175 protein-coding genes, 2 tRNA genes and 3 pseudogenes (1 of these 180 only partly in view) are annotated in these 196360 nt (G+C 64.8%); 95 read left to right on the top strand and 85 right to left on the bottom strand.

What is annotated here, in order from left to right; all coding sequences use genetic code 11:
* The first annotated feature begins 147 nt into the window (after window positions 1-147).
* The gene (locus ACFYOW_RS13195) at window positions 148-774 is read left to right on the top strand and encodes an HD domain-containing protein (protein ID WP_387287407.1); all 627 of its coding nucleotides are present in this window, start codon (window positions 148-150) and stop codon (window positions 772-774) included.
* Between the two features lie 1030 nt (window positions 775-1804).
* Here ACFYOW_RS13195 and ACFYOW_RS13190 read toward each other — a convergent pair.
* The 3 genes from ACFYOW_RS13190 to ACFYOW_RS13180 form a co-directional block, all read right to left on the bottom strand.
* On the bottom strand, window positions 1805-2947 hold the full coding sequence (locus ACFYOW_RS13190) for an FG-GAP repeat domain-containing protein (RefSeq protein WP_387287405.1): 1143 nt from the start codon (window positions 2945-2947) through the stop codon (window positions 1805-1807).
* A 631-nt stretch (window positions 2948-3578) separates the two neighbouring features.
* Entirely contained in the window at window positions 3579-4502 is a 924-nt protein-coding gene (locus ACFYOW_RS13185) for a hypothetical protein (RefSeq protein ID WP_387287403.1), read from the bottom strand.
* Window positions 4503-4619: 117 nt separating this feature from the next.
* Window positions 4620-5447 (bottom strand): hypothetical protein, encoded by an 828-nt coding sequence (locus tag ACFYOW_RS13180; protein WP_387287401.1) that lies wholly within the window; start codon window positions 5445-5447, stop codon window positions 4620-4622.
* A gap of 964 nt (window positions 5448-6411) precedes the next feature.
* Here ACFYOW_RS13180 and ACFYOW_RS13175 point away from each other — a divergent pair.
* Window positions 6412-6954, top strand: coding sequence for a DinB family protein (locus tag ACFYOW_RS13175; protein WP_387287399.1), 543 nt, complete (start codon window positions 6412-6414; stop codon window positions 6952-6954).
* 333 nt (window positions 6955-7287) lie between these two features.
* Here ACFYOW_RS13175 and ACFYOW_RS13170 read toward each other — a convergent pair whose 3' ends face one another.
* A complete protein-coding gene (locus ACFYOW_RS13170; RefSeq protein ID WP_387287397.1) occupies window positions 7288-8190 on the bottom strand; it encodes a LysR substrate-binding domain-containing protein in 903 nt (300 codons plus the stop codon).
* 150 nt (window positions 8191-8340) lie between these two features.
* Here ACFYOW_RS13170 and ACFYOW_RS13165 point away from each other — a divergent pair, with 150 nt between their 5' ends.
* Genes ACFYOW_RS13165 through ACFYOW_RS13155 form a run of 3 tightly spaced genes read left to right on the top strand, consistent with a single transcriptional unit; the run spans window position 8341 to window position 9634 of the window.
* Window positions 8341-8652: an EthD family reductase gene (locus ACFYOW_RS13165; RefSeq protein ID WP_387287395.1), complete on the top strand. Its 312-nt coding sequence runs from the start codon at window positions 8341-8343 to the stop codon at window positions 8650-8652.
* A complete protein-coding gene (locus tag ACFYOW_RS13160; protein WP_387287393.1) occupies window positions 8585-8881 on the top strand; it encodes a Gfo/Idh/MocA family oxidoreductase in 297 nt (98 codons plus the stop codon). Before ACFYOW_RS13165 ends, ACFYOW_RS13160 begins: the two co-directional genes overlap by 68 nt.
* Window positions 8882-8890: 9 nt before the next feature.
* A complete protein-coding gene (locus ACFYOW_RS13155; RefSeq protein WP_387287518.1) occupies window positions 8891-9634 on the top strand; it encodes a hypothetical protein in 744 nt (247 codons plus the stop codon).
* A gap of 292 nt (window positions 9635-9926) precedes the next feature.
* On the opposite strand, the gene ACFYOW_RS13150 is transcribed toward ACFYOW_RS13155, so the two are convergent.
* Together ACFYOW_RS13150 and ACFYOW_RS13145 are read right to left on the bottom strand one after the other, a co-directional pair.
* Window positions 9927-11540 carry a serine/threonine protein kinase gene (locus tag ACFYOW_RS13150; RefSeq protein ID WP_387287391.1) on the bottom strand — a complete coding sequence of 538 codons (1614 nt, stop codon included), beginning with the start codon at window positions 11538-11540 and terminating at the stop codon, window positions 9927-9929.
* Window positions 11541-11723: 183 nt separating this feature from the next.
* Window positions 11724-11951 (bottom strand): transposase family protein, encoded by a 228-nt coding sequence (locus ACFYOW_RS13145; protein WP_387287516.1) that lies wholly within the window; start codon window positions 11949-11951, stop codon window positions 11724-11726.
* 352 nt (window positions 11952-12303) lie between these two features.
* Here ACFYOW_RS13145 and ACFYOW_RS13140 point away from each other — a divergent pair, with 352 nt between their 5' ends.
* On the top strand, window positions 12304-13167 hold the full coding sequence (locus tag ACFYOW_RS13140; RefSeq protein ID WP_387287389.1) for an alpha/beta fold hydrolase: 864 nt from the start codon (window positions 12304-12306) through the stop codon (window positions 13165-13167).
* 213 nt (window positions 13168-13380) lie between these two features.
* Here ACFYOW_RS13140 and ACFYOW_RS13135 read toward each other — a convergent pair.
* Window positions 13381-13866 (bottom strand): annotated as a pseudogene (locus tag ACFYOW_RS13135) (transposase); the annotation flags it as partial.
* A gap of 153 nt (window positions 13867-14019) precedes the next feature.
* Window positions 14020-14583: a hypothetical protein gene (locus ACFYOW_RS13130; protein WP_387287524.1), complete on the bottom strand. Its 564-nt coding sequence runs from the start codon at window positions 14581-14583 to the stop codon at window positions 14020-14022.
* Between the two features lie 1236 nt (window positions 14584-15819).
* Here ACFYOW_RS13130 and ACFYOW_RS13125 point away from each other — a divergent pair.
* Window positions 15820-15912: pseudogene (locus ACFYOW_RS13125) on the top strand (transcriptional regulator); the annotation flags it as partial.
* Window positions 15913-15950: 38 nt separating this feature from the next.
* Here the strand turns inward: ACFYOW_RS13125 and ACFYOW_RS13120 are convergent.
* Complete coding sequence (locus ACFYOW_RS13120) at window positions 15951-16766, bottom strand: TetR/AcrR family transcriptional regulator (protein WP_387287387.1); 816 nt, start codon at window positions 16764-16766, stop codon at window positions 15951-15953.
* A 250-nt stretch (window positions 16767-17016) separates the two neighbouring features.
* On the opposite strand from ACFYOW_RS13120, the gene ACFYOW_RS13115 reads away from it, so the two are divergent.
* Complete coding sequence (locus tag ACFYOW_RS13115; protein WP_387287385.1) at window positions 17017-17631, top strand: GNAT family N-acetyltransferase; 615 nt, start codon at window positions 17017-17019, stop codon at window positions 17629-17631.
* A gap of 316 nt (window positions 17632-17947) precedes the next feature.
* Here the strand turns inward: ACFYOW_RS13115 and ACFYOW_RS13110 are convergent, their stop codons facing one another.
* On the bottom strand, window positions 17948-18670 hold the full coding sequence (locus tag ACFYOW_RS13110; RefSeq protein ID WP_387287383.1) for a TetR/AcrR family transcriptional regulator: 723 nt from the start codon (window positions 18668-18670) through the stop codon (window positions 17948-17950).
* Between the two features lie 87 nt (window positions 18671-18757).
* Between ACFYOW_RS13110 and ACFYOW_RS13105 the strand changes: the two genes are divergently transcribed.
* The gene (locus tag ACFYOW_RS13105) at window positions 18758-19870 is read left to right on the top strand and encodes an FAD-dependent oxidoreductase (protein WP_387287381.1); all 1113 of its coding nucleotides are present in this window, start codon (window positions 18758-18760) and stop codon (window positions 19868-19870) included.
* A gap of 302 nt (window positions 19871-20172) precedes the next feature.
* On the opposite strand, the gene ACFYOW_RS13100 is transcribed toward ACFYOW_RS13105, so the two are convergent.
* The 3 genes from ACFYOW_RS13100 to ACFYOW_RS13090 all read right to left on the bottom strand — a co-directional run bounded on the left by ACFYOW_RS13100 (window position 20173) and on the right by ACFYOW_RS13090 (window position 22386).
* Complete coding sequence (locus ACFYOW_RS13100) at window positions 20173-20490, bottom strand: DUF222 domain-containing protein (protein ID WP_387287380.1); 318 nt, start codon at window positions 20488-20490, stop codon at window positions 20173-20175.
* Window positions 20491-20776: 286 nt separating this feature from the next.
* On the bottom strand, window positions 20777-21001 hold the full coding sequence (locus tag ACFYOW_RS13095) for a hypothetical protein (RefSeq protein ID WP_387287378.1): 225 nt from the start codon (window positions 20999-21001) through the stop codon (window positions 20777-20779).
* Between the two features lie 413 nt (window positions 21002-21414).
* Window positions 21415-22386, bottom strand: a complete 972-nt coding sequence (locus ACFYOW_RS13090; RefSeq protein WP_387287376.1) for a zinc-binding dehydrogenase — start codon at window positions 22384-22386, stop codon at window positions 21415-21417.
* A gap of 82 nt (window positions 22387-22468) precedes the next feature.
* On the opposite strand from ACFYOW_RS13090, the gene ACFYOW_RS13085 reads away from it, so the two are divergent.
* Both ACFYOW_RS13085 and ACFYOW_RS13080 read left to right on the top strand, forming a co-directional pair.
* Window positions 22469-23122, top strand: a complete 654-nt coding sequence (locus ACFYOW_RS13085) for a TetR/AcrR family transcriptional regulator (protein WP_387287375.1) — start codon at window positions 22469-22471, stop codon at window positions 23120-23122.
* The gene (locus ACFYOW_RS13080; RefSeq protein WP_387287373.1) at window positions 23119-23580 is read left to right on the top strand and encodes a VOC family protein; all 462 of its coding nucleotides are present in this window, start codon (window positions 23119-23121) and stop codon (window positions 23578-23580) included. The genes ACFYOW_RS13085 and ACFYOW_RS13080 overlap by 4 nt, the downstream gene beginning before the upstream one ends.
* A 501-nt stretch (window positions 23581-24081) precedes the next feature.
* Here the strand turns inward: ACFYOW_RS13080 and ACFYOW_RS13075 are convergent.
* Both ACFYOW_RS13075 and ACFYOW_RS13070 read right to left on the bottom strand, forming a co-directional pair.
* Window positions 24082-24672 carry a dihydrofolate reductase family protein gene (locus ACFYOW_RS13075; RefSeq protein WP_387287371.1) on the bottom strand — a complete coding sequence of 197 codons (591 nt, stop codon included), beginning with the start codon at window positions 24670-24672 and terminating at the stop codon, window positions 24082-24084.
* A gap of 2 nt (window positions 24673-24674) precedes the next feature.
* Window positions 24675-25091 (bottom strand): VOC family protein, encoded by a 417-nt coding sequence (locus tag ACFYOW_RS13070; RefSeq protein WP_387287370.1) that lies wholly within the window; start codon window positions 25089-25091, stop codon window positions 24675-24677.
* A 1310-nt stretch (window positions 25092-26401) separates the two neighbouring features.
* Between ACFYOW_RS13070 and ACFYOW_RS13065 the strand changes: the two genes are divergently transcribed.
* Window positions 26402-26839, top strand: coding sequence for a DoxX family protein (locus tag ACFYOW_RS13065; protein WP_387287368.1), 438 nt, complete (start codon window positions 26402-26404; stop codon window positions 26837-26839).
* A gap of 442 nt (window positions 26840-27281) precedes the next feature.
* Here the strand turns inward: ACFYOW_RS13065 and ACFYOW_RS13060 are convergent, their stop codons facing one another.
* Window positions 27282-28121, bottom strand: a complete 840-nt coding sequence (locus tag ACFYOW_RS13060) for a dienelactone hydrolase family protein (protein ID WP_387287366.1) — start codon at window positions 28119-28121, stop codon at window positions 27282-27284.
* A 74-nt stretch (window positions 28122-28195) separates the two neighbouring features.
* Between ACFYOW_RS13060 and ACFYOW_RS13055 the strand changes: the two genes are divergently transcribed.
* Entirely contained in the window at window positions 28196-29221 is a 1026-nt protein-coding gene (locus tag ACFYOW_RS13055) for a GlxA family transcriptional regulator (protein WP_387287364.1), read from the top strand.
* A 476-nt stretch (window positions 29222-29697) separates the two neighbouring features.
* Complete coding sequence (locus ACFYOW_RS13050; RefSeq protein ID WP_387287362.1) at window positions 29698-30177, top strand: hypothetical protein; 480 nt, start codon at window positions 29698-29700, stop codon at window positions 30175-30177.
* Window positions 30178-30403: 226 nt separating this feature from the next.
* On the opposite strand, the gene ACFYOW_RS13045 is transcribed toward ACFYOW_RS13050, so the two are convergent.
* From ACFYOW_RS13045 to ACFYOW_RS13030, 4 genes are all read right to left on the bottom strand, one after another.
* The gene (locus tag ACFYOW_RS13045; RefSeq protein ID WP_387287360.1) at window positions 30404-30634 is read right to left on the bottom strand and encodes a hypothetical protein; all 231 of its coding nucleotides are present in this window, start codon (window positions 30632-30634) and stop codon (window positions 30404-30406) included.
* Between the two features lie 569 nt (window positions 30635-31203).
* Window positions 31204-31446, bottom strand: coding sequence for a DUF2871 family protein (locus ACFYOW_RS13040; protein ID WP_387287358.1), 243 nt, complete (start codon window positions 31444-31446; stop codon window positions 31204-31206).
* Between the two features lie 50 nt (window positions 31447-31496).
* Window positions 31497-31934: a DUF4267 domain-containing protein gene (locus ACFYOW_RS13035; protein WP_387287356.1), complete on the bottom strand. Its 438-nt coding sequence runs from the start codon at window positions 31932-31934 to the stop codon at window positions 31497-31499.
* A gap of 136 nt (window positions 31935-32070) precedes the next feature.
* The gene (locus ACFYOW_RS13030) at window positions 32071-32436 is read right to left on the bottom strand and encodes an antibiotic biosynthesis monooxygenase family protein (protein ID WP_387287354.1); all 366 of its coding nucleotides are present in this window, start codon (window positions 32434-32436) and stop codon (window positions 32071-32073) included.
* Between the two features lie 79 nt (window positions 32437-32515).
* Here ACFYOW_RS13030 and ACFYOW_RS13025 point away from each other — a divergent pair, with 79 nt between their 5' ends.
* The gene (locus tag ACFYOW_RS13025; RefSeq protein WP_387287352.1) at window positions 32516-33004 is read left to right on the top strand and encodes a MarR family winged helix-turn-helix transcriptional regulator; all 489 of its coding nucleotides are present in this window, start codon (window positions 32516-32518) and stop codon (window positions 33002-33004) included.
* A gap of 147 nt (window positions 33005-33151) precedes the next feature.
* Here the strand turns inward: ACFYOW_RS13025 and ACFYOW_RS13020 are convergent.
* A pseudogene (locus ACFYOW_RS13020) lies at window positions 33152-33583 on the bottom strand (Tn3 family transposase); the annotation flags it as partial.
* 801 nt (window positions 33584-34384) lie between these two features.
* On the opposite strand from ACFYOW_RS13020, the gene ACFYOW_RS13015 reads away from it, so the two are divergent.
* Both ACFYOW_RS13015 and ACFYOW_RS13010 read left to right on the top strand, forming a co-directional pair.
* A complete protein-coding gene (locus ACFYOW_RS13015) occupies window positions 34385-35593 on the top strand; it encodes a hypothetical protein (RefSeq protein WP_387287350.1) in 1209 nt (402 codons plus the stop codon).
* Window positions 35594-35732: 139 nt separating this feature from the next.
* Window positions 35733-39182: a DEAD/DEAH box helicase gene (locus ACFYOW_RS13010; RefSeq protein WP_387287348.1), complete on the top strand. Its 3450-nt coding sequence runs from the start codon at window positions 35733-35735 to the stop codon at window positions 39180-39182.
* A 74-nt stretch (window positions 39183-39256) separates the two neighbouring features.
* Here ACFYOW_RS13010 and ACFYOW_RS13005 read toward each other — a convergent pair whose 3' ends face one another.
* The 9 genes from ACFYOW_RS13005 to ACFYOW_RS12965 form a co-directional block, all read right to left on the bottom strand.
* Complete coding sequence (locus tag ACFYOW_RS13005; RefSeq protein WP_387287346.1) at window positions 39257-43897, bottom strand: DEAD/DEAH box helicase; 4641 nt, start codon at window positions 43895-43897, stop codon at window positions 39257-39259.
* Complete coding sequence (locus ACFYOW_RS13000) at window positions 43894-47193, bottom strand: hypothetical protein (RefSeq protein ID WP_387287345.1); 3300 nt, start codon at window positions 47191-47193, stop codon at window positions 43894-43896. Before ACFYOW_RS13000 ends, ACFYOW_RS13005 begins: the two co-directional genes overlap by 4 nt.
* A gap of 13 nt (window positions 47194-47206) precedes the next feature.
* On the bottom strand, window positions 47207-50608 hold the full coding sequence (locus ACFYOW_RS12995; RefSeq protein WP_387287343.1) for a Swt1 family HEPN domain-containing protein: 3402 nt from the start codon (window positions 50606-50608) through the stop codon (window positions 47207-47209).
* 5 nt (window positions 50609-50613) lie between these two features.
* The gene (locus ACFYOW_RS12990) at window positions 50614-53379 is read right to left on the bottom strand and encodes a DUF1156 domain-containing protein (RefSeq protein WP_387287341.1); all 2766 of its coding nucleotides are present in this window, start codon (window positions 53377-53379) and stop codon (window positions 50614-50616) included.
* A complete protein-coding gene (locus tag ACFYOW_RS12985) occupies window positions 53376-56681 on the bottom strand; it encodes a helicase-related protein (protein ID WP_387287339.1) in 3306 nt (1101 codons plus the stop codon). The genes ACFYOW_RS12990 and ACFYOW_RS12985 overlap by 4 nt, the downstream gene beginning before the upstream one ends.
* Window positions 56682-56849: 168 nt before the next feature.
* Window positions 56850-58298: a protein kinase gene (locus tag ACFYOW_RS12980; RefSeq protein WP_387287337.1), complete on the bottom strand. Its 1449-nt coding sequence runs from the start codon at window positions 58296-58298 to the stop codon at window positions 56850-56852.
* Between the two features lie 35 nt (window positions 58299-58333).
* A complete protein-coding gene (locus ACFYOW_RS12975; protein ID WP_387287335.1) occupies window positions 58334-60220 on the bottom strand; it encodes a class I SAM-dependent DNA methyltransferase in 1887 nt (628 codons plus the stop codon).
* Between the two features lie 822 nt (window positions 60221-61042).
* Complete coding sequence (locus ACFYOW_RS12970; RefSeq protein WP_387287333.1) at window positions 61043-61414, bottom strand: DUF397 domain-containing protein; 372 nt, start codon at window positions 61412-61414, stop codon at window positions 61043-61045.
* Window positions 61411-62292, bottom strand: coding sequence for a Scr1 family TA system antitoxin-like transcriptional regulator (locus ACFYOW_RS12965; protein ID WP_387287331.1), 882 nt, complete (start codon window positions 62290-62292; stop codon window positions 61411-61413). Before ACFYOW_RS12965 ends, ACFYOW_RS12970 begins: the two co-directional genes overlap by 4 nt.
* A 177-nt stretch (window positions 62293-62469) precedes the next feature.
* Between ACFYOW_RS12965 and ACFYOW_RS12960 the strand changes: the two genes are divergently transcribed.
* From ACFYOW_RS12960 to ACFYOW_RS12925, 8 genes are all read left to right on the top strand, one after another.
* Complete coding sequence (locus tag ACFYOW_RS12960; RefSeq protein ID WP_387287329.1) at window positions 62470-62775, top strand: hypothetical protein; 306 nt, start codon at window positions 62470-62472, stop codon at window positions 62773-62775.
* A gap of 154 nt (window positions 62776-62929) precedes the next feature.
* Window positions 62930-63400, top strand: coding sequence for a hypothetical protein (locus ACFYOW_RS12955; RefSeq protein ID WP_387287327.1), 471 nt, complete (start codon window positions 62930-62932; stop codon window positions 63398-63400).
* Between the two features lie 3 nt (window positions 63401-63403).
* Window positions 63404-63895, top strand: coding sequence for a DUF4254 domain-containing protein (locus tag ACFYOW_RS12950; RefSeq protein ID WP_387287325.1), 492 nt, complete (start codon window positions 63404-63406; stop codon window positions 63893-63895).
* Complete coding sequence (locus ACFYOW_RS12945; RefSeq protein ID WP_387287323.1) at window positions 63892-64332, top strand: DUF4254 domain-containing protein; 441 nt, start codon at window positions 63892-63894, stop codon at window positions 64330-64332. Before ACFYOW_RS12950 ends, ACFYOW_RS12945 begins: the two co-directional genes overlap by 4 nt.
* 473 nt (window positions 64333-64805) lie before the next feature.
* Window positions 64806-65135: a hypothetical protein gene (locus tag ACFYOW_RS12940; protein WP_387287321.1), complete on the top strand. Its 330-nt coding sequence runs from the start codon at window positions 64806-64808 to the stop codon at window positions 65133-65135.
* Between the two features lie 184 nt (window positions 65136-65319).
* Complete coding sequence (locus ACFYOW_RS12935; RefSeq protein WP_387287319.1) at window positions 65320-65796, top strand: DUF4254 domain-containing protein; 477 nt, start codon at window positions 65320-65322, stop codon at window positions 65794-65796.
* Window positions 65797-66224: 428 nt separating this feature from the next.
* Complete coding sequence (locus tag ACFYOW_RS12930; protein WP_387287318.1) at window positions 66225-66782, top strand: hypothetical protein; 558 nt, start codon at window positions 66225-66227, stop codon at window positions 66780-66782.
* A 719-nt stretch (window positions 66783-67501) separates the two neighbouring features.
* Window positions 67502-68182 carry a hypothetical protein gene (locus ACFYOW_RS12925; RefSeq protein ID WP_387287316.1) on the top strand — a complete coding sequence of 227 codons (681 nt, stop codon included), beginning with the start codon at window positions 67502-67504 and terminating at the stop codon, window positions 68180-68182.
* A gap of 35 nt (window positions 68183-68217) precedes the next feature.
* Here ACFYOW_RS12925 and ACFYOW_RS12920 read toward each other — a convergent pair whose 3' ends face one another.
* The 3 genes from ACFYOW_RS12920 to ACFYOW_RS12910 are packed head-to-tail and all read right to left on the bottom strand — an operon-like array spanning window position 68218 to window position 71314.
* On the bottom strand, window positions 68218-70071 hold the full coding sequence (locus ACFYOW_RS12920) for a hypothetical protein (protein ID WP_387287314.1): 1854 nt from the start codon (window positions 70069-70071) through the stop codon (window positions 68218-68220).
* Window positions 70061-70495 (bottom strand): hypothetical protein, encoded by a 435-nt coding sequence (locus tag ACFYOW_RS12915; protein ID WP_387287312.1) that lies wholly within the window; start codon window positions 70493-70495, stop codon window positions 70061-70063. Before ACFYOW_RS12915 ends, ACFYOW_RS12920 begins: the two co-directional genes overlap by 11 nt.
* Window positions 70496-70507: 12 nt before the next feature.
* Entirely contained in the window at window positions 70508-71314 is an 807-nt protein-coding gene (locus ACFYOW_RS12910) for a hypothetical protein (protein ID WP_387287310.1), read from the bottom strand.
* Window positions 71315-72369: 1055 nt separating this feature from the next.
* Here ACFYOW_RS12910 and ACFYOW_RS12905 point away from each other — a divergent pair.
* On the top strand, window positions 72370-72849 hold the full coding sequence (locus ACFYOW_RS12905) for a hypothetical protein (protein ID WP_387287308.1): 480 nt from the start codon (window positions 72370-72372) through the stop codon (window positions 72847-72849).
* Window positions 72850-73547: 698 nt separating this feature from the next.
* On the opposite strand, the gene ACFYOW_RS12900 is transcribed toward ACFYOW_RS12905, so the two are convergent.
* From ACFYOW_RS12900 to ACFYOW_RS12890, 3 genes are read right to left on the bottom strand one after another with little or no spacing between them, the layout of a single operon-like run.
* The gene (locus ACFYOW_RS12900; RefSeq protein WP_387287306.1) at window positions 73548-74090 is read right to left on the bottom strand and encodes a HEAT repeat domain-containing protein; all 543 of its coding nucleotides are present in this window, start codon (window positions 74088-74090) and stop codon (window positions 73548-73550) included.
* 46 nt (window positions 74091-74136) lie between these two features.
* On the bottom strand, window positions 74137-74499 hold the full coding sequence (locus ACFYOW_RS12895) for a hypothetical protein (RefSeq protein WP_387287304.1): 363 nt from the start codon (window positions 74497-74499) through the stop codon (window positions 74137-74139).
* A gap of 7 nt (window positions 74500-74506) precedes the next feature.
* The gene (locus ACFYOW_RS12890; RefSeq protein ID WP_387287302.1) at window positions 74507-74764 is read right to left on the bottom strand and encodes a hypothetical protein; all 258 of its coding nucleotides are present in this window, start codon (window positions 74762-74764) and stop codon (window positions 74507-74509) included.
* A gap of 172 nt (window positions 74765-74936) precedes the next feature.
* Between ACFYOW_RS12890 and ACFYOW_RS12885 the strand changes: the two genes are divergently transcribed.
* From ACFYOW_RS12885 to mobF, 9 genes are all read left to right on the top strand, one after another.
* On the top strand, window positions 74937-75248 hold the full coding sequence (locus ACFYOW_RS12885) for a WXG100 family type VII secretion target (RefSeq protein ID WP_387287300.1): 312 nt from the start codon (window positions 74937-74939) through the stop codon (window positions 75246-75248).
* On the top strand, window positions 75248-75535 hold the full coding sequence (locus ACFYOW_RS12880) for a WXG100 family type VII secretion target (protein ID WP_387287299.1): 288 nt from the start codon (window positions 75248-75250) through the stop codon (window positions 75533-75535). Before ACFYOW_RS12885 ends, ACFYOW_RS12880 begins: the two co-directional genes overlap by 1 nt.
* Window positions 75535-76785, top strand: a complete 1251-nt coding sequence (locus tag ACFYOW_RS12875; protein WP_387287298.1) for a hypothetical protein — start codon at window positions 75535-75537, stop codon at window positions 76783-76785. The genes ACFYOW_RS12880 and ACFYOW_RS12875 overlap by 1 nt, the downstream gene beginning before the upstream one ends.
* Entirely contained in the window at window positions 76785-77156 is a 372-nt protein-coding gene (locus tag ACFYOW_RS12870) for a DUF6188 family protein (protein ID WP_387287296.1), read from the top strand. The genes ACFYOW_RS12875 and ACFYOW_RS12870 overlap by 1 nt, the downstream gene beginning before the upstream one ends.
* A gap of 52 nt (window positions 77157-77208) precedes the next feature.
* The gene (locus ACFYOW_RS12865; RefSeq protein WP_387287294.1) at window positions 77209-77562 is read left to right on the top strand and encodes a YbaB/EbfC family nucleoid-associated protein; all 354 of its coding nucleotides are present in this window, start codon (window positions 77209-77211) and stop codon (window positions 77560-77562) included.
* A gap of 312 nt (window positions 77563-77874) precedes the next feature.
* Window positions 77875-78366: a hypothetical protein gene (locus ACFYOW_RS12860; protein ID WP_387287293.1), complete on the top strand. Its 492-nt coding sequence runs from the start codon at window positions 77875-77877 to the stop codon at window positions 78364-78366.
* Window positions 78363-78866: a hypothetical protein gene (locus ACFYOW_RS12855; RefSeq protein WP_387287291.1), complete on the top strand. Its 504-nt coding sequence runs from the start codon at window positions 78363-78365 to the stop codon at window positions 78864-78866. The genes ACFYOW_RS12860 and ACFYOW_RS12855 overlap by 4 nt, the downstream gene beginning before the upstream one ends.
* A 385-nt stretch (window positions 78867-79251) precedes the next feature.
* Window positions 79252-79536, top strand: a complete 285-nt coding sequence (locus tag ACFYOW_RS12850; RefSeq protein WP_387287289.1) for a hypothetical protein — start codon at window positions 79252-79254, stop codon at window positions 79534-79536.
* Between the two features lie 381 nt (window positions 79537-79917).
* Window positions 79918-84714 (top strand): MobF family relaxase, encoded by a 4797-nt coding sequence (gene mobF / locus ACFYOW_RS12845; RefSeq protein ID WP_387287287.1) that lies wholly within the window; start codon window positions 79918-79920, stop codon window positions 84712-84714.
* A gap of 1047 nt (window positions 84715-85761) precedes the next feature.
* Here mobF and ACFYOW_RS12840 read toward each other — a convergent pair.
* Window positions 85762-85929 (bottom strand): hypothetical protein, encoded by a 168-nt coding sequence (locus ACFYOW_RS12840; RefSeq protein WP_387287522.1) that lies wholly within the window; start codon window positions 85927-85929, stop codon window positions 85762-85764.
* Here ACFYOW_RS12840 and ACFYOW_RS12835 point away from each other — a divergent pair.
* Entirely contained in the window at window positions 85875-86210 is a 336-nt protein-coding gene (locus ACFYOW_RS12835) for an integrase core domain-containing protein (RefSeq protein ID WP_387287285.1), read from the top strand. The genes ACFYOW_RS12840 and ACFYOW_RS12835 overlap by 55 nt on opposite strands.
* Here ACFYOW_RS12835 and ACFYOW_RS12830 read toward each other — a convergent pair.
* From ACFYOW_RS12830 to ACFYOW_RS12820, 3 genes are all read right to left on the bottom strand, one after another.
* Window positions 86134-86436, bottom strand: coding sequence for a hypothetical protein (locus ACFYOW_RS12830; protein WP_387287520.1), 303 nt, complete (start codon window positions 86434-86436; stop codon window positions 86134-86136). The genes ACFYOW_RS12835 and ACFYOW_RS12830 overlap by 77 nt on opposite strands.
* Before the next feature lie 64 nt (window positions 86437-86500).
* Window positions 86501-87679, bottom strand: coding sequence for a cytochrome P450 (locus tag ACFYOW_RS12825; protein WP_387287283.1), 1179 nt, complete (start codon window positions 87677-87679; stop codon window positions 86501-86503).
* Between the two features lie 232 nt (window positions 87680-87911).
* Window positions 87912-88694 carry a GNAT family N-acetyltransferase gene (locus tag ACFYOW_RS12820; RefSeq protein ID WP_387287281.1) on the bottom strand — a complete coding sequence of 261 codons (783 nt, stop codon included), beginning with the start codon at window positions 88692-88694 and terminating at the stop codon, window positions 87912-87914.
* 95 nt (window positions 88695-88789) lie between these two features.
* Here ACFYOW_RS12820 and ACFYOW_RS12815 point away from each other — a divergent pair, with 95 nt between their 5' ends.
* The 3 genes from ACFYOW_RS12815 (at window position 88790) to ACFYOW_RS12805 (ending at window position 92845) form a co-directional block, all read left to right on the top strand.
* Complete coding sequence (locus ACFYOW_RS12815; protein WP_387287279.1) at window positions 88790-89605, top strand: class I SAM-dependent methyltransferase; 816 nt, start codon at window positions 88790-88792, stop codon at window positions 89603-89605.
* Between the two features lie 318 nt (window positions 89606-89923).
* Window positions 89924-90346 (top strand): NUDIX domain-containing protein, encoded by a 423-nt coding sequence (locus ACFYOW_RS12810; protein WP_387287277.1) that lies wholly within the window; start codon window positions 89924-89926, stop codon window positions 90344-90346.
* Between the two features lie 1356 nt (window positions 90347-91702).
* Window positions 91703-92845, top strand: a complete 1143-nt coding sequence (locus ACFYOW_RS12805) for an epoxide hydrolase family protein (RefSeq protein WP_387287275.1) — start codon at window positions 91703-91705, stop codon at window positions 92843-92845.
* Window positions 92846-93041: 196 nt separating this feature from the next.
* Here ACFYOW_RS12805 and ACFYOW_RS12800 read toward each other — a convergent pair whose 3' ends face one another.
* On the bottom strand, window positions 93042-93188 hold the full coding sequence (locus tag ACFYOW_RS12800) for a hypothetical protein (protein ID WP_387287273.1): 147 nt from the start codon (window positions 93186-93188) through the stop codon (window positions 93042-93044).
* Window positions 93189-93489: 301 nt separating this feature from the next.
* Here ACFYOW_RS12800 and ACFYOW_RS12795 point away from each other — a divergent pair, with 301 nt between their 5' ends.
* From ACFYOW_RS12795 to ACFYOW_RS12785, 3 genes are all read left to right on the top strand, one after another.
* Window positions 93490-94050, top strand: coding sequence for a hypothetical protein (locus ACFYOW_RS12795; protein WP_387287272.1), 561 nt, complete (start codon window positions 93490-93492; stop codon window positions 94048-94050).
* A 540-nt stretch (window positions 94051-94590) separates the two neighbouring features.
* Entirely contained in the window at window positions 94591-94890 is a 300-nt protein-coding gene (locus ACFYOW_RS12790; RefSeq protein WP_387287270.1) for a hypothetical protein, read from the top strand.
* Between the two features lie 1107 nt (window positions 94891-95997).
* Complete coding sequence (locus ACFYOW_RS12785; RefSeq protein ID WP_387287268.1) at window positions 95998-96906, top strand: hypothetical protein; 909 nt, start codon at window positions 95998-96000, stop codon at window positions 96904-96906.
* A gap of 192 nt (window positions 96907-97098) precedes the next feature.
* Here ACFYOW_RS12785 and ACFYOW_RS12780 read toward each other — a convergent pair whose 3' ends face one another.
* The 5 genes from ACFYOW_RS12780 to ACFYOW_RS12760 form a co-directional block, all read right to left on the bottom strand.
* Window positions 97099-97713, bottom strand: a complete 615-nt coding sequence (locus ACFYOW_RS12780; protein ID WP_387287266.1) for a restriction endonuclease — start codon at window positions 97711-97713, stop codon at window positions 97099-97101.
* 406 nt (window positions 97714-98119) lie between these two features.
* Window positions 98120-99142 carry a hypothetical protein gene (locus tag ACFYOW_RS12775; protein ID WP_387287265.1) on the bottom strand — a complete coding sequence of 341 codons (1023 nt, stop codon included), beginning with the start codon at window positions 99140-99142 and terminating at the stop codon, window positions 98120-98122.
* A 78-nt stretch (window positions 99143-99220) separates the two neighbouring features.
* Window positions 99221-100471, bottom strand: a complete 1251-nt coding sequence (locus ACFYOW_RS12770; protein ID WP_387287263.1) for a tyrosine-type recombinase/integrase — start codon at window positions 100469-100471, stop codon at window positions 99221-99223.
* A 116-nt stretch (window positions 100472-100587) separates the two neighbouring features.
* Window positions 100588-100663, bottom strand: a tRNA-Gly gene (locus ACFYOW_RS12765).
* 100 nt (window positions 100664-100763) lie between these two features.
* Window positions 100764-101630, bottom strand: a complete 867-nt coding sequence (locus ACFYOW_RS12760; RefSeq protein WP_387287262.1) for an NAD(P)H-binding protein — start codon at window positions 101628-101630, stop codon at window positions 100764-100766.
* Between the two features lie 102 nt (window positions 101631-101732).
* Here ACFYOW_RS12760 and ACFYOW_RS12755 point away from each other — a divergent pair, with 102 nt between their 5' ends.
* Complete coding sequence (locus tag ACFYOW_RS12755; protein WP_387287514.1) at window positions 101733-102506, top strand: helix-turn-helix domain-containing protein; 774 nt, start codon at window positions 101733-101735, stop codon at window positions 102504-102506.
* A 5-nt stretch (window positions 102507-102511) separates the two neighbouring features.
* Here the strand turns inward: ACFYOW_RS12755 and ACFYOW_RS12750 are convergent, their stop codons facing one another.
* Window positions 102512-103264 (bottom strand): lysophospholipid acyltransferase family protein, encoded by a 753-nt coding sequence (locus ACFYOW_RS12750; RefSeq protein WP_387287261.1) that lies wholly within the window; start codon window positions 103262-103264, stop codon window positions 102512-102514.
* A gap of 8 nt (window positions 103265-103272) precedes the next feature.
* Window positions 103273-104025, bottom strand: coding sequence for a lysophospholipid acyltransferase family protein (locus tag ACFYOW_RS12745; protein ID WP_387287259.1), 753 nt, complete (start codon window positions 104023-104025; stop codon window positions 103273-103275).
* A gap of 100 nt (window positions 104026-104125) precedes the next feature.
* Between ACFYOW_RS12745 and ACFYOW_RS12740 the strand changes: the two genes are divergently transcribed.
* From ACFYOW_RS12740 to ACFYOW_RS12730, 3 genes are all read left to right on the top strand, one after another.
* Entirely contained in the window at window positions 104126-105043 is a 918-nt protein-coding gene (locus tag ACFYOW_RS12740; protein WP_387287257.1) for a hypothetical protein, read from the top strand.
* 43 nt (window positions 105044-105086) lie between these two features.
* A complete protein-coding gene (locus ACFYOW_RS12735; RefSeq protein ID WP_387287255.1) occupies window positions 105087-106625 on the top strand; it encodes a Rieske 2Fe-2S domain-containing protein in 1539 nt (512 codons plus the stop codon).
* 178 nt (window positions 106626-106803) lie between these two features.
* Entirely contained in the window at window positions 106804-107133 is a 330-nt protein-coding gene (locus ACFYOW_RS12730; protein ID WP_387287253.1) for a hypothetical protein, read from the top strand.
* Between the two features lie 576 nt (window positions 107134-107709).
* Here the strand turns inward: ACFYOW_RS12730 and ACFYOW_RS12725 are convergent.
* Window positions 107710-108666: a DMT family transporter gene (locus tag ACFYOW_RS12725; protein ID WP_387287251.1), complete on the bottom strand. Its 957-nt coding sequence runs from the start codon at window positions 108664-108666 to the stop codon at window positions 107710-107712.
* A 737-nt stretch (window positions 108667-109403) separates the two neighbouring features.
* The gene (locus tag ACFYOW_RS12720) at window positions 109404-110657 is read right to left on the bottom strand and encodes an oxygenase MpaB family protein (RefSeq protein ID WP_387287250.1); all 1254 of its coding nucleotides are present in this window, start codon (window positions 110655-110657) and stop codon (window positions 109404-109406) included.
* A 109-nt stretch (window positions 110658-110766) separates the two neighbouring features.
* On the opposite strand from ACFYOW_RS12720, the gene ACFYOW_RS12715 reads away from it, so the two are divergent.
* Window positions 110767-111411: a TetR/AcrR family transcriptional regulator gene (locus tag ACFYOW_RS12715; protein WP_387287248.1), complete on the top strand. Its 645-nt coding sequence runs from the start codon at window positions 110767-110769 to the stop codon at window positions 111409-111411.
* Between the two features lie 48 nt (window positions 111412-111459).
* On the opposite strand, the gene ACFYOW_RS12710 is transcribed toward ACFYOW_RS12715, so the two are convergent.
* The 3 genes from ACFYOW_RS12710 to serS all read right to left on the bottom strand — a co-directional run bounded on the left by ACFYOW_RS12710 (window position 111460) and on the right by serS (window position 116267).
* Entirely contained in the window at window positions 111460-112917 is a 1458-nt protein-coding gene (locus ACFYOW_RS12710; RefSeq protein ID WP_387287245.1) for an MFS transporter, read from the bottom strand.
* 111 nt (window positions 112918-113028) lie between these two features.
* Window positions 113029-114891, bottom strand: a complete 1863-nt coding sequence (locus ACFYOW_RS12705; RefSeq protein ID WP_387287243.1) for a putative bifunctional diguanylate cyclase/phosphodiesterase — start codon at window positions 114889-114891, stop codon at window positions 113029-113031.
* Between the two features lie 113 nt (window positions 114892-115004).
* Window positions 115005-116267: a serine--tRNA ligase gene (gene serS, locus ACFYOW_RS12700; protein WP_387287240.1), complete on the bottom strand. Its 1263-nt coding sequence runs from the start codon at window positions 116265-116267 to the stop codon at window positions 115005-115007.
* A 92-nt stretch (window positions 116268-116359) separates the two neighbouring features.
* Here serS and ACFYOW_RS12695 point away from each other — a divergent pair, with 92 nt between their 5' ends.
* The 6 genes from ACFYOW_RS12695 (at window position 116360) to ACFYOW_RS12670 (ending at window position 122137) form a co-directional block, all read left to right on the top strand.
* Window positions 116360-118051, top strand: coding sequence for an aldehyde dehydrogenase family protein (locus tag ACFYOW_RS12695; protein WP_387287238.1), 1692 nt, complete (start codon window positions 116360-116362; stop codon window positions 118049-118051).
* A gap of 89 nt (window positions 118052-118140) precedes the next feature.
* On the top strand, window positions 118141-119280 hold the full coding sequence (locus ACFYOW_RS12690) for a septum formation family protein (protein ID WP_387287237.1): 1140 nt from the start codon (window positions 118141-118143) through the stop codon (window positions 119278-119280).
* Entirely contained in the window at window positions 119280-119630 is a 351-nt protein-coding gene (locus ACFYOW_RS12685) for a metallopeptidase family protein (RefSeq protein ID WP_387287235.1), read from the top strand. Before ACFYOW_RS12690 ends, ACFYOW_RS12685 begins: the two co-directional genes overlap by 1 nt.
* Window positions 119631-119798: 168 nt before the next feature.
* Window positions 119799-120110 carry a PE family protein gene (locus ACFYOW_RS12680; protein WP_387287233.1) on the top strand — a complete coding sequence of 104 codons (312 nt, stop codon included), beginning with the start codon at window positions 119799-119801 and terminating at the stop codon, window positions 120108-120110.
* 51 nt (window positions 120111-120161) lie between these two features.
* Complete coding sequence (locus ACFYOW_RS12675) at window positions 120162-121310, top strand: PPE family protein (RefSeq protein ID WP_387287231.1); 1149 nt, start codon at window positions 120162-120164, stop codon at window positions 121308-121310.
* A complete protein-coding gene (locus tag ACFYOW_RS12670) occupies window positions 121307-122137 on the top strand; it encodes an ESX secretion-associated protein EspG (protein ID WP_387287230.1) in 831 nt (276 codons plus the stop codon). The genes ACFYOW_RS12675 and ACFYOW_RS12670 overlap by 4 nt, the downstream gene beginning before the upstream one ends.
* 32 nt (window positions 122138-122169) lie before the next feature.
* Here the strand turns inward: ACFYOW_RS12670 and ACFYOW_RS12665 are convergent, their stop codons facing one another.
* From ACFYOW_RS12665 to ACFYOW_RS12655, 3 genes are read right to left on the bottom strand one after another with little or no spacing between them, the layout of a single operon-like run.
* The gene (locus tag ACFYOW_RS12665) at window positions 122170-122832 is read right to left on the bottom strand and encodes a histidine phosphatase family protein (RefSeq protein ID WP_387287228.1); all 663 of its coding nucleotides are present in this window, start codon (window positions 122830-122832) and stop codon (window positions 122170-122172) included.
* Complete coding sequence (pheA, locus tag ACFYOW_RS12660) at window positions 122829-123743, bottom strand: prephenate dehydratase (RefSeq protein ID WP_387287227.1); 915 nt, start codon at window positions 123741-123743, stop codon at window positions 122829-122831. The genes ACFYOW_RS12665 and pheA overlap by 4 nt, the downstream gene beginning before the upstream one ends.
* A gap of 10 nt (window positions 123744-123753) precedes the next feature.
* Window positions 123754-124194, bottom strand: coding sequence for a hypothetical protein (locus ACFYOW_RS12655; RefSeq protein WP_387287225.1), 441 nt, complete (start codon window positions 124192-124194; stop codon window positions 123754-123756).
* A gap of 371 nt (window positions 124195-124565) precedes the next feature.
* On the opposite strand from ACFYOW_RS12655, the gene ACFYOW_RS12650 reads away from it, so the two are divergent.
* From ACFYOW_RS12650 to ACFYOW_RS12630, 5 genes are all read left to right on the top strand, one after another.
* On the top strand, window positions 124566-125327 hold the full coding sequence (locus ACFYOW_RS12650) for a DUF2470 domain-containing protein (RefSeq protein ID WP_387287223.1): 762 nt from the start codon (window positions 124566-124568) through the stop codon (window positions 125325-125327).
* Between the two features lie 151 nt (window positions 125328-125478).
* Window positions 125479-126267: a CPBP family intramembrane glutamic endopeptidase gene (locus tag ACFYOW_RS12645; RefSeq protein WP_387287220.1), complete on the top strand. Its 789-nt coding sequence runs from the start codon at window positions 125479-125481 to the stop codon at window positions 126265-126267.
* A gap of 107 nt (window positions 126268-126374) precedes the next feature.
* The gene (locus ACFYOW_RS12640; protein ID WP_387287218.1) at window positions 126375-127763 is read left to right on the top strand and encodes an LCP family protein; all 1389 of its coding nucleotides are present in this window, start codon (window positions 126375-126377) and stop codon (window positions 127761-127763) included.
* 10 nt (window positions 127764-127773) lie between these two features.
* A complete protein-coding gene (locus ACFYOW_RS12635; protein WP_387287216.1) occupies window positions 127774-128322 on the top strand; it encodes a ferritin in 549 nt (182 codons plus the stop codon).
* 71 nt (window positions 128323-128393) lie between these two features.
* Window positions 128394-128942, top strand: a complete 549-nt coding sequence (locus tag ACFYOW_RS12630) for a ferritin (RefSeq protein ID WP_387287214.1) — start codon at window positions 128394-128396, stop codon at window positions 128940-128942.
* A 248-nt stretch (window positions 128943-129190) separates the two neighbouring features.
* Here the strand turns inward: ACFYOW_RS12630 and ACFYOW_RS12625 are convergent, their stop codons facing one another.
* The 4 genes from ACFYOW_RS12625 to ACFYOW_RS12610 form a co-directional block, all read right to left on the bottom strand.
* Window positions 129191-130114, bottom strand: coding sequence for a DUF5926 family protein (locus tag ACFYOW_RS12625; RefSeq protein ID WP_387287212.1), 924 nt, complete (start codon window positions 130112-130114; stop codon window positions 129191-129193).
* Between the two features lie 79 nt (window positions 130115-130193).
* Window positions 130194-130961 (bottom strand): glycerophosphodiester phosphodiesterase, encoded by a 768-nt coding sequence (locus ACFYOW_RS12620; protein ID WP_387287210.1) that lies wholly within the window; start codon window positions 130959-130961, stop codon window positions 130194-130196.
* Complete coding sequence (locus tag ACFYOW_RS12615; RefSeq protein WP_387287208.1) at window positions 130958-131986, bottom strand: DUF4328 domain-containing protein; 1029 nt, start codon at window positions 131984-131986, stop codon at window positions 130958-130960. Before ACFYOW_RS12615 ends, ACFYOW_RS12620 begins: the two co-directional genes overlap by 4 nt.
* A 17-nt stretch (window positions 131987-132003) precedes the next feature.
* Complete coding sequence (locus ACFYOW_RS12610; RefSeq protein WP_040685721.1) at window positions 132004-132375, bottom strand: rhodanese-like domain-containing protein; 372 nt, start codon at window positions 132373-132375, stop codon at window positions 132004-132006.
* A gap of 529 nt (window positions 132376-132904) precedes the next feature.
* On the opposite strand from ACFYOW_RS12610, the gene ACFYOW_RS12605 reads away from it, so the two are divergent.
* On the top strand, window positions 132905-133516 hold the full coding sequence (locus tag ACFYOW_RS12605; protein WP_387287206.1) for a hypothetical protein: 612 nt from the start codon (window positions 132905-132907) through the stop codon (window positions 133514-133516).
* A 50-nt stretch (window positions 133517-133566) separates the two neighbouring features.
* On the opposite strand, the gene msrA is transcribed toward ACFYOW_RS12605, so the two are convergent.
* Window positions 133567-134274, bottom strand: coding sequence for a peptide-methionine (S)-S-oxide reductase MsrA (gene msrA, locus ACFYOW_RS12600; RefSeq protein WP_387287512.1), 708 nt, complete (start codon window positions 134272-134274; stop codon window positions 133567-133569).
* A 284-nt stretch (window positions 134275-134558) separates the two neighbouring features.
* Between msrA and ACFYOW_RS12595 the strand changes: the two genes are divergently transcribed.
* From ACFYOW_RS12595 to ACFYOW_RS12585, 3 genes are all read left to right on the top strand, one after another.
* Window positions 134559-135182, top strand: a complete 624-nt coding sequence (locus ACFYOW_RS12595; protein ID WP_063044086.1) for a superoxide dismutase — start codon at window positions 134559-134561, stop codon at window positions 135180-135182.
* Window positions 135183-135353: 171 nt separating this feature from the next.
* Complete coding sequence (locus tag ACFYOW_RS12590; RefSeq protein ID WP_040685718.1) at window positions 135354-135881, top strand: hypothetical protein; 528 nt, start codon at window positions 135354-135356, stop codon at window positions 135879-135881.
* Window positions 135882-136341: 460 nt separating this feature from the next.
* Window positions 136342-137058: a TMEM165/GDT1 family protein gene (locus tag ACFYOW_RS12585; RefSeq protein ID WP_387287204.1), complete on the top strand. Its 717-nt coding sequence runs from the start codon at window positions 136342-136344 to the stop codon at window positions 137056-137058.
* A gap of 407 nt (window positions 137059-137465) precedes the next feature.
* Here ACFYOW_RS12585 and ACFYOW_RS12580 read toward each other — a convergent pair whose 3' ends face one another.
* On the bottom strand, window positions 137466-138140 hold the full coding sequence (locus ACFYOW_RS12580) for a TetR/AcrR family transcriptional regulator (protein ID WP_387287202.1): 675 nt from the start codon (window positions 138138-138140) through the stop codon (window positions 137466-137468).
* Entirely contained in the window at window positions 138137-139060 is a 924-nt protein-coding gene (locus ACFYOW_RS12575; RefSeq protein ID WP_387287200.1) for an SDR family NAD(P)-dependent oxidoreductase, read from the bottom strand. The genes ACFYOW_RS12580 and ACFYOW_RS12575 overlap by 4 nt, the downstream gene beginning before the upstream one ends.
* Before the next feature lie 175 nt (window positions 139061-139235).
* Between ACFYOW_RS12575 and ACFYOW_RS12570 the strand changes: the two genes are divergently transcribed.
* Window positions 139236-140003 (top strand): SDR family NAD(P)-dependent oxidoreductase, encoded by a 768-nt coding sequence (locus ACFYOW_RS12570; RefSeq protein ID WP_387287198.1) that lies wholly within the window; start codon window positions 139236-139238, stop codon window positions 140001-140003.
* Window positions 140004-140067: 64 nt separating this feature from the next.
* Here the strand turns inward: ACFYOW_RS12570 and ACFYOW_RS12565 are convergent, their stop codons facing one another.
* From ACFYOW_RS12565 to ACFYOW_RS12550, 4 genes are all read right to left on the bottom strand, one after another.
* Window positions 140068-140886 (bottom strand): methyltransferase domain-containing protein, encoded by an 819-nt coding sequence (locus tag ACFYOW_RS12565; RefSeq protein ID WP_387287196.1) that lies wholly within the window; start codon window positions 140884-140886, stop codon window positions 140068-140070.
* Between the two features lie 91 nt (window positions 140887-140977).
* Window positions 140978-141469 (bottom strand): GNAT family N-acetyltransferase, encoded by a 492-nt coding sequence (locus ACFYOW_RS12560; protein WP_387287510.1) that lies wholly within the window; start codon window positions 141467-141469, stop codon window positions 140978-140980.
* 114 nt (window positions 141470-141583) lie between these two features.
* Window positions 141584-143539 carry a molecular chaperone HtpG gene (gene htpG, locus ACFYOW_RS12555; protein ID WP_387287194.1) on the bottom strand — a complete coding sequence of 652 codons (1956 nt, stop codon included), beginning with the start codon at window positions 143537-143539 and terminating at the stop codon, window positions 141584-141586.
* A 21-nt stretch (window positions 143540-143560) separates the two neighbouring features.
* Window positions 143561-145234, bottom strand: a complete 1674-nt coding sequence (locus ACFYOW_RS12550; protein ID WP_387287508.1) for a TM0106 family RecB-like putative nuclease — start codon at window positions 145232-145234, stop codon at window positions 143561-143563.
* A 409-nt stretch (window positions 145235-145643) separates the two neighbouring features.
* Here ACFYOW_RS12550 and ACFYOW_RS12545 point away from each other — a divergent pair, with 409 nt between their 5' ends.
* The 9 genes from ACFYOW_RS12545 to rraA all read left to right on the top strand — a co-directional run bounded on the left by ACFYOW_RS12545 (window position 145644) and on the right by rraA (window position 151013).
* Entirely contained in the window at window positions 145644-146294 is a 651-nt protein-coding gene (locus ACFYOW_RS12545) for a DUF6474 family protein (RefSeq protein ID WP_387287192.1), read from the top strand.
* Between the two features lie 8 nt (window positions 146295-146302).
* Entirely contained in the window at window positions 146303-146842 is a 540-nt protein-coding gene (locus ACFYOW_RS12540) for a hypothetical protein (RefSeq protein ID WP_387287190.1), read from the top strand.
* 42 nt (window positions 146843-146884) lie between these two features.
* Window positions 146885-147544 carry a YcnI family protein gene (locus ACFYOW_RS12535; protein WP_387287188.1) on the top strand — a complete coding sequence of 220 codons (660 nt, stop codon included), beginning with the start codon at window positions 146885-146887 and terminating at the stop codon, window positions 147542-147544.
* Window positions 147541-148098 carry a copper resistance protein CopC gene (locus tag ACFYOW_RS12530; RefSeq protein ID WP_387287186.1) on the top strand — a complete coding sequence of 186 codons (558 nt, stop codon included), beginning with the start codon at window positions 147541-147543 and terminating at the stop codon, window positions 148096-148098. The genes ACFYOW_RS12535 and ACFYOW_RS12530 overlap by 4 nt, the downstream gene beginning before the upstream one ends.
* A gap of 13 nt (window positions 148099-148111) precedes the next feature.
* Window positions 148112-149050 carry a copper resistance D family protein gene (locus ACFYOW_RS12525; RefSeq protein WP_387287184.1) on the top strand — a complete coding sequence of 313 codons (939 nt, stop codon included), beginning with the start codon at window positions 148112-148114 and terminating at the stop codon, window positions 149048-149050.
* A 57-nt stretch (window positions 149051-149107) separates the two neighbouring features.
* Complete coding sequence (locus tag ACFYOW_RS12520; RefSeq protein ID WP_387287182.1) at window positions 149108-149566, top strand: SRPBCC family protein; 459 nt, start codon at window positions 149108-149110, stop codon at window positions 149564-149566.
* A 44-nt stretch (window positions 149567-149610) separates the two neighbouring features.
* Entirely contained in the window at window positions 149611-149991 is a 381-nt protein-coding gene (locus tag ACFYOW_RS12515; protein ID WP_063044102.1) for a DUF5313 family protein, read from the top strand.
* A 63-nt stretch (window positions 149992-150054) separates the two neighbouring features.
* Window positions 150055-150420: a DUF5313 family protein gene (locus ACFYOW_RS12510; protein WP_063044103.1), complete on the top strand. Its 366-nt coding sequence runs from the start codon at window positions 150055-150057 to the stop codon at window positions 150418-150420.
* 104 nt (window positions 150421-150524) lie between these two features.
* Window positions 150525-151013, top strand: a complete 489-nt coding sequence (rraA, locus tag ACFYOW_RS12505) for a ribonuclease E activity regulator RraA (RefSeq protein WP_387287180.1) — start codon at window positions 150525-150527, stop codon at window positions 151011-151013.
* Window positions 151014-151017: 4 nt separating this feature from the next.
* On the opposite strand, the gene ACFYOW_RS12500 is transcribed toward rraA, so the two are convergent.
* Window positions 151018-151239 (bottom strand): RNA-binding S4 domain-containing protein, encoded by a 222-nt coding sequence (locus tag ACFYOW_RS12500; RefSeq protein ID WP_387287178.1) that lies wholly within the window; start codon window positions 151237-151239, stop codon window positions 151018-151020.
* A gap of 143 nt (window positions 151240-151382) precedes the next feature.
* Here ACFYOW_RS12500 and lysX point away from each other — a divergent pair, with 143 nt between their 5' ends.
* Together lysX and ACFYOW_RS12490 are read left to right on the top strand one after the other, a co-directional pair.
* Window positions 151383-154706, top strand: a complete 3324-nt coding sequence (lysX, locus tag ACFYOW_RS12495) for a bifunctional lysylphosphatidylglycerol synthetase/lysine--tRNA ligase LysX (RefSeq protein ID WP_387287176.1) — start codon at window positions 151383-151385, stop codon at window positions 154704-154706.
* 123 nt (window positions 154707-154829) lie between these two features.
* The gene (locus ACFYOW_RS12490) at window positions 154830-155063 is read left to right on the top strand and encodes a hypothetical protein (RefSeq protein WP_387287174.1); all 234 of its coding nucleotides are present in this window, start codon (window positions 154830-154832) and stop codon (window positions 155061-155063) included.
* A gap of 53 nt (window positions 155064-155116) precedes the next feature.
* Here ACFYOW_RS12490 and ACFYOW_RS12485 read toward each other — a convergent pair whose 3' ends face one another.
* Window positions 155117-156631: an MFS transporter gene (locus ACFYOW_RS12485; RefSeq protein ID WP_387287172.1), complete on the bottom strand. Its 1515-nt coding sequence runs from the start codon at window positions 156629-156631 to the stop codon at window positions 155117-155119.
* Between the two features lie 108 nt (window positions 156632-156739).
* Between ACFYOW_RS12485 and ACFYOW_RS12480 the strand changes: the two genes are divergently transcribed.
* Window positions 156740-157447 (top strand): winged helix-turn-helix transcriptional regulator, encoded by a 708-nt coding sequence (locus tag ACFYOW_RS12480; protein WP_387287170.1) that lies wholly within the window; start codon window positions 156740-156742, stop codon window positions 157445-157447.
* A gap of 12 nt (window positions 157448-157459) precedes the next feature.
* Here the strand turns inward: ACFYOW_RS12480 and ACFYOW_RS12475 are convergent, their stop codons facing one another.
* Window positions 157460-158038 (bottom strand): Uma2 family endonuclease, encoded by a 579-nt coding sequence (locus tag ACFYOW_RS12475; protein WP_387287168.1) that lies wholly within the window; start codon window positions 158036-158038, stop codon window positions 157460-157462.
* Window positions 158039-158116: 78 nt separating this feature from the next.
* On the opposite strand from ACFYOW_RS12475, the gene ACFYOW_RS12470 reads away from it, so the two are divergent.
* Window positions 158117-158734: a histidine phosphatase family protein gene (locus tag ACFYOW_RS12470; protein ID WP_387287166.1), complete on the top strand. Its 618-nt coding sequence runs from the start codon at window positions 158117-158119 to the stop codon at window positions 158732-158734.
* Between the two features lie 132 nt (window positions 158735-158866).
* Window positions 158867-159154, top strand: a complete 288-nt coding sequence (locus tag ACFYOW_RS12465; RefSeq protein WP_387287164.1) for a hypothetical protein — start codon at window positions 158867-158869, stop codon at window positions 159152-159154.
* Between the two features lie 72 nt (window positions 159155-159226).
* Here ACFYOW_RS12465 and ACFYOW_RS12460 read toward each other — a convergent pair whose 3' ends face one another.
* From ACFYOW_RS12460 to aroQ, 4 genes are all read right to left on the bottom strand, one after another.
* The gene (locus ACFYOW_RS12460) at window positions 159227-160126 is read right to left on the bottom strand and encodes a cutinase family protein (protein ID WP_084508960.1); all 900 of its coding nucleotides are present in this window, start codon (window positions 160124-160126) and stop codon (window positions 159227-159229) included.
* 364 nt (window positions 160127-160490) lie between these two features.
* Window positions 160491-161960: a glutamate synthase subunit beta gene (locus ACFYOW_RS12455; protein ID WP_063044111.1), complete on the bottom strand. Its 1470-nt coding sequence runs from the start codon at window positions 161958-161960 to the stop codon at window positions 160491-160493.
* 56 nt (window positions 161961-162016) lie between these two features.
* A complete protein-coding gene (gene gltB / locus ACFYOW_RS12450; RefSeq protein ID WP_387287163.1) occupies window positions 162017-166669 on the bottom strand; it encodes a glutamate synthase large subunit in 4653 nt (1550 codons plus the stop codon).
* Between the two features lie 766 nt (window positions 166670-167435).
* Window positions 167436-167972, bottom strand: a complete 537-nt coding sequence (gene aroQ / locus ACFYOW_RS12445; RefSeq protein WP_387287161.1) for a gamma subclass chorismate mutase AroQ — start codon at window positions 167970-167972, stop codon at window positions 167436-167438.
* Window positions 167973-168284: 312 nt separating this feature from the next.
* Here aroQ and ACFYOW_RS12440 point away from each other — a divergent pair, with 312 nt between their 5' ends.
* Window positions 168285-170015: a DUF4407 domain-containing protein gene (locus ACFYOW_RS12440; RefSeq protein ID WP_387287159.1), complete on the top strand. Its 1731-nt coding sequence runs from the start codon at window positions 168285-168287 to the stop codon at window positions 170013-170015.
* Between the two features lie 408 nt (window positions 170016-170423).
* Window positions 170424-171989, top strand: a complete 1566-nt coding sequence (locus tag ACFYOW_RS12435) for an adenylate/guanylate cyclase domain-containing protein (RefSeq protein ID WP_387287157.1) — start codon at window positions 170424-170426, stop codon at window positions 171987-171989.
* Window positions 171990-172235: 246 nt separating this feature from the next.
* Here ACFYOW_RS12435 and ACFYOW_RS12430 read toward each other — a convergent pair whose 3' ends face one another.
* Complete coding sequence (locus tag ACFYOW_RS12430; protein WP_387287155.1) at window positions 172236-173780, bottom strand: MFS transporter; 1545 nt, start codon at window positions 173778-173780, stop codon at window positions 172236-172238.
* A gap of 70 nt (window positions 173781-173850) precedes the next feature.
* Between ACFYOW_RS12430 and ACFYOW_RS12425 the strand changes: the two genes are divergently transcribed.
* Genes ACFYOW_RS12425 through ACFYOW_RS12405 form a run of 5 tightly spaced genes read left to right on the top strand, consistent with a single transcriptional unit; the run spans window position 173851 to window position 178633 of the window.
* The gene (locus ACFYOW_RS12425) at window positions 173851-174396 is read left to right on the top strand and encodes a TetR/AcrR family transcriptional regulator (RefSeq protein ID WP_387287153.1); all 546 of its coding nucleotides are present in this window, start codon (window positions 173851-173853) and stop codon (window positions 174394-174396) included.
* Between the two features lie 54 nt (window positions 174397-174450).
* Window positions 174451-175323 carry a hypothetical protein gene (locus ACFYOW_RS12420; RefSeq protein WP_387287151.1) on the top strand — a complete coding sequence of 291 codons (873 nt, stop codon included), beginning with the start codon at window positions 174451-174453 and terminating at the stop codon, window positions 175321-175323.
* The gene (locus ACFYOW_RS12415; RefSeq protein WP_387287149.1) at window positions 175320-176354 is read left to right on the top strand and encodes a DUF4129 domain-containing protein; all 1035 of its coding nucleotides are present in this window, start codon (window positions 175320-175322) and stop codon (window positions 176352-176354) included. The genes ACFYOW_RS12420 and ACFYOW_RS12415 overlap by 4 nt, the downstream gene beginning before the upstream one ends.
* Window positions 176351-177334, top strand: a complete 984-nt coding sequence (locus tag ACFYOW_RS12410) for a MoxR family ATPase (protein ID WP_040685688.1) — start codon at window positions 176351-176353, stop codon at window positions 177332-177334. The genes ACFYOW_RS12415 and ACFYOW_RS12410 overlap by 4 nt, the downstream gene beginning before the upstream one ends.
* 3 nt (window positions 177335-177337) lie before the next feature.
* Window positions 177338-178633: a DUF58 domain-containing protein gene (locus ACFYOW_RS12405; protein ID WP_387287147.1), complete on the top strand. Its 1296-nt coding sequence runs from the start codon at window positions 177338-177340 to the stop codon at window positions 178631-178633.
* Between the two features lie 27 nt (window positions 178634-178660).
* On the opposite strand, the gene ACFYOW_RS12400 is transcribed toward ACFYOW_RS12405, so the two are convergent.
* Together ACFYOW_RS12400 and ACFYOW_RS12395 are read right to left on the bottom strand one after the other, a co-directional pair.
* A complete protein-coding gene (locus tag ACFYOW_RS12400) occupies window positions 178661-178912 on the bottom strand; it encodes a hypothetical protein (protein ID WP_387287145.1) in 252 nt (83 codons plus the stop codon).
* 39 nt (window positions 178913-178951) lie between these two features.
* The gene (locus ACFYOW_RS12395; protein ID WP_387287143.1) at window positions 178952-179758 is read right to left on the bottom strand and encodes an RDD family protein; all 807 of its coding nucleotides are present in this window, start codon (window positions 179756-179758) and stop codon (window positions 178952-178954) included.
* A gap of 41 nt (window positions 179759-179799) precedes the next feature.
* Here ACFYOW_RS12395 and ACFYOW_RS12390 point away from each other — a divergent pair, with 41 nt between their 5' ends.
* On the top strand, window positions 179800-180801 hold the full coding sequence (locus tag ACFYOW_RS12390) for a stage II sporulation protein M (protein WP_387287141.1): 1002 nt from the start codon (window positions 179800-179802) through the stop codon (window positions 180799-180801).
* A 755-nt stretch (window positions 180802-181556) separates the two neighbouring features.
* Here the strand turns inward: ACFYOW_RS12390 and ACFYOW_RS12385 are convergent.
* Window positions 181557-183722: an MMPL family transporter gene (locus tag ACFYOW_RS12385; RefSeq protein ID WP_387287139.1), complete on the bottom strand. Its 2166-nt coding sequence runs from the start codon at window positions 183720-183722 to the stop codon at window positions 181557-181559.
* An 89-nt stretch (window positions 183723-183811) separates the two neighbouring features.
* Here ACFYOW_RS12385 and ACFYOW_RS12380 point away from each other — a divergent pair, with 89 nt between their 5' ends.
* Window positions 183812-184444 (top strand): TetR/AcrR family transcriptional regulator, encoded by a 633-nt coding sequence (locus ACFYOW_RS12380; RefSeq protein ID WP_387287137.1) that lies wholly within the window; start codon window positions 183812-183814, stop codon window positions 184442-184444.
* On the opposite strand, the gene ACFYOW_RS12375 is transcribed toward ACFYOW_RS12380, so the two are convergent.
* A complete protein-coding gene (locus ACFYOW_RS12375; protein ID WP_387287135.1) occupies window positions 184437-185852 on the bottom strand; it encodes a hypothetical protein in 1416 nt (471 codons plus the stop codon). The genes ACFYOW_RS12380 and ACFYOW_RS12375 overlap by 8 nt on opposite strands.
* Before the next feature lie 43 nt (window positions 185853-185895).
* Here ACFYOW_RS12375 and ACFYOW_RS12370 point away from each other — a divergent pair, with 43 nt between their 5' ends.
* The gene (locus ACFYOW_RS12370) at window positions 185896-186531 is read left to right on the top strand and encodes a class I SAM-dependent methyltransferase (protein WP_387287133.1); all 636 of its coding nucleotides are present in this window, start codon (window positions 185896-185898) and stop codon (window positions 186529-186531) included.
* On the opposite strand, the gene ACFYOW_RS12365 is transcribed toward ACFYOW_RS12370, so the two are convergent.
* A complete protein-coding gene (locus tag ACFYOW_RS12365) occupies window positions 186532-187299 on the bottom strand; it encodes an SDR family NAD(P)-dependent oxidoreductase (RefSeq protein ID WP_387287131.1) in 768 nt (255 codons plus the stop codon).
* A 56-nt stretch (window positions 187300-187355) separates the two neighbouring features.
* Window positions 187356-187724 carry a MerR family transcriptional regulator gene (locus ACFYOW_RS12360; protein ID WP_387287129.1) on the bottom strand — a complete coding sequence of 123 codons (369 nt, stop codon included), beginning with the start codon at window positions 187722-187724 and terminating at the stop codon, window positions 187356-187358.
* A 56-nt stretch (window positions 187725-187780) separates the two neighbouring features.
* On the opposite strand from ACFYOW_RS12360, the gene ACFYOW_RS12355 reads away from it, so the two are divergent.
* Both ACFYOW_RS12355 and ACFYOW_RS12350 read left to right on the top strand, forming a co-directional pair.
* A complete protein-coding gene (locus tag ACFYOW_RS12355) occupies window positions 187781-188623 on the top strand; it encodes a polysaccharide deacetylase family protein (RefSeq protein ID WP_387287127.1) in 843 nt (280 codons plus the stop codon).
* 41 nt (window positions 188624-188664) lie between these two features.
* Complete coding sequence (locus ACFYOW_RS12350) at window positions 188665-189141, top strand: hypothetical protein (protein ID WP_387287125.1); 477 nt, start codon at window positions 188665-188667, stop codon at window positions 189139-189141.
* On the opposite strand, the gene ACFYOW_RS12345 is transcribed toward ACFYOW_RS12350, so the two are convergent.
* Both ACFYOW_RS12345 and ACFYOW_RS12340 read right to left on the bottom strand, forming a co-directional pair.
* Complete coding sequence (locus tag ACFYOW_RS12345) at window positions 189142-189585, bottom strand: hypothetical protein (RefSeq protein WP_387287124.1); 444 nt, start codon at window positions 189583-189585, stop codon at window positions 189142-189144.
* Window positions 189582-190490: a DMT family transporter gene (locus ACFYOW_RS12340; RefSeq protein ID WP_387287122.1), complete on the bottom strand. Its 909-nt coding sequence runs from the start codon at window positions 190488-190490 to the stop codon at window positions 189582-189584. Before ACFYOW_RS12340 ends, ACFYOW_RS12345 begins: the two co-directional genes overlap by 4 nt.
* Before the next feature lie 329 nt (window positions 190491-190819).
* Here ACFYOW_RS12340 and ACFYOW_RS12335 point away from each other — a divergent pair, with 329 nt between their 5' ends.
* The 3 genes from ACFYOW_RS12335 to ACFYOW_RS12325 are packed head-to-tail and all read left to right on the top strand — an operon-like array spanning window position 190820 to window position 192690.
* Window positions 190820-191818: an iron-containing redox enzyme family protein gene (locus ACFYOW_RS12335; RefSeq protein ID WP_387287120.1), complete on the top strand. Its 999-nt coding sequence runs from the start codon at window positions 190820-190822 to the stop codon at window positions 191816-191818.
* 28 nt (window positions 191819-191846) lie between these two features.
* Window positions 191847-192503 (top strand): HemK2/MTQ2 family protein methyltransferase, encoded by a 657-nt coding sequence (locus ACFYOW_RS12330; protein WP_387287118.1) that lies wholly within the window; start codon window positions 191847-191849, stop codon window positions 192501-192503.
* Window positions 192481-192690 carry a CDGSH iron-sulfur domain-containing protein gene (locus tag ACFYOW_RS12325; protein WP_387287116.1) on the top strand — a complete coding sequence of 70 codons (210 nt, stop codon included), beginning with the start codon at window positions 192481-192483 and terminating at the stop codon, window positions 192688-192690. Before ACFYOW_RS12330 ends, ACFYOW_RS12325 begins: the two co-directional genes overlap by 23 nt.
* Window positions 192691-192697: 7 nt before the next feature.
* Here the strand turns inward: ACFYOW_RS12325 and ACFYOW_RS12320 are convergent, their stop codons facing one another.
* On the bottom strand, window positions 192698-193210 hold the full coding sequence (locus ACFYOW_RS12320; protein WP_387287114.1) for a DUF2231 domain-containing protein: 513 nt from the start codon (window positions 193208-193210) through the stop codon (window positions 192698-192700).
* Between the two features lie 223 nt (window positions 193211-193433).
* A tRNA-Leu gene (locus tag ACFYOW_RS12315) sits at window positions 193434-193516 on the bottom strand.
* Window positions 193517-193738: 222 nt separating this feature from the next.
* Between ACFYOW_RS12315 and ACFYOW_RS12310 the strand changes: the two genes are divergently transcribed.
* The 3 genes from ACFYOW_RS12310 to ACFYOW_RS12300 form a co-directional block, all read left to right on the top strand.
* Window positions 193739-195157: a DUF3662 and FHA domain-containing protein gene (locus tag ACFYOW_RS12310; protein ID WP_387287112.1), complete on the top strand. Its 1419-nt coding sequence runs from the start codon at window positions 193739-193741 to the stop codon at window positions 195155-195157.
* A 201-nt stretch (window positions 195158-195358) separates the two neighbouring features.
* The gene (locus ACFYOW_RS12305) at window positions 195359-195826 is read left to right on the top strand and encodes an FHA domain-containing protein (protein ID WP_014980860.1); all 468 of its coding nucleotides are present in this window, start codon (window positions 195359-195361) and stop codon (window positions 195824-195826) included.
* Window positions 195823-196360: the start of a protein phosphatase 2C domain-containing protein gene (locus ACFYOW_RS12300; protein WP_387287110.1), read on the top strand. 947 nt of this gene lie beyond the right edge of the window; the window shows 538 of its 1485 coding nt (coding positions 1-538); it begins with the start codon at window positions 195823-195825; the stop codon falls past the right edge of the window. Before ACFYOW_RS12305 ends, ACFYOW_RS12300 begins: the two co-directional genes overlap by 4 nt.

Below are 196360 nucleotides of genomic sequence, written 5' to 3'. Positions count from 1 at the left end.
TTCTCGGCGGCGTGGGGGTGGGGCAGATCGGTCAGGGTCAATCCGCCGATGCCGGCTTCGCGGTCCCGGACTGTGACGGCTCGCATGAAGGTCCTCCCGGTAGTCGTTTGTACTGGTACGGGCCCTTCCACGCCGTACTGTCGAAGTATGGTCGTTTTGGACGAGCTCGTGATTCCTGACACGGCCGCCGCATCGGCTGCCTTGGAGGTGGCCTCCGCTTACCATTCCGCCGCCTTGCTGAACCACTCGCGCCGCGTCTACGTCTGGGCGGCTGCCTACGGCAGGCAGCAGGGCATCCGGTACGACGCTGAACTGCTGTTCGCGGCTGCGATGTTCCACGACATCAGCCTGGTGCCGGAATTCGACAACCACACCCTCTCCTTCGAGGAGGCCGGCGGCCACGTCGCCCGGGTGTTCGCCGCAGGCGCCGGTTGGCCGAGCGAGCGCCGCGAACGCCTCGGCGAAGTCATCGTCCGGCATATGTGGCCTGACGTGGACGTGGCCGATGATCCTGAAGGTCACTTGCTGTGGCGGGCGGCGGCGTTGGATATCGCGGGCAAGAACATCGACGACTTCAGCCCCGCCTTCCGTGCCGAAGTACTCCAGCAGTACCCCCGGCTCGGGCTCGCCGACGAGTTCCTTGCCTGCTTCCAGGCTCAGGCCGACCGGAAGACCGGTAGCTCCGCCGCACGCGCAATGCAGTCCGGCCTCACCACCAGGATGGCCGCGAACCCCCTCGACGCTGGTTCCGAGCACACGCCCGACGAAAACTAGCAACTGCGCTATCGCGTGCCCCAGTCGCTTCTTGTGCCCACGCGATGAGGCTCCGTGGCGCGAATTGGCATGTGCCGCAGGCCATCCGTCCGCGCCGGTAGTGGAACGAACCTGCCAGGCGATCGAGCCGTTGCTACGGGATCGCGGGCAGGGTGTGAGTAGCAATCCTCCAGAGCCAGGGGTGCCCTGAGAAGCTGTTGCGATCGCAGCAGCAAGAGCACAGCGGCAGTGCGTTTCTGCCAGCAGCACTCAGCGAGGGCCGCTGTGCCACAGTGGGGTCTGGGATTTTCGACCACGCGACGGCGACTGTTTCGGCAGCCTGGAATTGGGTGTTGCCCGATCGCTGGTCTTCGTCGCTGCGGAATAGTCTGTCGCACCGTCGATATGCCGTGATGATCTCAGGACAGTCGCTGAGATGGAACTCGACCGGATGCTGTAGAGGCCGAGTCGGGGTCGGCGGCGGATCAACCGCGAGCGGGTGCCGGTGGACGGTCCGGTCTCGGCGTCGACCCGTCTCCTCGACCAGCCGAGGATCGGCCTGCCCGGTCATCTCGAACGTCCACCTCACGCGCCGTCCACCAGGCACCACAGCCCTTGTGCCGCATAGCGGGCATCGCCCCGGTGACAGGACGTGGTCACCGGCTGGCTGCGAGCACGGCGCCCGCCGAACTTCGTGGTGGCACCACCGATCGGGCCAGTGATCGTCCAGCTTTACGCGCCAACAGTGCGGGCGCGCTCGACGCGGCAATCTGGAATTACATGAGCGATCGGGTGCGTCGACAGGACAGTATGAATGCGTGAACTACCGAAACTCGCGGGCCGTGGCCGCCCCTACCTCGCTACTGGCACGCCGTACTGGGAGGCGTTGAAGGACAACCTCAACGAGGAGAGGAGGGCGGAAGCCTGGGACCTGGACTACAGCTACCGCCCTGGCGATCTCATACGGACCGTCATCACGACTTCACCGCGAATGTTCATCGCGCTAGAAGTCGCAAAGGCAGACGGCGCCCGCGGGGCCTGTCGAAGTCGATCAGGCCGCGTAGTTGATGGGGGGCCCAAAGGTACCGTCGCCCTTGCCATAGCGCAGGGTGATGTTCCCTGAGCCGGTGTTACCGATGACCGTGTCGATCTTTCCGTCGCCGTTGAAGTCAGCGAGAATCGGGGTGGACAGGGGGACGAGCCCGCCGGAGGGGTATGTGTGGGGGACGCCGAAAGTGCCGTCACCGGTCCCCAGCAGGACGCTGATACTGGAGGTGCCACCGTTGGCGACCAGCATGTCGAGCTTGCCGTCGCCGTTGATGTCGGCGACGTCGAAGCATTGCGGGAGCAGGCCGCCAGTCGAGTATGCCTTGGGCGGCCCGAAGGTCGCGTCCCCCTTGTTGAAGAGCGTGGACACGGTGCCGGCAGCGAGGTTGGAGAAGAGGATGTCGGGCTTGCCGTCGCCGTTGATGTCGCGCGCCATGCCGTACCAGGCGGTCAGAGCACCCTCGCTGGACGTGGTCGGGGCGGCGAAGGTGCCGTCACCGCGGCCGCGGTAGATCTGGATGGTGCTGTTGACGTAGTTGCCGCGTAGCAGGTCGAGGTTGCCGTCCCCATCGAAGTCTGCGGCGTCGGCGGACCCAGAGCCGACGCCCAGGTTGCTGGAGTAGTTGACGGCCTTGGCGAAGGTGCCGTCGCTGTTGCCTAGGAGCACCGACATCGATGGGGCCTGGTTGGAGGTGGCAAGGTCGGGGTTGCCGTCGTGGTTGAAGTCGCCGACGGCCACCGCCCCAGGTGCGAGGTCGGTCGGGTAGTTGACGGCATTGGCGAAGGTGCCGTCGCCATTGCCCATCAAGATGGAGACGTCGTGCGAGGTGAAGTTGGTGACGGCCATGTCAAGCTTGCCGTCATGGTTGAAGTCCGCAATGCCGACGTAGTCCGCCTGACCACCGGTGGTGTAGCGGACCGTGGGCTGGAAGCCCCCGCCGGGCTTACCCAAGAAAACCGACACGCCGTTCCCGAGAAGGAAGTCACTGAACACGACGTCCGGGTAGCCGTCGCGGTTGAGGTCGGCGACCGCGGGAACCGCGGGGCCAGGGTTGAGGTCGGCGACCGAGGCGCCCTCGTCGGTGAGCGCATCGGCGGATGCTTGGGAACTTGTGAAGGTATTTCCGGCCAGCGCGGTGCCGGCCATCGCCAGAAAAGCGAGAGCGCTTACGACGAACCTGGTGCGTGACAATTGTTCTCCCGATTGTCCGAGATTGGCCCCGACTTATGTGCTGCCCCAGCCTGCGAGAAGCGGGCGCCGGGAACAACGCCGATTCGGCCCGCTTACGATCACTTTCGCTTATCGAGCCATCGGTTCTCGCCGTATGCCCGACCGACCAGGTTCTCCAGCGCGCCGCTGTTCCACCGCAATATGGCGGCGGACCTAAGCCGCTGGCACGATCTCGCGGGGATCTCACCCGCCCTTCGCCTTCGACACATCAGCAACGCGTGCGTCGCGGTGATCACCAGAAACGAACCAACGACACCGACTACCCCGAACAACGACGACCACGCCGCCGACCTCGCCGACGAATTCCACCCCAGCACAACACCTGATAAGCACCCTGCCGCGCTGAAAACCGACAGCGCAGCAGGGAACCGCACGATCTGGAGGAGACCGCCAGCAGATTGTCGCGGTCGGTTTCTGCCGGATTGGTGACGCAACCCGAGGTGCAGCAGGCCAGAGTCTCATTTCGAGGGAGCTAGGTCAGCAGGAAGGGGGTGGATCGGTGCCTGGATTCGAGCCCACGACGCGGGTGACGGTGTCGGCGAACGTGCTACGTCTTCAATCCGTCCAGCGCCCTGCGAGCTTGGTTTTCGGCGATCGCGGCGAGCTCGTCCCGGTTCACCGGGGGTTCGCCCTTCGCGCGCAAGACAGCAACTTCCACTCGTACCGAGACATTGCTGTCCTGCACGCCCACGATGTAGGTCATTCCGTTGCTGGTGTCCGTGGTCGCGGTATGCCAGTAGCCCTGGGCGCCGATTCCAGTGACCTCGCCCGAGGCCAGCCCCGATCGGACGGCGCTGGTGTCGGTCTGTTTCCAACGGTCGTAAGCGGGGGCGGCGTCGGCACCGGTGATCTGGGCCTGGAGACCGATGCCAGCTTCATCGACGGTGGCATCGTCGACGACAGTCGAGGGGCTGGTGTAGCGGAGGGCGCAGTACAGGTTGCCGCCGTCGAAGTTATTCGGCGGGAATTCCTGATGCACAGGGGCTTCCCTCGGGGTGGACGACCACCTGTGCAACGGCGTGGGATCGACAAGATCACACGCGTTGGTGATCTCACTCATCGAATAGATTCCCGGCGCCGGTTCCCGGCGGGATGTGGTGGCCGAAGCCGGACTGGACGTGGCCGAGGTGCTGGACCGGTTCGGGGCAGTGGCGGAGTCGCTGTCTCTGTTGCCGACGACGACACCGATCACCACGCCGAGACACAGCACCACCACCAGCCCGAGCACACCGGCAACGATCAGCCCCGTTCTGCCGCTGCCGGTTCGCGGCGGATACGGTGGCCGCCGGTATCCCGGACCAAGTGGGCCGTACCCGATAGCGGGCCGACCGGGCGCCGCTCCAGGCGCAAGCGTGTACCTGCCCGATTCCGGGACGCCCCAGCCACCAACCGGCGGATCGGGTTGTCGCACAGCGGGATCGGCGCCCTCGGGCGTCGACCGATCGTCAGGTCCGCGCTGCGAATCGGTCATCCTGTAGCCCCTCCGGTTCCGCAACGGGCTCCCCGTCGACCTCAACTGCGACCCGATCGTATTCCAGCCACCGTCGATCGTCCGCCCGTCCCACCGGTCCGCTCGAGTCACTGGTCGCTACTTCTCCCGCAGACCATCCAGCGTCCTGCGGACCTGGGACCTGGCGATCGAATCGAGTTCGTCCCGGCGCACCGCGGGAGAACCCGTCTCACGCGTGAGGGAGATCTGCACCCGCACCGAGACATTGGCATCCTGCACACAGACGACGTAGGCCATGTTCGCGACGAGGTTTCCTCTGACTTCGGAGTACCAGTAGCCCTGATTGCCGATTCCGGTGACCTCACCGGAAGCCGACTCCGCTGCGGGTGTGGCGACATCGGCGTGCTTCCAATGGTCGTAGAAGGGCGGCGCCGCACCGTTGGTGAATTCGGCCTCGACGCTCATACCGGCCTCGTTCATGGGGAACTCGCCGGCGGTCGCGCTGGTGTATCCGGCATCGCACTTCAGGCCGCCGCTCTCGTAGGCGGTTGGCCGCGTTTCCCTATGCTCGGGAGCACCCTTCGGCGTGGGTGACCACTTGGTCAACGGCGTGGGATCGACAAGATCGCAGGCGTTGGTGATTGCATTCATCGAATAGGTGCCCGTTTTCCCAGTAGCCGAGGCACCGGCGGACTCACTGCTACTGTCGCCACCGCCGACGACGATGCCGATCACCACACCGAGCCCCAGCGTCACCACCAGCCCGAGTACACCGGCGATGATCAGAGCCGTTCTGCTGGTGCCGGTCGATGGTGGCTGATACGACAGTGTCGGCCCATATCCCTGGCCAGGTGGCCCGTATGGCGTGGCCCAGCCGCCTGTCGGCGGATCCGGTTGCCGCGCAGCGGGATCGACGCCGCCCGGCATAAGCGGCTGACCGTCAGGTCCGCGCTGGGAATCGGTCATCCCTGTAGCCCTTCGATTCCGCAACGGGCTCCCCCGTCGCCCCGCAACTCAGAGCCGATCGTATTCCCGTCACCATCGTCACGGGCAGCAACGGTCGCTGTCACTCCCGGCACGTCGGCTTCCTGGGCAGAGGATTTCGTGGATGACGCGCCTCGTCGGCATCCACCGCTGACAGGTGCAGCCCCAGATGGCCTCCAGAACGACGCGAGCGGCCATCGGGGGCGAGTGGTTCGGCGATGTCGAGGGAGCGAATCTGGCCGGCCATGCCCGGCACTGTACGAGCAAGTTCCGACAGGACTTGTTGAACACCAACCGTTTTCGACACGTTTGTTGAACACTGTCTTGGCGCGGTCGTCCTGACTGTCGGTGTCGAGGTTCGGAGTCGGTTTCAGCGATAGCCGAAGTGCCCTTCAGCGGGGAGAGCGAAGCGGGCCAGGAGTGGGTGGGGTGGTGTCCCTGGGCCTGCTCTAGGAAGCGGTATCGTGCCCTGTCGCGGGCGGCGGGGTCGGCGGTTCTCAATGTTTCGCCGAGGCCGTAGTTGACGATGCGCTGCCAGTATTCGGAGGGGTCGTCCAGTGGTTCGGGATCTTCCCATTGCGCTTGCTGGATGGCGTCGATCTGGAGGCCGATGGAGTCGGCCAGTTCACGGAGCCGGCGGGTGGTGCCGAGCTCGGCGTGCGGGTCTGCCAGCGGGATTCCTTCGGCTTCGGCGGCCTGGCATGCCAAGCGGTTGACGCTCAGGCCCTGGGCTGCCGGGACGGTGAACTATCAGACGAGCCTGAGGATCCCCTCGCGCAACGTGCGCGTCACGAGGACGTCGGGCGGGCGTGAGCCGTGCTGGGGTGCCCTTCGAACGCACTGAAATGCCGAATGTGGGGCATTTGGTCCGGTGTTTTGACTCTGAACGCGAGCGCGCGACCATCGTCGTATGAGCGTTTCGCGGCGCTCGAATCGAGGTGCAGTCATGTCACAGCCGAACGTCGATCGCGACGGTCTCGCCGCAGACCTGGAGCGAACGAGGGCCGACTTCCATCACCTGCTCGATACCACCAGCACCGGCGAGTGGGGAGCCCCGACGAACGGGACGCGGTGGACCAACGAAGAGTTGTTGTTCCACATGGTGTTTGGCTACATGATCGTTCAGAAGCTCCTGATCCTCGTACGGGTATTCGGCTGCCTACCTGCTGGCGCGAGCCGCGCGAACGCACGAATTCTGAACGCGGTGACCGGCCCGTTCGACGTGATCAACTTCTACGGCTCCCGGCTGGCGGCACGCATATACAACCGGCACCGGATGGGCGCAAAGATGGACCGGGTAATCGCCTCGTTGCAGCGTTCCCTGCGGCGGGAAGACACAGCCGCGTTCACGCGCGAGATGAACTACCCGAGCCGCTGGGATCCGTACTTCCAGGGATCCATGTCCCTCGCGGACCTGTACCGGTATCCGGGTCAGCACTACGACCACCACCGGAAACAGCTGACCGTCACCGGTGTCCGCGAACAATAGACCGGCTCGCCGAACACACTCTCTTGCCGTGACCCGCGCGTCCGTTCGGGCGGTTCGCCGGGACCGCGGCATCGTGGAGGATGGCTACCTCCTCTGATCTGGATGCCACCTTTGCCGGTGACGACCTCGTGCTCCGGCTGCCCGCGCTGGCTTACCTCGCTCGCTTCTCCGCGGTCTCACGCATCCACACCAAATCCGACTTCTACTGGTGCAGCCACCACCAACTCACCCACTCGCGGTGCCGGGCGACAGACGGGGCGTATCCGGACCTGGCCGACTTCACCATCGATGACGCCGGGCGGCCGACGTCGGTCTCGCGTGACCTGCTGCGCGTCAGTCCGGCAGCCAGTGCAGCTCGTGTGCCAGGGTTTTGGCGACGGCACGGATGCGGCGGTGTACTGGCGACTGCTCGCGCGGGAGGACCAGGTGGATCGTCAAGGTGGGTGCGCCCTGCAGCGGTCGCCACGTGAGACCGGCCGGTTGTGTTGTGACCGCGGCTTCACCGGCCGGGGCGAGGGTGAGCCCGTCGCGTAGGTCGCGCTGAGACATGTCGAAAGAGACTGCGGGCGTGTGGAATCGGGGGTTCGGCCCGGTGTCGCGGAACAGTGCGGACAGCTGATCGTGGATCACGGGGTTGGCCGTACGGTCGGGCAGTCGCAGCGGATACGCGGCCGCATCGGCGATCTCGATCTCCGGGTGTCCGGCCAGCGGATGATGCTGCGCCAGCTGGACCCCGACGCGCATACGCCGCAGCAGGAACCGGCGCACGCCACGACCCGGCTGTTCACCGCGGGTGATCCCCGCATCGATGCGGCCGTCGGCGACCGCGGGGGAGATCTCCGGTGTCGCCATGGGGACCGCGCCGACCTCGAGTCCCGGGCTGCTGTGAATGAGCCTGTCCACCAGGGCCGGTGCCGTCTCGGCCCCGGTGCTGAGGCTGTATCCGATGCGCAGCGTGCCCAGTTCACCGGCCCCCGCATTCCGGGCGGTGTCCCATGCCCGGTCCAGCGCCACCAGCGCGGGCGGCGCGGACTCCGCCAAAGCCGCACCGGCCGTGGTCAATACGACGCTACGCGTGTTACGAACCAGCAGGCTCGTGCCGAGTTCCGCCTCCAATCGGCGCATCCGGGCACTGAGTGCGGGCTGCGCGATACCGATCCGTGCGGCCGCGCGGGTGAAGTTCAACTCCTGCGCCAGCACCAGAAAGTACCGCAGGCTCACCGTATCCGGAGCCACATGCCCTCCCGGCCGATTGATAACGATCCGTTCTGAGTCTATCCCGTCCCGGTCTTTCCCTCGACCACACATCAAGCCCTAACCTGCGCATATGACGATTCAACCGACCGCGGTACTGGACACGGCACTCACACACACCGGGAGGCAGTCATGCACAAGTTGCTAGTCCTGTATCCCAAGCCCGTCGACCCTGACCACTTCCGCGACTACTACGTGACCACCCACCTTCCGCTGGTTATGAATTGGCCCGGCCTGCTTGCGTGCCGCTACAGCTTCGACGTGGCGGCGACCAAGGGAGAAGCGCCGTATTTCGCGGTCTTCGAAGCCGACTTCGCTGACGCCACCGCCATGGCCGCGGCGCGGTCGTCGCCGCACGGCCAGCGGGCGGCCGCCGATGTCGTCAACTACGCCACCGGCGGTGTGGTCGTCATCGACTATCCGGTGCAGGACGGCACCAGCTGAGGCGGGACGGTACGCTCCGGGGCGCGTTCGGCCGACCGTCGCGGCCAGGTCCTGGCGGAACGCCGTTCCCAGTTGCCGTTTCGTAGAGCTGATCCGCCTGGCGCTGGCGGCGGGCAAGCACGTCTACTGCGAGTGGCCGCTGGCGCTGAACACCGCCGAGGCCGAATCGTTGGCCGAGTTCGCCTCAGACGCGGGCATCCGCCACGTGGGCGGCCTGCAGACCCGATAATCGCCGGCGATCGCCCGCGCCCGCCAGTTGCTCGCGGAAGGTTATGTGGGGGACGTTGTTTCGGTGACCGTGTACTCCGCACGTCACCTGGGTGCGGGCACACGGGTACCGCCTTGGGCGGCCTACACCCTCGACCAGCGCAATGGTGCGGGCATCGTGGAGATTGTCGGCGGGCACACGCTCGACACGGTCGAGTACCTGATCGGCGCTTTCACCGACCTGTCGGCCCGACTCGCCATCCGCCACCCGCATGCCGTGATCGAGGAAACCGGTGCCGCAATCGATGTGACCACTCCGAACCATCTGCTGCTCGACGCCGTCACGGCGGACGGAGTCGTGGTGTCGGCTCACATCCATGACTCCAAGGTGACCAACGGTCACACCCGGATACGGTCCCGACCTTCGAGGACGGGGTCCACATGCACCGTCTGCTCGACGCCATCCGTAGATCGGCAGACACCGCGACACGGGTGCCAACCTCCTGAGGAACCCGACGCCTCGTCGGCGGCCGGCACAACCAAACACGCGATTCGGGAGACACGACCTAGCCACCCCGCTCACGATCTATCGGCCACCCACCAAACCAAGGCCCTCGCAGCATACCTACGGCTCGCTGACCACCGCCCTGACAAGGAATGCTCGCAGTTCCCCTGGGATACCAAACCAACAGACGGCACCCACATCCGCAGGGAGTACGCGTTCAGGTCACCGGCTGCCATGCTGTCCATCACACGGTCGGCCGGTACCTGGTAACCATCGCGCTAGCCAGTCGCTGGATATGCCCGGCACTCAGCTGTGTGGTCAGCGTCGAGGGGGCAGGGCACCTCCTCCTAATCCGCTGCCAGCATTCGCGCGAGTTCATCCATCCTTCGGCGCTGGACTGGTGATGAGATTGCATTGCGCTGTCAGCGACCACTGAAAGTCCCTCGGGGACGGCCTAGTTGCGATGGTTCTGACGCAAACACCGTGATCGTGCTGTTCGGCGCTCGACGCTGCCGCACAACTCGACAGCGAACTGCGCGAACGCCTTCTGGACTGACGCGCGTCACTTACCGAGCGGCATGGACTTCCAGAGGGACAGCTTCTGATCGTCGTTGGAGGGGGTCTCGTACTGCTCGATTTCCACCGTGAACCGGCTGCGGTCGGAATCCATGCTGAATCCGGTGCTGATCACGCTGAACCCAACCGAGGGGTCGGTAAATATCAGCTTCATCGGTTCGGAGACGTCGGGGTGGATTTCGGTGCGCAGCTGCTCATGCGTGGACGGCGCGTGGATATGCTGGTCCGCGGCCTCGGGGGTGTCGAAATAGGCCAGGGTGAGGGAGAAATCGGTGTTCGCGCTGACGCAGTGGATGACTGCCTTCTCATAGTTGTCGCAGGTGGTGTCGTGCCAGCCGGGCTGTTTCGGCTTGCCGGGCACCAGCTTCGGGAAGGCGGCGGCGATGCGCTGCTGGTCACTGCTCCAACTGGGAGGCTTCGAGTCGTAGGCCGCGTACCCCACAACACCCGCCACGGCCAGCGCCAGCACCGTCACAACCGATCCCAGTCCGATCAGAGAGCGGCGACCGCTGGGCTTGCGCGGGGGTACCGCTGGGAACGATGTGCCGGGGAACGCGGTGGACGGAATCGCTCCTGCCGGACGCGATTCGGGTGGATTCTGCATCGAAGGCATGGCCGCGGCAGGGATCTGGGCAACCATGGGTGACCCGGCGCCGATTACCGTGGGCGGTGCCGTGAAATGCTGCGCCGCCGCTTGCGGCGATGCGGTCGGATATCCCTGCGCCACAATGGTTTCCGCGGCGCGCGCAGTTTCCGTCGGCAGCCCCTGCAACGCATCCCGCGCGGCCGCGGCGAATTCCACGCAGCTGCCGAACCGCTGCTCGCGCTGCTTGGCCATGCCCCGGGCCAGCACCTGATCCAGCGCAGGCCGCAGGTCGGGGCGGAATCGGGTCACCGGCGGTGCCGGCATGCTCAGGTGTCCGGCGATGACCTGCGCGGGATGTTCGGCATCGAAGGGCGTGCGGTGAGCCAGCAGTGTGAAAAGCGTGCAAGCCAAGGAATATTGGTCGGTGCGATGGTCCACTTCGGAGCTGGCCAGCTGTTCGGGCGCGGCGAAAGCGAGGGTGGCCGTGAAGGTTCCGGTCGCGGTGAGCTGGGAGGTGGCGCCCAGTACCCGCGCGATCCCGAAATCGGTGAGCACCGGGCGTTCCTCGAGCCCGGTCTCCGGGGCGGCGAGCAGAATGTTCGCCGGTTTGACGTCGCGGTGCAGCACAGCGCGCGAGTGCGCGTAGTCGAGCGCGGCGGCGCAGCCGGTGAGGATCCGCAGCACTCGCTCGATGGTCAGCTGATCCGGTCCCAGTTTCGCGGCATCGGTCCCGTGGATGTACTGCATGGCGATCCACAGCTGTTCGTCGTGGATCCCGCGATCGTAGATCCCCACGATTCCCGGATGTTCCATGCGGGCAACGACACTGGCTTCTTGCTCGAAGCGGCGACGCATCTCCGGGTCGGCACAGACCTCCCGATCGAGCAGCTTGAGCGCGAGCTGCCGCGGCAGCCGCGGATGCCGGGCCAGATACACCGAGCCCATGCCGCCTCGGCCCAAAACCCCCTCGATCGCGAAGTCGGCGAAGGTCGATCCGATATCAAGCTGAGCCAACAGCTCCCCCGTTTCCTACACGCACTGCGTCGCGAGCATATCCGAACCCGGCCGTGCCGGGTGCCGTGAATTGTCGGGGCCGAGGCGACTGATGTCGCCTTCCTCAAAGATCATGTATCTTGTTGTTTCGGGTTTGTCGGTGTCGCCTGCCAGCTTGTGTGGGTTCTGGCGCAAACACCGTGATCAACTCCGTGGGGATTTCTGACCACCGCCTGCGTGGGTGAGCAGGATACGCTTTCTCAGCAGATCCAGATTTGCCCTACCGAAGAATTGTCGTTCCAGCCGTAACACCAGAGTTCGGCCCGCGACCGCAGCATCGGCCAACCGACGCCGATAGCGAGAATGCACACGCACAGAAGCTGTTCCGCACCGAGGACACTGGGCCCTTGTGGTGGCAACAGCCGCCCCCATGATCACCTTGTCGCCCTCGCTACGGACGTCACCGATCAGCAGATCACCCAAGTGCGGCAACAACTTTCGTACCAGATCAACGCACGCTCGCTACCATTACCCATACCGCTCCGGATCCAATGGCAACACGCCGAACAGCACGATCACGGTGTTTGCGCCAGAACCGTTGCGATTCCCCACCGACGGCCAGTTATGGCGATCCGGCGCACCACCAGCAATCTGGCTGAACGACCGGCAATGGCCGAGGTCGGAGCGATTGCGTGGGTGTGGACACCATCGCGGCTACACCGATGACTTTCTGACGAATCCGTCGTCGATACCTCTGGGTATACCGACAGACAGGAGTCCAGGTATGACGAGACCGTTTCGAATGGGCGTGACCTCGGTGCGGGCCAACGGTGTGGATCTCGGCATCGAGAGCTTCGGTCGCGCGGACGATCCGTTGGTCTTGCTGGTCGGCGGCACAACGATGCTGTCCTGGCCCGACGCGCTGTGCGAGCGGCTCGCGTCGGGCGGGCGGCGCGTGGTCCGCTACGACCTGCGCGACTCCGGCGCCTCGACAACCCTCGACCCGGAAAATCCCGCCTACGACCTGCGCGATCTCGTCGCCGACGCGGCCGCACTGGTCAAGGTGCTCGGCACCGGGACCGCCCATCTCGGTGGCGTCGGCGTCGGCGGGATGGTCGCTCAGGTCGCCGCGCTGGACCACCCGGACGTGTTCTCCGCACTGACCCTCGTCGGCACCCGGCCGGTGGCGCCGGGCCCGGTCGACGAGGACTTGCCCGACCACGACCTCGCAGTCATGGGCACGCTGTTCTCCAGCCCGCTGCCGGACTGGACCGATCGCGACGCTGTCGTGGCGTTCGTCGCCTCGGGGGCCGAGTCGATGGGCAACGATCCGGAGGAGGCGCGGGCGACGGCGGCCCGAATCTGGGACCGGACACCGTCGAACGATCCCGCCGTGTGCCAGGCGAATCAGCTCGCGATGGTGTTCTCCCGAATCGACTGCGCGCCACGCTGGCGGGGCCGGCTCGGCGAGCTCGATGTACCCACGCTCGTGGTGCACGGTCGTGCCGACCCGTTCTTCCCAGTCGGCAACGGCGAGGCCCTCGCCGCCGAAATCCTCGGTGCGCGACTGCTCGTCCTCGACGACATGGGTACCGCTCTGCGCCACGCCGCGGCCGACCAGGTCGCTGCCGCCATGCTCGCACTGTAGCCGCCGGTTGGGAGGCATCCGGAGTCGGCGGAACGCACCATAGCCGCACGATCGGAGAGTCGCCAAGCTGGATCGTCGCCGCTACTCGTTTGCTGGGGCGGCCACATAGCACCCCGCTATGTGGCCGCCAGTGGGAGTTTCAACTGGCCGCTGAAGGGCCACACGGTAGCGGCCGGTCGCCGAGAGATATCGGAAGTCTGTAGGTCGGCTATTTCAGGCGACTCGCGTTCGGGTGCGGTCTGCAGGGCTGGTTGACGGCGTGGGGGTGATGTCACGGGGCTTGCCCTTGTGGAACAGCGCGCCGGCGCGGACGAGTGCGACGAGTTCGGGTGCGTTGACCTCTCGCCAGCGGGCCTGTGCTGCCTCGATCAGTTTGTAGGCCATGGCGATTCCGGCCGCGCGTGAACCCGGGCCCTTGGTGACCTTGGTCCGCAGCCGCACGGAAGCGAAAGTCGACTCGATCGGATTTGTGGTCCTCGAGTGGATCCAGTGCTCGGCCGGATATTCGAAGAAATCGAGCAGCACGTCCAGGTCGCCGGTGATCTTGGCGACCGCCTTCGGATACTTTGCGCCGTAGTCGATCCCGAACGCCTGCACCGCCAGTTGCGCCTTGCCGATGTCCTCGGCCATGTAGATGTCCTTCATCGCCGCAAGCGCGCCCGGGTGCGCCGATTTCGGCAGCGAGGCAAGCATATTCGCCGACAAGGGTGCAGGGCCGATGGTGGCTCAGGCGATCGGCATCGCCCGTGCGGCCGGGATGAGTCGGGAGATTCTGGTCCGCGAGGATTCAGCCTGTGGTGGCCGGTCCGTGATCGCTGCGAGCTCTCCCGATTCGTCGCGCCCACAGGTGCATCAGCTTCCGCGCGTCGCATCCACTACACACCCGTCCACGGCTCGCACCCGCTCGTCTCCCGGCGAAATACTCAGCGGTGACGACGAGGCTTTCGGGAATTGCGAGTTGATCCGTGCGCCACCGGTGGAGGCGAACACGATGTGGTCGCGCAGGATCCACACGTCCGAACGCTCTTGCATCTGTCCAGATGCGTCGACTGTCGTCGCGCCGAAGAACGTGAGACGACCGTCAATGATCACCGTGGCATTGGTGAACCGGTAGCCATCCATGGTCAGGCCCGCCTGCACCTGCGCGACGACATTTTCCGACGCCGGCGCGCATCGCGGATCCGACAGGGAAACCGGCGCAGCGGCCGGTGTGGTTTGCTCAGCGGTAGGTGCTGAGCTGCTCGTTGTAGTCGCCGCAGTCGATTCCGACTCTTCCTCACCCAGGCCGAGCGCCTTTGAGATGAGCACGACGACGACTATCAGTGCGAACACACTGACAACGCTGGTGATCAGGGCGCGTACCACAGCCTTGGATTGTTCGCGTATGCCAAGGCGTTCATCTGGTTCGATGGGCATGGGAATACCTCTGTGCGATTGACGGATTGAGACTGCGCCGCGAGCACCTATTGCCCCTGCGCACGAGGCGGGGAAGCATCCTGTTCACGGCACGCCATGGCTACGTTAGCGCTATAGGAACCCGAGTAGCTCGCTGATCTTCACTCATGAAATCGTTCCACGACGCGACCAGCAGTAAAGCGCTACAACAAGTTTGGCCGACGTGTGGTCCTGCCTGTCTCGTAGTGCCGGGGGGAATGTGCTTGAAAGTCCGAGACGGAAGTCGGGAGGGCTGTACTGATTCATCGAATCCGCGACCTACCGGTCGCGTGGCCCTGGCGGTGGATCGCCTGCATTGTGTTCACGGGCCCCATGGTCGCCGACACGAACTGTCGCATGTGCCGCTACCTCGACCATCGCCTCGCGAACCCCAAGCCGGTGCGGGCCGGATGCCGAGCCGCCGCAGGCACGTTGCTGGTCGAGGATGAACTGGAACTCGTTGCGGGCAAGCGGGGCGCGACGAAACTCGGGTTTTGCTTGATGCCGCGCGGGCGATGCGTGCCCGGACCGCAGCGTGACGCAGCGCCGATACGCGCGTCCACCGAGTACAAGGCATTCGCGGGCATTGTTGCAGACGGTCGAATCTGGCAGCGGCACAACCGAAGCCGGACAGCCTATGGGGTCATCGACGGTGCAGATGATCAGTTCTCGGCCACTGAGACTGCTGCCGAACATGCTCGTACCCATCGGAATCGACCCGGTCGCGCCGCTCCGCGCGGCCACGTGGATCCAGAGCCGCGGCTGCGATCCCAAGCAACACCAGCACGACGATGACGCCCACGATAGATCCGCCGATCAACAACAACTGTTTCCCTATTCCCTTGACAGGTGCGCGGCGCGAATACCGCCACCAGTGATCCGATAGTCCTTGCGGCACAAATACTTCCATGCCATACCTCCACAAACCGGCCCCGCCCGTGTCGTTTGCCACCGTTGTGGGTTCTGACGCAGCGTGATCACCTCGGGGGCGCTGGATTTCCGTGTTCAAAGGTCGAGATGATCGTGGCCGTGTTCGGGGTTGACGGCGTCAGGAAAGTGCAGGCTTCTCCCGCGGGAATCGCCCAGCAGGACGCCGCTGTGCTTGACCAGCAGTCGTAGCCGGTTGCTCAACACGATCTCGGTGTCGTGCTCGCTGCCGCCGCCCGGCGTGATCGAGCTGCAGAGTGTCTACTGAGGTTATCTACAAACCGCATCGCGATGCTGCCCGCCGAGCGTGGCATCTCGCGGCGAGAGCTGTCCGAGGCGCTCGGGGTGCACTACCAGACGGTCGGGTACCTGCAGGGCGGTGAGCGTAGCCCGAGCTTGCATCTGGCGTTGCGGATCGCGGCCTACTTCGAGATGCCGGTGGAGGTCATCTTCTCCACCGCGCCCTTTCTGCGTTTGGGCTCCGGCGCCGAATCCGCTCGAGCGTCAGCGGGTTCGGGTAGGCCGAAGCGGGCCGCGATGCCATCGAGGAGCAGGGCCAGGGCGGATTCGAAGAGATCGTCGAATTCGAGTGCGAGCCTAGCTGATTCGGGGCCTGGCGCTGCTGTGGCGGCGCGTTGCGACGTAATGCTGATGCCGGTCCCGTTCCGCTGACCAGTGAAGTCGGTCAGCTCGTGCAGGATCGGATAGCTGTCCGGCGTCACCAATTCCGTTATCGCGCGCCAGGTTTCCTCCGAAGGTTCCAGCACGGTGCGCTCGGTTCGCTCCTCCGACAGGGGCAGCATCGCCAGTCCCTGCACCAAGCCGGACACCGAGAGGTAGATCGACAGCACGGCCTCGCGCGGCACGCCGGGCTGATTCAGCGCGGCGAAAGTGCGTTCCAGGATGTCGAGCAGGGCCGGGCCGACCGGCGGGCGGGTGCGCGCCAGCGTGGGCAGCATCCATGGATGCCTGTGGTACAGCTGCCATTCCTGGCGCGCCTCGTACCCGATCCGGTCCCGCCAGTGCGTCAATTCCGCGGGCGGGTTGGGTATTTCGGTGAGCACCAGGTCGACCATCGCGGTGAGCAGCGCGGTCCGATCGGAGAAGTGGCGATAGAGCCCGGTGGTGGCAATGCCCATCTCGGTGGCGAGGCGCCGGACGGAGAGCCCGTCCATCCCCGCCCGGTCGGCCAGCTCTACCGCCCCCCGGACAATGCCCACCGTGGTGAGCTCGGTCACGGGGCGACGTCGCGGGGCGGCGGGGAGTTCGGCCCGGCGAGCCCGGTACGCCCTGGCCTGACAGGAGCGGGAACAGTACCGCCGCCTACGGCCCTTGGCTGCTTGGACGATCGCGCCGCCACAATTCGCACAGAGCATGTTCTGATCCCTTTTTCATCACACGCCGGAAGTGTGACGAAATAATAGCAATTCCTGGTTTTCCATCTACTTTGGCCAGTACACACAGTGTTCCGAATTCAGGAGGTACGCCATGACCGACGGCCAGTGGGTGCGCCGAGCAGAGCTGTCCGAAGTCGCCGCGGTAGCGACCGCTTTCGCCGAAGCCAGCCGGGATGAGGCGGTCTCCGCCTGGGTGACGGACGGGCATCCGGAGATCATGACGGCCTTCGAAAAGGACTATGCGCCCATTCTGATCGAGGAGACCATCGGCCGGGACGAAGTGTGGATCGCGGGCACCGGTAGCGACATTCGCGCGGTTTCGCTGTGGCAGCAGGTGGATTCGATCGAGCGGTACCAGGAAGAGGCGGCGCAGGCCAGGACCAGGGCCGAGGGCAGCGACCTGCGACCGCTGCACCGGATGGCGGCGGTCACCGCCCTGCTCGCCGAACACCATCCGCGGGAGTTCCCGCACCGCTACCTCTACGCCATTGCCACCGTGCCGCAGTGGCGCGGGCACGGCGCGGGCACGGCCATCATCGGCAACAGGCTGAAAGAGGCAGCAGCGCAGGGTCTTCCGGTCTACCTGGAAGCCAGTACGGTTCGCTCGTCGCAGCTCTACGAACGCCTCGGCTTCGCCCGCACGGGTGCGGCGCTCCCGCTCCCCGACGGCGGCCCCACCCTGTGGCCGATGTGGTTTCGCGGCTGAGCCCCGCACCGAAATCAGCGCAATGAAACGCATTGCGCACCATCGCCCGTCGGCGATCCCGAGAGATGTGTCGAACCTGCCCGAGGCGCCGTCCCAATGATGGAGGGGCCGGTGCTGGCGCGAATTGCCTTGGGGATTAGTTGCTGTAAGGGCGTCGGGCATGAGTGGCATGGTCATCGAGGTTCGGATGCCGGGTCGTCTTGTTCTTGGCGGAGGTCGACTCGATGTGGCGTGCCCACGGCGTCGCGGTGAAGTAGTGCGCTCAGGGGCGTCGATGATCCTCCCTGGGCCGGCGGGAATAGGTGGCCCCGACGCGTCAAGCCGACGGGCAGAGGTTGTCCAGGATCAGCGCGAGGGTGAACGCGAAGCGGTCGCGCCCGGTGCCGGAGGTGAGCTCGGAGGCATAGCGCCGGGTCTGAGGGAAGGTGTCGGCGGGGAGGGATGTGAACCGGCGCACCAGCTCCTCGCGGCTGACGACCCACTCCTGATCCGGGTGTTTGCGCCGCTGCTGGACCAGCGACTGCTCCAGGGCGTAGGCGCTGACGTAGAGGGAGATCGCGTCCAATGCCCATGCGGCGGTGCGGGGTTCGACTCCGCCCGCGAGCGCGATCGCGAACAATCCCTCCCGGACCCGCAGTGCCTCGAGGTTGGTGGGGACCATGGCCAGTGCGGCGCGCGAGACCCCGGGGTATTTCAGGTATTGGTCGCGGATCTGGCTGAACACGTCGAGGAGCTGACCGCGCCATTCGGCCGGATCCGGTTCGGGCAGCACGATTTCGGCGCTGAGCCTGCCGACCAGGAGATCGTCGATATCGTCCTTGTTGACGATGTGCGCATACAGCGATGAAGGCCCGGTGCCGAGCACCGCGGCGACCCGGCGGATGGTCAGCGCGTCGTACCCCTCGGTGGCGACGACCTTCAGCGCGGCGTCGGTGATCCGGCCGACTGTGATGGGTTCCTTGCGGGGCGAGGACGCCGCGGTGTCGTCGGCGGATTGGGCGTGACGAGCCGCTCGGCGCTGTCGGGGAGCTGCGGGCATATCGGCCACTATAGCTTGACACGAACTAAGTTCGTCAAGTAGAACAATGTTCGTAACTATAGAACTTAGTTCGTACGGAGGTGCGTGATGCGAGTTTCCGTTATCGGAGCCGGTCTCGGCGGCCTGTGCCTGGCACAAGGCCTGCGCGGAGCCGGGATCGAAACCCAGGTGTTCGAGCGGGATCCGGCGATCACCGCCCGGTTCCAGGGCTACCGGCTGGTGCTGAACCCGGTGGGCTTCGACGCGCTGCGCGGCTGCCTGCCTCGGCGCTGGCACCCACTGCTGGATGCCGTGGTCGGCGACGCCTACGGCGAGCGCCTGATCCTGGACCCTCAGCTCAACCAGATCGGTGAGCTCGAACCCGGCCGAAACGCCATCGTGGTCGACCGCGACGTGCTCCGCCACCTGCTGCTCACCGGCCTGACCGTGCACACCGGCGCCGCACTGACCGGCTACGACCTGCTGGCCGACGGCCGGGTCGAAGCCCGGTTCGCCGATCGCGACCCGGCCACCGCAGACCTGCTCGTCGGCGCCGACGGCGTCAACTCCGCCGTCCGATCAGTCCTGTCCCCGCAGACCACCCCGACCGACACCGGCGTCCGGTTCGTCATCGGCCGCACACCGCTGACCGAGCAGTTCACCAGCCTGTCCCGAGCCTTCGGCTCGAAGGTCGCCGGAGACGGAGTGAGTCTCCTGCTCGGCGCGATGCGTTTCCGCACCCCACCGAAGGAGGCCGCCGAAGCGTTGGCCCCCGAAGTGACCCTGCCCGACATCCACGACTACGTGCGCTGGGCAATGATCCTGCCCCCGAACGGCTCACTGGGCACCGAAACCTCGCAGGAGGCCGTGCTGTCCAGAATGCCCGGCTGGCACCCAGACCTGCGCGCACTGATCGAGCAGTCCGACCCCGACAACAGCACCCTGCTCTCCATCCGAGTAGTCGAACCCGGCCAACGCTGGACCCCCGGTCCGGTCACCCTGCTCGGCGACGCCATCCACGCCACCTCACCGACCGGCGGCAACGGCGCCAACACCGCCTTGCGCGACGCCGACCTCCTCCGCCGCACCCTCACCCAGACCCCCACCCTCCTCGACGCAGTCGACAACTACGAACGCCAAATGCTCGACTACGGCGCCGAAGCCGTCCGCTTCAGCCTCGCTGCCCTCCCCGCCTACACCTCTCAGACGGAACAGCCCTGACCCTCGGCTTGCCGAAGATCACCAGACCCGCACCCACTCGGTCAGGGCTGCTCCGCGACGAGGCCGCGAAACCGATGTCTCGTACCCTGGAATCGGCATGTCAGTGCACGCACGTGGCCGAGATGACTCGCCGCGTTGACCTTTGGCCGTCCAGCGGCAGTTCGAGCCGCGCCTCGAGCTCGAACAGAAACCGCTACCTCATCGGCTGGGGCGGCCGACCGGCCCAGTCCCAGCTGAACCGGGTTCAGCGAATCGGGCCGAAAAACACCGTTGGATCCACCGTCCCGCACCCAGGCTCGGCCTCAACCTGCCGCCGTCAGCGCCCTCCACGCTTTTCTGGAACGCGAGCGGGCCTGCGGAGCGGTGTATTCGATTCGCCGACGCGCCTCGGAGGCGCTGATCCGCAGCAGATCACTCAATAGCTCCGCTGTGTCCCGGTAGCCGGTGTCGGCGGCGAGACCGCGGCGCTCGGCCTCGGCGACGGCCGCGACCATGGCCGCACCCAGTCGACGCCGACGGCGTTCGGTTTCGACGAGGGTGCGCAGCAAGTCGACATCGGCCAGTTCCGACCATCTCCGTGTCGGAGCATCCGGTGCCACTGCAGTCGAATGTGTGTTCACCCGAACTAGCCTACCTCATACTCGAACATGTGTTCGATAACGGTTTGGCTGGGTACGCCGTGTTCGGGCAGCACCGCGACAGAGTGTTGGTGACGGCCGGGCTGGATGCTCGGGCTGTTGTTGCGCGCCGTGCCGAGGTTAAGCCGAATCCGACCTCGCCGCTCACAGATCGACAGAATGCGCATCGGGAAACGATGCCAGCCAACCCATTTCGGGTAGCCAGTTGACACGCGGTAATCGGCATGAGAATGCGCTCGGCGCCGTGAGCGTATGGGCCGGTTCCGTATCACAGTCCAACCTCTGCAACAAAGCGGGTGCCTTTGGCATGCTGGTAGCATATTGCAATGGGATCTGTTGCACAGCAGATGTTTTCGGTCTCGACCAGGTTGTTCACCGACCGTCGTTCGGTGGGCGACCAACAGTTCCCGGTTGGCTCGCCGAAGTCGTGCGCGGACCACACCACGCCGTCAATCAGGTCTTGGCACAACATACGCTCAACCACCTCGTCCACGTAGACCTCATCACGCTGTCGGACCTGGACTCCGAAGCGCGCTCGAAACGTCTGTCGCCTTCAGCGGTCGAGATGGACTACCAAACGCAGCGAGATCGCCCCAATCCGATCGCCATCTCTGGCTCCGCAGAAGACTCCTACGGGTTTTTCCTCGACTTCGAGGGGTCCTGGTGCTCGCCACTCGCGGACGCGTTCGGCAGCACCGAGCAGGATATCGGCACACTTGCCACCGACGCTGCATCAAAGGACGGTTATACCTTTACGCGCACGACCAAGATCCACGCAGCCAAGCCCGGCGTCTACCGAGACGGGCGCGCATATCCGAATTCAATGGGGGAGGCGGGTGCCCGCACTGTTTCGCGCGATCAACGGCATGTGCGTGCGTTGGTATTTGCGGTGAGAGGCGGTGTCGCCTATTTCGCCGATGGTGTGAGCGCGATTCTGCCGAATACCTCGCCGGTTTCCATTTTCTGGTGCGCCAGGACAGCTTGTTCCAGGGAAAGCGTCTCGTGCACAACCGCTTCCAGTTCGCCGCGAGCCGCAGTGGCGAACAGTTCGGCGGTCGCGGCGCGTCGGTCGGGTGCGGGCACGGTGTCGGCGCTGAAGGTCGCGAATGACATCGACTTCTTGAAGGCCGCGACCATTTCCGCGCCGAAGTCCGCCGGTGGCATGCCTGCCATTACTCCAACGGCCACCATGCGACCGTTCGGCTCGAGCCTGGTGAGGAACGACGGTAGATCCGCGCCTGCGGCGATGTCGATGATGACGTCGTAGCCCGCGGGAGCGTTCTCTGCACCCCGGCCGGCGCGGTCGAGCACGTGGGTCGCGCCGAGCTTGCGCAGGCGATCGCCGCGCTCGGCCGATGAGGTCGTGACCGCGACCGCACCGGCGCCGCCACGAGCAGCGAGCTGGACAGCCATGACTCCGATGCCACCGGCTGCGCCACGCACCAGCACCGACTCGCCGCGCGCGAAATGCGCATGGCGCAAAGCGAAGTGGGCCACCATTGCCGAGGTGCCGAGTGTCACCGCATCGACAGCCGACATGGTCTCCGGGAGGGGGACGAGCGTCTCGGCCGAGGCGACGGCGCGCTCGGTGTAGCCGCCGCTCTCACCGGTGAACGCCCACACGCGCTGACCGATCCACCCTGTGTCGACACCCTCGCTGACCTCGGTCACGGTGCCTGCGACCTCTTGGCCGGGGATGTGACCGGGCGTGGCTCCGTAGGCAGCCAGCGCGCCACTTCGGATCAGGGCGTCGATACCGCCGACGCCGATCGCCTCGGTCGTGATCAACACCTGTCCGGCGGCCGGTTTCGGGTCGGGGAGCTCGACCATCGCGAGGACCTCGGGACCTCCGAACGCTGTGACCATCACTGCATGCATTGGTTTCTCCGTGTTCTGTTCGATCGGTACAGACCAACCGAACGTAACGGACACCCCCGTCCGTTTAGCTAAAGTGAGAGCGGTGACCACTCGTTTGCCTCACAGCCTGCGTTCCGACGCCCGGGACAACCGCGAACGCATCCTCGACGAGGCGCGCGCGGTGTTCGTCGCCAACGGCCTGGACGTGCCGATGCGGGAGATCGCCCGGCGCGCCGAGGTCGGCCCAGCCACCCTCTATCGCCATTTTCCGACCAAGGAGATGCTGGTCGCCGAGGCATTCACCGATCAGATGCTCGCCTGCCGGACCCTCGTGGACGAAGGGCTCGCCGACCCCGATCCCTGGCACGGCTTCTGCCTCGTCGTCGAGAAGCTCTGCGAACTGCAAGCCCGTGACCACGGCTTCGCCGCGGCCTTCATGTCCGCCTACCCGCATGCGATGGACTTCACCGCGATCCGCACCTCCTCGCTCACCGGCGCCGCCGAACTGATCCGCCGCGCCAAGGACACCGGCCGCCTGCGCCCCGATATCGGCCTCGACGACCTCATCCTCATGATCATGGCCAACAACGGCATCCACGCCGGCACACCGGCAGCACGAATCGCGGCCTCCCGCCGCTTCGCCGCCCTCATGATCCAAGCGTTCCAAGCCTCACCGGCGTCCGCACCGCTACCACCGGTGCCACGATTGATGCCCGCGATGCCCCGCCGCAAATCCGACAGGTCAATCACAGGATGACCGAAGGGCGACACCCGGTCGTCGGGTACTGGGCGCAATACGCTGACACCGTGCACTTGGAACTGATCACGATTGTGGTCGCGGAGTACGACCCGGCCATCGACTTCTTCGTGAAGGTCCTCGGTTTCGAGCTGATCGAGGACTCGCCCTCGCTGACCAACGACGGCCGCCCGAAGAGATGGGTTGTTGTGCGCCCGCCCTCCGCTTCCACGGGCATCCTTCTGGCCCGAGCAGATGGCGACCTGCAACTCCCCGCAATCGGCAACCAAGTGGCCGATCGCGTCGGATTCTTCCTCCGCGTCGATGACTTCGATGAGGCATACCGTCGAATGACCTCTGCGGGAGTGGAATTCGTGACCAAGCCCCGAAATGAGCCCTATGGACGAGTCGCCGTCTTCCTCGACATCTCCGGCAACCGGTGGGACCTTCTCGGTCCATCGGAACCGCCCACAGCATGACCCCGGATCCGGTCCGACTCATCTGGACATCGGCAATACCGAGCGTTCCTTGGGTCCCCTGCATGATCGCCGCCAGCCTCCAGCCGCCAACAAAACCTCGGAACCGCCATCTATAGCTGGGGGTCGCATTGACACTGCGTGCCGCCTCGAACGGTGCGGCCAACTATCGCTCTGATTGGCCAACTATCGTTCGTCGTCACACTGAAATCGTCGATGAGGAGGGGTAGTGACAGATAGCGTGATCAGCCACAGCGTGGTGGTGGTCGACGCACCAGTGCGCCGTGTTGTCTCGAGTCAATTTTTGCCTGGATCTCGCTGGTCGTGGGGTTGATGCCATAGGTGGCAAGATCACCTGAGAGTGCTCGGTAATGCCGAATAGCATGTGAGAGAACGGCTGAGCGCCCGTCCGTAACTGGGAAAATGGAACTGTGCCCCGGATAAATGGTCCAGGTGCCACCGGACCCCTGACCTCGAGAGCATCGATTGTCAGCAATGCGGCTGTCATGGCTGTTGCCCGTCTCGATGGACTACGCGGTAACGCAGATGTGTGGCGCCGCGGCCTTCGAGCCGGCGGACGAGTTCCAATTCGATGTGGCCTTGTGCCGTCGGCTCGAACAGGCGCCGTCCCTCACCCAGCAGTACGGGGACGAGGTGCAATTCGAGTTCGTCGAGCTGGCCGGCTGCCAGCAGAGCCCGTGCCGCGCCCGCGCCGTGGACCAGCACGGCTCGATCTCCCGCTGCTTCTCGGGCCTCGTCGGCACACGCGTCGACGTCGGTGTAGTACTTCGCGCTGCCCGGTGGCACGTCGGCCGGGTCGATGGTGTGGGTGAGCACGTGGATCGGCACGCCGTCGTGGTGGTCGCCGTTCCATCGCTTGGCCAGCTCGAACGTGCGGCGTCCGGATATCACGGCGCCGGTGGACGCGGCCTCGGCGTACACCTGCCCGTTGACCCCCTCGGACATCCGGTCGTCGAGCCAGTCGAACAGCCGCCCGCCGTTGCGACCGAGTTCCTGGCCCGGCCGGTCGTCCGGCCCGGTGATGTACCCGTCGACCGACACGGACATGTAAAGGCGGAGCGGCGTCCTGTCCATCCTCAATTTCCTTTCTCCGGCCAGTCGGCGGCGGTCATGCCGTCGGTGTGGCCTGCTGGCCACTGGACGAGTTCGATCCGGCGACCGTCCGGGTCGGCGAGGAACGCCGTCTTCAGGCCGTCATCGCCGTCGTGCCCCGGGGCGACCGGCTCGATCCCGTGGCCGGCCAGCACATCGAGCGTGTGGGCCATCGACGCGACCTGCACGACAACATGACTGACGTCGGTACCCCGGTCGACCGGGTCGCCGTCGTGCACCAGCTCGACGGTGACGAACTCATCGTCAGGGAGCTTCAGCATGGTCAGATGCCCGATCGGCGTCTCGGGCACACTACCGACGACCTCGTAACCGATAGCCGTGTAGAACGACAGCGACCGACCGAGATCGGTCACCCGCAACCCGATGTGCAACGTTCTCATCCCAGTACCTCCTTTGCCTGCGTCGATCATGCTGCGACCTGGATTCTTACGGCTATCCCTCTCACTGACGTTCGAAAGACGAAATACCCTGTCGCGCAGCCAAATACGTGACGCATAAAGGCAATGCCGCACATCTCTGAACCAACCGCCGCAGTCGGACTGGCGAATCCGCGTCCAACACGCTTTCATTGTCATAGGGGAAGATGCGCGGATCGGCCTGTAACGAGGTCACAACTCAATGCCAACAAGCGTTTTCCGGACGCAAAGGCCACTGGCCCGCGTCTGGCCAGATCCCTATCCCTCAGAATCGGCTGCAGCGCCTCCCCTGTCGCTCGCCGACACCGACGGGCCGCCTTCGACGTCACCGGTGGAAAAGTCTCATCCTGCACCCAATCAGGTTGTCGCAGATGGATAGTCGTCCAAGTGAACCGTCCACCGAAGCCGGTCACGAGGTATCACCCCCACACGAGCCCACATACCCAGTCGACGTAGGCGCGCAGGCTCTCGGCAAATCACGACGCTGGTACCTCATACAGCTCAGAACAGGCAACCTACCGGGACATAAGGCAGGCCGGACGTGGTTCCTCACCGCCTCCGACATCACCGCCGCAATAGACCAAACCAGCAAACCAACGAAGCGGCTCCCCCGCCCGGACGGCACACCCTCACCAGAAACGACCGACGAAGCCGACTACCCCGAACAACGACGACCACGCCGCCGGCCTCGCCGACGAATTCCACCCCAGCACAACACCTGATAAGCACCCTGCCGCGCTGAAAACCGACAGCGCAGCAGGGAACCGCACGGTCTGGAGGAGACCGCCAGGTGTTGCCCTGCACCTGCCTCCAGGCGGTGCCCACCAGCAACAACGCATCTGTCCGTTGCCAGTTGATCTGGTGTGGGGTCTCGCCGATGAGCTGCGGTACGTCAGGTATGGGCAGATTGTCGCGGTCGGTTTCTGCCGGATTGGTGACGCAACCCGAGGTGCAGCAGGCCAGAGTCTCATTTCGAGGGAGCTAGGTCAGCAGGGTGCGGAAGGGAGTGGATCGGTGCCGGGATTCGAGCCCCGTGACGCAGGTGACATCCGGTGACCTCATGGGCCGAGATCTCGCCGGACGATGTGCAGCTCTACGGAATCCGGCGCTGAGCCAGTACCGCAGGTAATGCGGCCCCGAGCCAGTACAACCAAACCGGTGGTTCAGCAGCGGTTCCGAAAATCTTCGCGGACAGCGATGATTCCTCCGACGGTGCTCCGTCCTATCTGTTGAACGCGCTACCAACCCGGCGCGACCGACCAGAAGGAACAGAAATGACCACCGCCAACCCCACCGCCGACTTCTCCAACGACGTCAACGACCGCCCCGGCAAGATCGGCAACCGCGTCCTGTGGACGCTGCAGATCCTGCTCGGCCTGTTCTTCATCATCGCCTCCGGCGGGCCGAAGCTCGTGATGCCCAACGCCTTGATGGACAACGCTCCCGAGAATCTGACCATCCCCCTCGGGCTGCTCGTCTTCATCGGAGTTGCGGAGGTCGCCGGCGGTATCGGTCTGATGGTGCCACGGCTCAGTGCCCTGGCTGCCGCGGGTCTGTCCGTTCTCACCGTGCTCGCCGCAGCGACGCAGGCTTTCATCGCCGACAAGCCCTCGATGGGGATCTTCCCACTGGTGCTCGCCGCGATCTTCGCCTGGATCGCCTACCAGCGCCGCGCCACCATCGCCGATCTGCGCACCTCGCTGTCGCGATGACACATCCATAAGCACGACCGGCGATCGGTGGTCTACCCACCGATCGCCGGTCGTGCGTTCACGGATCGATCGCCCGTCGGGTTGGCGGCGATCGATCCAGCGGCCATCTGGTCCGCGGCGCCCGGCCGGGCGCCGCACCAGGTGGCCGTTGTCGCGTCCGGGCGTAAAACGACTCACCGAGGCCATGCGCCAGGCCCGCGCCGATGCTGCGTCCTGGGAAGCCATCGGGCGCGCGGCCGGATGACCCGGCAATCCGCGCACAAACGCTGCGGGTCTACGCGTTGAACAAGCCTGCCCCAGGGGTGGTGTCCCTCCGATCGAGCTCACGTTGGCAGCGCAGGAATATCGGCAACGAAAGTAGCGCTAGCGCTCAGGCGACACGTCGGCGGGTTTGTGGCCTGCGATCCAATCCCTCAGGAGTACCCGCTCGGTAGACGCTGTGTCACTGCGGCGGAACGCCCGGAGTCAGCCGGGCCACGAGAAAGGCGATGATCTCGTCGCGGGCTGCGGCGGTCGGCTCTCCCGTCGCGTCGACCAGGTGCGCGGTGACCACACTGTGCGGGCAGCCGACGATCTGCGAGAAGAACGGCGGCGGAGTAGGATTGGCCGCTTCGGTGGGCAGCACCCGCGGCTCGAAGCGCGGGCCCAGTGCCTCGGCGTAGGCGGCGAAACGCTGCTCGGTGCAGAAGCGGTCACCCTCGAAGCGATAGGCGCGCACCACGAGATCATCGCGATCGAGCCGCTCCCGCACGGCCGCGAGCTCACCGGGCGAAATCTCCAGTCCGCCGGGCTCATCCAGTGGCAGCGACGGCTGGCACAGCACCGGCGCCAGCATCGCGGGTTCGAGCATCATGGTGAGCGCGAAATTGCCGGTGAAGCACATACCCAGCGCGCCGACGCCGAGACCGCCGCATTCGCGATGAGCCAGGGCTGCCAGCGCACGCAGCCACACCGCGATCGGGCTGGACTTGCCCGCGCCGAAGGCCCGGAATTCCGCGCTGACACAGGCTCGTTTGAAGACCTCCATACCGGCCTCGGCCTCCGGATAGGCACCGTCGCGGCCGAACAGTGACGGCAGGCAGACGGTGAGACCGGCGTCGCGCACCCAGCGGGCGAAGCGGGCCACATCGGGGCTGATGCCGGGCATTTCCGCCATGACGATGACCGCCGGTCCCATGCCGCTGACGTACACCGTGCGGGCTACTCCGTTGAGCGTGATCGACCGGGGTGCGAAATCGGCGAGGTTGTCGTCGAGAGAATCCTGTGGGGGAGATTGCTGCACACCTGAAACCCTGCCGCAGCACGTCAGCACACTGCCACTGGCGAGATCGCCACTTTTCGGTCTAATCTCGCCACATGATTACCCACCTCGCGCTCGACGGTGTGCTCGAGGGTGCGCTCGGCCTCGGCATCGACATCGTCGACACGGCGGCTGGGATCGCCGGTGACACAGCGGGCGGGCGGCTGCGGCAGCGCGTCGCATCACTCGACGGGCTGCCGGTCCGATCCAGCGGCGGGCGACTGATCAGCGTCGATGCCGAAACCCAACTCGGCTCAGCGGAGTTCGAACCTGGCGACATTCTGGTGCTGCCAGGGCCGTCCGCGTTCAGCGAAGCGCGTGTCGACGAACTGCTGATGAGCCCCCAGACCATGCAGGCGGTCGAAATCATCCGGCGCGCCGCCGAGTCCGACGCTACGGTAGCCGCCTCCTGCTCAGCCGTTTTCGTGCTAGCGGCCTCGGGGCTGCTGTCGGGCCGGGCCGCCACCACTACCTGGTGGCTGGCGCCCCTGTTCGCCCGCCGCTTCCCGGATGTCACCGTGCACGCCGATCGCATGGTGGTCGACAGCGGCGAAATACTCACCGCCGGTGCGGCTTTCGCCCACACAGATCTGCTACTGACGCTGGTCGCCCGCCTCGGCGGCGGTGCACTGGCCGAGCAGGTGGCCCACTACCTGGTGCTCGACGCCCGCATGTCGCAGTCGCGCTACATGGTGCTCGAGCATCTACGGGCCACCGACCCGGCGCTGCGCGCCGTGCAACAGCACGTGCACGCCAATCTGCATCGGCAACTATCGCTCGACGAATTGGCCAGGGTGGCAGCGGTTTCTCCGCGCACCCTGACCCGTCGCATCCGCGACCGTCTCGGCGTCTCACTCACGGAGTACGTCCATCGCCTCCGGGTCGGGCAGGCGGCCACCCTACTCACGACCACGCGCAAACCCGTCGACGTGATCGCGAGCGCAGTCGGTTACGCCGATCCGGCCGCCTTCCGGCGCATCTACCGCAGGCACACCGGCGAGACACCGACCGCCACCCGCACCCGCGCGGCCGAATCGACCTACCTCAACGTGCCACAGAACGGCGAAGATTCCGTGCCATGAACTGCTGAAGGTCACAACCTCACTGGCGCCGACCTCACCAGGATTTGCTACGCCAGCAGGACCATCTGGCCTGAAGGCTTTACCCCGCCGCACCCACCGAGCTGCCCTCCTGCGACCCGTTGACCGCCAGAGACCCCTCCATGAGGGATGCCGCGCCCCCGATGGGGAGTGGTCGGCACGGACCTCCAGGGTTTCGGTCGCGTCAGTGGTGTCATGTCAGTGCTCCATGCGATCGTGAGCTGTCGATCGATTCTGGGGTTCTGGTAGGAATCGTCGAAATCCAACCTCCAAGCGCTGTTCGATAGGTGTTCTGTCGAACCCAAATCATCGAGGCAGCACCGTCGGTCGAACGGGACACGCCTAGCTCCGTCGAGGCGTCGAGCACTGCGTTTCTCGTGATGAGAAGTTACTGACACATCGCCCAATCGCTACTGCCCGCGCGGTAGGTTCGCGCGAAACGAGAAGGGGATTGGGCTATGAAAGACCCGCATGGTCAACCAGAGTTGCCGAAGCCCGACCTGCGGGGCGCGACCGCGGTCACCGCGGCCTTCATCGGGCTGATCCTCGGTGTGCTGACCGGAATCGCCGGAATCCTGTGGATCCTCTATGTAGTGGCCGGCATCGAAGATAGCGCCCGCGAATCGTCAGTCGAGATTGGCCAGTACACGAACCAGATCATCATGGGGATCGTCGCCGTGGCCGTCGGCCTGCTCTGGTACGTCGGCGGATTCCTGCTGCTGGCGGAAAAGACTGCGGGCCGAGTCCTGTTGGTCCTTGCGTCCGGGGTGGGGCTGATCGCGAGCATCGCGCAACTGTTCAACAGCGGTTTCGCCTACTTGTTCATCCCGATCATGGTGAGCCTGCTGATTCTCGTCCTGTGCGTGGTCCCGGCAACAGGCCGCGGGATCGCGGCGGACGAATCCGAGCCGAATCCGCTCGCACACGGCCAGGACTAGTACTGAATTCGCCCACCCGAGGGCGAGATCGGTGAAGCGCGAAGCCAGCTGACCGCCAGCCATTCGTGGCTGTGAAGGTCATCAACGACGATCGGCCTGTGAAGGCCGGTCGGCCTGATCCGGCTGCAAGGCCAGCCGCTACGCGAATTCGTTGGATTTTCGGCGACCTCACCAGTCGGGGACCCCGAAGGGGATGGCGTGTTGAGCGCCTGGTCGTGGACCGGGGTCAGGCGGGGACGCCGGTGTACAGGTCGTAGGTGCCGTCGGCCTGGAGCTCGCAGACGTAGTGGGTGCCTCCGGTGCTGGGTGACTGGCCGTCGGCCTCGCAGGCGGACAGGGTGGCGTAGTTGCCGATGTAGGTGCCGCCGGGGTTGGCCGCGGCGATGCCGGTGACGAGGGCGGCGGTGGCGCCGACCGCGAGGAGACAGGTGGCGAGGGTGGTGGCGATCTTGTTCATGGCTGTCCTTTCGGTCGTTGTGTCGAGCATCAAATACGGAACGGTCTGTTTGTGAAGATTCGGAGCCGCTAGGGTAGTGACCTACTCGATCGCGGGGCCGGCACGATGACGGTGCGCGGTGTCGGAGCCCACCGGGAAGGCTCGGCTCGATCTCGACTGATCGAGCTGTGGTGTTGCAGGTTCGAGCCGTCGACCTCGTCGAACTCGATGATGTAGAGGTGTCGACGCAGCTGCCAGAGGTTGTCGGCGTAGGGCGGAGGTCGTTGGTGCGGTCAAGAACGGCCACCGAGAAATAGGCGCGCAGGCGCTGTGACACGAACGAAAACGGCCACGCCGTGATGGCGCCGCCCAGTTGGCGATTTACGCCCAACACGTAACTACGCAGCGCGCCCGACCGCAGTCTGACCACCGATAACATGCCATCGCACTGGTTCTCGTCGGCCTGCGCGGAGTCGACTTGCGTGAGCCGACCATCGAGAGGCACATGGTCCACCGGCGAAGACGCAAACGCGTCGGCGTTTCCACCGCCACCACGAGGACGGCCGACCGGTGCTCAGGACACTGATCGCCTACAAGGTGTTGTAGACGGTGAAGAACCAGCGATAGGCGCGGGTGTCCGACAGGGCGAGTTGGTGTTCGAGCACGAGGACGATCAGGAAGAACAGTGTTCCCAGCGCCAGCAGGTGAGTGTGGACGACGGCGAGTCCGGTCTTGCCGGTGAACTGGTGGGCTTTGGTGAGTTCGCGGTAGACCAGGCTCGATGGCAGTCCCAGTGCGGTATAGCTGACGGCGGCCCAGTAGAGCTGTTTCATCGAGTCCTCGTTCGCGAAATATGGTGCGGTCGTTCGGGGGTGCGCAGACGTCAGGCGGGCTGCGCGGCGGGCGCTGGGGCGGCAGCCTTCTGGGCCCTGGGCGCCTTGCTGGTTTCGCGGACGATCAGCAGGCCCGTGACCGCGATCAGGGCGGAGGTCAGGCCGTGGACGCCGAGCGCGGTGGCCGTGGAGCCGTGGTGGGCCAAGACGTTGATCATGTCGCCGAACGGGGCAACGGCCGTCATCAGCACGACCCAGCCCAAGGCGTGGCGCTGGCCCGTCACCAGCAGGATGCCCATGCCCAGGCCCATCGCGAGTTCGCGGCTGCCCTTCACGATGAGGAAGCCGCCGCCGTCGCCGGCGGGCCAGTGCGGTAACCCGAAGCCCGGTGCGGACGTCGCGGGGGCCGCGATGAACGAGATCGCGAGGTAGAAGGTGAACAGGACGACGGCGGTGGCCAGGACGGTGTTGAGGTTCTTGCGCGACATGGTTGTTCTCCTGTGACGTTGAGACAGCGAGCTGTTGTCCGGCAAGGCATCCGGCCCTGCCGAGGGGTAGTGCCCGGCCGGCTGCGCTCTCGTGCGAGTCGGCCGGGCGTTGAGTCTTTGCGCTACCGGTCAGCTGTCACTGGGACAGCACGTCGCCGGGGCCCAGCTCGAGGGCGAGATGGTAGATCATCGGTCGTGCGGTGAGGTCGAGATCGTTCTGGATCCGCAGCGTCAACTCACGCCATTCCGCAGTGCCGAGGGCGTTGCGCAGGGCGGTGCCGCTGTCCCAATCCCCGACGTTGACGAAGACCGCCTCGGCCGCCTCACCGGCCGCCTGGAACATCCGGGTTCGGCGGAAACCGGCCGCGGCCGCCATGTACTGGGCGCTGTCGCGCCAGCGCTGCAGGAACAGGTCCCGCTGTGCCGCGGGTACCGACATCGTGTTGATCACCGTGACCGGGGCGTCGGTGTCAGGGACGGAGGGGGTGCTGGGGTTCGTCATATTGTCACGCTAAATGACAATCGCACTAAATGTCAATACTGTTAGATAGCAATAATGTTGAGTTGCTAATGTGGGAGTCATGACGAACCGGCCGCTGGACTCGCGCGGGGCATTCCTGTTCTCACAGATCGGTTTCCACGTGTCGTACCGGCTCACCGAGCAGCTGGCGCGATTGGATCTGGACCCGGCCCACTTCGCGGTCCTCACTCAGCTGGCCGCCGCGGATGGCCGCAGTCAGCAGGAACTCGCGGATCTGCTGCGGGTGCACCGCAATGCGATGGTCGGACTGGTCGACGAGCTGGAGGAACGCGCACTGGTCACCCGGCGACCACATCCGGCCGACCGGCGCGCACACGCGGTCCACCTCACCGACCACGCACGCGAGGTGCTCGGGGCGATCCAATCCGAGGCCGACGCACTGGAATCGGAAATCCTCGCCCCACTCGACGAGACCGAGCGGGCTCAGCTCCTTCCGCTACTTCAACGCATCGCCGCCCACGCGGACCTGCCTCCCGGAGTGCACCCCGGTCTGCAACGACGGCGCCGCGCACGCCGACAACCACCGTGAACTCAGACCGCCGAACAACGTCCGAGCACCCGGGCCCTACTCGGCGCCGGCCCCCGGGGACCCCTGGGCACCGGACCGGAGTGCGGCAATTGCCGCATAGCGCTCGGTTCGAAACCGACGTCGAACAAGACCGTGACCGTCGGGATATCAGAATAGTGTGTCGCGCATTCGGAGAGGCCGATAGCCGGTCGGCCCGAGCTGCGCCAACTCGGCGTCGATGTCGACCTCGATCGCGCCGAAGAAGTTGATGTTCTCCGAGTGAGCCGGGGACACATGTGCCAGCACCTCGTCGTCCACCCGGCGGCCTTCGCGGCGCATCTGCTCCACCGCGAGACCGAAATATTCTGTCGTCCAGGCGATTACCGCATTCGCGGCGAGGGTCAGGCACCACATTTGTTCGGCTTGGTCCTCGAGGTGCCGTGCCCGGATCATGCCCTCGTGGGCGTCGAGCAGGTAGCGTTTGAGGGCGTGGAGCGACTCGCCCCTGTTGAGCCGGCGAGCGATCCTGCGCCGATAGTCCGGATCCGACAAATAGCGGGCGGCGTAGATCCTACGACGAAGGGGCCCGTGGTGACACAGGTCGTGACACACACGTATACGCCAGGGTAGCTCACGCTACTGACCTGGTGTTTTCGTGGGGCGGATGACGGGATTCGAACCCTGGTCCGGCACTTCACGATTCGGCTGGTCAATAGCCTGAGCTAACCCAAATATTGGGCCTCAACAGACCTTTCAGAACTTTTCAGTACGTTACGAGTCACCAAGCTACCACCTCTCTGGTGACATAGTCACCACGCCTTTTGCCGCTGTGATCTTCGGGGTGGTGACGCCGTCACCACCCCGCACCGGGTAACGGGAAGTCTCCCGCACCGGGTCTCGGGATTGGGCCAATCGCCGCGCCGCCTGCCCGGACGGGGAGGCCTGCGAGATCGGGCGTATGCAGGCCTGCTCGCCATCGGGTCAGCGACCGGCGGAGACGGATGCCCGACTGCTGCGATAACGCCCAATGACGGCGCGCGCCGCAGCGATGCAGGCACCGGCGCCGAGTGCGCCACGGTGTCGGCGACACTGAGCTCACTCCCGTCCTAGAACAAGGAAGTCCAGCACGATCTCGAACCGCTGACGTCGCGTTTCCTGTGATCGGCCAGCCCGTATCTGCCAATCCGTGGCGTGGCGTTCAGTGCCTGGCTGGCAGGGTCGTACACAGACGACCCGGAGTACGGCGGATGCGCATTGACAGCCGATACAACGACGCCGTGTCTGTCGAACTGCAACCAAGTTTCGCCCCGACCCAGAACTCCGGTTTCCATCGCGAGTCTTCAATCACGACATAGGATTTCGCCAGGATCCGTACGGCACCATGAACACCCGGAGCAACGAATGAATCCGATGACGACCGGTCGCCCGGTATACCAGCTGTGGACCGCGAGCAGAGGTTGGGCCGCGCAAGAGGTCGTCGGGATCCACGCCTATGTTCCGAACTTCATCGGGATGCTCGGTGACGATTTCGATCCTCGCGGCACCGAGACCTCTCGTATGGTCGAGCTGATTCCCGAACCGGAGAATCCACATGACCGGAACGCGGTCGGTGTCCGTTTCGGGAACCGTACGGTGGGGTATTTGCCCCGGCAGGACGCGATCCGTTATCACCGACCGCTGTTGGAACTAATAGAACTCGGATACGTGCCGGTGGCGGCGGGTCGAATCTGGGCGCGAGAGTATTCGGACTGGGACGAACACGGCCGCGAGCAGCGCAGACTCAGTACGAGCTTCCACCTCTATGTGTCGAGCCCTGAAGCTATCGTCCCGCTGAACGATCCACCTGCAGTGGCATACACGCTGCTGCCGGAAGGTAGCGCGGTACAGGTACTGAAGACAGCTGACCACGCGGATGTATTGACGTGCTACCACACCGATGGCGGAGACCGCCCAGTGATCGTCTCCCTTGTCGCGATCGAGCAGTCGAGTGCACGGACCACGAAACGAATCGTGGAGGTCCGGATCGATGAGGACCGAATCGGGCAATTGTCACCCGCGATGAGCGAGAAATTCCTACCTGCTGTAGACCATTTCACTACTCGTGGCTGGGTGACGGCAGCGCGTGCAGTGCTCACCGCGTCGGCAGTATCGGCGACTGTCTCTCTGCGGGCCCAGAAAGCATTCGAGCTGGGACCCGAGGTATTGGACGGCCCTCCCACGGTTGTGCTGCCGCGCGGAATACCGAAGCGGAATCATCCCATGTGCGGCGAGGTGAGTTCTCGCCCGGCGCCGATGGAGGAGGTGCAATCGGGTGTCACCGCAAACGGCAGCCGGATCACTGTTCGCGAGTCGCCCGCCGAGCAGATCATCACTGTCTCAATCGACTTCGCAACAGCCCTGACTCCATGGCAGTCGCGGGTAGCAGCGGACGTACAGCAGACCGCGCAGCGGCTGCTGTCGACACGACGGTTGTCCGCACCCGCGGCGATGTTGACCGACGGTTCGTTCTCCGCGTCGGCGCCACTGGATGTCGGACAAGAGTTCGTCGATGCACTGATCGGGATCGACGACTCGAATTTCACTGCCGCGCAGGAGTTCATCAACGACTGAAGCTGGCAGTGGCTACGTCCCGGTCCCGCACGCCGTATTCCGTAGGGACTCTGACGTTTTCGGCGTCGCCGAACTCGAACCAGCGTACTGTTGATCAAGTCCTCGCTGTCTCGAGCGGTAGTGGATGGGGGAAGCAACTATGGGTGGGACAAAACAGGCCGCGCAGTTGGTCCGGTTCTGGCGAGCAGTCGAGATGTTCAGCCCACAGGACGTCCCCGACCTGACGAGTCGGTCCAATCGCCCTTCCAGCCCGCTCGTCATGGACGTAGCGGCCAATCAGATCGCGCCGTGGGACCGGGATCATCCACTGTGGCGCGACCGATTGCCCGCAGGGATGACATGGCAGTTCACCGTCTACGGCGGTGTATACGACGTCAGCCGTGCACGCGATGAACTGATCCGAGTATTCGGTGCCGACAGGTGTCCACCAGATGGACGGCCCGCCGGTGCCACCGCTATGTTCGCGTTCACCTTGGACGCACAGGGGCGCATTGTGGAGAACTCGCCGATCCTATCGGCATGCGCATGGGCGATCAGCCGCCTTCGGTCGCCCGGACCACATGACAACTCATGGCTCGACGGATTCGAAGACGACCACCGCGGTTTCATTACGGGGCTCAACAAGATGGCGCCCCCCAAGGTTGGTTCCGCCCGGGAAGAGCTGCGACAGTCCGCATTATCGCGGGCCGCCGCGGGCGTGGGACGGCAAGCGCGCGCAGCCGGTGCAGAGGCAATTGTCAAAGGAGCAGGATCGGCGGCCACGGTCGCCGCGACCGCAGCGGCGACCGCACTGGGTGGACCAGTTCTTGGCGGGATCGCTGGCACGGTAGCCGGCACCTTCGCCGAGCGAATGTTGACACGGCGGCCCGCCAATGGCGCAACACCAGCAAACGGCGACGAGTCCACCGTGCCGAACTTGGATCTGACCAGCGGCGATCTACACGACTTCATAAATGAGCTCGCCTCCGCGTTGGGCATCAAGGATGCACTCGGCATCGACGGACTGCGAGTGAAATGCGTCCAGGTTCGAGAACGCTACGCCGGGGAAGCGTCCGATCAAGACTTCCTGAACAGTTTCATCGCCAATGACTTGGCACGGGTGGAGACGGCCGTACAACAGGGCGATGTCGGCGACGCGCTGCGCGGCTATCTTTCTGATCTCCGCGAGATCCCTGCCCAACGCCGTGTCGATGTAAGGACCCGACCTGAAACAGTGGTGGCCGGAGTCTCACCACTTCGCTTTCCCACAGGACGATGGCCGGGCGATGTGCGGCGACCACTGGTGCTGAGCCAACAGTTCGCGGTGAATCAATTGATGGCCGAACTCCGCGATAGCAAAGGGGTTTTCGCGGTCAATGGACCACCTGGCACCGGCAAGACCACAATGCTGCGCGATGCACTCGCCGCAATCGTTGTAGAACGCGCGACCCAACTCGCGGAATTGGATCGCCCCGCCGCCGCGTTCACCCGCAAGATCGAGGTCGTCCAGGTGGGGGAAAACAACTACAAGCCAGCGGTCTACGAGTTACTTCCCACTTTGACCGGCTTCGAGGTCGTCGTCGCCACTGCGAGTAATGACGCGGCGACCAATGTGACGGCGGAAATACCTGCCGTCACCGCGGTTTCGGGAGCACAAGACGAAGCCGTGGCGGTCGACTACTTCACCGACCTGGCATCGCTAGTTCTCGATGGTGAGGCGTGGGGTCTGATCACCGCTGTCTTGGGGAAGATGACGAATCGGCGGGACTTCGTCGGCAGATTCTGGTTTGGGAACGACTCGCGAGATCAGCCCGTCGCCCCGCAGACAGCAAACGAGACTGACGCTAACCGAGCCACACCCCAGAACATCGGTATGAAGGATACGTTGACGCGGGCAAGCGCAGAACCCGCAACGGTCCCGGACTGGGCTGCGACCGTGAGGTCGTTCAAGCGCGCCCAGCAGGAAGTTCGTCAACTCGCAGAGGAGCGGCAGTCCGTAGCAAACGCCATTGCCGAACTGGCTCGCCTCGACGGAGTAATCCGATCTGCTTGGGCCGACATCCTGTCCGCGAATGAGCAACACGAGCACTGGGGCGAGCAGCACCGCACGGCGCAAGAACGCTGCCGTGCCGCCGATGCTGAATATCGGCAGGCTGCTGCAATCCTCACTGATCACGACCAGCGCAAGCCCGGATTCTGGGTTTCACTGTCGACGTGGTTCCGCGCCGGCCGAGAATGGAGCACACGAAGCAAACAGCTTGTTGCCGCCCGCGATTCGGCGAAACAACAACTCGACAATCAGATCGCAGCAGCGCGAATCGCCTACCGGCATTACCAGGAAGCTGCCGAGTTGGGGCAACGGCGCGTCGAAGAACACCTCGATGCAGTCGCTGCCCAGACAGCCGTTTCCGCGCTGATCGAGCAGGCACGCCAGCGGTGGCCCGGGACTGTGCCATTCGGCGAGAACCTAGCCGACGAGCAACAGTTTCAGCTCTGTAATGCCTGGGCCGACAAGGAGTTCACCGCGGCGCGGCACCGTCTTTTCCTCGAAGCGTTGACACTGCACAAGGCATTCACGCTCAATACGGCATCCCAGATGCGTGGCAATCTGGCGGTAGCCACCTCGCTGATTCGCAACCAAGTCAAGACCACACCGAAGCCCGAAACCATTGTCGCTGCTTGGCAAACGCTGTTCTTGGTCGTGCCGATGGTCTCGACAACATTCGCCTCTCTCCCGCGCCTGTTCAAGGACCTCCATAGCGAGGCACTCGGCTGGCTGTTTGTCGATGAAGCCGGCCAAGCCACACCACAGCAGGTCGCCGGCGGGATTTGGCGTGCCCGCCGCGCGGCCATCGTCGGAGACCCACAGCAGCTGGAACCAATTGTCACACTCCCGTTTCCGGCGCAGCAGGCGCTGCTGCGGCATCACCGCTTGGATGAAGAGTGGACGCCGGACTTCACCTCCGCGCAGCGAGTCGCGGACCGACTTGCCCGGCACGGCACCGCACTGGCAGACCCCAACGGCGACACCGCGATCTGGGTCGGTTCGCCACTCCGAGTACACCGACGCTGCGACCGCCCCATGTTCGAGGTGTCCAACCGCATCGCCTACGGCGGCGACCTCATGATCTACGGCACCCCGGACCGTGGCCAATTCGTCGGCGAAAATACGTGGTTCGATATCCCATCGAATCGCGCCGATGGCAACTGGATTCCCGCCGAAGGCGAACAACTACGTAACCTGCTGGACATGCTGACGAACGGCATGGCTGTCGCGCCCAATGACATCCGCGTAGTCAGCCCGTTTCGGGACGTCGTGCGCGGCGCGAAATCCATTGCCCGGCAAGTCGTCGACCGCGATTTCGCAGAGCGAAACGTCGGGACCGTCCACACCGTTCAAGGTCAGGAAGCCGACGTCGTGATCCTGGTGTTGGGGACCCCACCCGAAAAGGGCGGGGCCAGGGCGTGGGCCTCCGCGAAACCCAATCTCCTCAACGTCGCGGTGTCCCGCGCGAGACGTCGGTTCTACGTGATCGGCAACCGGCGCCTTTGGCGTGAACAGCAGTACTTCAGTGTGCTGGCAACGGAACTCCGGGCAGCGAACGGCTGACATTCGGCACCTTATGCATTGGAACCCGACGTCGCCCCTCAGCGATGGGCTCTACCCTTCGATTTTCTGAACCCTCACTGCACGAGTCGATCTCGGGTAGTGAGCCCGACCAGAGGCCGCAGCACGTCTACAGCAGCTCTGCGGCCGAGTTGGTCATGGTATTGCTGGTTGCCGAAGCTGCGCAGGCAGCCGTAGCAGGAAGTCTCCTCACCGCAGTCGCAGTTCGACACACGGTCGAGGGCCGCCGCGAATACTCGATCGAGGTTGTTGGCGATTCGCAGTACGCTGCCGGCCCCTCCGGGGACCGCGTCGTAGAGAACGATGCCGGTTCGGCCGCCGGGACGCTGATACAGCGTACCGTCGATGTCGTCTCGCGACAGCTCGAGCCGCTCAGCCGCACCCTCGAGCAGCGCGTACAGCACCGACCTCCAGTGCGCGGTGATGGCATGTACCGGCATCGCAGCGAAGTTGAAACTCAGATCTAGCAGATCAGTTTCGTACGCATGCGCCAGTGAACGCCATCGCATCGGTCCAGTGCACTCGGTGCCCTTGAGCAGATGGGTATGCGACTTGCTCTTGGACTTCTTCTGCAGGCCCGGAGTCGTTCCGGCGCCGCACCAATCGCAAATCAGGAATCCACTGCCTCCATGGCCCTCGGATACGGCGATCAGGCGGCCTCGCGATCCTGCGCGACTGTGGATTTCACCTCCATTCGCTCCGAGCCAGCTGTGCTCGGTGAGCTCCTCGGCGGCGAGTGAAAGCACGTGTGTCGCGCCGTTCCAGCTCCGCTTCGGGGGCGTACCGCTCGTCCGGGCAGGGCTGGACTGGGCAACAAACCCGAATTCGGGGATGACGTACTGCCGGGGGACTCGAGTCTGGAACGTCGAGCAGGCAGGGCAGGTCGGGCTCGGTATCTCGTCGTCCTCCCAGAAGTGTTGGCACCCTTCGCAAACGAAGTACGATTTGCCGACCAGTTCCCGATCAGGCAGTCGGTACACGCCGCCGGATGTCCATTGCACACCGCCCGCGACGACTTCGGCGCCGGGGGCGTACTCGTAGATGGCGGCCGATAGGTCGCGAGTCAATTCGAGCTTGGCACCGACCGGTGAGTCGGAATAGGAAGTTCGCAGCTCGACAGTGTCGACGGGAAAGCCGTATTTGGGTAGCACGTTGTGATTCGCCAAGTATCCGATCAGATTCCGTTTCGTCAGCGTGTTGATGGTCTTGGCGAATCTGTTGATCAGATGGTCTTTGCGTTCGTCGTAGGCTCGTTGCCTCTTCTCCTCGAAAACTGCGACGTCATTGGACAACTGGTCTTTGATGGCGTCCAGTATCCCGACCAGATGCGCTACCCACTCTCCGGTGTCGACTCCTATTTCCCCCTGTACCTCGGTGGGCAGCACTTGCTTCAGCGAAGCCTGCACGCCCGGTGGGACGGGGGTCAGGAACGCTCGCACATGGGATGCCGGGGCTGGGTCGCCGAGGAAGAAATCACCGGCCGTCGACCAAGTTTCACCAGTGCCTTCTTTCGCTGCACGGAAATACGCCGCCAATGCGATCGAGTGTGCGTGCCGACGGTCTATTCGCTCATTACCCAACGGTACGTACGGTGCGCGGACCTCACCGGCGATCATGGACACCGGATCGCTGTAGCGGGTCAGGTCGTGGGAACGCCGCTGCGCATAGGTGACCACAAGCGCAGCGGAGTCCGTACGCCGTCCGGCTCGTCCGGCTCGCTGTACGTAGTTCGCGGTGGTGGGCGGCATGTTTCGCAATACCACCGACTGCAGTTCTCCGACGTCCACGCCCAATTCGAATGTGGTAGAGCAGGACAGCACATTCACGTCGCCGCGTACGAACTGCTGTTGGATGTCGGCTGCTTCCTCGCTGGTCCACTGTGCGGTGTGTTCGCGAGCGGTCATCGGCACCGGGATCATGGACCGAAACAGCTGGCGGTAATGCTGATCGTCCTCGTTGACCGACGGAACCATGAATGTTTCGAGTGCGCCGATGCATCCCATCGTGGGGCATACGCCGCGAACCGAGACGGCGGCGATGCGGCGGCATTGTCTGCATCGGTAGACCGGCGACGTCACGGGTTCGAGCCGAAACCAGGAGCTGTCCAATTGCCGGACGACGCCCAAGCTACGAACATTGTCGGCGGTCAGCCAACTATCGCGTTGAGCGGTGATCAGTTTCCAGCAGCCGCGCAACACATCGGTCGGATCGGCCGCAGAACCGAGTGCCGACAGTACCCTGCGCATGTAATCCAGGCGGCGGTTCACTCCACGAGTCGGCAACCAGCTCAACACCTTTCGGGCGGGCTCGGCACCGTCTTCGCGGACGTAGATCGGACCGCGCCGCGGATCGAATGCCTCGTCACGCGGATCGACTTCGTCGGGCATCTTCACAGCGCCCTGCCTGCGCAGCGTGCGCAACAGCTCCGAGAGCAGATCCCAGGACTCATCGGCGCTCAGCCCCATCGCCGTGAGCGCGGACGGCACCTTCCATTGCGGGTCACGATCCAAGTTCACTCGCATCAGCCCGAGCCCCTCGAGCGACAGCCTGTCATCGAGCGTGACCAATTCCTGCATGATCCACAGGGAGGTGACACGTTCGCGCTGTTGGCGGGAGTCGCGCCGCTGGAATACGTGAGCGGTGTCAGCGGCCTTGGCAACGTGGTACACGACGTCGTCGATGCGAGCAGACTCATCGCGACGCACCGCCGCTTGCATGCCTTCGAGAATCAGTCGGCGACGCTGGATGGTCGAGTAGCTGGACTCGAGATATGGCGCGAAGAACGCGGCGGCCTGGCGGGAGTCGCTGAAGGTCAACAGCTTCCGACCCTCGCCTGGGCGATCGCCGACCGCGTCGTCGGTAGCCGGGGGGAGCGATTGATACAGCGCGGTCGCGAGCACGGCCGCCGCCGCGTCGCTGCCGCTTTCGAATTGGCGGATGGTCGCGGCACCACGGGCACCGCAGGCGGCGCATCCCGAAGGGGATTCACCGGTCAGATTGAGTTTGAGCACCGGCCGGAATTCCGTCGCCCGGCAGTTGTCGTGCCCGCAACTCGCTCGGACCGGTCCGAGCGCACCGCACGTGATGCACAGGTATCGCGCCTCACCAGTGACATCCGGCAGATCCTCGAACCCGGCGTCGTCCTCGTCGACGAGCACCGGCGAGTCGCCGAGCAGCATCCATACCCGCCGGTCCTCGCGGCTCACTCGCGGAGAGAACACGCCGCCGCTGATCGCCCCGGTCAGATGGACCGCACCGCACTGTTTGCACGCCCCGAATTCGAACATTTTGAGGTGGCATGACGTGCACTCCTCATGTCGGCCGAGCGACACGTGGGGTTGCGAGCTGAGACAGGTGAACGCGCCCTCGGTAGCGCGAGTGAACAGGTGGTACCGCGCGGACATCACCGGCGCACCGGATCGGTTTCGTACCGCCGCACCGACCGCCACTGCGGCGGCCAGCGCGGTGGCGGGTGCGGGATCATCGCCGAAGTACATGTCGGCCAGCCGTCCGAAGGGCACCGGGTGCGCGGCCAGCCGGGAGCGTAACCCGGCCATGGTCTGCTCGTGTGCGAGCGCGAATCCGGGGTCGTCGGAAGCGAATCCCCGATCGGTTGCGAGCTGCAGGACCTCGACGTCGATGTCCTGCGCCTGAGCCAGCTTTCGGTAGTCGCCTCCGTCCAGTGGACCCCAAAATTGTCCACTGGGCATGTTCTGTCGGGTAGCGGTGACCAGGTCCTGCCGGGATGCGTCGGTGGGGTGCCACTCGAACGGCACATTGAACAGTTTCTCGGCGAAATCCACCACGGCTGTCGGATCGTCACCCACGGTGGCGCTGGTCGCGATGCATTGCAATTCGCGCCCGCTTGCCACCCGCTCGTGCAGCCTACGCAACAGCATTGCCAATTCGGCGGCTTTGGCCCCGTCGTATACGTGTGCTTCGTCCAATGCGATGAACCGCCAGGCGCGGCCCTCGAACAGTTCGATATCGGCTGGCCGCAGCAGCAGGTACTCGAGCATCGCATAGTTGGTCAGCAGCAGGTGCGGCGGCTCCGCGCGCATCTCGTCCCGGCTGAGCAGTTCATTCGGCAACCGCGACTCGCCCGGATTAAGCAGTTCGAACTTCTCGGCGGCATCCCGTGCATATTCGGGTGTGTCGCCGGTGTAGCGCCCGAAGGTGATCTCCGGCACGTCGGCCAGCAGCTGACGGAGTCTCTTGAGCTGATCGTTGGCCAATGCGTTCATGGGATACAACAGCAGTGCTCGTACCCCCGGCCCGAGTTCGCCGCGAGCATGTTCAGACATGAGCGAAGCGAGGATCGGCAGCAGGAAGCTCTCGGTCTTGCCTGAGCCGGTGCCGGTGGCGACGACCAGGTTCCGGCCCGCCGCGGCCTTACGTAGCGCCTGCTCCTGATGCTTGTACAGCGGCCGGTCGAGTGGCAACGCCGGTCCGGCCAGTCGCCGGAACGAGGAATCGAGAACACCATCTCCGATCAGTCCTGCAAGGGTGCTACCGGTGGCGTAGGGCGGTGTCGCCTCGAGGATCGGGCCCTTGGTGAGCATCGGGCTGGCGGTGATCTCGTCCGCCAGGGCTTTGGCGATCTGTGGGTCGCGCACCGGCAGCAGCGACCGCAAGTACCGGCGGTAGGAGTCGACGACAAGCCCGCTGGTGGCAAGGGGATCAAGGGAGTCGGTCATGCTGGAGCCTCCGTCGCGATGTGGTGAAGCAGGAGCTCGGCGCGGATAAGGTCGAGGGTGACGAGTTCGGGTGCGAATCGGGCCATTTCGATCCACATCGGCCGCAGGTTCTGTTCGGCGACTCGGCATCGGGCATCGCCGCGAGCCGCGCTCCGGGCGAGCAGGGCGAACGCGGCCGATGCGGCTGGGATGTTCTGCCACCCGCCGGGCATCCGCGGATGACATCTGGCCTGAACCTGCGCATGTGCGCGAGGATCCGGCAGAGCTGTAAGGGCTGCGTCGATAACGGTCTCGACGGATTTGCCCACACGTGCCGCGCCGTCGGATTCGCGTGTGAAGAACACCAGTCGTGCGGCATCGGCTCGAGTGTCCTTGTCGAGAAGTGCGCCAGGCACTACGCCAGCGGCCTGGATGATGCCGCGTGCCTGACCCGAGGTCAGCGCTGCCATGGCATCTTCGCTCGCTCCGAATCCGCCGACGACGGCATGGGGGTCGGTTCCCGTCTCCAGAATCGCGGCCGCCGAGTCACCACACTGCCGTTCGACGGCTTCGCGGCACACCGGATCAGTGAAATCGCTCGCCAGCACGGCTACGGCAGGGGCGACGGCCCACATCGTCCGCACCGAATCCCGTTCGTGCACCATGGCAGCCGCGATCCCGGACGTGATCAACGCAATAATCACCTGGTCGGGATTCACTCGCAAGCCGACCAGTGCCTCCATTGCATGCCTTGGTCGGCGCAGTAGGGGTCGTGAGCAAGCCAGGCGAAACCGCTGAATGGACATCGCCGACCGCAGCCGCTCGTCCAGCAGAACCAGCGTCCACACTTTCGACAGGTCGGCGACATCGTCGGGAAAATCGGACTCCATCGCCACGAACGCCGCCAGCGCGGCTTCCTCGGGATCGGCGCTAACCAGGTGGCCCTCGGCTCCTACCATGTGGGCCGACTCCGGCCACCGCGGCCACTCGACCGGCACCCATGGGTCGTCGATTTGCAACAGCACTGCCAGCGGCCCGGCATCGCGCAGATTGTCCGACAACGTGATCCGTCCGTGTTCAACCGGAACGACCTCCGGCTCCCGCCACGGTGCCGTCGACGCGTAGACGCCGGCGGTTAGGCCATCAACGCATGCGCCGTCAACGAGTTCGAGCTCGTCACCGTCTCGGCGAATCGCTGCGGCGAGCCGACGAGGTCGGATTATCGCCACTTGCAGGGGGCTGCCCAGCTCCAGGAACAACTCTGCCCGTTGATGTTCCGAGACTGTGTCCTTGATCCGAGTGAGGTCGAATCGAGCCGTTCCTTCTCGGATTCGTCCGGTGAACGGCACCAGCTGGATAGACGCATCGCCGACGACGACGTGAAGGGGAGCCAATGTCGTCGCCCCGGGTACCTGTACCAAAAGTGCCCCCGGTTCCTCCGTGAACAGGTCCGAGGCGAGAGTCATTGGCCCGGAACGCCATTCCGACACCCGGTCCGCTGCTTCATGCATCACAAGCACATGCGGAGGCGTCACCATGAGCGTCGCAGTCGCAGTCTCGTGCGCGGTGGCGTACTGGATGGCCCCGCTTGCTTCTTCCGCCGCCAGCCGCAATGTGTGCGGCGTCACTCGCGCCCCGATCGCCGCGACTACCTCCGCATGAGCTTTCACCAGCCCCGATGGCCCGAAGGTTCGCACCGGAGGTGTATACCGCGCCGAAAGGCCCTCGGCGATGAATACTGTGCGACGTATGCCACGCCCCAACGGCCCCCGCACCGTGAGCTCGAACGAACCGAGCACCGGACGAGGCCATTGGTCCCACAGGTCAGTGATGTCCTGCGATTCCGAGAATACGGTGACGGCACGCGACACCGCGGACGTGTCGTCCCTGGCCGGGCGCACCTCGATGGTCCAACTCGTTTCGGCTTCAGGGATTCCGGGCAACCACACCGAGGGCGGTTGGGCGAGAACAGGAGTGCCGTACGGAGTGGTGACGCCGAGAACCGGCTCGCCGGTAACGATCCGGGGATGGCTGTGCCCGCGCACTGTCCGATGCATGCCGGGCATCTCAGTAAGACCGATCGACTTGGCGTCGGCCAGGTCGACCTGATGCAATCGCCACCCTGCCCAGCCCAAAGGGAGCCGCCCGTGGATGAGCGTTGGCGCTGCACCCTCGATGCTGAGTCCATACTGGTCCGGATACAGCAGCCACACCACATCCGGCGGCAGGGGCGCGGATGCGGGTAGGCGCCGACCGTCCTCGGTGAACACGAGCAGTGGGGCCTTGGCGTCGACCACATCGAGTTCCACGGCATGTTCCCAGCCCAGGAGCGATACCGCCACCGTTCGCGCCGGGCGGATCAGTGGGAATCGCGCAGCCGGCTGTATTTCTGTGCCCCCTGCCCAGTGGGCCTGGCTGCGAACGGTATTCGATACCCCGTCGATGGTGACGAGCCACTGGATGTCGCCGTCTGGGCTGTCGGTCGCGGGAAGCACCACTGTGACTCCCTGTCCGAACGGATCCAGCGCGAGCCGCGGCATCTCCCGCTTCCGCCACCCGCTCCGCCCGTCCCCTGTCCGCGGCTCCGGCACAAGCGCCCCGGATGTCACCAGGTCCTGCGCCGTCGTCGTCACCCGTGCGGGCAGGCCCACGCCGTCGAGGTCCGGAGCCGGGTCGGCGAGCCTGTCGAGCAGGTCGAAGCTGCGGTCCACGAAGTCGGCGGCGAACACACTGCCGTGTTTCAGGAACCGCTGCGCAGGCTTGTCCAACTCGTAGAGTTCGCGCCCCGGTGTCAGAACCCATGCCAGGAATTCGTCGGCCGTCAGGTGGGGATCTTTCTTCCGTCTCCGCAACAGCAACTGGAAGTAGTCCGTCAGGCAGCCGCTGGGCATGCCCGCGTGCATCAGGATCGGACCCACATAGCGAAGCGGCATCCACGCGAAGTCCGGCATCCCGAGCCGGTCCAGTGCGGCGAGGAAGCCACTGCCCCAAGCCTTTTGGTCGCCTGGGTCACCGACATGACCGACGGCATCCCACAGCTGCGGCCAGTAGGTGCCCTGCTGGTAGCTCCGAGCCGCGACACTCGTCATCCCGACCACGGTGCCCGCCGGCCAGCGGGTGAATATCCGCGTGGCATCACCGCCGTCCCGCAACCGCTTCCGATACGCCCAGCCGAGGCAACGCGCCACCTTCGCGGCATCGCTGTCCCTGACGCTGATTTCAGCGGCCAGCGACACACCGCGGAACCGCTTGGCCCACAGCTGTTCAGCGCGGTCCAACAGTTCTGGCGGTGTGACCTTCTCGGGCTTATCCCCCATAGCGGCTCGCGACCTACTGGTTCTCGAACCCGAAGGTGTCGAGCTTCAGCGTGCGGGAGTTCTCCGACACGGTGCGCACCTTGTGCTCGGGGAACCCGTCCTTCGCGCGTGCGCTGATCTCCACTGCGATCTCTAGCTCGGCCCCGTCGACAGAAGCCAGGTGCGCGATGATGTTCTCCGCGAGCCGGTTGAAACTGCGCTGGTACGTTTCGGGGTCGAGGGATGCGGATCCGAAGTATCGGACGTTCTTCGGTGCGGCGCGCTCGGTCTCACCACCCGGCAATTGTCCGGCGCTCAACGTCGCGCCGCCATTCGCCGCCACTGTCCCGCCAGCGGACCCAGTCGATCCGGCAGCACCCGCAGCGGCGGCCTTCTTCGCTTCTTCCTGAGCCTTGCGTTCCTGTTCGGCTTGCCACTGGGCGATCGCGACATCCGGTCGTACCACCAGGGTGTCGTCGGTGATCTGGCCGAAGGTCGCGTGCGATCCCCCCAGGGCGAGCCCCTGGTACTCGGTGCCGTCATGACCGTCGGCGAGCGCGAATCCGGTCTTCTCCCAATCCAATTCATCGAGTCCGACCCGAATCGCGTCGTCGAAGACCACGCGGTCGCGCACCCGTTGCAGGTACGGGTAGCGGCAGTAGTAGGACCATAGATCACCGACTCGAACGTGCCCGTCCTGCCAGGTGGTGGCGAGCTCGTTGTCGAGGTTGCGGCGAATATTGGGCGCGCCCAGCACCGTAGTGAGTGCGCCGATATTGTTGAGCTTGGCGCTGACCCGCTCGGCCAGGCGCGGTTTCGCACCGTCGGCCTTCTCGATCTGCCAGTCGAGGCTACCGCCAGCCACCTGGCCGCTGACCCGCTTCCAGTCCGGCACCAACGCCCAGATATAGGTCTCGAGGATACGCAGTTCTACGGCCTGGTTGGCGCTGCCGAGCCGAGCGTCGACCTGCCGGGACTGCTGTAGCGACAGACCGAGTTCTTCCTTCCGATCGGCAATGTGACACCACGCGAGGTAGTCGCGGACCGCGTGCTGGAGCTCGTCGAGCCGCTTGCTGTCGGCGGCGAGGAACACCAGCATGTTCCGGTTGATCCGCTGCTTCGTTCCCTTCGTCTCCAACACATTCCGTGCGAAGGTGAGCGCCGACGATCCCTGATCGTTCTTGGCGTGCCAGTGCGACGGGTGCACGATCACGAGCCGCGCATAGCCGTCGTCAGCGACCTCGGAGCTGCTATCGGTGACACGCACCTCCGCGAAATCCCCGGTGCCGGTGGACTTCTGCTCTTTCGCTTTCAACCGCTTCTCGAGTTCGAGCCACACATCCTCCACCTCCAGCCGTTCCGCGTAGTCCTTGGCGGTGCGACCGACAGACGGGTGGGTGTCGTACCAAAAGCGCGCGCCATCGGCGTACAGGTAGGTGGACCGTTCGCTGAGCTGCTGCAGCGCCGACCCGAAATTGCCGGGCTGATCGCCCGGAATAGCGACCCCGGCCCAGATGTACTGCCGCTCAATGCCCTGGTGTGAATGCTTCAGCGTGGGCGTTGCACCGAAGAACACCGTACGTGCCAGCCGCCGCGTGAGCTGCCGCTTGCCGAAAATGCTCCTTTCCTTGTCGATGGCCATCGGCGTCGCGTCTACGCCGTCGACGTCGACGCTGATGATCGCCTTCCAGTTGTCCTCCAGATACTGGGACAGCTCGCTGACGATGGCCTGATCGTCGAGGGGAACGGAGCCCGGCATGATCAGCGGGCTGGCATCGGGGCTGTGCCACAGCTTGTGGATCACCATGCTCATCAGCCGCAGCACGCCGCGGGTCCGCTGGAACCGGTCCAGCGTCGACCAGTCCTCGTATAGGCGGTCGAACAGCTCGGGATGGATCGGATACGCGACGGCGATCCGCTTCTCGTACGCCACTTCGGAGAATTCGGGCGGAAATTCGCCTTTGTGGTTGTTGTAGAACTTCCAGAACGCCTTCGCGACCGCACCGATCTCAGCTTTCGCCTGGGCATCCGGTTCTTCGAACAGCCTGCGCCGCACGATCTCGAACGCTTCGTGCGGGCGCGCGGGCAGCCACTGAGAGGCCACACGCCGGATCACGCGCTGCAACCGGTCCAGCGCGGCCAGCCCATTCGCGGCGCCGACCTCCATGGCGCTGCCCATGATCCCGTCCTCGGCCTCCTTCTCGCTGGATGCCGGAATCGACACCACCAGCAGCGCGCCCGGAGTCGTCTTGGCGTATTCGGTGAGCGTCTGCGCGAACGTGAACTGCGTGTCGAACGTGCCGCCAGGCAGGTCGTCACGACCGTAGAGCTCACGCGCGTAAGCCACCCACTCGTCGATGAGAATCAAGCACGGCGCGTTGTCGCTGAGGACCTGCCGGAACGCATCGGCAGGGTTTGTACCCGACTCATCGGCTTCCTGAATCAGCCGGTAGCCCTCGGCCCCACCGAGCTGCCACGCCAGTTCGCCCCACACCGTGTTGACATGGATTCCGTCGTGAGTCTTTCCAGTCCGCGCACTGAAATGGTTGCCCACCAACGCGGCCCGCTTCACCTTCGCGCCGATGATCGTGGTGTCCTGCCCCGCGAGCAGATCGGCGACCTCCTGTGGGAAGGCAGCCAGATTCGTGCCGGAGAACAGGTGCCACAGCGCCAGCATGGAGTGGGTCTTGCCGCCACCGAAGTTCGTCTGCAGGTTCCACACCGGGGTGGCGTTCATGTCGCCGCTGACCCGGGCGACGGCCTTCTTCAGCAGATCCTGCAAACCCTCGGTAAGGAAGGTACGCCGGAAGAACTGCACCGGGTCCGCATATTCGGGACTGGTCGACTCGCCGATCGACACCGTGTACAGATCGGCCGCGAACTCGGCGGCCTCCATCTGCCCACCCGCCACGTCAGGGTGCGGGGTGACGATCTCTCGCCACGGCTTGATGCCGTCCGAGCCCACCTGCGGCAACGAAATGGAGCTGGCGGCCTTCTTGGTCTCCTGGTCGTACTGACTGCGCTGGTGTTCCTGCCGCAGCTTCCGCACGACATCGGCCTCGTCCACCGCTCCAACAGCCTGCAGTAGGCGTTCCATAGTGTCCAACGCCCGGTACGTGTCATCCCACGGGAACGGCTCGTTGTGTCCCCACTTGTTCCCGACATCGCGGAGCTCGCTCGCATAGCTCGACTCAACGCGAGTCAGCCGGTCCTTGAAAACGCGCCACTCCTCGGTGATCACCCTGAGCAGGAACCGTGAATCCGACTTGGAATACGTCCGGTTCGCCCCGCCCTTCTGGTTGTCCCGGGCCTCAAGTGCCGCCAGCCAATCCTTGCCCGGCATGGCCATGCCCATCCACATGTCCACGAACGGCTCCAGGCCCTTCGCTAGCTGCTCCAGCCCACGGCCGACCCGTTCCCGGTTACTGATAGCCATGTCGTTCAGTCCTCACCTTCGAAATTCAAGGTCAACTCGTCACTAACTGGCACAGCCGTCCGGGATGCTCGCTCGATATCCGGCCAGGACGTGCCTAGTTCGTTGAACAGCAGCGCCGTCTTCGCCCACTTTTTCCGCTCGCAGATCGAATACAGCAGGTATGTCAGCTCTTTCGCCGTGTCCATGTCGATTCGGGTCTTCGCCGCCGCCATCAACGCGGCCGCCGCGTCCAAACCACCCTGCTCGCTCAGACGCTTGGCCAGGTGCATGACGACCTCCCACACAGAGATCCGATCGTCATGGGTTGGGTCGTACGCTGCGGGCAATTCCCCTGCTTCAATCAGCTGCACCTTTCCGGCACGAGCCCACAGCACACCAGCCCGGGCGACACCCTCCACCGAGGTGTTGACCGACTTCGACAGAGACTCGCCGTCGCCATATGGGCCCTGGTTGAACGCATACTGTTCGAACCACTTCAAACAGAACCGCGTATCTGCGTCGAAGTCGCCTTCCTGCTCGGATAGCACTTCGGCGAGCATCTGGTTGATCAGTGCCAGAGCAGCACGCACGCGCATCGGCGACCCGTCTGCCTCCACTACCCGCGAATACCGGGAATATACCGCCATGCCTGGCCCGATCGCTGCCTGCGCGAGGTCGACAGGTGCGACACCGCCTTGCTGCAGCTCGCGCAGCGAATCTGGAAGTTCGGACTTCAAAGCCGTTATCAGTCCACGCCTGTCTATGCTCCCCGCGTCCTCCGGTTGCGGTCGGCACGCCAAGACAACCGAAGATGCCAGCGCGTTGCTGTCGATGCTCCGCATACGGTTGCCAAGTTCAGTTCGCAACGGCCAGGTTGCGGTAATCGACCACCCCGCGCGAATCATGCCTTCAAGAAGGGTTTCCCAGCCTGTGGACGCCTCGGACTCGCCCTCCGCCTCGGCTTGTTTAAACGCGTAGAAGATCGTTATCGGATAAGGCATTAGTGCACCTTCGCGAATACGCGCGAAGGTCCGATGGAACCCGTCTTCGAAATATTCAGTCGCTTTCTGCTTCCCCCCTCGACGGAAAGGGTCGGCAACGAGTTCTTCAGACTTAGGCGTCAGCATCGTGCTGAACACGCTCGGAAGTATTGGCACTAGCGATCGTCGCAGCCAGACGTAAAAAAAGTCTGCTATATCCGAATAGGGAACATTATCGTAGTAGGGCGGATCGGTTGACACCATCATATCGTGATATGTGCGCGATGTAGCGTCCGCCTGGATAGGAAACCCTTGAGTTCTTGCCGGCAGATACAATAACACCTGTACCGCAGAATCAATCGACTTCAGAAATCCACCGGATGCATCTACGAAAGGATTGGCCTCCGAAAAATCCCATGCCATGGAGACAGCTTGCCTAGCGAATACGTTTCGCGTCCCCTCCGTCTTTGTACTGCAATCCCATCCGCAGATGTTGGACAGCCGGTCAGCGGCTTTGCTGACAATTATTCCGAGATACGTCGCTATATCGTCGGCGTATTCGGTTGCATGACCTCCGTCGCCCAATATCAGACCGGATGATTCCGCGTCGAAAATAATCTTATCGCGCGTTTGGGTTACCAGATCGCTCAGCGTCGTCAATGCCACCAACTGCCGATCTGTAAACAAGTCAGCCCATTCGCTCATTCCGTAGCCCTGTACCCGGAAGCCTAACGCCTCCTCGGGTAGTGATCCGTCCGGGCCGGTATCTGGACGCGGTACTTGTGCGGCCTGTTCGTGCTCTTCAGTCGGCGCAAGATAGTACCGCATACGCTTTCCCTCAGCGGCAATCGCCATGAGTTGAGCGCCTATGCGCCCAGCTTTGCCCTCAGCGCGAATGTACGACAATGGGGCAGGTCCATTACATATTAAACACACCGCACCGTTACGATTGACCGTACCCTCGCGAACTTCACCCTTTGGGCCGCGGATTTCGAACCGAACCGCCTTACCTTCGACGATGGGCTCTACCCAACGTTCTTTACCCTTTTTCTTCCCGAGCCAGAACTTGTTTACTAGCGGCATGGTACCGCCGCAGGCAGGGTTGGGGCAGGTAATCGTCCGGGCCCAGATCCATGCGATGACATTAGCTTTGGTGCCGTCTTCGAGTTTGGCCTTCGGGTATCGGTGACCGATGAGCTTCTCAGCCTCGTCACGCATCCACTCACCGTATCGCCGCACGTCTTCGGCGAGGCCTGTGGCACCGGGCCAATTACCCATGCGGGACTCCTCCGCGCCTGGGAACAGTGGAGGCTGGCCCGCCCACTTCGGGGGGATCTCGATGAGAGCCCTATTAAGAAGTACCGCGACCGGGTTCAGGTCCGACGCGTGGGCTTCCAGACCGAAACGCTGGGCTTCAAGTGGGATCGAGCCACCGCCCGCGAAAGGATCGAGGATTGGCGGTGGATTGCCGTCACAGGACTTCCAGATCTCTGCGCGGGCTTCTTTATACAGCGCCTCGTCATTGATGTTATCCCAGTCGACGAGCCGCTCGATGATGCGGAAAAGGCGTTTGCGCTCAAGCTTCTGGTCCTCATCGGTACGGAACTCCTCGGGGCGGGAGGAGGGGTCGTCGACAAGTTGGGCAAACAGAACCGCACGTGCGGCCGCCAAGGGCTTCCGCGACCACCACAGGTGGAGCGTGGAGGGATGACCGTGGCGAATGGACTTCTCCCGTGCCGACTGTTTGCTGATTTCTTTCAGCGGGAGGGCAACCTCAATCAGCTTCTTCTTGTAGCCGGGGTTGGTGGTCAAAAGGGTGCTCCTCCTCGGGCCCATTCCATGCTCCAATTGCCGACGACGCCGTCAACAGCGAAGTCGCCGAAGTCCATGTTCTTGAACGGATCGGTTATATAGCGGACCTCATCGTGCTCCGTTCCGTCCGGGTGGATGCTGACCAGCGCGAGCCGGGAGTTCGTTCCCGCGTTCTTGCTGTACAGCACTTCAGTGTGCGTGATGTGGAAGGTGTGCGCGCCCAGGACGCGAGCTTTGACCTCGATGTAGACGGTGGGGCCGCCGGGGGTGCGGGATCGGATGTCGTAACCGGGGTTGTTGTGCGGTTGCTCCTCAGGGAGGCGGCCGAGCGCGCGTTCCTCGGCCATCACCCGCGCCACGGCGCGGGCGGCGACGGCCATGGTGTCGACGGCGTGGTAGTCCGGCGCGGTGGTAGCACCGGTCAGTGTGTCGAGCAGGCCCTGCGGGATCACCAGAGCGGCACCGGCCACCTGCGGAGTACGGGCATGGACTTCGGTGGCACGGTCGAGGTCTTCCATGCGGGCGTGTAATCGATGCTCGAGCTCGCGGGCCCTGTTGTAGGCGGTGTCCGACCGGATCTTGCCGGGCTTGCTGTTCTTTTCGGAGTCGAGTAGCTCGGCGTGGCGCTGGTCCCAGTAATTGACGGCGTGCAGCAGCCGAGTCCGGATGAGCTTGCGGGTTCGCGCCGTGTTAGCAGCGATCTTGGTGCGAAGCTCGTCGAGGTAGGCGGGCAGCCCGTGGTCGGCAGCCCAGGCAAGAGCGAGAGAGTCGATGCCGGGCACGAGCCAGTCTTGCTCGAGCACGAGGGCCACAGCGATGCGTTCGTCGTCGGTAACCGGCGTGTAGTCCAGGTAGGCGGCCTGTGCCGCCGCTCGCGTTCGGGCGGAACCGAGCTCGACAAAGTCGAACTGTTTCCCGACGACGATGTCGCGGCCGTCGACAATTTCCTGGGCGATGGCGACCAGCACACGCGGGTCTTCGCTGGAATCCCTGCGATCCGCCAGAACGGAACCACGTCCCAGCAGGGCGCCGTAGCGGTCGATGACAAGGGATACCACCGCATCCAACAGTGGATGACCGGGAGCGAGCAATTCCGCGTGCGGTGCGTCGGCGACCCGGATTCGGTTCAAATCGAAGGTGATCCGTTCGTAGCGCCGGAGCACCGGCGTTCCGATCTGCAATCGTCGACCATGATGGATGACGTCGCTGGGAACGTGCCTGACCTCGTATCGTCCCGCCTCTCGGTCGGCAATACGTCCGCCGAGCATCCGGAAAGCCTCGAGGAAGAACGCGCGTATGAAGTGGGGTTGAAGTCGCCGCGCGCGGGCGTCGTCCATCTGGTGCCGCCACTCGGTCACGTCGGCCGCGGCGAGAGACTCGTAGGCGAGGGCGCGCTCGTCGAGTAGCCGACCCAGTCCTTCGTCGACCGAGGCATCGATGACCTGGTTATGGCGTTCCCGAACATCCGGGCGATCGCCATAACGGACAGCCTCGGTGAGCAGCGTGCGAAGCGGCTGTTCGCGGAACGCCTCGCCGAGCACGTCGAAGACCTTCCCCCGGTACGCTTTCCGCTGTTCTTCGATCTTGTCCAACAGCCGGGTGAACACAGCGCCCTCACGGGTGTCCTCGGCGACGAGGTTCCACAGATGGCAGACCTCTATCTGGCCGATGCGGTGGATCCGCCCGAACCGCTGCTCGATGCGGTTGGGGTTCCACGGCAGGTCGTAGTTGACCATCAGGTGCGCGCACTGCAGGTTGAGGCCCTCGCCCGCGGCGTCGGTGGCGACCAGGACCCGGCAGTCCTTGTCCTGGGCGAAGATATCTTTGATCCGATGTCGCCGATCTCGGGACACACCGCCGTGGATGCATTCGACGGCGTTCTGTCGACCGAGCAGGCCACGGATACTGTCGGCGAGGTAGTCGAGGGTGTCCTTGTGCTCGGTGAAGATGATGAGTTTTCGCGGGTTGCCGTCACTGTCACGAATCAGGTCGTTGCTTTGCAGCAGCTCCGAAAGCTCGAACCATTTCCGGTCGGTGCCGGAGTGCCGGACTCCGCGCGCCTGATCGATGAGATCGGCGAGCATGTCCAGCTCGGCATCCAGCTCGGCCAGCGTCTGGGCGGCCGTGGCGGAATCGACGACTGCGTCCTCAAGGCCCTCGATCTCGTCGCCGGTCAGCTCGTCCAGATCGTCATCGTCGAATCCGGCCGTGAACAAACTGGGCTGCGGGACAAGACGGTTGCCTCCGCTTGCAAGCAGTTCCCGCCGGGTCGTCATCAGTCGGGAGCGCCTGCGCTGCAAGGACTCGAGGATCGCCGCGGGACTAGATGCCAGGCGGCGCTGCAGCACAGTGAGTGCGAACCCGACGGTGGTTCGCCGTTGCGCCTGACCCGTTTCGGCGAGTGCCTCGGCCCGGCCCATTTGTTCGCGGACGTACGCGGTCACGCTCTCGTAGAGTTCGCGTTCCGCCGGTGACAGCCGGTACGGCACGGTATAGGCACGCCGCTCGGGGAACAGCGGAGTGCCGTCGAAGGTGAGCAGTTCCTCCTTGACCATGCGCCGCATGAGTCCGTCGGTGTCGGCGGTTGTGATGCCGTCACGGTGCTTGCCCTCAAACCGGTCGGGATCCAGCAGGGCCATGAACAGTTGGAAGTCTTCGTCGTTGCCGGCGTGCGGAGTGGCCGTCATGAGCAGCAGATGCCGCGCGTACCGGCTGAGCAACTCGCCGAGCTGGTAGCGCCTGGTCTTGCGCAGCTCGTCACCGGAATACCGGGCCGCCATGCGGTGCGCCTCATCGACCACGACGAGATCCCAGTCCCGGCAGACGATTTCGTGCAGCAACTCTGGGCTGCGGGAGAGCTGATCCATCCGGGCGATCAGCAGCGGTGCCGCGTGGACGACGCCGTCCCCGTGGGAGTGCGCGTCCATGAGTTTGCGGGTCAGCACTTCGAATCGGAGACCGAACTTCTCGAGCAGCTCTTCTTGCCATTGGTCCACCAGGCCGCCGGGTGCGACGACCAGGCAACGCTCCAGGTCGCCGCGCAGCATGAGCTCCTTGACGTAGAGCCCAGCCATGATGGTCTTACCCGCGCCAGGATCATCAGCCAGAACGAATCGCAGCGGCGTGCGTTCCAGCAGTTCGCCGTAGACGGCTTGAATCTGATGCGGTAGCGGCTCCAAGTCGGAGCTGTTGACCGCGGCCATCGGGTCGAACTGCGCCGACATTCGGATCCGCAGCGCCTCCGCGGCGAGTTTGAACAGCGCGCCGTCGGCATCGAAATGGTATCCCGCCGATCGCTGCATGACTGCTGTCACTCCTCCCCGCTATCCGCTGCCAACTGCCTCACCATGTGGCGCGGCATACCCAACCCCCGTCGGCACGTCTCGCATAGACAACGGAGCGCTTCGATCCCGCAAACAACATTCGGTGTGACAGAGACGATACACAGCGTGGCACGCGGCACGCAACATCTAATTGTGAATCCGACTCACAAGCTGTTCGAGTCGTGCCACCTGTTCAGCTAGCTCTGTCACCTGCGGATCGCTGGTTCCGTATCTAAGTCTCAGATCTGCCAGCAAACGTTTCAGCAAGGCCAGACCACCTGAGGTATCGCCCATCAGCACGTAGCAGGTTGCCTCCTGCCTGCGGCATTGGAACACCTCGTCGGTATGCGGGCCTCGCATAGCGGTCAGATCTTGTACCAGTGCGGAGTACAGCGGGGCAGCGACTCGGTATTCGTTGTTCTCGAACCGGATCTCGGCCAATCGCAACCGGGCCTCGATCACCGCGTCGTCGTGGGGGCCGAGCACGCGCGTCGCCACACTCACGACAGGAACCAGCGCTGCCACCGCCTGCTCATAACGCGAATCGTCAGCCAACGCCCCCGCCAGGTTCATCGCCCTATCGATATCGCCCCGGCTGAAGCCGGCCGAGCCACCGTCCGGCAGGGTCGGGGGTGTGGTCGAGGACGCCGTTGACGCTGAGGCTCTCCACCGATCCCCGGATATGGAACCCATCGCGTCCGCGTACATGCGTGTTGGACCGCGCGGTTCGGTGACTTCCTGAAACGGGACCAGGTCGCGCACGTGAGGCAGCAATGCCGCGTGCACTGCGTCTGCGTCTGCCGGCCGATCCGCCGGATTCTTCGCAAGCATGCCCATTATCAGCTCGCCGAAGTCGTCAGAGACTTCGGGGCGTTCTTGAGTGATCGAGGGCGCGTACACGTGAATCTGGTTGTCCCACACCGAATATTCGGTGGCACCTTCGACAACTCGCTGTCCCGTGAGTAGTTCATGCAGCACCAACCCGAGCGAGTAGAGGTCGGTCTGCGGCACCACGGTCAGTCCTTTGATCTGCTCGGGAGCCATGTAGTGCGGGGTGCCGAGCATGTCGCCAATCCGGGTGAGGCGGGATACCTCCGGATCAAGGAACATCGCCAACCCGAAGTCCAGCACCTTGAGCGTTCCATCGGCGCACAACATGAGGTTCGACGGTTTGAGATCCCGATGGAAGATGCCGCGTTGATGCGCCGCCGACAAGACTGCCGCAGTCTGTGCCCCGATCGACGCGACCCAGCCGATCGGCAATGGGCCGTACCGTTTGCTCAGTACGTCGAGCGTGACACCGTCGACGTACTCCATGACGATGTACGGGCGATCCTCGTCGTCATCAGCGATGTCTACGTCGTAAACCGTTGGCGTTCCAGGGTGATTCAGCTTGGCCATGATGCGGCTTTCGTGGACGAACCGCTTTGCCAACTCCTTCTTGGAAACCGCACCGCCGGGAAAGTGCATCAGCTTCACGGCGACCTTGCGGTCCAGCCGGTTGTCGTACCCCTCGTAGACCTCGCCCATCCCACCGCGACCGAGCTCGGCGGTCAACTCGTACCGGCCCCCGATGACGTGCTGGACCGTGTCCACGTGACCTCCCCACAGCTCCACCGATGTGCAACAAATTACACGTCGGAATCGGACGGCTGCAGAACTCCGTCGGCCAAGCCGGCAAAACCGGCCCGAATCAGCTTGTTGCACAGAGCCTGTTGTCGTCGGAATGCCGTTTCCAGTTCGGCAAGTTCGCGGAATGTACGACCATAGCGGCGTTGGTCGTCGATCGGCATCCGCGGTATCGCCAGCCGCCGGACGTCGATTCTTGCCGATGCGCCCTTACCTGCCGAGCGATCGGCGGTGGCCTGGAGAAAGCCGGCCAGGAAATCCGCGTCGAACAGCTGCGGATCAGTACGAATCAAGTGGATCTGCGGCCCGAGCAAGGCACCTCCTTCGCGACAGACCCGCGCCACAGGGTCGCCCGTGGCCGGTACGACCACATCACCCGCACGGACCATCACGGCGTCGTTGCCTTCGGCGTCGCCCAACCCCGAAGCGGGCCTCTCGAGACGGACATCTTTGGCCGTCAGCACCGGCGCGTCGCCCCGGCCGAGCTCCATTCTCACCGGTGCGGACAGCACTGAAATCGCCCCTGCGCGAACGAGTTCCGCGACCGTGACCATCGGACGTTCGTGATTCGGCCCGACCAACAGATTCGGTATGCGCCAGGCCGGTGGTGTTAGCAGCTCCCGCATGACTTCGGAGTACTCGGCGCCGCCTGCCGCATTCGTGAGACGGCGTGCGGGGCTGATGTCGACATCGTCGTCGAGTAAGTCGATGATCCGCACCGCGCGTGCTGCGGATGTCGAATACTCCGGATCACGCTGGAATGCTCGCCATGCGGTCGTGGCGATCTCAGGGTCGTCAGCCGTGTCGACTAACAGGAGCCGCGACAATGGACGTTCGCCGGGGATCGGACGCCGAAGAATCCACAGATCCGGTGAACCGGAGATGCCCGTGATCACGGCCTGAAGCGCCCCACCGCGTAGCATCGCTGCCCGGATCTTTCGTCCCGTCGGCCTGCTGGCCGCTGCCGATGGCATGCAGACCGCGATCAGCCCTCCAGGTTTGGCATGTGCGAGACAGTGCTGGATCCATGCCAATTCAGGTTCGCCGCGAGGCGGCAGGCCGTAGATCCACCGCCCATCGTGCACCAGCGACTCCGCGCCCCAGTCACGGTCGCCAAAAGGCGGATGGCAGACCACCGCATCGAACAACCGGCCCGCAAAGGCATCTCCGAGAATGGAATCGGCAGCCTCGATATTGGCTCGGCGATTCTCCAGAGTAAGCCAGTTCGAGGTGACTCGAGCGAGCGACTCATCGGCATCCTGCCCGATCAGCTGGGCCTGTGGCCCCGCGGCTGCCAACAACGAACCAATCCCGCACGCAGGATCGAAGACCGTATCGGCGCCATTGAGAAGCTGCGAGACGACATCGATCACCGGCTGCGGTGTTGTCACAATGCGCCGCGAGCGTGTCTCGAGAAAACGTTGACGCAGGTACCGAAACGTCTGTTGCGCGCCCCGGTGCGAGGCCACCTCCACGGCCGTCTGGATAACACTGCGATCGGATTCTTCGAGAGGTTGTGTGACGATATTCTCGAAATCGACTGTCGGACAATTGGTATCGGATGCCACCGGACTGACGCTTGATCCGGGCTCGATGTGCAGGAAAACCTCTCCGATCAGGGCGAGCAGCTGTGCCACATACAAGTCACCCCGCGCTGCCTTCAATTGCTGCCAGAGTCGCTCTTCGCCTGAAATACCCGCAAGCTTCCCTTGGCGGGTCAGCCAACGTTCGACATTCACCAGCGAGAAAGAGGGATTGGCCGCAGTCCCGCCTACTGGTTTCGGAAAGTCATCGTGGCGTTTGCGCCAGTTGCTGACGGCGGCTCGCCCCACCGCCGCCATGCGTGCTACATCGGCAGCGGTCACAGTCAACTCATCCGAATCCGCCATAACCTCGCCCTCCGGATTGCTAGCTTACAGACTCATGCGTGAATCCTATTCACACACTCAAGGGGTGTCGACGTTCCCATCAAGCCAGTTCGGCGATGTGTACGAGTATCCACTCGCCCACCGACAGGAACACTGGTTGGCCCGGTTGACTTGCGTGTCATCCCTCCATAGAGGAGAGCGCCGACAAGTAGCATTTGTGTCGCGAGTGCCAGTGAAGAACCGGTTTGGTTTGTCATCGGCCGGTCATGACCGATGGTTCCACTTCCTCGTGAAGAAGTGGACCACGGACTTGACTGCCGCCGCGCGGTTGGTGAACTCGGCCTTCTCGAATCTGCTCGTCCTGGCGATTCCCGGGCGCAGCGGTGGAAACGCTGGAGCCGAGCTGTACTGCGCGGACCGTTTCGCTATCCGTGACGCGCGAAACGTGGGTGCTGTCCCGGCCTTCCTGCCCGTCCGGGCGGACGAGCCTGTCCAGGCAGTGGCTGACGACGGTAGAGCACCACAAACGCGCCTCCGAATGATCCACTCTTCCTTGGCTCAGATGACCCTGATGCGTCGCCGACTACGGGTTGGGGGTGCTCTTGTTCGGCGAGCCGGTACAGCTGGTGATCAAGGTGAGCGTGACGCCATCGGATGTCCGGCTCAGCATCGGTCGCCCACTGCACGCACCCCACGACCCGAATCTTCCTAGCCTAGAACCCAACTGGCGAAACTCCGCACCCGCAGGCGGAGGAAGCGGAATCCAAAATCATGGCCAACTGGCCATGTGCCGTAACCAATCATGCTGTAGACCTAATTGACCTGCGGCGCCTACCAGCGGTCTCAGGCCGCGGCGAACTCGCCGTCGCGAACACCTGCGATGAACGCAACCCACTCGGCAGCCGTGTAAGTGAGCATGGTGCCGCCGGCGGCATGCACAGTCACTTCGCCGGAACCATGGCGAGTGATGATCGGCAGGTCACGCCAGGCGTCCGGCTCCATCCCGTTTGCTGCCCGAAGGAATACGTTCCAGTCCTCGGCCAAGACCGCAATCGTGGGCTGCGCCGTGGGATCGTTCGCCGGATCGCGGAGGTACTTGCTGTCACGGATGAGCACAAGGTCGCCGTCAAACTTCACTTCGACACACGACTGCGTTTCCGACGACCAAGAAGACTTGAACCAGCCTGTAGTGCACACGAAATCCGACCCGCTCATACCAATGACTCTAGCCCACCAGCAATCGCACGAATCCGGTCCAGCGTAGCTTCTCGCCCCATCGCTTGGGCCATTGCTCTGTCGTGGATCACACCGAGATCGCGGACCCGCGTCTCCTTGTCCCGATCCTCGAGCAACTCACCCATGACAGAGGACTCATGCCAGCCGAGTGTTGGCAGACGCGGATTCGCGAAATCGATAAGATGGAACGTCGCGCCGCTGAAGATCGAGCGTTCAGTGGCGGTGAACGGCATCAGCCGAACGTCGATCGTGTCCTGATGCGTTTCGATCAGGTCAGCGAGATGAAGCAGCTGCCGGTAGAGGACACCTGGGCCACCGATCTGCTGGACCAGGGCAGCCTCACCGATCACAGCCGATAGCTTCATCGGATCTTCTCCTTCGAGCCGATGTTGGCGACGCATTCGAACTTCGACACGTTGCTCGACTTCAACGGGCAGTACCGTGGCCACTCCGGCGACCATCAACGCTCGCACGTACTCCTCGGACTGGAGTAGCCCCGGCATCAGCACACTCTCGTAGGTCCGGACACGCTCGGCCCCGTACTCCATACCGTAGAAGCGCAATAATTCTGAGCCGAACAGCGCCGAGAACTTCGACCACCAGCCGCGCTCCTTCGCCGCAGACCGTAGCGCGATGAGTTCATTGCGCTCGTCGACGTCGAATTCGAAGACCGTCATCAGCAGGTCCAGCTTGTCCTCGGCCGGAATTCGGCGATCACCCTCGATCAAAACCCAGTAGCCACGCGAAAGCCCGACCTCTTTAACGATCGTCTTCACATCGATCCCGAGCTGCTCACGCCGTTCGCGGAGCCGAAGCGTCAGTTCCCAGCTCGCCACAACCGGTGACACAGGCGCCATTGGCGAACTCCTTTCGTTGTGGCCAGCACGATACCTCAACCATAGACAAACCAGCACAGCATCATGCATTGCTTCTGTAACTGTTACAAGATATCTTCAGATGCACCACAGTCGGAGCGTCAGTCTGGATGCCCCGTATAGGTCTCCCAGCCCGAAGGGCAGATGATGGTAGTGGGCATGTCGATCGAAGACGACGAGAACCCGTTGATGACCAGCTCCAGAACCCGGCATCAGGCGAGAAACGTCGGACAAGGCAGCTGGGTTGTGAGCTTTCTGCCTGGTCGGACCTTCTCCCAAGACCAAGCCATCGCCGCGCTGCGCGTGGCCGACGAGTGGGCCGCGATACAGGCATGTGCGAGTCTCCTCGGCCTGACCGCGCTCGAGCTTGCGGGCATGGTGGCGGCCGCGTGCACCTGGCCGCTACCCAAGCAAACGCGATCAAGCCGATCGCGTACCCGTTTCTGGAGGGGGATTTCCCGATGATGCATGAGCGAGCGCTGCAGCGTGCGTCGGTAATCGCGTCATTCAGTGCTGGTGCGACGCGGGGTCGTCGTGTCGCGGCCGAGGCGCGGGAGGCATCGGGACCACATCTGTCGGTGGTACCGCAGCCCGGTGGGCGTCACCGAACGGAGCGGTGATGTTCGAGAGCTGCCACAGCGCCCATGAGGTCGCCCACGTGTATCGCGGGTTGGGGTTCACGGTGTCGTGTTCGTTCGAACGCGTGTCATTAATCGCGACGACGGCGTTGGGTGCGGTGATGATGCCCGCCGGCCTCGGCAAGCAGGTCCGTGATGAGCTTCTCGAAGAGACCCGGTGCGTGTCGATGCCGATCATCAGCTACTCACGACCGAATCGCGACTGGGTCTTCCTCGTCGGTCCGGCGTGGGGCGCCAGGCTCGGCGTGCACACGCTGACCCAATTAGAGGAACGCGGCGTGCGGATCCTCGCGTCCGGCGAACGAGTCTGGCTCCCAATGACCGATCATCCGACCGGATGGTTCTGGGTGTCGCAGCCCTCGACTGCGCATTCATTGCCGTCACGTACCAGCGTGGTCTCCGCTGCTCGTCGACTCCTCAGCCCGGTTCGGTCTTCTGTGGTGTGGCGGTGAGCTGTGCACACCATTCCAGATCCGTCTGGGAGCGCAACGGTCTCGGGCAGTTGCGAACCCGGCGCGGTAGCGCTGTTCCCCTCGGGTGAGGCGCTGTTGTCGGCGATCCGGGGGCATCACGTAGGAGTCCATCCACTGGCGAAGCTGGCGCACGACTTCGGTGTCATTTACCAGCGGCGCTTGGCCATGTTCGGCAGTGAATGTCATTGCCGTAGAGATGAACTCGTGCTCGCGGTGGATGTGTGGGTTACCGATCACTTGCCGATCCCGCGGCCCGGGGCGAGCATGCACACCGAGACATTGGGAGCGGTGATAGCCCGGTTGGCTGAAGCCCAGGTTCACGCCTACCACCTGTTGATGACCATCGATCCTGCCGACCCCGCCGTGCACGCGGCCTGGTCCCGGCTCGCGGAACTGGTCGATGGTTATACCGATCTGACCACCGACATCGCGCGGCGGGCGCGGCGACTTCCAGCCCTGGGAGATCACTGGTGACCTTCGCCGGACTCCCCGACAAACATGCCGTGCTCGCCGCCTGCCGGGGGCTCCCCACCATGACCGACCATCCCATGCTGGACGCGGCCGGGGAACTCGCGATACTGCATCAGACCCGCGAACACACGCCGCTGCGCGCACTCGAGCACATCGACCGGCAACGCACCCGAGTGATGTCGGCAATCGATCAATGGGTAGTGGCGGCCACCCCGATCCCGTTCCCCGCCGCGCGCGTATCCACCCACACCATGGGGCAAGTCATCGACCAGCTCGCGCAGCTGGCCGTGCACACCCATATCGCGCTCGCCACCGCACCGGACGGACTGTTCTACGACGCCTCACTGCAGCTCGCCGAGGCCGCCGACGCGTATCAGGACCTGGCCGACGAACTGTCCTGCGGCATCCGCCGACTGCCACAACACCCCACACGGCAATGAATAGAACTGTCCCCCAAAGTATTCCGCCCACCATCGCCGATCGTCCCACGAAAGGGAGTGCACTGCCCCATGTTCAATGACCGGTACTGCAACAAGACGCGCACCCCGCACAACTTCCACACCAGCCCCGCATCGGCGCGGTTCGCCCTCCGCCTGAACTGGCGACGCTGGATCCAATCACATCCACCACAAACGCCCACTACCTCCGACCGCACACGCCCTCGCTATCACCAGCCCACACCTACCCATGGCGCAACGGGCTGTGGCCATGTTCGGCTCTACGCCGACTGCGGGCGCGCGCAATTCGACGGCGACAACCGATTAGTCAGCGTGACCTGCCCCGCCGTGCTCTGCGGCTCAGTCCCGGTGTCCGACAACCAGATCGGCGAACACCGCACATGGGACGCCCAACCATGCCAGTGGATCGGAGCGCGCATCATCGACGACAACGCAGCAGCGGTACGGGCCGTGTCGTGAAAACCTCGACACCATTCGATCCCGACGATGAGGCGCATCTGACCGACTGCCTCACAGACCCCGGTGCGCTCACCGACGACGACGCGATACGCGCCATGAGCATCCACCACCGCTGCCCACCCCAATGCCTAGTTCTCGGGCGGGCGCTGGACACCCTCAGTACCGCATATACCTCGATCACCACCCCACATGCCCAGTCCAACGCCGACAACCCGACGCAACCATCCGCGACCACTCCCCTGCGATCGGCACGATCCAACGAACTGGATCACCACCTCGCCTGCCAACTCCGGAAACTCCAAGCACACATCGAAGAGACGAAATGATCACCCCGACAGCGATCTTCGCGCGCCCACAAAGCCAAGACCAGCGGCGGCTCATTCTGAGTACTGCATGCGCCCAGGCAACCGCGATTCCGCAGGACCGTCGACAAGAACAGCGGCGGTCACCGCGAGCCGGGGATTCGGTGACCGCCGATTCCGGGCGGCTGGCCCACGCGGTGAGGCAGGCATGAGGACACCGCTGCCGTCCAAAGACATGATCCTGCAAGCCTGCGCTGGAACAGTGGCCATCGCGCATCCGATCCTGCAAGACGCCTACGAACTGGCCAGCTTGCACGAGGCCCGTCTGGACCACAGCGCCGATATCGGCACGATCGACCGCGAGCGCAATCGACTGGTGTCCCGCATCGACAGCTGGGTGAGCGCCGATCAGCCGCCAACCTTTAATGCAGCATATCGGCACACCGAGACAGTCGGCATGGTGATCGACCGGCTCGCGCAGTTCTCGGTCGATGCCCGCGTCGCCGCCGCGCAGGGCACGTCGACACTGGTTTCTCGCTACACCCAGCATCGCCTCACCGAGCTCGCCGTGGCCTACAGCGATCTGTGCTTCGAGATCGCTGCCGGAACGCGCCGACTGCCGAACTTCTCATTCCCTGTGCTGGAACGAGATTCGCCCGAGCCGGAACACAGACGCGGGCTGTAGTGGCAAGCCACTCCTACCCACAGAACAGGATGCCGTCGAATGTTGGTGGATCGAATCCGATACCGCCTTGTGTACTTTTCCTCGGAGATCAGCAGATTGGGTGGGCAGCGGTTATCGCGGCAAATATCGACTCGAGTCGCGAACCACGATCAAGGCGTTCAACGACGCGGGACCTGCAGACCTCATGGAGATCAACCCGAACTCCATCCCGAGACGAGCCTGGCTGTGCGATCCGATAATCCATGGGCCGAGAGGTATCGGCGACAAGTTGGACGCCCCTCGTGGTCACGACGAAGCTTGCTCGACTCGGACCGAGATCGGCGCACCGACCTCGTCGCGTTCGCCAGTACGGCCGTGGACTCGTTCCGGCGGCAGAACACCACAACTCAACGACCGCACTGCGGGACATGTACACATTGGGGGACAGAATGAATTCCGACACCACGTCAACAACTAACGGCTCGTCCAGGTGGCCGGCCTGGCTGACAGCGGCTGCCGGTGCCGTCGGTTTCGGCCTTATCGCCGGCGGCACGATCCTTGGGATCTACAGCCGGTTCTTCACCGCGGAAGTGCAACTGGACGACCGGATGGTCGACGGTGAGGACGTATTCGGGCCGTTCCGGCTACCGATCAACGGCGTGCCCGACAGATTCGCCACCACGGCAGCGATACTCGGCGCACTCATGCTGGTCGTATCCGCTGGCATTGTTGTCCGAGGTCTGCACGCACGGGAAGGCACCGGTCAGGCGATCGTGTTAGCGTTCGCTGCGCTCGTCGCCGCGACGGTGACGGCGGTCGTGGCAGCCACGACTCACCTGCCAGGCATGTACGGACGCATCCGATTCAAGTACCCATTTTCCACCCAGTTGCCGACCGCAGTAGCCGCCAACGGACTCGACCCGAAGGTAATCATCGAGGTGCAACGGCATTCACCGGCACCGACCTCGAAGCGACGCGCTGCGCCGCCGAACAGGATCCACGCCTGACGTGCTGTGAGCGGGCCGAAACCGAGGAGAGCGCCCAGTACTTGGCTCGTGGGCCGGAGCGGATCGACCGCTACGAACGCTAGGTGACCGGCCGCTGCACGGGCGGTGATCGAGGTGGCGATGGACGCGATACGACTGGGGCACCTCAACGTGCCAACCAAGTACGCTGCTACGCGACACCGTAGCCGCGCATCTCAGCAACACTCAATGGAACGAACTGGGCGAGAACTGGTTCGAACTCGCCCAGGACGAGATCCGCCGATTCTGCATGGGCGCGCGCAGACCGATCACATCCACGACGCCCGCTGCCCTGCCGCGCCTGCGAGCCTCGCTGCGGGATTACACCACGGGGGGCGGTGTATCAACTCGCCGACCACCTCCACAGCACGGGAGCCAGCACTGTCAAATACGACCGCGCCCACCGCCGCAGAAATTCTGCGTAGTTTTGGGTCATCGACACACCGAGCTTGGTCCTTATGTCCTACACTACTGTCGAGTACGTCCGCGCCCCAGACTCTTCAATAACGCAACAGAGTTGCCGCAGAATCTCATGTGCGATTTAAGCCAGAGATTACCACTTGCCTGATGCGCGGCATGCTGACGGCAGGCAGTTCTAATCATGAATACCGAAGAGCTTGCCAGATCACCTCCGACTGATAGCCCTAGATTCAAGTAGACTATCGTGAAGCCGTGCATTTCGACCGGAATGAGTGGTGACTATGAGATCGAAACCTTACGGAAGTAGCATAGATGGCGCCTCGTTCGCCTTCGTCATTGCGCTTCTTGGTCTACCTGGCGCCGGAAAGTCCACTATAAAACGACAATTAACTACACTTGATCACCGGTACTTCAATGTAATAAATACAACCACTCGAGCGCCGCGAATAAATAGTGGGCGCGCCGAAGTGGCTGGCGTCGACTACTTCTTCGTTACCCGAGAACAGTTCGAGAATAGCGTCGTATCAGGCGCAATGCTCAACACAACTGAGATCGGAGGGCAACTGTATGGCACTGGTTGCGACCAGTACAGCATTGCCCGAGGACACAACAAAATAGCGATTATCGACTTCGACGTATCGGGCTTTATCGGACTTTCCAGGGTCAGCTGGGCTAGAATATCCCCATTTTTCATCCTGCCAAAGAATACCGAAGCTTGGAAGCGACAGTTCTTCGAAAGATATTCCTCACGGAAGCAGGCAGAGGAGATCTGGCAAGCCCGACTTGAGTTCGCAAAAACGGAGCTCGAGTGGTCGCGTTCGCGAAACGATATCCAGTTCGTGAGAAACATCGACCCCATCGATTCCGCTAAGCAGATTCACAAATCTTTTCAAAGGGGCCCATCGATCAAACAATTCAATATCGAGGGACTAATCGCTGATATCAGGGAATTCTCGGGGTGAGCTTTCGTCAGCGGACCCCGTCTCCATTGAGCGGACTACTGACCTCGATCCACTAAAGCAAGTCTGATGTAATCGCGTAGTATGCACATCGCTTTTCGTGCAGCTGCGCGTTGTCGATCACCTTCACTCAATGCAGCAATGGCAATTTCTGCATCCGATTTCTTGTTTCCATCACCGCGGTCACTAACACATTTTAGGAACATCCATTTCACATTCCGCCTAGAGCACGCCGCCACAATGCCAGCAAGTTCCATATCACCTCCAATCGCATCTGGAAATCGCGCCTGCAATTCCTTTCTGAAAGGGAGCCAATCAACAAGCTTTTCACCCGAAACGATTTCACCGACCTCGTATTTTATTTCCGATCTCCTCGCGACCAACCGCAGCCTTTGAAGTACAATTGGGTCTATGTCACGAGCTTGACCACGTTCTCGAAGCTCAAAATCCTGTCGAATCGTTGTTCCCAGGCGTACACGTTCGTACTCTCGCACTCGGTTTGCAATCATGACGCGTCCGTAAGCATCTTCGTCATCAGTTAAGTCAAACCCGATTCCCACGCCCACTACAAGATCGGGCTGGATGTGGTCCACCGCATCTACTATTGTTGCTTGAGCAGAGCCGGCACCCACGCTTCCCGCTTCCGACTGCACCAGAAATACCTGCACCCTGTCCAGTCCATCAATGGCCGGCAGTCTATCGTAGCCAATACTCTCTTCAAAAATAGGATCGCCGATATCATGCGCTGTCAACGCCAGAGCCTCTAAAATCCCTTCGTATTCCCTTTCGTTCGCGTATGTTATTAATATGCGCCTCAGCACAGCTGGCCTCGTACCTGCGCCTACCGTCACCTTATTAATCTCCTCACATATGCGCAAAAGGTTTGATTGCCACTGATTAGATCGGGGTGGATGGGCCACAGCGGTCCTGCGGACCTTCGAGCGCAACTCTTCAGACCATGATTCCGGGTTCCGATGGGAAGCAGCGCGAATTATCCGATCAGTAGCAGTCCACAATGCGAATGCTGGCAGGTCACCCTCAGCACTAAGTAAAAACTTTACCAATTGCTCCCAGATGCCAACGTTACCCGACGTAAGTCTAACGTCGAGGGCACGACCTCCAGCATAGTTAAAGAGCGCAGCTACGGCGCCTGCGTGTATCGCAGGTCGCCCTTCAGTTAAGATTTTGTCGTAATAGTCGATACGCTGATGCCCGACGAGGATCGTGCCTGCACGCTGCCTCACCATATTTAAGCCATACGCTGCCGATATGGAACGGCGAATGCCATGTGATACAAACGGAGCATCATCTCCGACGGCAGCAGCCCGTTCTTGAAACAAGGGGAAAATAATTGCACGCCCGTCTCGTTGTGCCAGTGTCTCTTGCACGGCCTCGACGGCCAATTCGCCGGTTTTCAACGAACGACTGCGAAGATGTGGCGTTAGTGCACCCGGCAGCAGCAAGTACTGCTCCAAAAACTCTGTTGATCCTTGCGACTTCACTATCGAGGGTGTGAATAGCCTTACTGCGTCACGTTCGGAATACTGGTTAAAGTAAACAGAGAATCGGCGCCGATCAAATCCGAAGAGTTGGCGACGCGAGTGGAGGAACTCTTCGGCAGTAGGCATATCGCTCAAGGTCTTGAAGCGGCCCGAATCCAGTACTAATCCGAGCGTTTCGGCTGAAAATCCACGCAATCCAGGATTCTCGCCGATAACCGACAGGCTTGCATAGCAATAGGAAGCATTTGCAAGCATCGAGTAGGCGAGCGCACGGGCAGTATTGACCAAGCTTTGGTCCAACCCAACACTACCGGCCATCTCTCGGTCGAGAAATTGGCAATAAACGGGTTGTTGCGCCGCCGCGCAAATATCATCTAATTCAAAAGTCATTTCGCAATGTTCGCCGACCCGTAACTACATCCCTCAGCAATTCGATATCATGGTTATTGTCCTTAAGAACCTCTTCCTCAAAGGTGAGATCGATAGGATCCATCTCGCCGATCTCGCGTGCGCGAGTGGCGATATTGAAGTATTTAACTGGTTTTCCAAGTGAGTTTGCCAAGTCGATTTCAGCCAGAACACCGTTCGCGACAGTATCGCCGAATACCCAAATCTCGTCGACGCGACTGACAACTGTATTATTAGCGTTACGAATAATGTCGCGATCAACGCGATCGCTCAAGAAATAGCCAAAAATCATGAATGGATGAAGCGGCACCGCCCCCTGCTTTAGCACGAATTCACATACCGCTTCACGACTATAGAAGGCAAGCTTGGATTGCGCTGGATAGACAAGCTTCTGCGCCAGACCCATGTGTTCATCCTTTCAAAGTTTATTTGTACCTGCTGAGATACGCTGACTGATAATATCAGCTACCCTTATACCCATCATCGCAGCCTGGATAACGCCCTGTGCAAGGCCCGCAGTGTCGCCGGCGACGAAGAGTCCGCGCTGCGATGTTTCACAATCCGCATTTATCTCAATTGCGCTCCACATGAACTCTAGCTCAAGGCCGACAACTAACACCGACTGATCGATGCGGCCAACATCAAATTCTAAGCCGGCTGTCTCGAACATGGGATGCATTATCGTGTCAAATGTAGATATCAATGATTTATGTTGTTGATCGCTGAAAAGTCTGTGTACTGGTGCGAGCCTGAGGTCCGCGACAGATGGCTGAAACGGCATTGCATCAGATAATTGATCCCACGAACCAGTTGGCGAATGTTTTGCGCGAAAGTCGCGCATGCTTTGAACGATCGGGCGCCCATTCGAAATCGCTAAATAGGGTCGGAGGACATCCTCAGCGAATTTCCGTGATTCTCCTACCGACTCCATGAGTCGCTCTTCCTGGCACAGTAGTCCAAAGTTAGCAGCCAGTATGCGCCCACGTTGTGGTCGCTCTAATGTTTCGTGTCCATCGAGTGTAACTATTTCTTGCTCGAACTGATCTTGATAGTTGGTGAATTTTATTCTGCCGCCGTTCGGACCGCCACAGAAACAGAAGGTCTTAGTTTTACAGGGATGTGCTCGACTGGAGAACTTGAAGTCTGGAAATATTGATCCAACAACCTGGAGATACGGTTGCGGCATCTCCACGCGAATACCTTTAGAATAGGTCGGGTTCGTCATAGCGACGCCAAGGCCTGAAAGGATCTTCTGCGTTCTGGTTAATCCCCCGCGACCGGTTGCTATTACTACATTCCTTGCAAGAACGACGTCGATCGTTGAAATGCGCCGCTGCGTCGGTTCTATGTGAACCTCATATATCGACTCGCGGCGAAGTAATCCAGTAACTCGACTCTTTGTCCTCACTTCTATTCGGCGAGAAAGCCCAGTGCATAGCGTTTGAAGTTTGTCAGCAAGCGCCGATTCACTGATTACTTGAACCCGGTATTCCCGGGGGAATACTCCATGTTCCAAGAATAAGTCTCTAGTAGAGTCTATATCGGTTGCATCCAATACCAATGGACTATCACTCGATGCAACTGTGGAGAAGAGTTCAAAGGAGCGTCGGCACAGATCATTTGCGACCTCGCCAAACAAGTCTATCAGTCTCCTGCCGGATGGCAAGAGACTTAGTTTCAATCCGTCACCATAGTGAATTGAACCGCCGATACCGCTAACGACGTTGCATATGCCACCACAACCTCGGCATGGACGCCTTCTATCCACGGGGCAAGGGCGCTTAGTGAGTTCTCGGCCAGCTTCTACCAGTAAAATTCGCGCTTTCGGGTGTGATGTGGACAGCGAGTCGGCAGTCGCGATGCCAGCGGGCCCCGCCCCGATAATTACTACATCAAACAGGGTGGGGTACGACGGCGTGGCTGTCGCTGCGCGCGTCCCAACTTGTTGACTCGTCATGCCCTGTCCCTGCTGCCAGATCGCTTGCCGCGGTGCGTGCCTGCCAACGAGATGAAGAACAAGTACGCCGAAAGATGAGGAAGTAGTGGGAAGATCTGACTGCGTTGCCTAGCGGGGACAATACAGCCTAGTGCGGATGAGCGTGACCGGATGAGGACCTCAGTTCATCCCACACGTATGCGGTCGCACACAATCCGACTGGTCGGCCCGGATCCACTGCGACGCTTCAGATCTCGAATTGAGTACCTACCCGCACCTATACTCGAAACAGGGGGCAGTGACTTGTGCTGCGACCGCCGCTACGACAAGGGGCTGATCCAGCAATGACCGACGAGCGAACCGCCCTGAAAAGCGAACAGTTGGAACGGATCAAGCAGCGTGACACCTTTCTAAATCTGAATGTTGTTGCGCTCGGCGCGATCTCGGCTATCGCGATGCAGAGCCCGAAGACAGGCGGGGTTTGGTTGGTGGGCCCGTGGATTACAGCCATCCTCGGCTGGGCTTACCTGTCGAATGATGACAAGGTGTCTGCAATCGCGCGGCATCTAAGGGCGCAGGTAGCTTCGACGTCCTGGGAGGCCGGTCATAAGGGTCTGCTGCCACGGCAGGCCAGATTGCTAGCGGATGCCCTCACCTTCATCCTCTCCTTCACTCTGCCGACCCCTGTAGCGGTCGCGCTGTACGCGATGACGTCGAAAGGAGCGTGGCCAGCCGTAGTATGTGCAATCATCGCCGTGGAAGTGATCGTGACCACCGGGCTCATCGCCCTGTATCTGGCTTCGGCGCTACGACGCCGAAACTAGCCAGCGCTACACGGCTGGGGTTTCCCGAAAAGTGGACGCGGTTAGCCCCCTTCCGGGGGGGCGGCGTTGAGAGATTGCTCGTAGTCGATAGGTGAGAGCATCCCGATGACCGAGTGCCGCCGCTGATCGTTGTAAAGTTCATCCAATTGTCAACTGCGGCAATAAGTTCAGTCTTCGTAGCGTAGGTGTAGCGGTAGTAGTATTCGTGCTTGAAGCTCGACCACAAGCTTTCCGCGCCAGCGTTGTCATAAGCCGGTCGCGCCGACGGAGCAGAGCAAGCCGTGCCGGGCGCATGCGGCGACGGTCGCTATGACGGTGTATTGGGTGCCGCGGTCGCTGTGCAAAATGGTGGCCCGCTCACGGCCAACCCGCACGAACACCGCCCGGTCCACGGCGATGATGACCAGCTCGGCCGACTGGTTGTTCTGCGTCTAAAACAATGTCTAGGCAACGATATTCGGCAACGCAGGACGTGGCAATCGCCGCGGGACAGGTCCCGTTCTGCGAGTCGGTTCGTACGCGTTGACGCGCGGCGCTACCCGGTCACGATGACAGCTTCTCCAGAGCGCGCTGGGCTTGTTTGCGCGCGGCGGGCGCTCGGTCATCGACGAGCGGTTCGATCAGATGCCGCACACCAGTGGCTTTCATCTGGACCAACGCCTTGATCGCTTTTCCGCGGGCGGGGCCATCAAGGTATCTCAACGCGATGTCGCGGGATTGGGCGTCTTGACCTTGCCGAGGTACTCGACCAGCGGAATCATGGCAGTCCCCTCCGGCAACTCCTCGAGCAGTCCCGCAATCTGTACGAAGTTCTTCGGCCCCGCGATCAAGCACAAGGCAACACAAGCCCAGGTCTGCATGCGCTCCGGAATCGGTGGGTTCAGACGGACCTGAGCGATCAGCAGATCGATGGCCTCCTGGTTGCCACGGGCGGCGGGGTCGATCAGATTGCGGATGAGCCCGGACCGAATCGAGGACCGGTGCTCGGTTTCCGGCCCCGGGATCCGCGTCTCGAGATTGGCCAGCCAGTCGATGAAGATCGGGATGCCCTGCGGGATCGTCCGGGGACCATTGGACAAATCATCCAGCGTGTAGCAGGGAACACCGACTGCGGCGAGATCCTGCATGATCCGCCGGTCGAATCCCCGCTCCCCGTCCTTGTAGCGGACAGGAAGGTCGTTCATCCAATCGGTGCCGCCGTTCTCACTCCCATACGGCATGCGGGCGTACTTGATGATCATGAGGGTGATCCGTTGTCTAGTTCCATCCGAATCGGATCCCGAGGTTTTACGCAGTGTCCACGTTGAGCTCAGACAGCACGCCATGGGGGTCGTTGAGGTAGCGGTACCCCTCTACTGGGGGATTGAACTGGCCGAGCACGTTCGCCACGGCCTCGCGTTCCGCTTCAGTGACCGGGATCCGGCGCTTGATGAGGCTGGCGCACAGCACGTCGACGAGCATCGCCCACTCACCGACGTTGCTGTAGGTCCGGTAGCTTTCGACCAGGTCAGAAGGCAGGCGGTCGGCGACGCTCTCGAGAAGGTCTCGCGAGTCCTTGCTCATCTTGTTGAGCCGACGGTTACGGGCTTCGATGGCCTGTGGGTCTCGCTGACGTTTTCGCGCTTCTCGTGCCGCCCTGTCCGGATTCATCGCTCTCCTAGCCTATTTGATCGGGTTGGCATTCGCGTCGTTCCTGACTACCCATCACCGCCGATGGGTAGCCGGTCACGACTGAGCCGTCGGGAGCGACGATGACTTCGATTTGGACGCCGTTGCGGGTGCCGTTGAACTTCCAATTGCCGTTGTCCTGGAGGACTGGCGGCTGGTCCGGGTCCACGCCCCCTGGCATACCGAAGACGAACTGATCGCATACCTGCCACTCAACCTCCAAGGCAACAAACGCAACCTTGTCCACCCAGAACTCACCGCGATCAGGCAAGCCGCAAGAACACGAGCCACAGCACTTTCCGTGCTGCCGAATCCGGGGACCGGCGGCAAGTACCTTCCGTAGCGGCCACCGGTCCCCGACCGTGTAGCACTCCCGGTCTCGATCGCTCTGAATCATGGTGTGGCGGTGGTAGCTTCGCATGGTGCACAGCAATCCGGATCAGATGCACGCCACGGCCGACCGCATGTCGTCGAGAGCCGACGAGTTCTGGGACGATATCGAGACTCTGCGCACGGAAGCCGACGCGCTCATGTCCGCTGACTGGGTCGGTGAAGCAGCCGACTCCCACGCGGCGCTGTGGACGGAATGGGTCGAATCCGCCCGGAAAGTAGCTGTGGCACTGCGTGAGGACGCGATCCTGGTACATCAGGCCGCGGACAGATACACCAAAACCGACAGCGAAAACGCGGGCGACATTACCTATGTGCGGTTCGATTTGGGTGATTCGTGATGCCAGCCTATGTCGCTGACACCGACCAGATCCTGGCACTGGTCGCCAAGGCTCGTCTCATCGGGCAGCAGATCGAGCAACGTATCGCCGATGTCGAGCGTGAAGTTGCTGCGCTGCATATCGAATGGGAAGGCAGCGCGGCCGAAGCACATCGGGCCAAGCATGACACGTGGCAGCGCGAGATGCAGGACATGCGGACGGCACTGGCCGAACTCGAAACCGCTGCCCGCACCGCGCGGGATCGATATCTGGCAAATGTCGCGCATAACAAGCGAATGTGGCCCTGATGGCGCCAATCTCCGTGGACTCGCGGATTCTGTACAACGCCGCGGTGCTGTACGAAGGCGCCTACCACAACGCCGACAATGTGATCAAGACGCTCGCTGCGGCGCTCGACAACGACTGGGGGTGCGCTGGCAGCGACAGCGCGGGGCGAACGTGGGCGGATAGTTATGACCCGGCCGCGTTCAAGGCCATCGCCTCCGGAATAGATATCGTCAACGCGTTCGGCAAGCTACACGACCTGCTCGCCTTCACCGCCGTCAACCACGCGAACACAGAGAAACTCAACAAGCACCCTCCCGAAACGCCCGACCCCGCCCCTGCGGTTCTCGCGGCAACGACCGCCCCGCTGTTCAAGGGCGCATTCGGCGGTGACTCCGATCCCCCATTCGGCTGGAGCATGATCAGCAGCTGGCTCCAGGGTCACACGTGGCCGAATGGAGACCCCGACAAACTGAGGAGGCTCGGCACCGCATGGCGTACCGCCGCCAAGGGACTACGTGATGCCAGCGCCGGCACCAGCCAGGCGTGGACGAATCTCGAGGAGAACGCGTCCGAGGAGCTACCGCAGGCCATCGATCAGATGGACGCGGTGTGGATGGGCGCCGAGGCGGTCGCGACACAGTACGAGAAGCTCGGCGGCGCATGTGAGGACTGGGCGCAGCAGATCGAGGACGCGCATCAGAAAATACTCGCGATACTTGCCGGGGCGATCGGGGTCGGTCTTCTCGCGGGCGTCGCGGTCGGATTCTTCACCGCGGGAACAGGAGCGGTAGCAACGACAACAGCGACGGGCAGCGCCGCCGGCGCCGCCGTCGTCACTGTGCTCGTCGCATTCGACGCCGCCGCAGCCGTTGCGGCCGGGGTGACCGTCGCCGCAGGTGCGGCGGCCATCGGGGTGGCCACAGACTTACAACCGCTCCTCGAAGCCAACCCCACCCAGTTCGATACCAGCACGAGCGCAGGCGGGGGCACAAATCCCAGCAGTTATTCTCGACCACCCGAAGTCCCGAGTGACTGGGTACCTCGTACCGCGGACAACGGGAAAGGAGTGGTTTGGCAGAAGCCGGGATCCACCGGGAATGCCGACACCATACGGGTCATGCAGCCGAACTCCCGGTATCCGAACGGGTATGTCAGGTTCTACAATTCGCACGGCCAACCAGTCGATCTCGCAGGCAAGCCGGGCCCCAAGACCACAACACATATTTCCATAAACCCAGATGGAACGTTCCCCAAGCCACAAGGATGGTAATGGAATTGCCGCTTACCGGGCAGCGCGTCTCGGTCGCAGCCAGCGAGTACATGGTCGAGATCACGACCGTCGGCGGATTCGCACTCCAAATCGAGGGAGATATGGAGATCGAATCCAGCCGAGGCGACCGACAGTCGGTCGTGCTCGCGGACGGTGGCAGTTCACAGGTCGACCTCGAACCCGTCCTGCATGGCACGATCACCTCCGCTGTCGTGAATTCCTCAGGGACGCTGACCATCGACTTCGACTCCGGGAACCGACTCGTGGTCCCGCCGGATAGTGAATACGAAGCATGGACACTCGTGGGCCCCAACGGCTACCGGGTCGTATGCATGCCCAATGGCGAACTGGCAACCTGGACAGCCGACTGATCATCCTCACGCGCACGCCCCGACCAGGAGTCGACGACCTCAGGAGCCCCTGATGGAGTATTTGGACCGATGGAACGAAGAGCAACGTCGTGTCGCAGCGGACTGGCGGCGCAAGAATCAGCAGCTACAGCAAGCGCTCGCACAGATCTCAGTCCGCGCCGGCTCCCGTAACGGCGAGCTCAGCGCGACGGTGGACGCGCACGGCAAAGTCACCGATCTGCGGATAACTCCGCAGGCGTTACGGCTCGGAGAAGTTCAGCTCAGGCAAGCCCTGCTGGAAACTATCCAGCGCGCGCAATCGGACGCACAACACCAGGCCGAAGCAATCACCCGCCCATACACCGACGAACCCGCCAACGCCGCCGCGATGACATTCATCCGCGACATCCTCGGCCCCGCTATGTGAAGCGGTCAGCAGCGTTACCGTGTGCCGCGATGGCAGGCATCCGAAATCGCAGGGCACGCCCCGTGCGATGCGCGGTGTCCCGCCCAGGGGCACCATCGAGTCAGAGCCGAATCCCAACTCCCGCAGCCATCACGATCGGCATGTCCAGCCCGCGGCGTCTGCGGCCACGGACGCTGCGGCGGCTACCTTGGCGAAAGCGACATCGTCGGCGCGGCTGTAGATGGGTTGTGAACCCCACGCGCCCTACCCGGGATCGGCGGGCCGTGCTAAGAGTAGCTGCTGACCATCAACGCGGACACCGTATTGCGGGATGTGTCTGCGGCCGACACCAAAGCAATCTCCATAGCCGAAACGGAGATCCGGCGGATCACCACCGAAGCATCGGCCGCCCAGAACTATGACAACCCAGTGCAATTCCAGTCGCCATGGAGCGGGTTCTACATCACCCGGGCGCTCAGTGACGACTGGTTCTTCGCGATGGGCGGCATCCATCTGTCAGCCACCGGTGTAGTGACAGTGCACAAACCGGCCGAAGGTACCCAGCCCAGCATCACCGCCGAGTACCAACTGCACGTGCACGACCGCTACAACTGGGACGGTGACAAGAGCACCGAGATCGCCGGTATCACTGTCTCGGACAAGCGCATGGGAGCGCTGCACACGGCGGGCTTGGCGCGGGAGTACGACATCGCAGGATCCAGCGAGGTCCGGCGATTCGAGGGGGACAGTACCGTCGAACGGACCGGTGAACCTGCCAGGGCGCCCGGCGGCCGCGACGGCGAGAGGAGTGATCCCACCCGATGAAGTACCCAACACCTGGAATCCGGCAGGTAAAGCTGGCCTGTGTCGTCGCCGGCCTCATGGCCGTGACGGTCGCCATGACCGGCTGCAGCAGCGAAAGACATGACGGCGACCACCGGTCGGAGCCGACCCAGGCCGCGAACGACACCGACACCGCCAGGGAGGCTTCCGAATTCGGCGGCATCGTCATTCCAGACAATGCCTCCGTGCTCGGCGCCCGATCCGAGCACGGCCGCGACACGCTCTACCGGCTCGCCATATCCACCGATCCGCAGGGCCTTACCCTGCTGCTGACCACATCGAAATTCTCCGCGCCACTAACCAAAGTTTTCCGCGTGGCCGAGACCACCATTGCGGGTCCGCCCCTGGAGACTTCGCCCTCGATCCTGCAGGCCGAGGACGTCTACCATCGCCCCGACGGAAAGTCGGTCAACCGGATCATCATCGTGGACGAGCGCGACCCATCGAGCCGCTTCGTCCACATCCAGCTGTTCGACACATGATCGGCGTCCTCAGCCCGGACGAGGATCAGGTAGACCACCAACGCGGCGACGAACAGAAGCAGCAAAAGCACAGCCGCAGTGCGTTTCTGCCAGTACTCAGCCAGGCCCGCTGTTCCACAGTGGGTCTGGGATTTTCGACCGTGCGACGGCGACGGCAGCCTGGAACCGGTTGTTGCTCCATCGCTGGCCTTCCGGGTCGGGAAGACGAACAACGACACGATGGCAGCCTTCGTCCGGGCGCGGGGTACTCGGGTTACCGTCCCCAGCATGGACATCGCCCTCGACCCGCCCATGGCTGTGGTGCTGCAATACGTCGATGCCTTCAACAACGCGGACTCGAAGGCGATGGCGGCTCTGTGTGCTGACCCGATGCAGATACTCGACGGTGTCGCCGCATGTCTGGCAGGGGCCGACAGCCAGCGAGGACTGGTGGCGGGACGTGTGCACCGAGGGCGAGCACACAGGAGCGTCGGGCTACCACATTGCTCTCGGCGAACCACGACACGTCGCCGTCACCGGTGACCACGCCTACGTCGTTGTTCCCGCCACCATGACGGTCGATCTACAGGGCAAGCAAGTAACCCAGACCGCCTCGACCTTCACCGTCGCACTCGGCAAGGTGGGGACGCAATGGCGGCTCACAGCCTGGGCTTGGACAAAGGGCGCCTGACGGGGTCGGCTCGACGACGCTGGAATGATGTGCGCCCGTCGGCATCCGGTGTGAAGTGAAGTTGCTTTGGTCCGCGGACGACGCTCAGGTTCGGCACGGCCACGCAGTCAGCCCGCCACAGCGTCCTATGCCCCGAGAACCCGCAACGTATATCCCAACGCCGCACCCCTCACCGCAAACTACCCCCACACCACAACCAATCCCTAAACAGACCAAATATCCACCCACCCTCAAATTCCCCCTCCACACCCAATTACAACAGGCAGACCTTTTGCATCAAGGATAACGATTAGATAACAACCAGTGCTTTTGGTGGATTTGCCACTAAATAGGAGAACCGCAACCCTAGCTTTTATAGCAGATGTCGTGCTTCCTGGAGGTATGACCGCGACACTTCATAAGGTTGTCGCTGGAAACGGCTACCTCTACTACCTCCGCAATGTCGCCGCGAATGATGCATCGGCTCGCGGCCGGTCCAGCCTGGCCGACTACTACTCGACGCGTGGTGAGTCACCGGGGCGCTGGCACGGTGCAGGCTTGGCCGCGTTGGGGATTCAGCCCGGTGACGAGGTAACCGAGGAGCAGATGAAGGCACTGTTCGGGTTGGGCCGTCACCCGAACGCCGACCAGATCGAAGACCGCGTGTTCAACGAGGAGATGGACAAAGGCGCCAAACTCAAAGACGCCGAGCGGGCAGCCGATAATGCGTCACGGTTGGGGCATCCTTTCCGCGTCTATTCCGATGTCAATGAATTCCGGAAACGGTGCGCGCAAGCCTACGAAGAACACAATATCGCGCACGGTTCGGACCCTAGTGACGCTATTTCCGACGACGAACGCGCGCAGATTCGCAGCACAATCGCGACGGAAATGTTCACAGCACACTACGGTCGCGCACCCATGGATGCACGTGAATTGTCGGGGTGGGTGGCACGCAACTCGCGACCACAGACGACCGCCGTCGCCGGTTTCGACATCACCTTCAGTCCGGTCAAGAGCGTCTCGGCGCTATGGGCGATCGCCCCGCGAGAGGTCGCGGAGAAGGTCAAAGCCGCCCACCATGCCGCAGTCGATGACGCGCTGCGCTGGTTGGAGCACAACGCAACGTACACGCGGCTGGGCCGCAACGGCGTCCGCCAAGTGGATGTCGAGGGCTTGGTCGCGGCCCGGTTCGCGCATCGGGAGAGCCGTGCCGGTGACCCTGACCTGCACACGCATGTGCTGATCGCCAACCGCGTCCGCACCACCGATGGGCGCTGGCGGACCCTGGACGGTGCGATGGTGTACCAGGCGATCGTCACCGTCTCCGAGATCTACAACACCCGTTTGGAGATGCATCTCGAAGAAATGGTCGGTGTCGAGTTCGCCGAACGTCCCGGTGTGGATCCGTCGAAACGTCCGATCCGTGAAATCGTCGGCGTCCCTGAACGGTTGAACCAGTTCTGGTCCCAACGCGACGCGGAGATCACCCAGCGGCTCGGGCAACTCACCACAGCATTCCAACGCAAGTGGGGACGCGAACCCATACCCACGGAATTGTTCGGATTGATGGACCGCGCAACGCTGGAAACACGCCCCGACAAGCAACAACTACGCACACTCTCGGAACAACGCGCCGACTGGCGAGCCCAGGCCGTCACACTGCTGGGCAGCCAGGAAGCGTTGGCACGCATGGTCTCCACCGTGCTGCGCCCACCGCACCACGCGCGCCCAGTGGCCGATGCCGCATGGATCGCACGCACCGCCGACTACGTCCTCGAAACGATCTCAGCACAGCGATCGACCTGGCAACGCCACCACATCCGCAGCGAAACCGAACGCCAACTCCGCGGCCGGATACGCCTCGAGGACTGCGAACGCGTCGCTGAAGCGGTAGTGGCGCAGGCATTGTCACCGACATCGGCCATCGCCCGCGGTGATCCCGACATCACCGATCAACCGCGACTGCGCGCGGTGCCGATGATGTTCGCCCGTCGCGACGGCTCCAGCGTGTACACCACCGCAGGCTCCCAGATCTACACCTCAGCGCAAGTATTGAGCGCCGAACAGCAGTTGATCGACCTGGCGGTGCAGCCCGGTGGCCGTCAATTGCCGAAACCTATCGTCACGCAAGCGGTCCATGCCTATAACAGTGCGAACCCGGACAGGCCACTCAACGCCGGTCAGATCGCGGTCGTCGAGGGCTTCGCCACCTCAGATCTGCGCGTACGCACCGTCGACGCACCCGCCGGTTCCGGGAAGACAACAGCCATGCGGGTGCTCACCGACGCATGGCACGCCAGCGGTGGCACCGTCCTCGGACTCGCTCCCACGGCCGCGGCCGCATCCGTGCTGGGTGAGTCGATCGGCGCGCGCGTCGAGACCATCGACAAACTCCTCGACGTCCTCACACGCCACACCCCCGTACCCGGGGACAGCGAAGCGAACCAGTTACCGCCGTCGCTGCCGCAATGGGTATTGCAGATCGACCAGAACACGTTGGTGATCATCGACGAACACGTCAAAGTCGGGAACCTCAAACGCCTTCGCCTGCTGCAGTTCCTGGCGTCTCGGGACGCGACGATCCGCTGCCTCGGTGACCCGAAGCAACTGCCCTCGATCGAAGCCGGCGGCGCCCACACCGACATGAACGACGCCGCCAACACCCACAACCTCACCCTCGACCACGTCGTCCGCTTCACCTCCCCAGCCGAAGCATCCGCCAGTCTGCTTCTGCGCGAAGGCGATCCCGCCGCACTCGGCTTCTATCTCGACCACCGTCGCATCCACTCCGGCAGCCACGCCACCACCCACGACGACGCCTACATCGGATGGAGCGCCGACCACTCGAGCGGCCGCGACACCATCATGCTCGCCCCCATCCACGACATCGTGCGCGAACTCAACCACCGCGCCCGCGCCGATCGAATCGCCCGCACCGATACACCAGTCGGGCCGGAATGCGCACTGGCCGACGGCCTGTGTGCCTCGGTTGGTGACACGATCGCCACCCGCCGCAACGATCCACGACTGCGTCTTGCCGACGGTGATTGGGTTCGCAACGGATACCGGTGGATCGTTTCCCGCGTTCACGACGACGGAAGTCTGACCGTCACACGCCTGTGTTCGCGTCGCGAACTCGGTCACACGGTGACACTTCCGCCGCAATATGTGACCGCACATGTGCGCCTCGGGTACGCGACAACGATCGATTCCGCGCAAGGCGTCACCGCCGATACGTGTCACGTCGCGCTCACCGGATACCAAACCCGCGCACAGTTCTACGTCGCGATGACCCGCGGCGCGCACGCAAACCACTGCTACCTACCAACAACATTGGACGCCAGCGAAGGATCTTTCTTCACCGAACCAGCAGTATTTCCGCGCACCGCGGTGGAAGTACTGCTGCGCATCCTCGGCCGCGACAGCCCACAAAAGTCCGCGCACACTGAACTGCGAGACGCACTCGATCCGTACCGACGGATCGGCCGCGCGGTCGATATCTATATCGACGCGATCGGCCTCGCCGCCGAACATGCCCTCGGCCCAGACGAACTCACTCAGCTCGACACCGCCGCGGAAGCATTGCACACCGGGCTCACCGACACCCCCGCCTACCCGATACTGCGCCAGCACCTGGCGACAATCGCACTGACCGGTCGCGATCCGATCGCCGCGCTGCACACCGCGGCCGCGAGTCGGGAACTCGATACCGCCGATGATGCTGCCGCAGTTCTGGATTGGCGACTGGATCCAACCGGCACGCATTCGTGTGGTGTCGGGCCGCTGCCGTGGACACGCGGACTACCTCACGCACTCAACGACATCGACGCCGGTCATCTGTCGGCCCGAGCGCGGATCGTGACCGACCTCGCCGACCAGATCCGAACCGACATCGCCACCTGGACCTCGACAACCGCACCGCATTGGGCACGGCCACTCATCGGTGGCGACCGCCAACTGCTCGCCGAGCTCGCAGTCTGGCGGGCGTCCCTACACATCGACGACCGTGACCTGCGCCCGACCGGACCACCACGCTATCCCGTGCTCGAACGCGAACACCAGCAGCTGCTCGATGCCCGTGTCATCGACGCCATCGGCGACATCCATCTCCCCGTCAACCGGTGGTCACCACTGGCCAAACAACTCGACGAACGCATCACCAGCGACCCATACTGGCCGACCCTCGCCGACAAAATCGACCACGCCGACCGCGCCGGAATCGACATCGAAACACTCCTCAGCGACGCCGCAGCCCTACGACCACTCCCCGATGAAATGCCCGCCGCCGCACTCTGGTCACGCCTGGAACTCCAAACCCCCACACCCAACATCCGCGACCGCGATAGACCAACCCGGACCGCCGACGAGCACACAGTTCTCGACGAAAACACCACCACCGATCCGCCCCAGCCAGACGTTGCCGCAACCGTCGACCACACCCCCGACGATGTCGAACCGGCCACCGAACCCACACTCGACGCGCTGGGAATACTCACCGATGCCGAACTCGAACAACACATAGACGAACTCCACCTACGCATCGCCCTCGCCGAAACCGACGCCTTCATCTACCACCCGTACATCCCAACCCCCGACGCCGAACGCGAAGCCGAGACGTCCGCGCACCATCAGCAGGCAGCTAAACAAGCCATCCGCGACGCCCAGACCAGCATCAACGAACTCCGTGCGGCCGAACAATCACTGCAAGCCATCACCACCGAACTCGACCACGCCCGAACCACACTCAGCTCCACACCGGCCTATCGACGTAGTCAACGCCGCGCACTCCACACCCAGATCACAACCCTCCAAACCCAACAACAGCACCGCACCCACGCCCGAAACTCCGCGCACACCACCGCACGCAACGCCCAACGAGACGCGCTCCGACTCGCCGGCCCCGCCGAGGACTGGGAACACATCCTGGCCCAACCCATCACCGAGCCGAGAACCGAGCCGACATCCACCACACCATCCGAGCCGACCTACGCCGACACACTGACGGCCGAATATCAGCAAGAACTCGACCAACTGCAATCCGAACAACACCGACGCACCCAACTCACCCCCACCCAAACCGCCGCCGAACAACAACTACGCCAACAACACAACGCCCCCGAGGACGACTCCTGCGACTACTTCGACAGCCCTGTCGAACCTCATTATCTGCAGCCTGACCACGATCTCGGTCTGTAACCAAGCCGCATCGACCGCCTACTGCGCCCGCGCCCAAGCGAGATCGCCGCATCGAAAAGTCCCCGCGTCCAAAACATTTGGCGCAACGCCCGTGATCGCAGTACGGCGACACAAATGACCAGCTCACAGCCTCCGGACTAGCGAAGTCGCAGCCGATCAGGTTTCATGGTCATAGGGAGAATCGCAGACAGGGCACAACCGAAGCGATAACTCCATGCATACAAGCGGTTTCCAGACGCACGGATCACCGATCCGCGTCCACCCCAGCTTCCATCCCGTCACCTCGAACGCAACGGTGCCCGCACCGCTCGCCGATATCCGCGCGCACCCCACGACACCCGTTCCATGCACCCATCGTGTGGCGAATCAGGTTGCCGCAGATGGATAGTCATTCACGCGAACAGTCGATCAACACCAGCGCCGAAGTGTCCCCGCCGCACGAACCCACCTATCCAGTCGAGGTAGGCGCACAGGCTCTCGGTAAATCACGACGGTGGTACCTCGCGCAACTCAGAGCGGGCAGCCTGCCCGGCCACAAGGCAGGCCGGACATGGTTCCTCACCGCCTCCGACATCGCCGCCGCGATCGAGAAAACCAGCAAACCAATCACGCCAATCCCCCGACCACCCCATAGACCGTCACCAGAAAACGCGACAGACCAGCCGCGCCGCCCTATCCACCGGCGACGACCTCGACGACGAATCCCTCCCCAGCAACACACCTGATGAGCCCCCTGCAGCGCCGAAACCGGCAGCGCCGCAGGGAAACGGCACGGCCTGGAGGGGACCGCCAGGTGTTGCCCTGCACCTGCCCCCAGGCCGTGCTCACCACCCGAAACGCAGCACGGAACCCGCCGAACTCCCACCACCCGCAATGAATTTGCGCTGACTCCGTGCAGCTCGGTCTTCGCACGCCGTGCCGGTGGCTCTGTCCGCGAGCAATCGAGTCTGGCAACCGATTTCAGCGAATTCGAAACCAGCGGTGGCGGCATCTGGCGGATCTGCGCGGTCATCGACTACGCGACGAAATACTGCCTAGCCATCACCGTCACTCCGACGGCCCGCGCTGTCCTGCCTGCGGCTCGCTGTCACCGAGGCCGAGCGGATCCTCGACTTGGATGACCTGCGTGCCGATCGTGGGCTGACCGAGGTCCTCGGGCCGTGCGGGGAGGCGCTCGGCATGGGCGCCCGCGCCGATCGCGGTGGTGTCGGACAACGGCCCGCTTTCGCGGTGAGGTGCTCGAGACCGCGTTCGCCGGACCGGACCCGCTGCTGCGACACGTCCGCACGCGGGTGCGATCACCCCAGACCAACGGTGCGATCGAGCGGTTCTTCGGCACCTTGAAATACGAGCACTTGTTCCGTGGTGTGATCGCCGACGGTGATGCCCTGGACATGGAGGTTCACCGCTCCGGGTCATCTACAACACGATCAGGCCACACCAGGCCATCGACGACCAGGTACCCAGCACAGCCTTCACCGGCTGCGAGCAGCTGAAAACCGCTCGATACGCGGTGTCGGTTATGGCGTTGGGCCACACCTCGCCCCCGACGTAGTCGACGATCTTGTCCCACCACGATGGTGTCCCCGAATACCCGCCATACAGGTTGGGGATCTCGGGACGTTTCATCCACTCCAAAGACCCCGGTGGAAACGCGATGTCATCGGGGGCGCCACCGCTGACCGAGAGCTGGTCGAGCCATCCAGCCGGCAGCAGAATCATCCGTATTGAGCGGGGTCCCAGGTACGGGTCGGCTTGTTGGTGATGATGAACCGCAATGCCTTGATCATGATGTCACCTCCTTCCTGGGGCTCGGTCGGGCGCGGACAGGGCTTGTGGGGGTACGCCGCAGGGTGAACGGTCTGGGGGTCGCGGCATTGGTCACGATCGGGCGGGTATCACCGCCGCCGATGACGCGCAGAGAGGTGTTCTCGATGAGGGTGGTGGCTGCATCGGTGACCAGATCGTGGGCGACCGCGGCGCCGGCGCAGGTGAAGGGGCCGGAACTGAAGGGCACAAATGGGCCGTGTTCGCTCGGTCGAATCCAGCGGTCGGGTTGGAATGCCCCTGGTCTGGTCCAGTGTTTGTTGTCGTGATGGAGCAGATAGGGGCTGACCGACAGCAGGTCGCCGGTCTGGAAGGCTATCCCCCCGAACTCGGCGGGATAGGGGACGGGGCGGCTGACCATCCAGGAGACCGGCCGGTGCCGTAGGGCCTCACGTACCACCCAGTCCACGGGCCAAGGCCATGGTGAGCCGGGAGAGTGGAGACTGCCCAGCAGCACCGACCACGCGAGCGAGTAGCCCAGCGGTCCCACAATGGACCGGAACATCAGCACATACAGCTGCGCCACCGTTGTATCGGCGACGCCGTCGGGACAGGCACCGATCACGGCATCGAGCAGATCCCGTGGTTCGGCTTCCGCAGTGCGGCCGGTGGCGCTGCGCCGGTCCCGGATCTGCTCGTTCAGCGCGGTAGACAGCTTGGCGCGCAGCAGCTGCGCCCGCGCCCGCTGCGCCATTCGGGCCGGGCGAAGCGCGCCCACACGTGCATTTCGCTCCAGTAACCGTCGCAACTCGGGAGAACCATCGGGGTGCAGCAACACGTCCGCGGTGCACCGATACACCAGCTCGACCCCCGCTGCGGGCCAACGGGTGACGGAGGGCATTTCGATCACCGCCGCCGCCAGGGACTCGCGATACTCGGGCGTACGCGTCCGCAGAAACGCGCGCACCGCGCGGCCGAAATCGACCTGAGCAGACCGCGAAGGCAGCATAGAACCGAAGAACCCGGACTTTCCCGCATTGAAAGCGCGGTCACTCAACACCGTCAGCGCCAGACCCGTATCGCCGACACACCACCCGCCCCACGGCAGCCCGAACACCTCTACCGGGCTGGTCCGGCGCAGATTCTCGAGGAAACCCAACGGATCACGCCGGAACCGGCGCATTTCTGCAAAACCCATCGGACGGTCCTCTCATAGAGAGGGTGAAGCGATTCATCAGATGTTTTCGAGCGGATTTATCCACTGGCTGTGCGTACAAACGCAGATCAAGCGTAGTCGCGACTAATTTGACAAGCGAGGCCGTGGAGGTCGACCACGAGGCGAGTACCCCGGCCGGGGCCTATCGAACACTGTGCCAGCAGTGATATCGGTTCACGATCATCCGCGACCGCCGGCAACCGGTCATTGAGGTCTAACCGGTGCAAACCCGATCCGCCTCGGCGAGGGTTCCCGTTGCCAGGCGCGCGTACATGAACATGTCGCGGCGTCGATTGCCGACCTTCTGCCACGATCTGAGGAGCCCTTCGCATTCGAAACCGGCTCTCTCCGCAGTGCGGATCGAAGCGCGGTTCCAAGGTTCCACATAGAGCTGGAGCCGTGGGATATGCAGCTCTTCCAGCGCCCAGGTAGCCATTGCCGCCAGAGCATGCGCGGCGACGCCATGGCCGCGGGCAGAGCGGACCACCCAGTAGCCGAGCGATGCGCGGCCTTCGTCGATGTCCTTCAACGACAGGTCGATACTTCCCAGTGGTGTGTTGTCCCGTCGCCGGACGATCACCATCGGGTATCCGGTTCGATCGGTCGCTCGTTGCCGCTGGCGTTCGACAAACCGCGTTGCGGCCTCGCGCGAGAAGGTCGCCGGCACCGTGGTTATAGGAATCAGGTCGTCGGCAGAGGCTTCCCTAACAAGCTCGAGGTCTGCCGCAGACAACGACCACGGGCGCAGTTCCAAGTCTGCTGTGGCTCTCAGATGCGGTATTTGCAGGGCATCGTCCATGGTCAGCCTCCCCACAATATGCACAGGATATCGGCCCGGTGTCACCATTACCACTTCCATTTCCGAGTACCGCGGGCACACGCCGACCCCCGCAATTCGATCGCCTCCGGCAGGCATCAGCCGGTTCACCGCGCGATAGAGGACGGAGCCGAGCCGGAAAGCTGGGCAGGTCGGAAATACGGTTTTCGGCTCGTCCACACCCGCGAACACCCGTCGAAACGATCCGGCATCGCGCGGTGGCGGCCGGGCGTCGCCTCGATAGGCGGGGCCGAAATGTGAGTACTGTCGCTGGCGTGAAAGACACCGGACTCGTCGGAGTGCAGAAGACCGTGAGTCCCGTTCTCAGGGCCAAAGCACTGGACAACCGGCTGTCGGACCCGATCCTCGGCGACAAATACGCCGAGCAGACGATGCGCCGCCTCGACCCCGACTACGACAAACGCAGATTCGGCACCAGCCAGATGGGCCTCGCCGCCGTCGTACGCGCCAAGGCCCACGACGACTGGGCCCGAAGCTACCTCGCCGATCACCCCGACGCGGTGGTGCTGCACCTGGGCTGCGGCCTCGACGCCCGCGTATACCGGATCGACCCGCCTGCCACCGTCGACTGGTACGACCTGGACTACCCCTCCATCATCGAACTGCGCCAACAATTCCTGCCGCCGCGAAAGCACTACACCCTGATCGGCTCCAGCGTCACCGACCTGACCTGGCTGGACCGTATCCCCCGCGGCCGGCCCGTGCTGATGATCGCCGAGGGCCTGGTGCCCTACCTGACCGAGACCGACGTCCGGCGGCTGCTGACCAGCATCGTCGACGCCTTCCCCACCGGCCGAATACAGCTCGACACGGTGCCGGTCTGGGCGTGGCGCACCTCGAAATGGGACCCCACCCTGCGCAAATACGACACCCAATTCCACTGCGGCTTCAACGATCCGGCCGCGCTGGCCGATTGGCACCCGCGCCTCGAATACGTCGACGAGGCGCCGATGAACGACTCACCGGTGCTGATGGCCAAGGCACCCGCGAACGTACGCCGCATGTTCCGCCTTCTGAACCTGCTACCGGGCATGAAACGGTCCACCCGCATCGTGCGGTTCCGGTTCTGATGCGCCGACGGTCAGTACAGGCTGACAGCGGGGAGTGAACGCGGGGATCTCTGAAGCACAAGCAATGGAACGATCGTCCCGCAGTACCAGTGCAACTCCGACACCAACCGACTATGGGATCTCCGGACCAACGGATAGCAGACCAGCCCTTCACACCACCCATTCACGCGGTTGGCGGGCCGGAAGCTGGTTATGGCCAGCCGGACCAAGTACCACGCCCACGTCGGCAACAACCTGCCCCAACCGCCATAACCTCAGCGGTAAGCTCCGAAATCACCCTATCCACACCAAAACGACCTTCGACACGAAGAGCCACCGATGAGCGCCGCCACCGAAATCATTGCCCGCGCGATCATCCGCGATGACGGTCGGCTACTCGTGGCACGCGAACGCGGCAAAACATGGACCTTCCTCCCCGGCGGACATGTCGAACCCGGCGAACCCGTCGAATCCGCACTCATCCGCGAACTCGCCGAAGAACTCGGAACCGCAGGCAGGATCACCGGCTTCGCCGGTGTAATCGAGCACAGGTACACCGATCGTGGCAACGCACACCACGAAATCGACCTCATCTTCGACGCAGAACTCGACGGCACACCGTCCACTCGAGAAGACCACCTCGAATTCGACTGGCTCCCAATAGACCAGATCGACACGACAGACCTACGCCCCAGCGCTCTGAAAGCGGTCATCGCCAGCGGCAACACTTCGTTTTGGCACAGCTGGAACGACGACAAATAGCGCGGCCGCGGTCAGCAGGCCTCGATCCGACGAGGCCGAACCACGGAATCACGCCCAGCGGATGCAACGCGGCGGCGGAACGAATCAAATCCCGCGACGAACCGCCTACGCCCGAAGACGCATCGTGGACGGACCTCCACGACCTACTCATGCGAAATGACCTGAGCCACAACGAGGTTGTCGAGCAGATGACAGCACTATCGCCTAATCGAGCTGAACCGGGACAACGAACGATACGAATTGCGCGAGACCGCCAAAGTGCCGGTCAGCTCGCCTCGGTCCACCGAATCTTGCCAGCGCTATGCGACGGAGGTCACAGCGACCGATCCTCCCCACCGACGTTCGAAGAGCCGGAATGCTCTGTCGCGTAGCCAAATACGTGACAAGCGAAAGGCAATACCGCACATATCTGAACCAACCGCCGCACTCGGACTGGCGAATCCGCGTCCAACACGCTTTCATTGCTATAGGGGTAGACGCGCGGATCGGCCTGTAACGAGGTCACAACTCAATGCAAGCAAGCGTTTTCCGGACGCAAAGGTCACTGATCCGCGTCTGGCCAGATTCCTATCCCTCAGAATCGGCTGCAGCGCCTCCCCTATTGCTCGCCGACACCGAGGGGCCGCCTTCGACGTCACACCTGCGATGGTCTCACCCTGCGCCGAATCAGGTTGTCGCAGATGGATAGTCGTCCAAGTGAGCCGGCCACCGAAGTCGGTCACGAGGTGTCACCCCCACACGAGCCCACATACCCAGTCGAAGTAGGCGCGCAGGCTCTCGGCAAATCACGACGCTGGTACCTCATACAACTCAGAGCAGGCAACCTTCCGGGACATAAGGCAGGCCGGACGTGGTTCCTCACCGCCTCCGACATCACCGCCGCAATCGACCAAACCAGCAAACCAACGAAACGGCTCCCCCGCCCGGCACACACGCCCTCACCAGCAACGACCAACGAAACCGACTACCCCGAACAGCGACGACGTCGCCGACCTCGCCGACGAATTCCACCCCAGCACAACACCTGATGAGCACCCTGCCGCGCTGAAAGCAGACAGCGCAGCAGGGAACAGCACGGTCTGGAGGAGACCGCCAGGTGTTGCCCTGCACCTGCCTCCAGGCCGTGCCCAACAGCAACAACGCATCTGTCCGTTGCCAGTTGATCCGGTGTGTGGTCGCGCAGATGAACTGCGATACATCAGGTATGGGCAGATTGTCGCGATCGGTCTCTGCCGGATTGGTGACCTGCAGCAGCGACAGGAGTTCGAGCAGCCGGGCTGAGGTCTCCAACACACGACACACTCTTCCTCAAACCTAGGGCAGAAGCTGTCCTAGCTGGGTCCTAGTGTGATTCTCATGAGCACAGAGATCACCGCGTTCCGGATCGATGTCCCCCAAGAGCAGCTCGACGACTTGAATCGGCGATTGGACGCCACCCGCTGGACCGACGCGGATCCCGGTGCGGGGTGGCGACAGGGCATCCCGCTCGACTACACCAGAGAGCTGGTCGACTACTGGCGCAACACTTACGATTGGCGGGCCCAGGAGACCCGACTCAACTCCTTCCCGCAGTTCCGCACCGAAATCGACGGCCACGACGTGCATTTCATCCACGTCCGCTCGGCAGAACCCGACGCATTGCCGTTGGTGCTCACGCACGGATGGCCCGGATCGATCGTGGAATTCCTCGATGTGATCGGGCCGTTGACGGACCCGGTGGCCCACGGCGGCAAAGCAGAGGACGCCTTCCACGTCGTCGTGCCCACCATCCCCGGCTACGGCTTCTCCGGGCCTGCCGTCGGCTGGTCGACCGCACGGGCCGCACAGGCATGGGCGGAACTGATGCGCCGACTCGGCTACGACCGCTACGCCGCGCACGGTGAAGACACCGGCGCCGCGATCTCTCGACAGCTGGCGGTCATCGACGCCGAACACCTGGTCGCCGTGCATCTGACGATGATCGCCTCCGCCACGGTCACCCCGGAGACCGCCGACCTCGACAACCCTGCCGAACGGCGTGCCCTCGAACTGGTCCGGCGCGCCCAATACGAACTCGGCGCCTACGCGATGCTGCAGGCAAGCCGCCCCCAGACCCTGTCCTATGCCCTCGCCGATTCACCGGTGGGCCAACTGGCCTGGATCGTCGAACGCTTCAAGGACTGGACCGACTCCACCAACGCACCCGAAGACGCCGTCGACCGTGACGCAATGCTGACCAACGTCATGATCTACTGGCTCAACGCTACCGCGGGATCGTCGGCGCGCTACTACTACGAAGGCGCCGCCACGTGGGGAGCGTCGGAACCCGAGACCGACGTGCCGGTCGCCGTGGCGGTGATGCCGCACGACCTCGGTATCCCGGTCCGCCGCATCGCCGAACGTAACCACAACATCGTGCGCTGGACCGAATTCGACCGCGGCGGCCACTTCGCCGCCATGGAAGAACCCGACCTCATCGTCGACGACCTGCGCGCCACGTTCCGCGAATACCGCAAATAGACACGGAATCTCGGCGATCCACGGCGAACACGTCGGACCGGCCAGTGGCGATGACGAGTTCGCCGTGTACAGCCGACCCGTGTGCCTCACCCTCCGAGGCCAGGCGGGTGTTCACGCCCGAGCCGCCGACGTCATAGAAACCTCCCGCAGCCCCCTCGTCATCGGCACCACCCGACCGTGTTCACCAGACCGCCACTCAACGGCGCGAGAACACCGCCAATTTCCGCCGCGAGTCACAGTTCTGCCCCTTGGTGGACACTCGTCCGTTGCCGACCCCGCCGATCGGATCGAGTGCATCACCGTCGAGGACGAGCGTGGGCGGCCGGTCGAAGGTATCGGTCATGCCCGGACTGGACGAGAAAGGTCTGACACTTGTTGGACACCAAGGGTTTTCGACACGTTTTTCAGACTCTCGCGGCGCGAGGGCGACCAGGACTTCCGGTCCCGGCGGCCCGGTGTCGATAAAACGAACGATTCTCGACACCGATAAGTGAACCAAATCGGCAGCTTGCGCACGAATGCCAGTGCGCGGGCGAGCTCGTCGCCTTCCTGGATGCCAGCAGCGGGAACATGATTGCGCCGTAACCATGTTCGCCAAGTCGGTATTCTGCGCCGAACGAATGCGGCCTGAAGGGGAGTGCGGAATGTCAGACAGTGCCAGCGCAACTAGCGACGGCCCGAAGGGGATGCCACCAACCGACAACCTGGCCACGGTGGAGGCGCGCCGCAAGTTCGGCGAAGCGCGCGTAGCTGTCGGCCGCCCTGACCAGGCCATCCCATGGTTCGAGGCCACCGTTCGCGACCTGGCGCGGATCCTCGGTCCGGACCACGACGACACCGTTGCCGCCCGGCAGGCACTCGAGAACGCCCGCAGCCCGGCCGGCACCGCCTGGGGTCGGCTGGCTGCGGCTGCCCGAGTAGTGGTCGCGGGAGAGGGGGACGGCATCTCGCGGGAAGCCATCCACACGGCCTGGGCCGAATTGGCCAACAGTGAGGTCGTGCGGGAACTGGTCACGATCGGCGTGATGCGGGGCTTTCTCACTGACGAGCGCGCCGCGCAGATCGGCAGCCAGTTGAACGATGAGGGTGGGATGGATCTGATGCGAGCCGTGCATGCCGCGGTCGCCGACGAGATGAGCGCCATGCCCGGCCGGTCGCGGGAGCTGGAAGCGGTGTGGGGAGGCATCGGAAGCTGGCGCGGTTAAGCCACCGCACCATAATCGGCCGGTGCACCCGGACCTCTCGGACCTCGAGTCGCCGCTGCGGATTTTCAAGGCCACCGACCGGCCCGCCACTCTCGAACTGCTGAGGCTGCGGGTGAGCGTGGCGCGCGGCCGTCGCCTCAGCTGGACCGCCATCGGCCTGCTGGGGTATCTGCTCACCCAGCAGGGGCCCGTCGTGGACTACTGCGGGGCGGGCGGCCTTCGCCGACTGCGGCCGAATCACCGTCGACCAACTGGCCGACGCCCTGGCCCTGCTCGCCGATTGCGGATACCTCGTCCCGCATCGAGACGGCTGGCGGTGCGCTCCCCGAGGCAACCGCAAACGGCGCTGGCCGTACGGCTGAGACCGGCCCGAGGGCCCGAGGACCATCCGAATTGTCCCGTTTTCCGGCAGCCGATAAATGGGCGTTCTTTGATCCGGGCATCGGGGACATCGGCTGCGCTTTAACCTTATTCCGCGCGCAGAGCGAAAGTGATTCGCTCTGAACGTATGCGGCCAAACCCAACGGGGAGGGAAGTCTGATGAGCGAGGGCGTCACCTGGCGTGACCGGCTGGCGCAGGCAGCCATGCTGGCAATTCTTGGCGGGGCATTGTTGTTTGTGCTCGGCTCCTGCGACCACGGTAAAAACCCGACATGTGGTGGCCAAACGATGCACCAGGGGGATCGATGTGTGCGGGAATCGGATCATAGCTCGACCTCCTATCAGGACCGGCGCTCAGCCCAAGACCAGCTGCCGATCGTAGGTGGTGTGATGATTGCGGCTGGGGCTGCGACCCTCGTCTGGTGGCAGGTAACGCGGAAGAAGAACGCAGCAGACTGACCCCGACATCGTGAGATGAGGCTATCGACGAACCGAGTCGGCCTCGTACCGGTCGCGCAGAGCTGTGCTCACAACGCAGTCTTATGGATGCCCGTTGAGTTGAGACGCTGCCCCTTGCGGCCATGGACAACCCCACAGAGGGGACGGGCAGCTTCGTCCGTCGTGAGTCTTGAAACCATGGTTTCGAGACCCGGCCCGGCCGAGGGTGCCGACCCGGGGTCGGTGGTTGCAGAAATTCAATCTCATATGAGGTGTCGTAAAACGATCGGTTCTCAACGCTTACTCTGGTGGCGCTGCGATCGGTGGCCGGTAGGTTCATTCCGCCCGTTGCCCGGATGACAGTGCCTCTACGCACGCGCTAGGCGGGCCTTTTCGATGTCGCACATAGCTCAACCAACCGCCGAACTCGGACTGGCGAACCCGCGTCGAACACGCTTTCATTGTCATAGGAGAAGACGCGCGGATCGGCCTGTAACGAGGTCACAACTCAATGCAAACAAGCGTTTTCCGGACGCAAAGGCCACTGACCCGCGTCTGGCCAGATCCCTATCCCTCAGAATCGGCTGCAGCGCCGCCCCTTTCGCTCGCCGACACCGAAGGCACACCTTCGACCTCACACCCGCGACGGTCTCACCCTGCGCCCAATCAGGTTGTCGCAGATGGATAGTCATCCAAGTAGCCGGGGAACCGACTTCATCAGATGAAGGAATCTTGCATCTGATGCGAATATCTCGAGTTGAGCACGCTCAGGAATGGTTCTTACCGCGACTCTTCGGCCAACTGGACCCCACGGGCCTGTCGTTGACAGGGCCGACTAATGAACACGATTGAGGATGCCTTCTGAGATTCGGCCTCCCCACTCGACGCGATCCAGTTCCTCGACTCTCGGCCAGGATCGTGTTTTAGCGCTTCACTTTCCAGGTGTGGCGTGGGCCCGCCCTCTTCGATGATTCGACCTGCTGATGTGAGTCGAGTCGCGGTCGCGAATGCAGCTGGGACGACCGGAAGCTGGGCACGCCCGCCATGCCTATGGCAATTCCACTGCGAAGCCCGGCCCGTCCTGACCACACCGGCACTATCGTGGAGGTACCTGTGGGGAGGAACACGATGGTATCGGTGACGCTGTACCGCTATTCGTTCAATTTCCGCTATGCCCTGAACGACCGGCAGATGGCGGGTTTCGACCCGGGCCGGGCATTCGTCGAGATCTATGCCGTCGACACGCCCGAAGGCCGGGACGAGCGCGGGTGGACCTGTCTCGACCGGAGGACGGCGACGCGGAGTATCCGAGTCGAGGCCACCGACGGGGAATCCGCCGCGTGGGCCCGGGCCCAGACCGCCGCGCTGGATGCACTGTGGACCGCTGAACAGCAGCTCGTCCACGATCTCGGCATGCGGATCGAGGGCGGCTTCTCACCCGGACTGCGGCGTGGTTCCGGCTGGTCGGCGGCCCGCCGCCGCAGCCGAACCGCGTCACGGCAGGCATTCGACAGACTCGAACAGCGGCTGCACGACATCGCCGAGCGCTATCGCCCCGTCCGCGAGCAGATCGAGCCCCGCGTGGACGAGGCCGACGCACGCGCACAGGAAGAACAGGCACGACTCTGGAAAGCCCAGCGCGAGCGGGAAAAACGCGATGACCGCTTCACCGAGCTGGCGGCCCAGACCCGATGGAACTACCGCGTCACCGAATCCGACCGAACCGTCCACATCTTCCGCGCCGACGACTCGACCCTGACCACCGGCGAACTGATCGACGAGCTCCAGCGCCCCACCCACCACCTCACCGGCTACACCGTGCACTGGGCCGCCGCCGATCGCGCCGAGATCGAGCACGTCAGCGGCGCAGACTTCGCAACCTGGTGGGCCGTAGTAGCTCCCGGCCACTGGAACGATTCCCGGCGCATCCCGTCCCGCCCGCCGACCCGTTCCGGCCCATACATCGGTGGCCACTCCAGCTACGGCGGCCACTCCTCCTGCGGTGGCGGCTTCTCCTCCTGCGGTGGCGGCTTCTGACGCGACGGCGTGCAGCCGGGCTGATACACAACGTCCAGGCGGTCGCGGACCTGTGCTTAGCGCCGGATTGGGCGGATCTGCTCCCCGACCCCCGACGGCCGCCCGTCGATGCCGACGAGGGCGAGGACGTCGTGCTGGTCATCGAGTTGATCTGCGATCCCACATTGCCCTGAGGTCAGAAGTCGGCCGACTTCAATTCCAGGGAGTCGGCCCGGACTGTGATCCCCACGCTACGAGCGTTTTTGCTGGCATGAGCAGGATCCCGGCCTTGGCCGCGTACGCGCGTGCTTGCGGGGTAAACGTGTGCGCGGTGGTCACCACGGCCGCCACGTCGGCGCCGTGGATGGTGTGCGCGGTTCCGCCGAACCGTTGCACGTCTTGGCTGCCCACGCTGCGGCCGTTGCGGTATCGCTTGGCTTGCAGCACGATTCGGCGGCCGTCCGGTGCTCTCGCGATCACGTCAGCGCCCAGATCGCCGGATCCGCCGACTACCTGGACGTCGGTGCAGCCGTCGCGGCGGCACAACGCGGCCAGTGCTTCCTCGAACTCGGACGGACTCAGCGAGTTCTGCCGTAGTGCTGCCAGCACGCGCGCGTCATCGCGAGCACGCTCCTGGCGGCGATGCCGCACCGCCAGCATGACGGCGCCAGCGGCGACGACCAACGCACACACCCCAACAGAGGCGAGTATCACGGCTTGCCGTTGGGCGATGTCCGCGACCTTGGGTGCAACTACCAGCGCGGCAACGGCGGCCATGAACATGAACGCCGCCGCGTTCGATCCGCGGCGACCACGTCGTCTTCCCATCTCGTACCCCTCAGCAGCCTGGCTGGAAGGCACTTCTGTCTCCCATGTGACCGGTTGGAGAGCAGCACTGCGCGCATGCAGTGCGACAGGGCCTGCCCCTGCGTAATCCCGTTTTCCGGCTGTGCGCCGGGACCAGCGGTTGTGGGGGGGTTCCAGTATTGCGTCAGCCAGAACCACGCCGGTGTGTTGATCTGGCCATTGCACCACCCCTGTGACGGGTTCCGGCCGACGGCACCGCACGGCTTCCGATAGCACAATTACCTGTTTGACAACCGATTCCGTTGCTTATCGGCGGTCAGAACCGTGCAAGGATGGATATCCCCCGGGCGAAACCGCGCGCATGCAACCCATTCCGTGGCGTCGTAGTTCACGGCCGTGGAAGGCGCAGCGGCGGCCCGGTCCATCTTCAGTCCTTGGCAGACCGCTGCTGTTGTGGGCCAACCAGATCGGCATCGGCCGTGCCTTGTTCGGCCTGGCGATCGATGTGCATCGAACCGATCTGCCCGCGGTATGTCCGTAGGATCTCGCTGACTTGTTCGCGATGTTCGCGCGCGGCGCGGTCGGCCATTGCGTGGGCGGCCGTGATCGCCCGGGAGTACTCCACATCACGCTGCTCGAGCTGAAGTCGGTGTTCAGTAGCCTGGTACTCGAGCCGATGTCGCAGCGTCGCGTTCTCCTCAGCCGCAGTCGCCGCGTTGACGACTTCGGTATCTCGTTCGCCGTCTGCGCGAGCCTGCGCCACGCGGGCTGCGTCGAGGTGTCCGCGCATTTCCTTCAGGACGGTCTCGGCCTCTTCGTAGACCCGGTCGCGATCTGCCTCTACCTCGGCAATGCGCTCTTGTGCGTCGGTGGCGGCTTGTGCTGCAAGGTCTTTGGCCTGCTGTGCTTCCTCGGCGGCTTCGTCGGCGGCGGCCAGGGCCAGCTCCTCGAGTTCGACCGCACGTTCCAGCTGACGCGCCATGACCGTGGCCGCTTTCTCTGCGTCGGCGCGGGCCTGTTCGGCGGCGGCGATGCGGACGGTCGCGTCCCGTCGAATCTCGGCGATCTCACCGTCGATAACCGCAGGGTCGGTGACCTCGGCGATCAATTCACCGGCGTCGACCAGCATGGCCGCCAGTTCCGCGCGCGTCAGCTCGATGCGGTCGACAAGATCGGCGAGGGCATTCATGCCATTGGTGACCGGACGCGACGGGCGCTGCTCCATGCGCTTGGCGGACTTGTCGTCGGCTTTACGCTTGCGGCGCAGCGCTTTCTGGGCGGTGTGGTCGGGGTTGTCGCAGTATTTGCGGGGTGCGCCCGGTCTGCCGCTGCTCATGACTTCGGCTTCGCATGTACCGCCGTTGTCCAAGGGGAACTGGCATCCCGTCGGGGTGTCGGTGGTTGTGGTGCGTGGGTTGACGGCTTTCAGCATCATGGAATTCCGTTTCATTCCATTTCATTTCATTCCGACGCTGCGGTGATGAAATGAATCCTGGTGGGCAGGTGGAGTGCTCGGGACGTGGCTGGTTCAGGCGACGGTGCGCAGCATCGCGGCGCGGGCGCGTGGGAGCCGGTTGGCGATGACTTGGGCGGCTGCGGCGCTGGCGCGGCGGTCGTTGTGGCCGTAACGGGCATCGGTCGTGTTGACCGACTTGTGTCCGGCGTCGCGGGACACGACGAACAGGGGGACGCCGTCCTGGAGCTTCCAGGAGATGCCGGTGTGGCGCAGCGTGTACGGGGTGAGCCGTTTGTGGCGCATCGAGGCGATCGCGTCGGCGAACTGCTCCAGCAGATCCTCCGGGTCCGCGCCTTTCCATTGGGCGTTGGGGCCGAACGGTTCGAGGTTGCCGTCGGCGAGAGCACGAAGACGGCGTATGGCGGGCACCCACGCTTTGGCGTAGAAGTAGCCCGCGCTGATCGGGGTGTCGTTGCTGGTGTGGACCAGCAACTCGTCCCCCGGACGGTCGAGGTCGAAGCGCTCGAGGGTTTCCAGCGGAACCGTGACGGTGCGAATACCGCGCGAGGACTTCGGTTTTCCCAGCTTCATCTCACCGCCGACGTACTTCCACGCCTTGTTGATACGCACATCGCCGGTCCGCTTGTCGATGTCGCGGATCTGGATGGCGGTGACCTCGCTGGGCCGCGCCATCGAGACCAGGTTGAACTCGGCGTGCGGGCGCCACCGCGGCGGCATCAACTGCTCGAAGAGCTCCCATTCGTCGTTGTCGAAGATGTCGAGCTCCGGCGCGTCGTGGCGCGGCAGCCGAATACCCAGGCACGGGTTGTAGGGGATCAACGGTGACGGTCGTTCGGCCACCGCCGCGTTCAAACCGGCGGAGAGGAATCCGTGTTTGTTGTGAATGGTTTTCGCGCCGTTGCCCTTGTCCTGCTCGAGGTGCACGATCCAGGCCGCGTCCAGATCCTGGTTGAACGCCGTGATCGGCAGCGAGGAGCCGAAGAACGGTTCGATGTCGACATCGATGTAGCGGAGGTAGCCGGCACGGGTGCGTTCCTCTATACCGGTCAGGCGCGCGGTGTACTTGCGCAACCACTCGACAAGCGTCGTATACCGCACTCCGGCACCGAGCTGGATCTCCCGGATCCGGCGCGCCTCGGCGACACCGACCACCTCGGCCAGCTCACACCAGCGCGCCGCGGCCTCGAAGTCGTCGAAGGTCTCCGAGGTCGAGCGTCGACGCCCGGTCTCGTCGTAGAAGTGGAACGGAACCTGCCAGGCGATCGACCCGTTGCTACGGGGTCGCGGGCGGGGTGTGAGCATGAAGCCTCCAGAGCCGGTGGGTGCCCTGAGAAGCTGTCGTGACCGCAAGTGGTGACACATGTGGTGACATGCGCGTCTACACCAGGGTAGCTCACGCTACTGACCTGGTGTTTTCGTGGAGCGGATGACGGGATTCGAACCCGCGACCCTCACCTTGGCAAGGTGATGCGCTACCAGCTGCGCTACATCCGCATGCGCTTCGTCGGGGTCCGGGAGGGCCGCAACGACGTGCGTCCAAAACTGTAGTCCGTCATCGCGTCCAAATGAAAATCGGACATTCGACGTTGGCGCATCAGGGAGCGCGGTGGTCGGCGAGAGCTGTAAAGAAGGAGGCGTGGTCGGCGGCCCAATCGGCGTAGCTGCGGGGTGCGCGGCCCAGGACTTGGTGGACGTCGTCGGTGAGCGTTGCGTTGCCGCCGGCGCGGACATAGGCCTGGCCGGCCAGTGCTCCGTCGGCGAATTCCGGGGACATGCCTGACGAGATCATGTGTTCGCGCGCAACGTCTTCCGGCACGTCGACAACCTCCAGTGGGCGGCCGAGGATCGTCGCCAGTGTGGTGACCTGGTCGGCGCAGGTGAGCAGCGCAGGGCCGGTGAGGGTGTAGATGCGGCCGGAGTGGCCGGGTCTCAGCAAAGCCTCGGCGGCGACTGCGGCGACGTCACGTGGATCGATGACGCCCTGGCTGCCGGTACCGGTGAGATTCGGCACGGGCCGGCCGGATCGGATGGGATCGGCCCAGCTCAACGTGTTGGAGGCGAAGCTGGTCGGACGCAGGATCGTCCATTCGACACCGCTGTCGCGAACCGCCTGCTCGCCAGGCATATGCCAGGTGCCGACGCGGCCGAGTTGCGGATCGCCGGTGCCGATGGCGGAAAGTTTGACGATCCGGCGCACACCCGCGTCGCGAGCCGTGCGGACCAGCTCGCGATCGGTTTCGGCGTCGTCGGGGCCGAGGACACCGAGGAGGAAGGCCGCATCCGCGCCGGTCATAGCGGCGGCCATCGAGTCGGGGTCGTGGTAATCGCCCCGGACCACCTCGACCCCGGCGGGCACCCGCTCCGGATTCCGCGTCACCGCGCGGACCCGCACTCCACGTGCGGCCAGCTGACGGACGATTTCACTGCCGATGGTGCCCGTGGCACCGGTGATGACGATCATGAGGAGAGCGTGCCGCCGAAGCCACCCTGTTCGATAGGAAATTTCGGCACGGCTTCGGGCGCTGTATCCGGCTGTGAGCTGCTTACAGTGGGTCGGGTGACCATGCAGGTAGACCTGATCGAAGCCACAGTGCCCGCGCCGGAATCGCTGCGTCCGTGGATCACCGAGTTGGGACGGTTCCCCTCCGCCACCGATGCGTCCCTACCGTTCACGCATGTGCCGCATGCTGGCACGACGATCGTGCTGCGTGCTGCCGACCGCCCCGACGCATTGGTCCTCGGCCCGCAAACCCGCGCCTCGTACTCCAAGGCGGATAAACCCGCTGGCTGCGCCCGCCTGCGCCTGGCCCCCGGCGCCACCCGCCAACTACTCGGCGTTCCCGCCGCCGAACTCGCCGATCGTGTCGTCCGCCTCGCCGAGGTCCCCGGCGTCGCCGCCGAATTGGCGAACGAACTCGCCATGCTGCCAGCGGAACAGGTCCTGCCTTTTCTGGAAGAGGCTCTCCCACAACGTATCTCCGAAGACGCGACCCAACGCAGCCACCGCGAACTTGTCCGCGATGCGGTAGCCGCCATATCCGCAACGCCAACGGTCCGCGACCTCGCCACCGCCCTCGCCGTCAGCGAACGCCAACTACGCAACCTGTTCACCAACGGAATCGGCATCCCCCCAAAGCATTTCGCCAGGATCGGCCGCGTCCGCCGGATCCTCGTCGATGCGAGCAACACGGAGGTTTCATTGGCCGACGTCGCAGCCATCCACGGCTACTACGACCAATCCCACATGTCGGCGGACTTCAAAGCACTCATGGGTGTGCCACCGGCCAAGTTCTTCCAGGGAAACGTGCCCGCACCGACCCCGTGCCGGTCTGCCTGACCAACTCAGCGAGTTTTCCGCTGAGCCGCAGCGCGACGTCGGGCCATCTCTTCTTGCTCGAGCACCGCGGCCTCGGCAAGGGTGGGCGCACTGCCGCCGAGTCGGGCCGGAACCCAAGGCGCACCCTCGGGCATCGGATAGCCCGCTTGCGCCTGTTCGAGTAATTCGCCCATCCGCGTACGGATTTCGGCGGTCAGGTCGTCGGTCGATCGGTCGGGCGGGATCGGATCGCCGATGCGAATATTGATCGGAAAACGATGGCGGCCGAGCTTTTTGGGGAAACCCTTGGTCCAGATGCGATGCGCGCCCCATATAACGATCGGAATGATCGGCACGTCCGCGTCGATCGCCATACGAGCCGCGCCGGATTTGAATTCCTTGAGTTCGAAACTGCGACTGATCGTCGCTTCCGGATAAACCACGACCAGTTCGCCTCCGCGCAACGCCTCGAGGGCGTGCCGGAACGATGCCGCTCCGGCCGCGCGATCGACGCCGATTGCCTTGCAGTGCTTCATGAGAAAGCCGACGATGCCGTGCTCGAGTTCGGCCTTCATCATGAAGCGGACATTGCGCCGTGATTTGCGCCCGACCAGCCCGACCTCCATGAAGTCCAGGTAGGCGGTGTGATTCACGGCGAGTACGGCGCCGCCGGTGCGCGGAATCCGGTCCTGGCCGGTGATGTCGATGCGCAGACCCTGCACCGCGAACATCGTGCGAACCAAACCGGTGAGAATGTCATAGACCGGTTCCCGCGACATAGTGTCCCCTACAACGAATCCCCGGATGCCCGGCGCGCCGCCTTCTCCTCGGCTTCGGCGGTATCCATGGCATCAGCTTCTTCGAGGGTAGGCGCACTGCCGCCCAAACGTGCCGGTACCCAGTACGCGCCGGGTTCGTGTACGTAGTCCTGCTGCAGATCCAGCAGCATGGCCTGCATGGTGCTGCGGAGGTCGGCGGTGAGTTCGGCGGCGGGCTCATAGGGCTGGATCGGTGCGCCGACGGCAATGGAGATCGGAGTATTGGTGCGGCCCAGACGCTTCGGGAAGCCCTTGGTCCACACACGCTGGGCGCCCCAGATGACGATCGGAATGATCGGCACGTCCGACTCGATCGCCATGCGCGCGGCGCCGGATTTGAAGGCCTTGATCTCGAAGCTGCGGCTGATGGTCGCCTCCGGGTAGACGCCGACCAACTCGCCCTTGCGGAGGTACTCGAGTGCCGCCTGGTACGAGTCGGCCCCCGCGGACCGATCGACCGGAATGTGCTTGAGCGCCCGCATGATCGGGCCGGAGATGTTGTTGTCGAACACCTCCTTCTTGGCCATGAAGCGGATGTACCGCTTGGGGGTGCGCACCGGCAGACCCGCGTAGGTGAAGTCCATGTAGCCGGTGTGGTTCACCGCCAGGACGGCACCACCGCGCGCCGGAATATGTTCAGCGCCCTTGACGCTGAACTTCAAACCTTCGACAAAGAAGACGGTACGGGCAAGCCCGATTATCGTCCGGTAGACGGGTTCCACAATTCCGCTAGCGTAGTCGCTGACTGTCCCATCCGGCAGAGCCGCCGCGACTGCGCGCGTCTGACCCGTCGCTCAACGTCTATGAAAGAGGACCCTCGAAGTGGAACGCGCCCGCCCGATACCGCGTGAACGCGACTGGAAGGACCCGCGCGAACGCGACCGGAGAGGGCTGGTGGCCATCATGGGTGGTCTGGTGCTGACCGGCGCCGTCCTGCTCACCGGCTGTGATTCCGTATCCGGCATTCCCGGCGACGAGCTGGAACGAACGTCGGGGCCGACTGCCACCACGCAGGCCGCCGCGATTGCGACCACAACTCCTATGGCCGTGGCGCAGGCGTTCGCGGTGCCGGTCGGCGCGGTCCCCGGCCTGCCCGGCGCGACGGATGTCGCGGCGCGCTTCGGGGCCGTCTTGGCTGGTTCGACACCCGCCGAATTGCGGTCTAAATGCTGGATGCTGGCTCCGGGCAATGTGGCCGATATGGCCACCGAGCAGACGGCGATCCTCAAAGCCCTCGCACAACCCGCTACCACCACACAGAACACCGTCACCTGGCAGAACGCGGGCACGACCGTCGCCTTCGATCGGGACGAACTCGTGGCGGCCACGAAGAATTCGTCCCAGATCGTCTGCCCATGGGTGGCGCAGGACGGCGCCGATGCCGGGCCCAATGAGGCCGATGCCAGGCATACTGTGCGGCGCTATCTGTCCCGCTTCGTCGGCACCCCGCTCGATCCCGCCGATAAAGAGGGAACCTACCCACTGGTCTGCAAGGCGAGCCCGGCGAACTGGGACCCGAGCGGAACCGGAAGTCCGACAGCTCCGCCGCTGGCCAACAACCCGGGCAGGCTCACCGGCACCACGAAATTCACCGATCAGGAGATCCGCTCGGAGCGGCTGCGCGCGGGCTACGTCACCGTCGAGGTTCCGGTCACGAACTCCTCGGGTGTGACACAGACCCGAACCTTCACCCTGACCGCGGGCAACGAGGGCTACTGCATCGGCGACGTTTCTGCCTAACCACTACCCTTGATGGCTGGTAACCGGTCAGGAGGAACAGCTCGTGCAGATCACCAGCGTCGGACACGCCGGATTCCACATCCGCACCGCGGCCGGGTCGATCCTTTGCGATCCCTGGGTCAATCCCGCGTACTTCGGTTCGTGGTTCCCGTTTCCGGACAACACCCAGCTGGACTGGGACGAGCTGGGCAATTGCGATTTCCTGTACGTCTCGCATCTGCACCGCGACCATTTCGACGCGGCGCACCTGGCGAAGCACGTCAACAAGGACGCGACCGTGCTGCTGCCGGACTATCCGGTGCCGGATCTGAAGCGGGAACTGGAGAAGCTCGGCTTCCACAAGTTCTTCGAGACCGAGGATTCGGTGAAGCACCGGGTGGCCGGGCCCGGCGGCGAGATCGACATCATGATCATCGCGCTGCGCGCACCCGCCGACGGACCGATCGGCGACTCCGGGCTGATCGTCTCCGACGGCGAGACCACCTGTTTCAATATGAACGATGCCCGTCCGGTGGATATGGATGTGCTGCACGACGCATTCGGGCATATCGATATCCACCTGCTGCAGTACTCCGGCGCGATCTGGTATCCGATGGTCTACGACATTCCCGCGCGGACCAAGTCGAATTTCGGTAAGCAGAAGCGTCAGCGCGGAATGGACCGGGCGCGCAGCTATATCGAGCAGGTCGGCGCCACCTGGGTGGTGCCATCGGCGGGTCCGCCGGTATTCCTCGACGACGAGTTGCGCTACCTCAACGACGATCGCGGCGACGAGGGCAATATCTTCCCGGACCAGATGGTGTTCCTGGAACAGATGAAGATCCACGGCAACGAGGGCGGAATCCTGATGATTCCGGGTTCGGTCGCCGATGTGCGCGGTGCGGAACTCACGCTGACCCATCCGTTCGAGCCGGGCCTGATCTATGACAACAAGGCCGAATACATCGAGTTGATGGCGCAGCGTTTCGCGCCCGTGCTGGCGGCCGAAAAGGCTGCGTGGGCAACTGGTGACGAGCGACTGCTGGAACCGCTGCAGGCGCTGTTCGAGCCGATCATGAAGCAGAGCGATCTGATCTGCGACGGGATCGGCTATCCGGTCGGGCTGGTCATCGGTGACGAAACCGTGGTGCTGGACTTCCCCAAGCGGGTGGTGCGCGGGCCGGTCGAGGGTGAAGGCAAGTACCGGTACGGCTTCCGGATCCCGCCGGAACTGGTGCGCACCGTGCTGCGCGAGGAGGAGCCGGACTGGGTGAACACCATTTTCCTGTCCACCCGATTCCAGGCCTGGCGTATCGGCGGCTACAACGAATTCCTGTACACCTTCTTCAAATGCCTCACCGATGAGCGGATCGCCTACGCGGACGGTTGGTTCGCCGAGGCGCACGACGATTCCGCCTCGACGGAATTGGCCGGCTGGGAAGTCCAGCGCCGCTGCCCACATCTGAAGGCGGATCTGTCGAAATTCGGCGTGGTCGAAGGAACCAATCTCACCTGCAATTTGCACGGGTGGCAGTGGGACCTGGAATCGGGCCGGTGCAAAACCTCCAAGGGACATGAGCTGCGCTCACGCAAGCTCGTCTGAATCCTGGCCCCCATGGGCCTTTGCCGACTGCTGGTCGGTTCTGAAATCCGAGGCAATCCAGCCGCTGGCGTGCTGGTAGGACCTACCGTGCGCTCCTAGAATCGGGAGTGTCGGGGAATTTCGGGACTCGATGATCGGCGAGTCAGGTCCGCGCGACGGCTCGCCGGAAGAAGGCACCATGATCACCAACAAGGTGCACGGCAACGGTACGTGCCGACTACTCGCAAAGGTCGCACTAATTGGAGCGGCCATGACGGTTCCGATGACGGCAGTGGCGGCTCCCGCCATGGCAACGCCGACACCTGGACCCGGTGTAGTACAGACTGATTGCGACTTCGACTTCGACTTCGGCTTCGACACCGGCAAGCCCTGGCACGGCCACGGCAACCCATGGAAATTCCACGGGAACCCATGGAACGGCTGGGGCAACCAGGGGTGCGGCTGGGGCAACCAGTGGTTCTTCCCTCCGGGCTGGTTCTTCCCCCCAGGCTGGTTCGGCAGTAGCTAACCGAACGAATCCGAGCGCCGCGAGATAGGTCTCCCGGCGATGTCGGCCATTGCGGTTGCCGTCGCTGGGTGACCCCTGTTCGGGCGCATGCCCTCGAGCTAGGCCCCGCCCCGACCCACAGGTGCGACAACCGAACCGACCCGGTGCCGGGAGACCAGCCGAATACAAGACTGCCTCCCGATGCTGGGGTCGCACTCTCGAGCGCATGGCCATGGCTCGCGTACCGACGCATTGATGCCCCGGGCCTGCCGGAACCAGATCGCGAGACACTCGGGACCGCCTCGCGAGCCCCGACAACATCCGACCTTTCGCCGCGTCGATGACCCGGAGCGTGGGACAGCCCCTCGGTGCCGGAGCGCGGACGCTGAGACCGGCCCACTTGCTCGGTCGTGCGCGCATATCGGCGCGTCGACTGTGCCTGTCCCGCAAGCTCGCGTCGGCAACTGAGCATGTCGAAATCGCCGGGCGAGACATGGGATCGGCCTCGCAAGCGTTTTTACCTAGACATCGACACCTCGATCACCGGAACTGCAGGCAGGGACTGCCTGCTGGAACTTGGAGCGCGGATGCTGAGGGTCAGCCTCGCGAACGAGTGGCGACGACGACCGCGATGAAGGTCAAGGCGCAGCCGATTACGGCAGTTGGTGACAGTCCGGCACCGGTTGGGGTGAGGAGGTCCAGGGTGATCGAGGCCAGGAGTTGCCCTGCTACCGAGGTCAAGCCGAGCAGCAGAACGCCGATCCAGCGCACGGTGACGGCGGCAAGGGCGATGAAGGCGACGCCGATGAGACCGCCCAGATAGAGCCATGGCTCACTGGGGAATTCGGACGGCCAGCCGGTCCCGACCAAGATCGAGGCCTCGATGGCGAACAAGGCAGCCGTGCCGACGCCGAAGTTCACCAGGGTGGCGGAGAACGGGCCGCCGACCGCGCCGACGCGACCGTTGACCGCCTGCTGCCAAGCCAGTCCGATTCCGGCGAGCGCGGGCAAGAGGATCAGCGCGGCGGTGGGCCCGGTGCGCAGCCATTCGGGCACCGCCGCGGAACCGACCGGTGCACCAGACCGTCCCGCCGCGGCGAGGACCACTGCGACCAGGGCCAGCGCCGCGCCGCCGACGCGCGAAACCGTGACCGGGGTACGGCCGTTCGGCGCCAACCCGAGCCGGTCCACCACCAGACTGCTCAGTAGTTGACCGCCGACCGTGGCGACGGTGAAGGCCGTGACGCCGATCGCCGCAACGGTAAGTCCTTGGCACGCAACGAAAAACGCACCACAGAGCCCACCGAACAACTGCACCGGCCGCAACTCACCACCGGCCACCGCCCGCCGCACCCGCACCAGCCCGTCCCGCAACCGCCGACTGACCGCGAACGCGATCAACAACACCACCAGACCGAGGCCGAAGCTGATACAGGCAGCCGCGATCCCATCCTGCAACCGCACACCCAACGCCCCATTGATCCGGCCCTGCACCGCCACCCCGACCCCGATGCAGAACCCGAAGGTCAACCCCACCTTCGCCCGCGCCACCATCCCCGCACCGTACCGCCACCCCCACATCCCCCGACCGCGCCACAGCACACCGCGATCCCGCGCCGGCCGGATCAGACACCCCTTCGCTGGAGATCGCAGCCCCGAATTCGCCCTGGAATGGCCGGTCACCTCGATGCAGTCGGCCAAGAAATGTTCGTCCGATGCTTCTGACGGCTGCACCATCGGCCGAGTCGACCACCGGCAGCCACCAACAGCGCCGCCCCCAACCAGCCGAGCGGCAATACGAGCGCTCGGACGCGGATCACGCCCGCTAGCCTGCATGATCCGGAGCGCACCGATGGCACCGACCGACCAGCAAGCGACGTTCGTGCACGCCCACCGCGGCAACAGCCCGGGCCGCCGCACTCCGCCGCCCACTGGCCCTGCGGCTTCCTGCACCGCTACGCCACCGAGCACCGCCACAGCGGCCTGGGCCGCACAGCCCAGCCACGGTCCACCACAACACCGCCACCTAAGTCCACCGGCAGCGGCAAACAACCGTTGACAACTGCCGCGCAACCTAAGCGAGGCAATCACACGATATGCGACCGTCGTTCGGCTGCATCGCTGCGTGCAGAGTGCTTCGAGCGGGCTGGCAGCCACCACTTTCAGGACGATTCGTGGCCAAGCACTGACCGCGGCCATCCACCGAAGGTCACGCGAGAGCTCGCGGTGATGCCACGGCGGCATCGGTCAGAACGAGCCGCAGGCCGACCACCTAGCGCACAGGCCATCGGTTACCCGGCGCGCAGGGTGGTGCGGGCGGCGTAGGTGTCGTGACGAGCGTAGGTGCGGTCGCCCCCGTTGCGAGCGATGGAGCCGCGAACCAGGCGGGCGCGGATTCGGGCACCGAGTCGTTCCTGGAAGCGGGTGGCGCCGGGGATGAGTTGGCGGGGTACTTCCAATGCGCCGTTGACTACGGCGGTGGCCATGACGGCGCTCTGGAAGAATTTACTGTTCTCCAGGCCGAGGAAATCGGAGTTGGTCGGGCCGAGGACGATTCGGCTGTAGGCGACCATATAACTGGTGATCACGCGGCGGATCAGGCGCTGAACTGCGGTGTCGGTGCCGATGAACAGGCCACCCGCGGCTGGGACCAGGGCCTGGGCCAAGCGGCGGGAGTCCTCGTCGGGAATGAATTCGGTATCGGCGAGGATCCAGAAAGCGCGCCAGGTATCGGTTTCATTGGTCGGCAGGATTTCGGCGTCGATGCCGAGCAGGAAGCCGACATAGCGCCAGAGCTGGAATACGGCATCCTTCTCCTGCGCCGAGAAGCGCAGGCCGAGCGCCTGTGCGCCAACCAGATTCGCCATCGAGAACAGCCCGAGCGTGCCGACGGTGAGCACCTGGTTCACCGGATGGTCCCAGGCTTCGTAATCCCAATCTGGACGTCGATTCATACCCGCCCGGACCAGCGCGTGCATCAGCCGTACCCGCAGCACACTCTTGTAGCCGACCTGATTGCGTTGCAGCCCACCGGGAGTCGTGACGTCGAGCCACCACTGGGTGGTTTCGGCCAGGCGGCGCGGCGCCATGGCGTCGAGGTCGCCGGTGCCGACCAGTGTCTTATCCGCGCGGGCGGCCAGATAGCCGCCCATCAGCGCGAACATGCCCATCGCGATGCCGCCCCAGACGCTGGTGCGTTCCACCACCCGGGCACCGCGGTCGATCTTGGTGCGGTCCAGCCAGTACGGGTCCGTCTCGACCCGACCGAAGAATGCCGTCAACTCGGCGGGCGCGTTCGGCACCGCATCGATACCGCGTTCCACGGCCATCTCGAACATCCGCCGGCCCTCACCGACCGGCAGCCGCTTGAACATCGCGACCACATCGTCCGCGAGTGGATCCCCGACCTGCGTGAACCGGCGGAACGAATCCCGCTGCGCGGCGGTGCAGCGCAGATCGCCGGGCGCCAGCACCGGCACCGCGTACCGGAACGGGAACTCCGTGAACAGCGGCGGAGTGGGCAGGAGCTGGTTGTCATGCGTCATTGCATTTCACCCATCGCAAGAGAGGTTCGCGCCCAGGCCGAGCACATTCTGACAAGACCGTCTCACAAATTCGAATATCTGGCAAGGATCTATGCCAGAATGGAGCGCAATGGCTACTACCTCGCGGTCCTACGGCGGCATACCGATCGAACAGCGCCGCGCCCGCCGCCGCGCCGCACTGCTCGACGCCGCGCAGGAAATCATCGGGACCTCGGGATTCGCCAAGCTCACCATCTCCGGACTGTGCACCCGGGCCAAACTCTCCGAGCGCTACTACTACGAGAGCTTCAGCGACCTCGACACCGTTTTCAGCGAGCTGTTCGAGCGCATCGTCGACGAAATCGGCCAGGCCGTGGTCACCGCATTCATGGAGACCGATGCCGACATCCGCGCCAAGACCCGAGCAGCCATCGCCGCGGCCGTCGACCTGATCGCCGACGATCCACGCAAGTCCCGCATCGTCACCGTCGAGGCGCAACTGAATCCGGCGCTGCTCAGGCGCCGGGCCGAGGTGATGCGCTCGTTCGCGGGCATCATGATGGCGGTCTGCGCCGAGGAGATCGGTGCCGATATCGTCGAAAGTGCCGGTGACCAAGCCGAATTCGCCGCCACCCACCTGCTCGGTGGGCTATGGGAGACCACCAACAGCTGGCTGACGGGCACCCTCGCGATATCCCGCGACACGCTGATCGACCGCTCCACCGATCAGTTCCTGCTGACCGCTACCCATCTCATCGAATCAACGCTCAGCTGACGAACGGGTGATGGTGCCGCCCGTCGGCAGCGGTGTTACGCGAGATACCTACGAATCGGACTTCCGACGCGGTAGCGAGGAAGGAATCAGCAGGGCAATCGCGAGCACGGATGCACCCAGCAGCGCGACCGTTGTCGACATCGACAGCCACATCGTCGCGACTGAGGCGAAACCGAATACCGCCAGCGCGACAACCTCCGAGGCGAGTCCGGACACCGAAGTGACCGTCGCCCGCGCCGGACCTTCGATCGCGTCCTGCAGCCGAGCCCCCGCCACAACGCTGGCGTTGTAGACGATGCCGTAGGAAACACCGATCGCCGTAAATCCCACGCCCGCAAGCACATACACCGCACCCGGCCAGCGCACGGCGAGACCGGCGACCACCGCGCCGCCGACGAACAGCACACCACCCAGCGCCACCGCGATCGCCATGGCGCGCGCCGACATGCCCTCGGTGCGCCCCGCCATCACCGAACCCACCAGCGAACCGACAACCGTGATACCGACCAGCACCGGCACCACCGCCGTCTCCACCCCGACCTCCTGGGCGAGCAAGGCGAAGTACTCATCGAAGGCCGTAACCCCGAGCAGCAGCGCCCCCAATGCCACGCCATTACGCACGGTACGCACCCGAATCGCCTCCCCCACACCGGTCCGAAGCATGTTCAGATACGTCGCGAACGGCCGTGATTCCGTCGAGATCGACGCAGCGAGATGGACACCCGGCGATCCGGAATCGGCTGTCAGCGTGGGTTGTCGCCGAAGGCTTCCGTCCGCCGCCACACTCCCACTCTGCGCCGGTCCCTGTGCACTGTCACGATCCAACTGCCCAGCTGCAGCGACCACCCGGGACGCGCTCGACTCCTGTAACGGGACCTCGCGAGTTGGGGCAACCACAATCTCGGACGAGCCGGCCGAATCATCCAGATCCTCGACCGCCGCGGCCGATACAGCCTTCGGCGCGCTCGGCAACGACAGCCCGACCAGGGTGTGCACCGCCGCGAACGCCACGCTGCACCAGCCGAGCAACGGATAGCCGCCCCAGATATACAACGGCGTTGCGGCAAGGATCGCGATCACGATCGCGGCTTCCGATGCCGCCCTGGCATATCCGATAATGCGCGGATACGCCCGCTGCTCGTTCCGGGCGACGAGCTCGTCATAGAGCAATGCCTCGAACGTCCCCGACACCAGCGCACCAGAGGTACCCCACAGCACGAAACCGACCGCGAAACCCAAGTAGGTCGGCAGCACAGTCCAGCACGCGAAACCGGCGGTCAGCAGCACACCGCTCGTTACGAGCAGGCCACGCCGCGACACCGTATCGGCCCAGGCACCCGATGGCACTTCGAGCAGGAACACGGTCGCCGACCACATCGCCAGCAGCGACGAGATCTGCCCGGTATTCAACCCATGATCGGCGAACAACACCGCATACAACGCATACAACGGAATCAGATCACCGATGCCCTTGAAGAGCACCGCCCGCACCGTAAGTGTGCGCAAACCGATCCCGCCGGTTAGCGACCTATCGGCTCAATAGTTGTAGATGATCAAACGCATACCGTCAGCCTGACGACCCGCCCCCGAGCACGTCAAGCGATTTTCTGGACGCACTCAGCCGAGCGGCAACCATCCGTTGGCGGTATGCAGGTCCCCATCGCCGAGTTCCCGATCGTTGAGCCCTGGGCCGACCCGCCCCTGATGCTCGTTCAGATCGGTGATCAGTTCCGAGACCGGATGCGAATCGCTGTAGTGATAGCCCTGGGCCAGCGCGAAACCGAGTTCGGTCAGCACCGCGGCCTGGTATTCGGTCTCCACGCCCTCGGCGATCACCTGCAGGTCCAGCGCACTGCTCAGTGCGGCGATCACGCCGAGCAGTGGCGGCGCGGGCGAGTCCGAACGGATCGCGGCGACAAAGGACTGGTCGACCTTGAGGATGTCGCTGGGCAGGGTGGCCAGGCGGCTCAGCGAGGAGTAGCCCGTGCCGAAGTCGTCGATCGCGATGCGGACGCCACGCTCGCGCAGGATGTGCAGATTGCCGATGGCTGTTTGGGATTCGGCCGCCAGCTCGCTCTCGGTCACCTCGAGCACCAATTGATCGGCAGGCCAGCCGGTGCTCGCCAGGATATTGGCTACGCGGTCCGCATAACCGGTCTCGGCCAGTTCCAGACCGCTGACATTGACGTTCAGCGTCAGATCCAGTTGTGCGAAGGTCTCCTGCAAGCGAGCCGCGTCCGCGCAGGCCCGACGCAATACCAGCTCGTCCAGATCGGAGATGAGGTCGTACTCCTCGGCAACCCGGATCAGTCCCTCGGTGGTGACGTCCGGCTGCGCACTCGATGACCAGCGCAGCAGCGCCTCGACACCGACCGCCTTGCCGCCGCCCTCGGTCAGGCTGACGATCGGCTGGTAGTGCACATCGAGTGCGCCCCGGTCGATCGCCTCGCGCAACTCGACCGCCAACGGCAACTGCCGCGACGACTCCAGCACCGTCCGGTTGCGCCCCGCCTGCTTGGCCCGGTACAGACCGACATCGGCCCGACTCACCAGCAGCGAACCCGACTCACCCGGTTGCCACGAGGTGACACCGGCCGAACACCCGGTGGTCACCGATGCCCGCAACTGCTCGGTCAGCAGAATCGCCGCCTGCTCGGTGGTATTCGGCAGTAGCAGCGCGAAGGCGTCACCGCCGTAGCGGGCGAGGCGCTGATCGGGCGCGAGCAACTTCGACCAGGTATCGGCGACCCGCTGCAGCACCGCATCGCCCGCGCGATGGCCGAGGTGGTCGTTGATCTTCTGGAAGCGGTCGAGGTCGACCAGCACCAGCGCCAGCCCCTGACCGGTGCGGGTGGCGGTTTCGATCGCGCCGTTCAGCGCCCGGTCGAAACCGCGCCGGTTGAGCAGTCCGGTGAGCACATCGATATCGGCCTCGGAAGCCATTCGGGTCAGGATGCCGACCACCACGCCGACGCCGAACGTCACACCGGCCGGAATCAACCCGGACCACCACGGCAATGTGGGATGCACCGGCCGCGTCGGCATCACCCACAGGCACATGGCCATAGCGAACGCTATGTGCGCGAATGCCTGCGGCCATGCGAAGAACAATGCGGCATCACAGGCCACGAATACATAGAAGGAGGCGAGACTGATCGCGCCGACGGTATTCGGGAACGCATATACCGCGACCGTCACCAATACCGTCGCAATCGCGACATAACCATGGTGAATCCCATGCGGCAACCGCGGACCCCAGCCGAGCAGGCTGAGTCCGAGCAGCAGCGCCACCGCGGCGGCGGTACCCACCAGTGGTCGATTGCCTTCGCTGCCCGGGGCGATTCCCGTGATCAGCAGGCCGAGCGCGCCCCCCATGACGTAGAAGGCACCGGTGGTCCGGGACATGACCATTGCCGTCGCCAACGCAGACGCGGCCCGCACCCGGGTTCGGGTATCGCCGCGAGACCCGATTCCTCGCACAGGGAATAGCCTAGACATAGAAATTACCGACAGTTGCCACATCCTGTGAATCCGGCATGGCGAACCCCTAGCTATTTACCTGTAGGCAATGTGGGACGGGCTAATTCGAGATGTTATCGCGGTGGTGTCAGCACCTCGGTACCGACGAACGGTACCAGCGCGGCAGGCACCCGGACAGAACCATCAGCCTGCTGATTGTTCTCCAGGATCGCCACAATCCAGCGCGTGGTCGCCAGCGTCCCGTTCAAAGTGGCTGCGATCTGTGGCTTTCCGTTCTCGTCGCGATAGCGCACAGCGAGGCGGCGAGCCTGGAAGGTGGTGCAGTTCGAGGTCGAGGTGAGCTCGCGGTAGGTCTGCTGGGAGGGCACCCAAGCCTCGCAGTCGAATTTACGCGCGGCCGAACTGCCCAGATCGCCCGCGGCGACATCGATAATTCGATAAGGCACCTCGACGGCCGCGAGCATGTCCTGCTCCCAGGCGAGGAGACGTTTGTGCTCGGCCGCGGCCTCATCGGGCGTGGTGAACACGAACATTTCGATCTTGTCGAATTGGTGCACCCGGATGATGCCGCGGGTGTCCTTGCCGTAGCTGCCAGCCTCGCGCCGGAAACACGACGACCAGCCCGCATAGCGCTTCGGGCCGGCGCTCAGGTCCAGGATCTCGTCCGAGTGGTAGCCCGCCAGCGGCACCTCCGAGGTGCCGACCAGGTACAGCTCGTCCTCCTCGAGGTGGTAGACCTCGGCGCTGTGCTTGCCGAGGAATCCGGTACCGGCCATGATCTCCGGGCGCACCAGCACCGGCGGAATCATCATGGTGAACCCGTTGGCCACCGCCTTCTGCGCGGCGAGTTGCAACAGACCCAGCTGCAGCAGCGCACCGTAACCGGTCATGAAGTAGAAGCGCGCGCCCGAAACCTTCGCGCCGCGTTCCATATCGAACAGACCGAGCGACTCGCCGAGCTCTACGTGGTCCTTGGGCTCGAAGTCGAATTCCCTTGGCGTGCCGATGGTCTCGAGCACGATGTAGTCGTCCTCGCCGCCCGCCGGGGCGCCTTCCTGGACCACGTTCGAGATGGCACGATGGGCGGTGTCCATATCGGCGTCGGCGGCATGCTGCGCGGCCTCGGCCTCCTTGACCTTCGCCGACATCTCCTGCGCCTGTTCCAGCAGGACGGACCGTTCCTCCGGCTTCGCCTTGCCGATCAGCTTGCCCATCGCCTTGTGCTCGGCGCGCAGGTTATCGGCGTTGGCCACCGCCGCACGGCGCGCCGCGTCCGCCTCGAGCAGGGCGTCGACGAGGGCGGGGTCTTCGCCGCGGGCGCGCTGCGAGGCGCGGACCGCGTCGGGGTTGTCCCGCAGGAATCGGAGGTCGATCATGGGTGACCAGCCTAATGGTCGCGGTATTGCTGTTTCACGCCGATATCCCAGGATGCGGACCGTGCCGCGATGTACGCGCGCATAGTTGGCTTGTGGGCACAACTTTCGACGAAACCGCTATTGATAACGCAGTGGCCGATCTGGTCGCGGGTGAGAAAACGTGGGCGCACACCCCGCTGCGGCGCCGCCGCGAACTTCTCGACGATATCCACGCCCGTACCGGCCGCTTCTCCCACGAGTGGGTGCGGGCCGCGCGCACCATCAAGGGCCTGGATCCGGACTCGCCGCTGGTCGGTGAGGAGTGGATGTCGGGTCCGATGACGCTGCTGCAGGCCACCGCCGCGCTGTCGGCCACGCTCTCGGCGCTGGAGGAAGGGCGCAGTCCGCTCGACGGGGTCGCATTGGCCGAGGCTCCCGGCGAGCGGGTCGCGGTGCCGATCCTGCCGCTCGACTTCTACGACCGATTGCTGCTCAGCGGCTTTCACGGCGAAGTGTGGCTGCGCCCCGGCGTCGACGCCGATACCGCCCGCCGACGCGCCGGACTCGCCCAGCTCGATCCCACCGCGACGGGCGGCGTCGGCGCGGTCCTCGGCGCGGGCAATATCACCTCCATTCCCCCGCTGGACGTGCTGTACGAGCTCTACGCTCACAACCGGGTGGTGGCACTCAAGCTGAATCCGATCACCGACCCGCTGTTCACGGTGTACGAGATGGTCTTCGCACCGCTGATCGAGCTCGGCGTACTGCGGATATTGACCGGTGGGGCCGAGGCGGGTGGGCACCTGGTGCACCACGGCGACGTCGCGCATGTGCACATGACCGGCAGTATGCGAACCCACGACGCGATCGTCTGGGGCCCGGACGGCAAGGCCACGGGCCGGCCGCTGCTGGACAAGCCGATCACCAGCGAACTCGGCGGCGTCTCGCCGACCATCGTGGTGCCCGGCGAATGGGAGGATGCCGACCTGCGTTTCCAGGCCGAGCACGTCGTGACCCAGCGACTGCACAACGGCGGGTACAACTGCGTCGCCACCCAGGCGGTGGTGGTGAGCGCGGGGTGGCCGCAGAAGGACCGGTTCCTCGCCGAGCTTCGGGACGCGATCGAGCGCGCGCCACAACGGCGGGCCTACTACCCGGGCAGTGACGATCGGGTCGCCGCTGCACTGGATTCCTATCCGGACGCCGAGCGGCTCGGGCCGGATCACGAACGCGTACTCGTCGAAAACCTGCCGTCGACCGAAACGCCGCTGCTGCGCACCGAATACTTCTCACCGGTGCTCGGCGTGGTCGAACTGCCGCATACCGGCGGTGAATTCCTGCAGCGCGCGGTCGATTTCGCGAACGACGAGGTGATCGGGACGCTCGGTGTCAACGTGATCGCGCACCCGAACACCATCAAACGGCTCGGCATCGCCTTCGACCGCGCCGTCGAACGGCTGCGCTACGGCGCCATCGCGGTGAATGCCTGGACCGCACTGGCCTTCCTGGCCCCGCGCGCGTCCTGGGGCGCGTATCCCGGCCACACCCTCGATGACGTCCAGAGCGGAATCGGCGTGGTGCACAACGCCTTCCTGCTCGACGATGTGGAGCGCACGGTAGTGAGCGGACCGTTCCGGCCGTCGCCACGGTCGCTGCTGCGCGGCGAACTGGCGCTGTCGCCGAAGCCGCCGTGGTTCGTCGACAACGCGACCGCGGCCGCGACGGGACGCAAGCTGACCGAGTTCTACGCGACCGCCAATCCGGCGCGGTTGCCCGGTCTGTTCCTGTCCGCATTCCGTGGATGACGCACCGCGTATAGGTACGACCGGGGCGCGTCGAATCGATTCGACCAGGTCGTGGCACCAGCAATCAGACGCTGACATGATGGGTCGCAATGTCTGCTGATGATGTGACCATGGACCCGCACGAATCCGAGCCGCCCTCGGGCGGGTCTTCGCGCGCGGAATCGTTCCCGCAGTCGGTGATCATCGACCGCGACGCCGTCGCCGACGGCAAGCTGCATCTGTCCGCGCCGAAGCTGCGTTGGGTATTGCTCGCCGCAGCGACCGGTGCCGTCATCATCTCGCTGGTCGGTCTGTTCATCACCGGCTACGACAACGACAAGGGTCTGGAGGCGCACAATCCGGGTTCGCCCGGCCAGACCGCCTTGGACAAGGAGTTCGGCACCGCGGCCAGGGGCGATTGCCTCAGCTGGAGCAAACAGGACCGCGGCGATCTGGTGAAGGTCGCCTGCTCCAACAAGCATCTGTTCGAGGTCGCGGCCGATGTCGATATGGCCAAATATCCCGGCGTGGAATTCGGTCCGGGCTCACGCTTTCCGGACTCGCTGCGACTGACCGAACTCAAGGAAGAGCACTGCACCCCGGCCGTCGACCAGTACCTGAACGGCAAGTTCGATCCGCGCGGCCGCTATGTCGTCGGCCTGATGTATCCGAGTCCGGACGGGTGGAAGCACGGTGATCGAACACTGCGCTGCGGACTCCAGTTCTCCGGTAGCACCGGCACTCCGTTGCCGACCACCGGCGCCGCTACCGAGCACGATCAGTCGAAGGTCTTCGAGCCCGGCACCTGTCTTGGTATCAATCAGAATCTGCCCACCGATCCGGTGGACTGCGCGCAGGCGCATGCCGTCGAGATCGTGTCCACCGTCGACCTCGGCCAGCACTTTTCCGGCGGCCCGCCCGCCAAGGACGACCAGGACAAGTTCATGGAGGACGAGTGCGCAAAGGCGGCCAACGACTACCTCGGCTCACCCGACGCGGTGCGCAATAAGACGTTGACGCTGTTCTTCGACTACCTCGACGCACGCAGCTGGCTGGCGGGCAGCCGCAAATTGGACTGCATGATCGGAAAGGGCACCGACCGTGAGGGTTTCGCACCGATCACCGGATCGGCGAAGGGCGAGATCCTGATCAACGGCCAGGCTCCGGTGCCGCCGCCGAATTCCGGACGCTCCACCCCCGCCCCGCTGCCCGGCGCCGCACCGCTGCCACCGCAGCCGCAACCGCGCTGATGGCGGTGACCATGTCCGCGGACCGGTTCGAGGAGCTGGTCGGCGATGCGCTCGATCTCATTCCGCCGGAGTTGGCTCGCGCCATCGACAATGTGGTCGTGCTGATCGAACCGCGCAATCCGGAGGATCCACATCTGCTCGGGCTTTATCACGGAATCGCGTTGACCGAACGCGACAGTCACTATGGCGGCTCGCTACCGGACACCGTAACCATCTATCGCGAGGCGATTCTCGACGTCTGCGGCGATGAGCGCGAGGTCGTCGAGGAGGTCGCGATCACTGTGATCCATGAGATTGCACACTATTTCGGCATTGACGAAGACCGGTTGCATGAGCTGGGATGGGGCTAGTCTTATCCAAGCTGTATTTCGGGCTCGGCTCGACGAGCGCGAAACCAGCACGGATGACCGGAAGAAACTTGGGGATTCGATGGAACCGATCGCGTTGCTGTCGCGTCCTATCACTCGAAGGGGGAATTCTCGTGGTTCCGCCCCACAGCCACTAGAAGGAGTCGAGTCATGGTTGGACATGTACTGATCTCGCCCGAGGCCATTCTCGCTGCCGCGGCCGAACTCGATCTGGTCGCCGAGCGGCTTTCCGCAGCGTCCATGATCACCGCGCCGGCCACACACGTGATCCCGTCCGGTGCCGAAGAGGTTTCGCTCGTATCCGCCAGCCACTTCAACCAGGGCGCGGTGACCCACGATCATTCGATCGCCCAGGGCATTCTCGAACTGCACCATGCTGCCCAGACACTGCGTATGCAACTGGCCCAGCACATCGCCGGCGACGTCGTGCGCGCCGCCGGAGTCAACGCAATTCAGGTCTAGCCCACACCGCTGTCCTCAACCACCATTCAGACATTCAGGGGAGTTACAAGCATGGTTGCAGGAGTTACCGGGGTCGTGTGGATCGCCCGGCCATCCGAAGTCAATTCGGCCACCCTTCACGCGGGCGCACACGCGCTCCCGATTTCGGCTGCCGCTACCGCGTGGGGCGCACTCACCGCCGCCTGGGTCGACGCGACGACCACCGTTGCCCGCGTCATGGCCGAACTCGGCGTCGGCATGCAGGGCGTCAACGGTATCGCCGCGCTCGGCAAGCTGACCGGATTCCTCGGCTGGTCCGAGCAGCAGGGCGTGCAGGCCGCGGCGATGGGCGGTAAGGCCGCGGCGAACGTCATCGCTTACGGCGTTGCCGCGCTCGCGATGCCGAGTCCACCCGAAATCGCGGCTGTCAATGCCGCGTTGGCCGCTTCGACCAACCCGGCCGGCGCCGTCAGCGGCGCCATGGAGGCCGCCGAGGTCGCCAGGAACGCCATGGACATCCGCGCGGCGCTGGTGATGGAGACCTATGAGGCGGCGACCTCGGCGATGTTGGCCACACCGGCCGACTTCATGATGCCGCCGCCGATCGCTGCGGGCGCGGGTCAGGCCGAGCCGAGCGGAAATGCCGATGCCGCGTTCGGAGCGCCCACCGACCCGATCTCGACGGCGGTCGCCGCCGTGCAGGCGTTCGTATCCAACCCGGGTGTGGCCAGTGCCGCCACGCAGGCCGCACAGGCGGTCGGTTCGGTGGTCAGCACCGGTGTTTCGACGGTCGGCAGTGTGGCGACCAATGCGGTCACCGCCGCGGCAAGCACGCCGATGAGCACCATGGCCCCGATGGCGATGGGTGGCGCGATGGCCGCGGCGGGCAGTGCGGCCGCGACCCGTGCGGTCTCGTTCTCCGGAATCTCGGCCGGTGCGGGCGGCACCCAGCTCAAACTGCCGGAAGGCTGGGGTACGGGCAGCGTCATCGGCGGCAACACAACGACAGCGGCACCCGAGACGGTCGCATCTGTCGAAGCCGCACCAGCCCGGTCGAGCAACAGCGGCGCGGGTAACCCGTTGCTGGGGAACCAGGCTCGTGGCGACGAGGACGACGAGTCCGAGCACGACAGCAAGGTCGACCTGCGGTCCGATCACTTCACCGACGGCCGCTTCGCCGCGGACGGCGTGATCGGCGCCAACGCCGGGACGGTTGGGTGACCGTCCTCGGTACCAGTGGTGGGCCCTCCGCACTCGAGGCGGTTGTGCTGTCGCCCGACGAGATCCAGTTTCTCCGCGAGAAGCTGGATCTCGATGACCTTCCGGTTGTGCTGAACGCATACGCTCGCTTCGACAGTGTGCCCGCGCTTCAGGCGGCAATGGCCCGCGCGGCCGAGTCGCTCGAACAACGAGACCTGCTGATAGACAACGTGGTTCAGCCCGACTTGGAGGACCGACTGCGGGTACTGAACCGCCCGCACTGGATTGTCACCATGCGGCTGATCGTCGAGGGGTACGTGAGTCGTTTCTGTCTGGCGAAGAGCGATGACCTTTCCGTCGTCGCCCTTCGCGGGCAGGACTCGTATGTGATCGACGAAGTGGGAATCGACCTGGCCGGCACCGTGATAGCGGCGCTGGGCACGGCCCCGCCGCTCGAGCTCTACGGCATGAACGCACCGACCGAGGAGCTTGCCACGATCTTCGAGGACCTCGGTGATGCCGCTGCCACCGCCGAACGACTCGCAAAGGTTGGCACTCCCGCGCAGGACGCGCAAACCCTCGCGTCGGCCGTGGTCGAAATCCATTCGCATGCGCAGATCAGCGCCGTGCTGTACGGGGACGGCACCCGCGACATCGTCGACAAGCACATCGCCGTATTCAACACGCGCAACGGACGATTCATCTCGACGGCGAGCGTTGCCGACGACGGCACCAAGTGGTCGTCACTGGCCAGCGGTACGCCCGCCCGCCTGCGCGCCGCCGTGGAGGATCTGATCCATTCCTTGCCGGAGCGGGAAGAGTTTCCGAGAAGTCCGACGTTGGCCTGAGGGCTGAGCGGGGCACTGTGCCCCAAGGGGATTCAGCCCATAGGGTCGTCGGCGGTTGGGGCCACTTCGTAGGCGAAGGGTGGCGTGAAGCGGCCCCAACGGATGCATTCCCAGCCACCCACGGGGCGGGGGACGAGTTCGATGGTTTCGGTGTTGTCGAGGTGGTTGTTGGTGGTGAAAGGCGGTGCCACACCACTGAGGTTCCGGGAGACCAAGCGCATGGCGGCGCCGTGGCTGACCACCAGGATGTCGCCGTCGCTGCCATCGGTCAGGTATTTGGTGCGCAGGTCCTCGACGACCGGTAGGAAGCGGGCCAGGACGTCGTATCCGGATTCGCCGCCGGGGACGCGTTCGGCGAGATCGCCTTCGTGCCAGGCGCGGTAGATCCGCTGGAAGTACGAGTGGGCTTCCCCGGTGTTCAGACCCTCCATCTCGCCGACCTGAACTTCGTGGATGTCATCGAGCACCTCGACCGGTACGCCGGTCGCCGCCTCGATGTATCCGGCGGTCTGTCTGGCGCGCAGCGCGGCCGAGCAGAACAGCGCCTTCGGCGGTCTCAACAGACTCGAGCCGAATGTTTTCGCTTGGGCCGCACCACGTTCGGTGAGCGGTAGGCCGGGGAGACGGGTGTCCAAGATCTTGGCTACGTTGCCTTCGGTCTCGCCGTGGCGAACGAGTATCAGTCTGCCGGTCATAGGTCGGCCACCCCCTTACGCAATTGGGTCAGCCACTCGGCGGCCGGTTCATCCGAGGGCGGTGGGGTTCCGGTCGCCGAGGTCGCGGGCCAGGAACCGAGGAAACGGATCCGCGCCGTGCGGTGCAATGCCTTGAGTGCCTCGGCGACCGCGGTGTCGTCGATATGCCCGACGCAGTCGAGGTAGAAGCGATAGGTGCCCATACCTGTTCGGGTGGGCCGGGATTCGATTCTGGTGAGATCGATACCGCGGGTGGCGAACTCGGCGAACGCGCGCATGAGCGAGCCTGGTTCGTTGGGCAGCTCGAGCACAATCGAGGTGCGGTCCACACCGGTTGCCGACGGCGCGACTCGAGGGCGGGTCACCAGCACGAAGCGGGTAATCGCCTGGTCGTGGTCGGCGACACCCGACGCCAGCGCCGTCAGACCGAGGCGTTCTCCGGCCAGCGCGGTGGAGACCGCGGCGTCGGCACGCCCGGCCGCGACGTCCTCGGCCGCGGCCGCATTCGAGGCCGAGGTGTACATCTCGACATTCGGCAGCGTGCGCGCTATCCACAGCCGCACCTGGGCACCGGCGACCGGATAGGCGGCCAGGATGCGAACATCGGCCAGCTCCGTGCCCGGCCTGGCCAGGATCGCAAAGCTCACCTCGAGCTCGGTTTCGGCGACGATCTGTAGCCGCGGACCGATGGCCAGCGAATCCAGGGTCGACGATATGGAGCCCTCGACCGAACTCTCGATCGGCACAACGGCACCCTCGACATCACCGGACCGGATGAGATCTAGCGCCGCGCTTTGGCTGGGCGCGGCAATCCGCTCGACCGGTCCGTCGAAGGCTTGCGAGGACTCGAGCTTGGCGAGGGCCATCTCGGTAAAGGTTCCGGACGGCCCGAAGTACGCGATTCGCGGCACGGTTACGACATTACTTGCGTGCGCGGAGGATGCTCAGAGTTCCAGCTAGATCGTCGGGGGCATCGGATTCGATCGCTAGCAACACGCTGCGCGCAGCCTCGACCGCGGGCGGCTTCAACGAGGTCAGAAAGGCGATATCGGGCCGAGCCAACGCCGCCCGAATATCCTCACCGCACAACGCCGCAACCGTTCCCGCGACAATAGCCAGCGCGCGCTGCCCATCGGAGGTGCGCGCAATGAACCCGCCATCCGAGTGCGTGACCCCGACCAGAAAACCGGCGATCTCCGCATCGCTCACATCCGCGTCGAGAACCCGGACGCCGGCCGCCCCGGTCCCCACCGCCCGCACCAGCCCCTCATCCAAACTCCGCCGCGCCGCCGACGGCGCCGCCAACGAAAGCAACACCGGCTCCCCCGCCACCCCATGCGCCGCCTGCACTCCATCCGCCATACGTCCACCGTAACCACGCCCACCCACCACCCCGCTCGCCTGGGCTCGGGGGGCCACCTGCCCAATCCCCGCCCGCGCACGGCGGTCGGCCACCCGACGGCGTCCACCCTCGCGCCGGGTCGCCCGATGACACGCACTCGCCTACACATGCCAGTGCCACCTCCGCCCGCTCCGCGCGTTCGACCCGCGCGGCCCGCCTGCTCGCGAAGGATGGCGGCAAGGGGTGGGCGCGCGCCGCCGGTGCTGCCGCAAGTCGGGGCTCAGGGCGGGGAATTATCGGGATTCGGGTGCTGGGAGCGGTTGCGGAAAGCGAGAGTCTGACTTAGCTTAGGGTAACCTAATTGCACCGCGTGACTCGTATGGAGGCCTGCATGCTGAAGCCGACTGTTGCACCGTCAACCGCTGAGCGGGTTCGGAGTGCGTGCGCCCATGCGGAGCAGGCGGTATTGGCGATGCCGGGTATTGATCCGACGCCGATTTCGGTGCATCACGTGCGGCAGTGCGGGGATGCGGTGATCGCGGTGCCGACCGCTTCCATGGCCGCGGTCTTGGCCGGGAATTCGGGTGAGAGCGGTGCGCCGGCGGTGCTGGAGCTGACCGATCATGCGCCGCTGCCGCTGCGGGAGCCGGTGCGCGCGCTGGTGTGGCTGCGCGGGTGGGTGCGGGCGGTGCCGACGCAGGCGCTGCGGGCGCTGGCCGCCGAGGTCGCCAAGGATCATCCGCATCCCGACCTGCTCGATGTCGGCCACGGCGCGACCCTGTTGCGCGTGATGATCAACTCCGCGGTGGTGGCCGACTCGGCCGGCGCCGAATCCGTCTGCGTCGACGAGCTCCGACTGGCGCAACCGGATCCGTTCTGCGCACTGGAATCCGCCTGGCTGCAGCATATGGATGCCGACCACGCCGACATCATCGCCCAACTCGCCCGCCACCTCCCGCCACGCCTGCAGACCGGCGCGGTGCACCCACTGGCCATCGACCGCTACTGCGTGACCCTGCGTATCGAAGGCCACGACGGCGACCACGACTTCCGCCTCCCCTTCAACGCCCCCGCCGAGGACATCGAATCCCTCGGCCGCGCCGTCCGCACCCTCGCAGGCTGCCCCTTCCTGAACGGTCTGCGCCGCATCTGACGCGCCCAGCGCCCGTCGGAGCAGCGGCGGGCAATCGAATCCCTCGGCCGCGCCGTCCGCACCCCGCAGGCTGCCCCTTCCTGAACGGCCTCCGCCGCATCTGACGCGCCCAGGCCCGGGCCGGAACGGCGCGGGCAATAGATTCGGACGCATGCGTGCTGAGACCGGTGCCGGGGACGAGCCCGAGCTGACCGATCGGGAGCGGCTGGGGATTCGGCTCGAAATCCTGGTCGTTCTGGTGGTGACGTTCGGGCTGAGTGGGTTGAATGCGGCGCTGTCGTTGCTCGAGAGCGCGCTGTCGCCGGGCGGGGTGGGCGGGCAGACCGTCGCGCTGAATCCGACGCGGGCGGCGCAATCGACCATCGACCTGCTCTTCCAGTTGCTCAGTGCGATGCGGCTGGCCGGGTGGGGTGCGCTCGGGCTGTATCTGTTGTGGCGCAGTGGAATAGGGCCGCGGATGATCGGATTGGCCAGGGTCCGTTGGCGTTCCGATGTGCTGCCGGGACTGATCCTCGCTGCGGTCATCGGGCTACCCGGGCTCGGGCTCTACTTGGCCGCGCATGCGCTGGGGTTCAGCGTGACGATCGTGCCGAGTTCACTGGGTGACCACTGGTGGCGGTTGCCGGCACTCATCGTGTCTGCCTGTGCGAATGCGGCGGCCGAGGAAATCCTGGTTGTGGCCTATCTCATCACCCGACTGCACAGGCTCGGCTGGTCGGAGAACCGGTCGCTGCTGGCTTCGGCGCTGCTGCGCGGGAGCTATCACCTGTATCAGGGCTTGGGCGGCGGGCTCGGCAATCTGGTCATGGGTGTGATTTTCGGCCGATTCTGGCAGCGCACCAACCGGCTGTGGCCGCTGGTGCTGGCGCACGCGACGATCGATGCGGTCGCCTATATCGGCTATACATTGCTACGCGGTCACGTTTCCTGGTTGCCGTAACACCCGCCGGTCCCTGCGGCGAATTATCGACAAGCGCTCACTCGAGCGCACCAACTTCCGGCCGCTCGTCAAGCCCCCGACGGCCCTCGAACAGTAGAGTCTGTGTGATGAACGGCGACGACCCCCAGCGCTACGACCGGACGCGCCGGGAGCCGCAACCCTTCGGAAATCCCGGTGCGCCATCCATGCCGCCGCAGCGGCGCGACCCGCATCCGCCGGGTCGTCGCGGACCCGGTCCGGACCCGAGGCATATCGACCCCACCAAGGTCATCCGCCGCGACGGGTCGAATTATGCACCGCCGCTGGCATATTCGCAGGTACCGCCCGAAACGCGGATGCCGCCGCGCAATTCCCGGCCACCTCATGCGCCGACGCAGCAGCCGCAGCCGTATCACGAACCCCAGCCTCGCGGCGTTCCCGGCTATGCGCCGCCGCAGCAGCCGGTTCCCCACCAGGACCCGCGGAACCTGCACCCGCGCCGCAAGGAACCCCCGCCGCCGCCATCCCTGCCGCCGTCGCGCCGCGACCGCGAACCCCGTCCACCACGCCGTCGTCGCAAACGGCACCCCTTCCGCTGGTTCCTCGTGCTGTTGGTGGCGCTGGTCCTCGCGGTGGTCGGCGCCGTCATCAAACTCGACGGTTCGCTCAACCGGATCGACGCGCTCGCCAACTACTCCGACCGCGTCGGCGATACCCCGGGGACGAACTGGCTGCTCGTCGGCTCCGACGGCCGGGCCGGACTCACGGCCGATCAGGAACAGGAACTCGCCACCGGCGGTGAGGTCGGACCCGAGCGCACCGACACGATCATGCTGGTGCACATTCCGAAATCGGGGGCGACCACGCTGGTCAGCCTGCCGCGCGACTCGTATGTGAGCATTCCGGGCCACGGCAAGGACAAACTCAACGCCGCCTTCGCCTTCGGTGGCGCACCGCTGCTGGTGCAGACCGTCGAAACCGCGACCGGCGTGCATATCGATCACTACGCGCAGATCGGATTCGGCGGCTTCGCCGGCATCGTCGATACCCTCGGCGGCATCGATCTCTGCGTGCCCAAGGCCATCGACGATCCGCTCGCGGGCATCAATCTGGCTGCCGGCTGCCAAACCCTGGACGGTCCGCAGGCGTTGGGCTTCGTCCGCAGCCGTGCGACGGCCCTCGCGGATATCGACCGGATGAACAACCAGCGCCTGTTCATGGCCGCCCTGCTGAAGAAGGCGACCAGCGCGGGCACGCTGGCCAATCCGTTCACGCTGTGGCCGCTGGCCAGCGATACCGCGAAATCGCTGAAGGTCGACAAAGGCGATCACATCTGGAATCTCGGCCAGCTCGGCTGGGCGATGCGCGGCGATACCGTGGCGACCACCGTCCCGATCGGCGGCTTCACCGATACCGATAGCGGAAATGTATTGCTGTGGGATAAGCAACGTGCGGGTCAATTCTTCGACGACCTCGCGAAGGACCAACCTATCCCGGACGATCTGCTCACGAGGTAGCGTCGGGCCTATGCCCGATACCGATGCCGACGAGCCGTTCCCGGACCTGTTGCGCGACCAGATCCGTCGTGGCTTCACCGCCTCACAGCAGTATCTGGCGGCGGCGGTCTACTTCGATTCGAATCGCCTGCCGCAGTTGGCCAGACACAGCTACGGCAAATCCGCCGAGCACCGCTCGCACGCCCTGCGCATGGTGCAGTACCTGCTCGACCGCAATCTAGAAGTACAGGTAGGCGGCCTCGACGACGTGCGATCCACCTTCGAATCACCGCGCGGCGCCGTCGTTTTTCTGCTGGAATCCGAGCGCGCCCGCAATGCGCAGATCACCGAATTGGCCGGCACCGCGCGGACCTCCGGCGACTACCTCGGCGAGCAATTCATCCAGTGGTTCCTCAAGGAGCAGGTGGAGGACGTCGCCGGGATGACCACCCTGCTGACCGTCATCGACCGTGCCGCGGGCGATCTGTTCGATGTCGAGGACTTCATCGCGCGCGAGCTGCGCACCACACCGCGCGCCGATATTTCCGCTCCGAGAATGGCCGGTGCTGCCAAGAATTAATTAGGCAACACTAGCCTCAATAAGGCTGCACTTGGATGACACGCGGCATGACCAGCGCTAATGTCGCAACTATGTCCAGCCATCCGGAGTCTCCACGCAGCAAATTTCACGGCCTGCTCCACGATCAGATCCGGCACGAATTCAATGCCGAGCATCAATACATCGCGATCGCGGTGTGGTTCGACAATGCGGATCTGCCGCAGCTGGCCAAGCGTTTCTATGCGCAGGCGGTCGAAGAGCGCAATCACGCGATGATGATCGTGCAGTACTTCCTGGACCGGGATATCAGCGTCGAGCTTTCCGGCATCGACGCCGCGAAATCGCATTTCGAGAATGCACGTGAACCGATCGCGCTGGCCCTCGCGCAGGAAAAGAACGTCACCGAGCAGATCATCCAATTGGCGAGCACCGCCCGCGAAGAGGGCGATTACCTGGGTGAACAGTTCATGCAGTGGTTCCTGAAGGAGCAGGTGGAGGAAGTCGCGAATATGACGACCCTGCTCACCATCGCCGATCGTGCCGGGTCGAACCTGTTCGACCTCGAGGGTTTCGTCGCTCGTGAAATGAGTGGTCCGAGCGATGCTTCCGGCGCTCCGTCCACTGCGGGCGGCAGCATCTAATTCACGATTCCCATAGCGGAATCAGGGCCGGCTCGTCACGACGAGCCGGCCCTGTCGATTTTATGCAGCGCTCAGGGAACTGAGCAGCGTCTTGAGTAGCGCCAGAATGGCTTCCATGATGGTCATACTTTCCTCATCTTTCGGTGAGACTTCGCTCACCACCACCAGCTTTCGGTGATGCAGAGAACCTAACCGAGGTTGATTAGAAAGGAGGGTGTTTCACAAAATTCCCTGTAATTTTCTGGAAATCACCGGAGGGTGACCTGACGCGACCGCAGCCCATCGCGGGAGCGGCGCTCCTCCGCCGAGAGCGCGGTGTCGTCGGCCAGCGCCGCCGCCAGGCGTTCCCCGAATTCGATCGCCGGTTTGGTCCACTCGCTGGCGTGCAGTTCCGGATCCAGGTCGAATACCGGTACCAGTAGGCCGTGCGTGCGGAACGAGCCCGCGAAACGGGAGCCATCGCCGAGATGCAGTCCGCCCGAAGCATGCAGCCGCGCGAGCGCCAGCATCAGATCGTCCTCGTTCTCCGGGCGCACCCAGCGCAGATGCGCCTTATCACCGGCGTCGACCCACCAGCCCGCGCCGATCGCATCGGGGCCGAGATCCAGTCGCGCGGACGGCATGATCGCCTGTTTGGCCTGTTCGATGGTCGCGGCGACCTGCGGATCGGGCTGCACGCCCTCGGGTACCCACCAGTCGAAGTCCTGGTGCACGGTCAGTTCCAGCTGTGCGTCCGCATCGATCACATCGGCTAATCGCGGTCCGCCCTCGGCACTTTCGGCCACGGTCAGCGATTCACCGGGTTCGGCGGACTGCGTCCACAGGATCGCCGCCGCGATATCGGCGGCCGGATCCGGACCTTGGAATTGCACCTGCGTGGCGACGTATCCGATCGGCGGCTCGCCCGCCCGCACCAATCCGGCGACCGCGCCCGGCAATACCGTGGCCAGCACGACGGAACGCTCCGCGGCGATATCGGACGACAGCGGCAGCGTCGCGGTCGCCGACGGCACGAATTCGCGCAGCGCGACCAGATCGCACTCCGCGGCCAGCCCTTCGAACGGACGCGCACCGGACTGCGCTGCCTGCAGTTCCAAGGCCGCCCGCCGCTCGGCGAGACGCTGGGCCCGGTTCCCTCCGGGCTTCGGACTATTCCGCTTACTTTTACCCACGGCAGGTCAAACTACAGGGTCGAACGCGGGATGTGCTGCGCGCCGCTCTGTCTGATTCGCAGCTGTTCGGGCGGGTAGATCAGGCCGCGGCCAGTAGTGCCTTGGTACGGGCCGGGTGGTTGGTGGCCACCCAGCTGACGCCCAGGTCGGCGCACAGGCGCACATCGTCGGGATCGTCCACCGTCCAGCAGTAGGTGGCGCGGCCCGCGGCGGCAGCCTTGTCGACGAGGTCCGGATGTTCGCGCAGGGTTTTCACCGAGGGACCGACGGCCGTCGCGCCGACCGTGGTCGCGGCGCTGCCGCCCAGGTAGCGCGATGATTCACCGAGCAGGACAGTCGGCAGCAGCGGTGCGGAACGGCGGATTCGCCAGACCGCGGTGGCCGCGAAGGACATGACGACCGCACGAGAATGATCGGCGGAGGCGGGGGTGGCGATGCCGAAGCGCTGGAGTTCGGCGAGCAGCTTGTTCTCCACCAGCGCGCCGTAGCGCACCGGATGCTTGGTCTCGATGAACAGCTTGGTCGGCCTGCTGCGCCAATCGAGTACCAGCTCGATCAATTGACTGAGGGTGAGTACCGATGCGGGTGCGCCGTCGGCCCCGAAGTCGAGTCCCTCGAGTTCGTCCAGGGTCATTTCGCTGACCAGTCCGGTGCCCGACGAGGTCCGGTCTACGGTGCGGTCGTGCACACAGACCAGATGTCCGTCCCTGGTCAGCCGGACATCGCACTCCACACCATCGGCGCCCTCTTGCAGCGCCAGTTCATACGCGGCGAGCGTATGTTCCGGGAGCGCCGCCGATGATCCCCGGTGCGCGACGACGAACGGTGCGCGACTGCCCTGGCTCACTTGGCCGAAACCTCCTCGTACTCACGGTGCGGTGTACTTGTTTCGAGTGCGACGGGCTGTTTCGCCGCGCCGCCACCGGGCTGCACCGGTTCGATGACGGGCGCCGCCGGATCGACGGCGATCACCCACCGGCGCGCAATCCTGGTGCGGCCGAACAGATCCCGGCCCGACATCGACCGCTGCACCCAGAAGGTCAGCACCGCGACCCCGGCCGCGACCAGATCGGTGAACGCGGTGAACAGCACACCGTCCGCCTTGGCCTGCAGGGTATCCGCGTTCCGCCACAGCAGTGCCGCCACCGTGCAGCCCGCGCCGAGCACCCAGCCAACCCACCAGATGCGCACGGCCCGCAGCGTCCGCGGATCCGGACGCACGGCGACCGTTTCGGTGAGAAATACACCGGGCCACAACAGATTCACCACCGGTATCAGACAGCCGAGTGCGAGCGTCCGGACCAAGCGCGGGTCACGGCGGCCGACCGCGGCGAAGGCGGCCCGACGCGTTTCGATCAACCAGCCGAGCATCGCGATCGCGGTGATCAACCCGAGGGCGAGGCCGACCAATGCCGAAAGCCACACCATGGCATCGGAGATGTGCAGCAGCCACGACGGAATCAGCCGGGTGCGGTTGCGCAGCAGGATCAGATAGCGCCCGAGTTCGGCGCAGGCGGCGATCGCGAAAACCGTCGCGGTCGCGATGAGTAGCGCACCGGCCCTATTGGTCAGCCGGTCCAGCGGCCGTTGTGACGCAGGCGCGGACTCGACCGGTGGATCCAGTAGGCCCCAGCGCGGAATCTGCTGGTAGCGCGGCATTTCCACCGACGGACGCGGCCGACCGGAGCTCAGCTTGCGGGTGCGCTGATCGGGACGGCGGGCCACCCAGCGGTAGTTGCGCCGCTCGGCGGGGGCGTCGATGGGCGCCGGTGACAACAGCACGCCACGGCAGCGCGGGCACCAGTGCATCGGCGTCGTCTGCACGGCCCAGCGCGCGCCGCAACGCGCACAAGGTTGTACCACCGTACTCACGGCGCCCCTCTCTTTCCTCAGTAGATCTTCGCCTGGTGATCGCCGTCCGCAACCAATGGTCGACCCACCCGCTGCCATGCCACCATGCCACCGCTGACATTGACCGCGTCGTATCCGATGTGCGCCAGGTACTTGACCACCTCGATGGATCGGCCGCCCTGGCGGCAGATCACATATAGCTGGGCGTCGTAGTCCAGCTCGTCGACGCGGGCGGGCACGTCTGCCATCGGAATGTGGATCGCCCCGGGCGCATGTCCGAGCTGCCATTCGTCGTCCTCGCGCACGTCGAGAAGAATCGCCGCCGGGGCGTCCGCCGCGACACGCTCGGTCTTGTCGAATTCGTCCGGTACGGCTTCCACCGGCACCGACGACACTTCGGGGCTCGTCACGCTTCGATCCTGCCATGGGTGGCGCACCACCGGGGAGTTCCGGCCCCGCTATGCCGGTGACCCACAGGCACTTCACGGCCTCGACATCGGCACGTTACCTCGGGTATGTTCTGTGCTTCTGGATCCTGTCCGATGCCCCGCTCCGGGGGCCGCTTGTGCATATCTCGGTCAAAGTTATCCACATAATCCACAACTTGATCCACAGGGCCAGCTATCTGACAGCACACCAATCATGGATATCGACTATCCAGCAGCTGTCGATCTACAAGGGCTGATGCGCCGGAACCGGATCGAACGGGCGATCCCGAAAGATTTGCTGTAGCAGGTCGCGGTACGAACGACCGATCCGAGACTCCCCTCCTTGCCATCCCGGAGCGGTCATTCGCCGCTGCTTCGGGATCTGAGGCTGTGCAGGTCCCGATATCTACTTGGACGCCGCCGGTCGCGGATCGGTTCCCCAAAAAAACCAGAACACCAGCGAATAACTGAAATACCGGGTTCCCGCAGGTGCTGTCGGTAGCCTGGATGCATGAACTTGAGCAGGGGGCTACTCGACGGAATGGAAACAACAGCACTCAACACAGCACTCTCCGAAGCCACATGCCTAGGCGTGGAGGTCGATACATCGAACGCACGATTGAGCCTCGACCTGGAAGTTCTGACGCTTCCGGCCGAGGGCCCCGCGCCCGAGGACTATCGCGTGAAGTTGACATTCACCGGTGTCGGTCGAGTCGCGGCCTCACTGCGCATTCAGGAGTGGGACGACGTGGCGGCCAGGGTGCTGCCGCTACAGCTGGACAAACTGGACACGGCCATCCGCAGCTTCGGCGGCGGTCGGCTGCACGGCTGGGAATTCATCGACGTGGACGAAAGCGGCTGGGTGCACTGGAGTGAACTGCTCAGCTTCGACACCCGGATCGACTCCCACGCCACCACGCACGTCATCGAGTTCTCCCAGGAGGAGGGCATCGACCCGCGCGAACTCGATGTGCGGGTGTGGTTCGACGACATGACGATTCACGATGCCGATGGCGCCGAAATCCCGCTGAAAGAGTTCATCGCGGGAGGGGTGCGCTGGTGGAAAGCGCATGACGCGGGCGATCCGCGGACCCTGCGCGCCGGAATCGTGCCGCAGCTGTAGTCGGTGCACCTCGAACCGCGCACCCGGTCATCGGGTGTGCGGTTCTGTTTTCAGGCACCCAGTCCGGCCGGACAGCTGACGCCGGTGGCGTGCACGGGGCAGTAGCCGCCGGGATTCTTGGCCAGATACTGCTGGTGGTAGCTCTCGGCGTAGAAGAATTCGGGCAGCGCCCGCAGCGGATCCGTGCCGCCCTGTCCGGGCAGTTCGGTGATCTCCGTGGTGATCTCGCCGTAGCCCGCGGCAGCAAGCCGCTCACCGAAGGTCTGCGCGGTGCTGTGCGCGAGCCGCGCCTGCGCCGCGTCGACGGTGAAGAGCGCCGAGCGGTACTGGGTGCCGCGATCGTTGCCCTGCCGCATGCCCTGGGTCGGATCATGGTTCTCCCAGAACTGGCGCAGCACACCGGCGTAGCCGATGACGTTCGGATCGAAGACGATCAGCACCGCCTCGGTATGGCCGGTGCGCCCACTGCAGACCTCTTCGTAGGTCGGGTTGCGGGTATAGCCCCCGACGTACCCGACCGCGGTCGTGAAGACACCGTCGAGTTGCCAGAACTCCTGTTCCGCACCCCAGAAACAGCCCATGGCCACCACCGCGACCTGCAGACCTTCCGGAAACGGCGGATGGATCGGCCGCCCGTTCACATAATGGATATCCGGGACCGATATCGGGTCGGGACGACCGGGCAGCGCTTGCGCCGGCGTCACCATCGCCGGCTCGGGAAGACGGACCCGTCCGACCAGTTCGTCGTACCAGGACATGGTGCTCATCCGCCTCTCCGCGTATTCAGGCCATACGAGTCGAGTGCCGCACAGCCTGATCTCAGGTCCTGCGTGGGGTGCCCAGCCGACTTTCGGACGTGTCCGGCGAGTTACCCATGTATTCACGAAATCAGTCGTACCGTCAGTTGTCCAGCGCACTGCGCAGGTTGCCCCGGCGGAATGTGGGGGCAAGGAGCGCGGTTGCAAACGAGCGGGTGTACGAATGATGGTTGAGTGCGTTCGAGACGGCGGGCGCACCCGGCCCGACATTAGGAAGGGACATCGTGGCTGAGTACACGTTGCCAGATCTGGATTACGACTACAGCGCCCTGGAGCCCCATATCTCCGGACAGATCAACGAGATTCATCATTCCAAGCACCACGCTGCCTATGTCGCCGGCGTCAACACCGCGCTGGAGAAGCTCGAGGCCGCACGCGAGGCGGGCGACCACGGCGCGATCTTCCTGAACGAAAAGAACCTGGCCTTCCACCTGGGCGGGCACGTCAACCACTCGATCTGGTGGAAGAACCTCTCCCCCAACGGCGGTGACAAGCCGACCGGCGAGCTGGCCGCCGCGATCGACGACCAGTTCGGTTCGTTCGACAAGTTCCGCGCGCAGTTCACCGCAGCGGCCAACGGCCTGCAGGGCTCCGGCTGGGCGGTGCTCGGCTATGACACCCTCGGCCAGAAGCTGCTGACCTTCCAGCTCTACGACCAGCAGGCCAACGTGCCGCTGGGCATCATCCCGCTGCTGCAGGTCGACATGTGGGAGCACGCCTTCTACCTGCAGTACAAGAACGTCAAGGCGGACTACGTGACCGCGTTCTGGAACGTCGTCAACTGGGAGGACGTGCAGGAGCGCTTTGCGCGCGCCGTCGGCCAGGCCAAGGGCCTCATCTTCGGCTGAGCTTTTACCGCCTGCGAGCCCGCGAACCGACCGGTTCGCGGGCTCGTTGCGTTCGTCGTGTCCGATTAGCACTCTTTGGTACTTGTGTGCCAACCGAGTTTTGACGCATCCTCGAGAATCCACAGTTCGAGGACGGGCAAAGCCGCCCCCGGTTCGATCACGGGAGGCATCATGCATACGAACGGACCCATCGGCATCACGCCGTTCCAGGCCCGCGGATCACTGCGGGGGTTCGTCATCTCCGGACGTTGGCCCGACACCACCAAGGAATGGGCGCAGGTACTCGTGCTCGCCGTGCGGGTGGCCTCGTATCCGGGCCTGCTGACCACCTCGACCGTCTTCGGTGTGCGCGAGGAGCTACCGGACGATCCGGCGCCGGGCACCGTCGGGCTGGTCCTCGCCGAGGGTCCGGTGCTCGGTGACCAGGCACTGGAACCCGGCCGGTTCGCCGATCATGTGCCGCCGGCGCTGTTGATGTTGCACCCGCCCTCGGAAACCCGGCCGTCGCTGCCGGAATGCGTCGGCGTGGCATCGGGCTGTGTGCTCCTGCCCGGCGTTCCGCATCTGGGATTGGAGCATCGGGCGGCGTGGGCGGAGGCCGAATCCGACGGCACCGTCACCTCTTTGGTGAGCCGGGTCGGCCTGGATCCGATCAGCGATCCGGATACCGCGGTGCTGGCCATGCTCCTGGCCGCCTGAACCACTCTTCGCCTAGCCCGCTGCGCCGAGCGAGCCGCTGCAATCGGACGGCATCCCCGGGGCAGAGCTGTCCGGTGCCGAGCAAGCCCGGGTAGTAGGTCGCGACCGGTATGCGCTGATTGCCAAGGGCTAGCTCACTTCTGGATAAGCGCGTGCTGCCGGATCGGTCAGGGCACCCGAAACTCGATAGTTGGATCACCAAACTTATTGTGCGCATTGCGATTTCGATTACAACGGCTTGGCGTGAGTATGGCTGCGGGGGTACAGTCGATGACAGCGAAGGGGAGTAGCCCGCAATCGCGCTGTCGACATACTGGTCCGCCGCCCCATGAGGGCGCGTACCCGGCCGCGTGAACCGGCGTAGATCCGGTGGGCGAGACCTTCGGCCGAGACAACCATTTCGTTGTCGGCCGGAGGCGTAACCCGATCTCCCGGCCGGCAGGCCGGGAGCGCAGACCACATGATCGCGACGATATTGCTCAGCGTCGGAATCGTCTTTCTCGCCGAGTTGGGTGACAAGTCCCAGCTGATGGCGTTGACGTTCGCGCTGCGCTACCGCTGGTGGGTGGTGCTCGGCGGCATTGCGAGCGCGAGTGCGGCGGTGCATCTGATCTCGGTCGGTGTCGGCTATTTCGTCGGTGCCGCGCTGCCCACCCGGGCCATCACACTGGTCGCCGCGCTCACCTTCCTGGCCGTCGGCCTGTGGACCCTGCGCGAACATTTCGGCAGCGATGATGCCGAGGCCGAACCCAAGCCGCCGCGTTCGACGACCGCGCCGTTCCTCGTGGTCCTCTCGGCCTTCCTGCTCGCCGAACTCGGCGACCGGACCATGTTCGCCACCGCGGCCCTGGCCACCGACAAGAGCTGGATCGGCGTCTGGATCGGCTCCACCATCGGCATGGTCGCCGCCGACGCGCTCGCCATCGCCGCGGGCATCCTGGTCGGCAAACATCTCCCGGAACATGTCATCGGCATCTGCTCCGGCCTGCTGTTCCTCTACTTCGGCACCGCGAGCCTGCTCGCCGCCGCCCTCCCCAGCCTCGGCATGCTCACCGGCGGCGCACTCGCCACCCTCGCCCCGGCCACCGCAGGCATCGCCCTGCTGATTCGATCGCGGCGCGCACGCCGAATTTCGGAACGCACCCCGCTCGCCGAGCCCGCCGAAGAGATGCGCTGACCGGGCACTGCGGCTCGCCCACAGGCAGCCAGCCTTTATAGGAGAGGTCTCGGGCTCGGCACCGCGCCGAAGCGGATCGACATCCAGGCAAGCGGTGTCCACGCGGCTTGTCTTTGGGCATAATCGGCCCGGCTGCACGCCGCCCAGGGCCGCAAGTATCGGTCAGTCCGCTGCAGCTAGGCCCGTACTTCCGACTGAGGCGGCATCGCCTCGCCGTCCAGATCACCGCTACCGCGCAGTTCGGCACACGTCCCGAACGCCCCGGCACCAGAAGCCGACAGATGCACTGATCGGTCACGCTCTGGGCTAGCGGTCTCGACTCGCTTGCCCTTGGACATCATCGGCCCGAACTGCATGCCGCCGAGCGCCGCAAGTGGGCCAACCGTGGACCGTCTGCCTGCTGCCGCTCAGGCGCGTACTTCGGACTGACGCAGCATCGCCTCGCCGTACAGATCACCGCTGCGGCGCACCAGGTCGAGTAGGGGTTCACGCAGTGCTCGGAGGCCGGGGAGGTCGTCGACGGCTATGCGGGCGGTGACCATGGCGCTGACGGCGGCGGCGAGGGTTTGGCAGGCGAAGCGCTGTTGGTCGGTGCGGGCGTCGAGGACGTCGGCGATCATGGCGACGAATGATTCCTGCAATTGAGCGCGGCGGGCGACCGCCTTCGAACCCACCGCGTAGACCTCGACGAGATAGAGGCGGGCGTAGGCGGGCTCGGCGATGAGCCCGTCGAAGTAGGCCTCGAGGATGCGGCCCATCCGATCGGGATCGGCCGGGTCGGCGGCATCCCGCGGATCACCGCTCATCGCATTCGCGATATTCGCGATCAGCAGTTCGACGGCCCGCTCGTAGGCGGCCTCGAAACAATCCTCCTTGGAACGGAATTGCTCGTAGAAGGTCTCCCGCGAAACCCCGGCCCGCTTCAGGATGACCGCGACCGAGGTCCCGACGTATCCGTTCTCGACCATGGCCTCGGCCATCGCGCTCAAGATCCGCTCGCGCTGCGAGGCGATCACCTCCTCCCGCGGCAGGCCGTGACGCCCCCGTGGGAGTTGGCGTGCGCTGCTTGCGGATTCGGTCATTCAGTGGCTCCGAGGGTCGGGCGGGCGATATCCGGCTGCGCCGGTCGCTCCATTTTGCGGGGTCGGGCCGGTTGGTCGGTGGTGAAGGGTGCTTCCTCGGTGCGCGCGATCTCCAACGCCCGTGCCACCCCGCGCCGCAGCGCGATATCGATGACCCGCTGGGCGATCGGCCGGAACGGCAGCGCCACCGCCACCCACCACGGCGATACCACCTGACGTTTGCGCCGGGCGATGGCGCGCTCGACCACATCGATCGCGGGTCCGAGCGGTGCGACTCCCGACACCGTTGACCGGCCGAGAATGGCCCGCGCTGCGGCGGTGCCGAAGCCGCGCGTGGTCATATCGGTATCGAGTTCGGCGAAATACGCGACTCCGACCTTCGCGCCGGTGTGCCTGACCTCGTGCCGCAACGTATTGCCGAGCGCCTCCACCCCGGCCTTCGACGCGCTGTATGCCCCGACCAGCGGCAGATTCACCGCGGCCGCCAGCGAAGAGATGACCAGCGCATACCCGTCCGGATGACAGATGTGCGGTCCAGCGGCACGCAGCGTGTAGTAGACGCCGAGCACATTGACCGCCAGCGTCTCCTCCATAACCGTCGGATCCCCGCCCAGCAGCGGCAATTGCTTGGCGATCCCGGCATTGGCCACCACCACATCCAGCCCGCCGAGTTCGGTGACCAGCGTGCTCACCACCCGCTCCACCTGCCGGTGATCGGCGATATCGCAATAGCGCCACGGCGCGTCACCGCATTCGTGCGCCACCTCCGCGAGCAGATCCGCCTCCAGCCCGAGCAGCGCTACCTTCGCCCCTTTCGCGTGCAACTGCCGCGCCAGCGCGGCGCCGATGCCGCGCGCCGCGCCGGTGATCAGAATCCGGCGCCCGGCGACGGGCGCGGCGGAAAACACGCGATGCTGCATAGCTGCGACGATACCAGCCGCGAACACACATGTTCGCAAATAATTTCCCGTTTATCCGACAGTGCTATGTAGGGCGGGCATCGGGTCGAGGGAGCCGTGATCGGCCTCTCATACCGCACCGGTTAGGGTGCAATTGACGAAGGGCCAACTGGCTGTCACGAACGAGAGGACCATCGTGGAGATTTCGGGTTCCGCCGCCATCATCACCGGAGGCGCATCCGGCCTCGGCGCCGCCACTGCCAAGCGTTTCGCCGATCTGGGCGCAACCGTCTTCGGACTCGACGTACCTCAATCCATCGAGCGCGCCGGGGACAACGTGCCCGACGGCGTCACCCTCATCCCCGCCGACGTCACCAGCAACGACGAGGTTGCCGCCGCCGTTGCGGAGGTCGTCGATTCCGGTGCGCCGCTGCGCATCGTGGTGAACTGCGCCGGTGTCGGCTGGGCCGGCCGCATCCTGTCCAAGAACGGCCCGCACGATCTGGAGCTGTTCCGCACCGTCATCACCGTCAACCTGCTCGGCACCTTCAATGTGATGCGCCTGGCCGCCGACGCGATCGCCAAGACCGACACCGTCGACGAATACGGCCAGCGCGGCGTGATCATCAACACCGCCTCGGTCGCCGCCTTCGAGGGCCAGATCGGCCAGATCGCGTACTCGGCCTCCAAGGGCGGCGTGCACGGCATGACCGTCCCGGCCGCGCGTGACCTGGCCCAGTTCGGCATCCGCGTGAACACCATCGCCCCCGGCATCATCGACACCCCGATGCTCGCCGGCGTCACCGAGGAGTACCGCAAGGGCCTCGAGGCCGGTGTGCCGTTCCCGTCGCGCCTGGGCCGCCCGGACGAGTACGCGCAACTGTCGCAGTACATCGTCGAGCACGACTACCTCAACGGCGAGACCATCCGCATGGACGGCGCCCTGCGCATGGCTCCCCGCTGAATAGTCTGCGTCGCAAGGCAACTACGCCCCGTCATCGGCTGGATGGCGGGGCGTTTTTCGGCTGTCAGAGGGTCGGTTTGTGGCCGATGCCGAGGAATGCCGTGGTGGACAGGGGTTTGTTCGGGCGGTAGTTGACGGCGAGGTAGGCACGCATCAGGGCGACGCGTTCGGCCCACACCTGCTCCCCGACGGTGCGGCGCATCAGCAGCAGAGGAGCGCTGCTGCGCACCATGGTCTCCCACATCTGGTCGGAGTCGGCGAAACCGATCGTGCTGGTGTGGCGTTGGATGCTCACCCCGGCGAAGCCCGCGATGCGCATCTCGGTCGCGAAGACCTCGGGATTTTCCAGGTTGAGAAAGTTGGGCTGGGGTTCGGAGATGGTCGGATCGGCGGCGGCGAAGGCACCGAACATCATTCGCATGAGCGTCGATTCGGCCACCGGCGCCCAACTCGACACCACGGCGGTGGCACCGGGACGCAGTACCCGGAACAATTCCGCGAAGCCCTTGGCCCGATCCGGGAAGAACATCAGCCCGAACATCGAGAAACCGGCGTCGAAGCTGTCGTCATCGAACGGCAGCGCCTGCCCGTCCCCCACCCGCGTTTCGATATTGGTCAGCCCAGCTGCCCTGGCATCCTCAGCGAGTCGCTGGATCATCGGCTCGGAGAAGTCGATGGCCGATACCTGTGCCACTCGTTCGGCGGCGGGCAGACTCAGCGTGCCCGGCCCGGCCGCGACATCGAGCACATGTGATTCGGCGGAAAGACCGGCCAGTTCTAGTGCGCGAGCCGAGAAGGGCGCCATGATCGCGGGTCCGAATTCGGCATATCCGTCGGCGACGAGATCCCACGGTTCGGCGGCGGCAAGCGGGTTACCAGACATCAGCTGACGATCCTTTCGACCGTCCAAGGCTAACCGGGCAGCACCCCCGGAACCCCCCAACTCCGGCCGATCTCGCTGTGCGCCAAGCGGATCAGATCTTACGTTCGAAGGTGATCAGATGATGGCCCGGTCCGTTGTAATCACGCACCGGCCCGGCGACGGTGAAGCCCAGATGCCGATGGAAGCCGATCGACGCGTCATTGCCGGGCGCGGTGATCGCCTTCACGATGTGCCGGTCATTCGCCCTGGCGATCGCGAAGAACCGCTCGTACAGCTCGCGCGCGAGGCCGCTCTTGCGGGACTGCGGGTCGACGCCGACGAAGTGGATGTAGGCCTCATCGGATTCCGACGGCGAGAGGAAGCCGATCAGGAATCCGGCCAGCCATTCGGTCGGCTCCCGCCATCCGGCGCCGGGCACCTCGGCGACCAGGCTGGTTCGGTAGAAATGATCGAGGAACAACCTGGGCAGGTGCGGTAACACCGAGCGTCCCCACCAGTCATCGATGACGGTGGCGATGGCGTCGTAGTCATCGGCACGTGCGGCCCGGATGACCGGCCCGTTCGCATTCGGCACGATATCCATTCTCCTCAGCACGCCGCGTTGCGCGGTGTTGGCCTGATCACGCTCGGCCATCACATGCACAGAGACCGTCTCGCACGATGTGCGCGACGGCCACTGGTTATGTGACGGGTTTCGTCAGAGCGTGCGGGTCAGGCGCTCGGTGAGGATCTGGGCAAAGTGGGCCGGATCCTTCAGTTCGCCGCCCTCGGCGAGAACCGCTGTGCCGTAGAGCAATTCGGCGGTCTCGGTGAGTTCGGGAACCTTGCCCGCGTCGGCGTCGTCCCTGCGGGCGTCGTAGGCGTCGCGCAGACCGGTGACCAGCGGGTGGGTCGGGTTGAGCTCGAGGATCCGCTTGGACTCGGGCACCAGCTGACCGGAGGCGCGGTACATGCGCTCCAGCATCGGGGTGAAGTCGAAGACATCACCGACGAGGCAGGCCGGCGAGGTGGTGAGCCGGTTGGTCAGGCGCACCTCCTTGACATGGTCCAGGTTCTTGCCGAGCCAGGCGAGCAGTTCGGCGAAGTCCTTGTCCTGCTGTTCACGCAGCGATTCGGTGGCCTTCTTCTCCTCCTCGGTCTCCAGATCGACCTCGCCCTTGGCGATGGACTGCAACGGCTTACCGTCGAATTCGGTGACCGAACCGACCCACATCTCGTCGACCGGATCGGTCAGGATCAGCACCTCGCGGCCCTTGGCCTTGAAGGCCTCCATATGCGGCGAGCTTTCGACCTGCTGCCGGGTCTCGCCGGTCATGTAGTAGATGGCGTCCTGACCGTCCTGCATCCGCTCGACGTAGGCCGCGAGGGAGGTCAGCTCTTCCTCGGAGTTGGTCGAGGCGAACGAGGAGACCTGCAGCAGCGTCTCGCGGTTGTCGAAGTCCGAGAGCAGGCCCTCCTTGAGAACGCGCCCGAACTCCTTCCAGAACGTCTGGTATTTCTCCTGATCCTCCGCACCCTGCAGTTCCTTGACCGTCGAGAGCACCTTTTTCACCAGGCGCTTGCGGATCATCTGGATCTGCCGGTCCTGCTGCAGGATCTCGCGGGAGACATTGAGCGACAGGTCCTGCGCGTCCACCACACCCTTGACGAAGCGCAGGTATTCCGGCATGAGCTCTTCGCAGTTGTCCATGATGAACACCCGCTTGACGTAGAGCTGGACACCGCGCTTGTGCTCGCGGGTGAACAGGTCGAACGGCGCATGCGAGGGAATGAACAGCAGTGCTTGGTACTCGAAGGTGCCCTCGGCCTTCATCGGGATGATCTCCAGCGGATCGTCCCAGCCGTGGCTGACGTGCTTGTAGAACTCCTTGTACTCCTCGTCGCTGACCTCGCTCTTCGGGCGGGTCCACAGCGCCTTCATGGAGTTGAGGGTCTGCTCCTCGAGAATCGTCTTCTCGGTCTTCTCCTCACCCTCCCCCTCGGTGACGGTCCGCTCGACCTGCATGCGGATCGGCCAGGCGATGAAGTCCGAGTACTTTTTGACGATCTCGCGGAGCTTCCACTCCAGGGTGTAATCGAAGAGGTGATCGTCCTCGTCGGGGGTCTTGAGATGCAGCGATACGGCGGTGCCCTGCGGGGCCTCGTCGAGGGTTTCGATGGTGTAGGTCGAGCTGCCCGCGGCCGACTCCCAGCGGGTGCCCTCGGTCTCGCCCGCCTTGCGGGTGGTGAGGGTGACCTTGTCGGCGACCATGAAGGTCGAATAGAAGCCGATGCCGAACTGGCCGATCAGCTCCTCCGCGGCGGCCTCGGATTTCGCCTCGTTCAGTTTCTTGCGCAGCTCCGCGGTGCCTGATTTGGCCAGTGTGCCGATCAGATCGACCACCTCGGCGCGGGACATGCCGATGCCGTTATCCCTGACGGTCAGGATCCGGTTGTCCTTGTCGACCTCCAGCTCGATATGTAAATCGGCGGTGTCGACGTGCAGATCCTTATCGCGGAAGGACTCCAGCCGCAGCTTGTCCAGCGCGTCGGAAGCGTTCGAGATCAGCTCCCGCAGGAACGTGTCCTTGTTGGAGTAGACCGAATGGATCATCAGCTCGAGCAGCTGATGGGTTTCTGCCTGGAACTCGAGTTGTTCGACGTGCTCTGTCACGTCGCGATGGTACCGCCGCGCCTATCCGACGTCCGCCGACATCTGCCCGAAGTCGGCCAAGCCGGGCACCTCGATGTCGGCGCGGTGGGGGTCATCCGCCCGTGTGGGCCGGGGATGCATCCATTCGCGCAGCACCATGGTGGCCCGCACATCGTCCTCGTTGTACTCGAGCAGCCGGGTGCGCTGACTCAGCTCGGGTTCGCCCTCGTAGCCGACGGCCAGCCGATACCAGCTCATCGACGCCTCGCCGCCCGCCTCGGGATCGCGCCAGGAGAACCCTGCCACCGGCGCGATCTTCTTGAGCCCCTTGCCGTTCGGGCAGATGAACTGATCGGAGACGGCCTGGAACATATCCACCCACTGTGGTCCGTCGACGAAGGCGCGCACCTGATCGACCGTGGGCACCCCGGGCTTACCCGCGAACCGGCGCGCCGATTCGTAGAGCCACTTGTCTTCGGCCGTGCGCGAATAGCAGTAGGCGGCAAAGGTTTTCCCGGCCGCGACGGCCTCGGCGCGCACCGTCATCAGCCAGGTCCAGAATTCGCCGAAGGAGCGGCCCTCGTCCTCGGTGGGCAACGGATCCCAGGTGACGAACGGGCGGTACACGCCGTCGAGCAGCGTGCCCCACAGGTATGCGCCGTACTCCTGGAAGCTCTCCAGATCGACATCCACCTCGACATCGGCCCGGCGCACCCAAACCCGCTCGACCCGGCGCACCAGCGGCGCACCAGCGAGCCAGGCGCGGGCGGTCACCACGGCCTCGTCGAACGGGCCGTGCTGCCAGTCCTCCGGATCGTCGCCTACCCAGGCGGCCAGATCGTCGATCGTCTCGACGCCGTGTCCGCGCAGCACCTCCGCGCGGGAACCGGGCGCGACCAGGCTCACGTCCCGGTGCTCGGCCAGCCAGCTCTCGCAGCTGTGACCCGCGACCTGCGTCTCGTCGGCGGGTGCCTTGCGCGTCCACCACGGGCACTGGCGGCATTCGGGCACCTTCGACGGAACCGTCGGCAATTCGCCGCGTACCACCGCGATTCGATCGGCATAGCGCCGGTCGTAATCGGCGAGCAGCGGGCCGAGATCGTGTACCAGGATGCGGTCGAAGTGGTAGCCGATCACACCGCCGACCAGCGCCGGACTGGCCAGACCGTGCCGCTGCAGCATGCGGTACAGATGTGCGAGCCGCTGTTGATCGCGGGGCTGCTGGCGCAGTTTGCGATGCGGATCAGGTTGCGGATCCCAGTGATACGGATCCGAAGTGGTCGGGTGGAAATCGGCCGGTTCGGGCTGGCGCGGGTCGGTGACCTTGTGATTGACCACGATAACCGGGATGTAGCCGCCGCGATCGCGGTCGAGCAGCAGGATCTCCGAACCGCCGCGGCGGCCGGTATCCGGTTCCTGCGGCAGCAGTCCGCCCCAGATGTGTTGTGTGCCTTCGGTACACGCGCGCATGGTGGCCGCGGCCCGCTCCCCCGCGCGCAGCGTCGGATCGATCACCACCCAGTTGTCCGGATCCGCGGCGATCAGCGCATCACGCACCCGGGTGCGATGCGCGGTCGCGGCCTCCCGGCGCTGACGGACCCCGGCATCCTCGATCACCCCGGTCAGCAGGTTCGGATGCGCGGCATTCAAATGCAATCGGTGCCGACACCCGATCAGGGCTCTGGCATCGACGAATGCGGTCGGCTCGGCGGGCATCGACGCAGCACTCACCTCGGCCTGCCGCTCGTCGGCTACGCCTTCGTGATTGCGACCGTCGCGGTCACCGCTGCCCGAATACACATACGCAGTATGGTCCAGACCCCTGACAACTCTTTGAACCGCATGACACGGTCGGCGCGCAAGTCACAAGTAGCCATTGAGTCGCCTGGTACACCGGTGAGCGGCGTGGTAGACCTGTGCCTGGTAGACGGGCAGCGAGATGGTTCAATATCAACGCAGCCCGTTCGGAGCGAGTCTTACGAGCGACGTTCGCGGCCCGTCTCGCGACCGAGCGGTCGAAGCGCATGCGCCGTAGGCGCGAGTCTCGACCGCTCGGACGCGAGACACCGGGGGCCGCGAACACGCCGCGCCGCAGGCGCGGCAAATTGGACACAGGAGGGCCTCGATGGGGTTGTTCACGAAGCGCAAGCGGCGGCCGAGTCGCAGGGCCGAGGCGAAGGCCCTCAAGCACAAGGCCGCCATGGAGGCGAAACTCGGCGCCAGGAACGACCGCAAGGCCCGCCGCGCGGAGGCCCGCACCCAGGCCAAGGTCGCCAAGGCGCAGATCGCCACCTTGCAGGCCGAGGAGAAGGCCGCACTGAAGCTGGCCGCCAAGGCCGAGCGGGATCCGTTCACCGCGAGCCAGGTCCGCAAGTACCTCGGTGTCGCCCGGGTGCTCGTGCCCGTACTCGCACCGCTGGCCTATCGCGCCGCGACCTACATCCGCGGCCGGATCGATACCCGCCGGGCGCATCAGCTGGGCATCGGCGTCGAACAGCTCGGTGATTTCAGCGGCCACGGCGGTCGGCTGCAGGCGCGGATCTCCAATACCGAAGCTGCCCTTGACAAAATCGGCACGCAGTCCGGCGACAAGGCGGGCAAGGGCGAGACCCAGAAATTCGTCACCGCCACGCAGGATCGACTCGGCAATCTGACCGCCGCGATTCGGACCGCGGAGCAGATGCCCGCACCGCGTCGTCGCGCCGTACACGCGTCGATCTCGAGCGAGCTGTCCGGTATCGAGGCCGACGTCTTGGCGCGCCTCGGCGTCAGCTGATCCATCCGATGTCTCCCGGCCAGCCCTCCGGCAGCCCGCGTGGCTGTCTGGTCGGCGGCATGGTCGGTGCGCTCGCCATCGCCGCACACGGTGCGGCCGGTGGCGGATTTCCGGATTCGGCTGACTCCGCACTGCTGCTGCTTGTTTCGGCATTGACGGGTTGGGCCGCGGGACGGCTGCACCGGGGCACCATCGGGCATTGGGCCGCGCTCGGTCCGCTCGCGCTCGGACAGTTCGCCGGACATGCGGTGCTATCCGGACTGATCGACCACACCCACAGCCACAGCGCCGTACCGCAAGTCGACCCATATCTGCCCACGGGCTGGATGTTGTCGGCGCACTTGATCGCGACGCTCGGCTGCGCCGCACTGATCCTGCTGGCCGAGCGGCTCTATGCGTTGGCGTCCAGCGTCATTCGCGCCGTTTCCGCAGCCGGATCACCGCTCGCCGTCAACCGCCCACTCCGCTGGTCCGACCCGATTCTCCGGCACTACCGCTTTCATCCGAACGGCGCGATCGGTCCGCGCGCGCCACCGGTGTCGGCCTGACCCGCCACACCCAAACCCCTTCGGACAGAAAGCACTTCACCCATGCGTACGCAGATCACGCGCGCCTGCACAACGGTCGCCGCCGCCGGTTTCGTTCTCCTCGCGGGCGGCACCGCCTCCGCACACGTCACCGCCGACGCGCCCGGTGCGACACAGGGCGATTACTCGGTGATCACCTTCAAGGTCCCGACCGAATCGGAGACCGCGAACACCACGGCGCTCACCGTCGCCCTGCCCAACCTCAAGAGCGCCCGCACCGAGCCCATCCCGGGTTGGAACTCCAAGGTCGACCGCAATGACAAGGCCGAGGCCACCTCGGTCACCTGGACCGCCGATCCCGGCACACCCGGTGTGCGTCCCGGCCAGTTCCAGCGCTTCGTCCTCTCGGTCGGCCCGCTGCCGGCCCAGGCCGAGGTCAGCTTCCCGGCCACCCAGACCTACAGCGACGGCAAGGTCGTCAAGTGGGATCAACCGATGGGCTCCGACGGTTCCGAACCCGAGCATCCGGCACCGATGCTCACCCTCGCGGCGGCCTCCGGCGACGGCCATGACGACCACCACGTCGGCAGTTCGGACGCCGCCGCGGAGAAGTCGAAGGACACCGACAACACCGCGCGCTGGCTCGGCGGCATCGGTCTCGCGCTCGGCCTGCTCGGCGTGGCGCTCGGTCTGGGCAATGTGATCCGCGGACGCCGGGCATGAGTGGCATCGCCATGCGTCGCACGGTCGCCGGGCTGGTCGCGGGCCTGCTCTTGCTGAGCATGGGCGCGCTCGCGGCCGGAACGGCGGCAGCCCATTCGACGCCGGTCAGCAGCGTGCCCACCGACGGCGCGAGCATCGAAACCGGTCCGGAGCGGGTGAGCATCACCTTCAACGAGCCGCTGCAGGAAAGCTTTCCGGCACTCACCGTGGTGGGTCCGGACGGGAATCTGTGGTCCAAGGGCGATCCGAAGGTGGACGGCCCGACGGTGAGCGTCGCGGTCGGCGAACTCGGCCCGACCGGCGTCTACAAGATCGGGTATCGGGTCACCTCCGCCGACGGTCATCCGGTCAAGGGCGAGCGGACCTTCACCCTCACCAAGGCGGGCAACGGTACGCCCGGCCCCAAGGCCGACAGCCGACACAACTCCGGTGGCAGCGCCGATGATTCCGGCGGAATTCCGCTGTGGGTCTTCATCATCGGCGCGGTCGTCCTGTTCGGCGGTGGTCTGGCATTCGCCCTGTACGGCGGCAGGAGCCGCAAATCGCAGCGGTGAGAAGAGCACACGGGTGAACAAGGTGCAGCGGACGACCGGCGGCGGAAATGTGCAAGCGCTGCTGCTGGTCGTCCCGGCCGGGCTGCTCGGGGTGGCGCTCGCGCTGATCCTGGCTGTCCCGTCTCCCGCGCAAACCGAGAGCGTCATCCGGGTGCTGGCGGACTGCACCGGGGCCACGGTGCTCGGACTGGCCGCATTGCCCCGACTGCACGATCGGCTCCGGCCGCCGTGGCGGACGCTCGCGGTACTGGCCGGGATCTGGTGTGTCACCGAATTCGCGGTGCTCGTCTTCGAGGCGGCCGCCGTCGTCGGCGTACCCATCGGCAAGCTCAGCGCAAGGCAGTTCGGCAATTTCCTGGTCGAGATCAGCGGTGGTCAGGTCGGCATCGCGGTACTGATCGGCAGCGGTGCGGTCGCCTGCTATTCGGCGATGGCGTTCCGGCGGCCGGAGACCGCGTCGGCCGATCTGGGGCTGGTCTTCGCCGCGGTGGCGCTCGCACTGCGGCCGATCACCGGGCATATGTCGCAGCAGCCGTTCGGCTCGGTGCTCGCGGCGGTGCACGCACTGGCGGCGGCGTCCTGGTTCGGCCTGCTGGTCGCGCTGGCGCTGGTGGTGCGCACCCGCGGTGAGTGGGCGGTGACGCTGCCGCGGTATTCGGCGGTGGCGCTGCCGCTGGTCGGCATCGTCACGGTCACCGGCCTGGTCAACGGGTTGGTGCGGGTCGGCGGGATCGCCCCGTTCGTGACGACCGGCTACGGACGCATTCTGCTCGCGAAAACCCTTGTGCTGGTTGGGTTGCTGGCGCTGGGCTGGTGGTGGCGACGGACCTGGGTACCGCAGGCGACGGGACATCGAATGCCCGCCGAGGCATCACTGCGACGCGCGATCATCGAGGTGGCAGTGATGGCCGTGGCCTTCGGACTGGCCGCGACCCTGGCGGTAACCGCCTGACGCTTGCAAATGCAAGCACTTGCGGCCGGGCTGTTAGCAACCCGTTACAGTTGTGCCATGACCGTGGTGAAGATCGTCGAAGACTGTGTGGCATCGGCCGAAACAGCCTTCGCGTACGTCAACGACTACCGGAATCTGTCGCGTTTCATCACCGAGGTCCAGGACTTCACGCCGATCACCGATCAGGTCGAGGGCGTCGGCGCGACCTTCGACGGCACCATCAAACTCGGTCCCGCCGCGCTGCATTCGCGCCTGCAGGTCGTGCGGTGGGAAGAGAACTACGCGATCGCGGTGAAGTCGATCAAGGGTTTCGAAATCGAATCCACCTTCCTGTTCCACGCCAAGGGCACTGATAGCTGCACGGTCGACGCGATCGTCGACTATCGCGTGCCGGGTGGAATCGCGGGCAAGGTGCTCGGCAAGACCATCGAGCCGTTCGTCAAGCTCGCCGTCAAACACTCCACGCACAACCTGACCACCCAGATCGCCGAATTCCACGCCAGCAGGCAGGGCTAGCCAGACCTTGTCCGGGCCGGTCCGGCCGGAGGATGCTGTGCACTATGGCTGACCGCACGACACCGACATTCCCGCAGCGCATCGCCTACATCTGCGGGCGCACGCTGCCGGAGTCGATGTCGGCGTGGGTGCTCGAGGATCTCACCGGCCCCGGTGCGGCACGGCGCTACCTGATGCGCTTCCTCATTCCGATGATTCCGGTGCTGAGCTTGTTCCTGCTGGTACCCGGACCGAAATGGATGGGCCTGGCAATGATGGCCCTGCTGTATCTGCCGCTGATCTATTTCACCGCGGCGCTGATGTATGTGTATCGCAGGGCGCGTCTGGTCAAGCACGGCTTGGATCCGGCATTGGCCGACGCCACGTCCAGGAAGCGCGCGGAGACCGAGCGGCTGGCCTATGAACGCCGCCACGGTCGCGCCTGAAGTCGACTGCCGAATATTCGCCGAACCTGGCCGTGACGCATCTCACGGGCATAGCCTGAACATATGAAGCGTCCCACGTTAGGCCAACGGATCGCTTACGATCTCGGCCGCGAGCTCCCCGAGGAGCTGCACGAGTGGGTCATCCACGACCTCGTCGGGCACGGGGCCATGGAACGCTACCTCGTCCGCTTCCTCGTACCGTTCATCCCGTTCTTCGCGCTGTGGTTGCTGTTCCCCGGCCCGATGGGGTTGAAGATCGGCATGATCGTGATGATGATCGTGCCGCTGATCGTGTTCACGGTGTCGCTCAGTTACGTCTGGCGTCGGTTCCGGCTGAGCCAGCACGGCATCGATCAGGGGTGGATCAACCACAACAAGATGCGCGAAACCGAGCGGATGAAATACGAGATGCACTACGGGCATCGATAGCGACTCGCCCGAAAGGGTCAGCTGGCGGGTTCCGTATGCACGAGCCGGGCAGACCGGGTGGTCCGTTCGGAGTCGGCCGCAGCCCGAACTCTAAGCTGACACCCGTGACGGAATCGCAGAATATTGTTGCCACCGCGGACCTCGCCGACGAGATCGGCCCCGAAATCCGTAGCTGCGATACGCAGTTCATCCAGTTCGGCGGGCGCGCGGAGTTCTCCGGGCGCATCACCACGATCCGCTGCTTCCAGGACAACCTGCTGGTCAAGCAGACGCTGGGCGAGCCGGGCAACGGTGGCGTGCTCGTCGTCGACGGCGACGCCAGCGTGCACACCGCACTGGTCGGCGACATCATCGCCGGACGCGGTGTGGCCAACGGCTGGTCCGGCGTCATCGTCAACGGTGCGGTGCGCGACTCGGCCATCCTCCGCACGCTCGATATCGGCATCAAGGCGCTGGGCACCAACCCGCGCAAGAGCACCCAGACCGGCACCGGCGAGCGCGATGTCCCGGTCGAATTCGGCGGTGTCACCTTCGTGCCCGGCGATATGCTCTACAGCGACCACGACGGCATCGTGGTCCGTGCCGAAGACTGAGCGGCTAGACCGCCGACACCCTGGCCCGGTGACCGGCGATGGCCACAATGTCGCCGACATGCAATTGCCGTCCGCGGCGCAGTTCCACCTCCTCGTTCACCCGTACCAGACCCGCGGCGATCACGGTCTTGGCCTCCGATCCGGAATCGATCAGATTGGCCAGCTTGAGGAACTGACCGAGTCGAATGACGTCGTCATCGATCGGCACATCGACTGCATCGGACATGGGATACATCCTTACTCCGTCGCCGTCGAACCGGAAATCCAACCCCCACGCAATCGACCGACACACATGGATGACGCTCCGATAACCGACATGCCCGGGTGGTCTTCGAGCACCACTACCGCGGCACCGTACACACTGGTGCTGTGACAACCACGCACGCCGGGCAACACATCGACACCGAAGCACCCTCGGAAAGATCGGCACCACCGGTTCCGCATCGCGGGCACGGACGGTTGCGCGAGGTCCCGCATATCGCGGGTCTGCTCCTTGGCGTGTTCGCCGTGCTCTGCTTCCTGTGGAGCCTCTCGCCCGGACTGCGATATCTGACGCATGTGCCGCGTCGCTACATCGACCTGTACTACTTCGACGCACCGGATACCAGCCTGGTGTGGGCGCTGGTGGTCGGTCTGCTCGCGGGGGCGACAGCGAGCCGCAAGCGAATCGCCTGGTGGTTGCTGCTCGGCTATATCGCCCTCTACGCGCTGGCGAATGTGCTCGAATTCGCTGACGAGAGCAATATGCACGCGCTGGTGGCAGCGGTGGTGCAGCTCGCCGCGATCGGCGTGCTGCTCGCGTCTTGGCGGGAGTTCTACACGAAGGTGCGCCCGGGGGCGGGCTGGAAGGCGTTGGGCGTACTGGCCGGCGGTCTCGCGGTCGGCTGTCTGCTCGGCTGGGGTCTGGTGGAGCTGCTCCCCGGTTCGCTGCCCCGTGGCGTGCAGCGGCCGCTGTGGTCGGTATATCGGGTGACCGCCGCCGTCTTGGTCGACAACGAACATTTCGATGGCCATCCGCGCCCGTTCGTCAACTTCCTGCTCGGCCTCTTCGGCGCCATCGCGCTGCTGGCCGCGGTGGTCATCCTGCTGCGTTCGCAACGTGCGGGCAATGCGATGACCGGCACCGACGAATCCGCGATCCGCGGTCTGCTGGAACGCTCCGATATAGAGGATTCGCTCGGCTACTTCGCGACTCGGCGCGATAAGGCGGTGGTGTTCGCGCCGAGCGGCAAAGCGGCGCTGACCTATCGTGTCGAATTGGGCGTCTGCCTCGCCAGTGGCGATCCGATCGGCATTCGCGAGGCCTGGCCGCAGGCGATCGATGCGTGGCTGCAGTTGGCCGACGAATTCGGTTGGGCGCCAGCGGTCATGGGCGCGAGCGAACTCGGTGCGACGGCGTACCGGCGAGCCGGACTTTCGGCGCTGCGCCTCGGTGACGAGGCCATTCTCGACACCAGGACGTTCTCGCTCGCGGGCCCGGAGATGAAGCAGGTCCGCCAGGCGGCGAACCGGTTGCGCAAGCACGGGATCACCGTGCGGATCCGCCGCCATCGCGATATTCCGGCCGAGGAATTCCGACAGGTGATCGCCCATGCCGATGCCTGGCGCGATACCGAGACCGAGCGCGGCTTCTCCATGGCGCTCGGCCGCCTCGGCGATCGGCTGGACGGCGACTGCCTGCTGGTCGAGGCGGTCAATTCGCAGGAGAGGGTGCTGGGCATGCTGTCGCTGGTGCCGTGGGGACGCACCGGTGCGTCACTCGAACTGATGCGTCGAGATCCACACGGCCCCAACGGTGTCATGGAGCTGATGATCTCCCAGCTCGCACTGACCTCCGAACAGCATGGCATCACCAAGGTTTCGCTGAACTTCGCGGTATTCCGCTCCGTCTTCGAAGAGGGCGGACGCATCGGCGCCGGACCCGTGCTGCGGCTGTGGCGCGGTGTGCTGCTGTTCTTTTCGCGCTGGTGGCAGTTGGAGGCGCTGTACCGGTCGAATGTGAAGTATCAGCCGCACTGGGTGCCCCGGTTCTTCCTGTTCGAGGAGCGCAGGCAACTACCCCGGGTGGCGATCGCCAGTGCGCTCGCCGAGGGCTTCCTACCGCGCTTCGGCAAGGAACCCGAGACCATCACCCACACCGGTCTGCACAGTGCGGTACCCGCGGGCATCACCGGACTGCACGCCGACGGCAGTCCGCCGGATCTGCCGGAAAACGTCGGTGTGGAACAGCTTCCCCGCCGCCCGGAGCAGGTGCGGGTGCGCATGGACAAACTCGACCGGCTCGCGTCCGCAGGCGTCGACGCCTATCCGGTCGCCTATCCCCCGACGCATACCGTTGCGGCAGCGCGTCGTTCACCGCGCGGCACCACGGTGCGGGTCTGCGGCCGACTGCTGCGCATCCGCGATTACGGCGGTGTGATCTTCGCGGTGGTCCGGGACTGGACCGACGATATCCAGCTGGTCATCGACCGCGATCGGGTCGGCGCCGGACGCAGCGCCGAATTCGGCGAATTCTTCGACCTCGGCGACCTCATCGAGGTCAGCGGCCAGATCGGGCACAGTCGGCGCGGTGAACTCTCACTGCTGGCCGCGGACTGGCGGATGATCGGCAAATGCCTGCATCCGCTGCCGGACAAGTGGAAGGGCCTGGCCGATCCCGAGGCCAGGGTGCGTCAGCGCTACGTCGATATGGCGATCAATCCCGAAGTCCGCGAGGTACTGAGCAAGCGGACCGCGGTGGTGCGCTCGCTGCGGGATTCGTTGAACGCCTGGGGATATCTCGAGGTGGAGACCCCGATCCTGCAGAAGGTGCACGGCGGCGCCAATGCGACACCGTTCCTCACCCATATCAATGCCTACGATCTGGATCTGTATCTGCGGATCGCGCCCGAGCTGTATCTCAAGCGGCTGTGCGTCGGCGGTATGGAGAAGGTCTTCGAAATCGGGCGCAACTTCCGCAACGAGGGTGTGGACTTCAGCCACAATCCGGAGTTCACCAGCCTGGAAGCCTATGAGGCACATGCCGATTACGAGCGGATGATGCAGCTGGCCCGCCAGCTCATCCAGAACGCCGCACAGGCCGCCAATGGTTCGATGGTTGCACTGCGCCCCAAACCGGACGGCTCCTTCGAAGAGGTGGACATCTCCGGGGAGTGGGCGGTGAAGACGGTGCACAGCGCGGTATCGGAGGCACTCGGCACCAAGATCGACCCGCAGACCACTCTCGACGAGCTGCGCGAACTCTGCGACAAGGCGGAGGTGCCCTATCAGCACGGCTGGGATGCCGGGCAGGTCGTGCAGGAAATGTACGAGCATCTGGTCGAATCCCATACGGAGCAGCCGACTTTCTACATCGACTTCCCCACCTCGGTCTCCCCGCTGACCCGTGCGCACCGCAGCATCCCCGGCGTGACCGAGCGCTGGGATCTGGTCGCCTGGGGCGTCGAATTGGGTACGGCCTACAGCGAACTCACCGATCCGATCGAACAGCGCCGCAGGCTCACCGAGCAGTCGATGCTCGCGGCGAACGGCGATCCGGAAGCGATGGAGCTGGACGAGGACTTCCTGCAGGCGCTCGAGCATGCGATGCCGCCGACCGGCGGTTTGGGCATGGGCGTGGACCGCATCGTCATGTTGATCACCGGCCGCAGCATCCGCGAGACACTGCCGTTCCCGTTGGTCAAGCCGCGCTGAGTATCTCGCTGCCGAGTATCTCGAGATGAAAGATTGCAATCTGGAAAAGTTCCATTTGCCGTATTTGCCCGCTACCCTTGATGATTCGGCCCCGGGAGGAGGCCGGTACCTTCGATCATGGGGATGCTTATGTATCTGGACCTGCTGACCAACACCACTCTGCTGGACCCGCAGGTGTGGGCGAGTGCGGACACCTGGACCAACTCCGACACCGTCGCATCGGCAATGGAGTTCGCGGCCAAGAAAAAGAAGAAGAGCAGCAGTGGGCTGATCATCGGCGGCATCTGCTGCCTGGTCGTCGTCGCCCTGATCGTCGGCGGCATCTACCTGCTGACCCAGCGCAAGAAGCAGCAGTAATCCGCGAAACGGCCCGGCTCGCAGCGCGAACCGGGCCGTTTCGGTATTTCGGACTAGATGACGGTGCGTTCGGAGGCCACCTCGGCCTCGAGCAACAGCTCGTCATCGAGTTCGTCGTGCGGCTGCGCCTGCACCGACTTCAGCACCACCACCGCCGCGACCAATGCGGCGATCACCAGTGCGGCACCGATCCAGAAGGCCAGGTGGAATCCGTTGGTGAGCGCCACATTTGCCGCGACACCGTCCTTCAGCAGATGTTCGGTCTTGCTCGCCGACAGCGTGGCAAGCACCGCCAGACCGAGCGCGCCACCGACCTGCATGGTGGTGTTGGCCAGACCCGAGGCCAGCCCGGCCTCCTGCGGCTCGACCCCCGACATCGCCAGATTCATCAGCGACGGGAACGCCAGACCCGCACCGGTACCGAACAGCACCATCGGGCCGAAGATGTCGATCCAGTAGCTGCCGTCCACCGGTGCCTGGGTCAGCCAGAGCAGCGCGACGAGGATCAGCAGCAGACCGGGAATCAGCACCTTGCGGGCACCGAAGCGCATCACCAGATGTTCGGAGTAGCGCACCGACAGCAGACCCATGATCGCCGCGACCGGGAAGAAGGCCGTGCCGAGCTGGATCGGCGAATAGCCGAGCACCTGCTTCAGATACAGCGAACCCATGAAGAACATGCCGAACATGCCCGCCACGGTCAGCACCTGGATCACGTTGGCGCCGGACAGATTCCGCGAGAGGAAGATCTTCAGCGGCATCAGCGGGGTGGCCGCCGTCGCCTCCCGCGCGATGAATCCGCCGAGCAGCACCAGCGCGGCCGCGCCGAGCCCGAGTGTGACCGGATCGGTCCAGCCGTATTCCGCCGCAGGCTTGACGATCGTGTAGACGCCGAGCATCAGCGCCGCCGTGATCAGCACGGCGCCGGGCACATCCGCGCCGTCCTTCAGTCCGGCGCCCGTGTCCTTGTCCAGGATCTTCAGCGCGCCGAGGCCGACCGCAATGCCGATCGGCAGGTTGACCAGGAAGATCAGCCGCCAGTCCAATGCGGTCAGGAAACCGCCGAGCAGCAGGCCGATCGCACCACCGGCCGACGCGACGAAGGCGTAGCGACCGATCGCCTTGGCCTGCTCGCGCGGATCCGGGAACATCGCGAAGATCATGCCGAGGATGACCGCCGAGGTCATGGCGCCGCCGATGCCCTGCAGGAAGCGGGCCGCGATGAGGGTCACCTCGTTGACGGCCGCACCACACAGCGCCGAGGCCAGGGTGAAGACCACCAGACCGGACAGGAACATGGTGCGGCGACCGATCAGGTCACCGAGTCGGCCGGCCAGCATGAGCAGGCCGCCGAAGGAGATCAGATATCCGTTCACCACCCAGGCCAGACCCGACGCGGTGAAGCCCAGGTCAGTCTGGATATCCGCGAGTGCGACATTCACGATCGTCGCATCGAGCACGATCATCAGCATGCCGCCGCACAACACATAGAGGGCGAGCCAGCGCTTGCTGTCCGAACCGGCCGGGGCGTCCCCCACCTGTCTATGTCGTTCTTTTGCTTCCGTCACCACAGACGCCTTCCACCCGAAGATCGTTACTGTGGCACGCTAGCAGTGGTTAGTCCTAAAAGACAACTAATTAATTCAGTTGAAGAATCGACTGATATGCTGTAGCTCATGACTGTTGCCCCGGAGCAGCGCGCCAAGCGCAGCTACAACGACGCCTGCGGTGCTGCCCGCGCGCTCGACCTCGTCGGCGAGCGCTGGACCCTGCTCGTGGTGCGCGAACTACTCCTGGGCCCGAAGCGCTTCACCGATCTGCGCGCCGGACTGCCCGGCATCAGTCCGAATGTGCTCTCGCAACGGCTAGAGGAGCTCGTCCAGATCGGCGTCGTGCACAAACGCAAGCTGCCGCCGCCGGTCGGCGCCGCCGTCTACGACCTCACCGATTGGGGTCGCGAACTCGATGACGTGATCGTCGCGCTCAACCGCTGGGGGGCCCGCACCCCCAACAGTTACAGCTGCTCCGATATGTCCACCGATTCGCTGATAGTCACCCTGCGCACCTTCTTCCAACCCGCCCGGGCCGCAGGTGTGCACGCCGACTACGACTTGTACTTCACCGGATCCGATTCCGGCACAGACGAATTCCACGCGGTCATCGCCGATGACACCCTGGGCATCAGCCGTGGCGCGACCGGCTCCGCAACCGTCGCCATCCACACCACGGTCCCGGTCTTCATCGCCGTCGCCTTCCACGGCCGACCGCTGGCCGAAAGCTTGGCCTCCGGCGAAACCAAGATCAGTGGGCCGCCCGCTGCCGTCGAACAATTCGTCAGCTTCTTCGAGCTGCCCCCGGAGTGCACCGCGAATCCCCCGAAGTAAGCGGCGGCGAATCTACCACCGGTCGATTTCAGTCAGATCGATGTCGATCTCGAACGGAACACTCAGACGCAGGCGGTCATGATGGATCCCCGTGAGCGCGTATGCCTTTGTGGCGGGATCGAGTTCGTAGACATAGACCACCGGACGCCCGTCGACGTTCTCGACACGCCAGAAGTGGGTGATGCCTGCGCGGGCATACAGCTGGGGCTTGCGTTCGCGATCACGAGTGCGAGATTCCACCGACACAACCTCGATGGCGAGCACGACGTCATCGGCCTGGTATGTCGTCAGCTCCGGACCACCATCGCGGTCGGCATGTACTGCGATGATGTCAGGTTCTGGTCGCTGGTCACGTCCCAGCGTCACTGACATCTCCCGACGAATCCGCAGATGTGCGGGAGCCAAGGGGTTCAGAGCGAAAGCGAGCAAGTTAATGACCTGCATGCGAAACTTCGCCTGCGGGCTCACGAAGACAAGACTCCCGTCGATCAACTCGGTATGCGGGGGCAGGTCCGGCAGGCGATCCAGATCCTCGGCGACGAACCCACCCGGCGGCGGGCGCAGCCACTGCGGAAACGGTTCGACGGTCATGGCTTCGAGTATGGCACCCATACGTCGCTTGATCCCCCTAGTGCGAATGAACAGCGATCATGCGGCAGAGTGGGCTGGGTGCAGTTGATATTCGTTCGTCATGCTCAGCCATTGCGGGTGCAAGACTCCAATGGACCGGCCGATCCCGGATTGGCACCGGTCGGCCTGGAGCAGGCCGAACGGGTGCCTGCGGCGTTGAGTCAGCATCGGATCAGTCGGATCGTGAGCAGTCCGCAGCTACGGGCGCGGGAGACGGCCGAACCGATCGCGGCGAAACTCGGGCTCCCGGTGGATGTGATCGACGATCTGGCCGAATACGATCGCGACCTGCCCTCCTACATTCCGATCGAGGACGCCAAGGTCGAATTCGCGGCCGTCTACGACCGGATCAAGTCCGGGCATCTGCCCGAACAGATCGATGGGCCAGCCTTCATCACCCGGGTGCGCGATGCCGTCACCTCGATTGCCGCGCACACCGATCCGGCCGATACGGTGGTCGTCTTCGCACACGGCGGAGTGATCAACGTGCTGCTGCAGGAGGTGCTCGGCCTGGCCCGGCCGCTGACCTTCCCGATCGATTACTGCTCGATCACCCGGATCCTGTTCTCCCGCAGCGGCCGCCGGACCGCGGCGACCATCAATGAGAACGGCCACGTGTGGGATCTGTTGCCGCGCAATATTTCACAGCAACCTTGACGGTTGTTCCCAGATTCGGTCATTCACAGTCGACTGCCAGAATGACCGCACCTCAATCCCAGTGACGGAGCCTTCGATGGGACCGGTGAGCCGCCATACCAGCGACTCACCATCCGCGAGAAAGGAACCGTTTTGCTCTCCAAGACAAGGCGTAACGTCGCCCGGGTCGTCATCGCAGGCGCATTGGTCGCCGTGCCCCTCAGCGCACTCGCCGTGACGGCCTCCGCGGCCGAGCCCGATGCATCCGCTCAGTCCCAAATCCCGTTGCAAGGCACCGATATCGACCGTCATCACCACCATCATCATGACGGCGACGGTGACCACGGTCCGGGTAATTGGATCCCGGGACCGGGCAATTATGGCGCGCCCGGCGTTGCCCCCTTCCAGCAGTTCCCGCCGCCGACCGGCTCCGCGGGCTGATCACGGTCGTAGAAAGCGAAAGGCCACCTCTCCATCCGGAGGAGAGGTGGCCTTCGCTATGTGGCTATGGAATCAGGCCATGCCCGCGATCCAGTTGTGCATCCAGGAGATGGCGGTCTGCCCGCCGCCCACCGGGTAGCTGCCGTAGAGCGTATGCGCGTGCGAGTTGTAGAACCGCTCCAGATCCTTCGCCCGCTGCTGGTTGGCGGATTCGGTGAGCTGCGACTGCAGCGTCGGGATGCCGCCGAGGTTCATCAGGTCGTTCATGATGGCGCCCGCCTCGAGCTGGTAGCGCCAGAGGTTGGCCGGATTCGCCTCCGAGGTCTGCGCGAGGAAGCCGGCGAACCGGGTCACGAAATCGTCGGTGGCGGTTGCGCAGTAGAGATCGTCGAGCGCGCAGATGGTGCGGGTGCGATCGCTGAGCCAGCCGAAGCCGCCGACCCGAGCGCCACCGGCGCCCGCGCCCGGCGCGACCGGACCGACCTGGATGTCGGTGGGCGAGCGGCGCGGATCGGAGATCAGGCCGACACCCGCGATCCGGTCCGCCGGAATCGGGCTCAGGCCGGTGCCGATTTCGGCGGCGAGGTCGCCGGCCGCATCCGCACCCTGGCTGTAACCGACGATCGCGATCTTGGTGCCGCCACAGCTCTGTGCCATCGCGGTGGCCAGGCCGCGGGCGCGATCGGTCGCTTCCTTCTTGGACGCGCCGTAGACATCGCCTTCCCACGGGAATGCGGTCGCGGCATATGTCACGTAATCGACGTCCACCGACCGGCCAAGGCCATTGGTTACGCCGGACAGCATGCCGGGCTGCGGCGTCTTGTCCTTTCCGGTCTCCCAAGTACCGGGAATCGCAACCACATAGAGGCTCGGGCAGCCCGGATCGGCCGTTACCGAACCGCTACCAAGGACTACGCCGGATGCTACAGCCGCGCACGCACCGAGTGCGGCGGCCACCTTCTTCAACCGCATACCGCTCCAGTTCAAAACATCGCCCCTTGCGAGAGCTAGCTCCGACAGTCATTTGCCAACCGTGCTGACCTCGGCGGATGTCGGTTCAGTGCATATCGGGTCACCCACCGGTATGACACACACGTCGCAACCCACATCCCAAGATCACGCACCGCGCCGCAGATCACAATAAGGCAACGCCTCGACCTGCGCCATTCGAACTCGTTACCGTGTCCGATTCACGTCAGCGCGCCCGCCGAAAACGGTTCCGCCCAGCGACCTTCCGCGTATCGCGCCAAGATCGAATACGTACGTATGGCAAACGATAAGGGCGCCTGTGGATTCGAGATCCACAGGCGCCCTTTCCGCTCCGGTAAGAGAGGTTCTATCGTTGCGCGACTGCCGTCGGCGGAATCGGCGCGGGCAGCGCGGTCTCGCCCTCGAGGAACTTGTCGACCGCAGACGCGGCGGCACGGCCCTCGGCGATGGCCCAGACGATCAGCGACTGGCCACGGCCCATATCACCGGCGACGAAGACGCCGGGGACATTGGTCGACCAGTTCTTATCGCGCTGGACATTGCCGCGCTGGTCGTAGCCGACGCCGAGACCTTCGAGCAGGCCCGGCTTCTCGGGCCCGGTGAAGCCCATGGCGAGCAGCACCAGATCGGCCTCGAGGGTGAAGTCGGTGCCTTCGACCTTCTCGAAGCGGCCGTTGACCATCTTGACCTCATGCGCCTCCAGCGCGGTGACCTTGCCGTCCGCGCCGACGAAACGCTCGGTGTTCACCGAGAACACCCGTTCGCCGCCCTCCTCGTGCGCCGAGGAGACCCGGTACATGAGCGGGTAGGTCGGCCACGGGGTGGAGGAGGCGCGCTCCTCCGGCGGCCGCGGCATGATCTCGAACTGGTGGATGCTGGCCGCGCCCTGACGGTGCGAGGTGCCCAGGCAGTCCGCGCCGGTGTCACCGCCACCGATGATGACGACCTTCTTGTCCTTGGCGTGGATCGGCGGCAGGCCGTTCTCGTCGGTGACATCGTCGCCGAGTTGCACCCGGTTGGCCCACGGCAGGAATTCCATCGCCTGGTGGATGCCGTCCAGATCCCGTCCCGGGATGGGCAGGTCACGCGCCAGGGTGGCGCCACCCGCCAGCACGATCGCGTCGAACCGCTCGCGCAGCTGCGCGGCGGTGATGTCGACACCGACGTTCACCCCGGTCTTGAAGATGGTGCCCTCGGCCTCCATCTGCGCGAGCCTGCGGTCGATGAAGCGCTTCTCCATCTTGAATTCCGGAATGCCGTAGCGCAGCAGGCCACCGATGCGGTCGGCGCGCTCGAAGACGGTCACGGTGTGACCGGCCCTGGTCAGCTGCTGTGCGGCGGCCAGACCGGCCGGACCGGAACCGACCACGGCGACCCGCTTGCCGGTGAGGCGGGTCGGGTAGACCGGGGTCACCCAACCCTCGTCGAAGGCGTTCTCGATGAGCTCGACCTCGACCTGCTTGATCGTCACCGGATCCTGGTTGATGCCGAGGACACAGGACGCCTCGCACGGCGCCGGGCACAGCCGCCCGGTGAACTCCGGGAAGTTGTTGGTCGCGTGCAGCCGGTCGATGCCCTCACGCCACTGGCCCTTGTGAACCAGGTCGTTCCACTCCGGGATGAGGTTGCCCAGCGGACAGCCGTTGTGACAGAACGGAATACCGCAGTCCATACACCGGCTGGCCTGGGTCTGCAGGGTCTGGTGCGAGAAACCCTGCTCGTAGACCTCTTTCCAGTCCATCAGGCGCAGCGGAACCGGACGACGCGTCGGTAGTTCCCGTTTGGTGTGCTTCAGAAATCCTTGCGGGTCAGCCACGTGCCGCCCCCGAATAGTCACAGCGCCTCGTCGACGTCATCTGTAGAACTTTTTGGTCAGCCACGTGCCGCCTCCATAATCGCCTCGTCGACGTCCGTGCCGTTCTTCTCGGCCTCGGAGATCGCGAGCAAAACCTTCTTGTATTCGCGCGGCATAACCTTCACGAAGTGGTTCACCTGCTGGGACCAGTCGCTCAGAATGCGTTCGGCGACAGCCGAACCCGTCTGATCGCGGTGCTGGGTGACGATGTCGCGCAGCCAGGTGAAGTCGTCACCGGCGAGCTGCTCGACCGCGTCGGCCTGCTCGGGGTTGAGCCTTGCCTCGAAGGTGCCGTTCGGGTCGTAGACGAACGCGACACCGCCGGACATACCGGCGCCGAAGTTGCGGCCGGTCTCACCGAGGATGACCACCCGACCACCGGTCATGTACTCACAGCCGTGGTCACCGACGCCCTCGACCACCGCGATGGCGCCCGAGTTGCGCACGGCGAACCGCTCGCCGACCACACCGTTGATGAAGGCCTGGCCGCTGGTGGCGCCGAACAGGATCACGTTGCCCGCGATGATGTTCTGCTCCGCGACGAAGTCGGCCGGTGCGTTCAGCGATGGGCGCACGATCAGGTGGCCGCCGGAAAGCCCCTTGCCCACATAGTCGTTCGCGTCGCCCTGCACCCGCAGCGTGATGCCCGCGGGCACGAAGGCGCCGAAGCTGTTGCCCGCGGAACCGGTGAAGGTGATGTCGATGGTGTCGTCGGGCAGGCCCGCGCCACCGTAGAGCTTGGTCACCTCATGGCCGAGCATGGTGCCGACGGTGCGGTTCACGTTCGTGATCTTGGTTTCGAACTTCACCGCCTGGCCGCGCTCGAGCGCATCGGCGCTCTGCGCGATCAACTGCACGTCCAACGCCCGGTCCAGGCCGTGGTCCTGGGTCTTGGTGCAGTACCGGTCCTGGCGCATGAATGCCGTCTCGACATCGTCGAGGATCGGCGACAGGTCCAGCTTGCTGGCCTTCCAGTGCGCCTTGGCCTGGGAGGTGTCGAGCATATCGACCCGGCCGATGGCCTCGTCCAGGGTGCGGAAGCCCAACTCCGCCAGCAGTTCCCGTACCTCTTCGGCGATGAACAGCATGAAGTTCTCGACGAATTCCGGCTTGCCGGTGAAGCGTTCGCGCAGCACCGGGTTCTGCGTCGCGACACCGACGGGGCAGGTGTCGAGGTGGCAGACCCGCATCATGACGCAGCCCGAAACCACCAGAGGCGCAGTGGCGAAACCGAATTCCTCGGCGCCGAGCAGTGCGGCGATCATCACGTCGCGGCCGGTCTTCATCTGGCCGTCGACCTGCACGACGATGCGATCGCGAAGTCCGTTGAGCAGCAACGTCTGCTGGGTCTCGGCCAAGCCGAGCTCCCAGGGACCGCCAGCATGCTTGAGCGAGGTCAGCGGCGAGGCGCCGGTACCACCGTCGTGGCCGGAGATCAGCACCACGTCGGCGTGCGCCTTCGACACACCGGCCGCAACCGTGCCGACGCCTGGCTCCGCAACAAGTTTCACGTGAATCCGCGCCTGCGGGTTCGCGTTCTTCAGGTCGTGGATCAGCTGCGCCAGATCCTCGATCGAGTAGATGTCGTGGTGCGGCGGCGGCGAGATCAGGCCGACACCCGGCGTCGAGTGCCGCACCTCGGCGACCCACGGGTACACCTTGTGCGCGGGCAGCTGACCGCCCTCACCGGGCTTGGCGCCCTGCGCCATCTTGATCTGGATATCGGTGCAGTTGGTCAGGTAGTGCGCGGTGACACCGAAGCGACCCGAGGCGACCTGCTTGATCGCCGAACGCCGCCAGTCACCGTTCTCCTCGACCTCGAAGCGGGCCGGATGTTCGCCGCCCTCACCGGAATTCGAGCGACCGCCGAGGCGGTTCATCGCGATCGCCAGGGTCTCGTGCGCCTCGGAGGAGATGGAGCCGTAGCTCATCGCGCCGGTGGAGAACCGCTTGACGATGGCGCTGGCCGGTTCGACCTCGTCGATCGAGATCGGCTTGCGCTCGCCGGTCCGGAACTTGAACAGACCGCGCAGCGAGGCCAGCCGCTCGGACTGATCGTCGACCAGCTTGGTGTACTCCTTGAAGATCGAGTACTGACCGCTGCGGGTTGCGTGCTGCAGCTTGAAGACGGTGTCGGGGTTGAACAGGTGGTATTCACCCTCGCGCCGCCACTGGTATTCACCGCCCACCTCGAGCTCGCGGTGCGCGCGCTCGTTGCGGTTCTCCAGGAAGGCCACGGTGTGCCGTGCTGCCACATCGGCGGCGATCTCGTCGAGGCCGATGCCGTCCAGATGCGAACGCAGGCCGGTGAAGTACTCGTCCACCAGTTCCTGCGACAGGCCGATCACCTGGAACAGCTGCGCGCCGGTGTAGGAGGCGATAGTGGAGATGCCCATCTTGGACATCACCTTCAGCACGCCCTTGCTCGCGGCCTTGTTGTAGTTCGCGACGGCCTTGCGGTAATCGGCGGCCAGATCGCCGGTGCTGCCCGGCATCTGCAGCCCACTGCGCTCGAGCAGATCCTCGATGGTCTCGAAGGCCATGTACGGGTTGATCGCGGCCGCGCCGAAGCCGACCAGCATGGCCATGTGGTGCACCTCGCGGGCGTCACCGGCCTCGACGACCACGCCGACCATGGTGCGAGTGCGCTCGCGCACCAGGTGGTGGTGCACCGACGAGGTCAGCAGCAGCGACGGAATCGGCGCCAGCTTCTCATTGGACTCGCGGTCGGACAGCACGATGATCCGCGCACCACCCTCGATGGCGGCCGAGACCTGGGTGTTGATGGCCTCGAGCGCCTTGCGCAGGCCCTTGCCACCCTTCTTCACCGGATACAGACCGTGCACGACCACCGAGCGCAGCTCCGGATGCGAGCCGTCGTCGTTGATGTGGATGAGCTTGGCCAGCTCGTCGTTGTCCAGAATCGGCTGCGGGATGGTGATCTGGTGGCAGGACTCCGGGCCGGGATGAAGCAGGTCGGCCTCCGGGCCGAGGGCCCGGCGCAGGCTGGTCACCACTTCTTCGCGGATCGCGTCCAGCGGGGGGTTGGTCACCTGTGCGAACAGCTGGGAGAAGTAGTCGAAGAGCAGCCGGGGGCGCGAGGACAGCACCGCGATCGGGGTGTCGGTGCCCATCGAGCCGAGCGCCTCACCGCCGGTCTTGGCCATCGGCGAGATCAGCAGGTTCAGCTCTTCATTGGTGTATCCGAAGATCTGCTGGCGGATCAGCACGCGATCGTGCGACATGTGCACATGCGGACGGTCGGGCAGATCGGCCAGCTTGGTCACGCCGGCATCGAGCCATTCCTGGTACGGGTGCTCGGCGGCCAGCTGGCTCTTGAGCTCCTCGTCGCCGACGATGCGGCCCTGCGAGGTGTCGACCAGGAACATGCGGCCCGGCTGCAGCCGCACCTTCTGGACCACCTTGGCCGGATCGATATCGAGGACACCGACCTCGGAGGCCATGACGACCAGACCGTCATCGGTGACCCAGATGCGGCTGGGGCGCAGACCGTTGCGGTCGAGCACGGCGCCGACCACGGTGCCGTCGGAGAAGCACACCGATGCCGGGCCGTCCCACGGCTCCATCAGCATCGAGTGGTAGCGGTAGAACGCCCGCCGCTGCGGGTCCATGTTCTCGTTGCGTTCCCAAGCCTCGGGAATCATCATCAGCACCGCGTGGGGCAAGCTGCGGCCGCCGAGGTGCAGCAGTTCCAGCACCTCGTCGAAGCGCGCGGTATCGCTCGCCCCCGGGGTACAGACGGGGAAGATCTTCTGCAGGCGGTTGTTGCCCGCCTCATCGATGCCGAAGACATCCGAGCGCAGCAGCGCCTCGCGGGCGCGCATCCAGTTCTCGTTACCGGTGACGGTGTTGATCTCACCGTTGTGCGCGACCCGGCGGAACGGATGCGCCAGCGGCCACGACGGGAAGGTGTTGGTGGAGAACCGGGAGTGCACGATGCCGAGGGCGGACTCCATCCGGCCGTCCTGCAGGTCCAGGTAGAACGCGCGCAGCTGCGGAGTGGTGAACATGCCCTTGTAGACGAAGGTCTGACCGGACAGGCTCGGGAAGTACACCGACTCCTTGCCGACCGCGCCCTCGCCCGCACCGGCCTTGCCCAGTTCGTGCTCGACGCGCTTGCGCACAACGTAGGCCCGGCGCTCCAGATCCATGCCCGACAGCTGCTCGGCCGAACCCTTCGGCGAGCCGATGAAGATCTGGCGGAAGGTCGGCATGGCGTCACGGGCCAGCGCACCCAGGGTGGACTCGTCGGTGGGCACCTCGCGCCAGCCGAGCACGGCGAGACCCTCGGATTCGACGATGCGCTCCAGGCCGTAGGCGGCCTTGGTCGCCTCGCGGCGGGCCTGCGGCAGGAAGGCGATACCGGTGGCGTAGGAGCCCTCCGGCGGCAACTCGAAATCGACCACGGCACGGAAGAACCGGTCCGGAATCTGGATCAGGATGCCGGCGCCGTCACCACTATTGGGTTCGGCACCTGCGGCACCGCGGTGCTCCAGGTTCAACAGAGCCGTAATAGCCTTGTCGACGATGTCGCGGCTGCGGCGGCCGTGCATGTCGACGACGAATGCGACACCGCAGGCGTCGTGCTCGTTCGCCGGGTCATAGAGCCCGATGGGTCCGGGGGACCTGTGGCCAGGAAGTTGCGTCATGCCTCTGCCTTCAAGAAAGTCGGCCTCGATGAATCGGCCTATGGGAAAGGGGCCTTTCGTCGATTGCCTCCGTCAAGACTGCGCCTGTACGTTGCGAAACCAGCCGCGCTGATGGTCTTCTTCGTGCAGTCACGTCTCCAGTTGTCCACCCGCTGCGATGACGTAGGGGTGCTCGTCGGTAACGGAACGCTTACGTGTTCCTTACCTCCGCACGGGTGCGCGCCCGCTACGCTTGGGCACCGGATTTCCGAGCCCGAGCGGGCGCTATTGCCGAACATTGTTGTGTTCGGCATTAAGAGCAAACGATAAGTCAGGTCCTGGGCCCAACCAACTTAGGTTGTGCTAATAACCGGGTCTAGCTGGGCTTCTTCAATTGGTCCTCCACGTGTGCGCGTCGTCCAGTGTAAAGCAGCGAACGCGGTGCGATCGATCCCCTTGGCACCGGGTGCCAACCAGCGAGAATGGGTGCCCAGGACCCGCACCACGCCGCACCCCACACCCCGAGAACCGGCGCTCACCTGCATCGAAGTGGATTTCCCCTGCTTCGGTCGAGGCAAACCCGATCCGCGGTGGCTAACTCGCCAGCGGGCTGGATGAGAGATTTCCGACAGGGGTGTGACAAGCACACAACCCGATCCGACCGTCCGGACTCTTTTGCTTGATGTGGGATTCAGCACATTTCCAGCAATCGAATTCGAGTGGTTTACAACACATTTACCTCGAGCGACACCAGGTGCCGACGACTTGCGGCTGGCAGCACACCCGTCTAGGGACCGCACAGCGCGGCGGCGGCACGGACCAGCGCCGCCTGATGCAGCGCATCGCGGCCCGACGCGAGCATCCCGAAAACGGGCGGTGCCAGGCGCAAGACACAGTTCGGACCGGTGAGCTCGGCGCGGCGCAGTGCGAGTTGGTCGACGATTTCCAGATTCACCCGGTCGATCACCGGGCGCACCGACGCCAGGTCGGGCGGCGTGCTCGGCGCCGCGGCCGGATCGAAGCGCCACCGGGTGACCAGGCCCCGCTGGACGATCTTATTGGCCTCGATCTGTCCGAAGAACACCTGGTATATCCAGCTTTCCGGAAGTCCGCGGTCGGCGCCGAGACGCACCATCGCGCCGTATACCTGCGCTTCGCGTTCCGGATCGTCGATCGAGGGCCTGCCGCCGTTCTGCGCGGCCGTCGCCCATTTGGCCGCGGCGACGGCGTCGGCGGTATCCAGGCGTTCGGTCACCAGAGCGACGATGCGATCCAAGGCCGGATCGTCATCGAGTGTTTGCGCACGGCTATCGGGGGCGGCCATCAACAGAGCCGCTGCCACACACACCAAAACCCTTGCCGAGCCTCGGAAAAACACTCGCAACACCCCGTTCGTCGGCTCGTTCCGGTGCGGTCATTCCTGCCAGATTAAGGGTGAGCGGGCGCACAAGTCCGGCGGTCATACCGAATTCTGTGAGCCTGACCACATCCCGGGCCGCGTGCTCGGTGTGTCGCGGTCGCGCCTGTCACGCTGTGACAACGAATCAGTGACAGCTTCGGCGGGTTTTCATGCGACCTGCAAGCAGTCGCTAGCAGGCCGCCACTTTGACTTGGGATGTAGAGGATGTGGGATCCCATGACAGTCACCGGCTTGTTCACCTGGCTCGGTGGAGGTCTCGGGCGCGAGCAGGGTGGGACCGAAATCGACTATCCGCATGAGCGGGCGGATTATGCCGTGAGCGGCGCCGTTGTACTGCTGTTCGCGGCGGTGGCCGGGATCGTCGGCACGGTCGCGCTCGCCACGGCCGATGCCATGCCGCTGTTCGCGATCGTGTTCGTCGCGCTTGTCGTCGCACTTCTGGCGGGTGCGGTGGCCCGTGCCCTGGCGACCGCACGACCCGCCGGTGGACCGGATCGCCGCGGCCTCGCCGGACGGATCGCGGTCGCGGTGGTGGCCGGGGTACTGGTCGCGGAACTCGCTTCGACGGTGCTGTTCGGCGGCACCATCGATCGGCTGCTCGATGAAAACGCGCAGCGTGCGGTCGATTCCGCACCTGCCGTGATCACCGCGCGGACCGAACTCGAGCGTGCGAAGGGCGATCGCGCCGCACTGGACCAGTCGATTACCGAGGCGCAGGCCGATATCGACCACGCGCTGGTGATCGCGCGCTGCGAATACAACCCGACGCCGGAATGCCCGCAGACCCGGATCACCGGTGTACCCGGTCGCGGTCCCGAATCGCAGACCGCCAACGCGATGCTCGATGACGCGCGCAAGCAGTTGACCGCGGCGCAGGATCGGGTCGCCGGACTGGACCAGCGGATCACCGAGGACCAGAAGGCCCTCGACACCGCCGGTTCCGCCGCGTTCGCCGATGCCGATCGCGGCCTCGGCGAACGCTGGCTGGCCATGAACGACTACACCACCGGTACGGCGGGCGCGTTCCTGCTGCGGGTGCTGAGCATCCTCACCTTCGTCCTGCTCGCGCTGCTGCCGCTGATCCTGCGGTGGTGGCGCGGGGAGACCTCACTCGATCGGCGACTGGCCTTCCACACCGTGCAGGACCGCGCCGAACGCAGCGCCGACGCCGCCATCGCGGTGAAACGTGCCGAGGTGCGGGCCGAGGCCGAAAACCTGCGCACCGAACAACAATTGACCGCCGCCCGACTGGCCGTCGAGGCCGATACCGCCATCGATCGGGAGCGTCAGCGCACCCGGATCATCGCCGCCATCGGCGGATTGGAGATCGGCATCACGGACCCGGGACCAGGTGAACTTCCAGCCGGAACGGCTGGCGACCGAGAGGACAGCTCCGTGTCTCATGAGGTGACCCCCAATCTTCCGGCCACCGTGAGTGCGGGCGCGCTCGCACCGACCGGCGGTGCAGGCGCGGTGGTGCCGCATACCGCCTCGGCCGCACCCAGGAGCGGCGGCCTGGAACTTCCGCTGATCGGCACCGTGCCGTTCTCCGATACCGCGGCCCGCTTCATCCGACCGCTGGTGCCCGCGTTCGTCGCCAATGCGATCGACACCGCCACCCACCCGCTGCGCACCGCACGCCAGGCATTCGAAGAGGTCGAGGAGATCACCTTCACCCTGCGCCGCACCCGCAAGGTGACCGTCGACTCCCAGGATTCGCACGCCCCGGCCATGACGCAGCCCGCGCACCCTGGCTACCAATTGCCCGCCACCCCCGAGTCCTGGCACGCCCAACGAGTCGCAGCCACCGTCGTCGACGCGGACTACACCCAGAACCCCTATTACTCCGCCCTCCCCCAATCCGACCGCCACGACGAACTCTCGACCCGCCCCCGCAACGAACTCCCCGGCCACCGCGGCCCAAGGGAACTGCCGCCCGCCAACTGATCTGCAGCAGCCGGTTCATGGCCTGACAGATGGTGCCGTCCGAGACCGGACGCCCGTGGATCAGCCGCCGTTTCCACGTTGGTGTACCGATTGTTCGGCGGGTGCTATGTGGTGCCAACTGCGGGCCGCAGTCGCTCCGGGCCCCTGGGAACTGTTGCCGCCAACTGACCTGCACGATCCAGCAGCCGGTCGTGCGGCCTGACGGATGACGCCATCGGCGGCACGAGGCCCTTCGATCGGCCGCAGTAGCCACATCTGGTTCATCCGGCTTTGTTCGACGGGCTCGGTGTGGTGCCCTGCTGCCAGCGGAAGTCGCTCCCCGGTCCGAGAGGCTGCTGCCGCCAGCTCGACCGGCGGCCGCTTGATGCGGGCACCGTTGACTCCACTGCGGCGCATAGTCTGCAACGCATGCCCGACAGTGACTTGCGGACCGCGCCGGATGCGGGGGCTGCCCCCTGGGGGTCGCGGCTGCTCGGGTCGGCGGCGGAGTCGGCAGGGAAGCGGCGGATTCGGGTGCAGTTGCTGCTGACTGTGCCGTTGTTGATCGCGAATGTCACCGGTATTACGGTCTCGATCGCCTTGATCGGCTTCGTATTGCCCGGCCCGACGGTGTTCACCAGGCGGCTGGTGCTGCTCAATTTCGTTGCGACACCGCTGTACGGGGTGCTGGCGCTGCTGATCGGGATGTGGTGGGGCACGACCCGCGGGCTGCGTGCGTTGCGCTGGGCCATCGATCCGGATCAGGTGCCGAACGAGGCGGAACAGATCGCGGCCACGCGGGTGCCGATGCTGCTCGTAGGGTGCCAGGCGGTGCTGTGGCTGGGCGGGATGGCGCTGCTGACCACGCTGTACGGACTGTCGGATCCGGCGCTGATTCCGAAAATCGTCTTCGGCATCGGGATCAGTGCGATCGTGGTGTCCGCCAATAGTTATCTGATCATCGAGTTCGCGCTGCGCCCCTCGACCGCGCGGGTCCTGCAGGCGGCCGCCTCACGACGGCGGCGCGGGATCGGTGTCTTCGGCCGGTCGATTCTGGCCTGGACGCTCGGCTCCGCGGTGCCGGTCGCAGGCTCCATGGTGCTCGCCATCATGGCGCTGACCATGGACACCATGAGCACGGCGCGGTTGGCGGTGTGCATGCTGGCGCTCGGCGGGGCCGGGCTCTGCTTCGGTCTATTGCTGATGGCGCAGACGCTTTCGGCGACGGTCGCACCGATTCGAGGTGTGCGCCGCGCGCTGCGTCAGGTGGAGGACGGCGATCTCGATGTCGCGGTCACCGTGTACGACGGCACCGAATTGGGTGAGCTGCAAAGCGGATTCAATCGCATGGTGGCGGGACTGCGTGAGCGCGAACAGATCAGGGATCTGTTCGGCAGACATGTCGGCCACGAGGTGGCGGAGGCGGCGCTCGAGCGCGAGCCGAATCTCGGTGGGGTGGAACGCGAGGCGGCCGTGCTGTTCATCGACATCATCGGCTCGACGACCATGACCGCCACCCGTCCCGCCACCGAAATCGTCGCCATCCTGAACAGTTTCTTCGAGATCGTGGTCGACGAGGTCGAAGGATGCGGCGGCCTGCTCAACAAGTTCGAGGGCGACGCCGCACTCGCCGTCTTCGGCACGCCCGCACCGCTCGACGACGCGGCGGGCACGGCCCTGTCGTGTGCCCGCGCCATCCGAAACCGCTTGCGGGCCAAGGCCTCCGATTTCACCGCCGCCATCGGCGTTGCCGCGGGCCGCGTCGTCGCTGGCAATGTCGGCGCGCACCAACGCTACGAATTCACCGTCATCGGCGATGCGGTCAACGAGGCCGCCCGACTCTGCGAACTCGCCAAAACCGACCCCAACCGCCTGCTCACCTCGGCGTCGACCATCGCCGCCGCCGATCCGTCCGAGGCAACGCACTGGCAGCTCGGCGAGTCCGTCACCCTCCGCGGCCGGATAACACAGACCCAACTGGGCAGGCCACTGTAGGACGACACCCATCACTTCGCCCCAGCTGACCGGGTGAAACCAGCTACCTGAGCCGCTATCTCCGCACCCCGCATCGGCGACCAGCCCGCGGACTCGGCCTGCTCGATGGCGGCTGCCCTGGCCTAGTGAGTATTCGACCGCGTCGGCGAACGCTCCAGGAACGGCGGTTGGCCGCCTCCGAGATCCCGCCGCTCGCGGTGACCTCGATCTTCGCGACAGTGGCGAAATCTCCTCGGCTGCGATGGGCTACCCGCGTGTCCTCCGCAATCGGAAGGCCACCACAGCAGCGATCAACAGTACGACCGCAGTGGCGATAGCAGCCGCGTGGACGCCCGAAATGAAGGCGTCGTGCACCGAGATCAGGAATCCATCGGCCACCGATTCCGGCAGCTGACGCGCGAATTCGGTAGCACCGCCGAGGGATTCCGACGCCGCCTCGGTTTGCGCAGCTGGAACCTGGGACAGATCGAGCCCGCTGCGGAACACCGCCATGGTCACGCTGCCGAGGATGGCGACACCGAGTGCGATGCCGCTCTCGTAGGCGGTCTCCGAAACCGCCGCGGCGGCACCGGCCCTTTCGGCAGGAGCCGAACTCACCACCAGATCGGACGAAACCGTCAGCGCCACACCGACACCCGCCCCGATGAACAGGAACCCGAGGATGAACGGCACCGTACTGGTCGCCGCATCCGAGCCCAGCCACAGGAACAGCGCCGCACCGACCGCGGCGAGCACCAGCGAACCACCCAGCACCACTCCGGGACGCAGCACCCGAACCATCCAGGCCGCCGCGAGCGAGGCGAATACGCTCGCCCCGAGACCGGGCAGCAGCAGCAATCCGGCCTGCATCGGCGAACGCCCCAGCACCAACTGCAGATACTGCGAACCGGAAAACAGCACACCGGCCAGCGCGAATACCGCGAGCAGACTGATGAGCACCGCAGTGCGGAACCCAGGCAATGCGAACAGCTTCAAATCGAGCATCGGATGCGCCAGAGCGCGCTGCCTGCGCACGAACAGCACGCCCGCGATCACGCCGATCGCACCGATCACCAAGAGCCGCGGGCTCATACCGTGCGCCGCGGACTCCTTGACCGCATACACCACCGGCACCATGGCCAGTATGGACAGCACCGCGCTTGCCAGATCGAAGCGACCGGGCTTCGGGTCACGGGATTCCGGAACGAGTACCGGCCCCACCGCGAGCAGCACCAGCATCACCGGCAGATTTACCAGGAATACCGAACCCCACCAGTAATGCTCGAGCAGCCAGCCGCCGAGCAGCGGACCGGCCGCCGCACCGCCGCCTGCCATCGCGGACCAGACGGAAATGGCGACGGTGCGCTGTCGCGGATCAAGGAACATCGACCGGATAAGACCCAGTGTCGCGGGCATGAGGGTGGCACCCGCGACACCCTGCAGCACACGTGCGGCGATGAGCATCTCCGGATCGACCGACCAGGCGGCGAGCAACGAGGCGAGACCGAATCCGGCGGCGCCGATCAACAGCAACCTGCGCCGTCCGATCCGGTCCCCCAGATTGCCCATGACGACAAGCAGTCCGGCCAGCACGAACGAGTACACGTCGATGATCCACAGCAGCTGCGGCGTGGTCGGCGCCAGTTCCTCGCTGATCGCGGGCACCGCGAGATCGAGCACGGTTGCGTCGACGGCGAGCAGCAGCAGAGCCAAGGCCAGCACCACCAGACCGGCCCAATCACGCGCCGTGGCACGCGGCACCAACCCGGTGTCCTTCTCGATCTGTGTGGTCATCACCTTCTCGACTTCCATCGCTGGGTCTTCTTACCGTCCAGACGGTACAGTAGATTGACCTTACCGTCCAGCCGGTATAGTGACCGGAGTGACAGCGAACACCCGCGACCGGATCCTGGACGCGCTCGAGACCCTGCTGCTGGAAAAGGGCATGTCCCAGGTGACCCTGGAGAATGTCGCCGCGACCGCGGGGGTCTCCAAAGGCGGCCTGCTGTACCACTTCAAAAGCAAGGACGCTCTGCTCGCCGGCCTGGTGCGCCGACTGAGCGAACGCGCCGAAGAACAACTCGGCGCCGCCGTCGCGAAGGGCTCATCCGTGGCCGAGTGGTATCTGCAGACCCCGAATCCGAACAGCGCCGCCGACGCGCTCGAATTGGCGCTCTACCGTTCAATGGTCGCCGCCATGCGCACCATCGACGCCAACTCCGGCCCTGAGACAGACGAGGTGCAGCAGGCGCTATCGGACATGATGAACAGTTGGTCGCAGGGCCTGGACACCGACATCGAGGATCCGGTGCGGGCCGACATCATCCGTTTGGTCGGCGACGGCGTTTACCTGCGCGCACTGCTCGGTCTTGCGCCGGTCGACCCGACGCGGTACCGAAAAGTCGTGGACCGACTGCTCGAGCGTTGATCCCCTGTATGTTGCGCCCCACCTGGCGGGTCGCCGACGGCTAGACTCGGCCGCGTGTTACCAGCCGCCGAGTCGGCCGGTGCCGTCGGGGCGGGGAACGATCCGGTGCCAACCTCCCCTGGAACGACGGTGCCGATCCGCCCACTGAGCTTTCGCGAACTGCTCGACGAGCCGTTCGCGCTGATCCAGGCGAATGTCGTCGTGCTGGCGGGCACGACCGCGATCGGACTCGTCCTGGCCGAACTGCTGGTCGTCGCGGTCACCGGCGGGATCTCCTATCTCACCGACGGCTCCGACGCGGGCACCGCGTGGGCGGCGATCCTGTCGACGGCGGCCGCCGCCTGGTTGCTGCGGTTCCTGCTGCGCGGGATGACGGTCGCCCTCGGACTCGCGACCGTCGCCGGATCGCCGATCGGCTGGCGCACCGCGCTGGGCCGGGTGGGTGCGGTCGCCGGTCCGCTGTTGGCCTTCCACGTGCTGTTCACGCTGGTCGGCATCGGCGTGCTGATCATCGGCGGCCTGCTGATCATCACCTATCCGTTCGCGCTGATCTGGCTCGGCTATCTGCGAGCCGGACGGTTCGTCGCGGTGCCGGTGATCTTCGTGGAACGAACCACCCATGCCGGTGCGGTCGCGCGCTCGAAGCTGCTCGTCCAGGGTGCGCAGTCGTCGATAACCGGATTGTGGTTCGCCTGCCGCGCCCTTGTCGTCCTCGTCGCCGTGCCGCTGCTCGGCATTCCGTGGTACCTCTCGGATTTCACCGGCACCCATCGCTGGCAGGTCATCGTCCTGCTGTCGACGTCGGCGCTGTTGATCATCGCCTTCGGTGAGGTGGTCGAGTCGGCGACGCGGGTGGTCTCGTATGTGGATCGCCGGTGCCGCCGTGAGGGGCTCGATATCCAGGTCCCCGGGACGGATAAACGATGACAGAACCCACGGCCCCGCCGCCACCCCCGCGACTCGGACCCGCGGACGCCCACCGCGACGCCGCCGAAAACGCCGCACTGCACCGGGATTTCGACACCGCGCTACGCGAGCGGTTCCGCGCGGTACTACGCGGCCTGGAACAGCGCGGCATGTTGGAGGTCCGCCGCTCGCGGACCGCGCGGGAAACCGCCGACGACGCGACCACCGCGCTGCCGCTCGAGCATGCGAGCGAATTACACCCGGCCGCACACAGTTTCGACGAGGTCGTGTACGGCGGCCGCCGCGCCACCGAGGACGAATACCGCCGCCTCGAATATGCCGACCGCTACTCGCGCAGCGCCCCACCGCCCGCACCGGAACCGGTCGAAGCGACGATCACCGAGAAGACCAAGACCCGCAGACAACTTCCGCCGCTGCCGGACCTGCTGCGCAACCCGAAATTCTGGGCCGCGCTGCTCGCGGCCATCGCGCTGGTCGTGCTGCTGTACGCGGTGTTGAATTCGTGTGCCGCGCCCGCGCCGCATAAGCCGACACCGCCGGATATTCCGCCGCCCAAACCCCCCGAACACCATCCGGATGACAACCGCGACGACTCCGGCTTCGGCGCGGGCCAGGATTCCATCTTCGGCAGGCTGCCCGCACCGGTCGCCTTCGGTGGCCTGCAATTCCTCATCGCCGCGGCGGTGCTGGTGTGGTGGCGGGCGCGTCGTCGCGGTGCGCTGGTCGGCGAACCGCGACCCGTGGAAGTGGCCGCGAACGAGCTGCTCGGCGGCCAGGCGGCGCTCTATCGCCGGTCGAAGGACCACGAACATGTCGCGGCCCGGCTGCGCGCCGCCACCCTGCGCCGCATCCGCCCGATGCTCGGCGTCGGCACCGATGTCACCCCGGATCGGCTTGTCGCGACCGTCGCCGCACGGACCCGGGTCGATCCGGCCATGGTCGGCGCCGCGCTGTACGGACCGGTGCCCGATGCGAGCACCCTGCAACTCGTTGCCACACAACTCGAATGGATAGAGGCGGAGGTCGGATGACCAGCACGGACACCAACCACACCCCGACCGCCGAGGAGGCGGGCGCCGCATTCGCGGCACTGCGTGCCGAGATCGGCAAGGCGGTGATCGGCAACGACACCGCGATCATGTACCTGGTGCTCGCCCTGCTCTGCCGCGGCCATGTGCTGCTGGAAGGCGTTCCCGGCGTGGCGAAGACGCTGCTGGTCCGTGCGCTCGCGACGGCCCTGGATCTGGAACACGCCAGGGTCCAGTTCACCCCGGACCTGATGCCGGGCGATGTGACCGGTTCGCAGATCTACGATCCGCACACCACCGAATTCACCTTCCGGCACGGCCCGGTCTTCACCAATCTGCTGCTCGCCGACGAGATCAACCGCACGCCACCGAAAACCCAATCGGCGCTGCTGGAATCGATGGAGGAGCGTCAGGTCTCGGTGGACGGCAAGCCGCAGCCACTGCCGGACCCGTTCGTCGTGGTCGCCACCCAGAATCCGATCGAACAGGAGGGCACCTATCCGCTGCCGGAGGCACAGCTGGACCGGTTCCTGTTCAAGGTCGATATCCAATTGCCCGGGCGCGACGACGAATTCCGCATTCTGCAGCGGCACGCGGGCGGCTTCGATCCGCGCGATCTGACCGCCGCCGGTCTGCGTCCGGTCGCGGGTCCGGCGCATATCGCCGCGGCGCGGGCGGCGATCACCCGCGTCACCATCAGTCCAGAGGTGCTCGCGTACACGGTGGATATCTGCCGGGCCACCCGCAACTCCCCGGCGGTCCAGCACGGTGCGTCCACCCGCGGCGCGACCGCGCTGATGGCGGCTTCGCGCGCGTTCGCATGGCTGAACGGGCGCGGGTTCGTGACGCCGGACGATGTGAAATCGGTCGCGGTCGCGGTACTTCGGCATCGGCTGCATCTGCGGCCCGAGGCGGAGTTGGACGGCGTGACGACCGAGGGCGTCATGTCGTCACTGCTGCTTTCGGTTCCGGTTCCGGTGTAGCTCGTGGTCGTTACCGGTCGGCTCGCCCTGACGGCGGCGGTGCTCGCACTGTTCGTCTGCTTCGTCATGCCGTCGTGGCTCGGTGTCGTCCTGATGACAAGTGTGCTTGCCGCCCTTGTTCTTTTCGATCTCGGCACGGTGGCGCGAGCGCGCGACCTCACGCTGTCCAGGGAATCGTTGACCGTGATCCGGCTCGGGCGCAGCGTCGAGGTGGAACTCGGCGTGGTGAACAACGGGACCAGGACCGTGCGCGGCCGGCTGTGGGACGACTGGCCCGGCAGCGCTCGCGCCGAAACCCGCACGCACCGACTGGATCTGCCGCCCAACACCCGCATGCGAGTGCAAACCGCATTGACACCGACCTACCGCGGCGATCGGGTCGCCGGTCCGGTGACGGTGCGACTGTTCGGCCTGCTCGGTATGGCCGGATGGCAGAGTCGCCACACCGTGCCCGCGCGGGTCCGGGCGCTGCCGGAATTCCGCAGCGAACGGCTGCTGCGCTCGAAAGTCAAACGGCTGCAACATCTCGAGGGCCGCAATGTCGCGAATATGCGCGGTCAGGGCACCGAATTCGATTCCTTCCGCGAGTATGTCGCCGGTGACGATGTGCGGGCCATCGATTGGCGGGCCACAGCTCGCGCCACCGATGTGCTGGTGCGCACTTGGCGTCCGGAACGTAACCGGCACATGCTGATGGTGCTCGACACCGGCCGCATCAGCGCGGGCCGTGTCGGCACCGGCACCCGGCTGGACGCAAGCATCGAGGCCGCCCTCCTGCTCGGCGGATTGGCCGCGGCCGCAGGCGATTCGGTGGATCTGCTCGCCTACGACCGGCAGGTCCGCACCGAGGTTCGCGGTGTGGGCGGCCGCCGCCTGCAACTGAAACTCATGCACGCCATGGCGGGCGTCACCCCCGCACTGGTCGACACCGACAGCGCGGGCCTGGTCCGCGCCGCCATCCAACGCGCCCGCCGCCGCAGCCTGGTCGTCTGGTTCACCAGTCTGGACGGGGCGGCTGTCGAAGAGAACCTGCTACCGGTCCTGCCGACCCTCGCCCAACGCCACCGCGTCCTGATCGTCTCGGTCACCGATCCCGACGTCGCCGCGGCCGCCACCAAACGCGACACACTCGCCGAACTCTATCCCGCGGCCGCCGCCGAATCCCTGATCGCCGAACGCGCCCTGGTCCAGGAATCCCTGCGCCGCATGGGCATTGATGTGGTCGCGGCCTCCCCGGAGCGCCTCCCCGAAGCCCTTGCCGACGAATACCTGGAGCTGAAGCAGTCCGGCACTATGTAACTCTGCGGTCACCCGGCAGCGGGCGCACTACCGCCTCGGCTCGATGACGATCCGAGGCCACGGCATCATCCGAATCCTGATCGCGATCTCCCGCTCCGGGGCGGATAAAACTTTGGCGAGCAGCACGATCGCCACGAAACCGGCACACAGGAGGGCGATCAGAACCAGCACAACCACAAGCCAGGGGGTCAAGGAGACTTTTTCTCGCTCCTCGACCGCCAGTGAGTCGATGTCCCCAGCACGGCGGTCCTTTGCCGACACCAGATCAGCTCGAGCCACGGCCGAATGACAGTGTTGCAGAGGGAAATTCGACGAGGCTCAGCTCGCGCGGGCGATCGGCATCGGGCGCGGACCTGCCATAACCATCGGCGTGATGATCGGCGCGAGCGTGCGGCGTTGGCGTTCGGCGATCACCGCGCCGAGGATCTGTACGGGCGGATACCCGGCAGGTACCGGGATCTGCAGGCGGTCACAGACGGCGAGGAGCAGCGTGTGGCCGAGATTCGCCTGGGCGGCGGGGCTCAGGGTGTTGATGCGGGACAGGTACTGGCGTACCGCGAGTGCGAGGTCCTCGGTGATGCCGGACAGGTCCAACTGTCCGGACCAGGCGACGAGCCAGGGCGGTGCGACGGCCAGAAGTGGGAAGGGCACACGGCGCTGGCTGTGCACGACAACGGTGCCGGCGAGCACATCGCCGACCCGGCGCGCATTCGGCGAGCACATCGAGGTGATCACCCCGACCGCGCCGAATGCGCCCAACATCCAGAAGTCGACGATCACACCCGCCAGCCCGCGGGTCAGGGCGTGGCGGAAATCGATCGGTCCACCGTCGCCACGCACCACCCGCAGGCCGAGCATGAGCTTGCCAACAGTCCGTCCGCGCATGACGGTTTCGCAGACCACCGGATAGCCGACCAGCGTCGCGACGATCGTGGTGATCGCCGCCGCGCTGTACCACGCGGAGTCGGCGCCGAAGTAGAGCAGCGCCGCGCTGAGGCCGAGCATCAGCATGCTGCCCAGCATGAATTGCACCAGCACGTCCAAGAGGAACGCGGTGGCCCTGGTCGGGATCCGGGCGATCGGCAGCTCGAGTGCGACCGCTTCGCCGGTGGTGAATTCAGCCATGTCGATAGCATTCTTCCGACCGGCGGTATGGGAGGCAACCAATGGACATAGATGCTTACAGCTACGCACAGCGGGGGGCATGGGATCGGCTGGCCTATCTGGCCGGGCGGCGCAAGCTCAGCGGCGCGGAGGCCGACGAACTGGTCGCGCTGTACCGGCGCACCTCACAGCAGCTGGCGCGGCTGCAATCACACAGTCCGGATCCGGAACTCATCGCCGGACTCAGCGCACTGCTGACCAAGGCGCGCGGCCGGGTGCTGGGTACCAAGGGCGACGCGTGGAGCCAGGTGGGCCGGTTCTTCACTCACCGATTCCCCGCGACGCTGTATCGGGCGTGGCCGTGGTGGGTCGCGGTGGCGGCGGTCTTCATCATCGTCTCCACCGGTCTGGCCGTCTGGATCGCCGGTTCCGGTTCGGCGCGCGATCTGTTCGGCATCTCCGATCACAACGACTGGCTCACCGCACCCGGCGGCGAATTCGAGACCTACTACTCCGAACATCCGCACGACGCGTTCGCCGCGCAGGTGTGGACCAATAACGCATGGGTGACGGCGATGGTGCTGTTCACCGGGGTGCTGATCCTGCCCGCGGTGTACCTGCTGTTCGGGAACGCGCTCAATACGGCGGTGACCGGCGGGTTGATGGCCGATGCCGGTCGGCTCGATTCGTTCTTCGGATTCATCCTCCCGCACGGCACGCTCGAGCTGACCGCGATCTTCGTGGCCGGCGGGGTCGGCCTGAAGCTGGGCTGGACGCTGATCGATCCGGGACGTTCGAGTCGGTTGGAGGCGGTCGCGCGCCAGGGCCGGGCCACCGCGACGGTCGCGCTCGGTCTGGTCGCGGTGCTGCTGGTCTGCGGGCTGCTGGAGGGTTTCGTGACACCGAGTTCGCTGCCTGTGCCGGTGAAGGTCGGTATCGGATTCATCGCGGAGGCACTGTTTCTCGGCTACGTCTTCGTGGTAGGTCGCCGGGCCGCACTCGAGCAGGACGCACGAGCCGCCGCGACACTGGGATTCGGTGGCGCTGAAGAGGATTCCGCTTAGCGCTGGCAGACAACGCCGAGCACACGGTGAGTAAAATGGGTCCGGGCAATCGGTAGCAACGCTACGTAACGAACGAGATTCGAAGTCCCCCAATTGAGTTCCGCTGGCCGCAGCGAGTCCAGCTCAGCTGCGGCCAGCGTTACCGTCAACTCTACACAATCGTTATCCCGACGCAACCCTCCCCGCCGAGGTCAGGCGTATAAAGCAGCGCCCCAGCAAACCCATGTGGGCGCATCGTTTTCCAGTAGTCCAGCAAACTTTCGGCGGCCAATCGGCAGCCGAAACCAGACCTCGGAACCAACCTTCGGCGCGCGATCCCAGATCACGATCCAGAAACCGCAGGTTGTCGACAAACATTCTTCGAGCGATTAGCTGCATTGTGAACATAGAGTCCTCAATGGTTACTAAATGCCGCTCGGACCTGCACATTCACCGCCCTATAATTGGTGTTGCTGACAGTTGGATGGGGCAAAAGAAACTTCAGGTTGGTTTACTGCGTTATAAACGTGATCTACACCTAGCCGTAACCCTTCGGGCTGGACTTACATCCGGTCAAGATCATGATTAACCAGGTGCGCAAATGCGGGCGCCGGAGTACCGAATCGGACCGCGGTCAGCACCACGGCCGCAACCATAACCGGCTCTGTGATCTCTGCCACCTTCGTCGCTCGACCCGGCCGGATCGGGCGAAAACGACAGTGCGACAGCCGAACGCGGCCCCGCACTATGGCATGCGGGGCCGCGTGACCTACGTCTCAGGCTTCGGCCAGACCGAGCCGCCCGTACGCCAAACGCAACGGCTTCGGCGCGTACCAAGCCGCTCTACCGAGCAGTCGCATCGCGACCGGCACCAGCACGCCGCGCACCAGCGTCGCGTCGATCAGGATCGCCAACCCCGCGCCGAGTCCGAAGAACTGGATGAACCGGACGTCACTGCTGGTGAAGGCCAGGAAGCTGATCGAAATCAGCGCCGCCGCGGTGGTCACCAAGCGGCCGGTGCGGGCCAGCCCCTCGATAACCGCTTCCTTCGTGGACGCACCGCGATCGTGCAGTTCCTTGATCCGGCTGATCACGAAGACCTCGTAGTCCATCGACAGTCCGAAGGTGATGCAGAACAGCAGCAGCAACATCGAAACATCCAGCGGCGCAGGGGTGAACCCGATCAGTCCGGACAGGTGCCCCTGCTGGAAGACGAACACCATCAGCCCGAGCGTGGCGGCCAGACTCAGCACATTCGACAGCAGTGCGCGCAACGGCTGCACGATGCTGCCGGTGAACAGGAACAGCAGCACAAAGGTCGTCACGACGATCCACCCGATGGCGATCGGCAGCTTCGCGCCGATCGATGCGAGGCTGTCGCGCAGTTCGGCCACCTGTCCGCCGACCAGCGCATTGGCACCGGCCGGACCTGGTACGTCACGCACGCGATCGACCAGATCGCGGGCAGCGGAGGAATTGCGGTCCAGATCGGTGAGTACAGTCAGGCGCTGCGCGTCCGGGCGGGCGAACCGGCCATCGGCGGGTGTGCTCGCCGTCAGCTCGCCGTGGACGAACGTACCCGCACTCGAATCGACCTGGGTGACGTGCTCGACCCTGGACAGGGTGCGCGCGTAATCCGCGAGCGGCGCTGCGGCAACGCCGGTTTCGGTGATCACCGACAGCGCGTTGACATCGCCGCCGCCGAAATCGTCCCGCATCGCGTCACCGACCTGACGCACCTCGGTACTGGTCGGCAGCACTCGATCGTCGGGGGTACCGAACTGGACGTGCAACAGCGGCGCGGCGGCGAGCAGCAGCACCGCCACCACCGGCACACCCGCGAGCAGCGGCCGACGCATCGCGAATCCGGCCACGCCGGCCCAGAACGGCGTTGCGTCACCGCGAATCCCACGGACACCGGGCACCCGCCACGCATCGGTCCGCGCGCCGAGCAGCGCGAGCAGCGCGGGCAAAACGACCACCGCGGCAATGGCGGAGATGGCGACCACGCCGATGCCGCCGTAGGCGAAGGACCGCAGGAAGTACTGCGGGAAGATCACCAGCGCGGACAGGGCCGCCACGACGGTGGCCGCGCTGAAGGCGATGGTGCGTCCGGCCGTCGATACGGCAGCGATCACCGCATCGTCGGGTTCGGCTCCGGCCGCACGGCGTTCACGGAACCGACTGACCATCAGCAGGCCGTAATCCACCGCGAGCCCGAGTCCGAGTCCGGTGGTCAGATTCACCGCGTAGATCGACACATCGGTGACGGACCCGAGGATCGAGAGTTCGGTGAAGGTGCCGAGGATGGCGATCCCGCCGACCACCATGGTGAGCAGCGCGGCGACCACATTGCCGAAGGCCAGCACCAGCAGTGCCAGAATCAGCGGCACCGCAACGGCTTCGGCGAGGCCGAGATCCTTGCCGATCTGCTTGGTGATCGAGTGGAAGATCGCGGTGCCGCCACCGACCTTGATCCGTGCGACCGGACCGTCGGCGCGATAGGTCTCGACGATCGAGGCGGCGGACTTCTCCTTATCGGTGGCGTCCTTATCGACATTGCCCGCCAGGACGACGGCCGCGGTCCCGTCTGCTGAGCGCATGGCCGGTGATCCGGTATCCCAATACGAGACGACATTGGTCAGGCGCTGGTCGGCCGCGAGCCGACGAGCCAGATCGCGGCCGATGGTGGCGACCGCAGTGTCGTCGACCGTCCCCTGTTTCGCCTCGATCATGAAGACATAGTCGGTGTCGGCGCCGAATTTATCGGCCAATTGGGTCTGCGCGGCACTGGATTGGGCATCGGGGTCCTGCTGGCCACCGGGCTGCATCTTGCTGAAGGCCGTGGCGCCGACCACACCGCCCGCGATGAGGGCGAGCACGCCGACGACCAGGATCCAGCGGGCGCGGTGGACAACGAATCTGCCGAGTGTTTCGAACATATCGAATCTCCGATCGGGCATGTTGTCATGCGTAAACTTTATGGGTGTTAACTTGCCACGCCATGTGTGCGGGTGTCAACATCGATGCGATGACAGATTCGGAAACAGCAGCGAAGCGCGCCACCCGCGACGGCCCGTATCACCACGGCGACCTGCGCAATGCCCTGGTGCGCGCCGCCGCCGAACTCGCCGAAACCGGCGGGCCGGAGGCGGTGACCGTGCGCGCGGCCGCCCGGCATGTCGGCGTCACGCCGACCGCGGCCTATCGGCACTTCACCAATCACGAGGAGTTGCTGAACGCGGCACAGGAACAGGCTCAGCACACCCTGTTCGGCGCAATGGCCGAGACGATGGCGAGCTTGGCGCCGCGGGCGGATGCGATCACCCGATTGGGCGCGGTGGGTCGGGGCTACATCACCTTCGCGCTGCGCGAACCCGGCCTGTTCCGCACTGCGTTCTGCGGCGACCGAATGCCATCGCCGGCCTTCGATCTGCTGGCCGGGCTCCTGGACGAACTCGTCGACGTCGGATTCCTCGACCCGGCAGACCGCCCGGACGCCGAATACGCCGCCTGGTCAACGGTCCACGGTATGGCCTCGCTGATCATCGACGGCATACTCGACGACCTCGACGATGCGGCCAGGGATAAGGCGATTCACCGGGCCCTCGCGGTGGTCGAGCGAGGTTTGGCCACCGGACCGAATGCCCCCGACTTCAGCTGACGCGCAGGATTCCGGTGATCGTGCCCTGCAGAATCTTGCGGTCGTGCGTGATCAGCGGTGAGGTCTGCAGCGGATCGTCGACGATGGTTCCGGCCAGCGGCCGATGCGAAATCACCGCGCCGGTATCGGGATTCACGACGGTGAACGCATAGCCGTCGAGCGGGGTGGTGAGGTCCAGTCCGACGCGCGTCACGGTATAGATGGCGCCGTCTGCGGTGGACAGATGCGGAACGGCCGCGCTGCGAACCGTGTTATCCCACACCGTATGGCAGCCGGTGTCGTCGACATCGACCCTGGTCATCCCGCCGACGAACGGCGCGGAGGCCGGAACGGCGGGGCCCGCGCCCTCGGGGACCGCGGGGTACGGGTAGCCGTAGGTGCTGGCGACGAACAGCGACCGGCCGATGCCGATCGGCGAGTTCTCGCTGCCCGCACCACCACGGGTGAGCACCGGTTGCGAGCACACCAATTGTCCGGTGCCGGAACGGAAAACGAGTGCGTTCACCTGCCCGTCGGCATTGTCGACGATGGTCAGATATTCCGCGCCGGAGGTGGGCCCGAAGTAGGTCGGGGTGGAGCCGGTACCCCAGCTGAGCTGGCCGGGCTTGCGCGCCGATCCGCGGTCGTAGGCCGCGCGCCACAGCACCTCCGGTCGCCCGGTGGCATCGGCGCGCAACTCGTACAGCGCGTGCGTGGTGGCCACCGCGACCCGACCACTCGGTGCCGACGAAATGCTGTTGGCCACCGACTCACCCGCGGGCAGCGCGACGGTGGCCGCCGCACCCGCGGGCGTCACCAGACCGACGAGACTCTTGCCGGTGGCGAACCAGACATTGCCGGACCAGTCCGGCACCAGCCCGGTCACGTTGTCGCCCACCGGAATTACGGAACTGAGATCGGTGGACGAGTCGATCGACAGCCGCCATTTGCCCGCCCCGTCACGCGAGTGCCCGACGCGGAGCAGAGTGCGGTTACCGTCCACGATGACCAGTCGGTCGGCATTGTCGAGATAGGCATAGACACCGCCGAGCAGACTTCCCTTCGCGATCTCCAGCGAAGCCAGCGGCGTGCCCACCGGACCGACGAAGGACGCATCGAGCAAATGGATTGTCGGAGTCTGGCCGATCACGGGTGTGCACAGTGCGACGACCAGATTGTCCGACCCTTGCAGCAGGGTCGGACATGCCGAAGCCAGCGGATACCCGGCCACCGAAATCGCACCGGTACCAGGCCCGGCCAGCGGCGTCGCATCCGACGATCCGGCATCACCGTGCATGGTCGCGGTGCCGAGCGGCCCGAGGTACGGATTCGGCGGCGCCAGCGGCCCCCACGATCCCGCCGCCTCGGCAGTGCCGATCGGCGCGAGCGCCAGGACGGCGGCGGCAAGGAGTACCAGCGGTGATCGCATCAGGGTCAGCTTTCGGTTATCGGACAGTGGCTAGCATGACGGCATGAGTATCCGGACCCGCGTGCTGTCCACGATTGCCGGTCAACTCGGCAATCCGCACGGAACGCTCGGCAAGGGCTTCGCCTTCATCCTCAATCGCGGTAACAAGCGCGCCATCGCCGGCGCGGTCGATGCGGCCGGGATCGCGGCAGGCGCGACGGTCGCGGATATCGGATTCGGCGGTGGCGCAGGGCTTTCGATACTGCTCGAGCGGGTCGGCACGAACGGGACGGTGCACGGTTTCGAGATCTCGCCGGACATGTTGACCAAGGCGAAGTCGAAATTCGCCGACGAAATCGGCACGGGCCGAATGCAACTCGCGCCGGGCTCGATGACCGATCTGCCGCTGGCCGATGACGCACTCGATGCCGCCATCACCGTCAATACCATCTACTTCGTGCCGGATCTGGCCGCCGCGGTTGCCGAACTCGTGCGCGTCGTGCGTCCCGGTGGCAGCCTCGTCGTCGGTATCGGCGCTCCGGACACGATGGCGAAAATGCCGTTCACCGCATACGGTTTCACGCTGCGGCCGGTGGCCGAGGTGATCGCCGCGCTGGAAGGCGCGGGCTGCACCGTCGACCACAAACAACTGGCCGATCCGCCGATTCCGCATCACCTGCTCGTCGCCCGACCCGCCTGACTACATCAATGCGCCGCCGTCGATGCGGATTTCCGTGCCGGTCATATAGCGACCGTCATCGGAGGCGACCATGGCGACCACGCCGGCGATATCCTCCGGACTGCCGAGCGCACCGCCGTTGAGCCAGCCGGTCATGCGCGAGAACAGCTTCGGATCGAACCCCTCCGGCTGATCGAGGATGGACTTGGTGGTGATCCCACTGGTGATGCCCGCGGGCACGATGTTCACCGCACGCAACCCCTGCTTGGCGTATTCCAGCGCGATCGCGTGCGTGAAGGCATTGACGCCGCCCTTCGATGCCGCATACGACGCCAGATAGGGCGCGGCGCTGAAGGCCGCGGTCGAGGAGAGGTTCACCACGACGCCGTGGCCGGACTCCAACAGCGCGGGCAGCGCACTCTGGGTCATCAGGAAGGTCCCGGTGAGATTGACCCCGATCACCTGGTTCCACACCTCGAGCGGCATCTCCTCGGTGCGCGCGGGCCGCAGAATGCCCGCCGCGTTCACCAGCACATCCAGGCCGCCGAGGAATTCGATCGCCTCGCCCGTCGCGGCGCGCACCGACTCGATATCGGCGATATTCACCTGCACGGTGCGCACCCGCTCGGCCGCATCACCCGCCTTGGCCGCGGTGTTCTCCAGACCCGCCGCATCGATATCGGCGGCGACCAAAGTCGCCCCCTCATCGAGCAGCCGCAGGGCGATCCCCTGCCCGATACCCGATCCTGCTCCGGTGACCAATACGCGGCGGCCGTCAAATCTACGCATGCCAAAAATTAGAACAGGTTCTCATTAGGAGTCAACAGGTTCTGACGGAACCGAGGTCAGGAGGCGGCGTTCTCGCGGACCGCCTCGAGGTATTCGGCGATGGCGTCGCGGTTGCGGGACAGGCAGCGGATGCGGTCGGACATGCGGTCGCGCTCGCGTTCCAGGGTGGCCAGCATTTCCGGGGTCGCGTCCGGGAAGTAGATGGTGCGCGGCTTGTCCAGGCAGGGCAGGATCTGCTTGATGATCCGGGTCGGCAGGCCCGCGTCGAGCAGGCCGCGGATCTGCAGGACCCGATCGACGAAGCGGTCGTCGTAACTGCGATAGCCATTGGCGCACCGGTCGGCGACGATGAGGTCCTGTTCCTCGTAGTAGCGCAGCAGCCGCCGCGAGGTGCCGGTGCGCTCCGACAGTTCTCCGATCCGCATTGGATTCCACCTCTGGTTGACCTTCACATGTATGTGATGGTTCGAGCATAGGCCGCATGGACAACGCCCTCTTCGACTACAGCCCGATCGCCGACCGCGCACCGATTCGGTGGCCCGACGATGCCCGCGTCGCGTTCTATGTCGGGCTGAATATCGAGCACTACCAGGTGGACCGACCCTCGACCAGCATCTTCCCCGGCACCGCCGGCCTCACCCCGGATCCGCTGAACTACGGCTGGCGTGACTACGGTCCCCGGGTCGGCATCTGGCGGGTGATGCAGGCACTGGACAAGTACGGTATCCGCGCCAGCGCCCTGCTCAACTCCGATGTCGCACACCATAATCCGCAGATCATCGCCGCCGGGCGGGAGCGGAACTGGACCTGGTTGGCGCACGGCAAGAACAACTCGATCTTCCAGGCCGATATGTCGATCGATGACGAGCGCGCCTACCTCACCGATATCGTCGAAACCATCGAGCGCGCGACCGGTCGCCGCCCGCGCGGCTGGATGGGGCCCGCACTCACCGAGACTTTCCACACCCCGGAACTGCTCGCCGAACTCGGCCTCGACTATGTCCTGGACTGGACCAATGACGATCAGCCGTATCGACTCAATGTGCCTGGGGTGCTGAGCGTTCCGTACTCGGTCGAACTCAACGACATCGGCCTGTTTCTCGGAACCGGTTTGCGCGGTGCGGATTTCGTGCAGATCGTCAAGGACCAGTTCGACCGGCTCTATGCGGAGTCCGGCCGTGTCATGGCTCTTGCGCTGCACCCCTTCGTCATCGGCCAGGCCTTCCGCATCAAATATCTGGAGCAGGCCTTGGATTATGTGGCGAACCATCCGGGCGTCTGGCTCGCCACCAGCGACGAGATCGCCGACGCCGCAGCTGTGTGAAAGCTATTGCGAGCAGCGCCATCGAGGACCATCATTCACCTATGAGTAAGGTAACCCTAACTACCGAGCTGCCGATCGGCGCCGAGGTGGCCTGCGCACTGGCACGGACGCCGGAATTGTTCGCCTACGTTGTGGCACCGATCCTTTCGGTGCCACAATTCCACATCCCGGACCGCGTCGAGCCGGGCGCCGAGGGTTCCGCCCGCCTCTGGTGGTTCGGCATCATCCCCTCCTGGCGCCATCACCTGCGTCTGGTGCGGCTCGATGCCCGCGAGATCTACACCAACGAATGGGGCGGCCCCGTCCGCACCTGGAACCACCGCCTCACCTTCGAGCCGATCACCGAATCCAGCTGCCGCTACACCGACGAAATCGAAATCGAGTCCGGCCTGCGCGGCGCCCCGACCCGCATCTTCGCCCATCTGATGTTCCGCCACCGCCACCGCCGCTGGCACCAACTCGCCGGCGTCCTCGCCAACAGCGCCTTGGAGCTCAGAGCCCCGGCGCGCGGTCACTGACTACGACTGTTCTACGGAGTCGAGGTGTTTCGGTGCTCGGTAGGCGAATGGCGGGGCGTGTTCGGGACGGATGCCGATGCCGCCGAGGTAGGCGGTGAGGCCGCGCAACGCCGGAATGCGCCGCAGCGCTCGCAATGGCATTGGTAGGCGGCGCCCGTCGAGAGTGCCGGCCAGGGCGGGACGCAGCAGCATGTCGTGTTCACCGCGTTGGGACCGTTGCGCCACGATGGTCGGCAGTGATCTGCGGCGTTGGACACGTGCGAGATCGCGGGTGGTCAACTGTCCGCGCCGCAGCGGTTCGGCACCGTGCACGCGGCGGCACTCACCGGCGCATTGATCGGAGCCGTCGACGCCGTACTGAATTCGGTTGCCGCACATGATGCTGCGCCCGAATCGGTCTCCGCGGTCGTCGATGAAGCGGCCAGGATCGCGCTGCGCGGTCACCTGTCGGACGATCGCGCCGGCTGAAGGCTGGTGTCGACGAGGGCGGCGGTCAGTAATGCCGCGCCGACCAGGCCGGTTGGGGTCAGCCGTTCACCAAGGATCGCGGCGGCCAAGATCGTGCTGGTCAGCGGTTCGAGAAGGGCGAGCACCGCGGCTGTGCCCGCTCCGACTTCGGAAAGACCGCGCAGGTACAGCGTGTATGCCACGGCAGTGGATATCAGCCCGAACACGATTACCAGGACAACGCTGTGCGCCGTCGGGTGGAAGGTGAGTCCGGATATCGCCGCGAGCGGCATCAGCAGCACGGCACCGCCGGTGACGGCGAAACCTGTTGTGGTAATCACGTCGAGGCCGGGCACCGGACGGGCACTGACCAGGGTGAGGGTCGCGAAGGCGCAGGCGGATACCAATGCCATTGCGGCACCGGCGAATATCCCGCCCGATGCGGCGTCACCGGCGGGCGCACCGACCAACAGGATCACCCCGAACACCGCGATCCCGATCGTCGCCGCGCGCCGACGATCCAGGATCCGCCTGCCGGTCAGATGTTCCAGCAGCGAAACGACCACCGGTGACATTCCGAGGGTGATCAGCGTCGCCAGACTCACCGACGAAGCCGCGACCGCACCGAAGTAGCTCGCCTGAATGATCGCGACAAGGACCGCGACCAACCCGATCCTGCGCCAGGCCGAGGTGTTCCGCGGCAACGGCCGCCGCGTCACGGTCAGCAGAGCGATCAGCAAAAGCCCGCCGACGGCGAGCCGACAGGCGGCGACGGATACCGGCGAAAGACCGGTCGCACGAAGCAACAGGATGCCGAGTAAACCGCCGGTCCCCGCCGACAGCCCGGCGCCGACAAGGCAGACCAACCCGAATCGATCGACCGTGGATATAGCAGTGGACATTCGCGCTCCTGCGACAGAAATGGATCGGGGGTCGCGGAAGCGAGGTGCACAACCGAATTCACCTGCCGGATAGGACGCGCGGTCCTACACCTCGCTCAGGAGGCCGGCGGCGGGACAATCAGGAACAATCGGTGCACCCGACAGATACTAAAGACCGCCCGAACAAGCTGTCATTCGATTTTCTGCCGAACGAATCCCGGCAAACCCACGGCATTTGCCTACGCGGGATCGACTATTGCTGCGGGTAACGGCCCGGCGGTTCGCCGAGCACTGTCGTCACCCCGGACACTGCTGGATATCGCATCAGGTCGCGGGGAGTATGAGGAGGTATGACGGTCACCACGGATATCCGACCTCGCCCCCTGCCACGCCCACGCGGCACCCTGTCCGAGGCGGTGGTGGGGCTGTTGCGCGGAATACCTGGCAAACCGGTGCCGAAGACCCGATCACTCGACCCGTACAGCGAGGATCTGCAGCTTGCCCTGCACACCTGCTATGAGCTGCACTATCACGGATTCGCGGCGGTGGACCCGGAATGGGAATGGGATCCCGGATTGCTGACCCTGCGAGCCGCCATGGAGACCGCATTCCTGGACACTATGCGCGCGGAGGTATCCGGAGGCGATGATCTCGAATCGGAGCTCGACGAACTCCTGGTGACACCGATCGAATCCACCGGTCCGTCCCGGTTCCTCCGAGACGAGGGCAAATGGTGGCATATGCGCGAGTATTTCGTGCACAGGTCGATCTATCACCATAAAGAGGCCGACCCCTACGCCTGGGTGATCCCGCGCCTGCGCGGACAGGCCAAAGCCGCTCTCGTCGCGGTGGAATTCGACGAATTCGGCGGCGGTCGCGGTGAACGCATCCACGCGCGACTTTTCGCCGAGCTGATGGCCGGCGCCGGCCTCGACGCCGAATATCTGCATTACCTCGATGCCGTCCCGGAACCGATGCTTTCGCTGGTGAACATGATGTCGCTGTTCGGCTTGCACCGGTCGCTGCGCGGTGCGCTGGTCGGACATTTCGCGACTGTCGAAATCAGCTCGTCACCGGCGTCATCACGCCTGGTCGACGCCCTGCGACGACTCGACGCAGACCCGGCCTGCGTCCGGTTCTACCAGGAACACGTGGAAGCCGATGCGGTACACGAACAATTGATGCGCACAGGTGTAATCGGTGACCTGATCGCGCATGAGCCTGCGCTGACGGAGTCCATGGTTCTCGGCATTCAGGCCACAAATATGTTGGAGGACCGTTTCGCCGACCACATTTTCGACGCCTGGCGTGCCGGACGCAGCTCCTTGCTGCCCGGTGCGGATGTTTAGAGCGGTCCGAACGGATAATCCAGACAATATGATGTTGGTCCGCGCTCCCGGCGTCTATCGAGCCCAGCACGACACGCGGCTGCTCATGCACGCACTGTCGCAGGCGCGCATCCCGCACGGTGGTCGCGTACTGGATATCGGCACCGGCACCGGGGCGCTCGCCGTCGCCGCTGCCCGCCATGGTGCCCGCACCATCACCGCGGTCGACGTTTCCCGCCGCGCGGTCGCCACCGCCTGGTTGAACTGCCGACTGCGCGGCCTGACCGTCCGAGCGCTACACGGCGACTTCGAGGCGATACTCGGAACCGATCGCTTCGATCTCGTCCTCGCCAACCCGCCCTACGTTCCCGCCCCCGGGAGCGCTCCCGATCGCGGCGAAGCCAGAGCCTGGAACGCGGGAGAAAAGGGACGAGCCATCCTGGACCGGCTGTGCGCGATGATGCCGCGCCTACTCGAACCCGGCGGCGTCGCACTGACCGTGCATTCGTGTCTGTGCCATCCCGATGCGACCGTTGCCCAACTCCGGGACGGCGGACTCGAGGTCGCCATCGTGGCGCGCTCGTCGGTGCCGTTCGGTCCCATCATGCGCGAGCTGACCCCGTGGCTGACCTCGACCGGGCTGATCGAGCCCGGCCAGAACCGAGAAGATCTGGTGGTGATCCGTGCCGACAAACCCCGACCGTGAACCCCGGCGGATCCAGCTCACTACCGACGGCCCGGCCCTCATCGAAGGGCCGGTCGAACTCGTCACCCCGGACGGAGAGTCCATTCACTCCGACCGAGTCGTCGTCGCGCTGTGTCTGTGCCGCCGTTCGTCGAACTACCCGTTGTGCGATACCAGCCATCGCAAGCACCGACGGCGCGAGCCCTGATACGGACTCAGTGTCGGTACCCGGAGGCCTGAGTGGTCTCGTCGGCCACCCGGACGCCGTAGTGGTAGGCGAGCTTGCCGCCGAGATAACCCGAGACGCCCAGTACCGCGAGGGTGATGATCGACAACACCAGCTGGCCCATCGGCACGTCGCCATCCGGTCCGTCACCGGACTGCCGCCACCAGAAGTCGATGGCGAAGACGGCCGTCACGATCAGATTCAGACTCATGTGGACGAGTCCGGTGCGAAACGCCGAGGTGCCGGTCGGGATCGCGAGCAGATCCAGCAGGCCGACCACGGCCGCGACCAGCGCGCCGAGCACACCGACCGCGATGAGCCATGCCGAGCCACGGGCGAGGGACTGGGGGTCGCCCGCAATATGCGAAGCGATATCGAATACCACGCTCGCCACCCATGCCCCGATCGGCACCGTTACGAGGATCGGGTGGAACGGATGTCCGTACGGACCGGCCAGCATCGCGCTGACCGGGCGCTTGGCCTGTTGCATGTCACTGGTCACGACAACCTCATAGCGCCGCTCGGCCGAGTGGGACGCCTCGGCCACACCGATCGCATATCCACTCGGTTTCGACCAACACGCCGACACGGAGGTACGGATCGGCCGCCCCGACCACTACACCCGACACCATTCACCGAACCCGCTGACGCACACGGGAAAACCCCGCAGACGGCAAAAGCCGCAGACCGAGAAAATCTCTGATCTGCGGCTTTCCGCATATCTGTGGGCGAAGGGGGACTTGAACCCCCACGTCCCGAAGGACACTGGCACCTGAAGCCAGCGCGTCTGCCATTCCGCCACTCGCCCGAGCGACTGAGAGACAGTATCACGCGGGTCGGCGAGACACGAAATCGCCTGTTGACGGCACTCGAGTGCGGTCCGGACAGGCACGGGAACCCGGGCTGGCTTCCGGGAGTTACAGGTGTGGACGATCGTGGATATCATGCAATGAACGTGGTCGATACGCGACACGCCATATCCGCGTGTCGTTGTTATGAAGAAACAGACGCGCACCGAAGGGAGGCCGAGATGGGCATCGTTTCTCGATTCGAGCGTCGCCTGCAAGGCGCCGTCGGTGACGTGTTCGCCAGAGCCTTCGGGGGCAGTGTCGTTCCCCAGGAGGTGGAAGCGGCACTCAAACAGGAAGCCGCCGACAATATCCAGGATCTGGGTGGCGGACATCTGTTGGCGCCCAACAGTTATGTGATCACCATCAACACCTCTGATCACCAACAACTCGACGCCGACCACGACCTCACCACCCGCGCGTTCGCCAAACACCTTCAGGACTACATCCGCGAGCAAGGCTGGCAGACCTACGGCGAAGTACACGTGGCATTCGAGGCATCACCTACGCTGCACACCGGACAGTTCAGGGCGAGCGGTCGGGTCGATCCCGACATCGGCCGCAGAGCCACCCCGGCTCGCAGCCCCGAACCCATGCCACAACGACCTGCACACCCGCAACCAGGAGCTGGCCCCATGACGCAGAACTCAGGCTACGACCCAAGCCGTGAGCCCGCGGAGTCCGATCCACGCAACCGCGGGTACGCACCGCCGCCTGCGGGGCGGCCCGGGCCGCCGAACGGTGCGTACCGCGACGACTACGGCCGGGGCGGCGCGCCCTACGGCGGTGGCTCCGACTACCAGGCGCCGGACTCGCAGCAGGGTTACGGCGACTATCAGAACGGCTACGACTACCAGCAGGGTGGCCAGGGATACGGCCAGCAGGCCTACCAGGAGCCCGGTTACGGGCAGCAGGGCTACGGCGAGCGCGGCGGCTACGGCCAGCAGCAGGGTGGCTACGCCGACCAGGACTACGGCCAGCAGGGCTACCAGGAGCCCGGTTACGGGCAGCAGGGTTACGGCGAACAGGGCTATGGCCAGCAGGGCTACGGACAGTCCGGCTATGGCGAGCAGGGCTACGCCGACCAGGGCGGTTACGGGCAGCAGCCGGGCTATGGCCAGCAGGGCTACGCGCAGTCCGGCTACGGCGAGCAGGGCTACGCGGAGCCTGGTTACGGCGAGCCGGGCTACGCCGCGCCCGAGGAGCAGGGCGGCTATGGCCAGGCCTACTCGCAACAGCCCGGCTACGGCGCCCAGGGCGGCGGCTACCAGGCCCCCGCACCCGCGTATGGCGGTGGCGCACAAGCTGGTTCGGGCTACTCCGCGACGCTGCAGCTCGACGACGGCAGCGGCCGCACGTACCAGCTCCGCGAGGGCAGCAACATCATCGGCCGCGGCCAGGATGCGCACTTCCGACTGCCGGATACCGGAGTTTCGCGCAGGCACATCGAAGTTCGCTGGGACGGGCAGACCGCGATGCTCTCGGATCTGGGTTCGACCAACGGCACGCTGGTCAACGGCTCCCCGGTTCAGGACTGGCAGCTGGCCGATGGCGACGTTATCCGCGCCGGGCACTCCGAGATCCTGATCCGTATCGTCTGATCCCGTAAGCTCGCGGTGCAGGTCACGACATGGCGTACAGGGATTCTGCGGCCGTATCGTGATCGAACTCGACCCACGGCCCTATGATGCTGCCAACACACGCGCGTCGCCAGGACCGGGGCTCGCGAAACCAGCAGGCCGGTGGGGGCGAACTCGCACCTACGGCACCGACGTACACGGTCGAACAGGAGGTGGAGCGCCGTGCAGGGACTGATCCTGCAATTGACCCGTGCGGGGTTCCTGCTGCTGTTGTGGTTATTCGTGTGGGCGGTGTTGCGCACCCTGCGCAGCGACATCTACGCGGCATCCGGCATCCGGATCCAGCCCAGGGCCGCACGCGGTTCCGCGGTGCTGCCGTCTTTCAGCCGAGGCCAGAAGGGCGCCAAATTTCTTGTGGTGACTCAAGGTTCACTCGCCGGCACTCGCATCTCGCTCGGCACCCAACCGGTGCTGATCGGACGTGCGGACGACTCAACGCTGGTACTCACCGATGATTACGCCTCGACCAGACATGCGCGGCTCTCGCCGCGCGGTGACGACTGGTACGTCGAAGACCTCGGCTCGACGAACGGCACCTACCTCGACCGCGCGAAAGTCACCACCGCAGTCCGAGTTCCACTCGGAACCCCCGTCCGTGTCGGCAAAACAGTGATCGAGCTGCGATCGTGACACTTGTTCTCCGCTACGCAGCGCGCAGCGACCGCGGTCTTGTCCGAGGCAACAACGAGGACTCCGTCTATGCGGGCGCACGGCTGCTCGCACTAGCCGATGGTATGGGCGGCCACGCCGCAGGCGAGGTGGCGTCGCAATTGATGATCGCCGCGCTCGCCCATCTCGACGACGACGAGCCCGGCGACGATCTGCTCGGCAAGCTCAACACCGCCGTCCACGAGGGCAATGGCGCCATCGCCGATCACGTCGAGGAAGAGCCCGAACTCGACGGCATGGGCACCACGCTCACCGCAATCCTGTTCGCGGGCAAGAAACTCGGCCTGGTCCACATCGGCGACTCGCGCGCCTATCTGCTGCGCGGCGGCGAGCTGGCCCAGATCACCCGCGACGACACCTTCGTCCAGTCGCTGGTCGACGAGGGCCGGATCACGCCCGAGCAGGCGCATACCCATCCGCAGCGCTCGCTGATCATGCGCGCCCTCACCGGCAACGAGATCGAGCCGACGCTGATCATGCGCGAGGCCTGGGCCG

The sequence above is a fragment of the Nocardia sp. NPDC006982 genome (assembly GCF_042869435.1).
Classification (GTDB): Bacteria; Actinomycetota; Actinomycetes; order Mycobacteriales; family Mycobacteriaceae; genus Nocardia.
This window is presented reverse-complemented; position numbering and strand designations above follow the sequence as displayed.

Coding starts and splice junctions, on each gene's coding strand:
- ACFYOW_RS12685 (WP_387287235.1), top strand. CDS start 119,280: ATGGCGGTGACCATGTCCGCGGACCGGTTCGAGGAGCTGGTCGGCGAT.
- ACFYOW_RS12430 (WP_387287155.1), bottom strand. CDS start 173,780: ATGGAAGTCGAGAAGGTGATGACCACACAGATCGAGAAGGACACCGGG.
- ACFYOW_RS12855 (WP_387287291.1), top strand. CDS start 78,363: ATGAAGTACCCAACACCTGGAATCCGGCAGGTAAAGCTGGCCTGTGTC.
- ACFYOW_RS12350 (WP_387287125.1), top strand. CDS start 188,665: ATGAGTAAGGTAACCCTAACTACCGAGCTGCCGATCGGCGCCGAGGTG.
- ACFYOW_RS12770 (WP_387287263.1), bottom strand. CDS start 100,471: ATGCTCACACCCCGCCCGCGACCCCGTAGCAACGGGTCGATCGCCTGG.
- ACFYOW_RS12515 (WP_063044102.1), top strand. CDS start 149,611: ATGGCTGACCGCACGACACCGACATTCCCGCAGCGCATCGCCTACATC.
- ACFYOW_RS12985 (WP_387287339.1), bottom strand. CDS start 56,681: ATGCAGCGATCGGCGGGATACCATTTCGATGCCGACGGCGCGCTGTTC.
- ACFYOW_RS12925 (WP_387287316.1), top strand. CDS start 67,502: ATGAGATCGAAACCTTACGGAAGTAGCATAGATGGCGCCTCGTTCGCC.
- ACFYOW_RS13090 (WP_387287376.1), bottom strand. CDS start 22,386: ATGCATGCAGTGATGGTCACAGCGTTCGGAGGTCCCGAGGTCCTCGCG.
- ACFYOW_RS12530 (WP_387287186.1), top strand. CDS start 147,541: ATGAGTGGCATCGCCATGCGTCGCACGGTCGCCGGGCTGGTCGCGGGC.
- ACFYOW_RS12340 (WP_387287122.1), bottom strand. CDS start 190,490: ATGTCCACTGCTATATCCACGGTCGATCGATTCGGGTTGGTCTGCCTT.
- ACFYOW_RS13050 (WP_387287362.1), top strand. CDS start 29,698: ATGAAAGACCCGCATGGTCAACCAGAGTTGCCGAAGCCCGACCTGCGG.
- ACFYOW_RS12565 (WP_387287196.1), bottom strand. CDS start 140,886: ATGTCTGGTAACCCGCTTGCCGCCGCCGAACCGTGGGATCTCGTCGCC.
- ACFYOW_RS12975 (WP_387287335.1), bottom strand. CDS start 60,220: ATGGCGGATTCGGATGAGTTGACTGTGACCGCTGCCGATGTAGCACGC.
- ACFYOW_RS12885 (WP_387287300.1), top strand. CDS start 74,937: ATGGTGCACAGCAATCCGGATCAGATGCACGCCACGGCCGACCGCATG.
- ACFYOW_RS12540 (WP_387287190.1), top strand. CDS start 146,303: ATGTCTCCCGGCCAGCCCTCCGGCAGCCCGCGTGGCTGTCTGGTCGGC.
- ACFYOW_RS12905 (WP_387287308.1), top strand. CDS start 72,370: ATGACCGACGAGCGAACCGCCCTGAAAAGCGAACAGTTGGAACGGATC.
- ACFYOW_RS12875 (WP_387287298.1), top strand. CDS start 75,535: ATGGCGCCAATCTCCGTGGACTCGCGGATTCTGTACAACGCCGCGGTG.
- ACFYOW_RS12970 (WP_387287333.1), bottom strand. CDS start 61,414: ATGAGCGGGTCGGATTTCGTGTGCACTACAGGCTGGTTCAAGTCTTCT.
- ACFYOW_RS12680 (WP_387287233.1), top strand. CDS start 119,799: ATGGTTGGACATGTACTGATCTCGCCCGAGGCCATTCTCGCTGCCGCG.
- ACFYOW_RS13105 (WP_387287381.1), top strand. CDS start 18,758: ATGCGAGTTTCCGTTATCGGAGCCGGTCTCGGCGGCCTGTGCCTGGCA.
- ACFYOW_RS12935 (WP_387287319.1), top strand. CDS start 65,320: ATGAGGACACCGCTGCCGTCCAAAGACATGATCCTGCAAGCCTGCGCT.
- ACFYOW_RS12520 (WP_387287182.1), top strand. CDS start 149,108: ATGACCGTGGTGAAGATCGTCGAAGACTGTGTGGCATCGGCCGAAACA.
- ACFYOW_RS12310 (WP_387287112.1), top strand. CDS start 193,739: ATGGGCATCGTTTCTCGATTCGAGCGTCGCCTGCAAGGCGCCGTCGGT.
- ACFYOW_RS13185 (WP_387287403.1), bottom strand. CDS start 4,502: ATGACCGATTCGCAGCGCGGACCTGACGATCGGTCGACGCCCGAGGGC.
- ACFYOW_RS12880 (WP_387287299.1), top strand. CDS start 75,248: ATGCCAGCCTATGTCGCTGACACCGACCAGATCCTGGCACTGGTCGCC.
- serS (WP_387287240.1), bottom strand. CDS start 116,267: ATGATCGACCTCCGATTCCTGCGGGACAACCCCGACGCGGTCCGCGCC.
- ACFYOW_RS12760 (WP_387287262.1), bottom strand. CDS start 101,630: ATGATCGTCATCACCGGTGCCACGGGCACCATCGGCAGTGAAATCGTC.
- ACFYOW_RS12390 (WP_387287141.1), top strand. CDS start 179,800: ATGGACATAGATGCTTACAGCTACGCACAGCGGGGGGCATGGGATCGG.
- ACFYOW_RS12630 (WP_387287214.1), top strand. CDS start 128,394: ATGTCCAGCCATCCGGAGTCTCCACGCAGCAAATTTCACGGCCTGCTC.
- ACFYOW_RS12365 (WP_387287131.1), bottom strand. CDS start 187,299: ATGCGTAGATTTGACGGCCGCCGCGTATTGGTCACCGGAGCAGGATCG.
- ACFYOW_RS12380 (WP_387287137.1), top strand. CDS start 183,812: ATGACAGATTCGGAAACAGCAGCGAAGCGCGCCACCCGCGACGGCCCG.
- ACFYOW_RS12810 (WP_387287277.1), top strand. CDS start 89,924: ATGAGCGCCGCCACCGAAATCATTGCCCGCGCGATCATCCGCGATGAC.
- ACFYOW_RS12955 (WP_387287327.1), top strand. CDS start 62,930: ATGTTCGAGAGCTGCCACAGCGCCCATGAGGTCGCCCACGTGTATCGC.
- ACFYOW_RS12755 (WP_387287514.1), top strand. CDS start 101,733: ATGCAGGTAGACCTGATCGAAGCCACAGTGCCCGCGCCGGAATCGCTG.
- ACFYOW_RS12775 (WP_387287265.1), bottom strand. CDS start 99,142: ATGAAACGGAATTCCATGATGCTGAAAGCCGTCAACCCACGCACCACA.
- ACFYOW_RS12490 (WP_387287174.1), top strand. CDS start 154,830: ATGCTTATGTATCTGGACCTGCTGACCAACACCACTCTGCTGGACCCG.
- ACFYOW_RS12830 (WP_387287520.1), bottom strand. CDS start 86,436: ATGATTCTGCTGCCGGCTGGATGGCTCGACCAGCTCTCGGTCAGCGGT.
- ACFYOW_RS12995 (WP_387287343.1), bottom strand. CDS start 50,608: ATGGCTATCAGTAACCGGGAACGGGTCGGCCGTGGGCTGGAGCAGCTA.
- ACFYOW_RS12535 (WP_387287188.1), top strand. CDS start 146,885: ATGCGTACGCAGATCACGCGCGCCTGCACAACGGTCGCCGCCGCCGGT.
- ACFYOW_RS13195 (WP_387287407.1), top strand. CDS start 148: ATGGTCGTTTTGGACGAGCTCGTGATTCCTGACACGGCCGCCGCATCG.
- ACFYOW_RS12410 (WP_040685688.1), top strand. CDS start 176,351: ATGACCAGCACGGACACCAACCACACCCCGACCGCCGAGGAGGCGGGC.
- ACFYOW_RS12690 (WP_387287237.1), top strand. CDS start 118,141: ATGTCTGCTGATGATGTGACCATGGACCCGCACGAATCCGAGCCGCCC.
- ACFYOW_RS12930 (WP_387287318.1), top strand. CDS start 66,225: ATGAATTCCGACACCACGTCAACAACTAACGGCTCGTCCAGGTGGCCG.
- ACFYOW_RS13115 (WP_387287385.1), top strand. CDS start 17,017: ATGACCGACGGCCAGTGGGTGCGCCGAGCAGAGCTGTCCGAAGTCGCC.
- ACFYOW_RS12720 (WP_387287250.1), bottom strand. CDS start 110,657: ATGACGCATGACAACCAGCTCCTGCCCACTCCGCCGCTGTTCACGGAG.
- ACFYOW_RS13030 (WP_387287354.1), bottom strand. CDS start 32,436: ATGACGAACCCCAGCACCCCCTCCGTCCCTGACACCGACGCCCCGGTC.
- ACFYOW_RS12750 (WP_387287261.1), bottom strand. CDS start 103,264: ATGTCGCGGGAACCGGTCTATGACATTCTCACCGGTTTGGTTCGCACG.
- ACFYOW_RS13160 (WP_387287393.1), top strand. CDS start 8,585: ATGTCGTCAACTACGCCACCGGCGGTGTGGTCGTCATCGACTATCCGG.
- ACFYOW_RS13180 (WP_387287401.1), bottom strand. CDS start 5,447: ATGACCGATTCCCAGCGCGGACCTGACGGTCAGCCGCTTATGCCGGGC.
- ACFYOW_RS13190 (WP_387287405.1), bottom strand. CDS start 2,947: ATGGCCGGCACCGCGCTGGCCGGAAATACCTTCACAAGTTCCCAAGCA.
- ACFYOW_RS12330 (WP_387287118.1), top strand. CDS start 191,847: ATGATGTTGGTCCGCGCTCCCGGCGTCTATCGAGCCCAGCACGACACG.
- ACFYOW_RS12440 (WP_387287159.1), top strand. CDS start 168,285: ATGACAGTCACCGGCTTGTTCACCTGGCTCGGTGGAGGTCTCGGGCGC.
- ACFYOW_RS12655 (WP_387287225.1), bottom strand. CDS start 124,194: ATGGCGGATGGAGTGCAGGCGGCGCATGGGGTGGCGGGGGAGCCGGTG.
- ACFYOW_RS12415 (WP_387287149.1), top strand. CDS start 175,320: ATGACAGAACCCACGGCCCCGCCGCCACCCCCGCGACTCGGACCCGCG.
- ACFYOW_RS12665 (WP_387287228.1), bottom strand. CDS start 122,832: ATGACCGGCAGACTGATACTCGTTCGCCACGGCGAGACCGAAGGCAAC.
- ACFYOW_RS12480 (WP_387287170.1), top strand. CDS start 156,740: ATGACTGTTGCCCCGGAGCAGCGCGCCAAGCGCAGCTACAACGACGCC.
- ACFYOW_RS12910 (WP_387287310.1), bottom strand. CDS start 71,314: ATGACGAACCCGACCTATTCTAAAGGTATTCGCGTGGAGATGCCGCAA.
- ACFYOW_RS13140 (WP_387287389.1), top strand. CDS start 12,304: ATGACGAGACCGTTTCGAATGGGCGTGACCTCGGTGCGGGCCAACGGT.
- ACFYOW_RS12475 (WP_387287168.1), bottom strand. CDS start 158,038: ATGACCGTCGAACCGTTTCCGCAGTGGCTGCGCCCGCCGCCGGGTGGG.
- ACFYOW_RS12500 (WP_387287178.1), bottom strand. CDS start 151,239: ATGTCCGATGCAGTCGATGTGCCGATCGATGACGACGTCATTCGACTC.
- mobF (WP_387287287.1), top strand. CDS start 79,918: ATGACCGCGACACTTCATAAGGTTGTCGCTGGAAACGGCTACCTCTAC.
- ACFYOW_RS13130 (WP_387287524.1), bottom strand. CDS start 14,583: ATGCCCATCGAACCAGATGAACGCCTTGGCATACGCGAACAATCCAAG.
- ACFYOW_RS12605 (WP_387287206.1), top strand. CDS start 132,905: ATGAACTTGAGCAGGGGGCTACTCGACGGAATGGAAACAACAGCACTC.
- ACFYOW_RS13145 (WP_387287516.1), bottom strand. CDS start 11,951: ATGGGGGCGGCTGTTGCCACCACAAGGGCCCAGTGTCCTCGGTGCGGA.
- ACFYOW_RS12635 (WP_387287216.1), top strand. CDS start 127,774: ATGCCCGATACCGATGCCGACGAGCCGTTCCCGGACCTGTTGCGCGAC.
- ACFYOW_RS12895 (WP_387287304.1), bottom strand. CDS start 74,499: ATGAATCCGGACAGGGCGGCACGAGAAGCGCGAAAACGTCAGCGAGAC.
- ACFYOW_RS13075 (WP_387287371.1), bottom strand. CDS start 24,672: ATGGACAGGACGCCGCTCCGCCTTTACATGTCCGTGTCGGTCGACGGG.
- ACFYOW_RS13080 (WP_387287373.1), top strand. CDS start 23,119: ATGACCGAAGGGCGACACCCGGTCGTCGGGTACTGGGCGCAATACGCT.
- ACFYOW_RS12550 (WP_387287508.1), bottom strand. CDS start 145,234: ATGCCCGCCGAGCCGACCGCATTCGTCGATGCCAGAGCCCTGATCGGG.
- ACFYOW_RS12780 (WP_387287266.1), bottom strand. CDS start 97,713: ATGGGAAGACGACGTGGTCGCCGCGGATCGAACGCGGCGGCGTTCATG.
- ACFYOW_RS12580 (WP_387287202.1), bottom strand. CDS start 138,140: ATGACCGAATCCGCAAGCAGCGCACGCCAACTCCCACGGGGGCGTCAC.
- ACFYOW_RS13110 (WP_387287383.1), bottom strand. CDS start 18,670: ATGCCCGCAGCTCCCCGACAGCGCCGAGCGGCTCGTCACGCCCAATCC.
- ACFYOW_RS12865 (WP_387287294.1), top strand. CDS start 77,209: ATGGAGTATTTGGACCGATGGAACGAAGAGCAACGTCGTGTCGCAGCG.
- ACFYOW_RS12385 (WP_387287139.1), bottom strand. CDS start 183,722: ATGTTCGAAACACTCGGCAGATTCGTTGTCCACCGCGCCCGCTGGATC.
- ACFYOW_RS12590 (WP_040685718.1), top strand. CDS start 135,354: ATGCATACGAACGGACCCATCGGCATCACGCCGTTCCAGGCCCGCGGA.
- ACFYOW_RS12575 (WP_387287200.1), bottom strand. CDS start 139,060: ATGCAGCATCGCGTGTTTTCCGCCGCGCCCGTCGCCGGGCGCCGGATT.
- ACFYOW_RS12370 (WP_387287133.1), top strand. CDS start 185,896: ATGAGTATCCGGACCCGCGTGCTGTCCACGATTGCCGGTCAACTCGGC.
- ACFYOW_RS12460 (WP_084508960.1), bottom strand. CDS start 160,126: ATGCGGTTGAAGAAGGTGGCCGCCGCACTCGGTGCGTGCGCGGCTGTA.
- msrA (WP_387287512.1), bottom strand. CDS start 134,274: ATGTCCTGGTACGACGAACTGGTCGGACGGGTCCGTCTTCCCGAGCCG.
- ACFYOW_RS12395 (WP_387287143.1), bottom strand. CDS start 179,758: ATGGCTGAATTCACCACCGGCGAAGCGGTCGCACTCGAGCTGCCGATC.
- ACFYOW_RS13015 (WP_387287350.1), top strand. CDS start 34,385: ATGAATCCGATGACGACCGGTCGCCCGGTATACCAGCTGTGGACCGCG.
- ACFYOW_RS13055 (WP_387287364.1), top strand. CDS start 28,196: ATGATTACCCACCTCGCGCTCGACGGTGTGCTCGAGGGTGCGCTCGGC.
- ACFYOW_RS13025 (WP_387287352.1), top strand. CDS start 32,516: ATGACGAACCGGCCGCTGGACTCGCGCGGGGCATTCCTGTTCTCACAG.
- ACFYOW_RS12965 (WP_387287331.1), bottom strand. CDS start 62,292: ATGGCGCCTGTGTCACCGGTTGTGGCGAGCTGGGAACTGACGCTTCGG.
- ACFYOW_RS12435 (WP_387287157.1), top strand. CDS start 170,424: ATGCCCGACAGTGACTTGCGGACCGCGCCGGATGCGGGGGCTGCCCCC.
- gltB (WP_387287163.1), bottom strand. CDS start 166,669: ATGACGCAACTTCCTGGCCACAGGTCCCCCGGACCCATCGGGCTCTAT.
- ACFYOW_RS12545 (WP_387287192.1), top strand. CDS start 145,644: ATGGGGTTGTTCACGAAGCGCAAGCGGCGGCCGAGTCGCAGGGCCGAG.
- ACFYOW_RS12645 (WP_387287220.1), top strand. CDS start 125,479: ATGCGTGCTGAGACCGGTGCCGGGGACGAGCCCGAGCTGACCGATCGG.
- ACFYOW_RS12375 (WP_387287135.1), bottom strand. CDS start 185,852: ATGCGATCACCGCTGGTACTCCTTGCCGCCGCCGTCCTGGCGCTCGCG.
- ACFYOW_RS12960 (WP_387287329.1), top strand. CDS start 62,470: ATGTCGATCGAAGACGACGAGAACCCGTTGATGACCAGCTCCAGAACC.
- ACFYOW_RS13045 (WP_387287360.1), bottom strand. CDS start 30,634: ATGAACAAGATCGCCACCACCCTCGCCACCTGTCTCCTCGCGGTCGGC.
- ACFYOW_RS12730 (WP_387287253.1), top strand. CDS start 106,804: ATGATCACCAACAAGGTGCACGGCAACGGTACGTGCCGACTACTCGCA.
- ACFYOW_RS12825 (WP_387287283.1), bottom strand. CDS start 87,679: ATGGGTTTTGCAGAAATGCGCCGGTTCCGGCGTGATCCGTTGGGTTTC.
- ACFYOW_RS13035 (WP_387287356.1), bottom strand. CDS start 31,934: ATGTCGCGCAAGAACCTCAACACCGTCCTGGCCACCGCCGTCGTCCTG.
- ACFYOW_RS12355 (WP_387287127.1), top strand. CDS start 187,781: ATGGACAACGCCCTCTTCGACTACAGCCCGATCGCCGACCGCGCACCG.
- ACFYOW_RS12360 (WP_387287129.1), bottom strand. CDS start 187,724: ATGCGGATCGGAGAACTGTCGGAGCGCACCGGCACCTCGCGGCGGCTG.
- ACFYOW_RS12805 (WP_387287275.1), top strand. CDS start 91,703: ATGAGCACAGAGATCACCGCGTTCCGGATCGATGTCCCCCAAGAGCAG.
- ACFYOW_RS12785 (WP_387287268.1), top strand. CDS start 95,998: ATGGTATCGGTGACGCTGTACCGCTATTCGTTCAATTTCCGCTATGCC.
- ACFYOW_RS12510 (WP_063044103.1), top strand. CDS start 150,055: ATGAAGCGTCCCACGTTAGGCCAACGGATCGCTTACGATCTCGGCCGC.
- aroQ (WP_387287161.1), bottom strand. CDS start 167,972: ATGGCCGCCCCCGATAGCCGTGCGCAAACACTCGATGACGATCCGGCC.
- ACFYOW_RS13070 (WP_387287370.1), bottom strand. CDS start 25,091: ATGAGAACGTTGCACATCGGGTTGCGGGTGACCGATCTCGGTCGGTCG.
- ACFYOW_RS13005 (WP_387287346.1), bottom strand. CDS start 43,897: ATGACCGACTCCCTTGATCCCCTTGCCACCAGCGGGCTTGTCGTCGAC.
- ACFYOW_RS12800 (WP_387287273.1), bottom strand. CDS start 93,188: ATGACCGATACCTTCGACCGGCCGCCCACGCTCGTCCTCGACGGTGAT.
- ACFYOW_RS12790 (WP_387287270.1), top strand. CDS start 94,591: ATGAGCGAGGGCGTCACCTGGCGTGACCGGCTGGCGCAGGCAGCCATG.
- ACFYOW_RS12585 (WP_387287204.1), top strand. CDS start 136,342: ATGATCGCGACGATATTGCTCAGCGTCGGAATCGTCTTTCTCGCCGAG.
- ACFYOW_RS12725 (WP_387287251.1), bottom strand. CDS start 108,666: ATGGTGGCGCGGGCGAAGGTGGGGTTGACCTTCGGGTTCTGCATCGGG.
- ACFYOW_RS12640 (WP_387287218.1), top strand. CDS start 126,375: ATGAACGGCGACGACCCCCAGCGCTACGACCGGACGCGCCGGGAGCCG.
- ACFYOW_RS12870 (WP_387287296.1), top strand. CDS start 76,785: ATGGAATTGCCGCTTACCGGGCAGCGCGTCTCGGTCGCAGCCAGCGAG.
- ACFYOW_RS12650 (WP_387287223.1), top strand. CDS start 124,566: ATGCTGAAGCCGACTGTTGCACCGTCAACCGCTGAGCGGGTTCGGAGT.
- ACFYOW_RS13165 (WP_387287395.1), top strand. CDS start 8,341: ATGCACAAGTTGCTAGTCCTGTATCCCAAGCCCGTCGACCCTGACCAC.
- ACFYOW_RS13040 (WP_387287358.1), bottom strand. CDS start 31,446: ATGAAACAGCTCTACTGGGCCGCCGTCAGCTATACCGCACTGGGACTG.
- ACFYOW_RS12560 (WP_387287510.1), bottom strand. CDS start 141,469: ATGGATATCGTGCCGAATGCGAACGGGCCGGTCATCCGGGCCGCACGT.
- ACFYOW_RS12335 (WP_387287120.1), top strand. CDS start 190,820: ATGACGGTCACCACGGATATCCGACCTCGCCCCCTGCCACGCCCACGC.
- ACFYOW_RS13175 (WP_387287399.1), top strand. CDS start 6,412: ATGTCACAGCCGAACGTCGATCGCGACGGTCTCGCCGCAGACCTGGAG.
- ACFYOW_RS12675 (WP_387287231.1), top strand. CDS start 120,162: ATGGTTGCAGGAGTTACCGGGGTCGTGTGGATCGCCCGGCCATCCGAA.
- ACFYOW_RS12715 (WP_387287248.1), top strand. CDS start 110,767: ATGGCTACTACCTCGCGGTCCTACGGCGGCATACCGATCGAACAGCGC.
- ACFYOW_RS12795 (WP_387287272.1), top strand. CDS start 93,490: ATGTCAGACAGTGCCAGCGCAACTAGCGACGGCCCGAAGGGGATGCCA.
- ACFYOW_RS13000 (WP_387287345.1), bottom strand. CDS start 47,193: ATGGGGGATAAGCCCGAGAAGGTCACACCGCCAGAACTGTTGGACCGC.
- ACFYOW_RS12900 (WP_387287306.1), bottom strand. CDS start 74,090: ATGATCATCAAGTACGCCCGCATGCCGTATGGGAGTGAGAACGGCGGC.
- ACFYOW_RS13065 (WP_387287368.1), top strand. CDS start 26,402: ATGACCACCGCCAACCCCACCGCCGACTTCTCCAACGACGTCAACGAC.
- ACFYOW_RS12915 (WP_387287312.1), bottom strand. CDS start 70,495: ATGGGTCTGGCGCAGAAGCTTGTCTATCCAGCGCAATCCAAGCTTGCC.
- ACFYOW_RS12920 (WP_387287314.1), bottom strand. CDS start 70,071: ATGACTTTTGAATTAGATGATATTTGCGCGGCGGCGCAACAACCCGTT.
- ACFYOW_RS13010 (WP_387287348.1), top strand. CDS start 35,733: ATGGGTGGGACAAAACAGGCCGCGCAGTTGGTCCGGTTCTGGCGAGCA.